At 69.1% G+C, this 230,686-nt stretch carries 210 protein-coding genes and 1 pseudogene (1 of these 211 running past the window's edge); 78 read left to right on the top strand and 133 right to left on the bottom strand.

Annotation, left to right across the window (positions count from 1 at the left end; all coding sequences use genetic code 11):
- The 5 genes in view from IPN02_16005 to IPN02_15985 are tightly spaced (at most 59 nt apart) and all read right to left on the bottom strand, a layout consistent with a single transcriptional unit that may run on beyond the window.
- Positions 1-904 carry the 5' portion of a M20 family metallopeptidase gene (locus IPN02_16005; GenBank protein MBK9298309.1) on the bottom strand. The gene continues 362 nt to the left of window position 1, outside the view, so only the first 904 of its 1,266 coding nucleotides appear in the window; its start codon is at positions 902-904; its stop codon lies off the left edge, out of view.
- Positions 905-963: 59 nt separating this feature from the next.
- The gene (locus IPN02_16000) at positions 964-1,668 is read right to left on the bottom strand and encodes a hypothetical protein (GenBank protein MBK9298308.1); all 705 of its coding nucleotides are present in this window, start codon (positions 1,666-1,668) and stop codon (positions 964-966) included.
- Positions 1,665-4,439 carry a DEAD/DEAH box helicase gene (locus IPN02_15995; GenBank protein ID MBK9298307.1) on the bottom strand — a complete coding sequence of 925 codons (2,775 nt, stop codon included), beginning with the start codon at positions 4,437-4,439 and terminating at the stop codon, positions 1,665-1,667. Before IPN02_15995 ends, IPN02_16000 begins: the two co-directional genes overlap by 4 nt.
- The gene (gene tatC / locus IPN02_15990; GenBank protein ID MBK9298306.1) at positions 4,436-5,206 is read right to left on the bottom strand and encodes a twin-arginine translocase subunit TatC; all 771 of its coding nucleotides are present in this window, start codon (positions 5,204-5,206) and stop codon (positions 4,436-4,438) included. Before tatC ends, IPN02_15995 begins: the two co-directional genes overlap by 4 nt.
- Complete coding sequence (locus IPN02_15985) at positions 5,203-5,967, bottom strand: twin-arginine translocase TatA/TatE family subunit (GenBank protein MBK9298305.1); 765 nt, start codon at positions 5,965-5,967, stop codon at positions 5,203-5,205. Before IPN02_15985 ends, tatC begins: the two co-directional genes overlap by 4 nt.
- Before the next feature lie 107 nt (positions 5,968-6,074).
- Here IPN02_15985 and IPN02_15980 point away from each other — a divergent pair, with 107 nt between their 5' ends.
- A complete protein-coding gene (locus IPN02_15980) occupies positions 6,075-6,776 on the top strand; it encodes a hypothetical protein (protein MBK9298304.1) in 702 nt (233 codons plus the stop codon).
- 3 nt (positions 6,777-6,779) lie between these two features.
- Here IPN02_15980 and lepB read toward each other — a convergent pair whose 3' ends face one another.
- The 10 genes from lepB to IPN02_15930 form a co-directional block, all read right to left on the bottom strand.
- Positions 6,780-7,550: a signal peptidase I gene (gene lepB, locus IPN02_15975; protein MBK9298303.1), complete on the bottom strand. Its 771-nt coding sequence runs from the start codon at positions 7,548-7,550 to the stop codon at positions 6,780-6,782.
- Entirely contained in the window at positions 7,547-8,515 is a 969-nt protein-coding gene (locus IPN02_15970) for a WYL domain-containing protein (protein MBK9298302.1), read from the bottom strand. Before IPN02_15970 ends, lepB begins: the two co-directional genes overlap by 4 nt.
- Positions 8,512-9,456, bottom strand: a complete 945-nt coding sequence (locus tag IPN02_15965; protein ID MBK9298301.1) for a WYL domain-containing protein — start codon at positions 9,454-9,456, stop codon at positions 8,512-8,514. The genes IPN02_15970 and IPN02_15965 overlap by 4 nt, the downstream gene beginning before the upstream one ends.
- Positions 9,457-9,497: 41 nt before the next feature.
- Positions 9,498-10,553, bottom strand: coding sequence for a DUF3866 family protein (locus IPN02_15960; protein ID MBK9298300.1), 1,056 nt, complete (start codon positions 10,551-10,553; stop codon positions 9,498-9,500).
- Between the two features lie 120 nt (positions 10,554-10,673).
- Positions 10,674-12,032: a Pup--protein ligase gene (gene pafA / locus IPN02_15955; protein ID MBK9298299.1), complete on the bottom strand. Its 1,359-nt coding sequence runs from the start codon at positions 12,030-12,032 to the stop codon at positions 10,674-10,676.
- Between the two features lie 43 nt (positions 12,033-12,075).
- The gene (gene prcA, locus IPN02_15950; protein MBK9298298.1) at positions 12,076-12,942 is read right to left on the bottom strand and encodes a proteasome subunit alpha; all 867 of its coding nucleotides are present in this window, start codon (positions 12,940-12,942) and stop codon (positions 12,076-12,078) included.
- Positions 12,943-13,008: 66 nt separating this feature from the next.
- Positions 13,009-13,794, bottom strand: coding sequence for a proteasome subunit beta (gene prcB / locus IPN02_15945; protein ID MBK9298297.1), 786 nt, complete (start codon positions 13,792-13,794; stop codon positions 13,009-13,011).
- Positions 13,795-13,831: 37 nt separating this feature from the next.
- On the bottom strand, positions 13,832-15,109 hold the full coding sequence (locus IPN02_15940; GenBank protein ID MBK9298296.1) for a DUF839 domain-containing protein: 1,278 nt from the start codon (positions 15,107-15,109) through the stop codon (positions 13,832-13,834).
- A 17-nt stretch (positions 15,110-15,126) separates the two neighbouring features.
- Positions 15,127-15,336, bottom strand: coding sequence for a ubiquitin-like protein Pup (locus tag IPN02_15935; GenBank protein MBK9298295.1), 210 nt, complete (start codon positions 15,334-15,336; stop codon positions 15,127-15,129).
- A gap of 163 nt (positions 15,337-15,499) precedes the next feature.
- Entirely contained in the window at positions 15,500-16,660 is a 1,161-nt protein-coding gene (locus IPN02_15930) for a DUF839 domain-containing protein (GenBank protein MBK9298294.1), read from the bottom strand.
- A 350-nt stretch (positions 16,661-17,010) separates the two neighbouring features.
- On the opposite strand from IPN02_15930, the gene IPN02_15925 reads away from it, so the two are divergent.
- On the top strand, positions 17,011-18,312 hold the full coding sequence (locus tag IPN02_15925; GenBank protein MBK9298293.1) for a DUF222 domain-containing protein: 1,302 nt from the start codon (positions 17,011-17,013) through the stop codon (positions 18,310-18,312).
- Positions 18,313-18,414: 102 nt separating this feature from the next.
- Here IPN02_15925 and IPN02_15920 read toward each other — a convergent pair whose 3' ends face one another.
- Both IPN02_15920 and arc read right to left on the bottom strand, forming a co-directional pair.
- Positions 18,415-19,920 (bottom strand): proteasome accessory factor PafA2, encoded by a 1,506-nt coding sequence (locus tag IPN02_15920; protein MBK9298292.1) that lies wholly within the window; start codon positions 19,918-19,920, stop codon positions 18,415-18,417.
- A 38-nt stretch (positions 19,921-19,958) separates the two neighbouring features.
- Entirely contained in the window at positions 19,959-21,716 is a 1,758-nt protein-coding gene (arc, locus tag IPN02_15915; protein MBK9298291.1) for a proteasome ATPase, read from the bottom strand.
- Between the two features lie 239 nt (positions 21,717-21,955).
- Here arc and IPN02_15910 point away from each other — a divergent pair, with 239 nt between their 5' ends.
- Complete coding sequence (locus tag IPN02_15910; protein ID MBK9298290.1) at positions 21,956-22,198, top strand: ferredoxin; 243 nt, start codon at positions 21,956-21,958, stop codon at positions 22,196-22,198.
- Between the two features lie 19 nt (positions 22,199-22,217).
- Here IPN02_15910 and IPN02_15905 read toward each other — a convergent pair whose 3' ends face one another.
- The 10 genes from IPN02_15905 to IPN02_15860 form a co-directional block, all read right to left on the bottom strand.
- Entirely contained in the window at positions 22,218-23,090 is an 873-nt protein-coding gene (locus IPN02_15905) for a tRNA (adenine-N1)-methyltransferase (GenBank protein MBK9298289.1), read from the bottom strand.
- Positions 23,087-24,016, bottom strand: coding sequence for an adenine nucleotide alpha hydrolase family protein (locus IPN02_15900; GenBank protein MBK9298288.1), 930 nt, complete (start codon positions 24,014-24,016; stop codon positions 23,087-23,089). The genes IPN02_15905 and IPN02_15900 overlap by 4 nt, the downstream gene beginning before the upstream one ends.
- A 28-nt stretch (positions 24,017-24,044) precedes the next feature.
- Positions 24,045-24,242: a MoaD/ThiS family protein gene (locus IPN02_15895; GenBank protein ID MBK9298287.1), complete on the bottom strand. Its 198-nt coding sequence runs from the start codon at positions 24,240-24,242 to the stop codon at positions 24,045-24,047.
- Between the two features lie 48 nt (positions 24,243-24,290).
- The gene (locus IPN02_15890) at positions 24,291-24,824 is read right to left on the bottom strand and encodes a hypothetical protein (GenBank protein MBK9298286.1); all 534 of its coding nucleotides are present in this window, start codon (positions 24,822-24,824) and stop codon (positions 24,291-24,293) included.
- Positions 24,824-25,030 carry a hypothetical protein gene (locus tag IPN02_15885; GenBank protein ID MBK9298285.1) on the bottom strand — a complete coding sequence of 69 codons (207 nt, stop codon included), beginning with the start codon at positions 25,028-25,030 and terminating at the stop codon, positions 24,824-24,826. Before IPN02_15885 ends, IPN02_15890 begins: the two co-directional genes overlap by 1 nt.
- Positions 25,031-25,085: 55 nt before the next feature.
- A complete protein-coding gene (locus IPN02_15880; protein ID MBK9298284.1) occupies positions 25,086-25,433 on the bottom strand; it encodes a phage holin family protein in 348 nt (115 codons plus the stop codon).
- 111 nt (positions 25,434-25,544) lie between these two features.
- Positions 25,545-26,201, bottom strand: coding sequence for an LON peptidase substrate-binding domain-containing protein (locus IPN02_15875; GenBank protein MBK9298283.1), 657 nt, complete (start codon positions 26,199-26,201; stop codon positions 25,545-25,547).
- 31 nt (positions 26,202-26,232) lie between these two features.
- The gene (gene dacB / locus IPN02_15870; GenBank protein MBK9298282.1) at positions 26,233-27,738 is read right to left on the bottom strand and encodes a D-alanyl-D-alanine carboxypeptidase/D-alanyl-D-alanine-endopeptidase; all 1,506 of its coding nucleotides are present in this window, start codon (positions 27,736-27,738) and stop codon (positions 26,233-26,235) included.
- On the bottom strand, positions 27,735-29,933 hold the full coding sequence (locus tag IPN02_15865) for an acetate--CoA ligase family protein (GenBank protein ID MBK9298281.1): 2,199 nt from the start codon (positions 29,931-29,933) through the stop codon (positions 27,735-27,737). The genes dacB and IPN02_15865 overlap by 4 nt, the downstream gene beginning before the upstream one ends.
- Positions 29,934-29,964: 31 nt before the next feature.
- Complete coding sequence (locus IPN02_15860; GenBank protein ID MBK9298280.1) at positions 29,965-30,765, bottom strand: thioesterase family protein; 801 nt, start codon at positions 30,763-30,765, stop codon at positions 29,965-29,967.
- Between the two features lie 96 nt (positions 30,766-30,861).
- Between IPN02_15860 and IPN02_15855 the strand changes: the two genes are divergently transcribed.
- The gene (locus tag IPN02_15855; GenBank protein MBK9298279.1) at positions 30,862-31,917 is read left to right on the top strand and encodes a restriction endonuclease; all 1,056 of its coding nucleotides are present in this window, start codon (positions 30,862-30,864) and stop codon (positions 31,915-31,917) included.
- Between the two features lie 10 nt (positions 31,918-31,927).
- Here IPN02_15855 and IPN02_15850 read toward each other — a convergent pair whose 3' ends face one another.
- The 4 genes from IPN02_15850 to IPN02_15835 all read right to left on the bottom strand — a co-directional run bounded on the left by IPN02_15850 (position 31,928) and on the right by IPN02_15835 (position 35,134).
- The gene (locus IPN02_15850) at positions 31,928-32,902 is read right to left on the bottom strand and encodes an SPFH/Band 7/PHB domain protein (GenBank protein MBK9298278.1); all 975 of its coding nucleotides are present in this window, start codon (positions 32,900-32,902) and stop codon (positions 31,928-31,930) included.
- Between the two features lie 10 nt (positions 32,903-32,912).
- Positions 32,913-33,422 (bottom strand): NfeD family protein, encoded by a 510-nt coding sequence (locus tag IPN02_15845; GenBank protein MBK9298277.1) that lies wholly within the window; start codon positions 33,420-33,422, stop codon positions 32,913-32,915.
- Between the two features lie 41 nt (positions 33,423-33,463).
- The gene (locus IPN02_15840; GenBank protein MBK9298276.1) at positions 33,464-34,639 is read right to left on the bottom strand and encodes an FIST C-terminal domain-containing protein; all 1,176 of its coding nucleotides are present in this window, start codon (positions 34,637-34,639) and stop codon (positions 33,464-33,466) included.
- 84 nt (positions 34,640-34,723) lie between these two features.
- Positions 34,724-35,134 carry a hypothetical protein gene (locus IPN02_15835; protein ID MBK9298275.1) on the bottom strand — a complete coding sequence of 137 codons (411 nt, stop codon included), beginning with the start codon at positions 35,132-35,134 and terminating at the stop codon, positions 34,724-34,726.
- Positions 35,135-35,213: 79 nt separating this feature from the next.
- On the opposite strand from IPN02_15835, the gene tkt reads away from it, so the two are divergent.
- The 5 genes from tkt to cofH all read left to right on the top strand — a co-directional run bounded on the left by tkt (position 35,214) and on the right by cofH (position 44,146).
- Positions 35,214-37,205: a transketolase gene (tkt, locus tag IPN02_15830; protein MBK9298274.1), complete on the top strand. Its 1,992-nt coding sequence runs from the start codon at positions 35,214-35,216 to the stop codon at positions 37,203-37,205.
- 69 nt (positions 37,206-37,274) lie between these two features.
- Complete coding sequence (tal, locus tag IPN02_15825; GenBank protein ID MBK9298273.1) at positions 37,275-38,366, top strand: transaldolase; 1,092 nt, start codon at positions 37,275-37,277, stop codon at positions 38,364-38,366.
- 113 nt (positions 38,367-38,479) lie between these two features.
- Positions 38,480-40,627: a hypothetical protein gene (locus tag IPN02_15820; protein MBK9298272.1), complete on the top strand. Its 2,148-nt coding sequence runs from the start codon at positions 38,480-38,482 to the stop codon at positions 40,625-40,627.
- Positions 40,617-41,696, top strand: a complete 1,080-nt coding sequence (locus tag IPN02_15815) for a glycosyltransferase family 2 protein (GenBank protein MBK9298271.1) — start codon at positions 40,617-40,619, stop codon at positions 41,694-41,696. The genes IPN02_15820 and IPN02_15815 overlap by 11 nt, the downstream gene beginning before the upstream one ends.
- A gap of 26 nt (positions 41,697-41,722) precedes the next feature.
- Positions 41,723-44,146 carry a 5-amino-6-(D-ribitylamino)uracil--L-tyrosine 4-hydroxyphenyl transferase CofH gene (gene cofH, locus IPN02_15810; GenBank protein MBK9298270.1) on the top strand — a complete coding sequence of 808 codons (2,424 nt, stop codon included), beginning with the start codon at positions 41,723-41,725 and terminating at the stop codon, positions 44,144-44,146.
- Positions 44,147-44,217: 71 nt separating this feature from the next.
- Here the strand turns inward: cofH and IPN02_15805 are convergent, their stop codons facing one another.
- A complete protein-coding gene (locus IPN02_15805; protein ID MBK9298269.1) occupies positions 44,218-45,399 on the bottom strand; it encodes an L-lactate dehydrogenase in 1,182 nt (393 codons plus the stop codon).
- A gap of 9 nt (positions 45,400-45,408) precedes the next feature.
- Entirely contained in the window at positions 45,409-46,323 is a 915-nt protein-coding gene (locus tag IPN02_15800) for an alpha/beta hydrolase (GenBank protein ID MBK9298268.1), read from the bottom strand.
- A gap of 73 nt (positions 46,324-46,396) precedes the next feature.
- On the opposite strand from IPN02_15800, the gene IPN02_15795 reads away from it, so the two are divergent.
- From IPN02_15795 to IPN02_15785, 3 genes are all read left to right on the top strand, one after another.
- Complete coding sequence (locus IPN02_15795; protein ID MBK9298267.1) at positions 46,397-47,713, top strand: CDP-glycerol glycerophosphotransferase family protein; 1,317 nt, start codon at positions 46,397-46,399, stop codon at positions 47,711-47,713.
- Entirely contained in the window at positions 47,710-48,630 is a 921-nt protein-coding gene (locus IPN02_15790; protein MBK9298266.1) for a glycosyltransferase, read from the top strand. Before IPN02_15795 ends, IPN02_15790 begins: the two co-directional genes overlap by 4 nt.
- A gap of 65 nt (positions 48,631-48,695) precedes the next feature.
- Entirely contained in the window at positions 48,696-50,618 is a 1,923-nt protein-coding gene (locus IPN02_15785; protein MBK9298265.1) for a potassium transporter Kup, read from the top strand.
- Between the two features lie 4 nt (positions 50,619-50,622).
- Here IPN02_15785 and IPN02_15780 read toward each other — a convergent pair whose 3' ends face one another.
- From IPN02_15780 to nadA, 10 genes are all read right to left on the bottom strand, one after another.
- Positions 50,623-50,820, bottom strand: a complete 198-nt coding sequence (locus IPN02_15780; GenBank protein MBK9298264.1) for a hypothetical protein — start codon at positions 50,818-50,820, stop codon at positions 50,623-50,625.
- The gene (locus IPN02_15775; protein MBK9298263.1) at positions 50,817-51,575 is read right to left on the bottom strand and encodes a hypothetical protein; all 759 of its coding nucleotides are present in this window, start codon (positions 51,573-51,575) and stop codon (positions 50,817-50,819) included. The genes IPN02_15780 and IPN02_15775 overlap by 4 nt, the downstream gene beginning before the upstream one ends.
- 20 nt (positions 51,576-51,595) lie before the next feature.
- Positions 51,596-51,778, bottom strand: a complete 183-nt coding sequence (locus tag IPN02_15770; GenBank protein MBK9298262.1) for a hypothetical protein — start codon at positions 51,776-51,778, stop codon at positions 51,596-51,598.
- Between the two features lie 131 nt (positions 51,779-51,909).
- Positions 51,910-53,112 carry an HRDC domain-containing protein gene (locus IPN02_15765; GenBank protein ID MBK9298261.1) on the bottom strand — a complete coding sequence of 401 codons (1,203 nt, stop codon included), beginning with the start codon at positions 53,110-53,112 and terminating at the stop codon, positions 51,910-51,912.
- Positions 53,105-53,431: a rhodanese-like domain-containing protein gene (locus IPN02_15760; protein MBK9298260.1), complete on the bottom strand. Its 327-nt coding sequence runs from the start codon at positions 53,429-53,431 to the stop codon at positions 53,105-53,107. The genes IPN02_15765 and IPN02_15760 overlap by 8 nt, the downstream gene beginning before the upstream one ends.
- Before the next feature lie 62 nt (positions 53,432-53,493).
- Entirely contained in the window at positions 53,494-54,801 is a 1,308-nt protein-coding gene (locus tag IPN02_15755) for an aspartate aminotransferase family protein (GenBank protein ID MBK9298259.1), read from the bottom strand.
- Positions 54,798-55,244 (bottom strand): DUF3151 family protein, encoded by a 447-nt coding sequence (locus tag IPN02_15750; protein ID MBK9298258.1) that lies wholly within the window; start codon positions 55,242-55,244, stop codon positions 54,798-54,800. The genes IPN02_15755 and IPN02_15750 overlap by 4 nt, the downstream gene beginning before the upstream one ends.
- Positions 55,245-55,295: 51 nt before the next feature.
- A complete protein-coding gene (locus tag IPN02_15745; GenBank protein ID MBK9298257.1) occupies positions 55,296-57,242 on the bottom strand; it encodes a cation:proton antiporter in 1,947 nt (648 codons plus the stop codon).
- 65 nt (positions 57,243-57,307) lie between these two features.
- Positions 57,308-58,147, bottom strand: a complete 840-nt coding sequence (locus tag IPN02_15740) for an alpha/beta fold hydrolase (GenBank protein MBK9298256.1) — start codon at positions 58,145-58,147, stop codon at positions 57,308-57,310.
- A gap of 26 nt (positions 58,148-58,173) precedes the next feature.
- On the bottom strand, positions 58,174-59,277 hold the full coding sequence (gene nadA, locus IPN02_15735) for a quinolinate synthase NadA (protein ID MBK9298255.1): 1,104 nt from the start codon (positions 59,275-59,277) through the stop codon (positions 58,174-58,176).
- A gap of 176 nt (positions 59,278-59,453) precedes the next feature.
- On the opposite strand from nadA, the gene IPN02_15730 reads away from it, so the two are divergent.
- Complete coding sequence (locus IPN02_15730; protein MBK9298254.1) at positions 59,454-60,245, top strand: sulfite exporter TauE/SafE family protein; 792 nt, start codon at positions 59,454-59,456, stop codon at positions 60,243-60,245.
- Positions 60,246-60,258: 13 nt separating this feature from the next.
- Here the strand turns inward: IPN02_15730 and uvrA are convergent, their stop codons facing one another.
- Positions 60,259-63,114: an excinuclease ABC subunit UvrA gene (gene uvrA / locus IPN02_15725; protein MBK9298253.1), complete on the bottom strand. Its 2,856-nt coding sequence runs from the start codon at positions 63,112-63,114 to the stop codon at positions 60,259-60,261.
- Positions 63,115-63,264: 150 nt separating this feature from the next.
- On the opposite strand from uvrA, the gene IPN02_15720 reads away from it, so the two are divergent.
- Together IPN02_15720 and aroC are read left to right on the top strand one after the other, a co-directional pair.
- Positions 63,265-64,473, top strand: coding sequence for an acyl-CoA dehydrogenase family protein (locus tag IPN02_15720; protein ID MBK9298252.1), 1,209 nt, complete (start codon positions 63,265-63,267; stop codon positions 64,471-64,473).
- Between the two features lie 147 nt (positions 64,474-64,620).
- Positions 64,621-65,721 carry a chorismate synthase gene (gene aroC, locus IPN02_15715; protein ID MBK9298251.1) on the top strand — a complete coding sequence of 367 codons (1,101 nt, stop codon included), beginning with the start codon at positions 64,621-64,623 and terminating at the stop codon, positions 65,719-65,721.
- A 332-nt stretch (positions 65,722-66,053) separates the two neighbouring features.
- Here the strand turns inward: aroC and IPN02_15710 are convergent, their stop codons facing one another.
- The 5 genes from IPN02_15710 to IPN02_15690 form a co-directional block, all read right to left on the bottom strand.
- The gene (locus IPN02_15710; protein MBK9298250.1) at positions 66,054-68,024 is read right to left on the bottom strand and encodes an acyltransferase family protein; all 1,971 of its coding nucleotides are present in this window, start codon (positions 68,022-68,024) and stop codon (positions 66,054-66,056) included.
- A gap of 81 nt (positions 68,025-68,105) precedes the next feature.
- Complete coding sequence (gene uvrB, locus IPN02_15705; protein MBK9298249.1) at positions 68,106-70,142, bottom strand: excinuclease ABC subunit UvrB; 2,037 nt, start codon at positions 70,140-70,142, stop codon at positions 68,106-68,108.
- Between the two features lie 149 nt (positions 70,143-70,291).
- Positions 70,292-70,912, bottom strand: a complete 621-nt coding sequence (locus tag IPN02_15700; GenBank protein MBK9298248.1) for a class I SAM-dependent methyltransferase — start codon at positions 70,910-70,912, stop codon at positions 70,292-70,294.
- Positions 70,909-71,271 carry a carboxymuconolactone decarboxylase family protein gene (locus tag IPN02_15695; protein ID MBK9298247.1) on the bottom strand — a complete coding sequence of 121 codons (363 nt, stop codon included), beginning with the start codon at positions 71,269-71,271 and terminating at the stop codon, positions 70,909-70,911. The genes IPN02_15700 and IPN02_15695 overlap by 4 nt, the downstream gene beginning before the upstream one ends.
- Before the next feature lie 110 nt (positions 71,272-71,381).
- On the bottom strand, positions 71,382-72,299 hold the full coding sequence (locus IPN02_15690) for a patatin-like phospholipase family protein (protein MBK9298246.1): 918 nt from the start codon (positions 72,297-72,299) through the stop codon (positions 71,382-71,384).
- 95 nt (positions 72,300-72,394) lie between these two features.
- Between IPN02_15690 and IPN02_15685 the strand changes: the two genes are divergently transcribed.
- Entirely contained in the window at positions 72,395-73,111 is a 717-nt protein-coding gene (locus IPN02_15685) for a transcriptional regulator (GenBank protein ID MBK9298245.1), read from the top strand.
- A 30-nt stretch (positions 73,112-73,141) separates the two neighbouring features.
- Here IPN02_15685 and IPN02_15680 read toward each other — a convergent pair whose 3' ends face one another.
- A complete protein-coding gene (locus IPN02_15680; protein MBK9298244.1) occupies positions 73,142-73,960 on the bottom strand; it encodes an RNA methyltransferase in 819 nt (272 codons plus the stop codon).
- 151 nt (positions 73,961-74,111) lie between these two features.
- Between IPN02_15680 and IPN02_15675 the strand changes: the two genes are divergently transcribed.
- The gene (locus tag IPN02_15675) at positions 74,112-74,534 is read left to right on the top strand and encodes a hypothetical protein (protein ID MBK9298243.1); all 423 of its coding nucleotides are present in this window, start codon (positions 74,112-74,114) and stop codon (positions 74,532-74,534) included.
- Between the two features lie 13 nt (positions 74,535-74,547).
- Here IPN02_15675 and IPN02_15670 read toward each other — a convergent pair whose 3' ends face one another.
- The 15 genes from IPN02_15670 to IPN02_15600 all read right to left on the bottom strand — a co-directional run bounded on the left by IPN02_15670 (position 74,548) and on the right by IPN02_15600 (position 94,401).
- Positions 74,548-75,750, bottom strand: a complete 1,203-nt coding sequence (locus IPN02_15670) for an SIR2 family protein (GenBank protein MBK9298242.1) — start codon at positions 75,748-75,750, stop codon at positions 74,548-74,550.
- A gap of 574 nt (positions 75,751-76,324) precedes the next feature.
- Positions 76,325-79,486, bottom strand: a complete 3,162-nt coding sequence (locus tag IPN02_15665; protein ID MBK9298241.1) for a DEAD/DEAH box helicase — start codon at positions 79,484-79,486, stop codon at positions 76,325-76,327.
- Complete coding sequence (locus IPN02_15660; GenBank protein ID MBK9298240.1) at positions 79,483-81,336, bottom strand: phospholipase D family protein; 1,854 nt, start codon at positions 81,334-81,336, stop codon at positions 79,483-79,485. The genes IPN02_15665 and IPN02_15660 overlap by 4 nt, the downstream gene beginning before the upstream one ends.
- The gene (locus IPN02_15655) at positions 81,336-82,613 is read right to left on the bottom strand and encodes a hypothetical protein (GenBank protein MBK9298239.1); all 1,278 of its coding nucleotides are present in this window, start codon (positions 82,611-82,613) and stop codon (positions 81,336-81,338) included. The genes IPN02_15660 and IPN02_15655 overlap by 1 nt, the downstream gene beginning before the upstream one ends.
- A gap of 16 nt (positions 82,614-82,629) precedes the next feature.
- The gene (locus IPN02_15650; GenBank protein ID MBK9298238.1) at positions 82,630-83,601 is read right to left on the bottom strand and encodes a hypothetical protein; all 972 of its coding nucleotides are present in this window, start codon (positions 83,599-83,601) and stop codon (positions 82,630-82,632) included.
- Positions 83,602-83,603: 2 nt separating this feature from the next.
- Positions 83,604-85,091 carry an SAM-dependent DNA methyltransferase gene (locus IPN02_15645; GenBank protein ID MBK9298237.1) on the bottom strand — a complete coding sequence of 496 codons (1,488 nt, stop codon included), beginning with the start codon at positions 85,089-85,091 and terminating at the stop codon, positions 83,604-83,606.
- A 31-nt stretch (positions 85,092-85,122) separates the two neighbouring features.
- Positions 85,123-86,271 (bottom strand): Fic family protein, encoded by a 1,149-nt coding sequence (locus IPN02_15640; protein ID MBK9298236.1) that lies wholly within the window; start codon positions 86,269-86,271, stop codon positions 85,123-85,125.
- 114 nt (positions 86,272-86,385) lie between these two features.
- Entirely contained in the window at positions 86,386-87,135 is a 750-nt protein-coding gene (locus IPN02_15635) for a phage Gp37/Gp68 family protein (GenBank protein MBK9298235.1), read from the bottom strand.
- Complete coding sequence (locus IPN02_15630) at positions 87,128-88,459, bottom strand: restriction endonuclease subunit S (protein ID MBK9298234.1); 1,332 nt, start codon at positions 88,457-88,459, stop codon at positions 87,128-87,130. Before IPN02_15630 ends, IPN02_15635 begins: the two co-directional genes overlap by 8 nt.
- Positions 88,456-91,290, bottom strand: a complete 2,835-nt coding sequence (locus tag IPN02_15625; protein MBK9298233.1) for a DEAD/DEAH box helicase family protein — start codon at positions 91,288-91,290, stop codon at positions 88,456-88,458. The genes IPN02_15630 and IPN02_15625 overlap by 4 nt, the downstream gene beginning before the upstream one ends.
- A 67-nt stretch (positions 91,291-91,357) precedes the next feature.
- Complete coding sequence (locus IPN02_15620; protein ID MBK9298232.1) at positions 91,358-91,576, bottom strand: hypothetical protein; 219 nt, start codon at positions 91,574-91,576, stop codon at positions 91,358-91,360.
- A 223-nt stretch (positions 91,577-91,799) separates the two neighbouring features.
- Complete coding sequence (locus IPN02_15615; GenBank protein ID MBK9298231.1) at positions 91,800-92,081, bottom strand: type II toxin-antitoxin system YoeB family toxin; 282 nt, start codon at positions 92,079-92,081, stop codon at positions 91,800-91,802.
- Positions 92,078-92,335 (bottom strand): hypothetical protein, encoded by a 258-nt coding sequence (locus IPN02_15610; GenBank protein MBK9298230.1) that lies wholly within the window; start codon positions 92,333-92,335, stop codon positions 92,078-92,080. Before IPN02_15610 ends, IPN02_15615 begins: the two co-directional genes overlap by 4 nt.
- A gap of 36 nt (positions 92,336-92,371) precedes the next feature.
- A complete protein-coding gene (locus IPN02_15605; protein MBK9298229.1) occupies positions 92,372-93,733 on the bottom strand; it encodes a HAMP domain-containing protein in 1,362 nt (453 codons plus the stop codon).
- Positions 93,730-94,401 carry a response regulator transcription factor gene (locus tag IPN02_15600; GenBank protein ID MBK9298228.1) on the bottom strand — a complete coding sequence of 224 codons (672 nt, stop codon included), beginning with the start codon at positions 94,399-94,401 and terminating at the stop codon, positions 93,730-93,732. The genes IPN02_15605 and IPN02_15600 overlap by 4 nt, the downstream gene beginning before the upstream one ends.
- Before the next feature lie 157 nt (positions 94,402-94,558).
- Here IPN02_15600 and IPN02_15595 point away from each other — a divergent pair, with 157 nt between their 5' ends.
- The 4 genes from IPN02_15595 to IPN02_15580 are packed head-to-tail and all read left to right on the top strand — an operon-like array spanning position 94,559 to position 97,193.
- Positions 94,559-95,167, top strand: coding sequence for a hypothetical protein (locus IPN02_15595; protein MBK9298227.1), 609 nt, complete (start codon positions 94,559-94,561; stop codon positions 95,165-95,167).
- Positions 95,160-95,630, top strand: coding sequence for a hypothetical protein (locus tag IPN02_15590; GenBank protein MBK9298226.1), 471 nt, complete (start codon positions 95,160-95,162; stop codon positions 95,628-95,630). Before IPN02_15595 ends, IPN02_15590 begins: the two co-directional genes overlap by 8 nt.
- Positions 95,631-95,646: 16 nt before the next feature.
- A complete protein-coding gene (locus IPN02_15585; GenBank protein ID MBK9298225.1) occupies positions 95,647-96,564 on the top strand; it encodes an FAD:protein FMN transferase in 918 nt (305 codons plus the stop codon).
- Positions 96,564-97,193, top strand: a complete 630-nt coding sequence (locus tag IPN02_15580) for a ferric reductase-like transmembrane domain-containing protein (protein MBK9298224.1) — start codon at positions 96,564-96,566, stop codon at positions 97,191-97,193. The genes IPN02_15585 and IPN02_15580 overlap by 1 nt, the downstream gene beginning before the upstream one ends.
- Here the strand turns inward: IPN02_15580 and IPN02_15575 are convergent.
- Entirely contained in the window at positions 97,177-97,776 is a 600-nt protein-coding gene (locus IPN02_15575) for a TetR family transcriptional regulator (GenBank protein MBK9298223.1), read from the bottom strand. The two genes, IPN02_15580 and IPN02_15575, sit on opposite strands and share 17 nt — an antisense overlap.
- A 100-nt stretch (positions 97,777-97,876) precedes the next feature.
- On the opposite strand from IPN02_15575, the gene IPN02_15570 reads away from it, so the two are divergent.
- On the top strand, positions 97,877-100,105 hold the full coding sequence (locus IPN02_15570) for an MMPL family transporter (GenBank protein MBK9298222.1): 2,229 nt from the start codon (positions 97,877-97,879) through the stop codon (positions 100,103-100,105).
- 37 nt (positions 100,106-100,142) lie between these two features.
- Here the strand turns inward: IPN02_15570 and IPN02_15565 are convergent, their stop codons facing one another.
- Together IPN02_15565 and IPN02_15560 are read right to left on the bottom strand one after the other, a co-directional pair.
- A complete protein-coding gene (locus IPN02_15565) occupies positions 100,143-100,382 on the bottom strand; it encodes a hypothetical protein (protein ID MBK9298221.1) in 240 nt (79 codons plus the stop codon).
- Positions 100,383-100,402: 20 nt separating this feature from the next.
- Entirely contained in the window at positions 100,403-101,044 is a 642-nt protein-coding gene (locus tag IPN02_15560; GenBank protein MBK9298220.1) for a dephospho-CoA kinase, read from the bottom strand.
- 148 nt (positions 101,045-101,192) lie between these two features.
- On the opposite strand from IPN02_15560, the gene IPN02_15555 reads away from it, so the two are divergent.
- Both IPN02_15555 and IPN02_15550 read left to right on the top strand, forming a co-directional pair.
- Positions 101,193-103,469: an aconitate hydratase gene (locus IPN02_15555; GenBank protein ID MBK9298219.1), complete on the top strand. Its 2,277-nt coding sequence runs from the start codon at positions 101,193-101,195 to the stop codon at positions 103,467-103,469.
- Between the two features lie 46 nt (positions 103,470-103,515).
- A complete protein-coding gene (locus IPN02_15550; GenBank protein ID MBK9298218.1) occupies positions 103,516-104,877 on the top strand; it encodes an aminotransferase class V-fold PLP-dependent enzyme in 1,362 nt (453 codons plus the stop codon).
- Positions 104,878-104,890: 13 nt separating this feature from the next.
- On the opposite strand, the gene IPN02_15545 is transcribed toward IPN02_15550, so the two are convergent.
- Complete coding sequence (locus IPN02_15545; protein ID MBK9298217.1) at positions 104,891-106,315, bottom strand: aldehyde dehydrogenase family protein; 1,425 nt, start codon at positions 106,313-106,315, stop codon at positions 104,891-104,893.
- An 11-nt stretch (positions 106,316-106,326) separates the two neighbouring features.
- On the bottom strand, positions 106,327-107,871 hold the full coding sequence (locus IPN02_15540) for a CoA-acylating methylmalonate-semialdehyde dehydrogenase (protein MBK9298216.1): 1,545 nt from the start codon (positions 107,869-107,871) through the stop codon (positions 106,327-106,329).
- 107 nt (positions 107,872-107,978) lie between these two features.
- Here IPN02_15540 and IPN02_15535 point away from each other — a divergent pair, with 107 nt between their 5' ends.
- Positions 107,979-109,268, top strand: coding sequence for an FAD-binding oxidoreductase (locus IPN02_15535; protein ID MBK9298215.1), 1,290 nt, complete (start codon positions 107,979-107,981; stop codon positions 109,266-109,268).
- Between the two features lie 8 nt (positions 109,269-109,276).
- On the opposite strand, the gene IPN02_15530 is transcribed toward IPN02_15535, so the two are convergent.
- The 3 genes from IPN02_15530 to IPN02_15520 are packed head-to-tail and all read right to left on the bottom strand — an operon-like array spanning position 109,277 to position 112,793.
- Positions 109,277-110,275: a hydrolase gene (locus tag IPN02_15530; GenBank protein MBK9298214.1), complete on the bottom strand. Its 999-nt coding sequence runs from the start codon at positions 110,273-110,275 to the stop codon at positions 109,277-109,279.
- Entirely contained in the window at positions 110,272-111,360 is a 1,089-nt protein-coding gene (locus IPN02_15525) for an agmatine deiminase family protein (protein MBK9298213.1), read from the bottom strand. Before IPN02_15525 ends, IPN02_15530 begins: the two co-directional genes overlap by 4 nt.
- Before the next feature lie 11 nt (positions 111,361-111,371).
- Positions 111,372-112,793, bottom strand: a complete 1,422-nt coding sequence (locus IPN02_15520) for a gamma-aminobutyraldehyde dehydrogenase (protein ID MBK9298212.1) — start codon at positions 112,791-112,793, stop codon at positions 111,372-111,374.
- 431 nt (positions 112,794-113,224) lie between these two features.
- On the opposite strand from IPN02_15520, the gene IPN02_15515 reads away from it, so the two are divergent.
- From IPN02_15515 to IPN02_15490, 6 genes are all read left to right on the top strand, one after another.
- Positions 113,225-114,331: an ABC transporter ATP-binding protein gene (locus IPN02_15515; protein MBK9298211.1), complete on the top strand. Its 1,107-nt coding sequence runs from the start codon at positions 113,225-113,227 to the stop codon at positions 114,329-114,331.
- 60 nt (positions 114,332-114,391) lie between these two features.
- Positions 114,392-115,573, top strand: a complete 1,182-nt coding sequence (locus IPN02_15510; protein ID MBK9298210.1) for a spermidine/putrescine ABC transporter substrate-binding protein — start codon at positions 114,392-114,394, stop codon at positions 115,571-115,573.
- Between the two features lie 42 nt (positions 115,574-115,615).
- Positions 115,616-116,491 carry an ABC transporter permease gene (locus tag IPN02_15505; protein MBK9298209.1) on the top strand — a complete coding sequence of 292 codons (876 nt, stop codon included), beginning with the start codon at positions 115,616-115,618 and terminating at the stop codon, positions 116,489-116,491.
- Complete coding sequence (locus IPN02_15500) at positions 116,491-117,366, top strand: ABC transporter permease (protein ID MBK9298208.1); 876 nt, start codon at positions 116,491-116,493, stop codon at positions 117,364-117,366. The genes IPN02_15505 and IPN02_15500 overlap by 1 nt, the downstream gene beginning before the upstream one ends.
- A 101-nt stretch (positions 117,367-117,467) precedes the next feature.
- Positions 117,468-118,841: an aspartate aminotransferase family protein gene (locus IPN02_15495; protein MBK9298207.1), complete on the top strand. Its 1,374-nt coding sequence runs from the start codon at positions 117,468-117,470 to the stop codon at positions 118,839-118,841.
- Positions 118,834-119,340, top strand: a complete 507-nt coding sequence (locus IPN02_15490; protein MBK9298206.1) for an Lrp/AsnC family transcriptional regulator — start codon at positions 118,834-118,836, stop codon at positions 119,338-119,340. The genes IPN02_15495 and IPN02_15490 overlap by 8 nt, the downstream gene beginning before the upstream one ends.
- 18 nt (positions 119,341-119,358) lie before the next feature.
- Here the strand turns inward: IPN02_15490 and IPN02_15485 are convergent, their stop codons facing one another.
- From IPN02_15485 to IPN02_15475, 3 genes are read right to left on the bottom strand one after another with little or no spacing between them, the layout of a single operon-like run.
- Entirely contained in the window at positions 119,359-120,741 is a 1,383-nt protein-coding gene (locus IPN02_15485; GenBank protein MBK9298205.1) for an FAD-dependent oxidoreductase, read from the bottom strand.
- 50 nt (positions 120,742-120,791) lie between these two features.
- A complete protein-coding gene (locus tag IPN02_15480) occupies positions 120,792-122,027 on the bottom strand; it encodes an aspartate aminotransferase family protein (GenBank protein MBK9298204.1) in 1,236 nt (411 codons plus the stop codon).
- Positions 122,028-122,071: 44 nt separating this feature from the next.
- Complete coding sequence (locus IPN02_15475; protein ID MBK9298203.1) at positions 122,072-123,532, bottom strand: HAD-IB family hydrolase; 1,461 nt, start codon at positions 123,530-123,532, stop codon at positions 122,072-122,074.
- Between the two features lie 102 nt (positions 123,533-123,634).
- Between IPN02_15475 and IPN02_15470 the strand changes: the two genes are divergently transcribed.
- The 4 genes from IPN02_15470 to IPN02_15455 all read left to right on the top strand — a co-directional run bounded on the left by IPN02_15470 (position 123,635) and on the right by IPN02_15455 (position 128,982).
- Positions 123,635-124,702, top strand: coding sequence for a matrixin family metalloprotease (locus tag IPN02_15470; protein ID MBK9298202.1), 1,068 nt, complete (start codon positions 123,635-123,637; stop codon positions 124,700-124,702).
- 576 nt (positions 124,703-125,278) lie between these two features.
- Positions 125,279-126,466, top strand: coding sequence for a hypothetical protein (locus tag IPN02_15465; protein ID MBK9298201.1), 1,188 nt, complete (start codon positions 125,279-125,281; stop codon positions 126,464-126,466).
- A gap of 286 nt (positions 126,467-126,752) precedes the next feature.
- Positions 126,753-127,682: a LysR family transcriptional regulator gene (locus IPN02_15460; GenBank protein ID MBK9298200.1), complete on the top strand. Its 930-nt coding sequence runs from the start codon at positions 126,753-126,755 to the stop codon at positions 127,680-127,682.
- 22 nt (positions 127,683-127,704) lie between these two features.
- Positions 127,705-128,982, top strand: a complete 1,278-nt coding sequence (locus tag IPN02_15455; GenBank protein MBK9298199.1) for a citrate synthase — start codon at positions 127,705-127,707, stop codon at positions 128,980-128,982.
- Between the two features lie 12 nt (positions 128,983-128,994).
- Here the strand turns inward: IPN02_15455 and deoD are convergent, their stop codons facing one another.
- Positions 128,995-129,759 (bottom strand): purine-nucleoside phosphorylase, encoded by a 765-nt coding sequence (deoD, locus tag IPN02_15450; GenBank protein MBK9298198.1) that lies wholly within the window; start codon positions 129,757-129,759, stop codon positions 128,995-128,997.
- Complete coding sequence (locus IPN02_15445) at positions 129,756-130,742, bottom strand: NAD(P)H-quinone oxidoreductase (GenBank protein ID MBK9298197.1); 987 nt, start codon at positions 130,740-130,742, stop codon at positions 129,756-129,758. Before IPN02_15445 ends, deoD begins: the two co-directional genes overlap by 4 nt.
- 443 nt (positions 130,743-131,185) lie before the next feature.
- Between IPN02_15445 and IPN02_15440 the strand changes: the two genes are divergently transcribed.
- Both IPN02_15440 and rlmN read left to right on the top strand, forming a co-directional pair.
- Positions 131,186-131,959, top strand: a complete 774-nt coding sequence (locus IPN02_15440; protein ID MBK9298196.1) for a GNAT family N-acetyltransferase — start codon at positions 131,186-131,188, stop codon at positions 131,957-131,959.
- Between the two features lie 14 nt (positions 131,960-131,973).
- Complete coding sequence (gene rlmN / locus IPN02_15435; GenBank protein ID MBK9298195.1) at positions 131,974-133,056, top strand: 23S rRNA (adenine(2503)-C(2))-methyltransferase RlmN; 1,083 nt, start codon at positions 131,974-131,976, stop codon at positions 133,054-133,056.
- A 47-nt stretch (positions 133,057-133,103) separates the two neighbouring features.
- On the opposite strand, the gene IPN02_15430 is transcribed toward rlmN, so the two are convergent.
- Positions 133,104-134,063, bottom strand: coding sequence for an NTP transferase domain-containing protein (locus IPN02_15430; protein MBK9298194.1), 960 nt, complete (start codon positions 134,061-134,063; stop codon positions 133,104-133,106).
- Between IPN02_15430 and IPN02_15425 the strand changes: the two genes are divergently transcribed.
- From IPN02_15425 to IPN02_15400, 6 genes are all read left to right on the top strand, one after another.
- The gene (locus IPN02_15425; GenBank protein MBK9298193.1) at positions 134,062-134,460 is read left to right on the top strand and encodes a hypothetical protein; all 399 of its coding nucleotides are present in this window, start codon (positions 134,062-134,064) and stop codon (positions 134,458-134,460) included. The genes IPN02_15430 and IPN02_15425 overlap by 2 nt on opposite strands.
- Positions 134,461-134,514: 54 nt before the next feature.
- Positions 134,515-134,976, top strand: coding sequence for a MaoC family dehydratase (locus IPN02_15420; GenBank protein ID MBK9298192.1), 462 nt, complete (start codon positions 134,515-134,517; stop codon positions 134,974-134,976).
- A 43-nt stretch (positions 134,977-135,019) separates the two neighbouring features.
- Entirely contained in the window at positions 135,020-136,525 is a 1,506-nt protein-coding gene (locus IPN02_15415) for an alpha/beta fold hydrolase (protein MBK9298191.1), read from the top strand.
- A gap of 60 nt (positions 136,526-136,585) precedes the next feature.
- Positions 136,586-138,250, top strand: a complete 1,665-nt coding sequence (locus tag IPN02_15410) for an acyl-CoA synthetase (GenBank protein MBK9298190.1) — start codon at positions 136,586-136,588, stop codon at positions 138,248-138,250.
- A 101-nt stretch (positions 138,251-138,351) separates the two neighbouring features.
- Positions 138,352-139,101, top strand: a complete 750-nt coding sequence (locus tag IPN02_15405) for a ubiquinone/menaquinone biosynthesis methyltransferase (protein ID MBK9298189.1) — start codon at positions 138,352-138,354, stop codon at positions 139,099-139,101.
- Between the two features lies 1 nt (position 139,102).
- On the top strand, positions 139,103-140,377 hold the full coding sequence (locus tag IPN02_15400) for an isochorismate synthase (GenBank protein ID MBK9298188.1): 1,275 nt from the start codon (positions 139,103-139,105) through the stop codon (positions 140,375-140,377).
- A 19-nt stretch (positions 140,378-140,396) separates the two neighbouring features.
- Here IPN02_15400 and IPN02_15395 read toward each other — a convergent pair whose 3' ends face one another.
- From IPN02_15395 to menD, 4 genes are all read right to left on the bottom strand, one after another.
- Positions 140,397-141,503 (bottom strand): hypothetical protein, encoded by a 1,107-nt coding sequence (locus IPN02_15395; GenBank protein MBK9298187.1) that lies wholly within the window; start codon positions 141,501-141,503, stop codon positions 140,397-140,399.
- A gap of 75 nt (positions 141,504-141,578) precedes the next feature.
- Positions 141,579-141,761, bottom strand: coding sequence for a hypothetical protein (locus tag IPN02_15390; GenBank protein ID MBK9298186.1), 183 nt, complete (start codon positions 141,759-141,761; stop codon positions 141,579-141,581).
- Positions 141,758-142,750, bottom strand: a complete 993-nt coding sequence (locus tag IPN02_15385; GenBank protein ID MBK9298185.1) for an alpha/beta hydrolase — start codon at positions 142,748-142,750, stop codon at positions 141,758-141,760. The genes IPN02_15390 and IPN02_15385 overlap by 4 nt, the downstream gene beginning before the upstream one ends.
- A 154-nt stretch (positions 142,751-142,904) precedes the next feature.
- Entirely contained in the window at positions 142,905-144,968 is a 2,064-nt protein-coding gene (gene menD / locus IPN02_15380) for a 2-succinyl-5-enolpyruvyl-6-hydroxy-3-cyclohexene-1-carboxylic-acid synthase (protein ID MBK9298184.1), read from the bottom strand.
- Positions 144,969-145,100: 132 nt separating this feature from the next.
- Between menD and IPN02_15375 the strand changes: the two genes are divergently transcribed.
- The 7 genes and pseudogenes from IPN02_15375 to IPN02_15345 all read left to right on the top strand — a co-directional run bounded on the left by IPN02_15375 (position 145,101) and on the right by IPN02_15345 (position 152,020).
- A complete protein-coding gene (locus IPN02_15375; protein MBK9298183.1) occupies positions 145,101-145,883 on the top strand; it encodes an alpha/beta fold hydrolase in 783 nt (260 codons plus the stop codon).
- Positions 145,884-145,916: 33 nt separating this feature from the next.
- On the top strand, positions 145,917-147,191 hold the full coding sequence (locus IPN02_15370; protein MBK9298182.1) for a CoA transferase: 1,275 nt from the start codon (positions 145,917-145,919) through the stop codon (positions 147,189-147,191).
- 86 nt (positions 147,192-147,277) lie between these two features.
- On the top strand, positions 147,278-148,501 hold the full coding sequence (locus IPN02_15365) for an acyl-CoA dehydrogenase family protein (protein MBK9298181.1): 1,224 nt from the start codon (positions 147,278-147,280) through the stop codon (positions 148,499-148,501).
- A gap of 54 nt (positions 148,502-148,555) precedes the next feature.
- Entirely contained in the window at positions 148,556-149,743 is a 1,188-nt protein-coding gene (locus IPN02_15360; GenBank protein MBK9298180.1) for a CoA transferase, read from the top strand.
- Positions 149,740-150,291, top strand: a complete 552-nt coding sequence (locus IPN02_15355; GenBank protein MBK9298179.1) for a MaoC family dehydratase N-terminal domain-containing protein — start codon at positions 149,740-149,742, stop codon at positions 150,289-150,291. The genes IPN02_15360 and IPN02_15355 overlap by 4 nt, the downstream gene beginning before the upstream one ends.
- Positions 150,288-150,797 (top strand): annotated as a pseudogene (locus IPN02_15350) (hypothetical protein). Before IPN02_15355 ends, IPN02_15350 begins: the two are co-directional and overlap by 4 nt.
- A gap of 104 nt (positions 150,798-150,901) precedes the next feature.
- Positions 150,902-152,020 (top strand): acyl-CoA dehydrogenase family protein, encoded by a 1,119-nt coding sequence (locus IPN02_15345; GenBank protein ID MBK9298178.1) that lies wholly within the window; start codon positions 150,902-150,904, stop codon positions 152,018-152,020.
- 18 nt (positions 152,021-152,038) lie between these two features.
- Here IPN02_15345 and IPN02_15340 read toward each other — a convergent pair whose 3' ends face one another.
- Entirely contained in the window at positions 152,039-152,971 is a 933-nt protein-coding gene (locus IPN02_15340) for a 1,4-dihydroxy-2-naphthoate polyprenyltransferase (GenBank protein ID MBK9298177.1), read from the bottom strand.
- Between the two features lie 155 nt (positions 152,972-153,126).
- Between IPN02_15340 and IPN02_15335 the strand changes: the two genes are divergently transcribed.
- Positions 153,127-154,260, top strand: coding sequence for an AMP-binding protein (locus IPN02_15335; GenBank protein MBK9298176.1), 1,134 nt, complete (start codon positions 153,127-153,129; stop codon positions 154,258-154,260).
- 56 nt (positions 154,261-154,316) lie between these two features.
- Here the strand turns inward: IPN02_15335 and IPN02_15330 are convergent, their stop codons facing one another.
- Positions 154,317-154,970 (bottom strand): hypothetical protein, encoded by a 654-nt coding sequence (locus tag IPN02_15330; GenBank protein MBK9298175.1) that lies wholly within the window; start codon positions 154,968-154,970, stop codon positions 154,317-154,319.
- Between the two features lie 237 nt (positions 154,971-155,207).
- Between IPN02_15330 and IPN02_15325 the strand changes: the two genes are divergently transcribed.
- Positions 155,208-155,858 (top strand): hypothetical protein, encoded by a 651-nt coding sequence (locus IPN02_15325; GenBank protein MBK9298174.1) that lies wholly within the window; start codon positions 155,208-155,210, stop codon positions 155,856-155,858.
- 30 nt (positions 155,859-155,888) lie between these two features.
- Here IPN02_15325 and IPN02_15320 read toward each other — a convergent pair whose 3' ends face one another.
- The 3 genes from IPN02_15320 to IPN02_15310 form a co-directional block, all read right to left on the bottom strand.
- Positions 155,889-157,424 carry a hypothetical protein gene (locus IPN02_15320; protein ID MBK9298173.1) on the bottom strand — a complete coding sequence of 512 codons (1,536 nt, stop codon included), beginning with the start codon at positions 157,422-157,424 and terminating at the stop codon, positions 155,889-155,891.
- A gap of 68 nt (positions 157,425-157,492) precedes the next feature.
- Positions 157,493-157,771 (bottom strand): PadR family transcriptional regulator, encoded by a 279-nt coding sequence (locus IPN02_15315; protein ID MBK9298172.1) that lies wholly within the window; start codon positions 157,769-157,771, stop codon positions 157,493-157,495.
- A 62-nt stretch (positions 157,772-157,833) separates the two neighbouring features.
- Positions 157,834-158,295, bottom strand: coding sequence for a hypothetical protein (locus IPN02_15310; protein MBK9298171.1), 462 nt, complete (start codon positions 158,293-158,295; stop codon positions 157,834-157,836).
- Positions 158,296-158,421: 126 nt separating this feature from the next.
- Here IPN02_15310 and IPN02_15305 point away from each other — a divergent pair, with 126 nt between their 5' ends.
- Positions 158,422-160,458, top strand: a complete 2,037-nt coding sequence (locus IPN02_15305) for a thioredoxin domain-containing protein (GenBank protein MBK9298170.1) — start codon at positions 158,422-158,424, stop codon at positions 160,456-160,458.
- Between the two features lie 125 nt (positions 160,459-160,583).
- Positions 160,584-161,543, top strand: coding sequence for an alpha/beta hydrolase (locus IPN02_15300; GenBank protein ID MBK9298169.1), 960 nt, complete (start codon positions 160,584-160,586; stop codon positions 161,541-161,543).
- 209 nt (positions 161,544-161,752) lie between these two features.
- Here IPN02_15300 and IPN02_15295 read toward each other — a convergent pair whose 3' ends face one another.
- From IPN02_15295 to IPN02_15265, 7 genes are all read right to left on the bottom strand, one after another.
- Positions 161,753-162,538: a methyltransferase domain-containing protein gene (locus IPN02_15295; protein ID MBK9298168.1), complete on the bottom strand. Its 786-nt coding sequence runs from the start codon at positions 162,536-162,538 to the stop codon at positions 161,753-161,755.
- Positions 162,535-163,032: a GNAT family N-acetyltransferase gene (locus IPN02_15290; protein ID MBK9298167.1), complete on the bottom strand. Its 498-nt coding sequence runs from the start codon at positions 163,030-163,032 to the stop codon at positions 162,535-162,537. Before IPN02_15290 ends, IPN02_15295 begins: the two co-directional genes overlap by 4 nt.
- Positions 163,029-163,913: a nitroreductase family protein gene (locus tag IPN02_15285; GenBank protein MBK9298166.1), complete on the bottom strand. Its 885-nt coding sequence runs from the start codon at positions 163,911-163,913 to the stop codon at positions 163,029-163,031. The genes IPN02_15290 and IPN02_15285 overlap by 4 nt, the downstream gene beginning before the upstream one ends.
- 5 nt (positions 163,914-163,918) lie before the next feature.
- Positions 163,919-164,596, bottom strand: a complete 678-nt coding sequence (locus tag IPN02_15280; GenBank protein ID MBK9298165.1) for a hypothetical protein — start codon at positions 164,594-164,596, stop codon at positions 163,919-163,921.
- 133 nt (positions 164,597-164,729) lie between these two features.
- Complete coding sequence (gene dnaE / locus IPN02_15275; GenBank protein ID MBK9298164.1) at positions 164,730-168,272, bottom strand: DNA polymerase III subunit alpha; 3,543 nt, start codon at positions 168,270-168,272, stop codon at positions 164,730-164,732.
- 99 nt (positions 168,273-168,371) lie between these two features.
- Positions 168,372-168,962 carry a DUF2587 domain-containing protein gene (locus IPN02_15270; protein MBK9298163.1) on the bottom strand — a complete coding sequence of 197 codons (591 nt, stop codon included), beginning with the start codon at positions 168,960-168,962 and terminating at the stop codon, positions 168,372-168,374.
- A 97-nt stretch (positions 168,963-169,059) separates the two neighbouring features.
- Positions 169,060-170,160, bottom strand: a complete 1,101-nt coding sequence (locus IPN02_15265; GenBank protein ID MBK9298162.1) for an alkaline phosphatase family protein — start codon at positions 170,158-170,160, stop codon at positions 169,060-169,062.
- Between the two features lie 101 nt (positions 170,161-170,261).
- On the opposite strand from IPN02_15265, the gene IPN02_15260 reads away from it, so the two are divergent.
- Complete coding sequence (locus IPN02_15260; GenBank protein MBK9298161.1) at positions 170,262-170,717, top strand: Rrf2 family transcriptional regulator; 456 nt, start codon at positions 170,262-170,264, stop codon at positions 170,715-170,717.
- Between the two features lie 2 nt (positions 170,718-170,719).
- Here the strand turns inward: IPN02_15260 and IPN02_15255 are convergent, their stop codons facing one another.
- The 22 genes from IPN02_15255 to IPN02_15150 all read right to left on the bottom strand — a co-directional run bounded on the left by IPN02_15255 (position 170,720) and on the right by IPN02_15150 (position 193,744).
- Positions 170,720-171,634: an RluA family pseudouridine synthase gene (locus IPN02_15255; GenBank protein ID MBK9298160.1), complete on the bottom strand. Its 915-nt coding sequence runs from the start codon at positions 171,632-171,634 to the stop codon at positions 170,720-170,722.
- A 94-nt stretch (positions 171,635-171,728) separates the two neighbouring features.
- Positions 171,729-172,307, bottom strand: coding sequence for a signal peptidase II (gene lspA / locus IPN02_15250; GenBank protein MBK9298159.1), 579 nt, complete (start codon positions 172,305-172,307; stop codon positions 171,729-171,731).
- Positions 172,294-172,878 carry a hypothetical protein gene (locus IPN02_15245; GenBank protein MBK9298158.1) on the bottom strand — a complete coding sequence of 195 codons (585 nt, stop codon included), beginning with the start codon at positions 172,876-172,878 and terminating at the stop codon, positions 172,294-172,296. Before IPN02_15245 ends, lspA begins: the two co-directional genes overlap by 14 nt.
- 117 nt (positions 172,879-172,995) lie before the next feature.
- Complete coding sequence (locus IPN02_15240) at positions 172,996-174,591, bottom strand: DivIVA domain-containing protein (protein MBK9298157.1); 1,596 nt, start codon at positions 174,589-174,591, stop codon at positions 172,996-172,998.
- Positions 174,592-174,748: 157 nt separating this feature from the next.
- Entirely contained in the window at positions 174,749-175,012 is a 264-nt protein-coding gene (locus IPN02_15235; protein ID MBK9298156.1) for a YggT family protein, read from the bottom strand.
- Positions 175,013-175,041: 29 nt separating this feature from the next.
- Positions 175,042-175,464 (bottom strand): cell division protein SepF, encoded by a 423-nt coding sequence (locus IPN02_15230; protein MBK9298155.1) that lies wholly within the window; start codon positions 175,462-175,464, stop codon positions 175,042-175,044.
- 257 nt (positions 175,465-175,721) lie between these two features.
- Complete coding sequence (locus IPN02_15225; GenBank protein MBK9298154.1) at positions 175,722-176,429, bottom strand: YggS family pyridoxal phosphate-dependent enzyme; 708 nt, start codon at positions 176,427-176,429, stop codon at positions 175,722-175,724.
- 54 nt (positions 176,430-176,483) lie between these two features.
- Positions 176,484-177,230, bottom strand: a complete 747-nt coding sequence (locus IPN02_15220) for a polyphenol oxidase family protein (GenBank protein MBK9298153.1) — start codon at positions 177,228-177,230, stop codon at positions 176,484-176,486.
- Positions 177,190-178,350: a cell division protein FtsZ gene (gene ftsZ / locus IPN02_15215; GenBank protein MBK9298152.1), complete on the bottom strand. Its 1,161-nt coding sequence runs from the start codon at positions 178,348-178,350 to the stop codon at positions 177,190-177,192. Before ftsZ ends, IPN02_15220 begins: the two co-directional genes overlap by 41 nt.
- A 197-nt stretch (positions 178,351-178,547) precedes the next feature.
- Positions 178,548-179,306 (bottom strand): FtsQ-type POTRA domain-containing protein, encoded by a 759-nt coding sequence (locus IPN02_15210; GenBank protein ID MBK9298151.1) that lies wholly within the window; start codon positions 179,304-179,306, stop codon positions 178,548-178,550.
- A 239-nt stretch (positions 179,307-179,545) separates the two neighbouring features.
- Positions 179,546-180,502, bottom strand: a complete 957-nt coding sequence (locus IPN02_15205; GenBank protein ID MBK9298150.1) for an FAD-binding protein — start codon at positions 180,500-180,502, stop codon at positions 179,546-179,548.
- Positions 180,499-181,995, bottom strand: a complete 1,497-nt coding sequence (gene murC, locus IPN02_15200; protein MBK9298149.1) for a UDP-N-acetylmuramate--L-alanine ligase — start codon at positions 181,993-181,995, stop codon at positions 180,499-180,501. Before murC ends, IPN02_15205 begins: the two co-directional genes overlap by 4 nt.
- Positions 181,992-183,137, bottom strand: a complete 1,146-nt coding sequence (locus IPN02_15195; protein ID MBK9298148.1) for a UDP-N-acetylglucosamine--N-acetylmuramyl-(pentapeptide) pyrophosphoryl-undecaprenol N-acetylglucosamine transferase — start codon at positions 183,135-183,137, stop codon at positions 181,992-181,994. The genes murC and IPN02_15195 overlap by 4 nt, the downstream gene beginning before the upstream one ends.
- Entirely contained in the window at positions 183,134-184,276 is a 1,143-nt protein-coding gene (ftsW, locus tag IPN02_15190; GenBank protein ID MBK9298147.1) for a putative lipid II flippase FtsW, read from the bottom strand. Before ftsW ends, IPN02_15195 begins: the two co-directional genes overlap by 4 nt.
- 167 nt (positions 184,277-184,443) lie before the next feature.
- A complete protein-coding gene (locus IPN02_15185; protein MBK9298146.1) occupies positions 184,444-185,490 on the bottom strand; it encodes a phospho-N-acetylmuramoyl-pentapeptide-transferase in 1,047 nt (348 codons plus the stop codon).
- On the bottom strand, positions 185,487-186,992 hold the full coding sequence (locus tag IPN02_15180; GenBank protein ID MBK9298145.1) for a UDP-N-acetylmuramoyl-L-alanyl-D-glutamate--2,6-diaminopimelate ligase: 1,506 nt from the start codon (positions 186,990-186,992) through the stop codon (positions 185,487-185,489). The genes IPN02_15185 and IPN02_15180 overlap by 4 nt, the downstream gene beginning before the upstream one ends.
- On the bottom strand, positions 186,985-189,207 hold the full coding sequence (locus tag IPN02_15175; GenBank protein MBK9298144.1) for a penicillin-binding protein 2: 2,223 nt from the start codon (positions 189,205-189,207) through the stop codon (positions 186,985-186,987). Before IPN02_15175 ends, IPN02_15180 begins: the two co-directional genes overlap by 8 nt.
- A complete protein-coding gene (locus IPN02_15170; protein ID MBK9298143.1) occupies positions 189,204-189,590 on the bottom strand; it encodes a septum formation initiator family protein in 387 nt (128 codons plus the stop codon). The genes IPN02_15175 and IPN02_15170 overlap by 4 nt, the downstream gene beginning before the upstream one ends.
- A 116-nt stretch (positions 189,591-189,706) precedes the next feature.
- Entirely contained in the window at positions 189,707-190,666 is a 960-nt protein-coding gene (gene rsmH / locus IPN02_15165) for a 16S rRNA (cytosine(1402)-N(4))-methyltransferase RsmH (protein MBK9298142.1), read from the bottom strand.
- A gap of 229 nt (positions 190,667-190,895) precedes the next feature.
- Positions 190,896-191,303, bottom strand: a complete 408-nt coding sequence (locus IPN02_15160) for a hypothetical protein (protein MBK9298141.1) — start codon at positions 191,301-191,303, stop codon at positions 190,896-190,898.
- Between the two features lie 338 nt (positions 191,304-191,641).
- On the bottom strand, positions 191,642-192,649 hold the full coding sequence (locus IPN02_15155) for a DUF559 domain-containing protein (GenBank protein MBK9298140.1): 1,008 nt from the start codon (positions 192,647-192,649) through the stop codon (positions 191,642-191,644).
- A gap of 372 nt (positions 192,650-193,021) precedes the next feature.
- Positions 193,022-193,744, bottom strand: coding sequence for a hypothetical protein (locus IPN02_15150; protein ID MBK9298139.1), 723 nt, complete (start codon positions 193,742-193,744; stop codon positions 193,022-193,024).
- A 60-nt stretch (positions 193,745-193,804) separates the two neighbouring features.
- On the opposite strand from IPN02_15150, the gene IPN02_15145 reads away from it, so the two are divergent.
- Positions 193,805-194,320 (top strand): NUDIX domain-containing protein, encoded by a 516-nt coding sequence (locus IPN02_15145; GenBank protein MBK9298138.1) that lies wholly within the window; start codon positions 193,805-193,807, stop codon positions 194,318-194,320.
- 153 nt (positions 194,321-194,473) lie between these two features.
- Here IPN02_15145 and IPN02_15140 read toward each other — a convergent pair whose 3' ends face one another.
- Both IPN02_15140 and IPN02_15135 read right to left on the bottom strand, forming a co-directional pair.
- Positions 194,474-194,737: a hypothetical protein gene (locus IPN02_15140; GenBank protein ID MBK9298137.1), complete on the bottom strand. Its 264-nt coding sequence runs from the start codon at positions 194,735-194,737 to the stop codon at positions 194,474-194,476.
- Positions 194,734-195,633, bottom strand: coding sequence for an ROK family protein (locus IPN02_15135; GenBank protein MBK9298136.1), 900 nt, complete (start codon positions 195,631-195,633; stop codon positions 194,734-194,736). Before IPN02_15135 ends, IPN02_15140 begins: the two co-directional genes overlap by 4 nt.
- Positions 195,634-195,890: 257 nt before the next feature.
- On the opposite strand from IPN02_15135, the gene IPN02_15130 reads away from it, so the two are divergent.
- Genes IPN02_15130 through IPN02_15120 form a run of 3 tightly spaced genes read left to right on the top strand, consistent with a single transcriptional unit; the run spans position 195,891 to position 200,403 of the window.
- Complete coding sequence (locus IPN02_15130) at positions 195,891-196,832, top strand: MoxR family ATPase (GenBank protein MBK9298135.1); 942 nt, start codon at positions 195,891-195,893, stop codon at positions 196,830-196,832.
- 38 nt (positions 196,833-196,870) lie between these two features.
- Positions 196,871-198,112 (top strand): DUF58 domain-containing protein, encoded by a 1,242-nt coding sequence (locus IPN02_15125; protein ID MBK9298134.1) that lies wholly within the window; start codon positions 196,871-196,873, stop codon positions 198,110-198,112.
- Positions 198,109-200,403 (top strand): transglutaminase domain-containing protein, encoded by a 2,295-nt coding sequence (locus tag IPN02_15120; protein ID MBK9298133.1) that lies wholly within the window; start codon positions 198,109-198,111, stop codon positions 200,401-200,403. The genes IPN02_15125 and IPN02_15120 overlap by 4 nt, the downstream gene beginning before the upstream one ends.
- A gap of 115 nt (positions 200,404-200,518) precedes the next feature.
- Here IPN02_15120 and IPN02_15115 read toward each other — a convergent pair whose 3' ends face one another.
- Genes IPN02_15115 through IPN02_15105 form a run of 3 tightly spaced genes read right to left on the bottom strand, consistent with a single transcriptional unit; the run spans position 200,519 to position 202,710 of the window.
- Complete coding sequence (locus IPN02_15115; protein MBK9298132.1) at positions 200,519-200,884, bottom strand: DUF3040 domain-containing protein; 366 nt, start codon at positions 200,882-200,884, stop codon at positions 200,519-200,521.
- A complete protein-coding gene (gene dinB, locus IPN02_15110; protein MBK9298131.1) occupies positions 200,871-202,190 on the bottom strand; it encodes a DNA polymerase IV in 1,320 nt (439 codons plus the stop codon). The genes IPN02_15115 and dinB overlap by 14 nt, the downstream gene beginning before the upstream one ends.
- On the bottom strand, positions 202,180-202,710 hold the full coding sequence (locus tag IPN02_15105; GenBank protein MBK9298130.1) for an NUDIX hydrolase: 531 nt from the start codon (positions 202,708-202,710) through the stop codon (positions 202,180-202,182). The genes dinB and IPN02_15105 overlap by 11 nt, the downstream gene beginning before the upstream one ends.
- A 159-nt stretch (positions 202,711-202,869) precedes the next feature.
- On the opposite strand from IPN02_15105, the gene IPN02_15100 reads away from it, so the two are divergent.
- From IPN02_15100 to IPN02_15080, 5 genes are all read left to right on the top strand, one after another.
- Positions 202,870-203,181: a hypothetical protein gene (locus IPN02_15100; protein ID MBK9298129.1), complete on the top strand. Its 312-nt coding sequence runs from the start codon at positions 202,870-202,872 to the stop codon at positions 203,179-203,181.
- Positions 203,178-204,083: an inositol monophosphatase gene (locus IPN02_15095; protein MBK9298128.1), complete on the top strand. Its 906-nt coding sequence runs from the start codon at positions 203,178-203,180 to the stop codon at positions 204,081-204,083. The genes IPN02_15100 and IPN02_15095 overlap by 4 nt, the downstream gene beginning before the upstream one ends.
- Before the next feature lie 154 nt (positions 204,084-204,237).
- Positions 204,238-204,918 (top strand): response regulator transcription factor, encoded by a 681-nt coding sequence (locus IPN02_15090; protein MBK9298127.1) that lies wholly within the window; start codon positions 204,238-204,240, stop codon positions 204,916-204,918.
- Complete coding sequence (locus IPN02_15085; GenBank protein ID MBK9298126.1) at positions 204,915-206,567, top strand: HAMP domain-containing histidine kinase; 1,653 nt, start codon at positions 204,915-204,917, stop codon at positions 206,565-206,567. Before IPN02_15090 ends, IPN02_15085 begins: the two co-directional genes overlap by 4 nt.
- A 2-nt stretch (positions 206,568-206,569) precedes the next feature.
- The gene (locus IPN02_15080) at positions 206,570-207,298 is read left to right on the top strand and encodes a GerMN domain-containing protein (GenBank protein ID MBK9298125.1); all 729 of its coding nucleotides are present in this window, start codon (positions 206,570-206,572) and stop codon (positions 207,296-207,298) included.
- A gap of 16 nt (positions 207,299-207,314) precedes the next feature.
- Here IPN02_15080 and IPN02_15075 read toward each other — a convergent pair whose 3' ends face one another.
- Positions 207,315-208,346, bottom strand: a complete 1,032-nt coding sequence (locus IPN02_15075; GenBank protein ID MBK9298124.1) for an ATP-dependent 6-phosphofructokinase — start codon at positions 208,344-208,346, stop codon at positions 207,315-207,317.
- A gap of 62 nt (positions 208,347-208,408) precedes the next feature.
- Between IPN02_15075 and glpK the strand changes: the two genes are divergently transcribed.
- Together glpK and IPN02_15065 are read left to right on the top strand one after the other, a co-directional pair.
- Positions 208,409-209,932 carry a glycerol kinase GlpK gene (gene glpK, locus IPN02_15070; GenBank protein MBK9298123.1) on the top strand — a complete coding sequence of 508 codons (1,524 nt, stop codon included), beginning with the start codon at positions 208,409-208,411 and terminating at the stop codon, positions 209,930-209,932.
- A gap of 56 nt (positions 209,933-209,988) precedes the next feature.
- Positions 209,989-210,603, top strand: a complete 615-nt coding sequence (locus IPN02_15065) for a TetR/AcrR family transcriptional regulator (protein ID MBK9298122.1) — start codon at positions 209,989-209,991, stop codon at positions 210,601-210,603.
- On the opposite strand, the gene IPN02_15060 is transcribed toward IPN02_15065, so the two are convergent.
- The 8 genes from IPN02_15060 to IPN02_15025 form a co-directional block, all read right to left on the bottom strand.
- Complete coding sequence (locus IPN02_15060; protein MBK9298121.1) at positions 210,489-211,571, bottom strand: ROK family protein; 1,083 nt, start codon at positions 211,569-211,571, stop codon at positions 210,489-210,491. The two genes, IPN02_15065 and IPN02_15060, sit on opposite strands and share 115 nt — an antisense overlap.
- A gap of 19 nt (positions 211,572-211,590) precedes the next feature.
- Positions 211,591-211,893, bottom strand: coding sequence for a hypothetical protein (locus tag IPN02_15055; GenBank protein ID MBK9298120.1), 303 nt, complete (start codon positions 211,891-211,893; stop codon positions 211,591-211,593).
- Between the two features lie 382 nt (positions 211,894-212,275).
- Positions 212,276-213,496 carry an ArsA family ATPase gene (locus IPN02_15050; GenBank protein MBK9298119.1) on the bottom strand — a complete coding sequence of 407 codons (1,221 nt, stop codon included), beginning with the start codon at positions 213,494-213,496 and terminating at the stop codon, positions 212,276-212,278.
- Complete coding sequence (locus tag IPN02_15045; GenBank protein ID MBK9298118.1) at positions 213,493-214,083, bottom strand: hypothetical protein; 591 nt, start codon at positions 214,081-214,083, stop codon at positions 213,493-213,495. The genes IPN02_15050 and IPN02_15045 overlap by 4 nt, the downstream gene beginning before the upstream one ends.
- Positions 214,080-215,234 (bottom strand): glycosyltransferase family 4 protein, encoded by a 1,155-nt coding sequence (locus tag IPN02_15040; GenBank protein ID MBK9298117.1) that lies wholly within the window; start codon positions 215,232-215,234, stop codon positions 214,080-214,082. Before IPN02_15040 ends, IPN02_15045 begins: the two co-directional genes overlap by 4 nt.
- A complete protein-coding gene (locus IPN02_15035; GenBank protein MBK9298116.1) occupies positions 215,231-216,484 on the bottom strand; it encodes a DUF1730 domain-containing protein in 1,254 nt (417 codons plus the stop codon). The genes IPN02_15040 and IPN02_15035 overlap by 4 nt, the downstream gene beginning before the upstream one ends.
- The gene (locus IPN02_15030; protein ID MBK9298115.1) at positions 216,477-217,880 is read right to left on the bottom strand and encodes an NYN domain-containing protein; all 1,404 of its coding nucleotides are present in this window, start codon (positions 217,878-217,880) and stop codon (positions 216,477-216,479) included. The genes IPN02_15035 and IPN02_15030 overlap by 8 nt, the downstream gene beginning before the upstream one ends.
- A 39-nt stretch (positions 217,881-217,919) precedes the next feature.
- Complete coding sequence (locus IPN02_15025; GenBank protein ID MBK9298114.1) at positions 217,920-218,180, bottom strand: hypothetical protein; 261 nt, start codon at positions 218,178-218,180, stop codon at positions 217,920-217,922.
- A 122-nt stretch (positions 218,181-218,302) separates the two neighbouring features.
- Here IPN02_15025 and IPN02_15020 point away from each other — a divergent pair, with 122 nt between their 5' ends.
- The 11 genes from IPN02_15020 to IPN02_14970 all read left to right on the top strand — a co-directional run bounded on the left by IPN02_15020 (position 218,303) and on the right by IPN02_14970 (position 227,768).
- Entirely contained in the window at positions 218,303-220,012 is a 1,710-nt protein-coding gene (locus IPN02_15020; protein MBK9298113.1) for a DEDD exonuclease domain-containing protein, read from the top strand.
- 42 nt (positions 220,013-220,054) lie between these two features.
- Positions 220,055-220,732 (top strand): hypothetical protein, encoded by a 678-nt coding sequence (locus IPN02_15015; protein ID MBK9298112.1) that lies wholly within the window; start codon positions 220,055-220,057, stop codon positions 220,730-220,732.
- A 310-nt stretch (positions 220,733-221,042) separates the two neighbouring features.
- Complete coding sequence (locus IPN02_15010; protein ID MBK9298111.1) at positions 221,043-221,501, top strand: hypothetical protein; 459 nt, start codon at positions 221,043-221,045, stop codon at positions 221,499-221,501.
- A gap of 253 nt (positions 221,502-221,754) precedes the next feature.
- A complete protein-coding gene (ectA, locus tag IPN02_15005) occupies positions 221,755-222,204 on the top strand; it encodes a diaminobutyrate acetyltransferase (protein MBK9298110.1) in 450 nt (149 codons plus the stop codon).
- Positions 222,205-222,418: 214 nt separating this feature from the next.
- Positions 222,419-223,759 carry a diaminobutyrate--2-oxoglutarate transaminase gene (gene ectB / locus IPN02_15000; GenBank protein MBK9298109.1) on the top strand — a complete coding sequence of 447 codons (1,341 nt, stop codon included), beginning with the start codon at positions 222,419-222,421 and terminating at the stop codon, positions 223,757-223,759.
- Complete coding sequence (locus IPN02_14995) at positions 223,756-224,145, top strand: ectoine synthase (GenBank protein MBK9298108.1); 390 nt, start codon at positions 223,756-223,758, stop codon at positions 224,143-224,145. Before ectB ends, IPN02_14995 begins: the two co-directional genes overlap by 4 nt.
- A gap of 18 nt (positions 224,146-224,163) precedes the next feature.
- A complete protein-coding gene (locus IPN02_14990; GenBank protein ID MBK9298107.1) occupies positions 224,164-224,349 on the top strand; it encodes a hypothetical protein in 186 nt (61 codons plus the stop codon).
- On the top strand, positions 224,346-224,615 hold the full coding sequence (locus IPN02_14985; GenBank protein ID MBK9298106.1) for a phytanoyl-CoA dioxygenase family protein: 270 nt from the start codon (positions 224,346-224,348) through the stop codon (positions 224,613-224,615). The genes IPN02_14990 and IPN02_14985 overlap by 4 nt, the downstream gene beginning before the upstream one ends.
- Positions 224,616-224,668: 53 nt before the next feature.
- Positions 224,669-225,685 (top strand): FUSC family protein, encoded by a 1,017-nt coding sequence (locus IPN02_14980; protein MBK9298105.1) that lies wholly within the window; start codon positions 224,669-224,671, stop codon positions 225,683-225,685.
- A gap of 96 nt (positions 225,686-225,781) precedes the next feature.
- Positions 225,782-227,101 carry a cytochrome P450 gene (locus IPN02_14975; protein MBK9298104.1) on the top strand — a complete coding sequence of 440 codons (1,320 nt, stop codon included), beginning with the start codon at positions 225,782-225,784 and terminating at the stop codon, positions 227,099-227,101.
- Positions 227,102-227,468: 367 nt separating this feature from the next.
- Positions 227,469-227,768, top strand: a complete 300-nt coding sequence (locus IPN02_14970; GenBank protein MBK9298103.1) for a HigA family addiction module antidote protein — start codon at positions 227,469-227,471, stop codon at positions 227,766-227,768.
- Between the two features lie 27 nt (positions 227,769-227,795).
- On the opposite strand, the gene IPN02_14965 is transcribed toward IPN02_14970, so the two are convergent.
- The gene (locus IPN02_14965) at positions 227,796-229,013 is read right to left on the bottom strand and encodes a low temperature requirement protein A (protein ID MBK9298102.1); all 1,218 of its coding nucleotides are present in this window, start codon (positions 229,011-229,013) and stop codon (positions 227,796-227,798) included.
- 9 nt (positions 229,014-229,022) lie between these two features.
- Positions 229,023-229,979, bottom strand: a complete 957-nt coding sequence (locus IPN02_14960) for an SDR family NAD(P)-dependent oxidoreductase (GenBank protein ID MBK9298101.1) — start codon at positions 229,977-229,979, stop codon at positions 229,023-229,025.
- Positions 229,980-230,229: 250 nt separating this feature from the next.
- On the opposite strand from IPN02_14960, the gene IPN02_14955 reads away from it, so the two are divergent.
- Complete coding sequence (locus tag IPN02_14955) at positions 230,230-230,634, top strand: PIN domain-containing protein (GenBank protein ID MBK9298100.1); 405 nt, start codon at positions 230,230-230,232, stop codon at positions 230,632-230,634.
- Positions 230,635-230,686 lie beyond the last annotated feature (52 nt).

Below are 230,686 nucleotides of genomic sequence, written 5' to 3'. Positions count from 1 at the left end.
CGTAGGGGGCATCGACCCAGGCGACCTCGAGCTCGCAGCCGGCGCTCTGGGCGCCGCCGGCCAGGGCGGCCAGCACCCGGGGCTTCAGCTCCTCGAGGCGTGCCAGCGTGCCCGAACGTACGTAGTAATGCGCCGCTGCCCGGCGCGGCACGATGTTGGGCTGCTCGCCCGCTTCGGTGAAGATGCCGTGGACCCGCTCGTCGGGGGCGATGTGCTGGCGCAGCGCAGCGACGGCGTTGTACCCGAGGACGGCGGCGTCGAGGGCATTGCGGCCCAGCTCGGGATGGGCGGCTGCGTGGGACGCCTTGCCGTGATAGGTCACCCTCAGCTGTTGGATCGCAATGGCATACATCGACTCGACGTCGGCCGACGAGGGGTGCAACATCATCGCTGCGTCGACCCCCTCAAGCGCCCCGGCGTCGATCATGGCGATCTTGCCGCCACCGCCCTCCTCGGCGGGCGTGCCGAGGATCACCAGGTTGCCGTTGAGTTCGTCGACCACCGCTGCTGCGGCCAGGCCGGCACCCAGGCCGGCGGCGGCGATGATGTTGTGGCCGCAGGCGTGACCGATGCCGGGCAGGGCGTCGTACTCGCAGATCACCGCCACCGTGGGGCCCGCTCCCCCGCCGGCGCGGGCCTCGAACGCGGTGTCCAGCCCGTAGGCGCCCCGGGTGACCGCCAGGTTGGCCTCCTCGAGGACATCGCAGAGCAGGTCGTGGGCACGATGTTCGGCGTAGGCCAGTTCGGGATCGGCATGGATGCGATGTGAGACGTCCACCAACCGATCGGCCAGGCGGTCGACCTCGTCGAACACCCGCTGCCGTGCCTCGGCGGCATCGGGTTGGCCGCCATGCCCACCCGTTGCGCTCGGGTCCACAGAATCGTCGTTGCGCAGGTCCGCCATCGTCTCAATGTAGGCCAGGCCGCCCACGATCGAACCTGGGGTCCGACGGGCCCCTGCCGCTACATGACCGCCGTGAAGGCGTCGGGGATCAGTTCGACGCCGAAGTCGTCGACCATGCCGGTGTCGACCCCGTCGACATAGAGGCGCCACGGCCCCATGCCGGCGTCGAGCGCCTTCGGCCTGGAGGTCGTCAGGCCGGGATGGGGCAGGTGCGTTCCGGCGGCCAGCCGACCGGGGAGCTGGCGGCGATCGCGGGCACCGAGGCGCCCCTGGGTCACCTCGAGTCGGCCGTCGTTGGGATGCCCTCGCGGCGCGATGTTCCAGTCGCCGACGAAGGCGGCATTGGCGATGATCAGCGTCTCGTCGACGAACCAGGGTGCCCGTCGCAGCTTCGGCGAGTGGCGACGGCCTCGCAAGGCGCCGACCAATCGGTCGCTCGGTCGACCGGCCTCGGGCGCGCGGAACGCAACGACGTGGGCCACCGCCACCGCAGGCTCGCTCGAGACACCGTCGGTGGTCGAGCGCACCACCAGCGCGTCGAGCGGATACCGCCAGGCGTCCTCATCGGTCGGCCGCCGCCCCGACGGTTTCCCGCCCAGGGTGGAGAACAGGTCGCCGCCGATCAGCCCGGTCGGTTCCGGCACGTCGCCGGCCAACACCGCTGCTGCGACGACCCGGGCCAGCTCGGCGTCGGTGGCGGCCACCGGTCCAGCCGCCTCGAGCGGGCCCTGCCGCCCCCACGGTTGTCCCTTGGCGATCGTCACCGGCGAGGCCGCTCCCCCGCCGAATCGGGGGCGTCATCGTCATCGTCGACGACGGGGTCGTCGTCGAACTCCAGGTCGGTCATCGTCGACACCACCCCTCGGTGGAGACCATCCACCGCCGTCCGGGCGGTGGCTGCCAGCGCATGGCGATCGGTCACGTCGGCGATCTGGCGGGTCAGGTCGATCAGCTGACGAATCCAGCGCACGAAGTCACCGCCGGACAGGTCCTCGCCGACCACGTCGGCCAGGCCGGCGCCGGCCACCCAGGAATAGGCGACCTCGACCATACCCGGATCGGGCGAACGGCTGAGCGGCAGCCCCGCCGCCTCCTCGGCCTCGTTGACCTGCCGGGCCGCCCGCTCGATCTGGGAGAAGCGACGGCGCAGGGTCGAGTTGGGAAACCTCGGCTCGGGTGGCGGTTCGGAGCTGCGGTGCTCGTAGGTGAAGGTTGAGATCAGCCCGGCCAGCTCGGGGGCATCCAACCCGTCGAACAACCCGGTCTCCATCGCATGGGTGATCACCAGGTCGGCCTCGTGATACAGCCGGGCCAGCCGCCGCCCGCGCTGTGTGAGCTGCCAGCCCTCCAGGTAGCCACGGGCTTCGAGCACCGCCAACCGGGCGATCAGGCCCTGCTCGAGCGCGGTGTTTCGGCCGGCGATGCGGCGTCGCAGCGCCTCGGCGTCCCGCTTCAGGGTGGTTGCCTCCTCCAGCCCCGCCAGGTGGTCCTCGGCGTGCGGACAGCCCGCCACCGGATGCTCCTCTGCACGGGGGCGATCCGGAACGGCCGAAGCCAGCGAGGGGGGCGAGGGGGGTGCCGTGCTCGAAGGCATAGCGGAGCGGCCTTCGTGTGTGGTGCCGCCCTCGTCGCCCAGCCCCAGGCGCTGCTTCTTGGACGAGCGACGGCGGGGGTTGCGGCGGCGGAGTGCGAGCCCCGCCTCCTCGGCGAAACGGTCGGTCTCCGGCCGGTACGGCACCGGCAGGTCCACCCGACCCACCACGACCGGTTCGCCGACAAAATCCATGTGGGTCAGCCGTTCCGGCTTTCCGCCGACGTCGGAGACGCGGAGGCGCACCCGGTTGCGGGAGCGGTGGGCGACGGACAACACGACCACCGGCTCCCCGCCGACGGGATGCTCGATCACCTCGCCGGGGACCAGGTCGCCCACCGCCTCGCTCACCACGAGGTCGGTGTCGCCGTCGGGGCGACGCACGGCCCCCGGCCTCGCCGGCGTGGCGGCGCGCTCGGCCGCCGTGATCGCTGCGTACTCGACGACGTCGCCGAGCTCGCAGGTCGCCCGCTGCTCCGCCCCGGCGATGCGCTCCTCGAGCCGATCGAGCCGTGCCCGCAGCCGCACCAGGTCGGCGTCGGCCTGAAACTGGGCGAAGCTCCGCTGAAGCACGCCCAACGCCTCGTCCCGCTGGTAGCGGGCCACCAGGTTGACCACCATGTTGTAGGTGGGGTGAAAGGCCGAGTTGAGCGGGTACTCGCGGCTGCCCGCCAGCGCAGCCGCCTGGTCGAAGGTGACGAACGGCGACCAGGCGACGACGGCGAAGCCCAGCTCGTCGATGCCCCGACGGCCCGCCCGGCCGGTGAGCTGGGTGAACTGGGCCGGGGTCAAAAAGTCGTGCCCGTCGCCGGTGTACTTGGTCAGCTTGTCGATCACCACGGTGCGGGCGGGCATGTTGATGCCGAGGGCCAGCGTCTCGGTGGCGAACACCACCTTGATCAGCCCCAGGGTGAAGGCCTCCTCGACCGCCTCCTTGAAGGCGGGCACCATCCCGGCATGGTGGGCGGCCACTCCGGCCTCCAGCGCCGCCACCCAGCGGTCGTAGCGCAGCACCTTCAGGTCGGCTGCGCTTAACGACGCGGTGTGGGTCTCGGCGATCGTACGGATGAGCGCCCGGTCCTCCTGACTGGTCAGGCGGACCCCGGCGTCGCGACAGGCGGCCATCGCCTCGTCGCAGCCGTTGCGGCTGAAGATGAACCAGATCGCCGGCAGCAGGCCCTCGGCATCGAGGCGCTCAACCGTCTCCACCTTGCGCGGCATGGCAAAACGCCCCCGCCGGCGTCGCTGCCCACCAGGTCCCCGGTGACCGGTGTTGGGGGCCGCATCGAAGCGGTGGCCCTCCGGGTTGGGGCGGCCGTCGACGAGCAGCGGCAGAAGGTGGTCCTCCGGGGCGCTGCGGTCGGCGACCAGGTACAGCGGGCGCAACTCCACCGGGCGCTCGTGCTCGATCACCGTGCGAGTGGGCCCCCGCAATGCCCGAATCCACTCGCCGAGCTGTTCGGAGTTGGACACCGTGGCCGACAGCCCCACCAACTGGGCGCCCGCCGGCGCGTGGATGATCACCTCCTCCCAGGTCGGCCCCCGCTGGGGGTCGGCCAGGTAGTGCACCTCGTCCATGACGACCACGCCCAGACCCGCCAGGTTTGGGCTGGTCACGTAAATCATGTTGCGCAGCACTTCGGTGGTCATGACGATCAGGTCGGCCGAGCCGTTGACCGCGTTGTCGCCGGTGAGCAGGCCGACCCGGCCAGCGCCCCAGCGGGCCGAAAAGTCACGGAACTTCTGGTTGGACAGCGCCTTGATCGGGGTGGTGTAGAACGCCCGACGACCTTGGGCGAGGGCCCGGTCAATGGCGTGCTCGGCCACGAAGGTCTTGCCGGCGCCGGTCGGAGCCGCCACCAGGACCGACTCGCCGTCGTCGATCGCCTCGATCGCCCTCAGCTGGAACTCATCGGGGACGATCGGGTCGCCGGCGTCGCTCACGACAGACGTGCCTTCTCCCGACGTCGAACGATCAGACGCCCGGCGAGGATCGACGCCTCGTAGAACACGTACAACGGGATGGCGAGCGCAAACATCGAGATCGGGTCGACGCTGGGGGTGATGATCGCCGCCAGCGCAGTGATGCCGACGATCGCCTCGCGCCGCCACTTGGACAGCGTCGAAGGCTGGACGACGCCGACGAACTGCAGCGCGATCAACAGGATCGGGAACTCGAAACCCACGCCGAACGCCGCCATCGTGAACAACACCAGCGTGGTGTACTTCGTCACGTTGGTGAGGTTGTCGATGCCCTCGCCGCCGATGGTCAACAGAAATTCAAGCGCCTTGGGCAGGGTCAGGTAGGCAACGGCCGCCCCGGAGACAAACAGCGTTGTCGACAGGGCGACGAAGGTCGCTGCGTACGCCTTCTCCTTGCGGTACAGGCCCGGGGCGATGAAACGCCACAGCTGGTAAAAGATCACCGGAAGTGCGATGAAGATGCCCGAATAGCCCGCCACCTGGGCGCGGAAGCCGAACGGTTCGAGCGGGTCGAAGCTGGTCAGGGCACAGGTTTGACGCTTCGCTTCGACCACGTCGCAGTACGGCACCGTCAGAAAGCTGAAGATCTTCTCGTAGAAGATCCAGCCGACCACGGCGCCGATAACGATCGCCACCGCGGCGCGCAACAGACGGTTGCGCAGTTCCTTCAGGTGCTCGATCAGGCTCATGTCGCCCTTGGCGGGGGCGTCGGTGGTCTCCGTGCTCACGAAGTCGGTCCGTCGGGACGGTCGGGTTCGGCGGTGTCGGCTAGAGCTGATGGGTTGGCCGAAGCCTGGTCGTCCTCAGCGGGCTCAACTCGCTGCCCGAGCGGCCCCCCTCGAGCGGTGAACGCAGTTGACGCCACCGGGGTCGACATGGAGGTGGGCGGCCCCTCCTGCTCGGCGACCCTCCCAGGAACCCTTTCGGGGGCGCCCGCGCCAAGGGGGGCGGCGCGTGTGGTGAACGCAGCGTTGTCGGGCACCCCGGCGTCGAGTCGACGCTGGGCGGCCACCTCGGAATCGACGGGCACCCGTCGCCCACCCAGCTTGTCGTCCATCGTGGTCGGGTACTGCGGCCCGTTGCCCGGGGGTAGGCCCGGCTCGGGCAGGTCGGCGATCGTTGGAGAGGCCTCCGGCTGAACGGGCGCGTCCAAGAGCGCCTTGACCTGAGCTGCCTCCTCGTGCAGATCGAACTCGGCCATGCGGACGATCTCTGAGAGCTTCTGGCGCGGCCGCATGGCGAACTCGCCGATCTCCCGCAGCGGTTGCATCGCCGGGTCGTCGACCACACCGCGTACCTCGTCGGACATCGACGACATCTGAGCCCTTGCCTGGGCGATGCCGCGGCCGATCTTGCGCGCCATCTCGGGAAGCCGGTCCGGGCCGACGACGACCATGAGTAGGACGAGAACGGCGAGAATCTCCCACCCACCGATGTTGTCGACGATCAGGCCGAACATTGAGGTTGTGAGATCAAGAGGGGCCTGCACCACCCGCCCAGTCTAGGGGCCGCTCGGCACCTCGCCTTGGAGCCCCAGCAGCTGAACATGACTCACTCGTGTGGCGCGGACGAGCGCCGGTGCAACACGATGGGGTGATGTCTCATCCCACGCTCGGCGAGCCGGTGCGCTACCTGGCGGACGGCGGCGCCCCGGAACGGGAGGCCGATCACTCGCTGGCCGGGTTTCGTCTCGCCCGGCGGCTGGGCGCCGACGGCTGGGAGGTGACCGGACATCGCAGCGCCGATGATGTCGTCGTGCTTGCCCGAAACCCCACCGTCGGGTGGCGTCGGCGGTCCCGCTCGGCGATCCCCGCCGCCGACAGCGAGGCCCCACCGCTGGCCGACCTATTGGCGATCGACGCCGATCAGGCCCCGCTGGTGTCGATCGCGGTGGCCGACCGGGAGACGCTGGACGCGGTGATACTTGCCGCCGCCGGCGCCGGGGCGACCGGGCGGATGTGGATCCGCTGCGGCGACCTCGAGGTGCTGGCAGCAGCGGCCGCCGACCTGGGCCCCACCCGACCGATGCTGATCCACGAGGCTCCGCTCGCCGCCATGGCAAAGGGACCCGAGCGCCATGCCTCTCAGCTGCGGGCGGTCGGCGTCGACGGACAGGCGATGGCCTTCGGCCAGTGGACCGGCGGCCTGACCGCACTGTTCCATCGCTTCGATCGACTGTGCGTCGGTCGCAGCGCAACGCACGTTCGCATGATCAAGGAGTTCGTCGAGATGGGCGTCGACAGCGCCAGCAGCCTCAACCCGGAACGCCTCGACGAGGCCCGCGGCAAACTGCCCTAAGCGCTACAGCCCGCCGATTCGGCCGGGCGGCCACACGCGGGTGGTCGCCCGACCCACGATCGCATCCTCGGTGATCGGCCCAAAGCACCGGCCGTCCTTCGACGCCCCTCGGTTGTCGCCGAGCATCAGCACCCGCCCCTCGGGCACGTCGATCGGTTCGGCCATGTCGGTACGGGTGCCCGGGGGCAGATAGCTCTCGTCGATGGGTTCGCCGTCGACGAGCACCTCACCCTCGGGGCTGGTGATCTCCTCGCCCGGCAACCCGATGACCCGCTTGATCAGGTCCTGAGGGTCGGCGGAGGCAAACGGACACTCGTCCACGTTGGGGCGCTTGAACACGATGACATCGCCCCGGTCGAGATCGGCGATCGAATCGCTGGGCTTCCACACCACCACCCGGTCGCCCTGCTCCAGGGTGGGGACCATCGAGTCCGACGGGATCGAGAATGCCTGGAGGACAAACGCCCGAACCACGAGGGCGAGCACCAGGCCGACGGCGAAAACGGCGATGGTCTCCGCCCAGCTGCGGATCCGTTGGGCGGTGGTCGGGCTGGACTGGTCCATCTGCTTCTCCGTGACCTTCGGCTCGTCGGTGCCCCGCGTCGGTCGACCCGAGACCGACCCGGGCGCCTCAGCCGACCCAGGCGACGCCGACGGGCTGGATGGGTAGGCGGCCCGGCGGCGCAACGGTCGCCCGTCGTCGTCCAGCTGGGGGGCGGGAACAACCCACGGGTCCGGCTGCGGGGTGTCGGGTCCACCCTCGTCGGCGGTCACGACCCCGGATCCATGACGCCATAGCGTTGGAGCACAGCGGTCGCCGCACGCACGCCGGCGTCGATCAGTTCGGGGGGCGCAGCCAGAACCTCGACGTCGGGACCCAGCCGCAACAGCAACCGGCTGAGCCAGGCCTCCCCTGACACGGCCAAGGTGATCCGTTGCGACCCGTCCGCCTCATCGACCACGGACTCGACCGGGTACGTCTCGGCCACCCAGCGATAGCCCTCGGCAACCCGCAGCTCGACGAGCGGCGCCGCCTCATCGGGGCGGAGTGCCAGGTCGGACTCGGCCGGCGGTCGATGCCGGCGATCGGTCTCGAGCACCTCGGCGTCGAGGATTCTGTCGAGTCGAAAGGTGCGGGGGGCGTCAGCCGAGTGACAGTAGGCCGAGAGATACCAGTGCCCATCCCGGTTGCGTACCAGCCAGGGATCGACCACCCGTTCCTCGGCCCGGTCCCGACCAAGCGTGTAGTAGCGCAACCGCACCTGGTGGTCAGCCTCCAACGCCGACGCCAGCAGCTCCCGTTGCCCACCGGCCGCTGCATCGCCCAGATCGACGCTGAGGCTGCGTCCGGGGTCGGCCCCGACCGTGCGGGCCAACTTGGCCAGGCCGCGGGCCAGGGGGCCGTCCGGGTCGGTGCCCGGCGTGGTCAGCAGCGCGGAACCAGCTGCGAGCAGCGCCAGGTTCTGGGCGGGCGTCAGTGCCAAGGGCCGACGGAAGGCTTCGCCGAGGCGCACCTCGATCTGGTCCTCCTCGTCGATCGAGACGTCGACCAGCGCGTCGGGCGTATAGGGGTACACCCCGACCATGAACACGACGTTGAGGTCGGCGAGCAGGTCGTCACGGTCGATGCCGAAGCGTTCGGTCACCTCACCGACGGTGACACCTGGCCGCTCCGCCACCCACGGCAGAACGGCCAGGATGCGCCTCAGCCGATCGCCGGCGGTGACGCGGGCACTCATCGGCGAACCTTCGGGGCCGCCACCGCTGCGGCCCAGGCGATCAGATCGTTGCGTGCCCACTCGGGCGCGATGATCTCGACGCGGTCGAGATGGCTCAGCACATAGCTGCGGAACGGCTCCCATCGGGTCAGCCGAACGCCGAGCACCAACGAGCCGCCGTCGCGCTCCTCGATCACCTCGGCATCGGGCAACTCGAGACGCACCACCGGGGCGACCAGGGCGTCGACGACCAGGGAGATGACCTCCTCGGGCCCGTCGTCGAACGTCCAGGGTTGGCGTCGGCTCACCCCTTCTGCCGACTCGTGAGTTTCCGCCGACCCGGCGGTGCCCAGCTCGATCCGGTCGCCCATTCGGTCGACCCGAAACGACCGGGGTTCGCCCTTCGACCGGTCGAACGCCGCCAGATACCAGCGCCCCTGTCGATACTCGAGCCGCTCGGGGTCGACCGATCGCTCGGTCCCCCGATAGCTGAACGCCGCGGTTGCCCGCTCGCTGACCGCGCTGAACAGCGGGAGCAGCGCCGCCGGGGTGGGCACGTCGGCCGACAGCGAGACGGGCGAGCCGGTTCCCTCACCGAGGGCTCCGCCCAGCTTCCACAGCCCCGAGTCGTCATCGAGGCCCTTCAGCCGGACGATCGATGTCGCCAGGTGCAGGGCGGCGAGCTCGTCGGTGTCGAGCTCCGGATCGTCCATGCCGTAATCGGCGTCGGTCATCCGGTAGCCGACCACCGGCGGGTCGACGCTGCCCAGATCCTGCATCAGGATGGGCAGGCCCATCGCCCGCAGGTCGTCCTTGTCGCGTTCGAAGGCCCGATGGAAGGCGATGTCACCCTCCGGGTAGCCCTCCACCCGCTGATGGATCTCCTCGGCGCGCAGCGGGCGCGGGCTGTCGATCAGTGCAGCGATCAGGTTGAGCTGTCGTTCGAGCTTCTTCGTTGACACCGGAGTGTCACTCTAGATCAGGGCGCACGCCCAGCCGACCGTCAGCCGAGCAGCTCGGCGACCACCGCTGCCGCTGCCGCCGCCGCCTGAAAGAACAGCGGGTCGGCGTCGGGGCCCCGTCCCATCGTCGTCACCCGCAGCCCCAGGCCGTCCAGTGTCTCGGCCGGGTCGGGCACCTCTCCCACCGCTCGTGATTCCACGCCGGAGAGCGTCGCCGCCTCGGGGGGGACCGGCGCCACCATCGGTCGAGCCGAGCACAACCGGGCAGCGGTCGCCGTGTGGTGGCTGACCCCCTGATGGCGTCCACGAGCGTCGCCGTCGGAGGCCCGCACCGCCAGCACCGGGGTGCCGCCCAGCTTGCGGGCCAGGTCCAGCACATGGGCGACCTCCACCGAGGTGGTGCCCAGCGACGTGCCGGTGCCGACCACGCCCGGCCCCATTGACACGACGATCGCATCGGCGTCGAACACGTGACGGGCCAGGCCGAGCGCCGACGCCACCGACACCGCCTCCAGGTCACCGCCGAAGGCGTGGCCGGCGCTGACCGTGCCGCACAGCACGCCGGCGTCGACCAGGTCGACGACCAGGTCCGACATCACCAGCGGCAGCGCGGCTCCGTCGGTCATGACGTAGGCGATGCGCGCCTGGGGCCGCAGGCGCGCGATGGTGGCGGCGACGACCGCCATCTGGCTGTGCAGCGAGCAGGCGACCACCGGCACCCCGCCCAGCGGACGGTCGGCCGCGGCTGGATGCACCAACTCGTCGGTACCGACATCGACCTGCAGGCTGGTGTAGCGCAGCTTCATCACATGGTCGGGACCGGGCTGGGACAACGAGCGACGTGACAGGTTCCAGTGCACGAAGTGCCAGCCGCCCGTGCCCAGTCCGAGCTCGACGGCTGTCGTGTTGCACACCACCTCGTCCCCCAGGTCCACCGGACCGGTGAGTTCGGTGAGGACGTAGGCCCGGGCCTCTTCGACGTGTCCCGGATCGCTCTCGGACTGGGCCTCGTGTTCGCCGAGGCGAACCCACACTCGCTGGAGCCCGGGGCGTTCGGCGATCATGGCGGTCACCAGGCCGGTGCGAAACGTCGGCAACCTACACTCCCGCCTCGATCGGCTGAACGCTCGGACACAACAGGTTCACCGGTCCCACACTCCCGCCTCGATCGGCTGAACGGCCGGACACAACAAGTTCACCGGTTCCACACTCCCTGCCTACAGGCTGTCGATCAGGTGCTCGACCCGCTCGTCGTGGGCGAGGAACGGGTCCTTGCACAACACCGAACGTTGGGTCTGGTCGTTCAACTTCAAGTGCACCCAATCCACGGTGTAGTCGCGTTTGCGCTCCTTGGCCCGTCGGATGAACTCGCCCCGCAGGCGTGCCCGAGTGGTTTGGGGCGCCAGGTCGACCGCCTCGGCGATGGCGTAATCGTCGACCATGCGCTCGACGAGGCCCCTGCGCTGCAGCTTGTAGAACACCGAGCGGGTGCGGTCGATGTCGTGGTACTGCAGGTCGAGCAGGGCCAGCCGGGCGTCGCCCGGATCGAGGCCGTGGCGCTCCCGGTAGGCCTCGACCAGCTGGTACTTGATCACCCAGTCGAGCTCGGTGTTGAGCGTCATCGGATCGTCCTCGAGGCCGACCATGACGTGCTCCCACATCGCCAGCGCCTGCTTTTCCTGCGGGTTGAGCTCGTGGCTGGCGGCGTACCGAAGGGCCCGGTTGAGATACTCCCCTTGGATGTCGAGCGCTGAGGCCTCGCGCCCGTTGGCCAGACGCACCCGGGTGCGGCCGGTGAGGTCGTGGCTGATCTCGCGAATCGCCCGGATCGGATTCTCCAGGGTCATGTCACGCAGCACCACCGTCGGGTCCTCGAGCATGCGCAACATCAACATCGTTGCCCCCACCTTCAAATAGGTGGAGTATTCCGACATGTTGGTGTCGCCGACGATGACGTGAAGGCGTCGAAACCGCTCGGCGTCCGCGTGCGGCTCATCGCGGGTGTTGATGATCGGGCGGCTGCGGGTGGTGGCTGAGCTGACCCCCTCCCAGATGTGCTCGGCCCGCTGGGACACCGAGAAGTGTGATCCCCGACTGGTCGTGATCACCTTGCCAGCACCGGCATAGATCTGCCGGCTGACCAGGAACGGGATGAGCACCTCGGTGTAATGGGCCAGGTCCTCCGAGCGGTTGGTCAGGTAGTTCTCGTGGCAGCCGTAGGAGTTGCCGGCCGAGTCGGTGTTGTTGCGGAACAGATAGACGTCACCGCGGATGCCCTCGTCGTGCAGGCGCTGTTCGGCCGAACCCAGGAGCTGTTCGAGGATGCGCTCGCCGGCCTTGTCATGGGCGATCAGGTCGGTCAACGAGTCGCACTCGGGCGTGGCGTACTCGGGGTGCGAGCCGACATCGAGGTACAGGCGGGCGCCGTTGGCCAGAAAAACATTGGAGGAGCGGCCCCAGCTGACCACCCGCCGGAACAGGTAGCGGGCCACCTCGTCCGGACTGAGCCGTCGTTGGCCGCGCAGGGTGCAGGTCACGCCGTACTCGGTCTCGATCCCCATGATCCGGCGCTGCATCGACCGCAGGCTACTCAGGCCCAGCCGTTTTTGGAGCCGGTCTTCAGGTGCCGTCGTCCGAGTCGGCCTCCGGGGCCTTCTCGTCGTCGTTCTCGGCCTCCGCCGATGCGTCGGTTTCGGCGGTCGACAGGTCGGTGGCACCGGTATCGGTGGTGACCGTTGCAGCGAGGGGTATCTCCTCGACGTCGGACGCCCCATTACCGGAACCGGACTGGTCGCTCCCGCCCACCTCACCGCCGAGCAGTTCGGCGACCTCGTCAACGGTCAGCCGGCGAAATGCCCGATGCTCGACGTTGCGGTCCAGCACCGCCACCTCCAGGTCGCCCGCCGACAGGCTGCGGTCGGGCCCGGCCAGGGCCAAAGCGGCCAGTCGCAGGCCGTCCGCCAAGCTCGGCGTGGCTTCGAACTCGCTGGCCACCCGGTTCCGAACCGCCTCGGCGTCACCGCCCAACACGGTGAAGCTGGCCTCGTCGATCAGTGTGCCGTCGTAGAGGATGTGGAACAGCCGGTCATCGTCGGGCCCGTTCGACACCTCGGCGATCAGGATCTCCACCTCCATCGGCTTCATCTCGTGGGTGAAGACGTTGCCCAGGCTCTGGGCATAGCCGTTGGCCAGGCTGCGCCCGTCCACGTCCTCACGGCTGTAGGCGTAGCCCTTGAGGTCGGCGCTGCGCACCCCGGCGATGCGGAGCTGGTCGAACTCGTTGTATTTGCCGACGCCGGCAAAGGCGATGCGGTCGTAAATCTCGTAGATCTTGCGCAGCAGGCGGCTGGGGTTCTCCGCACAGATCAGGATGGCCTCGTCACAGGACATGCCGATCAGGCTGCGACCGCGGGCGATCCCCTTGCGGGCGTAATCGGCCCGGTCCTTCATCACCTGCTCGGGGGCGACGTAGAACGGCTGGGTCATGGTGCTCCGATCGAAGACAAACGTAGGGAGGGTGCGGGGGACATGGGTCAGCGGCGCCGGGCGGCGCTAGCGCCGTTCCCGCAGGCGCTCGATGAGTGCCTCGGTGCGCTCGGCCAGGCCCGAGTCGTCGATGCGTTCGAAGCCGCGGGCGGTGATGGTGGCCACGATCGGGTAGATACCCCGCAACAGGTCGGGGCCCCCGGTGGCCGAGTCCTCCTCGGCCGCCTGGTAGAGCGCTTCGAGCACGAGGTCGACGGCGGCGGCCTCGCTCAGGTCTCGCCTCCAGCCCATCTTGACGACGGTGCCGGCGTGCAGGCTGCCCGACCCGGTGGCCGTGTGATCGGCCTCCTCGTAGCGCCCGCCGGTCACGTCGTACTGGAACAGCCGGCCCTCGCCTCGCTTCAGGTCGTAACCGGCGAAGATCGGTACGACCGCCAGGCCCTGCATGGCCATCGGCAGGTGCTGGGCCACCATCTGGCTCAGCTGGTTGGCCTTGCCCTCCAGTGACAGGTGATCGCCTTCCACCTTCTCGTAGTGCTCGAGTTGCAGCTGGAACAGCCGGACCATCTGCACGGCCGGACCTGCCGCACCGGCGATGGCGACGCCGCTGTAGCGGTCGCCGGGGAAGACCTTCTCGATGTTGCGGTGGCTGATCAGGTTGCCCGAGGTGGCCCGACGATCACCGGCCATGATCACGCCGTCTGCGAAGCGGACCGCCAGACACGTCGTACCGTGCGGGACGGCAAGGGTGGCGTCGCCCGAGGGGACGGGTGCGCTCAGGCCGCTGTTGCGCACCAGTCGGGCAAAGTCGGGGCCTGGGTCGTCACCCGGCGAGAAGGTGGGGAGGTTCATCGCCAGTCAGCGTAGCGGCGAGGACCCGACGCCCCGGTTAGACCGACGGCAGCGGGCCCTCGACCAGCCAGGTCACCCCGATCGAGTCCTTGCGCCCCCGTTGGCTGGACAGGGTCATGAACTTGCGGTCGGGTGACACGGTGGGGCCGGTGATCTCCGAGCCATCGTGACCCTCGACCCGCAGGATCGGGACGGCGGAGCCATCGAGGCCGAGTGCAACCAGCTCCATATTGCCGCCGTCCTCGGCGGTCAACAGCGTTGCCGACGGACCGTCCCACCACAGGTTGTCGACGCCGGTCAGCACGTCCCCGTCTCCGGTGGCGCCGTCTCCGCTTGCCCGGTAAACGATCGACATCTCGTTGCTGGCCGGGTCGTAGGCCCACACCGTGTTGTCCAGCTTGGTCGAGAAGAAGATCTTGCCGTCGCCGAGCGCGATGCCCTCCCCGCCCGCATACGGGGTGGAGTCGGCCACCTGGGTTCGCGTGGCCATTTCCGCCGCCGACGGGTCGGGCACCTCCGCCCACGTCACCGCTCCGGTGCCGTCGATGCTTCCGCCCTTCACCACCGCAACCTCGAGGGTGCCGGCGCCCAGATCGGGCCACGACGACGGAGTGAAGCGGTAGAAGCGACCGTCGGGCTGGTCCTCGGTCAGGTAGACCGCCTTGCCGGCCTCGTCCACCCCTGCGGCCTCGTGCTTGAACACGCCCAACGCCGGCCGAGCCTCGCCGCTGTTCTCGACGGTCGGATCGGCCTCCCACACACGACCCTGGTCAAACTCCTCGCCCGACAGCCAGGTGCCCCAAGGGGTGGGGCCACCGGCGCAGTTGAGGGTGGTGCCACCGAGGATGCGATGGGCGGCGATCACCTTGCCGTCGTCGGACAGATGGATGGCGCTTGCGCCGCCACCGTTGTCGGAGGCGGCCTCGTGGTTGATGGCCACCCACCAACCGTCGTCGTCCGGGTCGGCGAACGTGGCGGCGCCGTCGGGCGCCGGCGACCAGACGTAGTTGGTCGAGCCGACCTTCTCGCCGGTACGGGCCAGCACGGTGGCGCTCCACCCGGCGGGCACCAACAGGCCGTCGGCACCGGAGTCGATCGTCGGCTTGGACCACGACGCCGGGGTCGACGGCGCGGACGTTGGCACTCCGTTCGTCGAGGTGGACGTCGTCGTCTTCTTCTTTGAACCGGACGTGGACGCGGTGTCGCCGCCATCGGAGCTGCAGCCGGCGCCGACGAGCAAGGCGCCGATCGGCGCTCCGGCCAAGGCGGCCAGCAGCCGACGCCGGGACGAATCGGGTGGGTGCTGCGGACTCATCGCTCCCCCACCTGTGCTTACTCGCCGCCCTTTTGCACGTAGGACTTCACGAAGTCCTCGGCGTTGGTCTCGAGGACTTCGTCGATCTCGTCGAGAAGATCATCGAGCTCGGCCTTCAGCCGCTCGCCGGTCTCGGCCGCCTGGCCACCGGGCACTGCCTCATCGACCTGTTCATCCTCCGCCTGACGGGATGGTGTCGCCTTGCGCTGTGTTTCTCGTTCGGCCATCAGCCCTCCTGGGTCAGGCCGCAACTTAGTCCAGCCGTGTGACTTTTTAGCGCGGGTAAGCGGCCTCCCCCGCGTATCTCGCCCACACGCGTCTGGCGGAACGCGCCGACCAACTCGAAGCCTCGTCGTCAGGCCGACGTGGCGGCGCAGTTCCCGTCCCGGGTCAGCGCGACGGGAAGGCGCCCTCGACCAGCCAGGTCACCCCAATCGAGTTGGCGCTCCCCCGCTGGCTGGACAGCGTCATGAACCGGCGATTCGGTGAGACGGTGGGGCCGGTGATCTCCGAGCCACCATGACCCTCGGCCCGCAGGATCGGAACGGCCGAGCCATCGAGGCCTAGCGCAACCAACTCCATGTTGCCGCCGTCCTCGGCGGTCAACAGCGTGGAGGACAGGTCGTCCCACCACAGGTTGTCCACCCCGGTCAACACGGCGCCGGCGCCGGCCCGGTACACGATCGTCATCACACTGCTGGCCGGGTCATAGGCCCACACCGTGTTGTCGTGCTTGGTCGAGAAGAAGATCTTGCCGTGGCCGAATGCGATGCCCTCCCCGCCCGCATACGGGGTGGACTCGGCCACCTGAGCACGGGTGTCGGTCGTCGCCGCTGACGGGTCGGGCACCTCGGCCCAGGCGACCGACCCCGTGCCACCGATGGTGCCACCGCTCACGACGGCCACCTCGAGGGTTCCAGCGTTCAGGTTGGGCCACGACCTTGGTGTGAAGCGGTAGAGGCGACCGTCGGGCTGGTCCTCGGTCATGTAGATCCCCTTACGGGCTTCGTCCACCGCCGCCGCCTCGTGGGCGAAGACGCCCATCGCTGGTCGCAGCTCACCGCTGTTCGCGATCGTCGGGTTGGCCTCCCAGATACGCCCCCGAACAACCTCCTCGCCCGAGAGCCAAGTGCCCCACGGGGTGGCGCCACCGGCGCAGTTGTAGGAGCTGCCGCCGATGATGCGATGTGCGGCGATCACTTCGCCGTCCTCGGAAAGATGGATGGCGCTCGCCCCACCGCCGCTGCGGGAGCTGGCCTCGTGGTTGATCGCCACCCACCACCCCACGCCACCCGGATCGACGAACGAGGCGGCGCCATCGGGGGCGGCCGACCACACGTAGTTGGTGGAGCCCACCTTCTCACCGGTACGGGCCAACACGGTGGCGCTCCAGCCCTGGGGCACCCACAGGCCGTCGGCGCCCGAGTCGACCATCGGCTGGGTCCACGAGACGGGCGTCGCAACCCGACCGTCGTCGGTGTCGCCGTCGTCGTGGCTGTGCCGGTCGTCGACGTGGTCGACCCGGGGGGTGGGGTGGTGACAGCGTTGCAATCAGCGGCGACGAGCAGAGCGCCAGCGGGCAATCCAGCCAAGGCGGCCAGCAGACGACGCCGGGAGGTGTCGGGCGGGTGTTGATGCTTCATTGGTCCCCCTCAGGGTGTTTTTCCCACCCTTCAGATTGAACTCAGCTATTCGATCCGCCAACAAATTTTCCCGTCCGGGCGCCATCCGCTGTGACGCTGCCATCGCAGCTTCTTCGTCGCCGTCGAATCGTTCCGCTGCAGGCCCGCTATCAATCCCCGCTAGGATAGCCCCCGACACGTTCGCCAGATGCCCGAACGTCGTACACAGTGTCGCAGAACCCTGTTTGCTTGTCACTGGTCCTCTTCATACTGGGGTACATGAGTTCGATGGTGTGGGCGCTTGACGCGAGGACGGTGATCGACCGGATCAACCTGGGTCTTGATGGGTTGTTTGCTGCCGGTGTGGCGCCGGTTGACGGCCCCGATGCCATCGTGTGGTTGCGTGAGGTTGAGGTGTTACGTCGGCAGGTTGACGCTGCGGCCACGGCGTTGGTGGGTGCGATCGACCGGGCCGGGCTGTATGTGGATGACGGGCACGCGTCGGCCATGGTGATGGCCAAGCATCACGCCAAGCTGTCCGGGGCGGAGGCATCGGCACGTGAGAAGACCGCTAGGGCGTGCCGCTCGCTGCCGAAGCTGGCCGACGCGTGGGCCGATGGTGAGATCGGAACCGATCAGATGCACCTGTTGGGCCGGGTGCATACCAATCCTCGGGTCGCACCCGCGATGGAAGCCCGCCAACACCAGTTCCTTGCCGATGCCAACATCCTGTCGGCCAGGCAGTTCGAGTCGAAGACCCGCCAGTGGGAACGCCTGATCGATGAGGACGGCCCCGAGCCGGCCAACGAACGCAATCACACCAACCGCAACACCAAACTGGTCCAGAACCCGTGGGACAACTCCTGGGACCTCACCGGGTTCTTCGCGTCGATCCAGGGTGCCGAGATGCGCGAGATCCTCGACCGGTACATCGACGCCGAATTCCGGGCGGACTGGGCCGAAGCCAAAGCACGCCTCGGCGACACCGTCACCAACGCCGACCTGGAACGCACCCCACCCCAACGCCGTGCCGACGCGTTGCACCGGCTGTTCCAAGACGCAGCATCGGCACCCGACGGTGCCGTCCCACCCGGGTTCGTCCACAACATCCACTGGTCAGCCGCCGCCTACGAGGAAATGCTCGACGCGATCGACGCCGACCGGGCACCCAAGTTCGACCCCGACACGTACATGTGCCGCAACGGTGACAGTCACGGCGTTGACCCGACCGAAGCGGCCACCAACAGCCTCGACGGTCTCGCCGCCCAGATCCGCCGCATGATCGTCGATGCCGCAGGTGTCGTCATCGACCTCGGACGGGCACGACGGTTCACCGGTTCGGCCCGCACCGCCGCCACCGCCGGGCACACCTGTTGTGTCTGGCCCGGTTGCACCGTCCCGACCAGCGCCTGTGAGATCGACCACCTCCACGAACACGGCAAGGGTGGCCCAACCAGCCCCTCAAACGCGGCACCGTTGTGCGGCAAACACAACCGCTGGAAACAAAAGGGCTTCACCATCCACCGCAACCCCGACGGCACCTGGCACACCACCCGACCCGACGGCAGCCAACTCGAATGAACCCGCACCGCCGATGTCCGGTGAACGGCCAATCGAACGACCCGCACCGCCGAGAACCGGCGGCCAGGATCAGCTTGCACCTCGCCGGCAGCGCGAGCCAGGTCAGCGCGAAGCGTTCAACTTGGCCAACAGCTCGGCGGCGTCGGCGCTCGACGCCACCATCTCGCCCAGGATCGCTTCGGTGCCGCGGGTGGGCTCCATCATCGGCACCCGCGACAGCGACGACGTACCGGTGTCGAACACGATCGAATCCCAGTTGGCCGTCACCACCTGATCGGTGAACCGTGCGAGCACGGTGCCCCGGAACCACGCCCTGGTATCGGTGGGCGGCAGGTCGACGGCGGCGGCCACCTCCACGGCGCTCACCAGCGTGCGCAGGCCGGCCCGGAGGGCCAGGCAGCGATCGGGGCGCATGTCGTGGTATTGCAAGTCGAGTGCCCGCAGCTTGGGGGCGCCAGGTGGCAACTGGTGCCGCTCGGCGAACCCGCCCAGCAGCCGGCCTTTGGCCACCCAGTCCACCCGGTCGGCGGCGCGCTGGCGGTCGTGTTCCAGGTCGTCGAGCACCCGCTCCCACTCGCCGAGCACCTCGGCCAGCACGTCGTCGCCACCCACCGCCGAGGTGTCGCACTGCTCGCCCCAACCACGCGCCAGCGCGCACAGCTCCCGCTGGGCCCCCAGCGCCGTGATCGTGCCACCATCGAGCGTCTCGTAGGTTTCGCTCAGGCTCAGGTCCCAGCTGATGTGGCGCAGGGTGGCGACCGGGGTCACCGGCCGAAGCTCGCCCATCGGCCAGTCGTCCTCGATCATCGCCAGCACGATCGAGGTGGTCGCCAGCTTCATCCAGGTGGCCCATTCCGACATGTTGGCATCACCGATGATCACGTGTAGGCGTCGGTAGCGGCGCGGGTCGGCGTGGGGTTCGTCCCGGGTGTTGATGATCGGCCGCTTCAGCGTCGTTTCGAGGCCAACCTCCTCCTCGAAGAAGTCGGCACGTTGGCTGAGCTGGTAGGTGACGTCCTTTCGGCCGGGCAGCTCGCTCCCCACCTTGCCTGCGCCGCAGAACACCTGGCGGGTGACCAGGTGCGGAGTGGCGCGGGCGACGATCCGGTTGAACGGGACGTTGCGGTCCATCACGTAGTTCTCGTGGGTGCCGTAGCTGTTGCCCTTGCCGTCGGAGTTGTTCTTGTGGACGATCACCTCCTGGCCGTCCTCCAAGATGGCGTTGGCGGCGGTCATCGCCCGGCGCAACACCTCCTCCCCGGCCCGGTCCCACACCACGCCATCGCGCGCCGATGCCACCTCGGGCGAGGAATATTCGGGGTGGGCGTGGTCGACGTAGAACCGTGCCCCGTTGGTCAGCACGGCGTTGACCAGGTGAGTTTCCACCTCAGGCGGCTGCACGTACTGCTCGAGCACCCCGCGTGCGTCGTTGGCGGGCATCTCGTCACCGAAGTCCCAGCCGATCCGCGGACCGGTGCCGGCACGGGCCACCTCGCTCACGTAGGCGTTGACCAACAGGCTGGAGGCCGCAATCGGGTTCTGTTCGGGCGCATTGCGCACGATGATGCCGTACTCGGTCTCGATGCCGAGGACCTTGTGAATGGCCATGTCAGCGGGTCCGTGTCCCCAGAGGCCTACTGGCCATGTTAGAGGTACTGGCCGGTCTGAACCCGCTCGATCGCCCGCCCGCCTTCGGGCTCATCCTCCTCGGGATGGCTCACCAGCGTTCGCACGTACACGATCCGCTCTCCCTTTTTGCCCGAGATCTTGGCCCAGTCGTCCGGGTTGGTCGTGTTGGGCAGGTCCTCGTGTTCACGGAACTCCTGGCGCACCGAGGCCACCAGATCGGCCGCGAGCACCCCGCGCGGACCGCCGGCCAGCTCCCGTTTGATGGCCAGCTTCTTTGAGCGGCGCACGATGTTTTCGATCATCGCGCCGGACGAGAAGTCGCGGAAGCCCATGATCTCGCGGTCGCCGTTCTGGTAGGTGACCTCGAGAAACTGGTTGTCCTCGTCGTCGCGGTACATCTCCTCGACGGCGGCCTCGGCCATCGCCTGAAGCGCCTTGGCCGGGTCGCCGCCCCCCAGCTCCTCGACCTCCGATTCGGCGATCGGTACACGGGCGGTGAGGTACACCCCGAAGATGCGGGTGGCCGCCTCGGCATCTGGGCGTTCGATCTTGATCTTCACGTCGAGGCGGCCCGGCCGCAGGATGGCCGGGTCGATCAGGTCCTCGCGGTTGGAGGCGCCGATCACGATCACGTTGCGCAGCGCCTCGACGCCGTCGATCTCCGCCAGCAGCTGGGGCACGATCGTCGATTCCATATCGGAGGAGATGCCGCTTCCCCTGGTGCGGAACAGGCTCTCCATCTCGTCGAAGAACACGATCACCGGCGTGCCCTCGGCCGCCTTCTCGCGGGCCCGTTGGAAGACGAGGCGAATGTGACGTTCGGTCTCGCCGACGTACTTGTTGAGCAGCTCGGGACCCTTGATGCTGAGGAAGAAGCTGCGGGCATCGGCGCCGGTGGTGCGGGCCACCTGCTTGGACAACGAGTTGGCCACGGCCTTGGCGATGAGCGTCTTGCCGCAGCCGGGAGGCCCGTACAAGAGAATGCCCTTGGGCGCAGGCAGGTCGTAGGTGGCGAACAGCTCGCTGTGCAGAAACGGCAGCTCGACCGCGTCCATGATCGATTCGATCTGGCGGTCCAAGCCCCCGATGTCGGTGTAGGCGATGTCGGGCACCTCTTCGAGCACCAACTCCTCGACCTCCGGCCGGGGCAATCGCTCGACGAGCACGCCCGCACGCGGCTCCATCAGCATCGTGTCGCCGGCTCGCAGCGGCGCATCGGCCAGGTGATCGGCCAGCTCGGCGACCCGCTCCTCGTCGGCACGGCCGACGACGAGGGCACGAGCGCCCGCGACGAGGATCTCCTTGATCGTCACAACCTCACCGGTCAGGTCGGGCGGCCGCACCATCACGACGTTGTAGGACTCGTTGAGCACCACTTCGGCACCCCGGCGCAGCTCGGCGACCTCGACGGCGGGCGACACCTCGACCCGCATCTTGCGACCCCCGGACTGCACGTCGACCGTGCCGTCGTCGTTGGAGGCGAGCAGCGTGGCGTAGCCGGCAGGGGGACGGGTGAGCTTGTCGACCTCCTCGCGCAGCGCAGCGATGTGATCGCGGGCTTCGCGCAGCGTGAAGGTGAGCTTCTCGTTCTGCGTGACCGCCTGGGCCAGTTGCGACTTGACCTCGACCAGACGGTCCTCGAGGGTCCGGATGCGTTTGGGCGCCTCGGCGCCGCGACGGGTGAGCATGGCGAGCTCGCGCTCGGCCGCCGCCACGGCGTCGTGGAGTTCCTCGGCCTCGGCCTTCAGTCGTCTCGTCTCGTCGCTGGCCGTCATCCGCCCCTCCCACTGCTCACGGCCAAGCTACCCGCCAGGCCCGGCCCCGCGAGCCACCCCCTGCGAGGTTGTCGCCAGCGACAGGCGTCACCTTGTCCCATTATTCCGGCAAATACCGGGTTTATCTGCCGAGGCGTCGTTATGCTGAGCTACGGGAGAAGCACCCGCTGGTGTTTCACCAAACAAGGGCCACAGCGCCGAACCCCCACCCGCGTCGCGGGGCAACGTAAGGAGAAGTCATGGGACTGAAGGTCTGGATCGACCAGGATCTCTGCACCGGTGATGGCCTGTGCGAAGAGATCTCGCCGGCCGTCTTCACGCTCCTCGACGACGGTCTCGCCTACGTCGTCGAGGGCGACAAGGTGTTCAACGATCCGGGTGGCGCCGAGGGCAAGGCCGAGATCCCCGACGCCGAGCTCGAGGGCGTGATCGAGTCCGCCGAAGAGTGTCCCGGCGAGTGCATCTTCATCGAAGCCGAGTGACCCGAGTTCCTCGGCTGCGCTAGGCGCCGTCACGCTCCGGGGGCAGGGTTCGCTCGGAACGGGAGGGCATTCGGGCGTGGCTGAGGAACGCCGTGTGGGCCACCATGCGATGGTCGGGGCGGACGGCGGCACCGTCGACCTTCCACGTGCGGTGCAGCACCTCGAGCGTCTCGGCGAGCACCAGCCCGGCCTCGACGAGCGCTTCGCGGAACTGGCTGGCCTGCATGATGCTGGGCGTGTAGGCCAGCACGATGCCGCCCGGCCGCAGCGCACCTTGGAGGTGCGGTACCACTTGCCACGGTTCCGGCAGGTCGAGCACCACCCGGTCGTATCCACCTGATGGACCGACCTCGATACCCTCGTAGACGTCGCGCAGCTCGACGGCGAACCGGGCCGCCGCCTCCGGTCCGACCGCCCGGGCCACGTTCAGCTGAGCCCGTCGGGCGAAGTCCTCGCGCAGCTCGTAGCCGGTGACCCGTGCGCCGGCGCGCAGCATGGCCGACGACAGCGCTCCGGAGCCGATGCCGGACTCGAGCACCTCGACGCCGGGCGCGACGTCGGCCAGCATCAGGATCGGCCCCAAATCCTTTGGGTAGATCACCTGGGCCCCACGGGGCATTTTGAAGACCAGGTCGGACAGCGTGGGCCGAAACACGGTGAAGGTCAGGCCCTTGGTAGTGCGATGGGTCGATCCGGGCTCGGCGCCGATCAGGCGGTCGTGCTCGAGCGGCCCGGCGTGGCTGTGAAACTCCTGGTTCTCGCTCAGCGTCTGCAGGTAGCGGCGACCCTTGTGGTCGATCAGCAGCACCGACTCCCCCTCCTCGAGCAGTCCGTGGTGGCCCGAACGGGCGGCGCCGTCGTTGGGTGGTCCGTGGGTGGTCGGTTCGCTCACGCGCCGCCGTCCCTTCTGGACAGCTGCACCGGTTGAGCCGCCGATGCGCGCTCGGCCAGCCGACAGAACGCGCACACCTCGGACTCCGACGGCGACCCGCAGCGCTCACAGATGCCCAACTCGTCGCGCCCGGTCGTCTCGTCGTCGGCAAAGCGGTCGGCCGCCTTGGAGAGGAACTCGTGGTAGAAGGCGAACTTGGCGCCCGGCGACCGGATCTCGATATCGGTCAGCGCCTCCTTGTAGGCCAGGTGGCGGTTGCCGGCGGCCATCGGGCACTCCTCGACCAGGTAGTCGATGCCCGACACGACGCAGTAGGCGGCCATCTCGCGCTCCCCCAGGCGGATCAGCGGCTTCACCTTGCGGGGAAAGCCGTCGCCGGCGGGCAGCACGGGCCGTTGCCGGCCCAGGTAGGGCATCTGCCAGCGCAACACGTTGCCGAACAGCACCGCAGCTTCGTCATCGAGGTTGTGGCCGGTCACCAGAGCGTCGTAGCCGCCGTTGCGGGCGGCTTCGTCGAAGACGTGGCGCTTCGACATGCCACAGGCCGAGCACGGCGTGCGCTTGGCGGCCCGCGATCCGGCGGGAATGTCGTAGCCGTAGGTCTCGACCAGGTCGACCTCGATCAACGTCAACCCGCGTTGCTCGGCAAAGGCCCGCGCTGCGTCGGCCGACGCGTCGGAGTACTCCCCGATGCCCAGGCCAACGTAGAGCCCATCGGCGCTGTAGCCGAGCGCGATGAGGATGTCCCACACCGCCAGCGAGTCCTTGCCGCCCGACACGGCGACCAGCAAGCGGTCGTCGGGTTGCACCATGTCGTGATCGGAAATCGCCTTGGCCGTCTGGTCGCGACAGAACTTCACGAAGTGCTCGGCGCAGAAGTTGGCATTGTGACGCCGTAGGTCGATGACGGCCGGCCCCCGACACACCCGGCACTTCATCGTGTCCACCTCATGGTCACGCCCCGCCGGAGACGACGGGACGGATCTCGATCTCGTCGTCGGCGCCCAGGCGTTCGTCGCCGGGCACGAGCGTCCCGTTGCGGATCACCAGCACCGACTCCCGATTGAGGTCCAGCTTGCCCAGCAAGGCGGTCACGGTCAGCGATCCGTCGAAGGTGACCTCTCGGGTCGGCTGGCGGAGGTGCACGATCATCAACCCAGTCTGGCATCGACCGGGGGCACGCTCACCAACCGGCGACGTTCAGTCGTCAGCGCGATAGAACCGACGCTTGGTCGTGCCCGACCCGCCGGCCTTGGCCAGTGCGACGGCGCGAACCGCCTCCAGGCTGGCCTCGAGGGCGGCCACCTCGTCGACGGCCTGGCGCCGCTCGTACCGCCGCACGTCCAGGCGGTCGAAGCGCACCAGGAGGTCGGCCTCCTCGGCGGCGAGCTTGGCCGCCCCTTGGGACCCATCGCGTGCCTTGTCCAGGCGGGTCTGGGTCCGCTCCAGCTTGGCGGCCACCTTCACCTGCTTGGGGCTGGCGCTGCGGGCCTTGGCCAGCCTGGCCTTGGCGGCGTCCAGCTCGGCCTCCAACCTTCGTTCGGCCTTGGTCGGTGCCGGGCGGGCCACGACCTCCAGCCGGTCGCCGGGCTGCATCTTGGCGGTGGTCACCCGCTGCTCGCCCGGTTCCTCCATCCGATCCTGGAACCAGTCGATCGCCTTGCGCGCAACGACGCCCGTCGGGCCGCCTCCTGCCAGGAAGGGTGCGACGAGCTTGAGCAGCTTGAGCAGCATCAGGAGCGGCGGATCTCGATCACGGCAGAACGCTTCAGCCCGTTCTTGCGACCGAGGAAGAAGAACAGGATCAGGGCGAGCAGGCCGATCCCGGCCACCACCGCCACGATCTGGGTCTTCGCCTCTTCGGCCTGATGGGTCACGCCTTCGCCGATGCCCGCGATCTGGTCGCGAATATCGTTGCGGTCAATCTTGTCGTCGCTCATTGTGAACTTCTTCCTTCGAGAGGTGTGGCCGTGGGACGCCGGGGGGCAACCGGCACTACTTGCGACGCTTGTCGCCGCCCCGCTTGGCGGCGTTCGCAGCCACGGCGGTGACGAGCAGCAGCCAGACGAGAGCGCCGACGTAGGGAACCCACGACCAGGTGCCGCCGTGGACCCGGCCGGGTTGGTTGATCGTCTCGATCGTTTGCAATCCTCGCAGCAACGCCAGGGTGAGCAGCACGACGCCGATGCCGATGCAGGTGCCACCCGCCGCACCGAAGCCGACGTAGCGGCCGAGCGACTTCAGCGGATCGACGGTCTCCTGCTTGGCATAGCCGACCACCAGGTTCTTCAGCTCGCCAACCTGATCGCCGGTACTCGGAGTTTCGTCTTGCTTCGTTGCCACGTGGCTCCCTCGGCTGCGCTTCGTCGACCGCTCCGGGCCGACAGGAGGTACTCGGTTTAGTGGGCGGCGCGCCCCCCGGGCAAGCACTGGCGTCGCGTCGAGGTCGGCGGCTCACTCCAGGCGGGCCCGCACCAACTCGATCTGCTCGTCGAGCAGCGCCACCAACCGCGTGGCCCGCTCGACCGATCCGGGTGCGGACAACAGGCGGTAGCGGTCGAGGCTGCCCAGCGGCGAGGCGAGCGCCAGCTGCCAGATCAGCCGGTCCGGGTCCTCGCCGGCATCGGGCACGTCCGAGCCCGCCTCGCCAGGTTCGAGCTCCACACCGAGTTGCACCATCAGCTCGGACAGCTCGGCGTGGCGCTCGAGCAGCGTCGGAATCGACCCGGCGAGAGCGGCGTTGAGGTCGGGCGGGTCCTCGTCGGGCCACAGCTCCACCTCGGCCCGTGGATAGGGGTCGTCGTCGAGCCAGTTGAGCACCCGGATGCGCTCGCCGCCGACCGCCACCACCGCCCATCGGCCATCCTCGGCCAGCTGGGCGCCGACGACGGTGGCCAGGGTGCCGACCGCAGCGCGAACCTCCCCACCGCCCACCTCGCTCCCGCGCTCGATCATCGTCACCCCGAAGCGGGGTTCCGATCCGAGGCTCGCCTGGTCGTCCGGCCGGGGCAGCTCCCCCACCAGCTCCTCGAACAGGATGCGGTATCGGGGTTCGAACACGTGCAGCGGCAACAGCATGTGGGGCACCACGACCGACCCCAACGGGAACATCGGAACGATCCCACGCGTCGGCTCCATCGGATCAGGAACCGGATCCGACGGGACGCGGCTCGCTGGGCGCCAGCACCTTGGGGTCGGGAAGCTGGGGGTAGGACAGCAGGGTCTCGGTCAGCTGCTCCTGTCTGGTGAGATCGTCTTGGACGATGTTGGCCCCCGGGCGGTTGATCAGGTACGAGAACGACAGGTCGAACTCCGCCGGGGTGCGCACCCAGCCCGACAGCCCGGTGACGATCGACAGCGTGCCGCTCTTGGCCCGGACCGCCTCCCGGGCCGGGGAGTCGACCCAGCGTTTCAGGAGCGTCCCGTTTTCACCGGGCACCGCCAGCGCTTTGGCCAGCAGTCCGTCGGCCTCGCCGTGGTCGAGCACCCGGCGCAGCAGCGTGCAGGTGACCCGGTCGGCGCCGCTCAGCCCGGAAGCATCGACGATGACGACGCCCTCGGTCGAGATGCCCCACTCCTTGAGCAGCTCGAGTTCCACCTTGATGCCGGCAGCGGTCGACCCCACGCCGCTCCGCTCCCGGCCGACCTCCTTCAGCAGCAGCTCGGCCGTGTTGTTGTCGCTGAACTGCAGCATTTGGGCGACGAGCCCTTCGACGGGGAGCGAGTCGACCGCTGCGATCTGTCGGGCTTGGTCGGGCGCTTCGCCGGAGGCGAAGGCGCCCTCGACGACCACCCCGCGGGCGATCAGCAGCTCGCGCAGCACCTCGGCGGCGTGGGCCGGCGGGTCGGCGGCCGGATCGCTGATCGCTCCGCTGACGATGTCGTCCAGGTCGCCGCCGTTGGTCCGGTCCCGGGCGTCGTTGACCGACAGCGCCGACAACGGCCCCACCTCGCCATTGGACAGGTCGTCGGGATCCCAGGACTCCACCGTCCGCAGGTCGTCGTAGCGGCCATCGTCACCAACCACATTGCCGGTCACCTTGGTCACCCCGGCGGCACGGACGGCATCGGCCAGGCCTTCGAGGGCGGTGTGTGGCTGGGGCGCAAACATCAGGGACGCGTCGTAGTTACCGGTCTCGATGATCGGATCGCCGCCGCCGACGAAGTACAGGTCGCCCTGCACCGTGCCGCCGACCGGATCGGCGTCGGCCACCACCCGGGTGGTCAACGTCGTCTCCGGACCGAGCACCTCGAGGGCCACCGCTCCGACGAGGATCTTTAGGTTGGATGCGGGCAGCAGCGGCGTGTCGGGGCGGAGCTCAAACACGGGACCGCCGGCCTGACCGACGCTGATGCAGCTGTCGGGTGGCGACTGTTGGGCCAGCGGGGCCAGGGCCTTTGCCATCTTGAGGTCGGCGGTCGGGCGCAACACCAGGTCGGGCACGCGCCGGGCCGACAACATCGGGGTGGCCAGCTCCATGCCCGTTCGGGGGGACGTGCCTACCGCCGCGGTACCGTCGCTGACCCAGCCGGCCGCTACCAGCACCCCGCCGAGCACGGCGAGCACCAAGGCCGCTCCCCGAAGGAAGCCCAGACGTCGACGCTGCTTGGCGCGGCGGCGCCGCTTGCGGTCCATCGGGGCGCTCACGAGCTGGTCCGCCCGAGGGCTGTCGACGCAGCGACCATCGCATCGAGTGCGGCCACCGCCCGCTCGGCGGACGCACAGGCGTAACGGCCCGTCGCCGCCACCGCGGCCGGTGCCGGGTTGGACGGTTGGGTGACCGCCAGCTCGGTGGCGCAGATCACCGGCTTGTTGGTGCTCGCCGACACCTCGGCCGCCGCCCGTCCGTAGCGCTCGTCCTGACGCTCGTGGTAGTCGACGATCCGCTCGAGACCGTGATCGGGGTAGAAGCCGCCCGAACGCATCAGCGCCGCCTGGTTGGACTGGATGCCCAGCCCGAGCAGCAGCACCGCGTCGGTCGAGGGGTGGGAGGCGACGAGCTCGAGCACGCTGGGCACGGTATCCCGGGTTTCGCCGCCCGCCAGGTCGATCGGGTTGTTGCGGCTCCACCTGGGCGGCAAGAGCTCGTCGATGGCGGCGCTCAGATCGCCGGGCAGCGGGTCGAGCCGCAGGTGGGCGCTGCGCTCGATCGCATCGGCGGCGACCACGCCCCAGCCGCCCACCGTGGTGACCACGACGACGCGCCCGCCCCGAACCGGCGGCTGGGTGGCCAGCATCGCGGCGGCGTCGAAGCCGGCTTCCACACCCGCTGCACGCACGGCCCCGGCCTGGGCGAGGACGCCGTCGACGATGCGGTCGTCGGAGGCGAGCGAGCCGGTGTGGCTGGCCGCCGCCCGGGCGCCGGCGCCGGTCGAGCCGCCTTTGACGACGACGACCGGCATGAGTCGGGTGACGGCGCGCAGCCGCTCGTAGAAGGCCCTGCCGTCGCCGACGCCCTCCAGGTAGCACAGCCCGACCGAGGTGGCGGGGTCGTCAGCGAAGTACTCGAGGTAATCGATCGGCTCCAACATGGCGGCGTTGCCGGCCGAGATCGCCCGCGACACGCCCACACCCGAGCTCACCGCATGGTTGAGGAACGCCGACACCAGGTTGCCCGACTGGCTGACCACCCCGATCGAACCGGCCGGCGGGTTGGGAGCCACGATCTGGGCGCACAGCTTGGCCGGCGTCGAGATCACCCCCTGGCCGTTGGGACCGGCGATCACCAGGTCGAGTTCCTCGGCGAGCGCCACCAGCTCGGCCTGCTCGGCCCGTCCGGCCTCCCCCGCTTCCCCGTACCCGGCGGTGGTGAGGAACGCACCCCGAACCCCGCGATGGGCAGCCTGCGTGAGCACCTCGCGCACCGACGCCTTCGGCGTGCACACGATGACCAGGTCGGCTTCGCCCTCGGGCACCTCGTCGACCGACGCGAGGGTCGGCCGGCCGAGCACCTCGGCCCGCTCGCGGTTGGTGGCGAACACGGGCCCCTCGTAGCCACCGGCGAGCAGGTTGTGCAGGGTGACGAACCCGAACTTGCCCGGGTGGGTCGACGCCCCGGCGACGATGACCCCCTTCGGGTTGAACAGCGGATCGAGGCGGTGGACGCCGGCGCCACCACCAGGTGTCCCTGGTTCGACCGCTTCGCCGCCACCGACCGCGGGGTCGCCCGCCGACGGGTCCCCGAGCTCGACCAGCGCGTCGACGGCCACGGGCCGACCATTGCAGACGATCAGTGGGTTGAGGTCGACCGAGGCGACATCGCTGCGCTCGACCGCCAAGCGGCCCAGCGCGCACAGCAGGTCGACGAGCAACTCTCGGTCGACCGCCGGCTGACCCCGAAACGCTCCAAGCACCTCCTGCGTGGCCAGCCGGTCGATCAGCGCCGCGGCGTCGGCCCGGTTGAGCGGTGCGGGGGCGAAGACGACGTCGCCGATCGCCTCGGCGAGCACGCCGCCCAAGCCGAAGGCCACCAGCGGCCCAAACTGTTGGTCGCGGAACATGCCGGCGATCAGCTCGCGGTCGCCGGAGATCATCGGGGCGATGAGCAGTTCGACCGCGCCGTCCTCGCTGCGGGCCAGCCCGAGCAGGTCGAGGGCGGCGGCCTCGACGGCCGAGCGCGTGGCCAGGCCCAGCCGAACCAGGCCGCGTTCGGTCTTGTGGGCGATCGAGTCACCGGCGAGCTTCAGCACCACCGGGTAACCCAGCGCGTCGGCCGCAGCGGCCGCCGCTGGGGCATCCTCGGCCGTCGCCTCGCCGGGCACCGGTACTCCGTACGCGGCCACCAGGTCTTTGCTGTCGGGCTCGGACAGCGTGCGGGCGATCGGTACCGAGGGGTTGGCCACGGCGTGACACCCTAACGAACGCGCGAACCGGTCACCCCGGCCGGCGGTTCCGACGGATGAGCACCTCCTGGGTGACCGTCGCCACGTGGACGCCCTCGGTGCTGTACACGTGGCCGACCGACAGTCCCCGCCCGTTGCCGAACCCCTGAGAGGTGGCGTCGAAGAGGTGCCACTCGGCCGGGTCGAAGGCCCGGTGGAACCAGATGGCGTGATCGAGGCTGGCCACCATGAACCGCTCGTGGTTCTCGCCGCCGGGCAGCGCCTCCGGGTGCTGGGGCAGCACCGCGTCGGTGGGCACGTCGTCGGACAGGTAGGCGAGCGCTGCGTGGGCGAGGCTCGGTTCCACCGGCCCGGGGGTGCGCATCCACAGCCCGGCCCAGGCACCCGGCTGGTCGGCCGTCCCCCGGGGAAGTGCCGGACGGCGCTCGAACATCGGCGACCAGGAGTCGTCGTCGACGCCCTCGGGTCCGGCGACGTCGGGCATGGCGATGGTCTGCAGCACCGACCCCTCCTCGGGTCGCTGGAAGGAGCAGGCCAGGTTCAAGATGGCACCGGTCGCCTGGCGGGCGACGACCCGCCGGGTGCAGAACGAGCGGCCGTTGCGAAGCCGGTCAACCTCGAAGCGCACCGGTTCGGTGTGGTCGCCCATGCGGATGAAGTAGGCGTGAATCGAGTGCAGCACGAACTCGTCGTCGACGGTCAGCTGAGCGGCGCGCAGGCCCTGAGCGACGATCTGACCCCCGTAGAGCCCGCCCCAGGGATATTGGGGTCCGGTGCCGACGAACACGTCCGTGCCGTGGGGTTCAAGCGCCATCATCCGGGCAAAATCCATGCCCAACCCTCGCCCACCGCCGTCCCGGCCGACCAGTTGGGCCCCGACCCACGTCGGGTCGGTGAGATTGTCACCCGTCCTCCCTAGGGTGGAGGCGTGTCCACACCAAGCTCGATCGGCGCCCGGCGGGGCGCAGCGCTGGAGGCGGTGATCCAGGCGTACTTCGCCCGGCACGGCTACGACACGCAGGCCAACCAGGTGGTGCAGGGCCGGTCGGGCAACGCCCACGAGCTCGACGTCGTCGCCCGGCGCAGCGACACCCTCACCGAGTACGTCACCGTCGTCGAGGCCAAGGCGTGGGGGGCCCGGGTCGGCAAGGACGTCGTGGCCAAGCTGGCCTACGTGCTGGCCGACCTGGGCCTGCACAAGGGCATCATCGCCGCACCGGGCGGCTTCAGCAGCGGGGCGACGGTTGCGGCCCGCGAGCTGGGGATCGAGCTGTGGGACGGCGCCGAGCTGGAGCGGCGCCTCGGCGCCGACGTGCTCGCCGCCGCCGCCCAGGGGCGCTGGGCGCAGCCACCCGGCGCTACCGCCACCGTTCGAGGCTTCGCCCACGCCCGTTCACCGGAGAGCGCTGCGGCCACACTGCGCCAGGCCGGCCGAGGCCGGCTGGGACTGGGCGGCGAGCGCCTGGTGTGGCAGGCCGCCCTGTGGCTGCCGGTGCACATCGTCACCTACCGGGTGGCCGACCCGGCCCCGCCGGCGCGCTTCGGTCGGCGCTCCGGGGCCAGCCGGTCGCGGCTGTTTCAGGTGGCCTACGACGGCCTCGATGGCGCAACGCTCCAGGGCGTGCCACTGGCCGACGACCGGCTGGAGGTGGCCGCCCGGGCGGCGATCGCTCCGCTGAGCGGGGTGGCCGAGATCACCCGGGCCGTGCGCAGCGCGCTCGGCGCGCTGCAACGCGTGTCCAGCGAGAGCGCCGTGCAGCGCCATCGCGCCGTGCTCGACGATGCCGGGCTGCCCGACGACGCCCTCACCATCACCGTCGAGGGCGACGAGCTTCACCACGTCCCCGTCTACGCCGGCCTGCTCGAGGGAAGCGCCGACCAGCGGGCCGTCGTCATCGACGCACTCGATGGGCGGCCGTGGGACGAGCTGTCCGATTCGGTCACTCGGCGCCTCGGCGAGGTTCGGGCGCACCTCAACGGCTGAGGGCCGCTGCTTAGCCGGCGGTGGGACGCTCGCCTTCGGAGCTCTCCTGAGTGGCCCGGAGCAGCTCGCCCACCCCGGCGATCGAGCTGAGCAGCCCCGAGGTGTCGGTCGGCAGGTAGATCTTGGTCGCCTGACCGTCGGCCATCGTGCCAAGGGTCTCCAGGTACTTGATGGCGATCAGGTCGTTGGTCGGGTCGCCGGCGTGGATGGCCCCGTAGACCTGCTCGATCGCCTTGGCCTCGCCCTCGGCGGTGGTGATCTGGCGGAACCGCTCGGCCTGGGCCAACGTCTGCACGGCTTCGGCCTCACCCTCCGCCTCGAGGATCTGCTGTTGGCGGATGCCCTCGGCCTTCAAGATGGCCGAGGCCTTCTGCCCCTCGGCGGTCTTGATCTCGGCCTCGCGGATGCCATCGGCCTCGAGCACGCGCGCCCGGCGTGTGCGCTCCGCCTTCATCTGCTCGTGCATCGCCGCCATGACGTCACCGGGGGGATCGATGCGCTGGATCTCCACGCGCACCACCCGAACGCCCCACTTGTCGGTGGCGTCGTCCAGGATCAAGCGCAGCTCGGTGTTGAGCGTGTCGCGCGAGGTGAGCGCCTCGTCGAGCGTGAGGTCACCGACGACGTTGCGCATGTTGGTCTGGGCCAGCTTGGTGACCGCCAGGACGAACTGAGCGACGTTGTACAGCAGGCGTCGGGGGTCGGTCGGCTCGTAGTAGATCACCGCATCGACCGACACGACGACGTTGTCGGAGGTGATCACCTCCTGGGGCGGTACGTCGATCACCTGTTCACGCATGTCGACCAAGCGGATCCGCTGGATGAACGGGACGATCAGGCGCAACCCCGAGTCGCGAGTGGCCTTGTATCGGCCCAGCTCCTCGACCACCCCCTGCTGATACGGGTTGATGATCTTGAACGAGGAGGCCACCACCACGAACAACAGGACGGCGATGACGATCAGGACGATGAGCGCTGCTTCCATGCGGGGAAGCCTAGGCCCCGCCCCCACCGCCCCCCGGTTCACCCAACGTCCAGACGGTGACCGGGTGGTAGCCGGTGCCCCGAACCACCAACCGGGTGCCCTCGACCCGCACGACGGTGATCGGGCTGCCCGCCGGCAGCTCGTGGCCATCCTCGCTGATCGCCCGCCACTCCTCGCTGCCCACCCTCGCCATGCCGACCACGTCGCCGCCCGGCCCGGCCGCCTCGGTCAGGACGCCGCTGGCGCCCGACAGCCGGGTGGCGCCCAACGGGGGCGCATCATCGGAGCGACGGTCCATTCGGTGCGCCAGGGGTCGCAGCGCAGCGAACGCTCCCACCGACGCGGCGATGAACAGACCCCACTGAACGACCTCGGCGGCGCCGAGAAAGGCGGCCGACATGGCGAACAGGGCACCGATGGCAAACCCGATCAGAAAGAAGGCGCCGGGCGTGGCCAGCTCGCCAACGAGGAAGACGACGAACGCCACCATCCAGATCCAACCCCAGTCGCCTGCGTCCATGGGGCTCAGGTTACCGGGACGGTGACCGTCCGGCGCGGCCGTCACCCATCCCGGCCTGCACCGGGCCCAGCCCCACCGAACAAGGCGACGGCGGCGCTGTAGGTGTGCACCTTGCTCATGCCGGCGATCGGGCCCAGCTCCGCCGTGCAGAACATGCCGGCGAGCGCGCCCGCACCGCTGACGTCGGCCACCGCTGTCGCGTCGTGATGGGGCTCCCCGAACAGGGCGGCACCGCGACCGACGCAGGTGAATACCAGCGCCGCCGCCGCCGGCCCGGCATCTTTGAGGAGCCTGGCCAGCTCGGCCTCGGCGCTCGCCGGGTCCCGCACCTGAAACTGCACGATGGAGCCAAGCGCCAACTGCTCGCCCACCGCCAACGAGCCGGTGTCGGTCTCGGCGCCGATCACGTTGCGGACGACGAAGTCGCCACGGTCGAAGTCCACCCGATGCTCGTCGACGACCAGCCCCAGGTGCAATCCCCGGGCGGCCAGCTCGCGGTCGTCGGGCTCGAGCTGGCCGGCCAGCTCGCGAATGCGGGTCAGGGGTGACCGCCCCGCCAGCTCGGTCAGCATCGTGCCCTCGGCGCCGGTGACCACCATCGGCTCACCGATGGGCCGGCAGCCCTGGGCGACCAGCGTGCGCATCGGCACGCTGTCGGCGATGCGCAGGCCAACCGCTCCCCCGGTGCGCAGTTCGGTGCCCTCGAACAACAGCGGCGCCGGCGGAACGCCGACCGGCGGCGCCAGCCCGCCCACCACGACCAGCTCGGGGGCCCGCAGCGCCAGGTTGGCGAGCAGGCCGCTCGTCGGCAGACCATCGGGGTCGCCGACCAACAGCAGGTGGCCGGTGGCGTCGACCAGCTCGGAGGTGCCCCCGATCATCACGCCGTCCGCAACCGAGGCCACGTCGAAGGACACCGGCTCGACGGCCTCGCCCAGCCTGGCCGCCCACACCGACAGCGACGCCCGACCCTCGACCTCGCGTGCGCCGGCCAGCGTGCCGCTGCTGGCGGCACCGAGGCAGATGCGCGGCGACAGCAGAGCGTCGATCGCCCGCAGCGACGCACCGGCCGATGCGACGTGGTCGCCCGAGCAGAACACGATGACGACGTCGGGGGCCGGACCCGGACCCAACGTCTCGGAGATCTCGCCGCACACCTCGCCCACCGCATGCGGGGTCAGCGGGTGTTCCGACCCGGCTGCGGCGAAGCGCCTCACCCGTCCGCTACTGGAGAGGCACCCCCCCCCCCCCCCCCCCCCCCCCCCGGGCCCGCCCCCCCCCCCCGTGTTGGGTTCCACCGCTCAGCCCTCCGCTACTGGAGCAAGCAACGTGTAGGGCACGACGACCGGCTCACCGCGGTCGATGCAGCAGCGGGCCTCGACCGTGCCCAGGTCGGGAAACTCGAGTTCGGCACGCACGAGTCGGTAGGCGAACTTGCCCGGCTCGACCCCGACCGGCTGCACGTTGCGGGCGATCTGCTCCGCCGTACCGTCGGGCTGGTCGAGGAGGTGGAAGGTGACCTCGAGCACCCCGTCCGGCGCCCCGTCGGGCTCGTTGCGGACGATCACGACCAGGTGCGGGGTCACCGTCACCGGCGGAGCGGAGGGCGCCGGCGCCGAAAAGTGCACGCCGGTGAGATCGATCCGGGTCGACGGGCCGGGGACCGGACGCAGCTCGATCTCGTCGGTGAACAGGGCGGCGACAATCTGCATATAGGCCACCGTACCGGGCCTGCGGTACCGTCGCTCCCGACCCCCGTCGTCCCGAACCACACTGCCGAGGTGCCCGCCGATGTCCACGATCGATCCCCTGGAAGAGCGCTGCATCTCCGTCGTGCGTGCGCTGGCGATGGACGGCCCACAGGCGGCCAACTCGGGCCACCAGGGCACCGCGATGGCCCTTGCGCCGTTGGCGCACGTGTTGTGGACCCGCGTGATGTCCTATGACCCGGCGGATCCGGACTGGGCCGATCGCGACCGATTCGTGCTCTCGGCGGGTCACGCGTCGATCCTGCAGTACTCGATGCTGCACCTCACCGGCTACCCCCTGACCCTGGACGATCTCAAGGAGTTCCGCCAGTGGGGCAGCGCCACGCCGGGCCACCCCGAAGCCGGTCACACCGCCGGCATCGAGGTGACGACCGGACCACTGGGGCAGGGCTTCGGCAACGCTGTCGGCATGGCGCTGGCCGAGCGCAGCCTGCGGGCCCGTCTCGGCGCCGACTTCATCGATCACCATACGTGGACGATCGTCTCCGACGGCGACCTGATGGAGGGCATCAGCCACGAGGCCGCTTCGCTCGCAGGCGCACAGGGACTCGGCCGGCTGACGGCGATCTACGACGACAACCACATCACGATCGACGGCGTGACCGAGATCGCCTTCTGCGACGACACGCCGCAGCGTTTCGCCGCCTACGGCTGGGAGGTGATCGAGCTCGGCGAGGCCGGCGATGACCTGGACGCCATCCAGGCTGCGCTCGAAGCGTCCAAGACGGACGAGACCCGGCCGACGCTGATCGTGCTGCGCACCCGGGTCGGGACGCCCTCGCCCACCTGGACCGACAACCCCAAGGCCCACGGCAACCCGTTCAACGCCGAGACGATCGCCGAGGCCAAGGAGCAGATGGGCCTGCCCGCCGACAAGTCGTTCTACGTGCCCGACGAGGTCGCCGAGTTCTACCGCTCGGCAGCCTCCCGCCGCGCTGAGGCACACGCCGAGTGGACGGAGCGCACCGAGGCCGCCCCGGCGGCGGAACGCGACGCCTTCACAGCCGACTGGTCGGCCCGCCCGACCGTCGATATCGCCGCGGCACTGCCCGTCTTCGGCCCCGACGACTCGCCGGCGACCCGGGTGGCGTCCCAGAAGGTGATCGACGCCCTGGCACCGCTCACGCCGTCGTTGTTCGTCGGCTCCGCCGACCTGTCGGGCAACACCGGCACCAAGCTCGCCGGTGCGGACTTCCAATCGGCCGAGCATCCGGCCGGCATGGCGATGCACTACGGGGTGCGTGAGCATGCGATGGCCGCCGCCTCGGTGGGCATGGCGCTGCACGGTGGCGTGTGGCCGGTCGGCGGGACCTTCCTGGTGTTCAGCGACTACGCCCGGCCCTCGGTGCGCCTGGCCGCGCTGTCCAAGGCCCGCGCGGTGTTCGTGTGGAGCCACGATTCGGTCGGAGTGGGCGAGGACGGCCCCACCCACCAGCCGGTCGAGCAGGTGATGTCACTGCGCACGATCCCCGGGCTCACCGTGTTCCGGCCGGCCGACGGCAACGAGACCGCTGCGGCGTGGGCGGCCGCCGCCGACGTCGACGGCCCGGTGGCGATGATCCTGTCCCGTCAGGGCACCCCCACCCTCAGCACCAGCGCCGATCGGGCCGCCGAGGGTGTGGCCAAGGGCGCCTACGTGGTCGCCGACCCGAGCGAAACGGACAGGGGTGAAGCCCGGGTCACACTCGTCGCCACCGGCACCGAGGTGGCGGTGGCGATCGAGGCGGCCGAGGCGCTCGCCGCCGATGGCATTGGGGCCCGCGTCGTCTCGATGCCCTGCTGGGAACTCTTCGAGGCCGCCGGTCCCGCCTACCGGGCGGAGGTGTTGCCCGATGGTCGGCCGGTCGTTTCGGTCGAGGCCGGGGTCACTTTGGGGTGGCACCGCTGGGCCGATGCCACCGTCGGCATCGACCGCTTCGGCGCCTCGGCGCCCGGCGGAACCGTGCTCGACCGGCTCGGGATCAACCCGACGGCGGTCGCCGAAGCCGCCCGAGGCCTGCTCGACGATCGGTAGGCTCCAACCGGGCGGTACCCGCCCGACCGGGGACTCCCCCACCCCACGCACATGAGCACCGGAGACAACGTGAGCCAGCTGATCAAACTGCACGAAGACTGCGGACAGAGCCCCTGGCTCGACAACATCACCCGAGGGTGGATCACCTCGGGTGAGATGCGTCGCTGGATCGACCGGGGCGTGCGGGGCATCACCTCCAACCCGACGATCTTCCAGAAGGCGATGGCCTCGGCCGATTACGACGAGGAGCTGGCACGCCTCACCCGCAGCGGCGCATCGGTCGAGGAGGCCTACTGGCAGCTGGTTGGCAGCGACATCTCGGCGGCCGCCGATCTGTTGTCCGGCGTGCACGAGAGTTCGGGCGGCGTCGATGGCTGGGTGTCGGTCGAGGTGTCACCTGCGCTGGCCCACGACACCGAGGGCACGATCGAGGCGGCCAGGGAGCTGTCCCGCAACCTCGCCCTGGACAACCTGTACGTCAAGGTGCCGGCGACCGCTGAGGGCATCGAGGCGATCCGGGTGCTCACTTCCGAGGGCATCCCGGTCAACGTCACGCTGATCTTCGGCCTCGAGCGGTACGCCGACGTGATCGAGGCCTACCTGAGCGGGCTCGAGGCCCACAAGGGCACCCTCAGCCACATCTCCAGCGTCGGATCGTTCTTCATCTCCCGGGTCGACACCGAGGTCGACCGGCGCTTGACCGAGGTAGGCACCGACGACGCGCTCGACCTGCTGGGCACAGCGGCGATCACCCAGGGCAAGCTGGCCTACCAGCTGGCGATGACGGCGTTCAGCGGTTCCCGCTGGGATGCCCTCGAGGAGCGCGGCGCCAAGCTGCAGCGACCCCTGTGGGCGTCGACGTCGACCAAGAACCCCGATTACCCCGACACCTATTACGTCGACTCGCTGATCGGCCCCAACACGGTCAACACCCTGCCGGAGGCCACCCTGGAGGCCTTCGACGATCACGGCAACCTGGTGTCCACCCTCGACGCCAGCCCGGAGGCAGACCAGAAGCGCTGGGAGCAGCTGGGCGAGCTGGTCGACCTCGACGAGGTATCGGCCAAGCTCGAGGCCGAGGGCGTGGCCAGCTTCGCCACGAGCTTCGACGACGTGCTCGCCACGTTGGCCGAGCGCGTCGGCCCCTCGGTCGACGGATAGACCACCGACAGCGTGACCGATCGACCGGCAGGCCCCGGCGCTCCGGCCGACCGTGCCGTGCCACCCAAAGGATCCGGGTGCCCCGCGACCGGGGTGGTCTCCGACTCCACACCGTGACCACCGAGACCACCGGGACCAACGCGACCGGCCCGCGCGTCGAGGCGATCCCGGGCGGCCTCGTCCGCCTCGGCGCTCGGATCGACCGGTGGCGCACTCCGACCGACCCGACCACCGGTGTGGAGCCTGCCCGTTCGTCCTCGCCGGGCTGGTTGCGCCTGATCGGCCCGGGGATCGGGGTCGTCGTCGGACTGATCCTCGTCCGAGGGGTGCTGGGCGGCGGTCTGCCCGAGGGCGACGATGCGCCCTACCACGTGGCCAAGAACCTGTTCGCGTTCAGCGAGATCTTCGGGCGCGGTCACCTCGATGGGTGGGCCCCCACCTTTTCGATGGGTTCGGAACAGTTCTTGCTCTACGGCCCCGGCTCGGCGCTGGTCGCGTCGGCGCTGCGGCTGTTCACGTTCGGCACCGTCGATCACCCAACTCTGGTGGCGTGGGTGGGCGCCCTGGGCTACGTCGCCACCGCTCCGGCGGCCTACTTTTTCGCCCGGGGCCTCCGGCTGGGGCGGGTCGGCGCGTCGGTCGTCGGCGTCGCCTCCCTGTGCGTTTCGGTCCCCTTCGGCACCGGGCTGGCGGGCACGTTCGATCTGGGCCTCATCCCCCATCAGCTGGCCGTCCCACTCGTCCTCGTCACCCTTGGCGCCCTCGTGCAGGTCGTCGAGTCTCCCGACCGCCGTTGGGTCACCTTGGCGGCGGTTGCGGCGATGGGGGTGACGGTCACCCACCTGACCTCGGCGCTGGTCACCCTGGCCGCCTTCGCCGTGATGATGCTGTGCCACTGGGCGACGCCCGTCCGCGACCGGGTCCGGAGACCGCCGAGCGACGGGCTCTTCGCCGCCTACCGGTTGGCCCTGGCCGGCGTTCTGGCCGCCGGCTTCGGCGCCTGGTGGCTGCTGCCCCTGGCGGAGAACCCCGGCCCCCGTCCGTCGACCGCCACGTGGAGAACCCCGCCCTTCGGTGAGGAGGTGCAGCGGTTGCTGCGCACCCGGTTGTGGGCGTCCCAGGTGGTGGTCGCGCTCACCCTGGCGGCGCTGGCAGCCTGTGCGATCTGGCTGATCGTCGGATCCGAGGCGCTCTCACGGCTGGGGCGCTGGCGGGTTGCGGTCGTCGCCGCCGGGCCGGCGCTGCTGGTCCTGCTGTACGCGATGTATCACGTGCTGCCCGGCGACACCGGATTGCTGATGGTCAACCGGGGCACCGGGTATGCGGCGCTGCTGTGGATCCTCCCCATCGGGGTGGTTGCCGACCGTTTGGTCGCCCGCAGAAGCGACCGGGTCGCCATGGCGTTGCCGGCGGCATTGGGCCTGATCGTCGTCGTCATGCCCGCTCTCGTGCCCGCGTCCGGGTATGCCCATCGGGCGGTGCCGCCCCGACCCGAGCTGCAGGCGGCCGGGCGGGTGCTGGCCGACTCGGTTCCGCCCGAGGGACGCTTCGCCTGGGTGCACGAGCGAGGCTTCGACACCAGCTTCGGCCCGGTCCACCCCGAGCTGTGGCTGGCGATGGACTCCGAGTCGGCCACGTTGAACGGGTTCGGCGGCGAGACGATCAGTCCGGTCGACACGTTCCTCCAGTATCGGTTGGCCTCGATCGACCCGCGCCAGGCCGAGCCGCTGTTAATTCGTGACGGCGTGACGCACTTGGTCGGCCGCACAAGCACCCTGGCCGCCTACGCCGAGCAGCCGGGGTGGCGCCCCGTTCTGGTCGACGGCGAGTTGACCGTGCTCGAACACATCGACGACGTCACGCTGGCCGCACCGTTGAACGACCAGCGCACCGAGCTGCTCGCCTGGAGTCCCGAACGGGTGCGGTGGCGCACCGAGGGCGCCGAGGAGTTGGTGACCGGCCTGCCCGCCTTCCCCAAGTGGCACCTGAGCATCGACGGCACAGCGATCACAGCCAATGAGCGCGGCGGGTTCCTCACCGCCCGGCTGCCCGACGCCGGCCGCCACATCGTCGAAGCGACGTTTCGGCGGTCCCGGGCGGACCGGCTGGGCGTTGCGATCACCCTGGTCTTCCTGCTCGCACGCTTCGGGCTCCCCGTCGTCCGACGGCGTCGCGGGACGGGACCGGCCTCGGCCGTGAGCGAAGCGGACGGCCTGGCTGCGGACAAGGATCGAGCGGAGAAGGGCGGCGATGATGGCTGAGACACCCGGATGTACCGCACACGCGCCGCCGGCCCGCCGTCCCGTGTTGTCGGTGGTCGCACCGGTGTTTGACGAGGCCGCAGCGATTGGCGAATTTCATCGGCGGCTGATCGCCGCCCTGGACCACCTGGACGACATCTCACCCGACCGCTGCGAGGTCGTCTACGTCGACGACGGTTCGACCGACGGCTCGGACGCCGAGCTGGCGGCGCTCGTCGACGCCGACCCGCGGGTCGGCGTCGTCACCCTGTCGCGCAACTTCGGCCATCAGGTGGCGATCACCGCCGGGCTGGATCGCTCCGGCGGCGACGCGGTGGTCATCATCGACTCCGATCTCCAGGACCCACCCGAGCTGATCGCCGAGCTGGTCACCCAGTGGCGCCTCGGCGCCCAGGTCGTGCACGCCGTCCGCAACGAACGCCGGGGCGAGAGCCGCTTCAAGGTCGCCACCGCCAAGTGGTTTTACCGGGGCATCCGGCGCCTGACCGACCTCGACATCCAGCTCGACGCCGGGGATTACCGCCTGTTGGACCGCCAGGTGGTCGAGGTGCTCACCTCGATGCGCGAGCGGCACCGCTTCGTGCGGGGCATGGTCGCCTGGGCCGGTTTTCGACAGGTTTGTGTGGCGTACGACCGTTCGGCCCGGTACGCGGGGACGACCAAGTACTCGATGGGTCGCATGGTGCGCCTGGCGATCAACGCGGTCACGTCGTTCTCCTTCGTTCCCCTCCAGCTGGCCACCCTGGTCGGCTTCCTGGTCGCCACCGCCGCGCTGGTCGCCGTTCCGATCGTGATCGTCGCCCGAGCGTTGGGTTCGCCTTTTCTGTCCGGACAGACCACCGTGCTGCTGGTCGTCCTCGGCCTCGGGGGGTTGCAGATGATGTTTCTCGGGGTAATCGGCGAATACGTCGGGCGCATCGTCGAGGAGGTGAAGGCGCGTCCCCTCTACGTCGTGGTGCCCCAGGAGCACGACGACGCGGGCCCGGTCGGGGACGAACCTCCGGATGCAGCGCCGGCGCTGGACAAACCGGCGGGAGACAATCGGGCGAGGCACGAGGAGCCGTCGTGACCTCGGGGATCGGGGGTGGGCGGGATATGGTCGCCGGCATGGCACTTCCCCCTTCGGCGCTCGAAGCCCAGGCGCTGCTCGACCTGCCGCTGTCCGAGCTGACCGAGCGGGCCGCCGCCCGGCGAGACCGTGCGTTTGGCAACCGGGTGACGTTCTCCCCCAAGGTGTTCATCCCGTTGACGATGTTGTGCGCGGATCGCTGTGGGTATTGCACCTTCGCCCAACCGCCGGCCCGGCTCGACCACCCCTACCTCGACCTGGACACCGTGCTCGCCATCGCCGCCGCCGGGGCCGAGGCCGGGTGTCACGAGGCCCTGTTCACGCTGGGCGAACGCCCCGAGCTGCGCTACCCGGCGGCGCGACGCTGGCTGGACGACCATGGCTACGAGTCGACCGTGCACTACGTCGTCGAGGCCGCCCAGGCCGTGCTGAACGAGACGGGCCTGCTGCCCCACGCCAACGCCGGGGCGCTGTTTCCCGAGGAGCTCCAGGCCCTGCGCCGGGTGTCGCCCTCGCAGGGCATGATGATCGAGAGCCTGCGCGACGACCTCGATGCCCATCGGGGCTCGCCCGACAAGGTGCCGGCCCGGCGTCTGGCCACCCTGGACTGGGCTGGCGAGCTGGCGATCCCCTTCACCACCGGCATCCTCGTCGGTATCGGCGAAACCCGCGCCGACCGGGTTGACGCACTCGCTGCCATCGCCGAATCGCATCACCGTCACCGCCACGTGCAGGAGGTGATCGTCCAGAACTTCCTGCCCAAGGGCGGCACCGCCATGTGGCGCTCGGAGCCGTGCCCCGACGACGCCTACCTGGAGGCGATCGCGCTCGCCCGGTTGATCCTGCCCGACGACGTGGCCATCCAGGCGCCTCCCAACCTGTCCGACGACTTCGGCCACCTGCTTGCGGCGGGCGTCTCCGACTGGGGCGGCGTCTCGCCGATCACCGCCGATCACGTCAACCCGGAGCGACCCTGGCCCGATCGTGATCGGCTGTTCGAGGTGACCGAGGCCGCCGGGTTTACCCTGGCGCCCCGCCTGACCGTGCACCCCGCCTGGGCCACCCGGCCCGAGCATTGGTTGGACCCGGCGCTGCGCTTCGCCGTGCTCGACCGCTCCGATGCCGAGGGCCTGGCCCGGGACGATCCGGGCTCGGTCTTTCCCGAGCGGATCAAGGAGCGGGCGGCCGCCCAGGTGGCCGACGGCGCCGAGGTGGAACTGATCGGCATCGACTCCACCCAGTGGTACTCGGGCGTCCCCATCGAGCCCCCGGTGCTCGTCCCGGAGCGGCTCGACCCGCCCTCGGCCGGCACGCCCAACCGAGGCGGCGCGGTCGCCGAGACGCTGGCGGCGTTCGAGGCCGGCGAGGCGCTGGACGAGGACCGGATCGTCACCCTGTTTGGCGCCCGAGGGCCCGAGGTGGCGGCGGTCGCCGACGCCGCCGACCGGCTGCGCGCCGCGGTGGCCGGCCCCGAGGTGACCTACGTGGTCAACCGCAACATCAACTACACCAACGTGTGCACGTTCAAGTGCAAGTTCTGTGGCTTCTCCAAGGGCCCACTGTCGCTCAACCTGAGGGGCACCCCCTACCTGCTCACCCTCGACGACATCGCCGAGCGGGCCGCAGAGGGCTGGAACCTCGGGGCCACCGAGGTGACGCTCCAGGGCGGCATCCACCCCAAGTTCGACGGCGACTACTACCTGGACGTGGCGCGGGCGGTCAAGGAGGCCGTGCCCGACATGCACGTCCACGGGTTCACCGCGCTCGAGGTGACCGAGGGGGCCAAGCGCCTCGACGAGGACCTCGAGAGCTACCTGCGACGCCTGGCCGAGGCCGGCCTGGCCTCGCTGCCCGGCACCGCCGCCGAGATTCTCGACGACGAGGTTCGGGCGGTGCTCTGCCCCGACAAGATCGACACCGAGGAGTGGCTGGAGGCCCACCGGGTAGCCCACCGCGTCGGGCTGCGGTCCAATGTCACGATCATGTTCGGGTCGGTCGAGCACCCCCGGCACTGGGCCCGCCACCTCATCCGAACCCGTGAGCTTCAGGTCGAGACCGGGGGCTTTACCGAGTTCGTGCCCTTGCCATTCGTGCACATGGCCAGCCCGATCTACCTGCAGCGGCAATCCCGCCGGGGACCCACCTGGCGCGAGGTCGTGTTGATGCACGCGGTCGGTCGGCTCGCCTATCGGGGTCTCATCGACAACATCCAGGCCTCCTGGGTGAAGCTGGGCCTCGGCGGGGCGCGCCAGTTGCTTCAGGCCGGGGTGAACGACCTGGGCGGCACGCTGATGGACGAGAACATCTCGCGGGCCGCCGGCGCCGAGCACGGGACGATGGCCACCGAGGCCGACTTCGCAGCCATCGCCGGCTCGCTCGACCGCAGCGTTCGGCAGCGTTCGACGCTCTACGGCACGGTCGACCCCCGGCGCGCCCCAGCCGGCGTGTAATCACCAGGTCGACGCTCGGCACCGAGCAATTCGGACCCACCCGCATCCTCGTCGGGCCGCCCGAGGTCGCCCTACAACAGGTGGTCCGCCCCCAGCTTGGCCACGTCGTCGGTTCCGGTGAGGCCCATCGCCACCGCCAGCTCATCGCGCAGGATCTGGAGCAGGTGGGTCACGCCGGCCTCGCCGTCGACGGCGACCGCCCACGCCCACGGGCGGCCGACCAGGCAGGCCCTGGCGCCCAGCGACATCATCTTCAGCACGTCGAGGCCGCTGCGGACCCCGCCGTCGACCAGGACCTCCACCCGATCGCCGACCGCCTCGACCACCGCCGGCAATGCGGCCGCCGTCGAGGGCACGGCGTCGAGCTGGCGGCCGCCGTGGTTGGACACGACCACCGCCTCCACCCCGGCGTCGGCGGCCGCCCGGGCGTCCTCGGGGTCGAGGATGCCCTTGAGCACGATCGGCCCGTCCCAGTGGGCGCGCACCCAGGCCAGGTCGCCCCAGGTGACCGACGGGTCGAACTGGGCGTCCACCCAGGTCCGAAAGTCGTCGGGTGAGGTGGCGCCCGGCACCGCGTCGGTGAGGTTGCCGAACGTGTGCGGTCGGCCGCCGAGGCCGACGTCGCGCACCCAGCGCAGGTGACGCACGCGGTCGATGCCCCGCACCGCCTTGCCCAGGGCCGAGATATCGCCACCCAGGCCGTTGCGGGTATCGCGGTAACGGGCGCCGACCACCGCCAGGTCGGCGGTGAGCACCAGCACCCGACACCCGACCGCCTGGGCCCGTGCCATCAGCGCCTCGGCGTACGAGCGGTCGCGCATGACGTAGAGCTGGAACCACGGGGGCCGTTCGGTCGCCTGGGCCACCTCCTCGACCGAACAGATCGAGACGGTCGACTCGACAAAGCTCACCCCGGCTCGTTCGGCCGCCCTGGCCGCCTGCACCTCGGCGCGGGCGGCAAACATGCCGGCCAGCCCAACCGGCGCCAGGATCACCGGCAACTCGAGGCGCTCGCCCAGCACGGTCGTGCCCATCGACCGATTCGAGACGTCGCGCATCACCCGCTGTCGCAGCGAGATCGCCTCCAGATCGGCGGTGTTGGCCGCCAGGGTCGCCTCCTCGTAGGCGCCACCGTCGATGTAGTCGAACATCTGGCGGGGCAGCCGACGTCGGGCCGCCTCCCGATAGTCGCGCACCGAGGCCACCGCCAGCCCCAGCGAGCGATCCCGGCCGAACGCGTTGAGCATCATCATCACAGTCTCTCAGAGGCCGGCGGCCGCCGTGATCAGCTCGGCCCAGCGCACCAGCGGGAACGCGTGGCCGGCGCCGGGCAATGTCTCGACGGTGACCTCGGCGGAGACGAGGCCCTCCGCCAGCCAGGCGCCCATCGCCGGGGGGCAGACGGCGTCGGCGTCGCCGAGCACCAGGTGGCAGGGTGCCACCACCGCTGGCAGGTCGGGGGTCGCCAGCTGGGCGGCCAGGTCGCGCTCCAGGCCCACCGTTCCCGAGCGGACCGATGCCAGCACCGATTCACCCAACCGCTGCGCCGCGCCCGGCACCGCCTCCACCTCGGTGCGGTGCGGTGCTTCGTCGCCCAACGCGATGGTGATCGCCAGGTCGAGGTCGACATCGGGCGGGACGAGCAAGGGCGCAATGTCGGCGACGTCAGCCTCGTCGAAGCCGAAACGATCCGGGGCGGCCACCGGCCAGGACTCGGCCGGAGCGAGCGGAGCGGCCAACACCAACCGGGACACGAGCGCCGAATGGCGAGCGGCCAGCGTCAGCCCGAACAGCGCCCCCGCCGACCAGGCCATCACCCCGACCCGTTCCACGTCGAGGTGCCCGCACAGCTCAGCGAGGTCATCGGCGACCGACGCCGGGGTGGCCCCCGGGTCGACGTCGCTGTCCCCGAAGCCCGGCCGGTCGATGAGCACCTGGCACACGCCGGGCACCGCAGGGTCGGGGGGCGTCGCCAGTCGGCTGTCGGGCGTGCCGTGCACGACGAGCACCACCGGGGCCGCCGGGTCACTGGAAACGGCGCCTTCACCGGAGTCGTTTTCGTTCCGGGCCGTGGGCCCGACCAGCTCGTAGGCGAGCCTCCGACCGTCGGCCAGGTCGAGGCGCTGCACCCCGTCGGCATCGGTGCTGGGCGCGATCGTCGCTCGGCGTTCGGGCATCGGACCACGCTACCGGGGCAACTACGCTGGCCCGAATGAGGATCGCGTGCGCGGCCCGGGGCCGAGGGTCGACATGAGCGTGCGCAACGCACTTGCCCCGGCCGGGCGGGTCCTCACCGGGTTGGTCCAGCGGGTCGTGCGCTCGCTCGTCGCCCTCCTGCCGCGCGACCCGAACCGCTGGGTGTTCGGCAGCCGGGGCGACGCCTACGTCGACAACCCCCGGTATCTGTTCGAGTACCTGGTCGACCGGGGCGTGGCACCCCAGTCGGAGGGCCCCGACAGGCCGGTGCGGGCCACCTGGATCTCCGGGTCGCCGACGACGGTCGACCGGATCGTGGCCGACGGCCGGCCCGCCCGGTTGAGGCGCAGCCTGCGCGGATCCTGGGAGGTTCTGCGGGCCGGGGTGGCCGTGTACGCCTTCGACGTCTCCGACATCAACCTGGCGCTCACCGGCGGTGCGGTCGGCGTCAACCTGTACCACGGGGTGCCGCTCAAGCAGATCGAGGACTTGGTCACGGTGGGCTCGGCGTCGCGCGTCTACCACCCACGGACGCCCATCGACCGGCTTCGAGCCGCCACGGTGTACCTGGCACGAACCGTGCCCAACGACGTGGTGCTCGCCACCTCGGAGGAGGTGGCCGACACGATGAGGCGGGCCTTCGGCGCCCGGGCCCGCAGCGTCGTCATCGGCCGCCCACCCCGGCTCGGGCCGGCGACCGTTGCTGCGCAGCGCCGGCGAACCGCCGCGGGGGACGGGCCCGCCGTGCTGTTGTACGCCCCGACCTGGCGTGAGGGGGGCTTCCAGCTCAACGAGGCACTGCCCCACCTCGAACAGCTGGAGGCCGCTCTGGCTGCGAGCGACACCCAACTGCTGATCAAGGGCCACCTCTACGACCGGCTGGCGCTGCCCCGGCGCAGCGCCAGCATCTCGCTGGTGGCCAACGATGAGGAGCTGGGGGCCATCCTCGGCGACGTGGACGGCGTGATCACCGACTATTCCTCGGTGATGTTCGACGCCGCCCTGATCGGTCTTCCGGTCATCTTTTACCCCTTCGACCTCGACCGCTATCGCCGCTTGTCCAGCGGGACGTTCATGTTTGACTACGACGACCTGGTCAGCGAACGCGTCGCCCGGAGCTTCGACCAGCTGACCGAGATCGTCGCCACCGGAGCCTGGCGAACGATGGTGTTTCCGGCATCGATTCGGGACCGGGTGTGGGGGTCGGAACCGGCCGTCCACAACGGCCCAACCGATGAAGCCCCCGCCGCTGACCCGGCAAACCGCGAGTTGGTGCGCCAGATCACCGAGCTTGCCAGCGACCGCCACGGCAGACACCGACGCGGCGGACGGCCGGGCGGGGACCCGGCTTCGGCCTCGGGGCGACGATGACCGACGGCGCGCACCCTCCGACCGGGCCTGCTCCGCTGGTCAGCGTGTTGTTGCCGGTGCACAACGGTGGCGCCTTCCTCGCCGAGGCGCTCGACAGCGTGCTGAGCCAGACCCTGGGCGACCTGGAGGTGATCGCCGTCGAAAACGGGTCGACCGACGGCTCGCTGAGCGTGTTGCGCGACCGGGCCACCCACGACGACCGCCTTCGGGTCATCGATGCGGGACCGGTCGGGCTGGTCGCCGCCCTCAACCTGGCCATCGGGACCGCCCGCGGCCGGTACCTGGCCCGCATGGACGCCGACGACATCGCCGATCCCCGGCGCTTCGATCACCAGGTCCACTATCTGAGGACCCACCGGGACATCGCCGTGATCGGCACCGCCCACGACTACATCGACTCCTCAGGGGTCACCGTCGGGTCGCGCCGCTTCGCCACCGGCCCCGATCTGGTGGCGGCGTCATTCTACTTCGGCAACCCGATCGCCCACCCCACCGTGATGATCGATCGGCGCCGCACCGGGGAGCTCACCTATCCGTCGGAGTGGCCCGATGCCGAGGACCTGGCCCTGTGGCTGGCGATCAGCCGATCGGGGGCCAAGGTGGACAACCTGGGCGAGCTGCTGATGCACTACCGGGTCCACCAGGACAGCGTGACCGCCCAGCCCGACGCCGCCGTCGGCAGCAGCGACATCGACGCCGTCGTCGCTGCATCCCGGTGGCCCCCCCGGCCATGCCGGTGGGCCGTCACGCGCACCTTCAACGTCAAGGGCCGACGCATCTCGATCGGTTCGTTTCTGCTCGGTGTGATCGCGCTCAACGCGCTCAACCTCGTGCACCGCGAGGTGAAGGTGTGGGCGCTGCTCAGCCGATCGACCTTGGCGATCGCCGCTGGGCTGCCCCGACCGAGTCGCCGCTGATGCTCCGAGTGCGCCGTCGCGTCGGGGGCTGGGGTTAGTATTTCGCTCTCGGCACCCGCCTGTTGGTGCCCGCTGCTTCGAAGTTGTCCGTGACCAAAACCGCTGCACAACAACCACACCTGGCACAAGGGGCGGTGACGCTCGGCGCGCTCGGCGTCGTCTTCGGCGACATCGGCACCAGCCCGCTGTACGCCCTCCGGGAAACCTTCGAAGGTGCCGGGCACACGCCGCCCCCGATCACCGAGGCCAACATCCTCGGCGTCCTCTCGCTCGTGCTGTGGGCCGTGCTGCTGATCGTGTCGTTGAAGTACCTGACGTTCGTCCTGAAGGCGGACAACCATGGCGAAGGGGGCATCCTCGCTCTCACAGCGCTGCTCCGACCGAAGGGGTCTGCGGTCAACGTGGGCCAACGGGCAGCACTGCTGATCGTGATCGGGCTGTTCGGCGCAGCGCTGTTGTACGGGGACGGCATCATCACCCCCGCCATCTCGGTGCTGTCGGCCGTCGAGGGCACCAGCGTGGTCACCGAGTCGATGGCGCCGCTGGTCGTCCCGCTGGCGATCATCATCCTCGTCGGGCTCTTCAGCGTCCAGCGCCGGGGCACCGCTGCGGTCGGGCGGATCTTCGGCCCGGTGATGCTGCTGTGGTTCATCGTGATCGGCGCGCTCGGCCTGTCCCACATCGTCGAGGAGCTGAGCGTGCTCAAGGCGATCAACCCCTGGTACGGGCTCAACTTCCTCATCAACAACGGAACCCGGGGCTTCATCGCCCTCGGGTCGGTGTTCCTCGTCGTCACCGGTGCCGAGGCGCTCTATGCCGACATGGGTCACTTCGGCGCCTCGCCGATCCGCAAAGCCTGGTACCGCATCGTGCTGCCCGGGCTGGTCCTCTGTTACTTCGGGCAGGGCGCCATGCTGCTGGTCCACCCCGACCGCATCGACAACCCCTTCTACCGGATGGCTCCCCGCTGGGCCCTGTGGCCCCTGGTCATCCTGGCCACGATGGCGACGGTCATCGCCAGCCAGGCATTGATCTCCGGCGCCTTCAGCCTCACCCGCCAGGCGGTGCAGCTGGGCTACCTGCCGCGAGTCCGCATCACCCACACCTCGGACGAGGCGGAAGGCCAGATCTACATCGGCGTCGTCAACTGGGCGTTGCTGGTCGCCTGCGTCGCCCTGGTGCTCATCTTCCGCAGCTCCGCCAACCTGGCCGCCGCCTACGGCATCGCGGTGACGTCGACGATGTTCATCACGACGATCCTCTTCTACCGGGTGGCGCGCGACCGCTTCGGCTGGTCCAAGTGGCCAACGGTGGCGCTCACCGCCCTCTTCTTGACGATCGACCTGGCATTCCTCGGGGCCAACATCCCGAAGATCCCCAAGGGCGGCTGGATCCCGATCACGATCGGCGCCGTGCTGCTGTTGGTCCTCACCACCTGGCACACCGGGCGGGCGCTCACCGCCGCACGGCTGGCCGATCAGGCGCTGCCGATCACCGACTTCGCCGCCAAGCTTGGCGAGAAGGCGCCGCAGCGGGGCCCGGGCGTCGGGCTGTATCTGGGCTCCAACCCCGACGTCGTGCCCCAGTCGTTGTCGTCACACCTCCGCCACGCACGGGTGCTCCCCGAGCACGTCTGTGTCCTGGCGGTCGAGGTACACAGTCGGCCCCACGTGCCCGAGGAGGAGCGGCTCACCGCTGATCGGCTGGCCAACGGTCTCTGGCAGCTGAAGATCAACCTGGGCTTCACCGACGATGTCGACGTGCCCGCCGAGCTGGCCCGAGGGGGCACCGAGCTCACCGGACTCGACTTCACCAACGCCAGCTACGTGCTCGGCCGGGAGACGCTGCGGGTGACCGATCGGCCCGGCATGGCCCAGTGGCGTGAGCACCTGTTCGTCGTCATGCTGCGCAACGCCACGACCGCCGATGCCTTCTTCAAGCTGCCGCCGGAGCAGACGATCGAGCTCGGCGTGCAGGTGGAGATCTGAGGGGCTAGAAGTCGTCGGGTTCCCGCAGCAGACCGGCTGCCTTCTCGACCGCCCGACGAGCCCGCGTCAGGCGCCGTTCGTCGATCGGCAGCTCGCTACCGCCCGCATCGATCGAGTCGCGCAGCCGGGCGATCGCCAGGTCGGCCAGCTCCTCGGAGATCGCTTCCAGGCGGCCGCGAAGTTCGTCGAACTCGCCGCTCACGCCGACGCCTCGGCTCCAGGACGCACCGCCGGGTGCGACAGCATCACGGGCGTCGCGGCATCGGCGTTCGGCGTGCGGCGGCGATCGAGATAGTCGGCGAGGGTGCGGTAGCGCTGCGGACCGACCAGCTCGGCGATCTCATCGGCCAACGACTCGTAGACGGCGCTGGGGCCGCTGAACGCGGCCGGCTCCTCGGTGCACCACCACCCGAACTCCTCGCCGCCCTCGCCCCAATCACGCCGCCGCCAGTCGCGCAGCGTGTGCAGGGCGTCGCCACTCTCGTCGGTGTGGTGCTCGAGGCGCAACGGCAACTGCCAGCACACCTCGGGCTTCCAGTCGAGGGGCCGCTCCCCCGCCGCCACGGCGGCGGCGTGCAGCGCACAGCCCGCCGGCACGGAGGGATCACCGGGGCGGTTCAGGAAGATGCAGGCGCCGTCGACGACGCGGGTCGTCCAGCCGTCCTCACCGCGGAGGAAGGGCGAGCGCCGCCGGTCGGCCGGTCGAAGCTGCCACTGGGTCGGTCCCAGCCGTTCGACCGCTTCGCTCACCCGTCGGCGGTCGCCGTCGTCGGCGAAGTGGGCACCGTGAGTGCAGCAGCCAATGGCCGCGGCCACGTCGGGTTCGGGCTCGATGCCGGGGCAGCCCTCGCCCCAGATGCAGCGCCACGCGCTGGCGAGAAACGTGATGTCGAACAGCCACGTTCCCTCGCCGTCAGCGAGCGAAAACCACTCCCGTGCGGTACCGGCGGCAACCATGCCCGATCCTGAACCGGCCCTCAGCTGTACTCTTCTTCGAGCGCTTCCTCGGCCATGCACCAACTGGCGTGGCTGTCCTCCGGTTCGGCTCCGCATTCGTCGCAGGGCCCTTTGGGCACGGAGAAGACGGCTTCGATATCGATATCAGAGCTTCGTTTGAGGGCACGTGCCTCTTCGAAACGACGATGACGACCCTTTTTCACGGGTCACGCTCCACGGGGTAGTAGTGCGGCGGTCACAGCGGAGCCGCACGTCGCGGCGCCGCTACGGGTTCGATTCCAAGATTTGTTAGCTTAGTCCCTGAGAATCGATTCGACGATTCGCCCGGGCGCGGTCAGCCGGCGCGTTCGGCTCGGGGCTCCAACACCAGACCCGAGCCGGGCTGAAAGGCCAGGGCGGCCCGGCCGGACACCAGGTCGCGTATGGGGTCGCCGACCAGCTCGGCACGCCAGCCGGTGCCGAGCGGGCCGTCCGGCCCCGGCGCCAACAGCATCTCGACATCACCGCGGGTGGCGATCGTCGACGGGTCGAGGTCGAGATCACGGGCGACCTGCTTCACCCAGGTGGTCACCAGGTTGATCGCCGAGCGCAGCTCCTGAGGCACGTCGGGCGACTTCACCGCCGTGGCGTCGACCGGCGCCCGGCCCTGGGACTCGGCGATGACCGCCAGCGCCTCCTCCGCCCGACCGCCGCGCAGGTTGCGACCGTCGACGCCTCGCACGGCGCGCGCCTTCTTCACCTCGGTCGGTCGGGTCTGGGCCAGACCGACCAGGCCGAGGTCCGAGAGCAGGTTGCGGGTGGGCACGTCGTCGGACGAGGCCGCCTCCTCACGCCACTTGGCCAGCGCCTGGGCGGTCGCCAGGGCCTGACCCCTCAGGTGGCGCACCTCTTTGATGCGCGTCCACGCCACGTCGGGGTCACGGGTGGTCCAGGCGTCACATCGCTCTGCTTCGATGGCGTCGGCGGCCCAGGCCACACGGCCCCGGCGCTGGAGTTCGTCGCTCAGCCGGTCCGCGATACTCAGTAGATCGCGCACGTCGGCGGCCGCATAGCTCAGCTGGGTGGGCTGAAGTGGGCGCCGCATCCAGTCGGTGAGGCGGTCGCCCTTGGGCACCTTCTTGCCGGTCAGGCGTTCGGACAGCGTGCCGAGCGACGGGTTGGAGAAGCCGACGAAGTTTGACGCCGTCTGGGTGTCGAAGAGCACGTTGGGTACCTGCCCGCACACGCGGTAGAGGATCTCCAGGTCCTGGCGGGCGGCATGCATCACCGCACAGATGTCGCTGTTGAGCACCTCGACCATCGGCGCCAGGTCGACCTCGAGGGGGTCGATCAGCGCCAGCCGTCCGGGCCATGCCACCTGCACGAGCGCCACCCGGGGGTGATAGGTGCCCTCGCGATGAAACTCGGTGTCGAGCGCGTACCGCTCGACGCCCATCCACTCGTCGAGCAACTCACCAAAGGCGTCCTGGGTGGTGATCAGTTCCCAATCCGGAGGATCGAGATGATCGCTACCGCTCCGGGCGGTCCGTCTATGCACCCTGGGACCCGGTGTCCACGCGGTATCCGGCGCCGATCCAGGCATCGGTGCCGCCGGCGACGTTGCGGGGCAGGTACCCCTGACCGATGAGGAACTCGGCGGCCCGCTGGCTGCGGTTGCCGCTGCGACAGATCAGGTCGATCGGCTCACCGGTCGGGATCGCACCCAGGCGCTCGGGCAACTCGACCAGTGGCATCAGCTGGGCGCCCGGAACGCGGGCCTCTTCGTACTCGTCGCGTTCACGCACGTCGATCAGTGGCACCCCCTGCTCCAGGTCGGTGATCAGGTGCTCGATCGAAATCTGGGGAACGTCGCTCATCACAGGCCTTCTTCGTCGTCGGCTCCGGGGCGGTCGAACCGCTCGCCGGGGGGCAGTGGGCCTCAGACTACCGAGCCGTACACCGCCTCGGCACCTGCGCCGGTGCGTCCGGCGGCCACCGAAGCGGCCAGGTCGGCGGCAAACTCGTCGATCACCCGGTCGTGGCCGGGCGACAACATCACGTGCAGCCCACCCTGTTGACGGTCAAGGGCCCAGTCGCGGGCGTCCATCTCGTCGGAGACCCCTTCGAGGTCGACGCCGCTGCCCTCCGGGGTGGAGATCTCGAAGACCGACATGTCCGGGTCCCCGGTCACCTGAAGACCGTCGACCGCGTCGACCGCCGCCCGAAACCCGTCGGTGGCCGCGGCCACCCGCCTCGCCTGGCGCTCGTAGCCGTCACGTCCCAGGTGGGCGATCGTGGCCCACGCCCCGGCGATCGGCCCGCCCGGGCGTGTGCCGGCCGTCGTGCGCGAGGCGTACAGGCCGCCCGGCCAGTCGTCGAACATGAACGTCTGACGGTCGACATACTCCGGCGACGAGTACAGGATCACCGAGGCACCCTTGTAGGCGTAGCCGTACTTGTGGATGTCGGCGGACAGCGACGTGACGCCCGGAACCGTCAGGTCGAACGGGGGGACCTTCCGACCGATCGAGGCCCAGAACGGCAGCAACCAGCCGCCCAGGCAGGCGTCGACGTGGCACAGGATGCCGGCCTGGGCTGCGATGCCGGCGATCTCGGGGATCGGGTCGATCACGCCGTAGGGGTAACAGGGCGACGAACCGACCAACATGATCGTGCGCTCGTCGAGCGCGGCCTCGAACGCCGCCGGGTCGGCGCGCAGGTCGGCGCGCAGCGGGATGGAGATGCGCTCGACATCGAGGTACGAACACGCCTTGGCAAACGCCGGGTGGGCGGTTTCGGGCGTCAGGATCGTGGGGGCCAGGTTGCCCCGGGCCCGAGCCTCGTCGCGCGCGACCTGCACGGCCAGAAAAATGCTCTCCGTGCCGCCGGAGCTGATCGATCCCGCCCCCTCCGGAGCGCCGAACAGGTTGCTCGCCCAGGCGACGATGTCGCCCTCCATGTGCAACAGGGTGCGATAGCGAAACGGGTTGAGGGCGTTCTCGTGCAGGAACATGTCGGCGACGTCGTGCTGCAGCCGTTCCAGTTCCGGATCGTCGGCGTTGTACACCAGGCTGAACGCCTTGCCACCCCGCCAGTCGAGGTCGTCGGCGCGCTCGGTGCGCATCGTGTCGAGCAGCTGGTCAACCGCCGTGCCCACCGCGGGGAACGTCCCCACGTCGGTGTTGGTCGCGTCCGGATCCGTCTCGTCGGTAGCGGCATGGTCCGTGTCGGTATGAGCCTCGGTCATGTGAGCGCTTCCCCCTCGGTGGTCGTGTTTCGATCCCAGGCCGGGTCGAGCTGAGCGATGAACGTGTCGAGGCGGTCCACCTCGTCGCGTTCGTCGATCGCCTCGGCGGCGACCGATAGGCCGACCAGACAGCGCAGAAACCCCCGGTTGGACGGGTGGGCCCAGCGGACGTAGCCCGAACCGCGCCAGCCGGATTGGCGGAGCAGGTCGAGGCCGCGGTGGTAGCCCACCCGGTAGGCGGCGTAGCGCTCGAGGTCGTCGCGCCCGACGTCGCCAAGCGCTGCCCAGGCCAGCGACCACGTCGGGAAGCGGCCGACCGCCGAGGCCACGTCATCGCGCGTCGTCGCCGCGGCCAGGGCGCTGAGCAGCGATTCTGGCGGCGTGGGCATCACGGTCTCGGGTGGACCACCGGTCGAGAGTCCGACAGGGCGTTCGTTGGCCATGACCGGGACCCTACCGTGACCACGCTGGTTGCGGGCCCGGAGGCGACGGCCCTAACGGGGTGCGATCACCAGCAGCGACCGGTCGACCAGGGCACGCGCCAGGCGCGGCACCTCGCCACCGAGGCCCGGCTCGACCCGCGGCTGGGTGACCACCACCATGTCGCCGGGCGTCGTCAGGTCGCGCAGTGCCGCCGCCAAGCGGCGGCGTTCCACCTTGAGCGTTCCCTGGTCGTTCTCGAGGCCCAGGCGCTCGTGGGTCACCTGCTCGCGTGGTACCAGGATGTGAAGTTCGGCCCGGTGGGCCTTCGCCAGACGGCGGGCGATCAACACGGCCAGGTCCATGCCCGGTCCGCCGGCGGGCGTCAGGTCGTGGTCGGAGACGGCGACCACCACGCGCTTGCAGTTCTCCGCCGGGCCCAGCCGGGCGACGATCACCGGTACCGGGCTGGCGGCCAGCAGGGCATCGACGCGTTGTCCGAATGCCGATCCGTTGCGGTTGGCGAAGCCCTTCCAGCCGACGAGCAGCGACGTGGCCGCCTGCTCGACCGAGGCGTGCAGCATGCCGGTCGACGGGGTGAGGTCGAGGCGGACCACCGAGGTGGCTTCGGCCCCCTCCCCCAACACCAACCGTTCGGCCTCGGCCAGCTCGTTGCGCCTGGCGGTCACCTCGGCCTGGGTGGCCTCGAGGTCGAGCACCGACACCGGCACGACCGTGCCGGTGTCCGGGGCGGCCAGCATGCCGGCCAGCCGCAGCAGGTCTCCGGAGCGTTCGGGGTCGCCGATCGGCACCAGCACCTTCTCGGCCGGGGCCCGGCGCCGCTCCTCCGGCGGGGGCAACTGCGTGCCGAAGCGGGTTGCGAGCAGCGACGACACCAGGCTGGTCACCAGGATGACGAGCACGACGGTGTTGACGGTGATCTCCGAGATCAGGCCGACGCTCAACCCGACGAAGGCGGCGGCCAGCGTGGCGGCGGCGCGCGCCGTCGACAGGGAGGCCATCACCCCGATCTCCGTGCCGCTGTATCCAAATATCTTTCCAGCGATGAAGGCGGCGATCACCTTGGTGCCGACCGCCACCAACGAGAAGACGCCGGCCCGCACGAGGATGCTGGGATCGCTCACCACCACGCCGAGGTTGACGAGCATGCCGACCGAGATCAGGAAGACCGGGATAAAGAACGCCGAGCCGAAGAACTCGATGCGATTGCTCAGCTCGGACCCTTCGGAGACCAGCCGATTGAGCGACAAACCGGCCAGGAACGCCCCGATGATCGGCTCGAGTCCGGCCAGTTCGGCAAGTCCGGCCGAGAGAAACATCGCTGCCATGATGAACAGGAAACGAACCGAACGGTCCTGGCCGACGCTGGCAAAGAACTGTCGGCCCAGCCACGGAAGCCCGGCGACGATAAACGCCACGACCGCGCCGGCGGTGGGGATCAGCTTCAAGACAAACCCGGGGCTCAGCCGGCCTTCGTGCGATTCGATCAGGATCTCGAGCGTCATCAGTGCGGCCGTGTCGGTGACGATGGTCGCCCCGACGGTGATGGCCACCGAGCGGGCCTTGGTCAGCCCGAGCCGCTGAACCACCGGGTAGGCCAGCAGGGTGTGGGGCGCCCAGCTGAGCGCCAGCAGGATGGCGGCGGTCGTCGTAAACCCGAGGGCCAGGTTGACGGGGATGGCGACGCCGAAGGGGATGGCAAACGTCAGCGCACCGAACGTGAGCGCCTGGGTGCGCCGCTCCCGAAACTCCTCCAGGTCAAGCTCCAGGCCGGCCTGAAACATCAGATACAGCAGACCGGCGTTGCCCAACACCTCGACGGTGCCCTCCCGCTCGAGCAGGCCGAGCGCCGACGGCCCGATCACGATGCCGGCGACGATCAACCCGATGATCGACGGCATCCGGACCGCACGGGCGGCCAGCGGAGCGACGAGCACCAACACAAACAGGAGCGCGAGAACGAGCGCCGGTTCGACGAGGGGGGTAGAGATGGCCTGCATGGAAGCCTGCGAGGCTAGCCACCGGGGTGTGTCGGCGCCCTTTTCGCCCAGCCGACCCCGGCGCTCTAGGAGCCGTTCAGAAACTCCGACAGCGCCCGCCACCAGGCGTCGGGTGCCTCCCGCTGGGGCGAATGGCCGGCGTTTGCCACCTCGACCAGCCGCGCCCCGGGGATGGCGGCGGCCATCGCCCGGCTGGCGGGGATGAAGGGCAGGTCGTGCTCGCCGACGATCACCAGCGTCGGGACCGACACGGCGGTCAGCTGGTCGAGTCGGTCGGTGGCACCGATCAGCTGGCGGGCCATCGAGGCGTACATGTCCGGATGGCTGGCAACCAGCTTCGCCCGGTCGATCGCCGCAATGTCCGGGCGCTCAAGGCGCAGGCGTCGGGCCGGTTCGGTCTCGAGCGGGGACCCGCCCAGCTGATCCATGGCAGTCGCCAGCGCCTCCATGCCCTCGGTGAGCGCCACCTCGATCGCCAGATCGACCAGGCCCGGGTCCATGCCGCCGACCGCCCCATGGTGGGTGTCCATCAGCACCAGGCTGGTCAGCCGATCCTGAGCCCCGATCGCCATCCGCTGGGCCACCATGCCGCCCATCGAGTGGCCGAGCAGCCCAAAGCGGTTCCAGCCGAGCAGGTCGGCCAGCCCGAGGACGTCGGCGGCGAAGGCATCGAGGCCGTAGCGGTCGGCACCGGCCGGTCCACCACTGGTGCCGTGACCTCGCAGGTCGGGCACGACGACGTGGCGGCCCATGGCGGCCAGCGGATCGATCCACTCGGAAAAGTCGGCCCGACCGCCGGTGAACCCGTGCACGAGCATCAGCGGTTCGCCACCCCGCCCGGCCTCGTCGTAGGACAGCGGCCAGGTGGCGTTGGGCTGGTCGTTCACATCGGGCTCCTCAGACATCGTCGCTCACCGGATCGGCCTGCGCTTCAGACGATGTCGAGCATGCGCTGCAGCGCCACCCGAGCCCACTCGGCGGTGTCGTCATCAACGCGGATCTCGTTGACCACGTTGTCCTCGACCAGGTTTTCCAGCACCCAGCACAGGTGGGGCGCATCGATGCGGAACATGGTCGAGCAGGGGCAGACCAGCGGGTCGAGCGACACGATCGTGCGGTCGGGGTTTTCGGCGGCCATGCGTTGCACCATGTGCACCTCGGTGCCGACCCCGATCACCGAGCCGGGCGCAGCCTCCTCGGTGACCGTGCGCAGGATCACTTCGGTCGAGCCGACGACGTCGGCCAGCTCCACCACGTCGTGGGCGCACTCGGGGTGCACGACGACGATGCCGTCGGGGTGCTCGGCACGGAAATCCTCGATGTGGGCCGGACGGAACCGCTGGTGCACGGTGCAATGGCCCTTCCACAGCAGGAAGGTGGCCTCCTTCACCTCGGCCTCCTTCAGACCGCCCAGCTGCCGGCGAGGGTCCCACACCTCCATGTCGGACTCGTCGTAGCCCATGTCGAAGCCGGTGTTGCGGCCCAGGTGCTGGTCGGGGAAGAACAGCACCTTCGTGCCCTCTCCCTTGGCGAAGGCCCAGTCGAGGACCGCCCGGGCGTTCGAGCTGGTGCACACCGCGCCGCCGTTGCTGCCGACGAAGGACTTCAACGCCGCCGAGGAGTTCATGTAGGTGATCGGCACGATCTTGGCGATGTCGGTGACCGCCGCCAGCTCGTCCCAGGCATCCTCGACCGATTCGAGGTCGGCCATGTCGGCCATCGAACAGCCGGCGTTGAGGTCGGGCAGGATCACCCGTTGCTCGGGGGAGGTGAGTACGTCGGCCGCCTCGGCCATGAAGTGCACCCCGCAGAACACGATGTAGGTGGCCTCGGGGCGGGCCTGGGCCAACTTGGCCAGCTTGAAGCTGTCACCGCGGGCGTCTGCCCAGCGAATGATCTCGTCGCGCTGGTAATGGTGCCCGAGGATGAACAGCCGTTCACCCAGGGCGGCCTTGGCCGTGGCGATGCGTTCATCGAGCTCGTCGGGTGTGGCATCGGTGTAGCGGGCGCCGAGCCGACCTTGAAGTCGCAACATCAGACTGACCTCCGGCGGGGCTCGGGGGGGGTCGAAGATCCCGCTGTCGCATCATACGACGCGTCCGGGCCTCCCCTCCCCGATCTCCGCCACCGGCGATCCGATCGAACCGGTTCGCCCGTCGCGCCCGTCGCCGATACCGATACTTGACCTAACTGGTCGGGTTAAGGCGTAACATGACGCCCTGTGCTGGCGGACTCGTGAGTTGGATCGATCCTGGCCTGGTGATCGGTGGCCTGGCCGGCGGCTTCACGATGGGCCTGACCGGCATGGGTGGCGGTGCCCTGCTGACGCCGATGCTCGTGCTGCTCTTCGGTGTCAGCCCCACCGCTGCGGTCGGATCCGACCTGGTGACCTCCCTGGCGGTCAAACCCTTCGGCGGGGCCATCCACGCCAGGGCGGGCACGGTTCGCTGGGACCTGGTCAGATGGCTGGCACTCGGATCGGTCCCCGGCGCCCTGTTGGGCGTCGCCCTCCTCCAAGCGGTCGGCACTCAGGGCGACTCCCTCGTGCAGACCATGCTCGGGATCACACTCCTGGCCGCAGCCACGGTCATGGTGTGGCGCGCCCGCAACCCGGTCTCCGACCACGACGGCCCACCCACCCCGGTGCGACCATGGCCCACCGCAGCCCTCGGGCTGGTCGGAGGCACGGTCGTCGGCCTCACCTCGGTGGGCTCCGGCTCGCTGATGATCGCCGTGCTCACCCTGCTGTACCCCAAGCTCCGCCGGTCCGAACTGGTCGGCACCGACCTGGTCCAAGCCGTCCCACTCGTCGGCGCCGCAGCCATCGCCCACCTCGGCATCGGCAACGTGTCCGCAGCGATCACCGGCTCACTCATCATCGGCAGCCTCCCGGGCGTCATCATCGGCGCCCGCGTATCGGCCTACTACGACGGCAAACTGGTGCGCGCCGCCATCCCAGCGGTCCTCGGCGCCTCAGCGCTCAAGCTGCTGGGCGTGCTGTGAGCCGTCTGGCGGGCTAGGCGGGTTCGAGGCCCAGCATCGGGGCCAGGTAGGCGCCGGTGTAGCTCTCGGCCACCTTGGCCACCTGCTCGGGGGTGCCCTCGGCAATCAGGGTGCCGCCGCCGTCACCGCCTTCCGGGCCCAGGTCGATCAGCCAGTCGGCCGACTTGATCACGTCCAGGTTGTGCTCGATCACCACGACCGAGTTGCCGGCCTCGACCAGGCGCTTCAGCACGATCAACAGGCGGCGGGTGTCCTCGAAGTGCAGGCCGGTGGTCGGCTCGTCGAGCAGGTACACCGTGTTGCCGGTCGAGCGCTTGGCCAGCTCGGCGGCCAGCTTCACCCGCTGGGCCTCGCCACCCGACAGCGTGGTGGCCGGCTGGCCGAGGCGCACGTAGCCGAGCCCGACGTCGACCAGCGTCTCCAGGTGACGGGAGATCACCGGCTGGGCCTTGAAGAACTCGAGGGCCTCGTCGATCGGCAGGTTGAGCACCTCGGCGATGTTCTTGCCCTTGTAGCGAACCTCGAGGGTGTCGCGGTTGTATCGGGCGCCGCCGCACACCTCGCACGGCACGTACACGTCGGGCAGAAAGTGCATCTCGATCTTCAGCGTGCCGTCGCCGGAGCAGGCCTCGCAGCGGCCGCCCTTGACGTTGAAGCTGAACCGGCCGGGCAGGTAGCCGCGCACCTTCGCTTCGGGGGTGCGGGCGAACAGCTTGCGGATGTGGTCGAACACGCCCGAGTAGGTGGCCGGGTTGGAACGTGGGGTCCGCCCGATCGGCGACTGGTCGATGTCGATCACCTTGTCGACGTGCTGGAGGCCCTCCACCTTGCGGTGCAGGCCGGGCGCCACCTTGGAGTTGTAGACGTGCTGCATCAGCGAGCGCATGAGGATGTCGTTGATCAGGCTGGATTTACCCGACCCGGACACGCCGGTGATGCACACGAACGAGCTGAGCGGAATGCCGACGGTGAGGTTCTTCAGGTTGTGTTCGCGGGCGCCGACGATGCGCAACCAGCGATCGCCCGGGGCGCGGCGCCGGTCGGGCACTTCGATCGACATCTTCTGGGACAGGTACTGCCCGGTCAGGCTTGTCTTGGACTTCAGCAGGCCCTTGACCGGGCCGGCGTACACCACCTCGCCGCCGTGCTCGCCGGCGCCCGGGCCGACGTCGACCACGTAGTCGGCAGCCCGGATCGTGTCCTCGTCGTGTTCGACGACGATCACCGAGTTGCCCAAGCCGCGCAGGCGCTCGAGGGTTTCGATCAGCCGGTGGTTGTCGCGCTGGTGCAGGCCGATCGACGGCTCGTCGAGCACGTACAGCACGCCGACCAGGCCGGAGCCGATCTGGCTGGCCAGGCGGATGCGCTGGGCCTCGCCACCCGACAGGGTGGCGGCGCCACGGTGCAGGTTGAGGTAGTCGAGGCCCACGTCGACCAGAAAGCGCAGGCGGGCGTTGATCTCCTTCAGCACGCGCTCGGCGATCAGCAGCTGGCGTTCGTCCAGCTTCATGGCGACCAGCCGGTCGGCCGCGTCGGAGATCGACATCGACGACAGGTCGTGCACGTTGAGGCCGTCGATCGTCACCGCCAGCGCCAGCGGGTTCAGCCGGGCACCGCCGCAGTGCGAGCAGGCCACCTGGCGCATGTAGCTCTCGGCCTGCTCGCGGGCCCAGTCGCTGTCCGCCTCGCTGTGGCGGCGGCGCAGGTAGGGAATGGCCCCCTCGAAGTTGGCCTGGTAGCTACGGGTGCGTCCGTAGCGGTTCTGGAACCGGACGCTCACCTTCTTGCTCGTGCCGTGCAGCAGCGTCTTGCGGTCCTTGGCGGGCAGGTCCTCCCACGGGGTATTGAGGTTGATGCCTCGCTCCTCGCCCACCGCCTCGAGCAACCGGTGGAAGAACTTGGCGTGACCGGACGCCCACGGGGCGATCGCGCCCTTGGCCACCGCCAGCTCCGGGTCGGGCACCACCAGGTCGGCGTCCACCTCGAAGGTCGTGCCCAGGCCGTCGCAGTGCTCGCAGGCGCCGTAGGGCGAGTTGAACGAGAAGTTGCGGGGCGACAGTTCCTCGAAACTCTTGCCGTCGGACGGACGGGACAGCTTTTCGGAGAAGGTCAGCGTCTCCGGCTCGCCCTCCTTGGGCACCAGCTCGATCTGGGCGACGCCCTCGCCGAGGCGCAGCGCTGTCTCCATCGAGTCGGTCAGCCGGCGGTCGATGCCCTCGCGTAACACCAGGCGGTCGACGACGACGTCGATGTGGTGGATCTCATAGCGGGCCAGGCCGTTGTCGGCCCCGAGCGCCACCAGCTCGGCCAGTTCACGGATCTCGCCGTCGACGCGCACCCGGACGAATCCCTCCTTCGAGAGGTCGGCGAACAGCTGCTCGTAGGTGCCCTTGCGGCCGCGCACCACCGGCGCCAGCACCTGAAAGCGGGCGCCCTCCTCAAGACGGAGCACCCGGTCGACGATCTGCTGGGGCGTCTGGCGCACCAGCTCCTCGCCGGTCTCCGGGTCGTGGGGAACGCCAACGCGGGCGAACAGCAACCGGAGGTAGTCGTACACCTCGGTGACCGTGCCGACCGTCGATCGCGGGTTGCGCGATGCCGACTTCTGGTCGATCGAGATCGCCGGCGACAGGCCCTCGATGAAGTCGACGTCGGGCTTGTCCATCTGGCCCAGGAACTGGCGGGCGTAGGCCGACAGTGACTCGACGTAGCGGCGCTGCCCCTCGGCGTAGATCGTGTCGAAGGCCAGCGACGACTTGCCCGACCCGGACAGACCGGTGAACACGACCAGCTTGTCGCGGGGCAGCTCCAAGTCGACGTTCTTCAGGTTGTGTTCCCGGGCACCCCGGATCCGAATCGTTTCAGCCACGGGACAACACTACTACCGACCCCCAGTCGGGGAACACCTGTTCGCCACAGGGTGCCGGCCCAAGCTCGGGGGCCGATCTCGGGCTCAACGTCGGAGAAGACATCGACCAAGCCGGAGCGCCGACCGACCCCGGGCCCTACCCTGGCCATCATGGACTTTGAGCACTCCGAACGGGCCCAGATCGTCATGGAGCAGGTGGAGCGCTTCGTACGCGAGCGAATCGTGCCCAACGAGACGACCTACCGGGATCAGCTGTCGGGGAGCGACGATTGGCGTCAGTGGCGGGTGCCGCCGATCGTCGAGGAACTGAAGGGACAGGCCAAGGAGTTGGGCCTGTGGAACCTGTTTCTCCCCGACGAGACCCACGGGGCGGGCCTCAACAACCGCGACTACGCACCCGTCGCCGAGCTGACCGGGCGCAGCTTCCTCGCCCCCGAGGTGTTCAACTGCGCAGCCCCCGACACCGGTAACGCCGAGGTGCTGGTGCAGTACGGCTCGGACCTGCAGAAGGAACAGTGGTTGCTGCCGTTGCTCGATGGCGAGATCCGCTCGGGCTTTTCGATGACCGAACCGGCGGTCGCCTCGAGCGACGCCACCAACATGGCGGCCACCGCCGAGTTGGACGGCGACGAGGTGGTGCTCAACGGCCAGAAATGGTGGACGAGCGGGGCGGGCGATCCGCGCTGTGCGTTCCTGATCTTCATGGGGGTCACCGACCCGTCCGCCGATCGGCATCAGCGGCACTCGATGGTGCTGGTGCCGATCGACTCCCCAGGCGTGAGGATCCTGCGCATGCTGCCCGTCTTCGGCGATCTCGGGGAGCCGCACGGACACGCCGAGATCCTCTTCGACAACGTTCGGCTGCCGGCCGAAGCGATCATCGCCGGGCCCGGGCGGGGCTTCGAGATCGCCCAGGGACGGCTCGGCCCCGGCCGCATCCATCACTGCATGCGGGCGATCGGCGCGGCCGAACGGGCGCTTCAGCGCCTCTGCGAGCGGTCGGTTCTTCGGACCGCCTTCGGCAAGCCGTTGATGAACCTGGGGGGCAACCGGGACATCATCGCCAACTGTCGCATGGCGATCGACCAGGCCCGGTTGTTGACGATGAAGGCCGCATGGGAGCTGGACACCCAGGGCACCTTCGGCGCGCTCGTCAGCATCTCGGCCATCAAGGTGGTGGCCCCCAACGTCCTTCAGCAGGTGGTGGATGCGGCCATCCAGATCCACGGCGGCGAAGGCGTCGCCGACCCCGAGCTGAGCTACCTGATGGGCATGGCCCGAGCGCTGCGCCTGGCCGACGGCCCCGACGAGGTGCATCGGGCCATGGTGGCCCGCCTCGAGCTGGGCAAGTACACCTAGCGTTTCTGGCCGGTGCGTCGTTCCCCGGCCGGGGACGAGACGCCGACGGTGGCAGGCTGGGCGGTGGACTCACCCGCTGATCGTCGCGTGCGACCCGTCTGACGCCCGGTGTGCGGAACGGGTCCGCTCGGCGGCGATACTGGTGGCATGTCCAGTACCTCCGGCCGGTTGTTCCGCGTCACCACCTTCGGCGAGTCCCACGGCGTCGGCGTCGGCTGCATCGTCGATGGGTGCCCGCCCCGGTTGGAGCTTGACGTCGCCGCCGTGCAGGCCGACCTCGACCGACGCCGTCCCGGCCAGAGTCGCCTGGTGACCCAACGCCAAGAGGCCGATCGGGTCGAGATTCTCTCCGGCGTCGCCATGGAGGAGGAGGGGGACGCAGTCACGTTGGGGACGCCGATCGCCATGCTGGTGCGCAACGCCGACCAGCGACCCGGCGCCTACGGACACATGTCCGACGTCTATCGCCCCAGCCACGCCGATTACACCTACGACGCCAAGTACGGCGTGCAGGCGGCGTCCGGCGGCGGCCGGGCCTCGGCCCGCGAGACGGTCGGGCGGGTGGCCGCCGCCGGGATCGCCCGCCAGCTGCTGGCCCAGGGCGCCGGCATCGAGGTGCTCGGCTGGGTGAGCAGCGTCGGCGATATCACCGCCGAGGTCGACCCGGACCGGGTCACCCTGGCCGACGTCGAGGCCGGCCCCACCCGCTGTCCCGATCCGGAGGCGGCCGCCCGCATCGAAGCGGCGATCAACGCAGCCCGACGCGACGGCGACAGCCTGGGCGGAGCGGTCACGTGCGTCGCCCGGGGCGTGCCCGCCGGGCTGGGCGACCCGGTGTTCGACAAGCTGGACGCCACGCTGGCGACGGCGTGCATGTCGCTGCCTGCCGCCAAGGGCTTCGAGGTGGGCTCGGGCTTTGCCGGCACCACGATGACCGGCCGCACCCACAACGATCCGTTTGTGCCGGGGGCCGACGGCCGACCCGACGTCGCCGCCAACCGCTCCGGCGGCATCCAAGGGGGCATCTCCAACGGGGCGCCGGTGATCTGCCGGGTGGCCTTCAAGCCGACCGCCACGATCGGAAGCGTTCAGGACACGGTCAACCGAGGCAACGAAGCGGTCAAGCTGGCGGCCAAGGGCCGCCACGACCCTTGCGTCCTCCCCCGCGCAGTGCCGCTGGTCGAAGCTGCCATGCTGCTGTGCTTGGCCGACGCCTGGCTGGCCCAGCGGGCCGTCGACGTCCTCTAACCTGGCATCGCCGCACCGACGCCTCCTCCGCCCCGGCCTTGCCTTGCCGGGCCGTCGACATCCCCCGACCTGGCCTCACCGGGCCGGCGGCATCCTCCGCCCTGGCCTCACCGGGCCGTCGACATCCTCTGACCTGGCGTCACCGACCGGTGGCCGACTCGCGCTGGCGCTGGTTCCAGCGACCCTCAGCAGCCTGCTCGACCTGCTGCGAAAGCCTGACCGCCGACTTGCGCATGACCACCATGCGAAAGTCGGCGGTCAGACTCTTGCAGCACCGCCCACCCGGTCGCTCGCCCGGCCAAGCGCCGCGCACCTCACGAAAGCCCCGGCCGCTACAGGGCGGGGTCGTCGGTGGCCTGCTCCTCGAGCGCCCTCGACTGGGCGTCGATGATGATCGGCCCGAAGTAGGCGTCGACCCAGCCGGAGCCCAGCTCGGGATTGGGATGCACCCCGTCGGGTCGCAGGTCGACCGTCTGCTCTGCCAGCTCGACCGCTCCGGCGTAGTCGAGCACGACGGTGCCCACGCGCTCGTTGGCCTCCCGGGCGATGATGTCGTTGAGCACCCGCACCCGCTCGGGGAAGTCCTTGCCCACCCGGACGCCGTTTGCGTCGATGGGCTGCGTCGGCGGCACGTTGCCGATCAGCACGGTGGCGCCGCCCGATTCGAGGGCGTCCAGCTTGGCGGACAGCACCTCGGTGTAGCGCTGCTGGAAGGCGGGGTCGGCCAGCGAGGTCCACTCGCCGTCGATCTCGTGGTCGTACAGGTCGATGCCCAGGGACATGTACAAGACGACGTCCGGTGTGTCCTCGGCGATCAGCTCGGCCATTCCGGCGGCATCGAGGCAGCCCGGCGGCGGCTTTAGGCGTGGCTGCCCGGGGGCGACCTGGAGATCGATGTCGGTCATCGTGCCGCACCCCAGCGCGGCATGGCCGACCACCTTGACGCCGACGTTCTCCTGAAGCCAGCCGTCGCTCACGAAGAAGGTGGTGAAGCCGACCGAGTCCCCGAACTCTGCCACCGTGTCACCGAAATCGACGTCGGCGGCGCCCTGCACCGGCGCACCGCGCGGCACCGTGACCAGCGGGGCGCCGAGATCCTCGGCCGACGCCTCGGACGACGGCAACGGCAGGAGGATCAGGCCGGCGACGACCGTTGTTGCGGTCAGCCAGGCCAGCGGGACGGTGGCGGTGATCTTGGGGCGCCACGTACGGATCGGGCGCTCGATCCAGAACGTGATCGCCGAGGCGACCGCCACCGAGACGCCGACCTGGATGACGACCGTGGCCAGCCTGCCGGTGCCCAGGCGCCCCTGGGACAGCACCTGCAGGATCGGCCAGTGCGTCAGGTACAGGGCATAGCTGATGCGGCCCAGGTACGGCAGCGGTTCGGCCGCCAGGGTGCCGGCCAGGCCGACGCGGGACGTGGGCCCGGCGTGGGCCACTCCGACGATCAGCACCGCCCAGATCCCGCCGCCGACGATCAGGCCGCCATGGGAGATGATGGGGCTCGAGGCCGGCAGCGTGATCACCGCCAGGATGAAGATGGCCAGGGCGGGTAGCGCCAGGCTGGCCGCCCGCCGGCCGAGCCGGTCGCCGAGGCGATGGTGCAGCGCACCGAAGAGCACACCGAAGAGGATCTCGGCCATACGGGTATCGGTGCCCAGGTACACCCGCTCCGGGTTGGACGAGAGCAGCAACGTCAGCACGGTCGAGATCGCAATGCCGACGATGGCCAGGGGCACGAGCCGGTCGATCCGTTTGCGCTGCGAGCCGATCAGCACCAGCACCACCAGGGGAAAGACCAGGTAGAACTGCTCCTCGATGGCGAGCGACCAGTAGTGGCGCACCGGCGAGGCCACCCCGAGCAGGTCGAAGTAGCCGGTGCCCGAGATCAGGGCCTCCCAGTTGGCCACGTGGAACAAGGCCCCGAACATCGAGGATCGGAACCCGGTGGTGGACCAGATCGACGGGTCGAGGTGCTCCAAGGCCACGATCGACGTCAACGTCACCATCGACGCAGGGGCCAGCCGTTTGATCCGGCGTCGCCAGAACGCGCCCACTGCCACCCGGCCGGTGCGCTCAACCTCGCCCATCATCAGGCGGCTGATCAGGTAGCCGGACAGGGTGAAGAACAAGGAGACGCCCAGGTAGCCGCCCTGCGCCCACCCGAAGTCGAGGTGGTACGCGACGACGGCGGCGACGGCGATTCCCCGCAGCCCGTCGAGCGAGGGCAGGTAGCCCAGCGCAGGACGCGCCGCAGCAGCGCTCGATGCAGCATGGGCGGTCGTGTCCGTGGCACTCATCCGCTCTCCAGCCTGACCGCGGCACGATCGTGCGGGCCATTCATCGGACAGATCCGCGTTCGGAGGATGCCACAGGCGGGGCTACTTGGACAGCCCGGCCGAGCGAGCCTCGCGCTCGAGCTCCTTCACCTCGTCGCGCAGCCGTGCCGCCTCCTCGAAGCGCAGGTCGGCCGAGGCCTCCTCCATCTCGATGCGCAGCGCCTGGATCAGCCGGCCCAGATCCTCGGGGGGTAGGTCGGCGTAGGCCTCGGCCCGAGCTCGCTCGCCCGGCCGCTGCTTGCGACGGCCACCGCCGGGGATGGGCGTGCCGCCGCCGGCACCCCGCAGGTCGGCCAGGATGTCGGTGACCGCCTTGCGCACCGAGGTGGGGTCGATGCCGTGCTCGATGTTGTGGGCCTGCTGCAGGCCACGGCGCCGGTTTGTCTCCGACAGGGCACGCCGCATCGAGTCGGTCATGTTGTCGGCGTACATCACCACCCGCCCCTCGACGTTGCGAGCGGCCCGGCCGATCATTTGGATCAGCGAGGTCTCCGAGCGGAGGAACCCCTCCTTGTCGGCGTCGAGGATGGCCATCAGCGACACCTCGGGGATGTCGAGGCCCTCGCGCAGCAGGTTGATGCCCACCAACACGTCAAACTCACCAAGCCGCAGGTCGCGCACCAGCTCGATGCGCTGCAGGGTGTCCACCTCGCTGTGCAGGTACCGCACCCGTACGCCCATCTCGAGCAGGTAGTCGGTCAGGTCCTCGGCCATCTTCTTGGTCAGCGTGGTCACCAGCACCCGCTCGCCCCTGGTGACCCGCTCGTCGATGCGGGCCATCAGGTCGTCGATCTGTCCCTTGGTGGGCCGCACCTCCACCTCGGGGTCGACCAGGCCGGTGGGCCGCACGATCTGTTCGACCACCCGGTCGGAGTGCTCGATCTCCCACTTGGACGGCGTCGCCGACAGCAGCACGCACTGGTTGACCCGCTTCTCCCACTCCTCGAAGCGCAGCGGCCGGTTGTCGGCCGCCGACGGCAGGCGGAAACCGTGCTGGATCAGGTTCTCCTTGCGGGACCGGTCGCCGGCGTACTGTCCGTGGATCTGAGGGATGGTGACGTGGCTCTCGTCGATCACCATGAGGAAGTCGTCGGGAAAGAAGTCGAGCAGCGTGTTGGGCGGATCGCCCGGTGCCCGGCCCTCCATCGGTGCCGAGTAGTTCTCGATGCCGTTGCAGAACCCCATCTCGTTGAGCATCTCGAGGTCGTACTCGGTGCGCATGCGCAGCCGTTGGGCCTCGAGCAGCTTCTGCTCGCGCTCGAACAGCTGTAGCTGGCCGGCCAGCTCGGTCTCGATCCGACCGATGGCGGCGCGCAACTTGTCGTCGGGCGTGGCGTAGTGGGTGGCCGGGAAGATCTCCAGCTCCTCCTGGGTGCGTACCCGCTCGCCGGTCAGCGGGTCGACGATCGAGATCGTCTCGATCTCGTCGCCGAACAGCTCGATGCGCACCGCCGTCTCCTCGTACGCCGGGTGGATCTCGATGACGTCGCCGCGCACCCGAAACTTGCCCCGCACCAGATTGAGGTCGTTTCGCTCGTACTGCATGTCGACCAGGCGGCCCAGCAGCTCCCGTTGATCGATCGACTCCCCCACCCGCACCGACAGCAGTTGGCGGGCGTAGTCCTCGGGCGAACCCAGGCCGTAGATGCAGCTGACCGAGGCGACGACGATCACATCCCGACGGGTGAGCAGCGCGGAGGTGGCCGAGTGCCGCAGCCGGTCGATGTCGTCGTTCACCGAGCTGTCCTTCTCGATGAAGGTATCGCTGGAGGCGATGTAGGCCTCGGGCTGGTAGTAGTCGTAGTAGCTGACGAAGTACTCCACCCGGTTGTCGGGGAAGAACTCGCGGTACTCGTTGGCCAGCTGTGCGGCCAGGCTCTTGTTGGGCGCCAGCACCAGGGTGGGCCGCTGCACCTGCTCGATCATCCACGCAACCGTGGCCGACTTACCCGAGCCGGTGATGCCCAGCAGCGTCTGGTAGCGCTCGCCGGCCTCGATGCCCTCGGCCAACGCAGCGATCGCCTCCGGCTGGTCGCCCGCCGGCTCGAACGCAGCGTGCACCTTGAAGGGGCGCACCATCTTGGGCGCAGCCATCGCCTGGCGCAGCGGCGGTGGGACGGGTGGAGCGCTGGATTTTGCCACGGCGACAGCCTACGACGGTCCTGTGACAATCCAGGTCGGTGGGACAAGGAGGGTCTGTCGCGGCAACGGCCCCCGTCGTCCTGCGTTCAGGCCGTCGCCGGCCGGTGGGCGCGGGCGAGGCAATCGATCGCCACAGCCGGCCCGTTGTCGGTGTCGACGGATCGATTGACCCGCTCGGCTCGCTCGATGACCAGGTCGTCAACCCCGGCCTCGGACAGGTCCCGCCGAACGTCGTCGGGACCGTAGAGCACGGCCGCATCCGGGGGGCCACCAACCCCTTCGGTGAGATTCAACAGATCGTGGCCGACGATCAGCAGGGTGCCCCCGGGGGCGAGCTCGCGAGCGGCCCGCGAGAAGGCGGCCCGGCGCTCCGGCTCGGGTACCTGCAGGTAGAAGACGATGACGAGGTCGAACTCGCCGGTGGGCTCTCCGGCGGTCACGTCCTCGACGATCCACTCGATGGTGACGTCGTTCGCCTCCGCCAGTCCCGCCGCCTTGGTCAGCCCCACTTGGGAGAAGTCGATGCCGGTGACCGTCCAGCCCCGGCTGGCCAGCCAGACAGCGTTGCGACCTTCGCCGCAGGCGAGATCCAGTGCCCGGCCCGGCGTGAGGCCATCGACCTCGGGCGGAAGGAACTGGTTCGGTTCGCTCTTCCAGATAAGGTCGGTAGTGCTGTAGCGCTCGTCCCAGCGCCGGGGGTCACTCACGCTGACGCTCCGGGGAGGTCGATGCCGGCAAACTCGTGGAACGCCTCCCAGGCCCGGGGCCCGTACACCGTGGCCGGCCCGCCAGCCATCAACAGCGCGACCCCGAGGGTCTCGGCTACTTCCTCGGCGGTCGCACCCTGTTTGGCGGCGGCCCTGGCGTGGTTGGCGATGCAACCGTCGCACTGCTTCACCACCGAGATGGCCAGGGCCATCAGTTCCTTCACCTTAGCCGGGAGTACCCCGTCGCCCGATGCCGCCTGATGGAGCGCACCGAACGCGCTGTACGCCTCGGGGATGGCGGCGCGTAGCGACTTGGACGGCTCGCGCAGGTCGGCGGCAATGTCTTTGTAGTGGCCCATCGGGTCCTCGTTTCCTGGGTAGGTCGGCGGGTCAGCGACCCTAACCCGCCAACGTTGCCGCCCCGGCCGGCCCCAGGACCCAGTGGCCGATCCGCTCGGTGCGGTACGGCTTACATGACCTCGTCGACCAGCGGTGGGAAGCGATCAGAACGGTCAGGGCCAGGTCCGTGCTTGTGACTGTGGTGATGCAAGGCGAGGAAGCGGGCCTGATGCGGCAGGTGTTCGTTGCCCGCTTCGAGCCAGCTGCGGGTGTCTGCGTGGGCGCGGTCGATCAGTTCGTCGGCGTGGCCGAAGTCGACGGCGTTCACGCTGAGGGGGCACAGCGGGGGTGCGACGATGATCTCGACCTGATCTGCGAAGTGGGCGACCTCGACGATCAGTCGCTGCTCCAGCAGCAGCGTGATCGAATGGGCCAACGCGGCCAGCGGCGTTCCGGGCGGTTCGCTCAGGTCGCAGGCAAAACCGGCGGGCACGACCACCACCCGGTCGGACCCCAGCGCCACGGCCTGACCGACGGCGGTGTTGTTCGAGACACCGCCGTCGATCAGCAGCCGTCCCTCGTGGTCGACCGGTCGAAATACCGCCGGGATGGCGGCGCTCGCCAGTACCGCCGTGGTGGCATTGCCGCTGGAGAGCACCACCTCCTCGCCGCTCAGTACGTCGGTGGTGATGATGTGCAGCGGCAGTTGCGCATCCCCCAAGTCGGTGATCGGCAGGTGCTTGTCGACCAACCGCCGCAGCGGTCGCATCGAACACAACGAGGCCCGTTTCCCTGCGAAGGCCAACACCGACCGAAGCGGATCGACCGGAAAGACGTCCTGTCGTCGCAACCCGCGCCACAGCGTCGCCAGATCGGCGATCGACTCGGACGAGTAGCCGTGCGCCCCGAGATACGCGGCGTTGAGCGCCCCGGCCGACGTGCCGATCAGCAGGTCGGGGCGGAGTCCCTGCTCTTCAAGTGCGGCGAGCATGCCGGCCTGGACGGCTCCGAGGCTGCCGCCACCGGACAGGACGAACGCTGTGGTCATCGCAACACCTCTCTATCATCAAGTTGTATTGTTGATAGTAGCGGGCCGCCCGGTCTATAGCTACCGAATCTTGCACTTAGAGGTACGATGTACCCATGTCAGCGAAGCAACCGCCCACGATCGACCAGATCGCCGCCCTCAGCGTTCTGGGGGAGCCCAGCCGGCGGGCGCTCTACGACCACATCGTGTCCGCAGGTGACTGGGTCGGGCGGGACGCAGCCGCCGACGCTGCAGGCATCCAACGGGGCGTCGCCGCCCACCACCTCGACCGGTTGGCCGAGGAAGGCCTCCTCGACGTGGACTACCAGCGGCTCACCGGCCGGACGGGCCCCGGCGCCGGCCGGCCCGCCAAGGTGTACCGCCGTTCCGATGCCGAGTTCGACATCGCCCTGCCGCCCCGTGATTACGAGTTGGCCGGACGCCTCCTTGCCGATGCCGTTGTGGACGCTCAAGCGACGGGGCGGGACGTCTCCGACGCCGTCGATGGTGCCGCCCGCGCAGCCGGACAACAACTCGGCCAGGCCATCAAGACCCTCCAAGGCCGAGCGCGTTCGGCCGACTCCGCCCGAGCGGCCACGCTGGAGGTGCTTCACGGGCAGGGCTACGAACCGCTCGAGCAAAGCGACGGCACGGTCGTGCTGCGGAACTGTCCATTCCACGTCCTGGCCAAAAGCCACACCGAGTTGGTGTGTCGCATGAACCATTGCCTCATCGCAGCGGCCGTTGCAGAGGTCGACGACAGCGGCTTCGACGTGCGCCTCGAGCCCGACCCCACCCTGTGCTGCGTCCGCCTCCGGCGAAGCCAGGAGTAACGCACTGCGGCCGAGGCGCTGAACCCAGAACTACGAGCGTGCCCGCGACACAGCGGCGAACACGATCGCTGCTGCGTGACCGACGTTGAGCGAATCGACCGCATCGCTGATCGGGATCCTCACCCGTTTGCTGGCGGCGCTGAGGACCTCGGGGGTCAGGCCCGGGCCCTCCGCTCCAAGCATGATCGCCAGTCGCTCCGGCACGTCGGCCCTCCACAGATCCTCGGCGTCGACGCCGGGTGTCAGCGCCCACGATTCGAACCCGTGGTCGTGCAACGTGCCGAGCGCTCCGGGCCACTCATCGGATGAGGCTCGGGCCACGCGCATGTGCAGGATCTCGCCCATGCTCACCCGCACGGTGCGGCGATGGTAGGGATCGGTGCAAGTGGGGCTGAGCACCATGCCATCGATGTCGAAGGCTCGGGCCGCCCGTGCGATCGCCCCGACGTTCTCGTCGTCGTTGAGCGCCTCGAGCACGATCAACCGCTTCGAGGTCGCTGCAAGGTGCTCGACAGACTGAAGCGGCTGGCGGAACGCCGAGACCAGAACCGCTCGTGGCAGGTCGAACCCAACGATGTGGTGCATCACGTCCCGCTCGGCCACGTACACCGGCACGCCATCCATCTCGGGCCGCTCCGTGAACGGCCGGAAGCGGTTGACTCTGGATGGCGACAGCAGGACCGATCGAAAGACGTGACCGGAGTCGATCAGCCGGTCGATCGACACCCACCCCTCCGACAGGAAGTACTCGTCGTCCTCCATCTCCCGACGCGCCGCCTGGTCGTTCAGCCGGCGAAAATCGGCCAACCGAGGATCGTCGGCATCCCCGACCGAGATCGTCTCGCTCACCCGGCCGACAGTACGCCAAACCTGTGGCGCCTCTGTCAGCGACGGGTCGGGCTACCCGGGCAGACCGACCCGATGACGGGTCACAACCCAGCCCCTACCGTGGCGCGCAGCGGCGGCGAGCGCGTTGACGCGACGTGGAAGGCGGGTCACCATGGCACTGTCCGAAAAGCACCGATCCACGCTCTACAACCAGTTGGGCGACACGGTCGGCGACTACGAAGCAGTGGGAGAGCTGTTGTCCAACATCGCATCCCGCGAACTGGACGAACCCGCAACCCGTGATTTCGTCGCGGCCCAGGTTCAGGGCGTCAGGACCGAGATCGAGAGTCTCCGCACCCAGATCTCCGAATCAGAAGTCCGGCTCACACGCTACGTGCACCAGGAACTCGCCGGGTTCCGCAGCGAGATGGCCGGGTTCCGCACGGAGATCGTCGGGATTCGGGCCGAAGTCGCTCAGCTCCGAGCTGGCATCGACGGTCTTCGCAGCGACATGAACAGGACCAACCAGTGGATGATCGGGCTGGTCATCACGCTGGTGCTCGGCCTGATCGCCTCTCAGTTCATCGGAGGCTGACCCGCGTCTGAGATCAGTTGTCGACGGCGCCGAAGGACGCGAGCAGTTGGCGCACCCGCTCACCCGCATGAGCACCGGCGAGCGCCTCGGTGTCGATATCCCTCAGCGCCTTCGCCAACTTTCGCTCGTTGTCATCGAGCAGTTCCGCGTAGGTGCCGTCAAGGAGGTAGGCGTCGAGGTCTGCAGACTCCAAAGCCACCAGGTCGAGAAAGATCTGGGCCCACCTCGCGGCCTGCGCAAAATCTGCTTCGGTTGGCTCTCCTACCGGCTTTTCGGCGATGGGAACCACGCGAACGTCATCTCTCCACAAATCCGCAAAGAGGGGGTCGTCAAACAGAGAGAGCGTCGTGCCCAGCCGACGGTCAACCTGACTGGAAGGCACCTCCGGCGTGGTGTTCTCGCCACGCGCCAGCCGAACCTCGTGGATCAGCTGATGGAAGTCCTCATCGGAGAGCGAGTAGCCAACGAAGAACATGTGTCGGGTCATCAACATGGCCTGCACCAGCCCGAAGAGGGCTCCGTGACGGGACGGAATGTCCAGATAGTCGGACCTGGTGAGGACGATACTCTCGTCTCGAGCGATGCAACCGTGGAGCTTCAATAGCCACCGCCCCTCAGGACGTGCCGATTCATAGGGAAGAACTGCCGGTCGGTCGCCTTCAATGGCATCGCAGGCCGACTCGAAGAGCGTGTCGTAGTTGGTCGTGATCGCTTCCCGCGATGGCAAGGAGGCCAGCAATCCTTGGGTGAGGCCGTACTCGGTTGCCTTCAAACGGTCTCTGAGCACTTCGTGCAGCGTCGAACCTGTGAGCCGTTGCTCGAGGATCGCAGCCTGATCGCGCATGTCGAGCCGACGGAGCGCTTCGAGGTTGTCCTGGCTCAGCTTGGCCTCGTCCGCGATGTCATCGAGCAGTCTTTGCCAGGTGGGTAACCCTGCACCTGCTGATGCCCCGGCGCCGAGGAACAACACCATCTGCCGATCTCGTGCGAGTTCGCCAAGCCGCTGCGCTTCGGTCACGAGGACCTCCGCCTTCGGTCCCATATCCCAGAGCTCCTTGAGCGACCGGCCGGCCACCAGATCGCGACGGACACGCTGAGCGGCCGAGAGCGAGCGCCTTCCCCAGCACACCAGCACCAGGTCGACTTCCTGCGACTCGGCCACGCACAGCATCTCTGGCAAGAGTTCCCGATAGATCGTTCCCTTGTCGGCCGCCATGCCACCGTCGCCCGTGCCCAACACCGGGATGGCCAGCAGCGGCGGGACGCCGGTTGGCTCCAGCCCTTCCTTGGCGCTCCGGGCGAATGGCTCGATCACGTCGGCGTACCACGAACCTTCGTTGCGAGGGTCGCCCGGATTCCGTCCGACGTTGGCCAGCCAAACCTGCGGTCTTCCCGCCAGTGATTGCTCAAGGCGAATTACTCTGGAACCATCCCAGACTTGGTTTGCCAAGCGCTGACCGGACACGAGTCCAATCTCCTCAGCGAATGCTCCGCTGATCGTGAATGCGCCGTCCGTTGGCAGCAGCCACGCATCGCAACCGATCTTGGTGATGTCTCCGGCGACGACGTGCACATGTCCAGGCATCACAGAACGCTATCGATCCGACCAGGTGAAGGTTCCTGGGTTGAAGAGTGGATGCTGGCTACACCGCCAGTCCCAACGATTGCCTGGATCTTCCTTGGGGAATCTGACATCGCCTGCCACAACGGACGGATTGCGACGTCGTGGCAGCGTCCGCAAGGTACGAGGCAAACCATCGTCGCGGACGTCACTCCCGAACGATGCCTCATCAAAGATGTCTGGGAGAAAGGTCGATGCGGAGTTCGTTCAGCTTCTCAGGCTCGACATCGCCCAAGTAGTGGATCAGGTCATCTTGGCGGGGCTGGCCGAACACGAGCCGGTATCGAGCCACATCGCGCTTGAGGCGAGCGAGTTGGCCCACCTCACGCGACATCGGCAGCATCGGGACATGCCGCTCGATCTTGGCATCACCTGAAAACACCCAGAACGGCACGAGCTCGGTGTCGTTCTCGCCGCGGGTCTCGGCAGCCGACGCAAAGAGGGCGGACCACGGATCGTCCGGCGCGGACCATGCGGCATCTGCGCATGCAGCAGCGACGTTGCGCCGAACGGCGTGGCCCTTGAAGCGGTGCACCCGCCCCTCACGCTGTTCGAGGTCGACCGGATTGGAAGGCAGGTTCCAATGCACGATCGCATGGCAGTACAGGTGGAAGTCGAGCCCCTCCTGCCCCACCGACGTGGAGGTCAGCACAAAGGGCCAGAACGGCGAGTTGAACGCCCGACGAAGCTGGGCAGAAGTGACGGTCGATTGCTCGGTCTCGGCCCGATCGTCGCCGAACCGCATCGCGTACCGAGTGCGAAACCGAGGGGTGTCGCCGGCCTCGCCCAAGTGGTCCATGGCCACCAGCGAGGTCGTTCTGATCCCCACCGCCTCCTGAACCGCAGCAGCCAGCTCATACATGTCGTCGCCAGGCTTGTCGCCGTCGATCTCATAGAGCCCGATGGACTCCCGCAACACGTGGAGGTACTCATCAAGCACGGCGGTGAGGCAGCCATCGGCGCAATACCTGGTGGCTGTGCGCCAGTAATCCTGCTCCCAGTCGGCCGATCGGACCATTGAAAGGACGTCGGGGAGGTTGAAGAGCGAACGGAAAGCCCACCCGATACGACACGCCCCATCCCACCGGTGCAGCAATGGCATTTGTGCGCCCAAGGCGTGGCCGATGGAGCGCAACGCCACGGTTGCTGGCGACCCCAAAGCCAAGTCGACCAACACGTCAACCAGATCGTCGGGCCGCTCCCCCAGCGGTACCTCACCTCGGTACATGGCGGCGGCCAGTTGCACGTGCTCCGTAAAGATCTCGTTTCCGGCACCCCCCTCGTCTTCGGTTTCCTCGGATGCACCTCCATCCCAGCCGCGACCGGTCCTGTCCTTTCGACTCATCCACGTCGCAAAATTGCTGGCTCGGTCGAGCAGCAACGGCGCCGCCCAATACCAACGCTTGTCCGGTTGAGGGGCGTCCGGGGCGTGATCCACGACGACGCGGTCCAGTGCCTCCTCAACTCGGGTCCTCACGAGGGCACGCATCTCGTCGAGCGTCAGCGTCCCACCATGCTCTTGGGCGATCTTCAGCGGATCGCCCAGCTCTGCCAAGGTGATGCAGGGGTACACGAACGCAAACGAGTTCATCGCGCCCGGCCGGCCCAGCGGATCCCGGCGGAACATCAGCAGTCCCCGGATGGTCTTTCGTGTTTCTGGGCTGTTGGAAACCATCGGGCCCCGGCGGAGGCCAAACATGCGGCGTTCCACTTCGTAGGACAGCAGCGAGGACACCGACTTCGGCACGCCCGTCCAGCTCGAGAAGATCAGTCGCTTGGTGAAGTTGAGGCGCTCGCCATCCCAGGGAGCAGCGAGCTCGTAGTACGGCAGCGACGGAGCGATCCACAACATCCGCCAAGCCTCGTTGTGGACCGTCTGTGCCTCGATCGACCGGTAGCGCCCGTTGTCGTCGTTGAGACGCAGGTAGCTCCGCCACGACTCCCAGTTGATCCGTCCGTTGGACTTGCCAAGTAGGTCTCGTGCCTCGCCGCTTCGGTCGGGGTCAACCAGCGCAGCACTGAGGTGGTCATCGAACTTGTAGCCGTCGCAGAAGTTGAGAAACGACGGTACCGATTTCCAGAACTCCAGAAGTCGGGGCGCACCCGCCGCCTTGGCCAAGCGCTCCAGCCCGACGTATCCAACGACGTCGGACGGTAGGAGGGCGCCACCATCGATGACCTCGGTCAGCATGCCGTTGCGGTCGTTGCCGGCGCCGAGGCGCTCGGTGCGCACCATCACGCTTGTCAGCTCCGCTTCGACGGCATGACGCAATTGTGCGAGTTCGGCTGGAGCGCGTCGCTCCACATCCATAATGCCAGCGCGAAAGTTGGCCATCGCCGACTCGAACCGGTTGGGCCGGCCGTTGAACAGAAACTCGACCGTATCGGTGAAGTCCCGATGGTGATTGTCGTCGGCGTCGTCGCCCCGAGTGAACATTTTGTACGGCGTCGCGCTGAGCAGCAGGGTCTTATTGTCGGCGAACCCGAAGAGATCGTGGGCGAGTTGCCCGGCGGCACTCTCTCCGGACATCAGATGACGAAACCGCTGGAACTCGTCGAGAATCACCAGGTCTGGTTCCAGCGCGTGCACGCACCGTTTGGCCAAAGCGGCCCGCAACTCACCAATCAGCTCATTGCGGAGATGCCGGGGCGGTGAGTCGATTTCCGGCACTCCGTGGGCGAAGTCGGTGGCCAGATCCCGAAACCGATCCTGCCCATTGAGCTTGGCCACATCCTCAGTGAAGCCCTCGAGCAGCCGGGCATCGACGTCGCCAAGTGCCAACTCGCCCCGCTCCAGATACTTCGGCCAGTTGTCGTCCCCGACGTCGACCTGGAGTAGGCGCCTTCCACCTGCCCCGGACACAGCTTCGTCGCCCCAGACGTGGCGCAGCAGCCAGTACAACAGCACCCGTTCATCGCTCATGCCGGTGCTCGACTTGAGGTCAAACGACGTACCGGGGGTGAAGGACACGAAGTTCACCTTGTTGCCCTCGAGCTGCTTCACATCCCGGGCGATCATGGTCATGCGGGAGCTGAACGAAAAGTCTTGATCGGGCATCACGTTGAGGCGCCTGATGTTCTGCTTGGCGATGCCGGCGTTGGAGCAGATGTAGATGATGTCGATGCGCTCGACCTCGTCCCACAGCCGTTCAATGGCCTTGGCGATGACGCCTCTGGCCACCATCGTTTTGCCGAGCCCAACTTCGTCAGCGACCAAAAACCGGTCGGCGCCACGGTCGTAGAGCTGACGGAAGGCGTGCTCCACCGACGCTCGCTGAAAATCCTTGAGCTGGTCCAGAACCGGCCCAGACTCGTAGCCCGGTTCGCTCATCCCATTTGCTCCCGTGCAGCACCGATCGCGTGCCACACGTCGGCGAAGCCCTCCGGGAGGAGGTCACCCTTGTCGCTGACCTGGAAGCTCGCCACCAGGTCAGCCACCGGATCGAGCGAGTCGGGCGAGTCGACCAGCGCTCGCAGCAACGTCTCCAACAACGGTGGCATGCCGGCGCCGGTTGACCAATCGAACGACGCGCCTGCGCCCTTCAGCGCGTCGAGCAGCGACTCGTCGCCGGCGAGTTCGGCCAGCAGAAAGAGGAGGTACTTCAGCACCTTGTCGGGATCGTCGAGCAGTGACGCCAGCACCTGGTCCTTGCGGTCGTCCGGGGCGCCAGTCAGCCGCGCATTCACCAGCGTCCGGCCGAAGATCGGTGTGCCATCCACCGTGGAACGCGCCTCGATGAACAGGAACGACGTGATGGCCTGAAGCGACACTGACGGAATCACGGCGCCGCTCTCCGCGTACGGCGCACGGACGTCCAGCGGGGTCGCAGGTCCGATGGTGATATCCAGTCCGCTGTCGCCGATGCGCCGCTTGAGCGACTCCGATGGTGGGTCCCAGGCGAGCTCCAACCGAAACTGGTTGCCCACAGGCGACACCGCAACCGTGTAGGCCGCGCAAGCCAACTCCCGCAGCACCGTGTCCAAGCGGCGTGTCGCCTGCTCCAGTTCGGTGGGCTCAACCGGCTCATCGCCGGTCGGCCGGTACTCGGTCAACAGGCTGCGCAGGCTGGCGGTGTCCCCATCGTCGAGGAGCCCGTCGACACTCAGGTCGGTGGGCTGGAACGCAAGCTCGATGGCGAACTCGCTGTTACCCCCGAACGCCGCGTCGGTGGCGTTGGCCGATCCGAGCCACAGCGTGGTGTACTCCCCGCCCTCGATCAGCATGACCTTGGCGTGGAGTCCGCTCAGCTCGGCTCCGGGCCGAGGCGGTTCGATGTCGAACTCGTCGAGCCCTACGTCCGGCTCTGCTGCCCCGTCGGAGGTGAGCCGGACCGGTGGCGGTTGACCCGTGTCGAGCACGTAGGTCTGGGCGAACCCTGCCACCGCGTCCTGGCCGACGCCATCCAACGCCGCTGCCCTCGCTACCAGGACGTTGGGCCCTGCCATCATCCCCAGCTGTCGGGTGATCCGTTCGGTCAAGAACGGTGAGATCGCCAGCACCCGGTCGCCGGAGAGCTTCGGCGATGGGAATCTGGGGCCGAGCGGATGGAAGCGCAGCCACCGAACCCCCGGCGGCTTCTCCCAGTGGACGTTGCGAAGCTCGGCGGCCAGCCCATCCACGGCGCCGCGGCGTCGTGTGTCCAACGCATGCACGGCCAGGTCCGCCAACCGATCGAGGAAGTCGCCCACCACACCGATGAAGTTGGGCGGATCGACGCTGGGCACCCCGTCGAGTTGCACGATGGTGTCCCAACTGGTGTCCAGGGTGAGGTTTCGGCTGAGGATGACCAACCGATACCGCACCTGTTCGGCACCATCGACAAAGCGCAGGGCCCACACCTTGGGATGGAAGAGGTGCCCGGGCTTAGGCGAGCGCACGGGCACCACCGAGTCTTCGAGGTACGCCAAGATCGGCGGATGGTTGCGGGGCCCCGACATAGCCCCGGCCTGAGCGAACACCGTGATGTTGTCGGCGTGGCGACGTACCGATTCCAGCAGGGCGATGGGATCTGGGGTGCCATCGTCGCCGTCGAGGTGATCGAACATCGCAAAAGACATCGTCGCCAGCAGCAGCGCATCGAGGTGAAGCGTGAACGTGGTGCCCACCGCAGTGTCCAGCACAAACCCGGCCGGCGGCCGCAGTGCGTCGACCAGCATCAGCCGGTTGGTCGGTTGCAGCATCAGGCCGCCTGCAGCCCGGTCGCGATGTCGTTGACCGCCGACCGACCGACGCGCCAGCGGAAGTCGAACCGCGCCACTCCGGCGTCGCCACGCCACATCTCCAGCGCATGGGGGTTTGCCAGCCGAGCGAGCGACTTCTTCAGCTGCCGCTCACGATCGCTGATCGCCGTGCGCAGTTCGTCGGAGTTCACCACATCGGCCCCAGCACCGACAGCATTCAGCCAGAGGTTGATGAACCGCTGGACGGGCCAGGCCACGTTCACCCCCGAGCCGAGCACGACCTGCCAGAACTCGGTGCGATCGACGGCCTCGATGGCGCCGGCACGAGCCTTCATCTCCCCCGTCCAAGCAGCAAGTCGGTCTTGATAGCCATTGACCCGATCGTCGGCCCCGGGCAGGGAACGTTTCTGTGATGCCTCGGCCAACATCAGGTTGTACAGCAGCGAGGCGCCGTGGATCGCCTCACTGAAGTACCTGGCAAAGCCAAGCTTGGTCGCCAAGTCCGGCTGGAGCGTGTCCGCGTCGACCGTATCCCACGGAAACTGCGAGTCATTCGGCACGTTCACCGGACTTCGCACGAGGTGCGCCAGCAACGACTCTGGGTGGCTCGCGAGCATCCGTTCCTGCAGGTACCTGGCCTCCTCACCGGTCAGGTCGAGGGTCGCCTCGTCCCACAGGTTCTCCGGCGGTTCCGGGACATTCGTGTGCCAACGTGCGCGTTGGTCGAACTGGGCGTCGCCGACCTCGGCGCCCCGGGTAGGCGCCGCACTGTTGAACCGATCCATCGACCGGAAGTACTCGCTGCGTGTGCCGGTGAACGTGCGGATGCCAAACGAGCGAAGCCCGCCCCAGTAGATGAACGACGGCAACTGCTTCAGCGTGTCCTTCGCCTCGCTGCCGATCACCCCCTCCTTGCCGCCTCCGTTGAGGAGCGAATAGATCAGCGCGATCTCCCACTGACGCGTCTGCTCATCGGCCCGCCTGCTCGGTACCCGCTCGATCTCCAGCCGCTGGTAGACCCACGGAACGAACAGCAGGTAGCGAACCCGTGTCTGAACCGTTGAGAGGCCCGGAAACAGCACCTCGGAGAAGGCATCGCGCACCGCGCCGATTCCGATGTCGTCGATCGTGCCCGTCTCCGCGAAGAGGGCAATGATCTCGCGCATCTTGCGCTGCTGTTCCTCGGACTGATCCAACCAGCCGACGGCGGAGGCCACTACGGCGCGCTGCTGGTCGCCATCGAGGCGTTCATCATTCCGACCCAGCCCAAGAGCCACCGTCGTCCCATTGGCATCAGACCGACTCCGATGAGGTCCACTCGGATCCAGCTGCGACGGCCTCGACCTCTGGATCACCGCCACCGGGCCGCGACTCGAGCGCCACAAGCAACTCGGAGCGCAGGTCAGAGAGCGACCTTCCGTTCGGCAGTACCCACGCGTGCCATCCGTCGTAGGCCGGCACGTCGGCGGCCTCCATCGCCGCCTTTGAGGGCGAGGCGTAGGTTCGCCCATCCTCAAGTCGGACTTGCCCCGTGTCCAGAACCGTCGCCCGATACGTCGCACCAATACGCGGTCGAATCCACGTGAGTGCTGCGCCCGCCAACAACAGGCCCGCATCCAGAAGATCACTCAACGCGATTCGCCTGCCATCGATCTCATATCGAGTCGGCGCAGAACGTCCACGCTTTTCCTCCTTGTCAGCAGGCAGGTCCAGTTCGTGGTCTGCCATGACATCGACGAATCGACGACGCTCCTGGTCTTCGTAGATGGTCACGCCGAGGACGGTGATCGGCAGGTTGTTCTCGGTGAGGTAGCTCAGCGCAGCGTCGGTCCGATCGTCGAAGTCCCGAGCGACTAATACGAGCTGCGGAGGCCGCTGAACAAGACGGGGCGAATCTGACCCTGTGAACTCAGTCCAAGCAGCGAAGAAGGCCTCTGCACCGCCATGAAACAATCCCGCCAGTTCGTCCAGGCTGGCGTTGCGGGCCCACCCTGCGTACTCCAGGCATTGTGCGAGCTGCCGGCGGTCGACGTCCCGCTTCACCTCAATCACATGGACATGGCCGTCGATATCTAGCGCAACGATGTCCGGGCGAATCCCGTCGCCAACCGTCGGCTGCCGCGCCAATGGAAACAGTTGGACGCCGACGAAGGAATCCAGGTTGGCCCACAACAGGCTCTCGATCTCCTCTTCATACAGGTCTGGCCCCGCCTGCACTCGGCGGAACGGGATGAGTTCATTATCACCGATCTCAAACAACGGCATAGCTACTCCTTTGCCCCCTCAATGTCGATACCAATGCCTTCGAGGCTCTCGGCGAGCGCCCGAAACTCTTCGAGCGCTGATTCGAGGTCTTCCACGATCTCGGCAGCGATGACGCCCGGCGGCGGGAGGTTGTCGGTGTCTTCCAGGCTCTCGTCTCGCAGCCAGAAGATGTCCAGGCTGGCCTTGTCGCGAGCGACCAGGTCGTCGTATGAGAACCGCTTGAAGCGCTCGGTCCCCACACGTTCGTCGAGGTCACCGGGCCGGTAGCTCTCGACGAAGTCGTCGAGGTCGGCGCGGGTCAGCGGGTTCTGCTTCAGCGTGAAGTGCTGGTTGGTGCGCAGGTCGTAGATCCACAGGTCCTTGGTCCACGGGGTTGCCGATCCGGGTTTGCGCTCGAAGAACAACACGTTGGCCTTCACGCCCTGGGCGTAGAAGATGCCAGTGGGTAGTCGCAGCAGCGTGTGCACGTTGCACTCGTGCAGCAGCTTGCGTCGGACTGTCTCGCCGGCGCCGCCCTCGAAGAGCACGTTGTCGGGAACCACTACCGCGCACTGGCCGCCGATCTTCAGCAGCGTCTTCATGTGCTGGACGAAGTTGAGCTGCTTGTTGGACGTCGACGCCCAGAAGTCCTCGCGCACCACCGTCATGTCCTGCCGGTCAACCTTGCCCTCGGCGTTGACGATGGTGACCGACGACTTCTTGCCGAACGGCGGGTTGGCCAGCACCAGGTCGAACCGTTGGCCTGGATCGGCACGCAGGGCATCGTCGAGGTGGATCGGGCTGTCACTCTCCGGCGTCTCGATGCCGTGCAGCAACATGTTCATGGCACACAATCGCGCAGTGTTCTCGACGATCTCCCACCCCGTGAAAGCACCCGATCGCAGGTGCTGCTTTTGGGCACGGTCCAGGTGAGGGTTGTTCTTGACGATGTAGTCGTAGGCGGCCAGAAAGAATCCGCCGGTGCCGCACGCCGGGTCGCAGATGCGCATATCTGGCGTGGGCTGCATCACGTCGACCATCGCCGAAATCAGCGCCCGAGGCGTGAAGTACTGGCCGGCGCCCGACTTGGTGTCGGCGGCGTTGCGCTCCAGGAGCCCTTCGTAGGCGTCGCCCTTCACATCAACGTCCAGGCCCATCCACGTCTCGCCATCAATCAGGTCGTGGATGAGGCGCTGGAGCTTGGCCGGGTCCTGGATCCGGTTCTGCGCCTTCCGGAAGACCACGCCGAGCATGTCGTCGGTGGTGCCCAACTCGTTGAGGATACGGATGTAGTGCGCCTCCAGCGCCTCGCCAGACAGCTTCAGCAGCGAGGGCCAGTCGAGCCCGTCAGGGACGATGTCGGGCAACCCCAGCTCACGCTGCTCCTCGGACATCTTGAGGAACAACAGATACGTGAGCTGCTCCACGTAGTCGCCATATGACAAGCCGTCGTCCCGCAGGACGTTGCAGTAGTTCCACAGCTTGTCGACCAGCGCCTTCGAGTCAGTCATCGCCTGCATCTCGCGGTCATGTTTCTCCGTGTCATTCTGCGGTAGCCGCTATCGGGGCCATGAAGGCGGCCATCCGGTCGACACACGCCTGGTAGGTGGGTTCCAACCCTCGCCGCTTCCGAATCAGGCCAGCTTCGGTCAGACGATTGAGGTCTCTCGCCACCATCTTCGAACTCCCCTTCGCGTACGAGCTGGCAACATTTGGGGTGATCAGTTTGATCTGATCCTGCGTGAACCACTGCTGTGGCAGCATCGCCAGAACCACCTCTCGCTGCCGGTCGCTGGCCTTGCCAGTTGGGTACCTACTCATGACCTCGCTGACGAAGTTGACCCAGGCGACTTGGAGTTGCTGAAGGCGCACGACCTCGATCTCGTCGCGTATTCCATCGACGAATCCCTCCGTGGCATAGGAAACAAATTCCACGATGCTGTTGGTCTTGCTCGCTCGGCCAAGCTCCCGGTAGTACTGGTCCCGGGTCAGGTTGTAGTGATTCGACAGCAGGTGGGCTGCAGGTAGCGGCACCTTTCCCGACCTGGCGAGGATGAGGAACTCCACGAGACGGGCCGTGCGACCGTTGCCATCGCCAAACGGGTGGATCCATGCCAGGTAGAGGTGCGCCATCATCGCCCGCACCAGCATCAACGAAAAGTCGATCGACGGATCTTCGTTCTTGAAGTCGGGGCCTTCCAGCCATTCACAGAGCCGATCAAGGAGGTACTCGCAGTCCTCGGCTGGCGCCCCCCGATATCCGCCAACAACCACCGAGTGATCCCGGAGCTGGCCGGGAACGGTGCCGTCGTTCAGTTGCTCTTCCAAGCCGTTGAGAACCTGGTCGTTGTAGTCACGAATCAGGTCAACCGTCAGCTTCGGGTACTGCCCATCCTGCACCTGTGAATCGATCGACCCAAGTGCACCCAGAAGGTTGCGAACCTCAACCTCTTGGTAGTGCCGCGACGGTGGCGCTTCGTACGAGCCGTCGAGCAACCCAGCAACCTGCGCTTCGGTCAGCGTGTTGCCTTCGATGGCCGTGGTCGCTTGGGCACCCTTGATCAGGGTGACTCGGTTGAGTTCTTCAGCGACCGCAGGTTGAAGCGGCGCTCCGGCCAAGTGCTCGCACTTCGATCGTGCCTCTCCCAGCAACATCCACGAATGCGGACCCATGGCGTTGATCTGGCTCAAGCTGAAACTCAGCCAAGGGTGGGATTCCTCGTAGGTCCTGCTCATAGGAGCACCTTATCTAACTTACCCCTTTTTTTGTCCTTCACCTTGCCCCTCGGCGCGTCCATCACCGTGTCATGCCGACGCAGCGACAGAGCGGGCCGGATACTCGCCCCACGCGCGACCATCAAGGAGCCGTCCGTTGGACTTTGGTCTCTGGCCACCCCACTGCTTGAAGAAGAACGGCGTGCCGCTGTCGACGCAGGCGTCACGAATGGCACGGATGCTCTCCGGGTCGACAGGCCGGCATGACGGGCCGCTCTCACCCCCAACGATCACCCAATCGATACCGTCGAGATTCACCGCCACCGGACCGAGCAGCGGTTCGATCGACAAGAACCGCACCGCAGCCGGGACCTCTCGAAGATGATCGACTCGAAACTCATAGCTCTGAGTCTCGACCGAAGTGCCAACCCAGAGGTTCGGCGGCCAATCGAGCACATCGGCGAGCTGCCCAAGCCGTTTCGACCGCTTCGTGAGCAACTGGTAGGTGTGGCGCGGCGTCTCAGCCATCACAGCGAAGACATCGCGGATGAACGTGACCGGCACGTCGCGGTGGAAGAGATCGCTCATCGAGTTTACGAAGATCATCCTCGGCTTGGACCAGCGGAGCGGGATCGAGAGCGTGTCGGGGTGGATGGTCAGGGCGAAGCCAGACCCGCTGGTGCGCGGGCCACCGTCGACTTGATACTTTGCCTGCCCCATGGCCTTTAGGCGCGCCGCCATCGTGAGCGCGTAGCAGTTGTCGCAGCCCGGCGAAGTCTGGTCGCATCCAGTTGTCGGATTCCAGGTTGCGTCGGTCCATTCAATGGAGGATTCAGCCATCGGCCGCTGCAGCCTTCTTACGAGGTGCCGGTTTCGTCGTTGCCCGCTCGGCAGCAATGCGTTCGAGCAACACCGCCGCCGGTTCGTCCGTTGGGTCTTGCGGTGCCAGTAGGCCTGAGAATGCATTGGTGAGGATTGCCCGCCGCATGGCAACAGAACGTTGCCGAGCGGTGTCAATCTGATGTCGGAGTCGATTGACTCGCTGGTGCAGCTCATCAAGGCGATCGGCAACCTGTGCTTGGATCACCAAGCTGGCGACCGGAATCATGACCTTGTTCAGCTTCGAGGTACTGAGGGTGTAGAGGCCCGACGTTGAGCTCGCAATGGCTACAAGCTGCTGAGCGTTAGCCGGGCTATTCCAAAAAGCGTTCAGGAAACGGGAATCGAGCTCCTCACCGGGTCGGACTCGAATGAGGTGGTTTTGGTGGACACAATCCGCAATCTCCCCAGACCAGATTGCGCTCCGTCCGATCTGATCAGGGCTGCCGTTGCCTTCCACCACCAGCAGGTCGCCCTCCGACAAACGGAACCTGTCGATTTCGCCATCGAAAAGCTCGATCTCGTGCACATCGCTGAGCTCAAGTTGGTTTCGCTTGACGTTCGCAACTCGAAGGAAAGGGCGCGGATTCGTCGCTGGCTTCCGCTTGGGCTGTTTCTGAATGCCACCTCGGACCTCGGCCAAGTCACCCAGCGGTGCTCGGTCGGTCAGGTTCGCAAAGGCGAGATCGACCTCGGTGGCGGCGAGAACCGCAGTCCGCCGGTCTGCAGCTGCCAGCGAGGCCTCGGCGGCGTCGAGGCGGGAGAAGTGCTCTTCGATCGCTGCCACGATCCGTCGTTGTTCGGGGAGCGGAGGGACCGGCAGTCGGATCGTCGCCAGGTTCCTCCGAGAGATCCGCTTTCGCGTTGTGCCCGTTGCGAGCCCGGCAACCTCCGCCCTGGTTACTGGTGAATTCAATGCCCACATCAACCAGCGCCGATCGATCCCCGCATCTGGCCTCAAAATACAAACGTCCACGACTGTGATCGCCGGCTGACCCAGGTCTGGCGCGATACAAGCTCGTCCCAACGGAGCAGGCATGCGGGCAACAAGTACATCGCCGGGCTCAACTGGCTTGACTGTCAGCCGTTCCGCCGCTTCCACGTTGACGAATCGACTCGACCGATCTCGGAAAAAGCCGTCACCAACGTCCGCAAGTTGGAGAAGCCGAATCTCACCATCAGGGTCTTGGTCTTTAGTCTCGACCCAATCGCCGTCGGCGAAGAATCCGTTCGCGAGAACGTCGGCAACGGTGGACCACGCCCAGCCTTCGGGCAGGTCGCTCATGCGGCGAGGGCTTTGGTGAGGTCGACGAGGATGCTGTCGAGGTCGTTTCCGAACAGTTCTCTCGCCTTGAACAGGCCGCCGTGTTGGCTGAACGGCGGATCCTGCAACTCGACCAAATCGATACTCAAGCTGGCGGCGAGGTGATCGCGGATGAGTCCGAGCCACTCTGTCTGGCCCTCCGTGAAGGTGCGACCGTCCTGTAGCTGTTGGAGCATCCAAGCGTCGAAGCGCTCTTGCACCCGCTGTGGCCACGGCTCCAACTGGTCGTCGACACCGAGGGCGAAGCGAACGAGCGACACCAGGTTGGTCAACACAGTTCCGGCTGAGCCGCGGACCTTCGAATCATCCAACGTTTCGTAGGCATCCCAGAGCTTCTCGGCGGTCCAGCTATGCGGGGGTTTGCTGATGGCGTCGGCCAAGGCCTTGATGTCGGCGTAGGTCGGCCGCTGGGCATACGGCTTGGAGAAGTACACCTGCAACCCGGTGATCTCGTCCTGATTGTCCTCCAGGTACTGACGGAACGACTCGACGGTCTGCTTCGCCCGAGACTCGGCGTCGATGACGAAATCGGCCCGGGTGATGGTGTCCTTGCTGATCTCGTCGATCATCTGCTCGACGCTGCGCTGCACGTTCTCCAACTCGTCGCACAACTCGGGGTTGGAGGCGATCGGCAGGAGGGCCTGCTCGAACATCTTCTTCTTGGTGGCCTCAACCGCGGCTTCGTCCGGCGCCGCGGCGCCGCTGTCCATCTGGACCTCGGCCAGCTGCCGGTCGGGGTCGATCGCGTCAACCATCTGATGGGCCAGATCGCTGAGGGAACTGCCGGCGATCTCCTCCAACCGCTCTCGGTCGTCGGCTGCGATCCGTCCGTCGAGGCGGGTCAGCCGTGAGGCGAGCGACGACACCAGGTCCTCGCTGACGTGACCCAGCCGGGCCTGATGCAGCAGCTTGGCCAGCGACACGCCTCGCTTGCGTTCCAACGGGGTGGAGTCGCTGAGCTTCGTCTCGGTGACGCCGACGGCGTCGATCAGCACGAACCGGTCCTTGGTGACTGCATCCGGGGTGACCGCCTGGAGTGCGTCGGCGTCGATGGTGCGGACACCCCGGCCCTTCATCTGCTCGAAGAAGTTGCGGGACCGCACCATGCGCATGAACAGCACCGCCTCGATCGGTTTCACGTCGGTGCCGGTGGCGATCATGTCGACGGTGACCGCAATGCGCGGGTTGTAGCTGGTGCGGAACGCAGCGAGCAGGTCCTCGGGCTTGTTGCCGTCGGAGGACTTGTAGGTGATCTTGGCGATGATGTCGTTGCCCTTGCCGAACTCCTCACGGGCGATGCGCACGATGTCCTCGGCGTGCGAGTCGTCCTTGGCGAAGACCAGCGTCTTGGGAATGTTGACCAGACGCCCTTGGGCGTCGACCTTCCGATCGGGAAACATGGCGGGCAGGTTGTCGCGGAACGCCCGGACCACGGTGCGGATCTGATCCTTGGACACGACCTTTCGGTCGAGCGCATGTTGGTCGTAGGTGAGGTCCTCGTCGACCGCTTCCAGCCGCTCCTGGCGGGTTTCGCGGTTGCGGAACGTGGTGACGTATCCCTGGTCCCCCTCGATGGTGGAGCCGGCCTCGGTGATGGCCGTTGAGAGACGGAAGACGTCGAAGTCGACGTTGACCCCGTCGGCGACCGCCTGGGGGAAGCCGTACTCCATCACCAGGTTCTGGTTGAAGAAGCCAAACGTCTGCTTGCCGGGCGTGGCGGTCAGCCCGATGAGGAAGGCATCGAAGTACTCGAGCACCTGGCGCCACACCCCATAGATCGAGCGGTGGCACTCGTCGATAATGATCACATCGAAGGCCTCGATGGGCAGGTGTTCGTTGTAGTCGACCTCAATGGTGCGCTGCGGTTCGTTGTCGAACGTGGAGTGTTCGTCGAGCTCCTCCTCGAAAGTGTCGTCGCCACGGAGGATGGAGTACACCCGCTGGATGGTGCTGATGCACACCTTGGACACCGGGTCGACGGTGTTCGATGACAGTCGTTGCACGTTGTAGAGCTCGCTGAACTTCCGGCCCGTTCCGGGCACGTCGAAGCCTTGGAACTCCTTGAGGGTCTGCTTGCCGAGGTTGGCGCGGTCGACCAAGAACAGGATGCGCTTGGCGCCGCCCTGGGTGATGAGGCGCTCAGCGATGTTGGCGGCGGCGAACGTCTTGCCCGAACCGGTCGCCATCTGGATCAGTGCCCGGGGCCGGTTCTCTTGCAGTGAGCGCTCAAGGTTGGTGATGGCATCGTGCTGCGCGTCCCGTAGCCAGGGCGTCTGCTCCTTGGGCGGCAAGGGTTCGATGTCGTGGACCGTCGCTCGCAGCGACCCGCCAAGGCCTTCAACGTCGGCTTCCACCATGTCGGCGAGGGTGTTGGGCCGGTGAAACCAGAACACACGGCGGGCTGTCGGTTCGGGATCGAACCGACACGTGAACCACGTTTCGTCGCCGGTTGATTCATATCCGAATGGGAGGTGCCCGCTCCCGGTGAGGTGGGCCGGCAACGCGTCGGGAATGCTCGACTGGTACTTGACCGTCTGCCACTCGACCCCGGCCAGCGTGGTGCCCTGCTTCTTGGCCTCGATTACCCCGACCGCCTGGCGATTCAAGAACAGGACGTAGTCGGCGGGACCGGCGTTGGTGACCAACTCTCGAACCGCCACGCCTTCGCCCGCGTACAGGTTGACATTTTTGTAGTCCTGGACCACCCAACCGGCGCGCTTGAGCATCTGGTCGATGCGAATGCGAGCCTTATTCTCGGGGGCGAGGTAGTCGGCTGGGTCGGCGGGAACCATCGCCGGCAACCCTACGAGGTTGAGGACTGACCAAGCCGGATCGGATTCAGGAGTCGGTCCAGGTCATTTAGCGAGGGCCGTAGATCAACAGGGCGATAAGGACACCTGCCACCGAGAAGAACGCACCGAGGATCACGTTGAGCTGATGCCGCATGGCCTTCTCGAAGTGAGCGCGGTTTCCCTTGTCAGTGCTCTCAATCCTGAGTTCCAGCAGCTTGCGTTGTTGGTCGAGATCTCGCTTGGTGGCGACATCGGCCCAGCCGACCGGCGGAAGCATCCCCATCATGGTGGTGGCCCCCTCCTTGCCGACGGCTTCATCGAGTTGCTGATGGAGATGATACCTGGATTCTTTAGTGACGGTCGTCGCACGGCTCCGTGATCTGGTGGATTCAGGACGAAGAGGCCGACGGGGCCTCCGACCGGGCGACCTGCTTCCGAGGGCGTGCCGCGTCTCACCTCACCCATCATGAACCCGGCCAGTGACAATCAACTGGCCGCTGATCTTCCGATCAGTTGCGGCGGTACGCGACCGGTCGATGCCGGATGTCCAGCGCGACGACCGCCCGCCGGTGTTCGTTGATCTCATACAGGATGCGCCATTCCCTCCCCAGCCGAGCGCTGTAGATGCCGCTCATCTCACCGCGAAGGGGTTTGCCGACCCTTCGCGGATTATCGAGAAGCGGTCCGGTGATGAACTCGGCGGCGGCGAGCGCAACGTCATGCGGGAGTCGGCCGGCCAACGTCCGCCGAGCCTGCGGCGAGGTACCAAGCTCGAAGAGTTCGATACTCACGAAGCCTGTCGGCGCTGAACCAACGCATGGACCGCGTCGGTGCCGTACTCGACATCTCCCGAGGCCACCGAGTCGCGGGCGTCGGCCAATGCACGCAGGGTTTCTGCGTCGGCCATGATCTCGTCGGTCTCCCGGTCGGCCAGATACGACTCGATGGCAACGATCACCGCCTGGTGAACGCTCCGCCGATCCTCTTCTGCGACCACTCGCAGTTCGTCCAGGAGGTCATCGGGAAGTCGAAGTGTCATGGCCATACCTTGATGGTAGCGCGATGCACCATCGCGGTACCATCACGCAGAGCAGGGCAGCCACAGCTCCACCAGCAGGCCCCCACCGGGCCGATCGGCGAGGCTGAGCCCGCCACCCGAGGCCTCGGTCAAGCCCACGGCGATCGGCAACCCCAGGCCGGTTCCCGGTGTGGTTTGGGCACCCCTCCAGAACCGCTCGAGTGCCCGGGCCTTTTGCGCGTCGTTCAACCCAAGGCCCCGGTCGGCCACTCTGAGCCGCACCCGATCGCCGGCCCGCTCCAACGTCACGGTCACCTCTTGGCCGGCCGGACTGACCTGGAGCGCATTGTCCAGCAGGTTGTCGAGGATCTGCTCGACCGAGCCGGGCACCGCAGAGGCCCACAGTGCCCCGTCGGGACGATCGAGGCGAAGTGTCACGTCGACGCCGTCGGCGACCGCCGACCACGTATCGATGCGGTCGGCGGCGATGGCGGCCACGTCGGTGCGCTCTGCAGGCGGCGGCTGATCGGCGCGGGCCAGCTTCAACAGGTCGCTCACCAGGTCGGCGAGGCGGCGGGTCTCGTCGATCGCCGCCTCCACCTCGGCGCCCTGTGTCCCCTCCCCCAGCTCGGCCGACAGATTTTCGAGGCGCAGCCGCAGGGCGGTCAACGGCGAGCGCAGCTGGTGGGAGGCGTCGCTGACGAAGGCCCGTTGGGCGCTCAGCAACCCGTCGAGGCGGGTCGCCATGACCCCCATCGTGTCGGCCAGGGCGGCGATCTCCGCGGGCGCGTCGGGGTGGACCGGCGCCACGCTCAGGTCGCCGTCGGCGAACCGGCTGGCCGAGGCCTGCAACTCACGAAGCGGCCTGGTGACCGAGCGGGCCACGGCCCAACCGATCACCGCCACTGCCCCCAGCACCACGGCGGCCATGGCCACTAGGGACAGCCAGAAGCCACGGATCCGCTCGGTCACCTCGTGGGCGTCCACCGTCAGACGCAGCATCCCGTGCACGCTGCCTCCGGACGCGACGGGCACCGCCACGTACAACAGGTCGGTGTTAAGCGTCTTGGACTGGCGGATGCCCGATGCCCGCTCACCGGCGAGCGCCTGGGCCACCTCCGGCCGGGTGGAAAAGTTGCGCCCCACCGCCGCATCGGTGTCCAACACCGAGATGCCCTCGCTGTCGGTGACCACCACGCGTGACTGGGTCCGGGCGGCGTAGCGCTCGGCCTGGGTGGGATCGATCGGGGCGCCGCCATCCAGAACGTCCTCGTAGTACGAGGCGAGCACCACGGCGTCGCGCTCGGCGGCGGCAGTGAAGCGCTCCTGCTCGCGTTGCGAATAGAAGAAGGCGAGGGGGATCTCCAGCACCAGGAGTACCACCAAGGTGACGACGAGATACCCCAACAGCAGCCGTCGGGTCATCCGCCGCCATCCAGCTCGACCAGCCGAAACCCGACCCCACGGACCGTCTCGATCAGCTCGGGTGCAAGCTTCTTGCGCAGCGACGCCATGTGCACGTCGAGGGTCTTGGTCGAGCCCCACCAGTGCTCGTCCCACACCGAGTCGATCAGGTGCTCTCGGGTCAACACCGCCCCCGGGTCGGATGCCAGCTCGACGAGCAGCTCGTATTCCTTCGGGGTGAGCGACACGTCGGCGCCCGCATAGATGACCTCGCGGGTGCGCTGATCCAACGTCAAGGGGCCCAACTGCACCCGGCGGTCGGTCGGACCCTCGGCCTCGCCGCCGACCCGGCGAAGCACCGCCCGGATGCGGGCCACCAGCTCGCGGAACCCGAACGGCTTCACCACGTAATCGTCGGCGCCAAGCTCCAACAACAGCACCCGGTCGATCTCCTCACCCCGGGCCGATACCACGATGATCGGCACCGCCGAACGGCTGCGCAGGCGACGGCACACCTCCCGTCCGTCCAGATCGGGCAGCCCCAGGTCCAACAGCACCAGGTCGGCTGCGGGTGCAGCCAGGGCATCGGCACCGTTGGCCACCAGGTGCACGTCGAAGCCCTCGCGCTCCAGGCCGGAGCGCAGGGGCTCACCAATGGCGGGATCGTCCTCGACGACCAACAGGTTCACGACGCCACCCTGCCATGCACGGACGGCATTCCGGCGATCTTTGCCAAACCTTTACCTTCGCCTGGGCAGACGCTGTCTCACGGATCCCTACGTTGACCTTCATACCCGGCAACGGCAGAACCGCCGCTCCGGTCTTGGCAACCGAAAGGGACCCCCCATGCTGAAGAAGCGCACCGTCGTGACAGCGCTGTCCATCGCCGCCATCGTTGTGGCCGGCGGCGCCGCAGTGGCCGCCAACGTCGGCATCCTCAATGCTGCCGACAACACCCCGATGGGAACCCTGTCCGCCGAGGCCGACCTGGCCACCGTGGCAGCCCCCTCCTCCAGCAGCACCGCGGCAGCCACGCCGGCCGGAACGCCGCAGCGATTTGTTGTCGAGAGCGCCGGACAGGTGGAGGTGCTGCGCGACGGAGCCAAGCTGACGCTCGGCGAGGTGCTGCCGTCGGCGGGTTGGCAGGCCCGACCCGGAGCCGTCACGTCCGACTCGGCCGAGGTGACCTTCACCTCGGGGACCGACGAGCTGGTGTTCACAGCCACCTTGGCAGGTGATGGCACCGTCACCGGGGCGGCGAAGCGACCGGGCCAATCGGTCGAGACGATCCCCCAGGCCACCGCATCCTCCACGTCATCGGCCGGCGGCCACGACGACGATCACGCCGACAGTGATCACGACCAAGCCGACCACGACAGCAAGGACGACGACCACCGGGATACCGGCGATACAGACAAGGACCACGACAGCCACGGGGAGGACGACGATGACTGACCCCGGAAACCCGACCGATCAGCAGCGGCGGCTGGCCGAGCTGCAGGCCCGACGGCCGAAGGCGAAGCGACGCCACCCCGCCCGTGCGAGCCGCATCGTCGTCCTCGGGCTGAGCACCACCGCCATGTTTGGCATGGTGGGAAAGCTGGGGTTCGATGCGAGCACCCAGACGGTGACCGCACGGGGCGACACACCCACCGGCCAGCCGGCGACGGCACTCACCGGTCAACCGGCCGACGCGTCGGTCGAGGCCACCATCGACGCCGAGCTGGCGAACGCCACGGTGGTCACCGCTCCCCCCATCCGGGTGACCGTGCCCCCGGTCGGGTCCAGCGACTCCTCAACAAACAGCTCGTCGGGATCGTCGACGGCGGCGGACCCGAGCCCCTACCAGCCCGCTCCGGTTGAGATCGCCGTCCCAACCCGCACTCAAACACCGGTTCGGACCAGTGGCAGCAACTGAGACCCGGTTCCGCTGCATGGCCAGCTCGGTCGTGATCATCACGCTCGACGGCCCGGCGTCGGCGGGCCGGGACGCTCGCCTCCGGCTCGTCGAGCTGGAGGCGCTCTGGAGCCGCTTCGCGCCGGGCAGCGACATCGACCGCCTCAACCGTGCGGCAGGCGCACCGGTGCCCGTCAGCCGCGCCACCATCACGCTGCTCAACACCATGGTGGAGGCTGCCAAGGCAACAGATGGCCGCTTCGACCCCACCATGCTGCCGGCCCTGATCGAAGCCGGCTACCGGGCCAGCATCGATGACGCCGACCGCATCACCACGCTGTCACCGGGGCCCCACCGAAGCTGCGTCGGCCTCGAGGACGTGGTGATCGACGCCGATGCCCGCACGGTGACGCTGCCGCCGGACGTAGCCATCGACCCCGGCGGTATCGGGAAGGGTCTCGCAGCCGACCTGGTTGCCGAACAACTCGTGCTCGACGGAGCAGCCGGGGCACTCGTCAGCATCGGCGGGGACCTGGCGGCCGCCGGAGAGTCGCCCGAGGCCCACGGCTGGGAGGTGGAGGTGGAGGATCCCCACGACCCCGTCCATGCACTGGCGCACCTGGGCGTGCCCTGCGGCGGCGTGGCCACCTCATCCACCGTCAGCCGGCGCTGGGATGTGGGCAAGACGAGCACCCACCACGTGATCGATCCCCGCACCGGCGTTGCGTCGACCACCGACCTGGCTGCCGTCACCGTCGTCGCGCCGCGGGCCTGGCTGGCCGAGGCACACGCCACCGGAGCATTGCTCGGTGGCAGCGACCACGTGCTGGCCTACGCCCACGAGCACCGCCTGGAGGCGCTGGCGGTCGACACGGAGGGCCGAGTGTTCGCCACCGGTGGCCTCGAGCCCACCCTTATCCGCCCACTTCGAGCACTGACCGAGGAGGTCTGTTGATGAACGGCCAAGTGTGGTGGTTCGTCGCACGCGCTTCGGGAATCGTCGCCTGGGTGCTGCTGACCGCAACCGTGCTGTGGGGCATCCTGTTGCCCGCCAAAATGTTTCCGAAGCAGCGGCCGGCGTGGATCCTGGACCTCCATCGCTGGATGGCCGGGCTCACGATCGGATTTCTCGCCGTACATCTGGGCTCGTTGGTGGCTGACAACTACCTGCACTTCGGCGCCGCCGAACTGTTGGTGCCCGGCCAATCCGAGTACGAGACGGCGGGGGTAGCCCTCGGCATCCTCGCCATGTGGCTGCTGCTGATCGTCGAGCTGACCTCGCTGGCCAAGAAGCACCTGCCCCGCCGGGCGTGGCACGCCGTCCACCTGTTCAGCTACGGCGCCTTCATGTTGACCAGCCTGCACGGCGTGCTGGCCGGTACCGACGCCCAGAGCCCGTTGTTTCTCGCCACCACCATCGCTGCGGTGGTGTCGGTGGTGTTCGCCACCATCTACCGGGTGGTGACGCGACGGGATCGCAGCCAGCGGGTGCGCTCCATCGACCCCTCGGCGATGTCGCGGCCGGATCCCTCTGCCCTGACGCAGAACCGACGCGTGGTCTACCCCGTCACCCAGCAGCGCTGAGGCCGGTCCCCAGACGGTCGAACGATGCCTCGACCAGGTCGGGCAGCGACCGTCGGTGGCCGGTGAGGATCCAATGGCGCAGCGACGATCGCATGCATGCCAACGCCGCCGAGGACATGAGCCGGGGCCTGATGTCCTCGGCGTTCACCCCCATCCGTTGGGCCAGCACCTCGGCCACGGTGTCCTCCCAACCGGCCTGGAGTTGGAGGCTGCGGGCGTGCACCGATGGGTTGACGGCCATGATGGCGAACCTGCGAATGAGGTCGTCGCGTTGGGCCTCGTAGTCGGCGGCGACCACAGCAAACGACTCGCGCAACGCCAGCCACGGCGCCTCGCTCGCGGGACGGCGGCCGAGTTCGTCGGTGGTGCGCTTCAGGCGATCGGCGTAGTCGGCCAGCACCACGTCTTCCTTGGTCGGAAAGTAGGAGAAGAACGTCCGCGTGGCGATGTCGGCGTCGGCGGCGATCTCGTCGATCGTGGTGGCGTCAAACCCGTTCTTCCCGAACCGGTTGAGCGCAGCGACCTCGATGCTGCGCCGCCGCTCCAGCTTCTTGCGTTCCCGCAGGCCCAGTTCCTCGCTCACGCCGTCGATCTTGACAGATCGTGACAGCTAGTGCAAGATTGCAGTCCCTGCATTATTGCGTTGGGCCACACCAGGTGGACCCACCGGGAGAGGACCGATCGTGTCCAAGTGGCTGTACCGGCTGGGGCGTTTCGTCGATCGACGGCGCTGGTTTGTCATCGCCGCATGGTTGATCGTCGCCGTGACGGTCGTGGGCGTCAACCGGATCGCCGGCGGAACGACGGTCGACAACTTCAACGTCCCCGGAGTCGAATCCCAACAGGCCATCGACCTGCTGAAGGAGCGCTTCCCCGAGCGTGCCGGAGCGACCGCCATGGTCGTCTTCCATGTCCCCGACGGTTCGGTGACCGACGCCAAGAACGCCGCCGGCATCGAGGCGAGCGTCGCCAAGATCAGCAAGCTCGACCATGTGCAGTCGGTGACCGAACCGCTGGCCAGCCCCCTCTCCCAGTCGCCGGACAGAAAGACCGCGTTCGCAGCGGTGCAGTACGACGCCTCGACCGCCGAATTGGGACGGCCCGCCGTCGACGCGCTGGCCGCCACCGGCAAGCCGGCCGAGGCGGCCGGGGTTCAGGTGGAGTTGGGGGGTGAGCTGCCAACGGTCCTGAAGGAACGCACCACCGGGCCCGCCGAGATGATCGGCATCATCGCCGCCCTGATCATCCTGTTCGTCACCTTCCGCGCCGTCGTCGCCTCGGTGATGCCGCTCGGGGTCGCCATCGTCGGGCTGATCGTCGGGCTGTCGATCGTCGGGCTGCTCGGGGCGCTGATCGACATCCCGTCGGTGGCCCCACGGCTGGGCACGATGATCGGGCTTGGGGTGGGGATCGATTACGCCCTCTTCATCCTGAGCCGCCATCGAGACAACCTCGACGCCGGCATGTCGAAGGCGGAATCGGTCGGGCAGACCAATGCCACCGCCGGCGAGGCGGTCGTCGTCGCCGGCGGCACCGTGGTGGTGGCCATTCTTGGGCTCCAGATGGCCGGGATCCCCTTCGTCGCCGCCCTCGGTTACTCCGCATCGCTGGTGGTCGCCGTGGCGGTGCTCGTCGCCATCACCCTGCTGCCGGCGCTGCTCAGCGTCGCCGGCGCCCGGGTGCTGCCCCGCTCGCACCGCAACGCTGTGGCCACGACGGCCGTCACGGCTGCGGCATCAGCAACGGGCGCTACCGCAGACCCGGCCGATGTCGAAGCGCACCGCAGCGGTTGGGTTCGCTGGGCCCATTGGGTGGCGTACCACCCGTGGCGGTCATCGATCGCGGCCACCTTCGTGTTGCTGCTGCTGGCCACCCCGATGCTCGGCATGCGGCTGGGCCAGGCCGACGCCGGGACCGACCCGACCAGCACCACCCAACGCCGGGCCTACGACCTGCTCGCCGCCGGGTTCGGCGCCGGCTTCAACGGTCCGCTGCTGCTCGTGGTCGACCTCGGTCCGTCCGCCGACCAGGCGGTGCTCGAACGCATCACCGCCGATGTCCGCAGCGATCGCGGCGTGCGGGTCGTCTCCCCGGCCGCGGTCAACGACGCCGGGAACACCGCCCTGATCACCGCCATCCCGACGACCAAGCCTCAGGATCAGGCGACGAGCGATCTGGTCCACCGGCTGCGCAGCACCACGCAGCCCGAGGCGACCGCCGGGACCGACACCAAGGCGCTGGTCGGCGGGCCAACCGCCGGGTTCATCGACCAGTCCGACAAGATCTCGGCGCGGCTCCCCTGGTTCATCCTGGCGGTGGTGTCGCTGTCGTTCCTGCTGCTGATGACCGTGTTCCGCTCGATCTTCGTTCCGCTGAAGGCGGCGCTGCTGAACCTGCTGTCGATCGGCGCCGCCTACGGCGTGGTGGTGGCCGTGTTCCAGTGGGGTTGGGGCCGGTCACTGATCGGGCTCGATGAGGCGGTGCCCATCGCGTCGTTTGTGCCCATGATGATGTTCGCCATCCTGTTCGGGCTGTCGATGGACTACGAGGTGTTCATCCTGTCCCGCATCCGCGAGGAGTACCACGACGGTCACAGCAACATCGACAGCGTGGTCGTGGGCCTCGGCGCCACCGCCAAGGTGATCACCGCCGCAGCGTTGATCATGATCAGCGTGTTCCTCGGATTCGTCGCCGGCGACGACCCGGTGGTGAAAATGATGGGCGTCGGGCTCGCCACCGCGGTGGCGGTCGACGCCACCATCGTCCGCATGGTGCTCGTCCCCGCCACGATGGCCCTCATGGGCGACGCCAACTGGTGGCTGCCCAAGTGGCTGGGCCGGATCCTTCCGGAGATCGACCTGGACCACCCGGTCTCGGAGGAGGAAGTGACAGGCACCTCGGGAGACGCCTGAATCTGGGTGCAATGCAGTGTCTCGGAGCCCGGACCGGTCAGTGTGGCCCGAAAATCGACAGAGCTATAAGTATCCCCGCCACAGAAACCAGGGCACTGAGCATCGCCGTCTGCATGCGCCGCAGTGCTCCCTCGAAATCGGCGCGAACCCTCGAAACTTCGGTGGCAACTCCGGCGAACTCCGCGCGAATCAGCAGTTCCAGCCGATCGCTCTGTTGGTCGAGGTCTCGCTTGGTGGCCACGTCGGCCCAGCCCACAGGCGGAAGCAGTTCCATCATGGTGACCGCTCCTTCCTTGCCTACGGCCGCGAGCCGTAACGCAGGGTGGCGTCCGAGCGCTCTCCCCCGCTGTGGCGGCCGTGGATGTCGGCCCACAGCTCGTCGATGGCGACGACAAGCGACGCCTGATCGCCGGAGTTGTCGATCACCCAGTCGGCCAGCTTGCGCCGGTCCTCGCGGGACGCCTGGGCGGCGACGCGGTTGCGGGCGTCGACCTCGTCGAAGCCCCGGTGCTTGACCAGCCGAGCGATCGCCACCTCGGGGTCGACATCGACGACGACCACGCCGGCGAGGCCGTCCATGCCGGACTCGGTCAGCAGCGGCACGTCCATGACGACCACGTTGTCGGTGTCGGCCTGGGCCAACACCCGGTTGGCCAGCTCGGTACGCACGGCGGGATGCACGATGGCGTTCAGGTCGGCCAGTGCGGCCTCATCGCCGAACACCTGCTGGGCGACCGCCGCCCGGTCGAGCGTGCCGTCGTCGTTGAGGATGGCGTCGCCGAAGCGCTCCACCATCGCCTCGAGCACCGGCTGACCGGGAGCCTGCAGTTCGTGGACCACCGCATCGGCATCGACGAGTACCGCCCCCCGCTCCACGAGCAGCGCAGCCACCGTCGACTTGCCCGACCCGATTCCGCCCGTCAGTCCAACCAGCAACATGGGCGGCGACGGTACCAGCCTCCCACCGCCGAACGCGTCAACCGAACGCCGACCAGGGGGCCCCTCGGGGTGACTGGGGACGCGGCGTAGGGTGGGAGCGTCGCCGTTGGGCGACCACACCTGTCAGCACCGCAATCGAGGGGACCCCATGGCCGTCACCGCCAGCACGCCGATCGAACTTGTCAACGACGCATACGCCCGCTTCGACGAGCGCATCGACGACGCCCGCACCCGCTTGGGCCGTCCCCTGACGCTGGCGGAGAAGATCCTGATCGCCCACCTGGCCGATCCCTCCGCCGAGATCGAGCGTGGGGTCACCTACAACGACCTGAACCCCGACCGGGTGGCCATGCAGGACGCCACCGCCCAGATGGCGCTGCTGCAGTTCGTCACCGCCGGCCTGCCCGAGGTGGCCGTGCCATCCACCGTGCACTGCGACCACCTGATCCAGGCCAAGGAGAACGGCCTGGTCGACCTGCTGGCCGCCGAGAAGAACAACGCCGAGGTGTACGACTTCCTCGAGTCGGTGTCGGCCAAGTACGGCCTGGGCTTCTGGAAGCCGGGCGCCGGCATCATCCACCAGGTGGTGCTCGAGAACTACGCCTTCCCGGGCGGCATGATGATCGGCACCGACAGCCACACCCCCAACGCCGGCGGCCTGGGCATGATCGCCATCGGCGTCGGCGGCGCCGATGCGGTCGACGTGATGACCGGGTTCCCCTTCAACGTCCGCTGGCCCCGCTTGATCGGCGTGCACCTGACGGGCGAGCTGAACGGCTGGTCCTCCCCCAAGGACATCATCTTGAAGGTGGCCGACATCCTCACCGTCAAGGGTGGCACCGGCAGCATCGTCGAGTACTTCGGCCCCGGCGCCACCAGCATCTCGGCGACCGGCAAGGGCACGATCTGCAATATGGGGGCCGAGATCGGTGCCACCACCTCGCTGTTCGGCTACGACGACGCCATGGCCCGCTACCTGAAGGCGACCGGCCGGGAGGCGATCGCCGATGCGGCCAATACCGTCGCCCACCACCTGCGCCCCGACGACGAGGTGCTCGCCAACCCGGCCGACTTCTACGACGAGGTCGTCGAGATCGACCTGAGCACGCTGCAGCCCCACATCAACGGCCCGTTCACCCCGGACCTGGCCCGCGAGGTGGGCGAGCTGGGCGCCGAGGCCCGCGAGAACGGCTGGCCACTCGAGGTGTCCTCCGCGCTGGTCGGCTCGTGCACCAACTCCTCCTACGAGGACATCACCCGGGCGGCCTCGATCCTGCGCCACGCCGCCGACAACGGCCTGAAGGTGAAGACCGAGCTGATGATTACGCCCGGCTCCGAGCAGGTGCGGGCCACGATCGAGCGCGACGGGCTGCTCGAGACCTTCGAGGCCGCCGGCGCCACCGTGCTGGCCAACGCCTGCGGGCCGTGCATCGGCCAGTGGGCCCGATCCGACGTGCACGAAGGCGAGAAGAACACCATCGTCAACAGCTACAACCGCAACTTCCCCAAGCGCAACGACGGCATCGCCAGCACCCACGCCTTCGTCACCAGCCCGGAGACCACCGTGGCCCTGGCGCTCGCCGGCACGCTGGACTTCAACCCACTGACCGACACGCTGACCAACGCCAACGGCGAACAGGTGAAGCTGGCGGTGCCGGTTGGTGAGGAGCTGCCAGCCAGGGGCTTCGACCCAGGCGAGGACGGCTTCATCGCCCCGCCGGCCGACTCCTCCGACATCGAGATCGTCGTCAGCCCCGACTCCGACCGGCTGCAACTGCTGATCCCATTCGAGCCGTGGGACGGCGAGGACTACGTCGAGCTGCCGCTGCTGTTGAAGGCCCAGGGCAAGGCGACGACCGACCACATCTCGATGGCCGGCAAGTGGCTGAAGTACCGGGGCCACCTCGAGAACATCTCGGGCAACCTGTTCAACGGCATCGTCAACGCCTTCACCGGCGAGGCCGGCACCGGCAAGGACCCGCTCGACGGCGAGACCAAGACCTACCCGGACATCGCCAAGCACCTGGGCGAGTCAGGCGTGCGCTGGGTGGCGGTCGGCGACGAGAACTGGGGAGAAGGCTCGTCCCGCGAGCACGCCGCCATGGAACCTCGCTTCCGCGGCGCCGCCGCCATCATCGTGCGCAGCTTCGCCCGCATCCACGAGACCAACCTGAAGAAGCAGGGCGTGCTGGCGCTGACCTTCGACGACCCGGCCACCTACGACGCCATCGGTGAGGACGACACCATCTCGATCACCGGCCTGGCCGACCTGACCCCCGGTGGCCAGGTGACGTGCGTGCTCAACCACCCCGATGGCACCAGTGAGGAGTTCCTCACCAACCAGACGATGTCGCCGGAGCACATCGCCTGGTTCAAGGCCGGCTCGGCGCTCAACATGATCCGCCAGGAATTGGGCGGCGAGTAGCCCGCAGCCCAGCTGGTGCGGTTGACGCAGCCGCGATGCTGGGCGGATGCACCAGAGCGATGAGGTGACCGACCGGATCATGTCGCTGGTCGCCGACTATGTGGTCGACCGGCTGGGGCTGGATCCCGTGCCGCTCGACCACCCCGAATCGATGACGTCGCTCGCGCAGCGGGCGCCCAACCTGATCGGCGAGCGCCCGCGACCGCCGGAGGAGGTGTTTGCCCAATTCACCAACGTGCTCGCCACGTCGGTGATCTCGGTGGACAGCCCGCGCTATCTCTCGTTCATTCCCGCTGCGCCCACCAAGGCGTCGCTGATGTTCGACATGGTGGTGTCGGCGTCGTCGCTGAACGCCACGTCGTGGTTGGACGCCTCCGGCGCCGTGCATGCCGAGAACCAGGCGCTGGCCGTGTTGGCGGCTGAGATGGGCATGCCCGTCTCGGCCGGAGGCTGCTTTGTGTCGGGCGGAAGTGCTGGCAACCTGTCGGCGCTGGCCGTCGCTCGCGACGCGGCCCGGCGGCGTCTTGGCGACGCTCGGGCGGCCACCTCGATCGTGTGCTCCGACCAGGCCCACAGCTCGGTGAGCAACACCGCACACCTGCTGGACGTCGACGTGATCACGGTGCCGACGGTCGACGGCCGCCTCACCGGCCGGGGGTTGGCGGCGGTGGCGGGCCGGCTGGAGCAACCCGAGCGGGTGATGGCGGTGGTCGCCACCGCCGGCACCACCAACCTGGGGATCGTCGACGAACTCGATGCGATCGCCGACGTCGCTGCGGCGCACGGGTGGTGGTTTCACGTTGACGGCGCCTACGGGGCGGCGGCACGCCTGGCCCCGTCGGCCCGCAGCCGGTTCGACGGCATCGAGGGCTGCGACTCGATGGTGGTCGACCCGCACAAGTGGCTGTTTGCGCCGTTCGACTGTGCCGCGCTGCTGTACCGGGAGCCGGCGGTCGCCGCCGTCACCCACGCCCAGCACGCCGGCTACCTCGACGTGCTGCACGACACGGGCGACCCAAGCGACGTCGGCTGGAACCCGGCCGACTACGCCCATCACCTCACCCGTCGGGCCCGGGGGCTGGCCCTGTGGTTCTCGCTGGCCGTGCACGGCCTGGGCGCCTACCGGGACGCGATCGAGGCTGCGCTGAGCCTGGCCCGCTGGACTGCGGACCGGGTGAGGGAGGCGCCGCACCTCGACCTGGTGATCGAGCCTCAGCTGTCGGTTGTGGCGTTCACGCGCTCCGGCTGGAACGCCGGCGACTACCAGCGATTCTCCGACCAACTGCTGGCCGATCAGGTGGGCTTCGTCGTGCCATCGAACCACGACGGTAAGCCGATCCTGCGCTGCGCGTTTCTGCACCCCGGGACGACGACCGACATGGTGGCCGAGGTGCTCGACCTGCTGTGAGCGACGCCGCTGATCAGCGGGTGATGACCACCATGCGCTCCTCGGTCATCTCCCGCACCGCCCAGGCCGGACCCTCCTTGGTGTTGCCCGAATCGCGGATGCCGCCGTAGGGCATCTGGTCGGTTCGGAAGGTGGGCACCTCATTGACGCACACCCCGCCGTAGTCCAGGCGGTGGGCGGCATCGAGGCCCAGCGACAGGTCGTTGGTGAAGATCCCGGCCTGCAACCCGTAGCGGCTGTCGTTGGCCCAGGCGAACGCGTCGTTTACGTCGCTGTAGCTGGCCACGCCGACCACCGGGCCGAACACCTCGGTGCGGCTGACCGCCATGTCGGGGGTGACCCCGCTGAGCACGGTGGGCGCCAGCAGCCCGTCGGCGACCCCGCCGCCGACGACCGCCGTGGCCCCCGCAGCGATCGCCTCGGTGACGGTGCCGACCACCCGGTCGGTCTCGCCCCGATCGATCAACGCACTGACGTTGGTGGCGCCGTCGGCCGGGTCGCCCACCACCAGAGCGGACACCTCGGCCTCGAACGCGCCGAGGAACTCGTCGGCCACGTCGTCGTGGACGTACACCCGCTGCACCGAGATGCACGTCTGCCCGGAGTAGGAGTAGCCGCCCGCGGCCACCCGTTGCGCGGCGACAGCCACATCGGCGTCGCGGTGCACGATGACCGGGGCGTTGTTGCCCAGCTCGAGCCCGACCCGCTTGCGGGGCGCCTTGGCCCGAATTTCCCAGCCCACGTCGGGCGAGCCGGTGAAGGAGATGGCGGCCACATCGTCGTGGGTGACCAGGGCGTCGGCCACCGAACCGGGGACGGTCACCACGTTGAGCCACCCGGGCGGCAGGCCGGCATCGTCCTCGAGCATCGAGGCGAGCAGCAGCGCCGTGAGCGGGGTGGACGACGCCGGCTTGAGCACCACCGGGCACCCGGCGGCGATCGCCGGCGCCACCTTGTGGGTGACCAGGTTGAGCGGAAAGTTGAACGGTGAGATCGCCCCGACCACGCCGATGGGCACCCGCAGGACGAAGCCCAGCTTGCCGAGGCCCGCCGACGAGGCCTCCATCGGCACCATCTCACCGGTCATCGTGCGGGCCACGGCGGCGGAGAAGCGGAACGTGTCGACCGCCCGGGCCGCCTCAACGCGGGCGGTGGCGATCGGCTTGGCCGCCTCGGCGCTGATCGATTGGGCGAACTCCTCGTGACGGATCGTGAGCGCCACCGCCGCCCGATCGAGGATCTCGGCCCGTTCGTGCGCCGGCAGCGCTCCCCCGAGATGACGCTCGAGCGCCACGGCCACCGCACGGTCGACGTCGGCCTCGGTCCCCCTGGGTACCCGCCCCAGCTCACGCCCGTCGTAGGGCGAGCACACGGTGGTGTGCTCGTCGGCGCCGACGGCCGCCCCGTCGATCCGCATCGGTGTCACGTCGGTAGTCATGGTCAAACTCCTCAGGTGTGGGTGGGGAAGCCCAGGTCGGGACCCCGGGTGGACGGATCGGCCCAGCGGGTGGTGATCACCTTGTTGCGGGTATAGAAGGCAACGCCCTCGGGACCGTAGATGTGGGTGTCGCCGAACAGCGACTCCCCCCAGCCGCCGAAGGAGTGGTAGGCGACGGGCACCGGGATGGCCACGTTGACCCCCACCATGCCGGCCTCCACCTCGGCGCTGAAGCGCCGGGCCGCCCCGCCATCGGCCGTGAAGATGGCCACCCCGTTGCCGTAGGGGTTGGTGTTGACCAGCTCGACGGCCGCCTCGTAGTCGGGCACCCGCACCACGCACAGCACCGGGCCGAACACCTCGTCGGTGTACACCGACATGTTCGTGGTGACGTCGTCGATCAGCGTCGGGCCCATCCAGTACCCGTCGGGGCTGCCCGCCACCTTGAGCGTCCGGCCATCGATGACCAGCGTGGCCCCGTCGGCCTCAGCGGCGTCGACGTAGCCCCGCACCCGGTCGCGATGGGCCGCCGTCACCAGCGGGCCCATCTCGGAGGCATCATCCGAGCCGGGGCCGACCACGATGCTACTGGAGCGTTCGGCGATCGCCTCGACCAGCTCGTCGCCCACCGGGTCGACGGCGACCACCACCGAGATGGCCATGCAGCGCTCACCGGCCGAGCCGTAGCCGGCGCTGACCGCAGCGTCGGCGGCGGCCTCCAGGTCGGCGTCGGGCAGCACGATCATGTGATTCTTCGCCCCGCCCAGCGCCTGCACCCGCATGCCGGTGACCGAGGCGGTCTCGTAGACGTGACGGGCGATCGGGGTGGAGCCCACGAACGAGACGGCGTCCACGTCGGCGTGCGTCAGCAGGGCGTTGACCACGTTGGCGTCGCCGTGCAGCACGCTGAACACACCGGCGGGCAGCCCGGCCTCCGCCCAGCTCTCCGCCAGGATCATCGACGCCCCCGGGTCGCGTTCGGACGGCTTGAGGATGAACGAGTTGCCGCACGCGATGGCCACCGGGCACATCCACAGCGGCACCATCGCGGGAAAGTTGAACGGGGTGATGCCAACGGTGACGCCGACGCTTTGGCGGATCGTGGTGACGTCGACGTGGGTCGAGGCGCCCTCGCTGTGGGCGCCGGCGAGCAGGGTGGGAATGCCGCAGGCGAACTCGACCACCTCGATGCCCCGCTGCAACTCGCCGGCGGCGTCGGAGCGCACCTTGCCGTGCTGGGCGCTGATCACCGCCGCCAGCTCGTCCGCCCGGCGCATGAGCGCCTCCCGAAAAGCGAACAGCACGGCGCTGCGCCTGGACAACGATGTCTCACGCCAGCCGACATGCGCCCGACGGGCCGACAGCACCACCGTGTCGACGTCGTCGCTCGAGGCCAGCCGCACCCGCGCCGCCACCTCGCCCCGGGCGGGATCGAACACGTCGCCGACGCGCTCGCCGTTGCCCGCCCAGCGTGCGTCCTCCAACCAGTGGTCGATGGTGAGCAGCGCTGTGCCGGTTTCGTTGCGCTCGGTGTCGTTCACGATGATGTCCTTGATCGTCGGATCCACCGCGAGGCGGATCGTGTCGGTGAGTTGGTCGGTGGCGCACCGTTGGGCAGGGGTTTTCGGTCACAGGCGACGGGCGCGGCGGTAGGTTGCGCAACGTGCCTGCCCTGCTTGCTCCCAGCTACACCGAAACCGGGCTGTGGCAGGCACAGGTGACGCCGCCTCTCACCACCGGGGGTGACCTGCCGACCTCGGTCGACGTCGTCGTCGTCGGCGCCGGGCTGTGCGGCCTGGCCGCCGCCGACACGTTGGCGATTGCCGGACGCTCGGTGGTGGTGTTCGACCGCGAGCCGCTCGGTTGGGGCGCCTCCAGCCGCAACGGCGGCATGGTGATCCCCGAGCTCAAGTCCGGGCCGGCCGGCCTCGAGCGGCACTACGGCGAGCTGGGCACCCGCCTGTACGCCGAGGCGAACGAGGCGTTCGACTTCGTCGAGACCACCATCGCCGGCGATGACGGCCGAGCCGGCATCGACTGCGACTACGTCCGGAACGGTCAGCTGTACCTGGCCCATTCGCCATCGCACACCGACGAGTTGCGCCACCAGGCGGCCGAACACGCCGCCCTGGGCGAGGCCGTCAGGTTTGTCGAGGCCGGCGACCTGGGCGCGGAGATCGGCAGCGAGGCGTTTCACGGCGGGGTCGTCTTCGACCGCACCGGCGGGCTGCACCCGGCCAGGCTTCACGCCGGCCTGGCCACCCGGGCCATGAACGCCGGTGCCCGGGTGATCGACCGCACCGGGGTGACCGGCCTGAGCCGACGCGGGGGGCGCCACCGGGTGACGACCACGCGGGGCAGCGTCGATGCCGCCGACGTGATCCTGGCCACCAACGCCTACGCCGATGCCGCCACGCCGGACCTGCGACGCAAGGTGGTGCCGGTCGGCAGCTACATCATCGCCACCGAGGTGCTGCCCGAGGAGCTGGCCCGAAGCGTCAGCCCCACCGGGCGGATGATGGTGGACACCAAGAACTTTCTGTTTTACTGGCGCCTCACGCCCGACCGGCGCCTGGCCTTCGGCGGGCGCCGCAGCCTCGACCCGGTGGACGTGCCCGAGGCCCGCGACTTCCTCTACGACTCGATGCTGCGGGTCCACCCCCAACTGGCCGGCACCGCCGTGGAGCACGCCTGGGGCGGCAACGTGGCGCTCACGCTGGACCGCCTGCCCCACGTCGGGCGCCTGGATGGAGCCTGGTACGCCACCGGCTGCAACGGCAGCGGCGTGGCGATGAACACCTGGTTGGGGCATCGGCTGAGTCAGGTTCTGACCGGTGAGGCGCCACCCCCGGCGCTGGCCGAGCTGAAGCATCGCAACGTGCCCCTGTCGTCTTGGCGCCACGCCTACCTGCCGCTCGTCAGCCGCTGGTTCGACTTCCAGGACCATCGCTGAGGGGTCGGTCATTGGGCGGTCATCGAACCGTAGGTGTCGGGGCGCCGGGTGGTGAGCAGCGGGAACAGCTCCAGCCAATCACGCTTGGCGTCGAGGTCAACGTCCGCCACCAGCACGGCATCGGCGTCGCGCGGCGCCTGGGCCAGGATCCGACCGTACGGGTCGGAGATGAACGAGCTGCCGTAGAACGTGATCGCCGTGTCCGGCGGATCGGGCGCCGTCCCCGCAGCCACCAGGTCGGCCGCCCGTTCGGTGCCGATGCGGTTGACCGCCACCATCGCCAGGCCGTTGGCGATGCCGTTGCCGACGATCACCTGCTGCCACAGCGGCCGGGTGTCGAAGCCGGGATGGTCGGGCTCCGAGCCGATGGCGGTCGGGTACACCAGCAGGTCGGCCCCCGCCAACGAGTAGGCCCGGGGCGGTTCGGGGAACCACTGGTCCCAGCAGGTCGGCAACCCGATGCGGGCAGGCCCCACGTCGACGACGGGGTAGCCGGTGTCGCCCGGCGCAAAGTAGCGATCCTCGTAGTAGCCGGCGGTCACCGGGATGTGCAGCTTGCGGGTTCGGGCCAAGAGTTCGCCATCGGGGCCGACCGCGATGGCGGTGTTGAAGCCCCCTCCACCGGCCGGCACGGCGCCGACGGACGGGTGCTCCGCCTCCCCCGCCGCCTCGAACAGGGAGGCGTGCACGACCAGGCCGAAGCGCGCCGCCAGCTCGGCGGCGAACGCGTGGGTCGGGCCGCCGGGCAGTGGCTCGGCCGCCACGCCGAGCGCCTCGGCTCCGTCGGGCACGATGGCGAAGTAGGGCGACAGCGTCAGCTCCTGCAGGCACACCAGCTGCGCACCGGCCCGGGCGGCGAGCTCGACGCCGGCGGTCAGGGTGGCCCGGTGTTCGCCGGCGTCGCGATGCCACGCCGTCTGAACCGCCCCCACCCGGAAGGTGCCCCGTTCGGGCGCACGGGTGCGGGCCGGTGAGTCCGCTCCCCCGAGGTTGGTGATGAGCTTCACCGCGCCTGCCCAACCACCGGCACCTGCTGGGTGATGCAGTGCGGCCCACCCCCGCCGTAGGCGATCATGGCGCCGTCGACCGCCACGACCTCCCGGCCCGGATAGTGCTCGCCGATGATTCCCAACGCCTCGTCGTCGTAGGCGTGGCCGGTCACCGGCACGACAACCAACCCGTTGGCGACGTAGAAGTTGAGGTACGGCACCTCGACCATTCGCCCGTGGCACTCGGTGCGGGGCAGCGCCTCCAAGATGACCACCTCGAAGCCCGCCGCCCTCAGGCGGCGCTCGCTCTCCGCTGCCGTGGCGGCGTCCGGATCGCCGGGATCGTCGCACCCCTGCAGCAGCGCCACGCCCGGCCGGGGGATGGCCACCACGTTGTCGACGTGGCCGTCGGTGTCGGTGTCGTCGGTGAGGCCGTCGGTCAGCCACACCACGCGCTCGACCCCCAACCAGTGGGACAGCAACGATTCCATGCCGGCCTTGGTGCGTGGTGAGCCGTCGGGCAGCGGCCCCCGGTTGGGGTTGAGCAGGCACCGCTCGGTGGTGACGAGCGTGCCTGCACCGTCCACCGCGATCGAGCCGCCCTCCAACACGAACGGCGCTGAAAGCACCGGCAGGCCCAGATGCTCGGCGACCGCAGTCGCAACGACGGCGTCGCTGTCGAACGGTTCGACCAGTTCGCCCCAGGCGTTGAACCCGAACTGAATCGCGATGCGGTCGTCGGCGCCTTCGCCGCCTGGCCGACGCACCACGATGGGCCCGGAGTCGCGCATCCAGGCGTCGTCGATCGCCAGCTCCAGCAACGTCACGCCGGGCGCCGGGGCCGCAGCGGCCTCGCCCAACTGCGCCTCGGCGCTCGCTCGCTCCCCCGGGTTGACCACCATCGTGACCGGCTCGTACCCGGCCACGGCCCGGGCAACGTCGGCCCAGGCCGTGCGGGCGGCCTCGAGGTGACCGCCGAAGAACGCCCGTCGCACCTCGGTCGGCCAGGCGATCAGGGTGCGCTCGTGCCGGTCGGTCTCGGCGGGCATCACCCCGGGCGGATCGTTCCGCCCGGGGTGCGGGGGATGATCGGTGGCGGCCACGTCCGGCGCCGCTAGAACTTCACCATGACGTGTTTCAGCTCGGTGTAGTGCTCGATCGAATAGATCGACATGTCCTTGCCGTAGCCCGACTGCTTGAAGCCTCCGTGGGGCATCTCGGACACGATCGGAATGTGGTCGTTCACCCACACGGTGCCGAAGTGCAACTGCGAGCTCATGCGCATCGCCCGGGAGACATCGCTGGTCCAAATTGAGGATGCGAGCCCGTACCTCACGTCGTTGGCCCAGGCGAGCGCCTGGTCCTCGTCGACGAAGCGCTGCACCGACACGACGGGGCCAAACACCTCGCGTTGCACGATCTCGGCGTCCTGGGCCGGGTTGGCCACCACCGTCGGCGCATAGAAGTACCCGGAGCGGGCCAGCGTGGAGCCACCGACGGTGATCTCGGCCCCGGCCTCGGCGGCCCGGCTGACCATGCCGGCCACGCGTTCCTGTTGCCCGGACGACACGACGGGACCGATCTCGGTGGCCTCGTCGGTCGGATCGCCCGTGACCAGCCCGCCCACGGCCGACGACAGGGCGGCGACCAGGTCCTCGTAGATGCCGGGCCCGGCTATGACCCGGCACGGCGCAGTGCAGTCCTGACCCGAGTTGTAGTAGCCGGTCTCGGCCAGGGTGGCCACCAGCGTCTCCAGGTCGGCATCGTCGAAGACCACCACCGGTGCCTTGCCGCCCAGCTCGAGGTGCACCCGCTTCAGGCTGTCCGCCGAGTTGCGGGCGATCAGCTTGCCGGTGTCGACGTCGCCGGTGATGCTCACCATGGCCACATCCGGGTGGGTGACGATGGCGTCGCCGGCGGTCTCGCCCTGACCGGTCACCACGTTGAACACGCCCGGCGGGAAGATGTCGGCCGAGATCTCCGCCAGTTTCAGCGCGGTCATCGGGGTGAGCTCGCTGGGCTTGAGGATGAAGGTGTTGCCCGCGGCCAGGGCCGGACCCAGCTTCCACGTCGCCATGTTGAGCGGGTAGTTCCACGGGGCGATGCCGGCGCACACGCCCAGCGGGTCGCGCCGCAGCATCGAGGTGTGGTCCTCGAGGTACTCGCCGGCCGCCTGGGTGCTCAGCGTGCGGGCCGCCCCGGCGAAGAACCGCAGGTTGTCCACCGTCAGGTCGAACTCAAACTCGATGATGGAGGCCGGTTTGCCCACGTTCTCCATCTCGAGGCGCTGGAGCTCGTCCAGGTTGTCCTCCACCGCATCGGCCAGGGCCAGCAGCTTCTCGGAGCGGTCGCGCGGCGTGGTGCGCCTCCAGGCACCAAACGCTTCGGTGGCCGCCTGGACCGCCGCATCGACATCCTCGGCGCCGCTCGCCGCCACCTCGGCGATCTGCTCGCCCGTCGCCGGGTTGACGACGGCGTCGGTGTTGCCCGACGCGGCGTCTCGCCATTCGCCCCCGATGTAATTCTGCATGGCCATAGGTCCGTCGCTCCCCGTGTGATGTGAGTTGAAGGGTGCGGACGATTCGATTGCGCGACCGCGACCCTGAATACGCCAGCGTCGCCAGCCCGAAAGCCGACGACGCGTACCGCTCGTGGTTGCCCCTGAGTGCAGATGCTGGGCGCTGGAGCGGGCGAATGCAAGGGATTCCGTCGTAAATCCTCTCTTTCACGTTAGAAACGCTTGCGAGGGGTCGTGTCCGGTGGCACAGTTGCGGATCAGGGGACAGGGTGGGCGGGCCGGACGGTCCGCAGCGAGGGGGTGGCGCCGCCGGCGCCGCATCGCTCGGCACCGACGAGGGGACGACTGGTGTGAGTACTGCTGCGACCGCCGACGGTGAGACCGCCCCCGGGCAGGTGTCGACCGACGGCGTCCCAACGTCCAGGGCTGCGGTCGGCGAACGCCCACCGATCATCGAGATCGACCATGTGACCAAGGCGTTTACCGACTTCGTGGCCGTCGACGACGCCAACTTCTCGATCGGGCAGGGCGAGTTCTTCGCGTTGCTGGGCCCGTCCGGCTGCGGCAAGACGACCACCCTGCGCATGATCGCGGGCTTCGAAACCCCGACGAGCGGCGCCATCCGGCTCGATGGCGAGGACGTCTCGCGCACCCCGCCGCACAAGCGCAACGTCAACACGGTGTTTCAGCACTACGCCCTGTTTCCCCACATGAACGTGTGGAACAACGTCGCCTACGGCCCCCGCGCAAAGAAGTGGGATGCGGCCAAGGTGCGCGAGAAGGTCGATGCCGTCATCGAGGTGGTCCGCCTGGGCGAGTTCGCCGACCGCAAGCCCTCGCAACTGTCGGGCGGCCAGCAGCAGCGGGTGGCGCTGGCGCGAGCCCTGGTGAACGAGCCGGCGGCCCTGCTTTTGGACGAGCCCCTCGGCGCGCTCGACCTGAAGCTGCGTCAGGTGATGCAGTTCGAGCTGAAGCGCATCCAGCGAGAGATCGACATCAGCTTCGTGCACGTCACCCACGACCAGGAGGAGGCCCTCACGATGGCCGACCGCATGGCCGTGATGAACGCCGGTCGCGTCGAGCAGATCGGCACGCCCTCGGAGGTCTACGAACGGCCCGCGTCGGTGTTCGTGGCCGGGTTCATCGGCCAGGCCAACCTGTGGCCGGGCACCGCCGAGTCGGTCGGCGGCGGCCACGCCACCGCCACCACGCTGGGCTCGACGGTGGGAGCCAGGTGCTTCTCGCCCCAAGTGCAACCCGGCAAGGTGGTGGTGATGGTGCGCCCCGAGCGCCTCTCGGTGGCGACCGAACGGCCCGAGGCCGCCTCCGCCGTCGAGGGGACCGTCACCGACCTCACCTTCCAGGGCCCGGTGGTGCGCCTGTCGATGCGGGCGGCCGACGGGCACCCAGTGATCGCCCACCTGGGCCCGGAGGACCACCTGCCCGGCTTGCGGCCCGGCGACCGGTTGTGGGCCCACTGGCCCGACGACGCCGCCTGCGTGCTGCCCGACGCCCCGCTACCCGCAGTGGACGACCCCGACGCGGTCGATGAGTAGCCGGCCACCGACACCGCCGATCAACCAACCCAACGCCCCACCGACCGCAGAGGAACGCTCATGAGCCCCACCCCAACCGATGCCACCAGCCGACTCGCCCAAGCCCAGTGGTCACGACGACGGTTCCTGGGTGGTGGCGCCGCGCTTGGTGGCGGCCTGTTGCTGGGACCGAGCCTGTTGGCCGGTTGCGGCGGCGACTCGGAGACGTCCTCCTCAGACGGAGGCGGCGACCAGAACTCGGGCGGCAAGCTGCTGCGGATCTCCAACTGGCCGCTGTACATGGCCGAGGGCTTCAACGCGAAGTTCGAAAAGGAGACCGGATACACCGTTGACTACAAGGAGAACTTCCAGGACAACGAAACCTGGTTTGCCGCCAACAGGGACGCGCTCGCCGCCGGCCAGGACATCGGAGCCGACCTGGTGATCCCCACCAACTCGATGACCACCCGCCTGATCAGCCTCGGGTGGCTCACCAAGCTGGACCACGCCAAGATCCCGAACATGAAGAACGTCCGACCCGATTTGATCGAGGGCGTCTGGGACCCGGGAGCCGTCTACTCGATGCCCTACTTCACCGGGTTCGCCGGACTGGCCTACAACAAGGCCGAGACCGGCCGGGAAATCACTTCGGTCGACGACCTGTGGGACCCCAAGTTCAAGGGCCGGGTGTCGATGTTGTCCGACATGCAGGACGGCCTGGGCATGATCATGCTGGCCCAAGGCGTCGATCTGGCCGACGTCACCGTCGAGGATGTGCAGCAGGCGTCCGACCTGGTGGCCGAGAAAAACCAGGATGGGCAGATCCGGCGGTTCACGGGCAACGACTACCAGGACGACCTCACGAACGGCAACGTGGTCATCGCCCAGGTGTACTCGGGCGACGTCGCTCAACTGCAGGCGGACAACCCCGACATCGAGTTCGTGGTGCCCGAGGGCGGCGGCACCATGTTTATCGACACGATGGTGGCGCCGATCACAACAAAGAACCTCGACGGCGCCGAGGCCTGGATGAACTTTGTCTACGACAAGGACAACTACGCCATGCTCACCGACTACGTCCAGTACATCCCCGTGCTCAGCGACATGGACGATGCACTGGCGAAGGTGAACCCCGAACTGGTCGACAACCCGCTGGTCAACCCCTCACAGGAGGTGCTGGACCGGGTGCAGGCCTGGCCCCCCCTCAAGGAGGAGGACGAGGCGGCCATGGTCAAGACCTACGCCAAGGTCACCGGGGGCTGAGCACGTGACCCACCAACGCTCGATCACGGCGACGAGGCCCTGATGGCCGGCACCGCGTCCAGCGGGCGCCGCACCGCCAGGTGGGTTCCCTACGCCATGATCGCGCCGACGTTGATCTTCCTGATGATCTTCTTCGTCATCCCGATCTTCACGTTGTTCAAGACCTCGCTGTCGACCAACACGGGCTCGGTGTACCTGCCAGTGCAGAAGTTCGGCTGGGAGTGGGGCAACTACTCGTCGGCCTTCACCCAGTACCGAGCAGAGATCGGGCGATCGTTCGGGTACGCCACCGTTGCCACGGTGATCATGATTGTGCTGGCCTACCCGCTGGCCTACGTGTTGGCGTTCAAGGCGGGGCGCTGGAAGAACCTGATGCTCGGCCTGGTGATCCTGCCGTTCTTCATCACCTTTCTGGTTCGTACCATCGCCTGGAAGACGATCCTGGCCGACGACGGCTTCATCGTCGAGGCGCTGGGCACGGTCGGCCTGCTGCCGCCGGAGGGCCGCATCCTCTCGACGTCGTGGGCGGTGGTCGGCGGGCTGGTCTACAACTTCCTGCCGTTCATGGTGCTGCCGATCTACGTCAGCCTGGAGAAGATCGATCCCCGCCTCGTCGAGGCGTCCAGGGACCTGTACTCCTCGGCGGGTCGCGGCTTCACCAAGGTGATCCTGCCGCTGTCGATGCCCGGCGTGCTCGCCGGCAGCCTGTTGTGCTTCATCCCCGCCAGCGGCGACTTCATCAACGCCGACTACCTCGGAAGCACCAAGACGACGATGATGGGCACCGTCATCCAAAAGCAGTTCCTCGTGGTGAAGGACTACCCGACCGCCGCCGCGATGTCGTTCGTGCTGATGGCGATCGTGCTCGCCTTGGTGCTGGTGTACACCCGGGCCCTGGGCACCGAGGACCTGGTCTGATGTCGCTCCAAGGCATTGTGCAGCAGGGCACCGGCGAGCTTGCCGGATCGGCACCGATTGCGCCCGACGTGACCCCCGCACGCCCGAGACGCTTCGGCCTGATCGGCGAGGTGCTGCTGAGGCTGTCCGCCGGGCTGGTGCTGTTGTTCCTCTTCGCACCGATCTTCGTGATCGTGCTGTTCTCGTTCAACAAGCCGCAGGGCAAGTTCAACCTCACGTGGCAACGGTTCAGCCTGGATGCCTGGACCGACCCGTTCCGTTACCCAGAGCTGACCAAGGCGATGCGCAACAGCCTCGAGATCGCAGCGGTGTCGACGTTCGTTGCGGTGATCCTCGGCAGCTTCGTGGCGATCGCACTGGTGCGGCAGCGCTTTGTGGGCCGCAAAACGCTCGACACGTTTCTGGTGTTGCCGCTGACCGCAGCCGAGGTGGTCATGGGCGCCTCGCTGCTCACCCTGTTTTTGGACCTGGGCTGGAACCGAGGGTTCGGCACGATCGTCATCGCCCACATCGGCTTCGAAGTGAGCTTCGTCGCCCTGACCGTGCGGGCCCGGGTGCGAGGCCACGACTGGACGCTCGAAGATGCCTCGATGGACCTCGGCGCCAACCCCCGGCGCACGTTCTGGAAGGTCACGCTGCCGATGATCATGCCCGGCATCATCGCGGCGGCGATGTTGTCGTTTGCGCTGTCCCTCGACGACTTCATCATCACGTTCTTCAACGCCGGCTCGACCACCACCTACCCGCTGTACGTCAACGCCGCGGTCAAGAACGGGCTACCGCCCCAGGTGAACGTGTTGGCCACCGCCATCCTGATCATCAGCCTGATCTTCCTGGGCATCGCCGGGCTGCGCGCCCGGCGAACAACCGGTTAGCTGCTGCCGGGGGCACCACCGGCTGCAGCCTCAACCCATGTCAGCGCCCAGCCCAATCGTGCGGGGCGCAACCCATCCAACGTTGCCCGCAAAGGAGCGTCGTGTCACGTTCAGCCAGCGAACTTCAGGAATTGTCCGCCCGTCACACCTGGGGTCACTTCTCCCAGCTTGCCCCCTCCGACCCGTCGGAGATCGCCGTGATCGACCGGGGCGAGGGTTGCTACGTGTGGGACGCCAACGGCAAGCGCTACCTGGACGGCCTGGCCGGGCTGTACACGGTGAACGCAGGCCACGGGCGCTCCTCGATCGCAGCCGCCATGGCCGAGCAGGCCGAGGCCTTGGCCTACTTTCCGCTGTGGAGCTACACCCACCCGGTGGCGATCGAGTTGGCCGCCCGGCTGGCCTCCCTGGCCCCGGGTGACCTCAACCGGGCGTTCTTCACCACCGGCGGCGGCGAGGCGGTGGAGTCGGCCTGGAAATTGGCCCGGCAGTACCACGCTGCCCGGGGCGAGCCCAACCGCTACAAGGCGATCGCCCGCCAGACCGCCTACCACGGCACCACGATGGGGGCGCTGTCCCTCACGGGTGTTGCCGAGATCCGCGGCCTGTTCGAACCGCTCGTGCCCGGCGGCATCCACGTGGAGAACACCAACCGCTACCGATGCGCGTTCTGCGCCTCGGGGCCGACGTGCACCCTGCAGTGCGCCGACGACATCGAACGGGCGATCCTGCGCGAGGGTGCCGACACCGTGGCCGCCGTGTTTCTCGAACCCGTGCAGAACTCGGGTGGCTGTTTCACGCCACCGCCGGGGTACTTCCAGCGGGTGCGGGAGATCTGCGATCGTCACGGCGTGCTGCTGGTGTCCGACGAGGTGATCTGCGCCTTCGGCCGCCTCGGCGCCTACTTCGGTGCCGAGCGGGTGGGTTCGGAACCCGACATGATCACCATGGCCAAGGGTCTCACCTCCGGGTACGCGCCGCTCGGCGGCGTGATGGTGTCGGATCGGGTGGCCGAGCCGTTCCTGGAGGAGGGCTCCATGTTCATGCACGGCATCACCTTCGGTGGGCATCCGGTGAGCTGCGCCGCGGCGATGGCCAACCTGGACCTGTTCGAGGCCGAGGACCTGAACGGTCGGGTCAGGTCGCACGAGGACGAGTTTCGGGCCGCACTCGACACCCTGACCGACCTGCCGGTGGTGGGTGACGTCCGGGGCATGGGCTACTTCTATGCGATCGAGCTGGTGAAGGACCGCGACACGCGGGAGACGTTCAGTGCGGCTGAGGGCGAGCGTCTGCTGCGCAAGCTGCTCTCCCCTCGACTCTTCGAGTTGGGACTGATCTGTCGGGCGGATGATCGCGGCGACCCCGTCCTCCAGCTGTCGCCGGCGCTGGTGGCCGGCACCGACGAGTTCGATCTGATCGCGGACGTGATCCGAACCGCGCTGACCGAGTCGATGGGGGCGCTTTCTGCATGACCGACATTGCAACGTGGACGATCCGGTGAACGACAACGGCACGTCCGGTCAGGTGCAGCTCGACGAGATCGACAAGGCGATCATCCGCGAGCTCCAGTTGGACGGTCGCATGAGCTACGCCCAGCTCGGCCCTGAGGTGGGCCTGTCGCAGGCCGCCGTGCGCCAGCGGGTGCAGCGATTGACCGATTCCAAGGTGATCGAGGTGGTGGCGATCACCGACCCGCTGCGCCTGGGGTTCACACTGCAGGCCATGGTGGGGGTCCGGGCCACCGGCGACCTCAAGACCCTGGCGTCGCAGCTGGCCGAGGTTGTCGAGTTCAACTACGTCGTGGTCACCTCCGGCCGCTTCGACCTGCTGCTGGAGGTGGTGTGCACTGGACCCGCCGATCTCTTGGAGCTGCTCGACTCCCGGGTGCGCATGCTGGGTGGCGTGGTCAGCACCGAGGTGTTCACCTACCTCCACCTCGAGAAGCAGTCCTACGCCTGGGGCGCCCGGTAGCCAACCCCTCGCACCACCTCAGCTGTCGAAGCCGACCCCGGCGGCATCGAGCAGCCGAAGCCAGGGCCCGCGGCGCCCATCGTTGCGGTCGGCCTTGGCGATCGCCCGTCGGGTGAGCGTGATGCCCGCCCAGCGCACCGGTTCGGGCGGCCACGGCACCGGCGGCCGGCGCACCATGGCCAGGCGGGTGCGCTCGGTGTCGGCGCCGGCCAGCAGGTCCAGCGCCACCCTGGAGGCGAACCGGGTCGCCCCCACCCCCAGCCCGGTGTAGCCCACCGCCCAGGCCACGCGGTCGTCCCACCGCGAGCCTGCGGTGAACGCAAACCGGGTGGTCGTGCCGATCGGTCCGCCCCAGCGATGGCTGATGCGCACGCCCTCCAGCTGCGGGAAGCACCCCAGCAGCTGGGCGGCCAGCATCGACTCGGTGGGTTGGTTGGCCTCCACCGCCGGGCCGAGCTTGCCGCCGTAGTGGTAGATGGCGTCGTAGCCACCCCACAGCACCCGGTCGTCGGGGGTGAGCCGGAAGTAGTGAAACTGGTTGGCGGCGTCGCCGATGCCCTGGCGGTTGGCCCAGCCCAGCGACTGGCGCTGTGCGGCGGTGAGCGGTTCGGTCACCAGCACGTGGTCGTACACCGGCACCACATGGTGGCGGATGGCGGGCACCAGACCGGGAAACGCGTTGGTCGCCACCAGCGCCTTGCCCGCCTCCACCCGCAGCCCGTGCCCCCGCACCGCCACGCCGGCGTCGGTGCGTTCCAGCCCCTCGGCTGAGGTGTGATCCGCCAGACGTCCACCGCGCCGCACCAGCGCCGCCCGTAACCCGGCCACCAGGCGTCCAGGGTCGAGCAACCCCACGTTGTCGTGGCGCCAGATGCCACCGACGAACGTTGGCGAGGCCACCTCGGCCTGCACGGCGTCGCGGTCGAGCACGGTCACCCGCTCCCCCGCCTGTTCCAGCAGCGACACCCCGCCGAGCAGGTCCTCCAGCTGCCACGGGGCGTTGGCCACGTCCAGCTCGCCGACCGGCTCCCAGCGGGCGTCGATTTCGTGGCGTTCCAGATCGGCGAGCAGTCCCTGGAGGTTCTCGTTTCCCAGCCGGTGCAGCGTGGGGTAGTCGTCCGGCCAGTGCGACATGCCGTTGGCAGTGCCGTGGGTGATCGAGGAGTCGCAAAAGCCGCCGTTGCGCCCCGAGGCCCCATCGCCGGGGCCGGAGGCATCGATCACCAACACGTCACGGCCCGGCTCGTCGTCCAGCGCCTGATGGGCCGCCCACAGGCCGGTGAAACCAGCGCCGATGATCACCAGATCGGCCCGGTGGTGGCCCCGAAGCGGGGGCTGGGGCGGCAGCGGGACCTCCGGGCGGCTCAGCCAGAACGGTGCCAGCTCGGCGTCGGCCAGCATGGCCCTGACCGTCGCATCTCCGGGGTTGGGACCCGTCGAAGCGCCCACGGTCAGGCTTGCGCTTCGGCCAGGTCGGCCAGCGCCTTGCGGGTGGCGTCGACGATGAGGTCGAGGTCGTCGTCGCCGATCACCAACGGTGGGCAGAACGCCACGGTCGCCGCCGGGATCGGCCGGGGGATCACCCCAGCGGCCAGCATGTGGTCGCGCACCGCCGCCGGGGCCACCCCGTCGCCCAGGCCCAGCGCCCACACGCCGTCGGTCCCGCGCAGCTCGGAGGCCAGGCCCTCGTCCACGAGCGCACCGAGCGCAGGGCCGAGGCGGTCGCCGATGCGAACCGCCCGCTCGAGCAAGCCCTCATCCTCGATGATCGCCAGGTTGGCCAGCGCGGCGGCGCACACCGTGGGGTGCCCCGAGTAGGTGAAGCCGTGGCGCAGCATGCGGGTGTCGTCGGCCTCGAGCACGGCGTTGACCTTTTCGCTGGTGAGCACGCCGCCCAGCGGCAGATAGCCCGACGTGGCGCCCTTGGCGAAGCACATGAGGTCGGGGGTCACCTGGTAGCGCTGGGCTCCCCACCAGTGACCGAGCCGGCCGAAACCGCTGACCACCTCGTCGAAGATGAGCAAAGCGCCGTGCTCATCGCACAACGCCCGCAGACCCTCCAGGTAACCGGGCTGGGGCGGGTAGACGCCGGCGGCGCCCTGGAGCGGCTCAGTGATCACTGCGGCGACGCGCCCCTCGTAGGCGGCAAAGAGTTCCTTCACCTGGGCCAGGTCGTCGGCCTCGGCGTGCACGACGTCGGCCAGCAGCTCGCCCCACCCTTCGCGGTTGGCGGGCAGCCCCTGGGCGGTGGTGCCGCCGTAGCCAACCCCGTGGTAGGCCCGTTGACGAGCGATGACCACCCGTCGTTCGGGCTGATCCTGCCACGCCCAGTACAGCCGGCTGAGCTTGAGCGCGGTCTCCACCGCCCCGGAGCCCGAATCGGTGAGAAACACCCGGGTGTCCGGCATCGGCGAGCGTTTCGCCAGCGCCGCGCAGAGCCGCTCGGCGGGGTCGTTCGTGAACATCTCGAAGGTGTGAAACGCCTCCAGCGCACCCATCTGCGCGGCGACCGCCTCTGCGATCTCGAGTCGACCGTGGCCCACCTGGCAATACCACAGCGAGGCCATGGCATCGACGTAGCGGTTGCCGTCGTCGTCCCACACCGCGGCGCCCTCACCGCGCACGATGTTGACGAACTCGTCGGCGGCTGGACGAGCGAACGGGTGAAGAAACGCGGTCTTGGCCATCTCACTCCTCTCGGGTCACTTCTCAGCGCCCCATCGGTGGCGCGTCAGTCGGTGCCGGGCCGTCGTTCGGCCTCATGGTCGCCGTCGGTCTCGATCCGTCCCGAGGGATAGGTGGAGGCCAGCTCCTCCTCGCTGGGCTCGTACGCGTTGCGGGCCTCGGCGGGCAACAGGTCGACCAGCGCGTCCATGATGCGCTCGGTGTCGCGCGCAGGGGAGCGGTATTTGAGGTCGACCGGGCGGCCCACCCGCAGGCGCACCGTCGGCGGAGACAAGACGTTCCATACGTGGGGCAGCTTGGAACTGCGGGGCCAGACGTGCTCGGTGCCCCACACGCCGATGGGTATCACCGGCGCCTTGGACGCCTTGGCCAACTGGGCGGCCCCCCAGCGGCCCTTGAGCTCGGGATCGAAGAACGCCTGACCGCGCGGGATGGTGCCCTGAGGCATCAGCGCCACCACCTCCCCCGCCGCCAACGCCTCCTCGGCGGCGGCCAGCGGTTCGTCGGAGCCGCTGCCCCGCTCCACCCGGATGCCACCCATCGCCTTGGCGAACTCGCCGACCACCGGGGCGTCGAACACCTCCTTCTTTCCCAGGAAGCGCACCGGACGACCCGCTTTGGCCAAAAGGACCCCGACGGCGATCGGGTCGAAGTAGGAGCGGTGATTGCCGACGATCAGCGCCGGACCCTCCTTGGGCAACAGGTCGACCCCATCGATGTCGAAGCGCACGTAGGGGAAGAACTCGCTACGCACCAGCTGGAACAACACCTGCTGGGGCTCGACGCCGAGAAACTTGGGCACCCCGGGCGGTGCGTCCAGGTGAATCTGGGGCCACCCCTTGGCGATCGCCAGCAGCGCCAAGCGCGGGTCGGGGTTGACCGCCACCCCATGGCCGACAGCGCCGAGCAGATGCTGGTCGTAGTAGCTGTCCGAATAGGCGTAGCTGGCGTCGAGATCGACGCCGTGGTCCTCGGCCCAGTCGGCCACCGCCTCGAGCTTGCCCCGCCCCCATACGTAATGGCCGTCCACCCGGCCGGTGAACTTGCCGTCGACGGCCTCGTAGCGGGTGGCGATCACGCCGTCGAGGCCGAGCGCTTCGGCCAGCGGTTCGACCAGGTCAAACGGGGTGGTCGTCGCCATCACCATCGGACGGCCGGCCGCCCGATGCTCGTCGAAGAGTTGGTGAGCCCACGGCTGGAGGATCTCGACCAGGTGCGGGGCGGCCCACTCGGCGGCCTCGCGCACCTTGGCCCGGGGCCAGCCCTTGGTGGCCCGCACGCCCTGACGGGTGATGAACATCGCGGGCAGGGTCTCTCCGATCGTGTCGAAGATGCCAAAGACGACATCTTCGATCGCGGTGCGGCGAGGGCCCAGACCCACCCGGCGAAGCGCTTCGCCGTAGACACGGCCCGAGGCACCGCGCAGCAGCGTTCGGTCGAGGTCAAAGAACGCCGCCCCACGAGGGGCGTCGGGGGCGGGGTCGGACCGATCAGGTGTAGCAGCCATCGGTGGCAAGCTACCCGAACGGTCCGGCGTTCATTGCCCGAAGTGCTCGACGGACGGTCGGGCGAGGACCGGTGTGCAACCGCCTTCGGTAGCCTTGCCCCGGTGACCATGACCCCACCAGGAGGCGGCTGGCCCCCCGACGAGCAGTCGGCGGAGCGTATGCGGCGCCAGCGCGCACTGGCCGAACGGCTCGCCGAGCAACAACGCCTCGACGCGTACCGACGCCAAGTCCACGCCGAGTTCGGGGCGCATGCGGATGACCATGCCGGCTCGGGCCACAGGGGACAACGACGGCGCAGAACAGGTCGGCGCCAACGGCAATCGGGAAACCGGTTCGTTGCCATGCTCGCCGTCGTAGCGCTCGTCGCCGGGGTGCTCACGGCCGAGCGCTGGAGCGACTCGGGTGCGGGCGGCATCGGTTGGACCGGATCCGGCACGGTGTTCGGCCAGCGAACGACGGCGGAGGGGCGCCCCTCTCCTCCATCCGACGCCAGCGACACTCCGCTGGGCAACCCGCCGCCACGGCCACAACCCGGCGGCAGCTACGCGTTTGTGCAGATGCGACCCGACGCCCCCGATAAGCCGGTGACGTATGACCCGTGCCGCACCATCCGCTACGTCGTCAACGACGCGGCGGCCCCGCCCGGAGCCGACGTCATGCTCGCCCAGGCGATCGATGCGACGAGCGCCGCTACCGGCTTGGTGTTCGAATACTCGGGTACAACTGACGAGGCGCCGGACGTGAAGCGGGAGGCCTACCAGCCCGATCGCTACGGCGACCAATGGGCCCCGGTGGTGATCGGCTGGACAACGCCCGAACAGCAGCCGGACCTCGCTGACGCAGTCGCTGGGCAGGGTGGTAGCGCCTGGCTGGAGGTCGACGACGTCGAGGTCGACGGGCGACGCGTGACCACCGCAACCTTCGTCACCGGCGTGATCGCCCTCGATGGCCCGCAGATCGAGATGATCGCCCGCGAGAGCCCGCAGGGCGTCGCGGCCGCCCGGGCTGTGGTGCTCCACGAGTTGGGCCACGTGGTCGGGCTCCAGCACGTCAACGACCCCACCGAGCTGATGAACCCCGAGAACAGCGCCGGGGTGACCGACTTCGCCGCAGGGGATCTCCTGGGCCTCAACGAGCTGGGTCGGGGGCCCTGCACCCCCGAGATCTGAGACTCCGCGCCCCGGCTCGGCCTCAGCACACACAACCCACCCGCTCGCGCTCCGTCAGGGTGGTGAACCGCAGGTGGCCACAGAGGTGGGGCCCTCTATGCCTCGTGCAACCGCCGCTACCACATAACAGCGAGGACTCGGCACGCCGCCTGTCGGCCACGGCCAGTAATCAGGAACGTCGATGAGCCCGAGCCGACCAGGTTGAATCTTGCCGAGAGCCTCGTTCGTCACGTCAGCCAAGTGCCAGCGTGTTCCAGTGCCCCGCTGCAGGTACACGCGGTAGTGGGTGACGCCTTGGCTGGCAGGCGAGGGGACCCAGGTCACAGCGACCTCGCCGCTGCCGCCTCCTGGGGACACAGTCACGCCTGTGACCGCATCCGGCTGATCACAACACCTGATGCGGGAAACGAGACGGCTCAGACGGTCCATGTGGACAACACTATGACGCTCCAAGTCAGCACGCCCCCCGTGATTCTTCGCCATGGTTCAGGACCGGCGAGACCGACCACCCCACCCGGGCTTTGCCAGGGAGGGGCGGACGACTGACGAACCCAGCACCCCAGTAGGGTCCTGAGCGTGGTACTCCCCGATCCAGACGATCCCCGGTGGCGGGCGAACCCGACGGGTCCCTCCGGCTCCCCCGCCCCTGAGACGCAAGCGCCCGTCGAGCTCTCCGCAGAGGAGCGCCAGCGGCAGGCCGACCGCCTGCAACGCAAGCGCGCACTTCAGGAACGGCTGAACACAAGCGGTGACGAGTCGGCGCCGAGGGTCCGGGGTGCCTGGGGCACAGCCGAAGGATCGGACGACGGGCCCGACGAGAGGCTCTCGGACGAGCCGCCGGCCCGACGCCGGCCATGGCTGCGCCGGGTGGCCTTCGCCACCGCCGCAGCGCTCCTCGCGTCGGGGGCGGCCCTCCTCATCATGACGGTCTCCGCCGGCACCAACCCGCTCGAGCGACGGGGAACCGATGGGAAGGCCGCAGCGGACGGAGCCGGATCGACGCCCGCCTCCGTTGGATGGGCGGGAGGCGACGCGGTCGTTCAGCAGGCCGACCCGATCGACCTGCCGACACCTGCTCCGAACCCGGCCGGCGACCCGAAACCGCTCGGCACGCCGCCGCCGATACCCACCGAAGCAGGGAACTATCGGTTTCTTGCCCGGCAACCCACCTCCGATCAACCGGTCGCCTTCGATCCATGCCGAACGATCCGCTACCTGGTGAACGACGCCGATGCGCCGCCGGGAGGCGACAAAGTGATCGTCGACGCGCTGACGGACGTCAGCGCCGCCACCGGGCTGGTCTTCGAACCGCTGGGGCGGACCGACACCGCACTGTCGACCGTCAGCGAGACCGTCAGAGGCGCAGACGGCCGTTGGTCACCGGTTGTCATCGCTTGGACCGACCCGACCGCCGAACCACGCCTGGCCGACGACGTGGTGGGGTTCGCCGGTGGCACCCGACTCGAGGTGCAAACCCCGTCCGCCACCGACGGGACCGTGCAGCAAACGGACGTCTACGTCTCCGGTGTCATTGCGCTGGACGGGCCACAGATCGCCGGCATCCTCGACTACTCCCCAAACGGACGCGCCGAGGCCGTCGCCGTGGTGAAGCACGAGGCCGCCCACCTGGTCGGCCTCGACCACGTCGACGATCCCAGCGAGATCATGAACCCACGCGGATCCGCGCTGGTCACGGACTTCGGTCCCGGCGACCTCCGGGGCCTCAACCAACTGGGGCGAGGGCCTTGCGTCCCCGAGGCCTAAGCAAGCGACGACACCATTCGTGCGAACCATGCAGGATCGGGCAGACTTTGTCCACCCGATCCGACCCCAAAAAGAACTGAAGGGCCAGCGGGGGGGCCGGCCCTTCAGTGGGAACCGCGGTACGGGGGGACGTAACCGTCGGTTGACAGAGCCGAGGAGAAGAGGGGGGAATTTGTTCCCCTCGGCGTCTTGATATGGACACCATAAACCGGAGCAAGCAATCCGGCAAGCAGTTTAGGCAGATATCTTACATCGTAATTAGTGATAGCCGGAGTAGGGTGCCCCGGTGGACATCAAACAACTCCGGGCGGTCAGTGCCGTTGGCGCCCATCGCAGCTTCTCGGGCGCTGCACGGGCGCTCTCGACCGTGCAGTCGAACATCTCGGCGCACGTCGCCCGGCTGGAACGGGAGCTGGGCGTCACGCTGATCGAGCGGGAGACCAACGAGCTGACACCCGAGGGGCAGGTGGTGGCGGCGCGTACCCAGCGCATCGAGACCGAGCTGGAGGCCCTCGCCTCCGACCTGGCCGCCCTGCGCGACGAGGTTGTGGGACAGGTTCGCGTGGGCATGATCGGCACGACGGCCCGGTGGTTGGTGCCGCTGCTCCTCGACCACCTCTCTGTGGCCCACCCCGGCATTCACGTCACCCTGCTGGACGGCACCACGTCGGTGCTCCTGCCCCGGGTGGTCGAGGGCGACCTCGATCTGGCGGTCGTTTCCGAGTCATCCCACGACCCCGCCGTGTCGATGGTGTCGCTCTTCGACGAAGACCTGGTGCTGGTCGTGGGCGTCGACCATCCGCTGGCCGGGCGTTCGCGCGTTTCGGTGGTCGATCTCGACGGCTGGGAGGTGATCCTCGACGTGCCCGGTAGCCGTTTCCGGGCGTTACTCGACTCCCGCTGCGCCGCCGCCGGCGTCGAGTTGTTGCCCAAGGCCGAGATCGAGGGATTGCGGTTGATCGCCTCGCTGGCCTTCTCGGGCTTTGGCGCCGCCGTCCTGCCCGCATCGGCCGCCCCTTATGGCGGCAGCCAGGATTGGGTCGCCATCCCGTTCGACGACATCGCCGGACGGACGGTGGGCCTGGCCCAGCGCCGCCCGGGGATGCCATCGGCTGCGGCGCGCACCGTCGCCGAGGCGATCGTCGAGGTGGTGACCGCCTCCGCAGCCCACCAGGGCGGCATCCGCGCCCGAACATCTGGCGCAGGTGCCTCGTGACGGACGGCGCACGCTCGATACGATGGCCGACGTGACCGACTCCATCACCATCACCGACAACCGCAGCGGCGAATCCGTTGACATTCCCATCGACAAGGGTGGGGTCGCCTCCAAACCCTGGAACGACCTCATGCCCGGGGTGTGGTTCAACGACCCGTCCTTCGGAACGACCGCGTCGGCCGACTCGGAAGTGACCGAGCTCGACGGCATCAACGGCATCCTGCGCTACCGCGGCTATCCGATCGAGCAGCTCGCCGAACGCTCGTCGTATCTGGAGGTGGCCTACCTGCTGGTCAACGGCGAACTGCCCACCGCCGAGGAGTTCGAGACCTGGCGCTACGAGATCACCCACCACACCTTCATCCACGAAAACGTCCGCAAGAAGTTCCTGGAAGGGTTCCACCACGACGCCCACCCGATGGGCATTCTGGTGGCGACGGTCGCAGCACTGTCCACCTTCTACCCGGAGGCCAAGGACATCTTCGATCCCGAGGTGCGCCGCAAGCAGATCGTGCGCCTGATCGCCAAGATGCCAACCATCGCCGCCGGTGCCTTTCGCTTCAGCCGCGGCATGCCCTTCGTCTACCCGGACAACTCGCTCGACTTTTCGGCCAACTTCCTGTCGATGCTGTTCAAGACCGCCGAGCCCCGCTACGACGCCAACCCGGTGCTGGCCAAGGCGCTTGACGTGTTGTTCATCCTGCACGCCGACCACGAGCAAAACTGTTCGACCACGGCCATGCGCACCGTCGGCTCGGCCCACGCCGACCCCTACGTGGCCACCGCCGCAGCGGCGGCCGCGCTGTACGGGCCCCGTCACGGCGGCGCCAACGAGGCGGTGCTGCGCATGCTCGAGCGCATCGGCTCGATCGACAACGTCCCCGAGTTCATCAAGCGGGTCAAGGAAGGCGAAGAGCGCCTGATGGGCTTCGGCCACCGGGTCTATAAGAACTTCGACCCACGGGCCACGATCATTAAGCGCACCGCGTACGAGGTGTTCGACGTCACCGGCAAGAGCCCGCTGCTCGACATCGCCCTGAAGCTCGAGGAGGTGGCGCTGGCCGACAACTACTTCGTCGACCGCAAGCTCTACCCCAACGTCGACTTCTACTCGGGCCTGATCTATCAGGCGATGGACTTTCCGATGGACATGTTCACCGTGCTCTTCGCCATCCCCCGCACCGCCGGCTGGCTGGCGCACTACAGCGAGCTGCTCGATCAGGATCAGCGCATCATCCGGCCCCGCCAGGTGTACATCGGCGCCGACGCACGCGACTACGTCCCCTTCTCGATCCGCTGACCGAACGGCTCCCTACCGGAGGGCCGCCCCGGCGATCGCGTCGAGGGCGGCCACCGCCATGGTGGAGAACCCCACCTGACGTTCCTCCGGGCTGAGGTGGGTGTCGTCGCCCAGGTGGTCCGACACCGTCATGATCGCTGCCGCCGCCACCCCTTCGGTGGCGGCGACGCCGAAGAGCCCGGCCGCTTCCATCTCGACCGCCAGATGGCCGGTCGCCCCCAAGCGCTGCATCTCCTCGGGTGGCTGCCCGTAGAAGGTGTCGGAGGTGAACACGCGTCCCACCCGCACGCTTGGGCCCGGGCCGTCACTGCCCCGTCCGCCCGCCGGGTCGGCAGCGGCAACCGCCGCCTCGGCGGCCTCGACCACGGCGCAGGTGAGGCGGAAGTCGGGCGTGGCGGCAAAGTCGTACCCCGCCACCAGGCGGCGGTTGACGCCGGAGTCGGTCGAGGCGCCCGAGACGACGATCACATCCCGCAGGGCGACGTCATCGCTCAGGGCGCCACACGAGCCGATCCGCACGAGGTTCTCGACCTCGTAGTGGCGGACGAGCTCGGTGGCATAGATCGATATCGACGGCACGCCCATGCCGGTGCCCATCACCGACACCTCGGAGCCCTCCCAGGTGCCGGTGTAACCGAGGATCCCTCGGATCGAGGTGACCTCGACGGCGCCGCTCAACAGCTCGTTGGCAACCCAGCGGGCCCGCAGCGGATCCCCCGGGAGCAGAACCGACGGGGCGAACGCCCCGTCGGGGGCGGCGATGTGCGGGGTGCTCACCGGCCGGCCCCGACCGTGATCAGCACCTTGCCCACGTTGGCGTTGGCCTCCATGTGCTCGTGCGCAACTGCGATGTCGTCCATCGCAAACGTCGTGTCGATCACCGGGCGGAGCTCCCCGCTGTCGAACAGGGGCAGCAGCTCGAGGGCCACCCGCTGGGCGAGCGCAGCCTTCTCCTCGGCGGGACGGGAGCGCAGCACCGTGCCGATCAGGGCGACGCGCTTCATCATGAGCGCCCCGAGGTTGATCTCACCGCTGCCGCCCGCCATCGTGCCCACCTGAACGATCCGGGCGCCGGTGCCGGCCACCTTGAGGTTGGCGGCCAGCGTGTCGGCACCGACGACGTCGAGCACGGTGTGCACGCCGCCGGCGCCGGTGGCCTCCTTGGCCCGAGCGACCGGATCGTCGTTGCGGTAGTCGACGACCACGTCGGCCCCCAGGTCGTGACAGGCGGCCAGCTTGTGCTCCGAGGCGGTGGCGATCACCCGAGCGCCGATCGCTTTGGCGATCTGGATGGCGGCGGTGCCCACGCCCGAGGCGCCGGCGTGGATGAACGCCCAGCGACCGGAGGTGAGCCCGCCCTGGACAATCAAGGCGTCGAAGGCGGTGAGAAAGGCCTCGGGAATCGCCGCCGCGTCGGGCAGGCCGACCGCCTCGGGCACCGCCATCACCTGACGTTCGTCGACCGCGATCTGCTCGGCGTAGGCGCCACCGCCGACGATTCCCATCACGGCGTCCCCGACCGACCAGCGCTCGACCCGCTCGCCCACCGCAGCGATCGTGCCGGCGTACTCCATGCCCGGGATCTCGACCGCCATCGGCGGGCCGGGGTACAGGCCGCGCCGCTGCAACAGGTCGGCCCGGTTGAGGGCGGTGGCGGCGACATCGACGATCACCTCGGTCGGCCCGGGCGATGGGTCCGGCACCTCCTCGATCGCCAGCACTTCGGGGCCACCATGGGTTCTCAGCACGACTGCACGCATGGCGGCGATGCTAGGACGTCGGGGGCGGCCGCCTGCCGCCGCGCGAGCAGGTACCTGCGCAGTGTCTGCCAAACCCTGTGCCAAAAAGAGACTGGAGCCCCCGAGGGGGCTCCAGTGAGCGCAACGGGTGGCGGGATCCCGATGACGCCATGTGGCCAGGCGGCGGAGCCTGGCCAAGCCCGGAAGCTAGTGACGTTACGATTTGATGTCCATTTCACTCCGGCGTCGAGCCCGCACGGAGAGTGACCAAAAGTGAGCAGATGGCGAACTACCAGCGCCTCCCTAGGTCGATTTATCGCGGTCTTTCTAGGTTCGCCAACATTTTGACCACCAAACGTGAGGTTGACCATAGTTGTGTCTTGCGTCACATTTACAGGAATGTCACGTACGGCATCGGACGCCGGCGGGCGGCGCGTTCCACATTCCCCGCCTAACCTGGAGTGGTGAGTTCCCCGATCCGCCACTGCGAGAACGACGACGCCGGTGCCCGGCTGACCTACGAGGCGATCGATTTCGATGATGCGGCGCAACGGGACTGGCTTGTGGCCGACCTGCGCCGCGCAGCCGACGACCCCGGCACCGAACGACCACAATGGTGGATCGAGGCGCCCGACCACGCCGCCGACGACGTCGCAGCGGCCGCCGGTTGGGAGCGGGTCCGCTCGCTGGTGCAGCTGCGCCGCCCACTCCCTCTTGACCCACCGCCCCAGGTCACGGGCCTCAGGACCTTCGACGCCGATCGCGACATCGATGCCTGGCTGGCGCTCAACAACGAGGCGTTCGCCTGGCATCCCGACCAGGGTTATCAGAACCGCGCCGGCCTGGCGATCGAGCTGGCGGCGCCCTGGGTCGACCTCGAGGGGTTTTTTGTCGTCGATGCCGGCCAGGCCGACGGCACCGCTGCCGGGGATAACCCCGAGTCTGGTGTCACCGGTGGCCTCGATGGCTTCTGCTGGACCAAGTTTCACCCTGCCGACGGCGACGACCCGTCGTTGGGTGAGGTGTATGTGATCGCCACCGCTGCCCATGCCAGGGGGCGGGGCCTGGGGCGGGCCCTCGTCGAGGTGGGCATGGATCACCAGCATCGGGTGCGCGGCGCCGAGGTGGCCATGCTGTGGACCGAGGCCGACAACGAGGCGGCGCTCGGCCTGTACGAGGCGATGGGCTACGCCATCCACCACACCAACGTCGCCTACGCACCGGTCGACGACCGATGAGCGCCCGAAACCCGATGAGCCCCCGAAGCAGCGCCGTCGGCCCCTACGACCTCGACCGAGACGGCATCGCCGACTGGCTCGCTGCGGGATCGGAGCGGCGCGGGAACGCGCCGTCGTACCGGGTCGATCAGCTCTGGGACGGGCTCTACGCGCAGGGAGGACCGCCGGAGAACTGGACCAACCTGCCCAAGGCGCTGCGCCAACGCTTCGCCGAGGAACTGCCGCCCGCCCTCACCGAGGTGCGCCGCAGCACCGGAGACGGGGGCGACACAGTGAAGTGGTTGTGGGCGCTGCATGACGGAGCCACGATCGAAACCGTCCTGATGGTCTACGACGACCGGGCGACGGTGTGCGTCTCCAGCCAGGCGGGCTGCGCCATGGCCTGTGGGTTCTGCGCCACCGGCCAGGATGGCTTCACCCGCCACCTCAGCGTCGGCGAGATCGTCGAGCAGGTGATGGTGGCCCGGCACGTTTCACCTCGGCGCGTCTCCAACGTCGTCTTCATGGGGATGGGGGAACCGCTGGCCAACTACGGCCCGACCGTCGCGACGCTCCGGCGGCTGCGCGACGACGTCGGGCTGTCGGCGCGCCACCTGACCGTGTCGACGGTCGGCATGGTGCCCGCCATCCGGCGGTTGGCCGCCGAGGAACTGCCGGTCGGCCTGGCGATCTCGGTCCACGCCGCCACCGATGCGCTGCGCGACGAGCTGGTGCCGATCAACCGCCGCCACAACCTCGAATCGCTCGTCGATGCCGCCATCGACTGGCGTGAGCAGACCGGGCGCCGCGTGAGCTTCGAATGGGCGCTGATCGACGGCGTCAACGACACGCCCGAGCAGCTCGATGCGCTGATCGAGCTGGCCGACCAGGCCCGAGCCCACGTCAATTTCATCCCGCTCAACCCAACCCCGGGCTGGCCGACCAAGGGCACGCCCCCGGCCGGGGTTCGTTTCGCGCGCGAGCGCCTGGCCCGGGCGGGCATCACCGTCACCGTGCGCGACACCCGGGGCGACGACATCGACGCCGCCTGCGGCCAGCTGGCCTCGCGCACCCGGGATGAATCCGCGGTCGCCATCGCTGCGCCCCACCGACGCTGAGCTCCCCGCCGTCGCTGAGCGGCCGTCCGACGCTGGTCTAGGCAGGTCTATTCAGCGTGCCCGGCCACCGTCGGGACGGGGCGCGCCAGCACGGTTCGGCCGGCGGTCGTGCGGATCGCCCCATCGAGCACCTCGCCCTCGATCACCTCGGCCCCGCTCCACAACACGCTACGGGTGAGCCCTACCGGCGACGGCGCGGCGATCGGTTGGCCCTCCATGGAGGTGAGCCCGCCCGCCACGGCAAGGTTGGCCGCCAGGTAGCGCTGCGGGGTGCCGCAATCGAACACCCGGGTATCGACCGACAGGCTGTGAAGGGCACCGGACGTCTCAGCATGGCGCCAGAGGTGGCCGAACAGCCCGGAGGGCGTGGCGGGCAGCCCGACGATCGACTCCCACGGGGTGATCGAGGCCACCACGTCCACACCGGGGCGAAATGCGCCCGGGCCGCCGTAGGCAACCAGGGGGCGCTCGCCGTCCCAGGCGGCGACAACCTGGGCCAGGTTGGCGTCGGTGAGGGTGTCGGCGTTGACCGCCAGCACACCGCGTCCATCGAGAAAACCCGCCAGCGAGCCGAGGGCACCTGCCGTGCCCAGCGCCTCCGGGCCTTCGATCGAGGCCCACAGGTCGGCTTCCGGGCCGAGCGCAGCGGGCCCCCGGACCGGCAAGGTGCCGATTCGCGTCACCTCCGGACCGGTGGGCAACTCGGGCGGACGCGACGCAAAGGAACGCCAGAAGTCGGCCGGCGGCCCGCCTCCACCCGCTCGACCGCCGCACGCCCACTCCAGCCACGCCAGCATCACGGCCGAATGGTGATGCACGTTGACGACGACCTCATCGACCACGCCGACCAGCGAGTCGAGCGCCCACCCGAGCAGGGGGCGGCCACCGACCGGGCACAGCACCTTCGGGCGCTCCAGCGTCAACGGCCACAGCCGCCGGCCCGCCCCGGCGGCCAGCGCCACCCCGACCAGGTCGGACCGGGCAGCAACTGCAACACTGTCGCCCATGTCAGGACGCCGCTGGTTCAATTCGTCACTCCCCCAGACGCTTCAGATCGCCAACATTCTGCTCTACCTCGACGCCTTCTTTCTGCTCATCAACATTCTGGGCGGCAGAAGGGGCCTCGGGGGGATCACCCTGATCCTGCTCGCAGCCTCGGTGGCGGCCTACGTGCTCGGCGGCTTAGGCCTGGCCAACGAGGAGAAGCGGGGCTATCCCGTCGCCGTCGTCGCGGCGTTCTCGCCGTTCATCCTGCGCGCCTACCTGTCGTTCCAAGTGGGTGTCCTCGAGCTCGGCTTCATCCTCGGCTTCAACCAGCCGCTGTCCCTACTCTTCGAGGTCGCCCTGATCGGGCTGCTGTTGCACACCCAATCGAAGAGCTACGTCAAGACCTGGTTTCACTGAGGGCTCGCCCGTCGGCTTCCAGCCCGGTCGCCACCGCGTGGCAGACTCTCGGCCATGGCTACCGAAGTACACGGCATCGCAGGACTCAAGGAACTCGTCGGGCAGCACTTGGGCTACTCCGACTATCTGGAGATCACCCAGGAGCGCGTCAACACGTTTGCCGACGCCACCGGCGACCACCAGTGGATCCACGTCGATCCCGAGCGGGCGGCCAAGGAGAGCCCCTTCGGCGGGGCGATCGCCCACGGCTACCTGACGCTGTCGCTCGGACCGGTGCTCATGCCGAGCATCATGTCCGTCTCGGGCATCAAGATGGGCGTCAACTACGGCGCCGGCAAGGTGCGATTCCCCTCCCCCGTGCCCGTCGGCTCCAACCTGCGGCTCGGAGCGAAGCTCGACTCGGTCGAGGACCTGCCCAACAACGGCGCCCAGGTGACGATGACCTTCACCTTCGAGGTCGAGGACGCGCCCAAGCCCAGCTGCGTCGCCGAGATCATCTTCCGCTACTACGAGTAATGCCCTCCAGCCGGTTGGCACAGCGTTGCCCAGGGCGCAGCCGGTGACGACGCCTTGGCGCGCGACGACGGTGCGTCGCAGCGTGAGGCTGGCGCTGATCGCCCTGGCGACAACGATTGCGTCTCTGGCGGGGGCGTGCTCGCCCGGCCTCGACACCGGCGCGCCAACCAGGCCGACCGCTCCGCCCCCGACCGCCTATCCGACCCCGGAGGACGACCCGCTGGGCGGGTTCACCCCCGAGCCGCCCGACTGGGAGGACTGCGGCGTCCTCGAGTGCGCCGCTGTGCAAGTTCCCCTCGACTGGGACGACCTCGACGGCGCCAAACTTGAGCTGGCGATCGCCCGACGCCCGGCGGAAGGCGACCCGCGTGGGTCGGTACTCGTCAACCCGGGCGGACCGGGCGGGTCCGGGATCGAGTTGCTCGACTACGTCTTCCTCGCCGACCCCTTCGACGGGTTACGGGACCATTTCGACATCGTCGGCTGGGACCCGCGTGGCACCAACGGCAGCGAGGCGGTCGACTGCGACGCACCGGTCGACGACTTTCGGGCGCTCGACCCCTCCCCGGATGACGCCAAGGAGGCCGACGAACTCGTCGACGCTGCGACGGAGATCGCCCAGGACTGCGAGCGCGCCGCAAGCGACCGGCTGGCCCACATCTCCACCGACGACACCGTCAAGGACATGGAGGCCATCCGCCGAGCGCTGGGCGACGAGCGCATGAGCTTCTACGGCTTCAGCTACGGGACCGCACTGGGCGCGTTCTACGCCGACCAGTTTCCCGACCGGGTGCGGGCGATCGTCCTCGACGGGGTGGTCGACCCCGGCGCCGACCTCGAGACCTACCTGACCGCCCAGGCCCGCGGCTTCGACCGGGCACTCGACGCCATGTTCGAAGCTTGCGGCGACGCCTGTCCCGACGGCGGAGTCGCCGAGCTGTACGACCGACTGGCCGACCGGGTGGAGCGGTCGCCGATCGGGTCGGGCAGCGACACGCTGGGACCGGCCGAGCTGGCGACCGCCGCCATCTCGGCCACCTACTCACCCGATGGCGGCCCGGCGTTCGCCGACGCCCTCCAGCAGGCCGACGACGGCGACCCGACGGCGCTTCTGTCGTTGGCTGCGCAGTACTACAGCACCGACTACACCCCGTACCTGGCGATCGAGTGCATCGATCAGGCGCACCCGATGGGCGATGCCGAGTGGGCCGCCTTCGTCGAACGCCTCGAGGGCATCTCCCCGCGCCTGGGCGGCAGCATCGGTAACGAGCTGCTGCCGTGCGCCAACTGGCCCGTCGCCCCGGTCGAACCGCGCCCGTTTCCCTCGGCCGGTGGATCCAACCCGATCCTGGTCATCGGCAACACCGGCGATGCCGCCACCCCCTTCAGCCAGGCGGAAGCCATGGCCGAAGGACTGGACAACGCCGTGCTCCTCACCCACGAGGGAACCGGGCACACCAGCTACGGCAACCCGTGCGTCGACGAGATCAGCGCCGCCTACCTGACCGACCTCACGCTGCCCGACGACGACACGATCTGCCGGGACTGACCGGCCGCCCAGCACCCCCATTAGGCTGCCCCGTTCATTCGCCACACCAGGGGAGCATGCATGTCGACTGGCCACCTCCAGAGCAACGTCGCCGAGGTCTTTGAGTCACTGGCGGACGCCATTGGAGACCGCGAGGCCATCGTGTTTCGCGATCGTCGCCTCACCTACGACCAGGTGCGGGAGCGCTGCCATCGGCTGGCCAATGTCCTTGCGGACGCCGGGCTCGGCGCACACACCCCCCGCACCGAGCTGGCCAACCACCAGATCGGGCAGGACACCGTCGGCCTGTACCTGCACAACGGCAACGAATACCTGGAGGGCATGCTCGGCGGTTACATGGCCCGCACGGCACCGTTCAACGTCAACTACCGGTACGTGGCCGAGGAACTGGTGTACCTGCTCACCGACAGCGGCGCCTCCGCGATCATCTACCACTCGGCCTTTGCCCCCACCCTCGCCGAGGTGCTGCCCCAACTGCCGAAGGCAAAATTGCTCCTTCAGGTTGCCGATGATTCGGGCAACGAACTGTTGGATGGCGCACGTTGGTACGAGGAGGCGCTCGCCTCCGCCTCGCCAGACCTCGACCCGGACCTTCGGGCATCATGGTCGCCCGACGACCTGTACCTGCTCTACACCGGGGGCACCACCGGCATGCCCAAGGGCGTCATGTGGCGCCAGGCCGACATCCACGCTGCGTCGCTCGGCGGCCGGCCCTTCGGCAGCCCGGACGAGTGGGAGTCGATCGAGGCCCTCGTCGCCGCCGCCACCACCGCCAACCCGGTCAAGACCGTCCCCGCCCCGCCCTTCATGCACGGGGCCGCGCACTGGGCAGCCTTCACCAGCTTCTCCAACGGCGGCACGGTGATCGTTCCCGACGTCGTCGACCGCTTCGATGCCCCATCGGTCGTCGACCTGATCGCCCGGGAGGAGGCCAACGTGTTGCTGTTGGTCGGCGACTCCTTCGCCCGCCCGCTGCTCGACGCCATCGACGCGACCGACGCCGAGCTGACCTCCCTGTTCGTGTTGACCTCCGGCGGCGCCATCCTGTCCACGCCGGTCAAGCAACGGCTGCTGGAGCGGCTGCCCAACATCATGTTGATCGACGGGCTGGGCTCGTCGGAGACCGGCACCCAGGCCGGTCAGGTGTCGAGCGCCGGCGGTGATGTCTCCGCCGGGCGCTTCACCCCCCACGTCGGCATGGTCGTGCTCGATGAGTCGATGACGCGGGTGCTGCAACCCGGCGATGACGAGATGGGCTGGCTGGGCCAGCGCAACCGCGTGCCCCTCGGCTACCTCGGCGATGAGGCCAAGACCGCCGACACGTTCCCCGAGATCGACGGCGAGCGCTTCGCCGTGCCGGGCGACCGCTGCCGCATCCTGGCCGACGGCACCCTTGAGCTGTACGGGCGGGACTCGGTGACGATCAACTCCGGCGGCGAGAAGATCTTCGCGGAGGAGGTCGAGCAGGCGATCGCCGCCCACCCGGCGGTCATCGACGTCGTCGTGTGCGGCCGCCCCTCGGAACGTTGGGGATCCGAGGTGGTCGCCGTCGTCCGCATCGATGAGACCGACGCAGTGACCGAGGATGAGCTGCTCGCCGAGGCGGCCAAGCACGTCGCCCGCTACAAACTGCCCAAGGCGATCGTGCGGCGCGACGAGATCGTCCGCTCCCCCGCCGGCAAGGCCGACTACCGCTGGGCCAAAGCGCAAGCCACCGACGACTGAGCGCAAGCCACCGACGACTGAGCGCAAGCCACCGAGGGCTGAACCAGGCACCCGACAGCGGGGGTTCGCCCATCACCGCGACGCGTCGTAGCCTCGCCACGGTGTCCCCCTCACCCACCCCCGGCTCACCGTCCAACCGTGCGGAGCTGATCCCCCGGCCCGACCAACCGTTGCCCACCGGCGACGCCAAGGTGGAAGCGGTCCGGGCGATGTTCGACACGATCGCCCCCAACTACGACAAAGTGAACCGCATCATGACCGGGCGACTCGACGTCCGCTGGCGCCGCACGACCGTCGACGCCCTGGGCCTGGCCCCCACGTCGATCATCGCCGACCTGGCAGCCGGCACCGGTGACCTGGTCTACGAGCTTCAGGATCACGGCATGTCGGCGATCGGCGTCGACCTGTCGATGGGCATGCTCGCCGCCGCACCGCGACCCTTCCCCCGCCTGCAGGGCGATGCGCTGTCGTTGCCCTTTCCCGACGGCTCGCTCGACGGGGTGACGTGCGGCTTTGCGCTGCGCAACTTCGAGTCGCTGCCGCGGTTTTTCGCCGAGCTGGCGCGGGTGCTGCGCCCCGGCGGACGCATCGGGCTGCTCGAGGTCGGCCAGCCCGCCAACCCGGTGCTCAAAGCCGGGTTCGACCTGTACTTCGGCAAGGTGGTGCCCAAGATCGGCGCCCGGTTCTCCGATGCGCGCGCCTACGCCTACCTGCCCCGCTCGGTCGACTATCTGCCGCCACCGACCGAGACCCTTCGCCTGATCGGCGGTGCCGGCTTCGACCGGTCCCATCATCGCCAGCTGACCGGTGGCCTCGCCCAGCTGTTCACGGCCACGCTGCGACGGAGCTGAGGTGGGCCCGTCGGCGCTGCGGCCGGGGCTGACCGCCACGACGGTCCGTTCGGGCACCGGCGACGATCCGCTGGGGCACCTCGGCGAGGACCCGCTGGCGTTTCGTTCCCCCAACCGCACCCTCGTGGCCCAGGGGACCGCAGCGCGCATCGAGTTGGGCGAGCGCAGCGGTTGGGCCGACGACGTGGCCTCGGTCAGCCAGGCGCTGGCCGCGATCGAACGGAGGGGTCCCGACCGCGATCCCGCCTCCGGCCCGGTGGCCTTCTGTGCGTTCCCCTTCGACCGGCGCCGCCCGGCCACCGCGCTGATCCCTCGGGTGCTCCGGGGGCGTGACGCCGCCCGTTCCTCGTGGATGACCACGATCGACGCCGACCGCAGCCAGGCCGCACCGTCACCGCTCGCATCCGAACCGGGGGAAACGGTTCCGTCATCGGGAGCGACCGGTGGCGACGAGCCCGTCGAGCTTCGGCTCCAGGCCACCACGTCGGACGCCGACTGGATGGCCAAGGTGATCGAGATGACCACCCGCATGGCCGAGGGCCACCTGGAGAAGGCGGTGTTGTTCCGCGAGCTGGCGCTGAGTTCGACCGCAACGCTCGACCCGGGGGCCCTCTACCGGCGGCTGCTGCCCACCGCCCCCGCCGGGTACGTGTTCTGCATCGACGGCTTCGTCGGAGCCAGCCCCGAGCTGCTGGTCAGCCGCATCGACGACACCGTGCGCGCCCAACCGATGGCCGGCACCCTGCCCCGCTCGGGCGACCCGAAGGTCGACATGGGCCACGCCGGCGAGTTGCTGCGCTCCGACAAGCTGCGCCACGAGCACGAGGTGACGATCCTGCGGGCCCACGACGCCCTCCTCGGCTGGTGCTCCTACCTCGACGCCCAACCCGAACCCCAGGTGGTGGAGGCCGGGGCCGTGCTGCACCTGGCCACCCTGGTCGAGGGTCGGCTCAGCCACCCGGTGCCGTCGGTGCTCGACCTGGTCGCAGCACTTCACCCGACCCCTGCGGTGGGCGGTTGGCCCCTCGAACCGGCCTTGGCGCTGATCGACGAGCTGGAGGGCCTTGATCGCGACCGGGTCGGCGGGGCGGTGGGCTGGGTGGATGCCGACGGCAACGGCGAGTTTGCCGTCGCCATTCGCTCCGCCCTGCTCGACGGCCGCAGCGCCCGCCTCCTGGCCGGGGTCGGCATCGTCGCCGACAGCGATCCGCAGGCGGAGCTGGAGGAGACCCGGGCCAAGTTTGCCGCCGTGCTGCCCTACCTGATCCGACCCTGATCGAAGGTCAGCCGGAGGCCTACTCCTGCTCCAGGTCGTCGTCGGTCTCGACGAAGGCCGCCTCGGCAAAAGCGAGCACCGCCTCGCCAAAGGTGGGAAACGTCGTGACCGCCTCGTCGTCCCAGCCCTCGCCGCCGACCTCGAAGGCCTCGTCGCCCACCTTGATCACCCGCACACCGTCCTCGCTCCACGGAAACAGCGCCACGACCTCGTGATCGTCGATGTTCAAGCGCAGGTCCGGGCGCCGCTCGGGCACCGCAGCCTCCCGGGCGCCGGGCTCGCACTCGGCCACCAGCGCCGCCACCGCCGCGATGGGGTCATCAAACTCTCCGTGCCCGGCCACCTCCTCGTGACCCTCGCCCAGCGAGATGACGTAGTACAAGTCGTCGAGCTGGTCGTACTTCATCGCCAGCTGGCGGTCGGGGAGCAACACCGCCACCAGCATCTCCTGGGTCTGTTCGTTGATGTAGAGCTCGGCGGCCTGCACACCCTGCTCGGTCGGGGCATCGGTGGCCAGATCAAACCGGTCCCAGATGGCGTTGACCTCGTCGGGGGTGAGCACCAGCGGGTTACCCATCTGCGGCGACGCCAGTATCTCGGCGCCGGCCAAAGCCTCCTCGGCGGCGAAGTACTCCGCTGCGATCGGCACGCTCAGCCGCTCGACCCACAGGCCGCAGGCCACCTGGGGCGCTTCGTCGCTGGCCAGACCGTCGGCACCCAGGGCGATCAGATCGTCCTCGGCGGTCCACGTCGCCACCACGCCGGCGCCGATCAGGCCCGGGGTTCGGTCGCCGTCCACCTCGTTCAGCCACAGAAACACCGGCTGGCCCGGCTCCATCAGCTCCACCCGGTAGGTCGGGTTCAGCGGCCAGGCCCACACCAGCCCGGCCTCATCCAGGTCGCCGAGCTCGCCCGGATCGGCCTTGAGCAACCAGCCTCCGATCGGCACGCCCCCACGGGTCTCGCCGAACGCAACGGCCGGCTCCGCAGCCTCCGCCGTCTCCATGTCGCCCAAAGGCTCCATATGGTCGGTGTGATCGCTGCCGCCCGCAGGTGCCCGACCGTTCGCCGACTCACTGCCGTTTGAGGCTGCCGTGTCGCCCTGCCCACCTGTGTCGTCGCTCATGAGAACCCCCGGGATCGTCGTCGAAGTGGGACCCTATCGGGCGCCACGAGAACGGTTTCCCCGAAAACGACGGTGCTATTCCTTGGAGGCCACCGCGTTGGGCGTGACGTTCATCTTCGGCTCGTAGTCGACCACCTCGACGTCGCGCTTCTCTCCCAGATGGGCGGCGCGCAGGCTGGCCCGACACTCGCCACACGGTCCGTAGAACTCCTCGCTCACCTCGTTGGCGCAGCGCGGGCAGGTGAACGCTTCGCTCATTGGACGGCCTCCTCGCCGACCGGGCGCCGGTTGGTGATGTTGCCCTCGCTGTCGCGGCGCTGGTGGCCGGTCACCCGGTCACTCCCGTCCCACACGCCCCGGATGGTCGTCAGCACGTCGCCGACCTCGGAGAAGCCGCCGAAGTGGCCCTTGCCGGGCATCAACATGAGCCGGGAATTGGGGACCGATTTGGCCAGCCGCCGGCCGTGGATCAGCGGCACGATGTGGTCGGCATCGCCGTGCCAGATCAGAACCTGGCCGGCGATGTTGCCCGGGTCGAAGCCCCACGGCCTGCCGAACAGGGTCAGATCGTGAAACGGGGCCCGCAGCGGCCCCGCCTGGGTGATGTCGTGGATGAACATCGCCATCACATCGGGGCGCATCATCACCTCGAGGTCGGCTCGGCCGTTGATCTTGGCGTACGCCGAATACACCGCCGGGGCTTGGGCGGCCACCCCGTCCAGCCCGAAGCGCATCATCGACCCAAATGCCCGACGCATCGGGCTGAGCAGCGCTTGGCCCGCGGTGGTGATCTGGGTGTAGCTGAACACCGCCCCGCGCCCGATGCTGGGGGCCAGCCCGCCCAACACGGCCGAGGTCACCACCCGATCGGGCAGCTCGTGGGCGACCGCCAGCGTGTAGGGCCCTCCGCCCGACAGGCCGGCGACGGCGAACTTGTCGAGGCCGAGCTGATCGGCGGCCGCGTTGACGTCACGAGCGAACTGCTTGAGCGACCGGTAGGCGTAGTTGGTCGAGTTACCCGTGCCCGGGCGCTCCAGGGTGATCACCCGCAGCCCGGTCGAGCGACCGGTGGGGTTGACGCCGACCGGTACCTGATAGCGCCCACCCGGGGTGCCGTGGAACCACAGAACCGGGTCACCATCGGGATCCCCATAGGCCGCCCAGCCCAGCCTGCGACCGTCGGAGACCGTGACCGTCCCCTCGTCGTGGTGCGGGTCCGGATGGGGATCGAGCTGAGATGGGGCCACGTGATTCCTCCGTCCGCTCTGACGTCAAGAGCGGCCTGTGTGAGCTGGGGCCATCGTAGAAGCGTGCGAGCCCTTCGTCACAACGGTCCAAGCGGCGAACTCTGCCGCTATCGCGTCCTCCAGCGCGCGATAGCGGCAGAGTTCGCCCCGATCGTCAGCCTTCGAGTGCCGTTTCGGCTGCTTCGACCAGATGGTCGAGCAGGCGCTGGTGTTCGGCCAGGTTGTTCGAACGGTCGGACTCCACCCGAAACATGGCGGTGCGGCTGATCCGAGTCGCTTCCTCGCCACCACCGCTGGATGTCGACGGTGCCGTCGACTCTCCCGACGTTGGGCTCGCCGGAACCCCAGCGGCGCCACCGGTCACGCGGTGGGCGGTCAACCGTCGCCGCAGGACGTTGGCCAGCACCGACGGCTGTACCTCGACCACATCAAGGCCGAAGCCCGTGCCGATCGCGCCGAGATCGAGCCCACTGGGCGTTCCCCACCAGCGCTCGAAGTCGCCCTCCGGCAACATGCGCTGTTGGGGTAGGAACGAGAAGATCCCCCCACCGTCGTTGTCGACGACGATGACGGCCAGGTTGTCGATCGCCGAAGCCGAGACGAGCGATCCGACGTCGTGGAGGATGGCCAGGTCACCGACAACGGCGGCGGTGGGCACCCCGGTTCGGGCGACCCCGACGGCGGTGGCGACCACACCGTCGATGCCGTTGGCCCCCCGGTTGGAGTGCACCGTCACCCCGGCCGGCACCCTCGGTCCGAACCACTCCAGGTCGCGCACCGGCATCGACGAGGACACGACCAGGTGACCGCCGTCGGGCATGCCGTCGAGCGCCGCCGCGACTGCAGCCGCCTCGACGACCCTGGGTCTGCCGTCCTCAACAGCGACCTCAACCCGTTTGCTCACCCGGCGCCAGCGCTCCGCCCACCCGGCCGGGGCGCCGGTCAGCCGGTCGGCACCATGGGCGGCCATCAGGGCCTCGAACACCGCGGCAGGGCCGGCCTGCACCTGGTGGGTGACCACCCGGTCCGGGTCGGGAAACCAGCCCGCCGGGTCGATGGCGATCTGGTCGGGCACCGCCGAGAGCCACTGGCCGGTCACCTTGGACGAGACCAGCCCACCGAGGCGGACCACCACTTCGGGGAGCAGCGCTGCGGCCACCGCCGCCGAGCGCAGCATCGGATCGAAGTTGGGCACAACCGTGGGCTGATCGAGCCGCAGACCGGACAGCGGGTCGGCCAGCACCGGCCACCCCAACGACTCCGCCGCATCCAGGATGATGCGTGCCACACGATCGGGCTGGCCATCAGGTGCCGTGGACGATGCGCCCAGCCCGGCCGGCGCCTGCCCGTATCCAACGGTGCACCCGGCGTGATCGCTGCGGGTCGGGGCCGAGGGGCGCGTCGCCCGCTCGCCGGCGATCACCACGACGCGGCGTCCGCTGCACCGGGCGATCAGAGCGTCGACGTCATCGGTTCTCGGGCGCTGAGGCTGAGGCTGAGGCTGAGGCTGAGGCTGATCATCGGCCACGACGGAGCGGGGGGAGGCGGCGGCGGAGTCGGCGACGGCAGCGGTGGAGTGGGCGGCGACTGGGCTGGCGGCAGAGTCGGCGGCGGGCAACGCACCCACCGCCCCCACCAGGGGCTCGCGGAACCCAAGGTTGAGCTGCACCGGCCCGGGCCGGGCGCCGGTCGCCGCGTCGAAGGCCTCGTCGGCCAGCGCCCGCCAACGTCCTCGGCCGGAGGTCTCCGGTGGGCCGGGCTCCAGATAGGCCCGCACGGAAGGACCGTACAGCTCCCGCTGGTCGATGGTCTGCGGGGCGCCGGTGTTCAGCAACTCGGGCGGACGATCGGCCGTACAGATCAACACCGGCAGGGCGGCCAGGTGCGCCTCGACCACCGCCGGGTGGTATTCGACCGCAGCGGTACCTGAGGTGCACACCAGCACAGCGGGAGCACCGGTGGCCCGGGCCACGCCGACCGCCTGAAAAGCCGCGCTGCGCTCGTCGAGCACCACGTGGGCCCGTAGCCGATCGCCGGCAGCAGCACCCTGGTGGTCGAGCACCCATTGCAGCCCGATCACCAGCGGTGTGCTGCGGGAGCCCGGGCTGACGATCACGTGGCGAACGCCCCGGCGGCACCACTGGTCGATCAACGTGGCGGCAAAGGTCACCGCCACGGCAGGGTCCTCGGCTGGGGCCACGTCCGGCGTTCGATCCACACGTCGAGAGTACGCCCCGATCCTCGGCAGCTGGTGATCCCCCGCGTCGCCAAAGCTCCGTGCTGAACCACCCTTGCAACTACCCGGCGCTGTGCCTTTCAGCCCGGCATCACTATGGGAGGATCGGGGGCGATGACCGATCCGTCCCCGACGCCGCTGGTCCTGCTCCACGGTTTCACCCAGAACCGGCAGTGCTGGGGACCGTTCGCCGGTCAGCTGGATGACGGCCGGCCGGTAGAGCGCTGGGATCTGCCCGGACACGGCGGTGGCGGGCCGGCGGCGGACGGTTGGGCGACCGCCGACCGGCTGGCCGCCCAGGCCGCCGCGCGAACGGCGGCAACGGCGGCCCCCGGGGCGACGACGACCGCCGAAGCGGCACGGGCGAGCGACTGGCTCGGCTACTCCCTCGGCGGCCGGATGCTGTTGCACCTCGTGCTCGCTCACCCGAACATGGTGCGCCGGGCGGTGCTCATCGGTGCCACCGCCGGGCTTGCCACCTCGGCCGAGCGGGCCGAGCGGCGGGGCACCGACGAGGCGCTGGCCGAGCGCATCGAGCAGGACGGAGTCGACGTGTTCATCGAGCGGTGGCTGGCCATGCCGATGTGGGACGGACTCCCCGAGGCGGCGCAGTTCGTCGACGAGCGGCGCACGAACACTGCGGACGGGCTTGCCGGATCGTTGCGCCTGGCCGGAACCGGAGCCCAGGATGATCTGTGGCCTCGGCTCGGGGAGATCGACGTGCCGGTGCTGGTACTGGCCGGTGGTCGCGACCAGAAGTTCACCGCCATCGGCCGTCGCCTGGCCGCCGCCCTCCCCCATGGCGAGTTCCGCGCGATCCCCAACGCGGGCCATGCGGTCCACCTGGAGGCGCCGGAGCGCACCGCCCAGGCGGTGACCGGCTGGCTCGACGCCTGATCGGCGTCCTCTCCAGCGGGCAGACTCGGTGACATGACCAGCGACCGCACCGTCCAGTCGATCCCACCTCGCCACGCCGCCGACGGCCGTTCGCCCTTCGCCGGCCGACCGCTGGAGGGGCTGGTGGTGCTGGCTCTGGAACAGATGGCGGCACTGCCGTTCGCCACCCAGTTGATGGGACGCCTCGGCGCCCGCATCATCAAGGTGGAGCACCCGACCGACGGCGAATCGGGCCGCCAATCATCCCCGGCGATGACCGACCCCGAGGGCCGAACGGTGGGGGCGACGTTTCTGCGCTCCAACCTGGGCAAGGACTCGGTCGGCATCGATCTCAAGTCCGAGGCCGGGCGTCAACTGGTGATCGAGTTGGCCGCCCATGCCGATGTGATCGCCGAGAACTTCAAGCCCGGCACCCTCGACCGGCTGGGGCTGGGGCCGAAAACCCTGGCCGAGGCCAACCCTCGGGCGGTGCTGGTATCGGTCTCCGGGTTCGGCAGCGATCCGGCCAGCCCGTATCGAACGCGCCCGGCCTACGCCTCGATCGTCGAGGGCATGTCGGGCGTCTACGAGTTCAAACGCCACGGCGACGAGCCGCTGCACGTCAACCCGGTCGGGGCGCTCGGCGACATCTCTGCCGGCCTGTTCGCCGTGATCGGCGTGCTGGCCGCCCTGCGCCAGCGGGAGGTGACCGGGGAGGGCCAACACGTGGACGTCGCCATGTTGGACTCGGTGTTGGCGATGACCGACGTGGTCACCAACTTCGCATCGATGGGCCAGCCGAGCGAACCCGACCCGGCCCCCTACGTGCTCAGCTCCTTCCGCACCTGCGACGGCTCGCTGGTGATTCAGCTGGTGCGCGAGCACCAGTTTGTGAAGCTGGCCCAGCTGATCGGTCACCCCGAATGGCTCGACGATCCCCGCTTCGCCGAGCGCACCGGCTGGGGCGAACACCTCGACCGGGTCATCCGCCCGGCACTGGAGGCGTGGGCGGCCGACCTGACCCGCGAGCAGGCCGCCGTGGCGCTCGCCGATGCCGGGGTGGTGGCCGGATCGGCCCTCACCCCAACCGAGGTGCTGGCCGACCCCCACGTGGCCGCCCGCAACATGCTCGTCGCCATGGAACGCCCCGACGGGGTGGAGCAGCCGGTGTTGATCCCCGGCAACCCGGTGAAGCTGTCGCGCGTACCCGAATCGAGCGAGCGGCGGGTGCCCTGGGTGGGCGAACAGACCGGGTCGGTGCTGGTCGACCTGCTGGGACTGACCGCCGAGGCCCTGGCCGACCTGCGCTCCGACGGGGTCGTCACCTGAGGTATCGCTCACCAATCCAGCGTGGCAACGTGCGTCCCGCACGGCGCCTCCGTAGAATCTGACGGTCCGTCAGATTTGGGAGCGTTATGGATTTCGAGTTCTCCGCCGAGCAACAGACCTTCGCAAAGGACGTCGAGGCGTTTCTCGACGCCAATGACGATCCAGAGGTGTTCGACGTCACCCGCGAGAACATGGCGCAGATCGTCGACACGCCCGATCGGCGGGCGTTCATGGGCAAGCTGGCCGAGCAGAACTGGCTCGGCATCACCTGGCCGACCGAGTACGGCGGCACCGAGGGTGACGGCGTCTACGAGTACCTGCTCAACGAGCAGCTCGCCGGTCGCGGTGGCCCTCAGATCGGCAAGGGCATCGGCATCATCGGCAAGACGCTGATCGCCCACGGCTCCGACAAGTTGAAGGCCGAGTTTCTGCCCCAGATCCTCAACGCCGAGGTGGAGTTTGCCGTCGGCTACTCCGAGCCCGAGGCCGGCTCCGATGCCGCCGCCATGAAGCTGAAGGCCGAGCCCACCACGGTGGACGGCGTCGACGGCTGGATGCTGAACGGGCAGAAGACCTGGACCACCTCGGCTCACTTCGCCGACTGGTACTGGGTGGGCGCCCGCACCGACACGGAAGCTCCCAAGTGGAACGGCATCACCCTGTTCCTCGTGCCGATGAACCACGAGAACATCACGATCACCGGCATCTGGACGATGGGCGACGAGCGCACCAATGAGGTGTTCTTCGACGACGTGTTCGTGCCCGGCGATTACGTGGTCGGCGAGCTCAACAAGGGATTCCAGTACATCTCCCAGGCGCTCGACCTTGAGCGCTTCACCATGTTCACCTATGCGCCGATCAAGCAGCGCCTCGACGTGCTCACCGAGTACGTCCAGGAGGCCACCCGCGACGGGGAGCCGCTGGTCGAGGACGAGGTGGTTCGGGCCAAGATGGCCCACCTGCACACCGAGGCCGCCGTCGCCCGGGCCCTCGGGCTCAAGTTCGTCGCTGCGGCGGTCAAGGTGGAGACGGCCCACCGGTCCGGTGCCACCGAGTACCAGCCCCCCACCGTGCAGGCCTCGGAGTACAAGCTGTTCACCACCGAGTACTCCAAGGCGCTCGCCGATGCGTCGATGGACCTGGGCGCACCCGGCACCCAGCTGCGGGTGAAGACCGAGGAGGCCCCGATGGCGGGCCGGGCAGAGTCCACCTACCGCTACACGGTGATCGACACGATCGGCGGCGGCTCCTCCGAGGTGCAGCGCAACATCATCTCCCGTCGCGGCCTCGGCCTGCCCCGCAACTTCTAGGCAGCACCGCCTCATGAGCCACGGCACCAGCCCCCTACAACCGGCGCGATCACGATGACCACCGACCTGCTTGCAGGCATCACCGTGCTCGACTTTGGCACCGTCGGCCCCGCAGCGCGGGCGTCGGCGATCCTGGCCGACTACGGGGCGCAGGTGACCAAGGTTGGCGCCGTGCCCCGCTCGGGCACGGTCACGATCACACCCCCGGCGTTTGCCTACTCCGGCGGGCGAGGCACGCGGCGGGTGCAGCTGGACCTGAAGTCCGACCGTGGCCGAGCGGCTGCGCAGGCGCTGGCTGCCGCGTCCGACGTGGTGATCGAAAGCTTTCGGCCCGGCGTGGCCGACCGCCTCGGCATCGGTTGGGACGAGCTGTCGAAGCTGAACCCGGGCCTCGTGTACTGCTCGACGTCGGGGTACGGCCAGGACGGACCCGCCTCCCAGCGCGCCGGTCACGATCTGAACTACCTGGCCGTCGGCGGGTTTCTCGACTGCTCCGGCCGTCGTGAGGACGGCGGCCCAGCGCTGCCCGGCGCCACCGTGGCCGACATCGCCGCCGGCGGCATGCAGGCGGCGATGGCCATCATGGCGTCGTTGATCGGCCGGGGCACGAGCGGCGAGGGCCGCTACCTCGACGTTTCGATCGCCGACGGCGTCGTCGCCATGATGTCGCTGTACGTCGACGAATACCTGGTCACCGGCGCCGAGCCCGGTCCCGGCCACAACGTGCTCACCGGTCGCTACGCCTGGTACGGCATCTACCGGTGCGCGGACGGCGGCTGGATCAGCGTCGGCGCCATCGAGCCCAAGTTCTACGCCAACCTGCTGCGCGAGCTCGGGCTCGACGCCGAGCGCTTCGGGTCCGGCCAGTACGACGACGAGGTGCAGGCCGACCTGCGGGCCGCCCTGACCGATGCGTTCGCCACCCGCAGCCGCGGCGACTGGGCCGGACAGCTCGGCGACGCCGACTGCTGCGTCGCACCGGTGATGACCATCCCCGAGATGACCGACGATCCCCACGTCGAGGCCCGCGGCCTGGTCGGCCGAGCGGTTCACCCCGCAGCCACCCAAAGTGAGGACGGCGAGCTGAGGCAGCTCGATCGGATCTGGGCGGGGACCGTGCGCCGCAGCGCACCCGAGTCGCTGCCCGACGCCTCGGTGACCGACACGACCGAGCTGCTCGCCGCCGCCGGCTGGAGCACCGCCGACATCGAGGCCGCCATCGCCGAAGGAGCCGCCGCATGAGCGACACCGCCCAGTCCACCGCTGTTCCGCCCGAGATCGAGGCGCTGATCGGCGAGCGTCAGTACCCGGTGACCGCCAACTTCCCTGTGGAACGCGCCTACGGCTACAACACCGCTGCGGCCACGGCCAACGGCAACCCGCTGTACTGGGACGACGACGTGGCCGCAGCCCTCACCGGCGGTCCGATCGCCCCTCCGACCACGCTGTCGCTGTGGATCCGCCCCCACTACTGGGAGCCGGGTGCCGAAGGCGAACAGCTGGCGCTGCAGGTGCACTTCGACCTCAAGGCGGTCTTCGGCCTGCCCGAGGCCGTCATGACCGACAACACGCTCACCTTCTACGACCCGGTGCGCCCCGGCGACGTGATCAGCCACGCCCAGGTGCTCAAGTCGGTCAGCGGACCGAAGACGACCAAGCTGGGCGCCGGCCGCTTCTGGGTGATCGACCTGGAATACCACAACCAGAACGGCGACCTGGTGGGCATCGAGAGCTACACCGGCTTCGGGTACCAGCGCGATGAGGCCAAGACCGACGGGGGCGACTCATGAGCGGCAACACCACCGAGGCCTCCACCAGCCGGTCCTCAACCGTGCTGCCCACACCGCGACTGCTTCACGGCGACGTGGCCATCGGGGACGCCCTGCCCGAGCTGGCAGTCGAGGTCACCGCCACCACCGTGGTGCTCGGGGCCATCGCCAGCCGCGACTGGCGGCCGATGCACCACGACTTCAAGTTCGCCACCGAGCGCAACGGCGTGGCCAACATCTTTCTCAATACCCCCAACCAGGCCGCCTGGTTCGAGCGCTACCTCACCGACTGGGCCGGCCCCCACGCCCGCCTCGGCTCGATGACGTTCCGCATGCGCACGTCGGTGTTTCCCGACGACACGATGACGTTTTCCGGCACGGTCACCGAGACGACCACCGACGACGCCGGCTGCGGCTGGGCGAGCGTCGACGTGGCGCTGATGGTCGGAAAGCGGGTTGGGTCGACGTGCTCGGCCCGCATCGCCCTCCCCACCGACGCCGACGACAACCCGTGGGCCCGCCAAGGGCGATGCCTGGCAGCCGGCACTCGGCCGCTGACCACAGCGGCCACCCTTCACCCGCACGCCCCCCAATCCCCTCTTTTCGTTCGATTACCCAGGAGCACCGAACCATGCCATTGGATCTTGACCTCAGCGCAGAACAGGACATGCTGGCCGACATGGTCGCCGGCGTCGCCGAGCGCTTCAGCCCCCTCACCACCGTCCGCGAGCTCGAGGACGACCCCACCGGCTACTCCCCCGAGCTGTGGGCCCAGCTGGGCGAGCTGGGGCTGATCGGCCTGCTGCTTCCCGAGGGGCACGGCGGCTCCGGCATGTCGATGGTGGACGCAGTCGTCGTCTACAAGGAGCTCGGCCGCACCCTGATTCCGTCGCCCCACCTGGTCAGCTCGGTGCTCGCCGGCGGGCTGATCGCCCGGGCCGGCAGCGAGGACCAGCAGGCGGCCTGGCTGCCGACGTTGGCGTCCGGAGCGGACGTGTGGACCGTCGCCGTGCAGGAGCCGGGCGGCGGGTTCACCGACGCCGGCATCACCACCGAGGCGGTGGCCACCGACGACGGGTTCACGCTCTCGGGCACCAAGCGACACGTGCTGTTCGCCTCCGCCGCCCAGCACCTCATCGTCGCCGCCAAGGACACCGACGACCGGGTCGACCTGTTCGTCGTCGATGCCGGCGCCGAGGGCATGACCCTCACCCAGCAGATGAGCATCGCGTCCGACACCCAGTACCAGGTGGACCTCGCCAACACGCCGGCCGTGCGCCTCGGCGAAGTCGCTACCGGCTGGGGCAACTGGAACCAGACCCTGACCGAGGCGATGATCCTGCTGGCGGCCCAGGCGGTCGGCGGGGCCGACCAGGCTCTGAAGATCACCGCCGACTACTCCAAGGAGCGCAAGCAGTTCGGCAAGGCGCTCGCCGAGTTCCAGGCGTTGAGCCACGACATGGCCAACTGCCGCACCGCCGTCGACGGCGCCGAGATGCTCACCTACGAGGCCGCATGGTCGCTCGACACCGGGCGCGACATCACCAAGTTGGCGCCGATGGCCAAGATGTTCGCCTGCAAGACCTACCGCGACACCACCGCCATCGGCCAGCAGATCTTCGGCGGGATCGGCTTCACGCTCGAAGCCGACATTCAGCTGTATTTCCGGCGGGCCAAGTCCTTGCAGATCAGCTGGTGGGACGAGCGCCACCTCGAGCGCCTGATCGCCGCCGCCGTACTCGACGGCTGATCGTTGGGGCGCCGAGCCCTACACCGGCCCGATGGCCAGGCCCACCGCCAACAACACCCCATAGACCAGCTGCACCTGGCCGGTGCGTCCCAGCACCTTGATCAACGCCGGACCTTCGGCGCCGCGGAACACGTGGGTCAGCGCAACGTTGGCCAGCGGCAGCGCGGCAAAGGCCGCCGCCCCCACCAGGCGACCCGAGCTCCCGGCGATGAACGTCAACAACACGAACGGGCCCAGCAGGCACACCGCATAGAGGATGCGGGTCTTCGGGGGGCCCAGCCGAACGGCCAGGGTGCGCTTGCCCGAGGCGGTATCGCCGGGGATGTCCCGCAGGTTGTTGATCACCAGCAGCGCCGTGGCCAGCAACCCCATCGCCGCACCGGCGCCGAACGCAAGCAGCGTGATCTGCCCCGATTGCACGTAGGCGGAGAACACGGTGGCGACCAGGCCGAAGAACACGAACACGAACACCTCGCCCAACCCGGCGTAGCCGTACGGGTTGGCACCGCCGGTGTAGAACCACCCGGCGGCCACCGAGGCCACCCCGACCAATCCAAGACGCCAGTCGACAAGGATCACCAGCGGGGCGCCGGCGAGCAGCGTCACCCCGAAGGCGACGAGCATCGCCCGCTTGACCTCATCCGGCGTGGCCAGCCCATCGCCCACCAGGCGGGGAGGGCCCACCCGCTTACCAGGATCGTCGATTCCCCTCTTGCCGTCGGAATAGTCGTTGGCATAGTTGGTGGCCACCTGCACCGCCACGGCCACGATCAGGGCGCAGATGAAACGCCAGGCGATGAAGCTGAACCGGTCCTCGGCCCCGACCGACGTCCAGACACCCACCGCCGTGCCGACCAACACCGGAGCGACCGCCGCCGGCAGGGTGCGCGGCCGTGCGCCGAGCACCCAACGGTTGGTCGTGATCGGCTGGGCTTGAAGTTCCGCTGACATCGCCGGGAACCCTACCGCCGGTTTGGTCGGCCGCCCCCCGAGACGCACTTCCGCCGAACCTTGTGTGGTCTCGACGCCGGCACCCGACCCCAAACCGAGGAGAAGCGTGCGCTTGTCGACGGGACCGAGCGTTGCGCGGGCTCTACCATGCCGGGGTGACCCGACGGCTGGTGGCGCTGCAGATGGAGGGGGGCGCTCAGTACCTGGCCATGGTGCAACGCGTCTGGGACGACGGTGACGCCATCGCTCCCCTACCGGTCAACGCTCCCCGACCGCACCTCGATCGGCTGCTCGCCACGCTGGCACCGCAGGTGCTGATCGACGCTCACGGCGAAGCGACCAGCCTGCCCGGGGGGCGGGGCGTCGGCGACGGCGACGCCCTGGTGATCGCCACCTCGGGCACCTCGGGGTCACCCAAGGGGATCGTCCATACCCACCGGGCGCTCGAGTACATGGCGTTCGCCACCTCAACCGCTCTGGGCGTCGACGACGAGGCTCGCTGGCTGGTAGCGCTGCCGCTCAACCACATCGGCGGCTTCTCGATCCTGCCCCGGGCGCTCCATACCGGGGCCGGGCTGGAGATCCTCCCCCGGTTCGACGCCACGGCGGTCGAGGCCGCGGCGCGGGCCGGGGCCACCCACACGTCCCTGGTGACGACGGCGCTCGGGCGCATCGACGCCTCGCTGTTTCGTCGAATCCTGCTGGGCGGTTCGGCCATCCCCGCCGAGCGACCCGCCAACTGCGTCGCCACCTACGGCATGACCGAAACCGCCGGAGGCATCGTCTACGACGGTCTGGCCCTCAACGGTGTGTCGGTGCGTATCGATGCTCCCGACGAGGACGGCCTGGGTGAGGTTCACCTGTCGTCACCCACGTTGCTGCGCTGCTACCGGGACGGGAGCGAGCCCTTCGACGCCGAGGGGTACCTGCCCACCGGCGACCTCGGCCGGCTGGATCCGGTCACCGGCCGGCTGTCGGTCACCGGCCGGGCCGACGAGATGATCGTCACCGGCGGGCACAAGGTGTGGCCCGCCCCGGTCGAGGACGCGCTGCGGGCGCACCCCGCCGTGGCCGACGTCGCCGTTCGCGCCCGGCCGGACCCGGAGTGGGGCCATGCGGTCGAGGCGCTGGTCGTGACTCTGGAGGCGGCCGGTCCCCCGTCGCTCGACGAGCTTCGGGGGCTCGTCAAAGAGCAGCTGCCCGCCTACTGCGCCCCTCGTCACCTGACGCTGGTCGATGCGCTGCCCCGCAGTGACTTGGGCAAGCTGCGTCGTTCCCATCTGCGCTGACTGCGTCAGCCCGGGTCAGGCCGCACCGAGGCCAACCGGACTGTTGACACCAAGCGTCAGCCCGGGTCCGGCCGCTGCACCGAGGCCAACCGGTCGACATGCACCGGGAAGCCGGGGAGTTGGATCTGCACCTGATGGCCACCGTCGGCGGCCAGGTTCAGCACGTAGTCCTCCACCTCGACCCAGTTGTCCATTCGGGGCTGCGCGATGTCGGTGTTGTACGGCTGGCCGAAACAGATCACCTCGTTGCCCGCCGCCCGCAGCGCCTTCACGTTGTGGGGCGCGTCGTCGATGTAGCAGTCGCAGGCGACGTCCGGCTTGGCCCCGAGGAAGCAGATGTCGCGGTACGGGATCTGCACCTCGTCCAGCCAGGCCACCGTGTCGGCGACGACCACCGCATGACTCCAGTTGACGTACAGACGATGGGTGACGATGCGGATCCACACACCGGCGTCCGACAACCGCCAGAGGGCCTCGACCGCCCCGGCGATCGGCTCCATGCGGGCGAGCATGCGGTGCTTGACCGCAGCGGTCCGCATCAGATCGTCGAGCAGAGCGGGGTTGAGGCCCCACTCGTCGAAACCCCAGGAGCGGTTGGTAGGCAACGATTCGGGCAGCACACCCAGTTCCTCAGCCACAACCTGCTTGAACGCCCCGGTGAAATCACCGCAGACCCCGTCGAGGTCGACGCCCAATACGAACGGGTTCACCGCTTCGCCTCGGCGCTCAAACGGTCGGTCGGGGTGGCGGTCACCCTCCCGAGACTAGTGATGCCAGAAACCGCGGCTGGTGCCCGGACGTCGCACCGACGACCACAGTGATCGCACCCGCGGTCCAACTGGGTGCGATCACTGCGGACCGGGTCACAGCGATCGCACCCGGAGACACCATGGGTGCGATCACTGCGGCTCCGCCTCACCCAGCGGCAACGCCGTTAGTGTTCGGCTGTGGACAACGCTCCTGGCAGCCCCGCCGATCCGGACCCCTCGGAGCTGGCATCTGAGAGGCGCATCCCCGAACGGCGACGGTTGGGGCGAGGCCTGGCCGTCATCTTGTTGATCGGCAGCGTGATCGCCGGGTTCACGGTCGTGCTCGGCGTGATGTCCTTCGCCATCCTCGGTCGCGACGACGTGCCCGACCCCAAGGTGGACTTCAGGGACCAGAACGAGTTCCGCGACGGCTGCGCGCTGATCCCCGGCGACGAGGTGACCGACCTGCTCGGCTCGCCCCCCACCGCACCCAAGGAGTTTCCTGCGCTCGGGGGAGGCTGCATCTGGAAGGGCACCGACGGGACGGTGCTCGAGATCCAGCTGCACCCGCGGGATCCCGAGGCACTCCCCGAGGGTGATCGGCGCGAGGTGGATGGGGCCACAGTGGTCGATCTGGGCGTCCGGCCGGTGTCGGTCGCCGGCGATCCCAACGCCGTGGGCCACGCCATGTGGGTGCGCACCGACGAGGTCACCGCCCGGGTTGAACTGTCCCGCAGCGACGATGCCGCACAGCCCTTGATGGACGACCTGGCCGACGCCCTCGCCCGGCGGCTCCCGTTGGCCGAAACCGGCCCACCACCCGCCCTCACGCCGACAACGCTCGGCTGACCCGCGCTGCAGCCGGACTGCAGTCGGCGCTCAGCTGAGGTTGAAGCCGCCCATCCCATCGAGGGTGACCACTCGACCCGCTCCGCCCAGCTCGGCGATCGACGACGCAACCACATCCCGGTCCGACGTCACGACGCTCCGTCGTCGGACGCCGCCGCTGGCGGTCGAACCGACGACCGCCACCGCCCGCCGGATGCCCTCAAACGTGGTGATCACCGTTGCGCCGACGATGACCGCTTCACCCGCCAGGTCGGGGTCGACCGGCAGCGCCGGGCTCCGATCGGTCGCTTCGTCGGTCACGTCGAGGGCGGCAAACCGTGTTGGCGAGGTTGAAGAGCTCAGCATCATCGCCCCAGGCTTGGTCAGCATGCCACTGATAGCGGTCACCAGACCCCGGGCCGAGCCTCCTGCGGTGGCGAGGTGGCGCAGACGCTCGACGACCGCCACCGTCGACGCCAGCGCCGCATTGTTGAGCGGCCCGCCCGCAAAGGTCATGCCGCCGGTGACGGTGAGCCGGGCGGCGTCGAGGGGCAGGCCGAGCGCCCGGGCCTGAACCTGAACCGCCGAGGGAAAGCAGGCGTACAGGTCGACGACCTCGGCGCCGAGGCCGCCGTCGACCGGCACGCCGCAGTGCGTCGCCAGCGCCCCGGCCACCACCTCGAAGGCCGGCCAGCGCTGCAGCTCGGCGCGTTGGGGCAGCGGCAGGATCAGGTTGGACTCGACCGTCGCCTCGACCGCGATGCGTTGCCCCGGCGGGACACCGAGCCGGTCGGCCACCTCGACCGACGTCAGCACCAGCGCCGAGGCCGCATCGACGTTCCACTGCGAGCACAAGGAGCGGGTGTAGGGGTCGGCGACCATCCGGTTGCCGCCCTCGGTAGCGACGATGGTCCTCCCGGAGGGAGCGGACCGGTCCCACGCCGTTGGGTTATCGGCCGCCACGGCGGCGAAGCCGAACCACAGTTCTCCCAGGCGGCGCCGGAGCGCTGCGCGGTCAATGCCATCGGCTTGGGCCAGGGCATCCTCGACGATGGCGTACTGCGTGGCCGGGGTGGCCAGGTCGCGTTCCAGTTCCACCTCGCTCATCAGCTCGCCGGCCGGATGGATCACCTCGTCCGGCTCCGCACCGTCGGGCCCAGGGGTCTGGGTGGCCTCGCCACCGGCCTTGACGATGGCGCGGTCCCGGGCCCGGGACTCACCTCCGATGATCAGCGCCGCACCCACCTGGCCCCGGGCGATCGCCGCGCTCGCCTCGGCGATCAGGCGTTGCTGGAGGATGCCGACGTCGGCCCGCACCGTGTGGACCGGCTCGCCGCCGCCCAGTCGCAGCCGTTCGGCGATCACCGCACCGGCATCGCTGCAGCGCCACGTGCCCTCGGCGACGCCCACCCAACCGACCTCGGCGGACCCGCCGGCGGAGCCGGACACCTCGGCGAGTGCGGCGGCGGCGGCCTCGGTCATCCAGCCGACAGCGTCGGGTGAGGTGGGATCGTTGGGGCGGCCGACCAACGACGCCACCCCGACGATCAGCGGGTCGGAGCTTCTCCCGGCGGGACGAACGGCCATAGCCGGTCAAGGGTAGGCGTCACGGAGTATGACCGCCCGGACCACCGACGGGTCGACTGCGACATCGCTCAGACGAGCAGTTCGGCCTCGATACGCTTCAGGTACCGCTTGCCCAAGTCGGTCAGCTCGAAATTCTTGCGTTTGGCACCTGTTCTGGGCACCTCCACCTCGACGGTGGCCAGCACTCCGCTGGAGGCCAACCGCCTCATGGTTCGATAGAGCCCGCGCTCAGTGATCGTCCAGCCGGTTGACTCTCCGAACGCAGCTGCAATTTCATCGACCGAGACCCACCCGGAAGCGGCGACCTCTCGCAGGATCGCCAGCGTCACCATCGATTTCTTGTACATCTCGGTCCACGTGTCGACCAACTCCTCGAGCCACTCGTCGGATTCGGTCGGGTGCTTCACCCTCAGGCCTCGAACCCGCGCTGGGCGATGCTCGCGATCGCGTGAACGGTGAGCCCGATGCCCCAAAAGCCGGCCATCGCAAACGTTGCCCCGAACCAACCCGGATCCACCGGCAGGTACTCCTGGCCTCGCAGCACCTCGCTGCCGGTGACCCCCAGGATGAAGGCGTGGATCTGAAAGCTGGCGTTGACGACGGCATAGGTAGTGGCGTGGGCCACCAGCCGACCGAACCGCACCTGGCCCAGTTGGTGTCGCCGCGAGAACATGAAGGCCGCGTAGTACAGCGCAACCCCAGCGGTCATCCCCTGGGACACGCCGCTGATGCGGTTGCCATCGATCACGATGAACACCTGCACCAGCATGCACAGGAATGTGAGCCCGATGACGTAACCCAACAGCAGGCTGCGGGCGTTCAGCTCGGGGTTTGCGGCAGGCGGTTGAGTCTGAAGCATCGTGGAGGCCATACAGGTACTGTACCTATGGTTCACGGCACGTCAAGGACGGATGATCTGTGCCGTCTGCCAACTCGAGATCGTTGTCCGGACGCGGCGTCGGGGCGCCATTGCCTCCACGGTCGTTACCTTGGGTTGATGGCCAATCGTCTTGCCGACTCGACCAGCCCGTACCTGCGCCAGCACGCCGACAACCCGGTCGACTGGTACCAGTGGGGCGACCAAGCGTTTGCCGCCGCTGCGGACCGCGACGTGCCGCTGCTGATCTCGATCGGCTATTCATCGTGTCACTGGTGCCACGTGATGGCCCATGAGAGCTTCGAAGACCCCGAGGTTGCCGCAGCGATGAACCGGCACTTCGTCAACATCAAGGTCGACCGGGAGGAGCGGCCCGACATCGACGCGGTGTACATGGAGGCCACCCAGACGATGACCGGCCGGGGTGGCTGGCCGATGACCGTCCTGGCCACGCCCGACGGACGGCCGTTCTATTGCGGCACCTACTTCCCGCCGGAACCCCGCCAGGGCATGCCGAGCTTCACGCAGCTGATCGAGGCCCTCGCAGACGCCTGGGCCACGAAACGAGACGAGCTGGAGGGCCAGGCCGACACCCTTTCCGAAGCGATCACCCGCTCGGCACCGCTCGAGCCGGACGCACCGGCGCCCGAGCTGGTCACGATCGACGAGGCCGTGCTGTCGCTGGCCCACGCCGCCGATGCCCAGTGGGGCGGTTTCGGGGTAACGCCCAAGTTTCCCCAACCGGCGTCGGTCGACCTGTTGTTGCGCCACGCACGGCGCACCGGCTCGGACACCTCCCTGTCGATCGCCCGCAGCGCCCTCGATCACATGGCAACCGGCGGCATGTGGGACCACATCGGCGGCGGCTTCGCCCGCTACTCGACCGACCGACAGTGGCTGGTGCCCCACTTCGAGAAGATGGCCTACGACAACGCCCTCCTGATCCGTCCTTACCTGCACGCCTGGCAGCTGACCGGCGAGGATCGCTACCGCCAGATCGTCGAGGAGACGATCGCCTACCTGCTCGACGAGCTGCGGCTGCCGGCGGGAGCGTTCGCCTCCGCCCAGGACGCCGACAGCCCAGATCCCGACGGCGCCGACCCGAGCGAATCGGACGGCCTGGGCGTCGAGGGCCGCTTCGCCACCTGGACCCCGGCCGAACTGGTGGCGGTGCTCGGCGAGGACGGCGGCGCCAAGGTGGCCGCCTATTGGGGCATCACCGAGGAGGGCAACTTTGAGGGCCGGTCGATCCCCCACCGCATCGGCCACATCGATGAGCCCCAGCGCGATCCTGCGCTCGACGAGGTGCGCGCCGGCCTGCTGAAGATTCGTCGGGCGCGACCCCAACCAAGCCTCGACGACAAGGTGCTGGTGGAATGGAACGCGCTGATCGTCGCTTCCTTGGCCGAGGCCGCCGCCGCACTCGACCGGCCCGAGTGGGGTGACGCTGCCGTCGAAGCGGCCGAGTTTCTGCTGGGCCACCTGCATCGGGACGGACGCTGGCACCGCTCGTGGTCGGCCGACTCGGCCCAGGCCTCCCACCGTGCGGTGGCCAACGACCTGGCCGCTCTGGTCGAGGCCCTGATCCGCCTGGCCGAATGGACCGGTGAACGCCGCTGGGAGACCGAGGCCCTCGCCGTCGCGGACGAGCTGCTGAACCGCTATCTCGACGCCGAGACCGGCACGCTGTGGACCACACCTGACGACGGCGAGGCACTGGTCGCACGACCCCGGGACGTGGTCGATGGGGCCACCCCGTCGGCCAACTCGGTGGCGGCGGGGGCATTCCTGCGCCTGGCTGCAATCACCGGGGCCACCCACTACGCCGACGCCGCCCGCCGGATCATCGCAGCGCTCTCGCCGCTGGCCGACGGCCAGGCCGGATCGTTCGCCCACCTGTTGGCCGCCGCCGAAGACGACGCACTCGGCCTGAGCGAGATCGTCATCAGCGGCGAACGGGCCGACCTGGTCGCCGAGGTGCGTCGGCACTGGCTGCCCGGCGCAGTGCTGGCCTGGGGTGAGCCGGGCGACTCCCCCCTGTGGGAGGGACGAGACGAGGTCGGCGAGCAGGGTCGGGCGTATGTGTGCCGGGGATCGGTGTGCGAACAGCCGGTGACGACCACCGAGGACCTCCGCCACCGGCTGCTCGGACACTGACCGAGGACTGCCCCGTCCGGTTGGGCGGGGCGGGGCGGGGCGGGGGCGTAGCCTCCACGACGTTCGCTACGGTGTCACCCGTGCCGTCGGGCACCACGATCACAAGCTTGGAGCGACCCGTGCGAATGAGACGACTGTTGTTGGGAACGATTGCCGCCATCAGCCTGTTGGCGATCACCGGCTGCCAACAGATGCTGCCCCCGGAGGTCACCAAGGTGACCAACTCGATCGAGGTGGCCTGCGGAGCGACGAGCGAGGTGGTGCCGGTCGACTGGTACTTCCCCGACACCCCACCCAAGGGTCTGGTGTGGCTCCAACACGGGTTCGTCGAAAGCAAGGACGACTGGGCGACCTTCGCCCCACAGGTGGCCTCTGCCGGCTACCTGGCGATGGCCACCAGCCTGCCCTCGACCAGCCCGCAAGGGTGCAACGTGCAGAACACCGGCGACAACGGCCCATTCCTCGACGGCCTGGCGGCGCTGTTCGCCGACATCGATAGCCCGTACAGCGCGCTGGCCGTCGGCCACGCCGATGCCGCCGATCTGGCCGGACGCGCCGGGGAGAGCCTGCCCCGGAACATGGCGTTCAGCGGCCACTCCGCCGGTGGCGAGACCGTGCTGTCGGTGGCCGACCGGCTGTACGGTTCCGACCCGGAAGCCTTCGACCGGCTGAAGGGGCTGGTGCTGCAGGACCCGGTGAAGTCGTTCGTCGGGACCAACACCGACGACGCCGTGGCCAACCTTGGTCCCACCTCGCTACCGATCTATGCGCTGGCATCGCCCAAGTCCGCCTGCAACGCCGACCAGAGCGGCACCCAGGCCGTGCTCGCAGGGCTGGCCGGCCGCAGCTTCGTCGCCGCCGAGGTGACCACCGGCGTCCACGGCGACATCTTCGGGCCCTCCCAGAGCCTGGTGGGAGCGCTCGTTTGCGGCTTTCCCACCGCTGAGAACACCGCCGCTGCCCAGACGCTGACGTTGGGCTGGTTTGGTGACCAGTTCGCCGGGACCCTCACCCCCGACTACTACCCCGGCGGGACGGTCTACGACGACCTGGTGGCCAGCGGCACGATCACCACCCTGCCCTAAGCAGGTGCCGGACCCCGAACGGGGGTCATCACACATGACCGGCTCGCAACTCGGGAGCCCAAACAACCGCCAGAGCGCGCCCTGCACTCCCGAGTTGCGGGAATCACACGAACAACTCGCAACTCGGGAGCCCAAACAACAGCCAGAGCGCGCCCTGCACTCCCGAGATGCGGGTGGAGGTGCGGGGTGGTCAGCTGCGGGCCAGGTGGTCAGGAGTGTGGACGGACGCCGACGACCAGGCCCTTTCGGGCGGCACCAAAGTCGAAGCCGTGCGGATCGAAGGTGACGCGCAACCCGGCCAGTTCCAGCGCCTCGACGTAGAACGAGGACGGTGCCATCAGCAAGCGATGGTCCTCGCCGAAGGACCAGATCCCGTCCGGCTCCCCCACCAGGTACTCCATGCGGATGAGCGCCGTGTCGCCGTCGACGCCGGAGTGGGCCATGCGCATCACGGTCGTGTCGCTCCGGGTGACCGTGTCGTGACCGATGTGGCCGACCAGCCAGTCCTCCGGAGCGATCCACGGCTCGATGACCAGCGCCCCGCCCGGCGCCACCAATGCGGCCAGATCACCCAGCACCCGGCGCAGCGACCCACTGCTGCCCGCGTAGGCGATCGACGAGAACAGGCAGGTGACCAGATCGAACGGCCCCAGCTGGGTGACGGCTGCGGGCAGCGCCTCGAACGAGGCCGCCACCAGCGGCACGTCGTCGCCGAGGCGGTCCCGGGCCACGTCGAGCATCGGTTGGCTGAGGTCGGTGCCGGCAATCCGGTAGCCCAGCCGTGCGAACTCGACCAGGTGGGTGCCGGTGCCGCAGGCGACATCGAGCATCGTGCGGGGGGCGCTGGCCGATGGGACTGCGCTGCCCGCACGGGCCACGAGCGCGCGCACCTGATGGGCCTCGGCGGCGTAGTCCTTGCCCATGCCCGCATAGGCCAGGTCGTAGATGCGGGCCAGCCTGGCCCCGTAGGACGCTTCGGCTGCCGGGTTGGTCACGGGCCGGGAACCGGCCGGGACAGATACCCGACTTCGGTGTCGTCGCCATAGGGTCGGGCCCGGCCGACCTCGGTGAAGCCGAGCGCGGCGTGAAAGGCCAGCGACTCGTCGTTGCGAGGCACGGTGTTGACCTCGAGCACGAAGTGATCGGCGGTTCCAGCTGCCCGCACCGACACCTCGTCATAGAGCGCACGGGCCAGACCCAGGCCGCGGGCCCGTGGCGCGACGACGACACGGTCGAGGTAGACGAACCGTTCGTAGTGCGCCTCCACCCAGGCGTAGTTGGCCGACCAGTAGTCGGTGCCCGGGCCGACCGTCCAGCAGAAGGCCTCGGGTGCACCTTCCGGCCCGATCGCCAACGCGTCGTTCAACACGTCTCGATAGCGCGCCATCGCCGCCTCGTCGAGCATGGTCACCCGGGGCACCTCGACGTTGTTCAGCGCCAGCACAGCGCTGTCGTCGGCCTCGGTCAACGAACGGATCTCTGGGCTCATCGTGCTTCCTCAGGGGGCTGGACCGGAGCGCTGACGGCAGGGCTCCAAGCGTTGCGGTGCCATTGCTCGGCGAGCGCCGGACGGCCACCGCTGGCCGACGCCGACGCCGACGGCCGCCGCCCATCGGGGGCGGGATGACCGAGGGCCACCGTGCCCACGGCCCGCCAGCCGTCGGGCACGCCGAGCAGCTCGGCGACCGCCGGCTCGTGCTCGAACATCCCGAAAAACAGCGCACCCAGCCCCTCGGCCTCGGCGACCAACAGCAGGTTCTGGACGACGGCGCCGGCATCGACCCACCAGTACGGGACCGGCCAGGAGGCCTCACCAGCGCCAAGGCCGCTACGTGCCTTGTCCGGTCGCCCGTAGCGTTCGACCCACGCCTGAGGACGCACCCACAGCGTGATCAGCACCGGGGCGTCGAGGAGCCCCGGCCAAGGAAACTCCGAACGACGAGCCGGCGGAAGCGTGACACCCCAGTAGCCCGCCACAGGGTCGGGCTCCGCCGACGACTGCGCCAGCGGAGACTGCGACGATTGTGGTGGCTGCGCAGGCGATGGCTGCGGTGGCTCGGGGCGTTCCAGGCTGACAAAGGCTACGCCCTGGCTGAAGCCCGCCGAGGGTGCCCGGCGTGCCAGGTCGACGATCGCCTCGAGCTGGCCGGGCCCAAGCGGGTCGGCCAGGTAGTCCCGGCACATGCGCCGGCGCCCGATCACGCGCCCGAGGGCGTCGTCTTCGGCACGGTCGAGAAGCAGACCCCTGGCAACGCCACCGACACGGTCGATGGCGATGTCAGCGGCTGGGTCGATAGCGGTGTCAGCGGCAGGGTCACCCGCGCCCGGCTCGGGCCGAGACCCGATCCGGCCGGCGGCGATGCCGGACACCCTGCTCAGTCCGGCTTGGTGTAGCTGCGGAGCTCTTCCTCCATCGCCCACCCGTAGGTGATGAGCGAGTCGCCGGCAGCGGCGTCCAGGTCGGCGAACATCTCGGCCACCTGGGGGTCGATCGTCGCCGACGCCAAGGGCTCGAAGTCCAGGCACGGCGGGAAGGCGCCGTCGCCCTCGACCGAGAAGGTCTTGGCGACGTACCGGCTGGCGCCGACGCCGAAGCGCTTGGCCAGGCGGCGGCCCCACTGACGCTCCTCGCCCCCCGCCTCAACCTCGGGCCGGGGGTGGACGTCCTCGAGACGTTCGAAGGCGGCCATGGCACCGGGGTTGACCATGCGGCAGCCCAACAGCACGTCTTCGTCGGGAAAGGCCATCAGCGCCCGGTGGTAGTTGGCCGACATCACCGCTTCCAGCACGTCGTCCCGGTCCTCCGAGCGTCGCACGTAGGCCAGGCCCAGCAGCACCGCAGGGGTGCCGCCGATGCGCTCCAACGTCGAGTAGGAGTACCCCACCAGCGTCTCCTCCTGGCGGATCAGGGTGACGAGCACCCACTCCTCGCGCTGCTTGGAAAGCAGGCCGACATCGAAGCCGCGCTCGCACTCCGCTGCCAGGTCGGCCATCTCGGTCAACTCGGCATCGCTGAGCGCGGTGCAGTCCTTCGTGTAGGTCTCAAACGCCATGTAATCCCCCGTCTGGGCTGCAGTGGTGGCAACAACTAGTTGAGCGTCAATCGCACGAATATGCAAACCCGGGCTGTGCCCGAGCCGGCCAAATCGCGTTGCGAGAGAGCTCGATCGTCCGCGGGCCGAACGCTCACAACACGACCGCAGAGGTCCCGAGCAGCACGCGCAGCTCGGAGATCAGCGATGCCGAATGGTTGACGCAGAACGGCGGCCGCAGACGCACTTGGGACCCGCCCAGATCGATGTGAACCTCCGAGCGTCCGGGGAATTCGAGGATCACCCGACGCAGTTCCTCGACGAGCGCATCGTCGAGACGCGACGGCAGGATCTTCAGGTTGAGCGGGGTGTCCGAGGCCTCCTCGGCACCGTCGAACACGTCGATCTCGAAGGCGATGAACTTGGGCATGTCGTCGCGTTGGTCGACACGACCGTTGACGACGACCAGCATGTCGTCGTTCAGCTTGTGTCCGTGCTCGGTCATCGTGCGGGGAAAGACCATCACCTCGATCTGGCTTTGAAGGTCCTCCAGCTGGAAGATCGCCATCAGGTCGCCCTTCTTGGTCCACTTCCGCTGCAGGTTGGTCACCACCCCACCGATGGTGCGCGAGGTTCCGTCGCTCAGCTCGGTCAGCTCGGACAGCGGGCCGTCGGTGCGACGGGCCAACACCTGCTCGTAACCCATCAGCGGGTGATCGGAGACGTAGAGGCCCAGCATCTCCTTCTCGTGGCTGAGGCGTTCGGCCTTGTCGAACTCGACGTCGGTCACCGGGTGCTCGTCGATCGTCGGCTCGGCGCCGCCGGAGCCGAACAGCGACATCACGCCCATGTCGTGCTCGCGACGGCGGGCGACGATGTGGTCGATGCGCTCCTCCATCCGCAGCAGCAGCCCCTTGCGGGGTAGGCCGCAGGTGTCGAACCCGCCGGCTTTGATGATCGACTCGATCGTGCGCTTGTTGAGCACCTCGTAGGGCACCCGCAAGCAGAAATCGTCGAAGGCGTCGATCGGTCGGCCGTCGATCTCGCGGGGACCGAACGGGCCCCGCGCCTCCCGCTCGGTCACGATCAGGTCGACCAGCCCCTCCCCGACGTTACGAACGGCCGCTAGGCCAAAGATGATCGATTTGTCGCCCGGGGTGAAGTTGGCCGCCGACCGGTTGATGTCGGGCACCTCGACCGTGATGCCCATCGATCGGCACTCGGCCAGATAGACAGCCGCCTTCTCCAGCGTGTGGCTCACCGAGGTGAGCAGCGCCGACAGGTACTCCTCGGGGTAGTTGGCCTTGAGATAGGCGGTTTGGTAGGTGACCAGCCCGTAGCCGTAGCTGTGGGACTTGTTGAACGCATAGTCGGCGAAGCGTTCGATGATGTCGAACAGCTCCTTGCCCAGGGAGCGGTCAAACCCGGTTGCCTCGACGCCCTCCTCGAAGCTGGCTCGCTCCTTGATCATCATCTCGGGCTTCTTCTTGCCACACGCCTTGCGCAGGTTGTCCGCCTGGGCCAGGGAGTAGCCGGCGAAGCGCTGGGCCACCCGCATCACCGACTCCTGGTAGATCATCAGCCCGTAGGTGTCGGTGAGCACCTCCTCGGCCTCGGGATGGAAGAACTCGACCGGCTTGCGACCGTTCTTGCGGTCGGCGTAGTCGTAGTGCATGTTGGCGCCCATCGGCCCCGGCCGATAGAGCGCGATCAGGGCCGCGACATCCTCGAAGCTGTCCGGCGCGACCGCGCGGATCAGCGCCCGCATCGGTGGCGACTCCAGCTGGAACACCCCGATCGTCTCGCCCTTGGCCAACATGGCGAACGTCACCGGATCGTCGAGGGCGACGTTGTCGATGTCGACGTCGACACCGCGGTGCTGGGTGATCAGCTCGAGCGCGTCGGAGATCACGTCCAGGTTGCGCAGGCCCAGAAAGTCCATCTTCAACAGGCCCAGGTCTTCGCAGGTGTTGCCCTCGAACTGCGTGACGACCGGTGCGTCCTCGGGGTCGCCGCCCGACTGGGGCTTGCGCTGGATGGGCAGGTAGTCGGTGAGGGGCCCCTTGGTAATCACCACCGCAGCGGCGTGGATGCCGTCCTGGCGCCGCAGGCCTTCGATCCCCTTGGCGACGTCCATCACCTTCTTGGCGTCGGGATCGGTGCTGTACATGTCGCGCAGCTCGGTGGCCACCTTGTAGCCGTCGAGGTACTTGGGGTGCTCCTCCAGGCAGGCGTACAGGGGGGTGTCGCGGCCCATCACCAGGGGTGGCATGGCCTTGGCCACCTTGTCGCCCAACGAATAGGGGTAGCCGAGCACCCGGGCCGAGTCGCGCACCGCCGCCCGGGCCTTGATCGTCGAGAAGGTCACGATCTGCGCCACGTGTTCGCGGCCGTAGCGCTCGGCCGCATAGCGGATCATCTCGTCCCGGTAACGGGAGTCGAAGTCCATGTCGATGTCGGGCATCGACACGCGGGCCGGGTTGAGGAACCGCTCGAACAGCAGGTCGTAGCGAATCGGGTCCAGCTCGGTGATGCGCAGGCAGTAGGCGACCGCACAGCCGGCGGCCGAGCCCCGCCCGGGACCGACCCGGATGTCCTTGTCGCGGGCGTGCTTGATCAGGTCCCAGGTGATGATGAAGTACGCCGAGTACCCCATCGTCTCGATCGTGGTCAGCTCGTACTCGATGCGCTCGCGCACCTCGGGCTCGAGGATGGCACCCCAGCGCATGTGGGCGCCCTCGTAGGTGAGCGCCCGCAGGTACTCGGCATCGCTGTCGTAGCCCTCGGGCAGGGGGAACTGGGGCAGTTCCGGCTCGGGAAACTCGATCTCGAGATTGCAACGCTCGGCCACCCACAGCGTGTTGTCGCAGGCCACCTCCACCTCTCGGAACAGGTGGCGCATCTCTTGGGCGGACTTCAGGTAGTGGTCGGACCCGTTGAACCTGAAACGCTTCTCGTCGGAGACCAGCGAGCCGGTCTGCACGCACAGCAGGGCGTCATGGGCCTCGGCGTCGGCGCGGGTGACGTAATGGCCGTCGTTGGTGGCCAACAACGGGGCCCGCAGCCGTTTGGCGATCTCGATCAGCTGGGGGTTGGTGCGGTGCTGTTCGGGGATGCCGTGATCCTGGATCTCGACGAACAGGTTGTCGCGTCCGAAGATGTCCTGGAGCCGCCCAGCCTTTTCGAGGGCCGAGTCGAAGCTCTCGTTCATCAGCGCCTGGAGGACGTGGCCGCCAAGGCAGCCGGTGGTGGCGATGACGCCCTTGGAGTGTTGCGACAACAGCTCCCAATCGAGGCGGGGCTTGTAGTAGTAGCCCTCGAGAAACGCCTTCGAGCTCAGCTGGATGAGGTTTTTGTAGCCGGTGTGGTTCTCGGCCAGCAGGGTCAGGTGGTAGTAGAGCTTGCGACCGCCGTCGACCTCGCCTCCCGAGTCGTCGACCCGTCCCCGCCGCGACGGCCGCTCGAAACGGCTGTCGTAGGCCATGTAGGCCTCGGTGCCGATGATCGGGTTGATGCCCTGGGCCTTGGCCTCCTTGTAGAAGTCGAGCACCCCGTACATGTTGCCGTGATCGGTGATGCCCAGGCCCGGCTGGCCGTCGGCAGCGGCGGCGGCGACGACCTCGCCGATGCGGGACGCGCCGTCGAGCATCGAGAACTCGGTGTGCTGGTGGAGGTGAACGAACGAGGAATCAGCCATCGACCTGGAGAAACTACACGCTTGTGATCAGCGCCGCCGGGCGGTGATCGACCGTCGGCACTGCCGGAGCTGGGCCACCGCAGCTCGCCGGGCACCGATTCACAGGTAGCCGGTCGGTCCACGACCGGGCGCGTTGGTCGGCATCGATGTGCCCATCGGGCCGTCCTGGCCCCCGGGGGGCCCGCCGGGGGTGCCCAGCTGGCCGCGCACGCCCTCGAGCTGTTGACGCGCCGCCATCTGCTGGGCGACCAGCGTGGCCTGGATCCCATGGAACAGCCCCTCCAGCCAGCCGACCAGCTGGGCCTGGGCGATACGAAGCGTGGCCTCGGAGGGCACCTCGTCGCTGTCGAAATCGGGTGCCAGACGATCAAGCTCCTCGGCCAGGTTGGGCGACAGCGAGGCCTGAAGCTCGGCAATGGAGCGTCCGTAGATGTCGACCATGTGGTCGCGGGCCGCTTCGTCGAGGGGGGTGTTGCGTACCTCCTCCAACAGCTGCTTGACCATCGAACCCACCCGGATGATCTTCGCCGGCGAGTCGATCGTCTCGTCGTCGGACTGCTCCCCGTTGCCGTCGGCCGCGTCGGTCGTCGATCCCGGCGCCAACACCTCGGGCCGATCCTGGGCGACCGGCTCGGCGTTGGGCTGTGCTGCGGTCGTGGTGGGCTGCGGGGGTGTGTCAGCTGAGGGCATAGCCACCTAGGCTACCGAGGCGGCGCGAGGTGCAGCCGGGCGCTCTGCGACCGGGGGCGCTGCGCGCTCCGTGCGACTGCTCGACGGGCTGCGCGCCTTACCCGCCCCGGGCGACGATCAAGGGCACGAGCACCTCGGCGCTGGTCAACGAGCCGTGACGGCTCTGCAGCACAAACGGCCCGGTGTCGGCCGGATCGGAGAACGCCACCGGCTCACGGGCGACGAGCGCCACGTCACCGAGGCAGGCCGCCGCCGAGTCGGTGAGGCCGGGGCCCCACCAGCCCTCATCGATCGTCTGGGTGCGGGTGACCACCCACGCCTGATCGCCGTAGCGCTCCGCGCAGGCCGCCGCCAGCTCGGCTGTGGCACCCGGGCGGGCATGAAACCAGCGGAACCTGCCCTCCCCCGACTGGAAGTCGACCATCGACAGCACCTCGCGGGCCGGTTCGATGACGTTGTTGCCCACCTGCACCTGGCCGTGATCGGCGGTGACGACCAGCGCTGCGCCCTGGGGCAGGCCGGCGACGATCGCCCTCACCATCTGATCGACCGCCATCAGTTCGGCGTCGTAGTGCTCGCCCAGGCCGTACTCGTGGGCCACCTTGTCGATGCCGTCGTAGTAGGCGTACAGGAACGGCTCGCCTCGACGCAGGGTCTGGGCGACCTCGACCACCATGGTCGAGGGCATGCGGTAGCCCTCGAACCGGCTGGGCTGGAGGTGGGCCTCGGTGAAGCCGGTGGCGATGAACTCGGCCCGGGTGATCACCGGCGGCCGTTCGGAGCCGAATGCCTCGTGGGGCTGCACCCCGCTGGGAACGATGCTCTCGCGTGCGTCGCCCCGGGGCGTGCTCCAGCGCAACACGTTGAGGATCTGGCGTTGGATGGCGATGCGATAGCCGATCACGCCGTGGGCACCCGGCGACAGGCCGGTGGTGATCGACGTCAGCGCGGTCGCCGTCGTCGTCGGGCACACCGTGGTGATCGGCGTGCGCGGAAGCGACGTCAACGTCGGAGCCAGGTGCGCTCGCTCCTCGAGCTGGTCCCACCCCAGCCCGTCGAGCACCAGCAGCGCCACCTGGTTGGCCCCGACCAGCTCCTGGGGCATCCAGTCGGGCACCTCCCCAGACGGGTCCAACAGGGTGGGGACCACCCCGGTGACGCACGCACCGGAATAGTCGGGCAACAGGGGGTCGATCATCTCCGCCAGTCGATCACATCCGGCGGGGTGGATTCCACCATGGCCGCCTGCGGCCGGCCGGCTGGGGCGGGCACGTGTGCCGGGCCGTAGTGTTGCCCGGCATGAAGGTGTCCACCCGAGGTGACTACGCCAGCCGAGCTCTGCTGTCGCTCGTGCTCCACCAGGCCGATGGTCCAACGTCGGTGCGCGACATCGTCGAGAGGACCGGGCTCCCCCAGCCCTATCTCGAGCAGATCCTGTTGGCGCTCAAGGGAGCCGGGCTGGTTCGTTCAAAGCGGGGCGTCGGCGGCGGGTACGTCCTGGCCCGTGGCGCCGCGGAGATCACCCTCGCCGACATCGTGTCGGCGGTCGACGGGCCGATCCAGGCCGGCGACTTCGGCCTCCCCCACACCGACGGGGCCTGCGAGCACGAGGGCCAGTGCGTGCTCCTGGCCGTGTGGTGGGATGCCGGCGAGCGCATGCGGGAGTACCTCACCGGCTACAGCCTGGCCGACATGGCCGCGATGGCCCAGGGCGATGCGCCGTGGCCCGACGTCGCCGATCGGTCGGCCGGCTAGCGCTAGCGGGGTCCGGCCCTGCGACGATCGATGGCGTCACCGGTGGCCTCGACCGTGTCGACCGCCGGCCCCAGTGCGTCGAGCACGCCCTGAAGCTCGGTGGCCAGCGGCGAGGCGTAGGCCACCTCGTGACCGTCGGCGGGATGGGCGAAGCCCAGCGCCACGGCGTGAAGAAACGGACGGCTCAGCGGATGGCCCGGGAGGGGACGTCCGTAGGTGGGGTCGCCCACCACGTACCAGCCCAGCGACGCCAGATGGACCCGGATCTGGTGGGTGCGGCCGGTCTCCAGGGCCAGATCGAGCAGGCTGACCGCCGGCTCGTGCCACGTGGCGTTCAGCGAATAATGCGTCGTCGCCGATCGGCCCGCCTGCGTGACCGCCATGCGCAGCGGGTCCCGGCGGGACCGGCCCACCGGGGCCTCGATCGTGCCCTGCCGGGTCTCGGGACGCCCGTGCACCAACGCCAGGTAGCGCCGGTCCACCCGATGCTCAGCCATCGCGTCCACCAACGCTTCGTAGGCCGCCTGGGTGCGGGCCACCACCATCAGGCCTGACGTGTCGCGGTCGAGGCGGTGCACGATGCCAGGCCGTTGAGGCTCGCCGACCTCGGCGAGTTCCGGGTACCGGGCGAGCAAGGCGTTGACCAACGTTCCGTCCGGGTGTCCGGGGGCCGGATGCACGACCATGCCGGCGGCCTTGTCGATCACGATGATCGACTCGTCCTCGTCAACGACGTCGAGTTCGAGGTCGCCCTGGGGCAGTGGCAGCGCAGGACCGGTCGGGGCGGCGACCCGCAACTCGATTGCGTCGCCCGCCACCACGCGGCGGCTCTTGGTGGTGACCACCTCGTCGTCGAGACGCACCTCACCGGCGGCGATCAGCGTGGAGGCCTCCGAGCGTGAGCAGTCCCACAGCATCGACACGACGCGGTCGAGCCGTTCGCCGTCGAGCGGCGCTCCGATCGAGTGCGAGGTGACCCCCTCGGGCCGCTCCTCGCTCACCACCTCCAACTCACGCTTCACCCCGATCGCGGCCGATCAGAAACACGAGTGCCAGCGCCCCGCCGGTGATCGCCACGTCGGCCATGTTGAAGATCGGCCAGTTGGGCAGGCGCAAAAAATCGACCACCGAGCCCGAGAACCAGCCGTTCTCCGCCCGCACCACGCGGTCGGCGAGGTTGCCCAGCGCGCCGCCGACGACCAGACCCTGGATGACGACCGCCGGCCACGAGGTGTAGTGCCGACCGGCCCAGACGACCACCCCGACAATGACGATCGCCAGCACGGCGATCACCGGACCCGAGCCCGAACCGAGGCTGAACGCCGAACCGGTGTTGAACGCCAGCAGCAGCTTCAGCGGACCGAGAAAGTCTCTCGTGACTCCGGGCTCGAGCGCTTCGAGCGCCCACGCCTTGGTGAGCTGGTCGACCGCCAACACGATGGCGACGACGAGGGCGCCCACGCCGAAGCGGGCGGTGGTGGCGTGACGGGCGCGCGCCGCCGGCTGGTCGGCGCCGTGGTCGACCTCGGGCTCCGGCGTTGGCTCCGGCGCGAGATCCCCTTCGGGAGGAGCGTCTTCAGCGACGGCCAAACCCGCCGACCTTGTACTCCACCCGTTCGGTGGCCCACGGGATGGCCTCGAGCCGGGCGCGGGGGATCCGCAACCCGGACTCCCGGCAGATGCCGTATTCGCCGGCCTCGATGCGCTTGAGAGCGGCGTCGATCTGCTCGACCGCCGCCAGTGCCTGCTGGGACAACGCCAGGTCGCGCTCGCGCTCGACCGCCAGGCTGTCGCCCTCACCCGACTCCTCATCGAACTGGACGTCCCCCGGCTCGCGATTTTCCGACAGGGAGTCCGCTTCGGCCTGGAGCACTTCCGACTGACGGGTGTAGGTGGCCCGTTCCTTGATGAGTTCCTGGCGTTGCGCCTCGATGAAGTCGTCGTCGAAGGGCGGCTCCTCGGCGGGTGCCGGTTCGGTGGCGCGCCCGGCACGGGTCACCACGGCGCCGGGCCGGGGTACCACCGGCGCCACCTCGTCCTTCTGCGGCTCGGCGTCCGATCCAGCAGCGGTCGTCGACTTCTCCTCGGCCGCCTTCTTTGCGGGTGCCTTCTTTGCAGGTGCCTTCTTGGCCGGTTTCGACGAAGCTGATGAACTTGCCATGGTGCCTCCGAGGGGGCGAGTTCGTGCTGCGCCGAGGTAGGGGTTCCGACCACGAGCGGAGCGACGGGAGTGTACGAGGAGCCGACAGACTAACCACCCCGGCCGATGCGGCCCGGACTACTTGCCAAAGAAGCGGCGAATTCCCTTTTGGTCGTCATCCTCGTCGGCGTTGCCAAACTCGGCGAAGGCCTGATCCTCGTCTGGATGGTTGACGGCATCGTGCAGCTCCGACAGCGAGCGTTCGTCGCTGGCGAAGGCGCCCGGTGCTGCGGCGAACCCCGGGTTGCCCGGCTGGTCGTCGCCCAGGTCGACAAACTCGACACCGGCAGGCATCGCCGCCGGCTCGGCCGCTCGCGGCGACCCCGATTCGGTGAACGCATCGTCGGGCGCCTCAAACACCTGGCCCGTCGATGCCAGAGGCACCGCGCCGGTCGTTTCGTTGCCCTGTTGGGGGACCTGGGGTTGGGCACCCGTCAACTCGGCCTCACCGTCGAACGCCTGGAGCTGACCGGGAAGCCCACCCTCGCCGTCCAAGGGCAGATCCGACCCACTCACGTCACGGTACTCACCGGTCAGATCGCCAGCCTGATCATGTGCTGCGTCAAAGACCGACGGCGCGTCGGAGCCGCCTGGGGCCTCCCCGACCGGTGCGGCGTCCGCAGCGGCCAAGAGCTCGGAGAAGCTCAGGTCGTCGCGCGTGGCGTCGGCGACGGAGGCGATGTCTGCGGACGCACTGTCCGGGGCCGGGGCCTCGTCGGCGGGCGCCGGTTCGACCGGCGCTGCCACGTCCTCGTCCTCGTCGACCTGGGGTTGCACGATCGCAGTATGAGCCTGGGTCCGGTCGTCCCGGCCCTCCGGCTCGACGGCGCCCTCCAGCTCGGAGGCACCCTCGACCTCCGCGTCACCCTCGACGTCGGGGCCGCCGTCTTGGGAGAGGCCATCGGACCAACTGCCCGGCTCCCAGGTTGCGTCGGCATCGGAGGCGGCCGCCTCGGGCATGACCGAGCCCGGCACCGGAGCCGGCGAGCCGGTCGGCACGGCGGGGGCGGTCAGCTCCAGGGTGGGACGGAAGCGCAGCTCGTCGGGGTCGTCGAGTACCCGTCGTACCTCCTCGACCAACCGCTCGAGCACCGAGCGATACTCCCCCACCCGGCCCTCGAGCGAGTCGATGTCATCGGTCAGGGCCTCGGAGCGTGCCTCCTGCTCGCCGAGGAGGCGCACGTAGTCGGCCACTCGGGCGTCGTATTCATCCTCGGCTCGGCGGCGGGCGGCCACCAACAGCTCGTCGGCCTCACGCCGGGTGTCCGCCTCCAGGCGATCGGCCTGAGCGTGGGCCTCGGCCAGCAGGCGTTTGCTCTCCGAAGTGGCCACCTCGATCGCCGAGGCCGCCTCGGCGTTGGCCTTGGACAGGGCCTTCTCCGCCTCGGCCGAGGCATCGGACTCGATGCGGTCGGCGGTCTCCTCGGCGGCCATGATCGTGCGCGTCGCCCGGACAGCGTCCGATTCGGCGGGGGCCGCTGGAGCCTGAGCGCTTGCGGTGGCCAGCTCCTGTTCCAACTCGGAGGTGCGCCGCTGCGCCTTGCGCAGCTCGTATTGAACCCGGCCCAGTTCGGTCCCGACCTGGCCGAGGAAGTCGTCGACCGCGTCCTTGTCGAATCCCTTGAGCGAGTCGGGGAAGTCGATCTCGGCGATCAGCTCAGGCGTAATGTCCATAGCGGTCGAGCCTACCGGAGCATCGGGGCGCAGCGTTTCATGCTGGGCTTCGCGAGCTCGGTCGTCGCCTCAACTCAAACGACACCGTCCGCCCACCAGAGGCGCCGGTGTCGTCATCGCGGTGCTGGGCAAGGCTCTGAGCGCCGCCCAGCGCGGGTCAGCCCATTTTGCTGCGGAGGATGCCCTGAATGATCTGGATGCCGAACAGCAGCACCAGCGGGGACAGATCGAGCGCCATGTTGCCCAGCCGAACCGGCGGAATGATGCGTCGCAGGGGCTCCAGCGCCCAATCGGTGGCGCGTCCGACGATCTCTCGAATCTGGTCGATCACCCCGCCGCTCGGCGGAAACCAGCTGAGGATGATCCGGGCGAAGATCAACACCAGGAAGACCGTCAACAGGTTGTCGATGAGCGCGATCACGTTGCCGCTTTCGGCAGCGATGGTCGCATCTAGGAGCCACCCCGTTGGGTCAGTCGGCGACGATCGTCCTCGGACACCTCGACGTCGGTCGGAGTGAGCAGGTACACCTGACCACCGACCCGTTCCATCGAGCCGCCCAGGCCGTAACAGACGCCGCTGGCGAAATCGATCAGCCGGCGGGACAGGTCGCGGTCGGCGCCTTCGAGGTTGATGATCACCGGCTGGCGACGCTTGAAGATATCGGCGATCTGCTGCGCTTCGTTGAACGAGTCAGGCGTGACCTTCTGCGGCTTCAAGTTCATCGGAGCGGGGGGCGAGGGCCGCACGACGCTGCGCGGACGACGGTCGTCGCGCGGGGGCGTCGGCCGTGATGGGGGTGCCTGTGGAGGACCTGGAGGGCCGCCGGCGGCGCCTGCGTTGGGCAACATGCGGACGACACTTCCTTCGCTCATCGGGGCAGGATCGGATTCCTGGTCGTAGCCGAAATCATGCTGCGGAGGGGCCACGGGTCGCCGTACCGGCTGTCCCCCGGGCGGGGGGCCTTGCGGCCGGACGCGCTGCGCCCGAACCGGGGCAGCATCCGCCGCTTCACGTTCAGGCTCAAAGTCGTCGTAGTCCTCATCGGGCCCTAACCCGAGGTAGGACATCGCATTACGCCACATCCCGGCCATGGCAGCTCCTTCCGGGGGGTAAGTCAAGCACGCGACGGTCACCCATGGGCGGATCCCGGTCGACTTCCGAACAACATCGAGCCAAGTCGCACCGTTGTTGCACCTGCGGCGAGCGCCACATCGAGGTCAGAACTCATCCCGATGCAGCGTTCTGGCAGGCCGAGTTGATCGGCCTGGGCCACCAGCGATGCGAACTCGGCGGCGGCCAGCTCGGCGGAACCCTCCGTGGCCACCCCCATCAGACCGAGCACTTCGAGCCCCGCCTGACGCGCCGCCTCGACCAGGGGCTCGACCTCGTCGGTGGCGCATCCGGCCTTGTTCGGCTCGCCCGACAGGTTGCGCTGGATCAGCACCTGAGCGCCCGGCGACCGCGCAGCAACGGCGCGAACCAGCTTGGCCCGGTCGATCGTGTGCCACCATCCGAGCAGCGGGGCCAGCAGCTTCACCTTGTTGGACTGGACGGGGCCGATCATGTGCCAGCGCACGTCGACGCCCCGGTCGGCCAGAAACTCGGCCTTGCCGGCGAGTTCCTGGGCGTAGTTCTCCCCCAGGTCGCGATGGCCGGCGAGCGCGGCAGCCCACGCCACCGTCGGCGGGTGGGCCTTGGTGACCGCCACCAATCGCACGTCGCGCCCGGCCTCCCGGTCGAGGCGTTCGCGTAACGCGTCGGTCCGCTCGGCCACCTGTTCGGCCAGGCGGGCCACGTCGGGCGGAACGATGGTCGGGTCCACGCTCGGGTCGCTCATCGAGCGCTCCGGTCGCCGGCGACAGCGTTGAGGACAACCCATCGAGCGTCGAGGTCACGCTGCCGCATCGAGCCTCCAGATCACGCTGAGCTGTCGGGCCTGGTCACCGTGCGCCCGGTGAGAGAAGTGATCGTCGCCACACGCCGTGCACGGCGGGTTCGAAGCGACCAGCCTCACGCCGGCGTCGTCGGTCGCAGCGGTGACGGCGGCGCGCAGGTCGAGCGCCTCGGAGCCGGCGGCGGTGCGCGAGCAAACGTCGGGGCCGAAGCGGTCGGCCAGCCGCGCCAGCGGCTCGGCGCCGAACTCGTAGCACTCCGGCCCGATGCACGGGCCGAGGGTCGCGTCGATCGTCGTCGCACCCAGATCGGTCATCGAGCGCGCGACCGCGCCGATGATGCCCACCTCCAGCCCGCCCCAGCCACCGTGGGCAGCACCGAGAACGCCCTCGGGCGACCACAACAGCACCGGAGCGCAGTCGGCGGTGCGGATACCCAGGCCCACGCCGGTGAGCGCTGTCACCAGGCCGTCCGCCTCGATCGCTGAAACCGGCCGTCCAGCCGGGGAGAGGTCGGCTTCGGTGACGACGTCGACACCGTCGCCGTGCACCTGATGAACCGCAAAGATCGGCACCTCGAGTTGCGATCCGAGGCGCGCGACAGCAGCGGGTGCCGACTCCGACAGATCACCCTGAGCCCGCCCGGTGAAGCACCAGCGAACCGCTCCACCACTCGACAGGTCGACCCCGTCGATGGAGGGGGCCTCAGCGGAGGAAGGAAGGGACGTCGAAGTCGTCGTCGCCATCGAGGAAATCATCGTCACCAAAAACGTCGGCGATCGGCACTTCCTCGGGCGGCTTGGGCCGCCCTCGGGTGCCTTCGCGCTCTGGACCACCACCGCCCGACGGGGCGCCCGGCCGACCAGACGCCGGCTGACCCTGCGACGCCTGACCCGCAGGCGGGTGTCCGCCGTCGTCCCAGCGTTCGAACCCGGCGGCGATCACGGTGATGCGCACCTCGTCACCCATCTCTTCGTCCATAACGGTGCCGAAGATGATGTTGGCGTCGGGGTGGGCCACCTCGTGGATGATCTCGGCCGCCTCGTTGACCTCGAAGATCGTCAGGTCAGAGCCGCCGGAGATGTTCAACAGGATCCCGCGGGCGCCCTCGATCGCCGCCTCGAGCAGGTGCGAGCTGATCGCCTGGCGGGCCGAGTTGACCGCCCGGTTCTCTCCGGTGCCGTAGCCAATGCCCATCAGCGCCGAGCCGGCGTCGGACATGATCATCTTCACGTCGGCAAAGTCGGTGTTGATCATGCCGGGGGTGGTGATCAGCTCGGTGATGCCCTGCACGCCCTGGAGCAGCACCTCGTCGGCCATCTTGAAGGCGTTCATCACCGAGGTCTTCTCGTTGGCCACCGACAACAGGCGGTCATTCGGGATGACGATCAGTGTGTCGACCTTCTCCTTCAGCTTGGCGATGCCCTGATCGGCCTGCACCGAACGGCGGCGGCCTTCGAAGGTGAAGGGCCGGGTGACCACGCCGATCGTCAGCGCACCCATGCTCTTGGCCATGTCGGCGATCACCGGGGCGGCACCGGTGCCGGTACCACCGCCCTCACCGGCGGTGATGAAGACCATGTCGGCGCCACGCAGCGATTCTTCGATGTCGCTGCGGTGGTCCTCGGCGGCCTGACGACCGACCTCGGGGTCCGAGCCCGCGCCCAACCCTCGGGTGAGCTCGCGTCCGATATCCAACTTGAGGTCGGCGTCGGACATCAGCAGCGCCTGCGCATCGGTGTTGACACCGATGAACTCGACGCCCTTCAGGCCGGCGTCGATCATCCGGTTCACCGCGTTGCAGCCGGCACCGCCGACGCCGATCACTTTGATGACCGCAAGGTAGTTCTGCGGGTTGTGTGCCATGGGAGTTCATTCCTCCTAGGGTGAACCGGTCGGGAATGCCCGAACGGCGGCCAGGGCAGCTAGTGCTGCGACCTGCTTGGGGACCATTGTTTCATGCTCGGCAATCCCTTTTGGTGGACCCGTGCCTACCGTCACCTCGTACGCACCAAAAGTAGGTATCAAACCACCCAGCGCGCGCTGATGCCGACACCGCGCCGTCATGCCGGCGCACCGGTACAGGCGCTGTCGCGCCGCACGGTGGTCCGTGCGGTTTCGCTGACGTCGATCCGTTCCAGGCAGTCCGCTTCGACCTCGGTTGACATCAGCGTGGCGATCGATGCCAGCTTGCGCGGCAGGTCGTCGGTGCTTCCCACCTGCGCTCGCACACCGCGAACGAGGGCCAACTCGACGCCGTCGTCGTCGGCGCCCACCGACTCGGTCACAGCCACCAGGTCGGGTGACAGGGCGGCGGCCACGTCGACGGCCGGCCCGACCGGCCGGGGTACAGCGCCGCCGACCGACGGCTCCAACGTCGCTTCCAGACGCACGAGATCCTGAGGAGGTGTCTCGGCCAGCGAGAGCACCCGCCCGGTCGGCCCGACCAGGGCGGCGGTCCCGTCGGTGGTCGGGGCGTAGGCGACCGCCCGGTTGTCGCTGACCGTCACGGTGACCGTGCCACCCATCGACACATCGACCGCAGCATCGCCCATCCCCGGGAGCGCAGCGACGGCGTCGGTCAGCTCGGCATCATCCACCCGGGCCACCGGCGTCCCCATGAAGTCCTCCAACACGGCCGCTATCTCGGCGGCGGAAGCATCGTTGACACCCTTGACCTCGATCTCCTTGATGCCGAACAGCGGGCTGGCATAGACGACAAGCGCCCCGATGAGCAGCGCTGCGACGCCCGTCGCCCCGATCAGCAGCCGAAGCCGCCGCCGGGCCCGGCCCCGCGAAACGCCGATGCGTCGGGCACGCATGCGAGGGTCGACCGTCGCTTTTGCACGCGATGGGCTCCGGGATCGCCCGTTGCTCTTGGACCGGGCTGCGCTCTTCGGCTGCGCCGCACCGCTCGACCGGCCTGTGCCTTTCGACTGCGCTGTGCCTTTGGACTGCGCCGTGCCCTTGGCTCGTCGTGGACTGCCGGAGCCCTTCGCAGTGGCGGGCCGTGAGGTTCTGGCCGACGGTCGCCGAGCTCGACGCCCGGAGCCCTCGGAGCTCACGTCAGCTCCTCGAAGGGGGGAAAGCCGATCATCACCGTCTCAGCTTCCAACACGACGCCGCTGTGTTGGTGGACCATCCGCCGGACCTGCGCCATCAGGGCGTGCACGTCGTCGGCGGCGCCGCCCGGGTCGGCGACGATGAAGTTGGCGTGCTTGGGCGACACCTGGGCGGTGCCCACCCGCAGCCCCTGCGCTCCGGCATCGCTCACCGCCTGCCACGCCGATGATCCGGGCGGGTTGGTCCACACCGAGCCTGCGGTTCGCACCGTCTCCTGGAAGTCTCTGCGGTGTCGAAGGTGGACGGCGTTCTCGGCGGCGATGTCCTCGGGCCTGCCGGGTTGGGTGCGGAACCGGGCCGACGTCACCACGTCGTTGGGGCCCACCCGTGACCGTCGATAGCCAAACTCGAACCACTCGCTCGGCCGGCGGACCACCTCGCCGGTGCCCAGGTCGACCAGCTCGGCCCAGTCGAGGGAGTGCCGCACCTCGACCTCCCCCGCCCTCACCCCGGCGTTCATCCGCACCGCACCGCCGATCGAACCGGGGATGCCGGCCATCCAGGACAGGCCGCCGTGGCCGGCCTCCGCGCAGCGGCGCGCCAGGTCGGGCATCCGCACCGCACCCCCCGCCGTCACCGCAGAGGCCGCATCGTCGAACACGACGTCGCCGAGGGCACCGTCGCGGTCGAGATGCACGATCACGCCGTCGTACCCGGCGTCGGCGATGAGCAGGTTGGAGCCCTCCCCCACCACGATCAGGGGCACGTCGCTGCCGCCGAGGGCGGCGGCGAGCGCGCTCAGATCGTCGACCGACGCGACGTCGACCCAGATCGCCACCGGGCCGCCGACCCGATACCAGCTGGCCCGGGCGGCGGACGCGTCCAGCCGGACGCGCTCCCCCAGGCGCTCGGTCAGCCGGGCGGCCACCTCGTCGAGATCGGTCGCAGCGCTCACGGCGTCTCGATTACGGCGCCGGGGAGCACCGCACCGAGTTCCTCGGCGACCGCCGTGACGTCGCCGGCACCCATCGTCAGCACGAGATCGCCGGGTCGGATCAGGGCGGCCACGACCTCGACCAGGGTTGAACGGTCGGGGGCGTCGACGACGTCGGTTGCGCCATGGCGCCTGGCCGCCGCCGAGATCAACGTGCCGTCCACCCCTTCGATCGGGTCCTCCCGGGCGGCGAACACGTCGGTGACGACGACGACGTCGGCCACTGCCAGCGCTGCGCCGAAACGGTCGGCCAGGCGCTGGGTGCGGCTGTACAGGTGAGGCTGGAACACGGCGACCACACGCCCGCCCTCCCACCCGGAGGCTGCGGCCAAGGTGGCCGCCACCTCGGTCGGATGGTGGGCATAGTCGTCGATGAAGCTCACGCCCTTGGCGACGCCCCGATGCTCGAACCGACGACCGGTACCGGTGAAGGCGGCCACCCCGGCGGCGGCGCGGAACGGATCAAAGCCGAGCTCCCCGGCCAGCGCGACGACGCCGGCGGCGTTGGTGGCGTTGTGGTCGCCCGGCACCGACACCGACAGGGGGATCACCTCGCCGGAGGGCGACGTGAGGGTCGAGGTGGTACCGGTCACCGAGCGGCCGAGCACCTCGAGGCGCCAGTCGGCGTCCGATGCGGTGCCGAAGGTGATGACCCCCTCGACCGCCCTCCCCACCAGGGCCGCACCCGGGTCGTCCGCACCGGCCACCCGCACCGGCCGGGCGGGGCCGCCCGACGGCGCCTCGTCCGGGTCGGTCGCGCCGGCGCCCTCGAGGAACTCGACGTAGCCATCGATGACCCGGCCGAGCGTGCCGTGAAAGTCCAGGTGCTCACCCTCGGCGTTGGTCAGCAGCACCGCTGCTCGTGCGAGGGCCAGGTGGGTGTCGTCGGACTCGTCGGCCTCGACGACGAACCATTCACCGTCCCCCCAGCTGGCCGCGGTCTCGAGGGCGGGCACGGTCGAACCGACCAGCCAGCTCACCCGGGCGCCGGCGCTGCGGAGCGCCAGCGCCATCATGGCGGTCGAGGTGGTCTTTCCATGGGTCCCCGACACGGCGATCGACGGCCGCAGGCGCGTCAGGCCCGCCAGCGCGTCCGCTCGGGTCAGCACCGGCAACCCCGCCGACGTGGCCGCCACCCGCTCGGGGTGGTCCGCGCGGATCGCAGTGGAGCAGATCACAAGATCGGCGCCCTCGACATGGCCCGGATCGTGGCCGACGTGGGCGACGGCCCCAGCCTCGACCAGCCGGTCGAGCACCGGAGCGGACCGCTGGTCGCTGCCCGAGACGTGATGGCCCAGCTCGACCAGGATCATGGCCAGGGCCGAGATGCCGGTTCCGGCCAACCCGATGAGGTGGATGTGACGGGGCTCACCGCCCAGCCACCCGGCCACGTCGGACGCACTCGGGTGCCGGGGGCCGCTCGGGTCGCCAGCGTCGTTGCGGGGCAAGGTCATCGGTCGCCTTCGGCGGCCGATTCGACCAGGTCGGCCACGCGGGCGGCGGCGTCGGGGTGACCTTCGCCCCGGGCCGCTGCTGCCATCGTCGCCAGCACCGCCGGGTTCTCGATCAACGGCATCAGCTCGGCGATCAGCCGTTCGGAGGTGAGTTGATCATCGATCACCAAAATCGCTCCGCCCGCCTCAACCAGGCCGGCGGCGTTGGCCCGCTGGTGATCGCGGGTGGCGATCGGCAACGGGACCAGGATGGCGGGAAGGCCGACGATCGCCAGCTCGGCCACCGTCGAGCCGCCGGCCCGGGTCAGCCCCAGGTCGGCGGCCGCCAACAGGTCGCCAATCTCGTCGGAGTAGGCCACGCGGGTGTACACCAGCCCGCCCTCGGGCAGCGTCGGCGTGCGGAACTCCGGCTCGTCTCGCTCGTCCCAGTCCCGGCGGCCGAAAACGTGATAGATCGCCAGGTCGCTGCGGTCGGCCAGCAACTCGAGCGCTCCGACCATGGCGGTGTTGATCCGCCGTGACCCGAGCGAGCCGGAGAACACCGCCAGCACGGTGCGATCGGCGGGGAGGCCCAGCCGTTCACGGGCTGCGCCCGGCGGTGTTGACGCCGCAGCGATGATCTCGGGCCGCACCGGGTTGCCGGTGAGCACGGCGCGCGGCAGGTCGACGCCGGGGAACGCGGCAGCGCACGAGGTGGCGAAACGTGCGACCAGGCGGTTGGCCGACCCGGCCAGGGCATTCTGGTCGGCGATAACCAGCGGGATTCGAAGCAGCGCCGCAGACACCGCGCAGGCCACCGAAGCAAACCCACCGAGCGCCAGCACCGCCTTGGGGCGTTCTTTGCGCAGCAGCGCAAAAGCTTGAAACGCAGCGCGTACCAACCCCCACAGCGCCGCCACGTTGTCGACGGTCAGCGACCGCTGGATACCCCGGCCCGGCAACAGACGCACCGGATAGCCGCGCTCGGGGACCATCGTCACCTCGGGTCCGCGCTCGGCGCCGACGAACAGGATCGATGAGCGGGGGTGGCCGCGTTCGACCAGTTCCTCGGCGACGACCAGCCCGGGGATGAGGTGGCCCGCAGTGCCGCCGCCGGCGATCACCAGGGTCACCGTTGCGCTGGTCGGCTCGGCGCCGCTCATCGGGCGGCCGCCCTGGTGGCGCTCTCGGCCGAGGTCCGGGTCGGGACGGCCATCCCCTGGCTGCGGGCGATGTTGATCAAGATCCCGGCGGCGGCCATGGTGATGATGATCGACGAGCCGCCGTAGGACAGGAACGGCAAGGTGATGCCCTTGTTGGGCAGCGCCCCGGTGGCCACGCCCAGGTTGACAAAGGCCTGGATGCCGATCCAGGTGGCGATGCCGGTGGCGACCAGCTTGGAGAACCGGTCGCTGGCGGTTCGGGCGACGCGCAGCCCGGCGAAGAAGAACAGCAGGTACAACGCCTGCACGACCAGCGCACCGGCCAGCCCGAATTCTTCGCCGATGATCGCGTAGACAAAGTCGGTGTGGGCCTCGGGCAGGAAGCCGTACTTGGCCCGGCTGGTTCCAATCCCCGACCCAAACCATCCGCCCGAGGCCAGGCTGACCTGGGCCTGAAGCGTCTGGTACCCGGAGGTCGTCGGGTGCTCCCACGGATCAAGGAAAGCCAACATGCGTGCCCGGCGATAGCCCCACATCGAGGCGGCGGCACCCACCGCCAGGGCGGGTGTTGCATAGGTGGCCAGCCCTGTCGGTGTCGCGCCGGCCACCCCGAGGATCGCAAAGGCCAGGACGGCGAGCAGGACGGTCGTGCCCAGGTCCGGCTGCAACATCACGAAGGCGGCGAACACGGCGAGCACTGCCATCACCGGCCGAACGGTGCGCACCGGGTCGCCCATCTGATCGCGCCGGTTGGCGAGCAGGTCGGCGGCGAAGACGATGATGGCGATCTTGGCCAGCTCGGAGGGCTGGAACTGCACAAACCCCACGCCCAGCCACCGCCGGGACCCGTTGACCGTGACCGCCAACGGGTTGCCGGGAATGGCCAGCAGAAACAACAGCCCAAACGAGACGCCGACCAGTGGCAGCGCCAGCTCGCGCAGCCGACGGTGGTCGAAGCGCGACATCACCCACATCGCCACCGCACCCATCCCGACGAACAGCGCCTGCTTGGTGAAGAAGCGGTACGGGGTCCCGCCGGTGTCGAGCGACTTCACCGCGGATGCCGACAACACCATCAACAGGCCCATGGCGCACAGCGCCGCCACCAGCGCCACCAACAGCATGGCGGTTGGTGTCATCGGCTGGACCGGCGAGCGACGGCGGGAACGGCGCCCACCGATGAGACCACCCAACGAACGACCGGCGTTCGGACGCTGAGCCCTCGATCGATCGGGGCGCGAACGGTCGGCGTGCGCTGCGGGAGGCCGGTTGTTGCGCCGACCGCTGGCCGGGAAGGTGATGCCCATCAGCCGGCGGCCCCGGTGCGCAGGAAGTCGCCGTAGAACAGGCCGATCCCCAGCGCGGTGCACATGCCGGTCAGCAGCCACATCCGGATGATGACGGTGGTCTCGGGCCACCCCGCCATCTCGAAGTGGTGGTGGATCGGCGCCATCCGGAAGATCCGTCGGCCGGTGATCTTGAAGCTGGCCACCTGCAGGATCACCGACAGCGTCTCGATGACGAACAGGGCGCCGACGATCGGCAACAGCAACTGGGTGTTGGTGGCCAGCGCCAGGCAGGCCAGGCCGGTGCCGATCGCCAGGGAGCCGGTATCGCCCATGAAGATCTGCGCCGGGGCCGCGTTCCACCACAGGAACCCGACGCAGGCGCCCAGCATGGCGGCGGCGACCACCGCCACATCGAGCGCATCGGTCACCTGGTAGATCTCCGGGTAACGGAAGGTCCAGAACCCGACGACGACGTAGGCGGAGAAACCGAACGAGGCGGCTCCGGCAGCCAACCCATCGAGACCGTCGGTCAGGTTGACGGCGTTGGCCGAACCGGTGATCAACACGACCGCCCAGGCCACCCATGCCAGCTTGGGCAGCTCCCAGCCCGGCAGCGAGCCTCGGGTGAAGTTGATCGTGAGGGCGACGTCGGTGCGCGACGCCAGCGCCCAGGCGACCGCCACGGCCACGGTCAACAGCCCGAGCATCTTGGCCCGGCTGTTGAGGCCCAGGTTGCGCTCGTTGGCCACCTTGATCCAGTCGTCGGCGAGGCCGACAACGCCTGCCCCTGCGATCGCCAACATGACGTACAGCCCGGTGCGGGTGTACCCCAGGTTGCTCTCGGTACCCCGATACAGATTCGAGCCCAGGTAGCCGATCAGGCCACCGGAGACGATGGCGATGCCGCCCATCGTCGGGGTGCCGGCCTTGGTCGTGTGCCCCTCGGGCACGTCCTCGTGGATCGGCTGACCGATGCGGTGGTGCGTCAACCAGGCGATGAGAAACCTGGTGCCGAACAGCGACACGGCCAACGAGATCCCGGCGGCGAGGAGCAGGCGGATCATCGGGGGCCACCCGTCCGCCCACGCTCGGCCCACACCTCGGCGGCGACCGCGACGTCGTCGAAGTCCTCCACCCGGTCGGCGAAGGTCTGGGTGGTCTCATGGCCCTTTCCGGCGATGACGACCATCGCGCCAGGGCCGGCCTCGGCCAGTGCGGCTTTGATCGCCTCCCGACGGTCGACGATCAGTTCGGGAGCGGTCAGTTGGGTGTCGCTGGTGGCCACGCCCATCGATCCTTGCGCGGTCTGCTCCATGATCGCCAACGGGTCCTCGGAACGCGGGTTGTCCGAGGTGATGATCACCCGGTCGGCCCGCTCAGCAGCCACCCGCCCCATCTCCGGTCGCTTCTCAAGATCTCGATCGCCGCCGCAGCCGTAGACCACGGTCAGTCGGCCATCGGGGCCCAACAGTTCCCGGGCACTGTCGAGGACGCTGGACAGGGCGTCGGGGCTGTGGGCATAGTCGACGACGACCGCCGGGGCGGCGGAGCCGGTCGGGTCCCGGTCGAGTGGCACCACCTGAAATCGTCCGGGCGGACCGACGAGCCCGTTTGCGGCGCCGGCGACGAGGATCTCCTCGTGGCCGAGCAGCACCGCAGCCTCCAGCGCGGCGAGCACGTTGGACAGGTTGAGCCGCCCCGGCAGGGCAACCCGCACCCGGTGACCGCGCCAACCAAACCCCGAGCCGGTCGGGCTGAGTTCGAGGTCGTCGAGGTCGTCGAGCGCGTACCCGGTCACGGGCAACGCGCCGGCAGCGTCGCGCAGCAGCCGACCGTGGACGTCATCGATGTTGACCAGCGCGGCTGCCGCCCGGTCCGGTTCGAAGAGCCGTGCCTTGGCGGCGAAGTACGCCTCCTGGGTGGTGTGAAAGTCGAGATGGTCCCGGCCCAGGTTGGTGAACACGGCCACGTCGAAGCGCAGCCCATCGACCCGGTGCAGGGCCAGGGCGTGGGACGACACCTCCATCGCCACCGCGGTGACGCCGTCGTCGACCGCCGCTCGTAGGTGGCGCGCGATCTCGGGCCCCTCGGGTGTCGTCCGAGCGCCGGTCAACGTGCCCATCGACTCCGCTCGCTCGCCGAGGTTGTCGAGCAGTTGCGCCAACAGGCTGACGAAGGTCGTCTTGCCGTTGGTCCCCGTCACCCCGACCAGCGCCAGCTCGGTGCCGGGGTGACCGAAGATCGCCTGGGCGGCCGGCCCCATCGCAGCGCGCGCGTCGGTGACGACCATCTGCGGCACTGCGATCCCCTCGATGAGTCGTTCGACCATCACCGCCACCGCCCCGGCATCGACCGCAGCGGCGACGAAGTCGTGTCCGTCCGAACGGTCGCCCCGAACGGCAACAAACAAGGTCCCTGGCCCCATCGGGGCGCGGCTGTCGAAGGCAACGTCATGCAGCGGAGGATCGTTCGGCGACGTGCTGCCGGGTACCACCCGGCCGCCGACCAGCTCGGCGAGGCCGAGCAGCGGGAGGGGGCGCCGCCCGGCGCTCGGTCGCTCAGCCATCGGGCGTTCCCTCCGCCAGCTGGTCATCGTCGACTGACACCTCGCCATCGCCGTCGACCGCTCGATCGCGGGCACCGCCGGAGCCTTCCGCCGCTGCCCGTTCATCCTCCGGGGTGGTGCGCGGCGGCGCCGGCGGCGCCGGGGTTGCCCGCACCGGCCCGTCACCCTCGTCGTCACCGGACTCGGCGCGTGGAACGCTGGGGCGGTCCGGGGGGATCTGCAGGTGGGTCAACCCGGCCTTCGCCAGCTCGTTGAACACCGGCCCGGCCGCCGATGCTCCGCTGAGGTGGTTCTTCGGTTCGTCGAGCAACACCGTGATCGACAGCTGGGGATCCGAGGCGGGCAGGAAACCCGAGAAGACCGTGTTGTAGCGGTAGCTCCCGCCGCCCCAGTCGTAGCGTCCCGTATCCGGGTTGGGTTTGCGGGCGGTACCGGTCTTGGCCGCCACCGTGTAGCCCGGCAGGCTCCACTCCGATGCGGTGCCGTCGAGCACCACCTGCTGGAGCGCCAGGTTCATCCACCGGGCCACCTCGGGGCGGATCACCCGGCGTTCCTCGCCTGCGGGGACCGGCTTGGCGGTGCCGTCGGGACCGCCGACCTCCTCGATCAACCTCGGCGGGACGTACAGCCCCTCGTTGGCGATCACGTTGTAGGCCGACCACAGCTGCACCGGGGTGACCGCGATGCCCTGTCCGATCGAGATCGACGCCAGATCGGTCGGGTACCAATCGTCGGAGGACGACAACAGCCCCCGGGATTCGCCGGGGAGGTCCAGCTCGGTTCGAGCGCCGAATCCGAACGAGCGCAGCAGTTCCTCGAGCCGTTTCGCCCCGACCCGTTGACCCAGGGTGATCGTGCCGATGTTGGAGGACTGGGCGACGATCTGCTGGACGCGCCAGGGCTCGGTCGGGTGCCAGTGGCTATCGGTGTAGTCGTGGTCGCCAACCTTCAGGCTCGCCGGCACCATGATCTGCTCGTTCGGGTCGGTCTTGTTGTCCTCGTAGGCGCCGGCCACCGTCACCACCTTCATGACCGATCCGGCCTCGAACGCCGCTGCGAAGGCCATGTTGTAAATCACCGGCGACACTTCGCCCGTGTCCTGGTTGCGGGCGACGTTGGCCACGGCGAGCAGCTCGCCTGTCCGCGGGTCCCCCATGATCGCCACGCCGGCGTTGGCGCTCTCGCTGTCGACCGCTGCGACCAACTGCCGCTCGGCCTCGTATTGGAGCGTCTGATCGAGCGTCAAGGTGACGTCCTCGCCCGGGATTGCGGGAACGGCCTTGTGAGGGGCGTTGGCGATGCCCGACCCGTCGGGCGCCCGTTCGACGATTCGTTCGCCCGGGGTGCCGGTCAGCTGGTCGTCGAGCGTCTTTTCGATACCCGAGGTGCCCGCCCCGTCGATGTCGGTTCGGCCGACCACCGCAGAGGCGAGCGACTCGGCCGGGTTAACCCGCTGCTGGTCATCTTCGATGAAAAAGCCGGCGATGCCGGCCTTTTGAAGCTTTTTGAGGACGGCCTCGCCGGTGCGCGGATCGATCTGGCGAGCAACGTAGGTGAAGCGCGAGTTCGAATCGCCCAGGCGCGCGGCAAGCTCGTCGGCGTCGACGTCGACCTCACCGGCGATGATGTCGGTTGCCTTCCCGGGGTCGGTCACCCGCTTGGGGTCGGCGATCAGTGTCACCATCTGAACCGACAGCGCCAGGTCCACCCCGTTGCGATCCCGGATCGTGCCCCTCGGACCGGGCAGGTCGTCCATCTTCACGCGCTGATTGGTGCCCAGGTTGAGGTAGCGGTCGGGCGAAATCACCTGAATGTTGACCAGCTTGACCGTGACCAACACCGACAGCAGGGCGACCACCCCGACGAGGGCGTGGTAGCGATTGCGCTCAGAGTACCCAGGGGCGCCCCGGGCGCGGTGGTGAGCCCGCCTGGCCACGAACCGGGTGTGAAACCGTTCGCTGACCCGATCCCAGATCTCGGCTGCGCTGTCGGCGCTGTCGTGCCCCCACGTTCGCGCCGCGTCGGCGGCGAGGCGGGACCGCTCGCCGGGCTCACGCTCGGATCGCGGACGCGCCGCGGCCCCCGCTACGGACTCCGAAGCGGGTGGGCGGCCACCCCGAGCGTCGCTGCGCCTCTCGGGCGCAGCCCGACGCGGCGTAGGCGAGGCCCGCCGCGTGCGTGGCCGATCGCCGCCGGTGGGCGGGTCGACGGTCATCCTGAAACACCTTCGGCCGGTCCGCTCTCCGTGGGAGCGTCGGACGCCGCCGGATCGTCGGGGACCGCCGCATCGGCCGAGGGCGCTCCGGGCTGATCGCCCAGCGTCCGGACGATCGGCTCATCGGGGGCGGCGGCGGGCGAGGGATCGAGGTACACCACCTCCGGGGCGGGCACCATGCCCAGCTCCTCGGTGGCGCGTCGCACGATGGCGTCCGGGCTCTCGAGCTCGGCCACGTTGCGGCGCAGGTCCTGGTTCTCACGCATCACTTCGGTGCTTTGGTTGGCCAGGTCGTCCAGCTCGCGCTGACGTTGCAGCATCACCACCTGCAGGTACAGCACGCTGAGCAGCAACGCCATCACGGCCCCGACCGTGCCGACCATGATCACGACGGTGCGCCGGCGGCGACGCTCGAGAGTGCCATCGAGGACGCGCAGCTTCGGCCGTTGTACCGACGGGACCGGACGAGCCCGGGACCGCGCAGGGCGGGCCAGCGCGGTCACGAGGCGCGGCGGCCCTTCTCAAACACGCGCATCCGCACGCTGGCGGCCCGGGGGTTGTCCGCCACCTCGGCATCGCTGGCGAAGAGCGGCTTGCGGGTGATCAGGCGGCCCTCAGGGGTGGAGCCGCACACGCAGGGCAGGCCGGACGGGCAGCTGCACGCGCCGCGATCTGCCCGACGGAAGCGGTCCTTGACGACGCGATCCTCTCCAGAGTGGTAGGCGAGCACGGCGACCCGGCCGCCGAGCACCAAGCGGTCGATCGTCTGATCGAGTGCATCCACGAGGCTCTCGAGCTCGTCGTTGACCTCCATGCGGATGCCCTGAAAAACCCGCTTGGCCGGGTTGCCCCTCCGGCGCACCGCCGCGGGGGTGCCGGCCTGGGTGGCCTCGACCAGGTCGTCTGTGGTGGTCAGCGGACGCCGCGACGCGATCTCCGCTGCCACCCGACGAGCGGCGGGCACATCCCCGCCGTCGGCGAGGATTTTGGTCAGTCGGTCGATCGGGTAGGTATTCACAACCACCTCCGCGGTGAGTTCCTGAGTGGGGTCCATTCGCATGTCGAGCGGACCGTTGAATCGATAGCTGAAGCCGCGCTCGGGCCGGTCGATCTGCGGGGACGAGACCCCGAGATCGAACAGCGCGCCCACCAGGGGCTCGTCGGTGCGGTCCAACAACTCGCCCAACTGGGCGAAGTTGGCGTGTTCGAGGCGCACCCGGTCGCCGAAGCGCCCCATCCGGACCGCCGCCACTGCGAGCGCATCCGGGTCGCGATCCACGCCGAGGAGGGTGAGGTCGCTGCGGGCGTCCAGCAGCGCTGTGGCGTGGCCTGCTCCCCCGAGCGTGGCGTCGAGCACCAGCCCGGCCGGCACCTCTTCGAATGCCTCGAGCACCTCGTGTCGCAGGACGCTCCGATGGGCGAAGTCCGCGTCATCGTGGCGTGCGCGGTCACCTTCCATTGCGGCCTCTTTCGGTCAGCCGGTGTGTGTTCCCGGCGCTGGACAGCCCCTCGACTGGACGGCGTCTGCCGGGATGTCTCCCCGGTCAGACTGGATGGGCAGCGGGCGGAGTTCGGTTGGTCCATCCCGCCAGTCGAGGGGCTGTGCAACGCCGGAATGGCGGCACGGTCCCGTGAGGTATGAGGGTGCAGGTCGTCGATCGGTTCGTTGGCGCCGTTCGCTCGGGCGCTCACAGCAGGTGCTCCAGGTAGTCGGCGAGGTCGCCGACGCCTTCCTCGACCGAGGCCCATTCTTCTGGGCGGTACACCGCCAAGTGGGTCTCGGATCCGATGAGGGTGACCTCGTCGTCGAAGCGTTCGCGCAGCTTGGGCGGCAACAGCACCCGCCCAGCCCCGTCAGGAGCGATGGGGAAGGCACGGCCGGAGACCACCTGGAAGACGCGACGGGGCGTGGTGCCCGCCTCGACCTCCCGGCGCAACTTGGCGACGAACTCCTGCCACTCCTGGGTGGGAAAGAGCCCGACGTAGTTGCCCTGGTCAGAGACAAAGCCCCCGTTGGCAAACGCTGGTCGCGCCGCGGCGGGAAGCACCAGTCTCGACTTCGAGTCGATTCGGTGGTCGTAGCTGCCAGCAAGCACGGGTCCATCTCGGTCGGGTTCTCCAGCGGAGGGGATGAATCGGTTGGATCACCTGCCAGTGATCCGGTTGACCCACTTCCTCCCACGAAGCGACACCATAGCCCCACTTCCTCCCACTTCGGTGCATCGCTCGAACATTTCTCTGGTCGGGTCCCTGCCCGCCTCCTGTCCCGGGGCTCACAACCCGCAACTCGGGAGCCCAAACAACCACCAGACCGCGCTCCGGGCTCCCCACTTCCCGCCCGCACCCAACCCACCCGCAACTCGGGAGCCCAAACAACCACCAGACCGCGCTCCGGGCTCCCCACTTCAAGAGATCGGGCACCGCCGGCCTCGTCCTAAGCAGCGACGTGGGCCCTGGCAGCTGCCACCGCTGAGCGCAGCCGGTCGATGACCTGGTCCCGGCGGTGCCACAGCTCAAACTCGGTGACCCGCACGACGGTGTAGCCGGCAGCCTCGAGCGCTCGTTGCCGCTTGGCGTCATCCTCCCGATCGCTCAGCGCGCCGTGGTACCTATCCGAGTCGACCTCGACAACCAACAGCCACTGAGGCCAGTACAAATCCACCCGGCCCAGCCAACGAACGTTGTCACCCAGGTCCTTCTGCCGGAGCGGCCGAGGAATGCCGGCAGCGTCGATCAAGTCGATCAGCCGGGCCTCAAGGTTGCTCTCCGGGGGGACGTAACCGGGCCCGCAGCGGTCGAGCATCGTGCGGATCGCAACCACGCCGGCCCGGCCTCGACCCAACATCGGTGCGAGTTCGGCGGCCACCGACGGGCCGGACAACAGGCCGCGAGACCAGAGATGATCGAGGATGCGCTGCAACCGCTTGGGCGCCACGACGGGCGCCAGCTGCAACAGCAGCAGTGCCGGACGCACCACGTCCACACCGTCGATCATGCCGGTAGCCCGATCCGGCCAAGCGGTCGGTCGGTGGACGAGCACGCGATGGTCGATGGCGCGCTGGTCGTCAACGAAGTTCCGGGGAAGGGAGAGCTCGATCCGATCGGTTCCGCCCCACGATGTGCGCGGCACCGACACCTGGAGCGGCCACAGCCGAAACCCGGGGATGCCCCACAAGGCCGCTGCGCTGTGGTGGCTGACCGCCGAGCCCGCACCGCAGTGGAGCACGACCGCCCGGCCGCACGTCAGCCCCGAGCACGGGGCACCCGAGCGCAGCCACACCCGGCCCGACAGATCGAGCCATTGCTGGTTGGCGACCGCCCGAACCCACCGTCGCCGGTCGATGCCCAGTTCATCCAGCTGACGATCGCTGATCAATCCGAGCTGCCGCTCGGCCAAGGCGAGAACGGAGGGCTCGACGGGCATTGCGTTGCTGTTGGTCATCTGCTCACGCCACCACGTCGCCCAGTGGTTGACCATGGGGCCCGCACCCCGGGCAGCGATCCCCGCACCGCCCCGCGCAACTCGGGAGCCCAAACAACCGCCAGACCGCGCTCCGGGCTCCCCACTTCCCAGACCACGCGCAACTCGGGAGCCCAAACAACCGCCAGACCGCGCTCCGGGCTCCCCACTTCGGAAAGGGGCTCCTGGTGAGGCACCGAGCTGGGTTGGGAGGGGCGCTGAGTTGGGAGGGGCGCTGGGCTGGGAGGGGCGCTGGGCTGGGAGGGGCGCTGAGTTGGGAGGGGCGCTGGGTTGGGAGGGGCGCTGAGTTGGGAGGGGCGCCGGGCTGGGAAGGGGGTACCGGTACGGGGACGGTCAGGTCATGACCGCGGAAGCCTGCACCAGGGCGTCGGCGACGTGATGCTGCCACCAGCGCACGGCCCGGTCGGTGCCCAGCGGCGCGGTGCGGCGGGCCAACTCGGCGACCGCCGCGGCCCGGCCGCCGGAAAACTGATCGCCGGGAAACTGATCGTCGCGCAGGGCGGCCAGCGTCGCCTCGACGGGTACCTGCCGGTAGGCCACGGTTTGGAACCGCACCTGCTCCCGGGTTCGCCGCTGGCTGAGGCCGACCACCTTGCGGCCCTGCGGGTCGAGGCTCTCGCCAGGACCGACGCCGGCAAAACACACCAGACGACCGAGCGGATCCCAAGTGCCGGTCCCCCGGTGGGCGGCGACCTCGACCCCGCCCGATCGCATCGCAGCGGCGAGAACCCCGCCGATCCAATCGAAGGACCGACCGACGTCGTCGGACACGCGCTCGTCGCCGCGGGCGACGACCACGTCGATCCACACGGTGTGAACCGGTTCGACGACGACCACGCCGCCGCCGCTGCGGCGCCTCGCCGTCGCCAGCCCGGCGGCCTCAGCACGGGCCTCGTCGAGGGCGTGGCGTTGGGTCGATCCCGCCACGATCGTCGCTTCGGTCGGGTTGACCGCCCAGACATCGAGCGAGCCGGGCGCAGGTGTGGGCAGGTCACGGCCGTGAAACTCGCCGGCGGATCCGATCCACTCGTGAAACGCCGCCGCGCCCGCGCTCATCGGTCCGCTTCGACGGGCGCTGCGACCGGACCGGTACGTCGGACGGTAGCGTCGGACGGAATGCGACCCACCCTCCGACGCCAGGCCGCCCGCGTGGTGGCACTCGACGGCGACGACCGAGTGCTGCTGATCAAGGCCCACGACCCGGCACGACCGGAGGCCGGTTCGTGGTGGGAGCTCCCCGGCGGCGGCATCGAGCCCGGCGAGGCCTCGACCCACGCCTGCCTGCGAGAGTTGCACGAGGAGGGCGGCATCACCACCGCCGACATCGGACCGGTGATCTGGACCCAGCACGTCACCTTCGACTTTGCCGGGTGGCACTTCGACCAGAACGAGGTGATCCACCTGGCCCGCGTCCCCAGCGGATCGGAGGGACTGGGGGAACAACGCCTGGAGGCCTTCGAGGCGATGGCCTTCGAGGACCGCCGCTGGTGGAGCGCCGAGGAACTCCGCTCCGAGGGTGTAGCCACGCTGCCGCCGCGGCTGGCCGAGCTGCTGGTGCCGATCGTCGACGGCCACCTGCCCGATCCACCCCTCGACATCGGTGCGGAAGCGGGCGGGGCGGACCGGCGATAGCCCGGTGGGTGCTGGGCCCGGTCTGGCACCCAACCCCCAGCACCGATCGCATTCATCCGAATCGGAACCGGCCGAATCGCACCCGGCCGGCACCCGATCGCCAAAGCCACCGCCGGCCAGCTCATGGCCGGCTCACGGTCGTCCAGCCGGCGTTCAACGAGTGCGCCGACCGCCGCCCGTCGGCCCGACCGACCGCAACCACTCGAGGTAGGCGACGACGTCGGCCGGATCTGCGGCACGCCGACGCTCCTGGCGACCGCCGCCGTACTGGGTCTCCAGGCGGAACGCGACGTAGGGCCCGAGGCGCCCGCCCCGACGAGGACGGAACCTCAGCGCCGCCCGCACGCCGGTTGCCCACAGGTCGGGACGGGTCACCACGGCGAGCGTTGCTCGTATCGGAATGGCCGGCTTGCTCATCGTTCCTCCCGATTCGTCGCCGCAAACAGCTTGGCATTGATGGCCTCATACGCCAGGGCCGCGGCGCCGATCAGCGGACCCTCCGCACCCAGCGCAGCCGGCTCGATGCGCGCGTTGCGGGCAAAGCTCAGGCGCGCCCGGGCCGACAGCTCATCCTGCGCTGCCTCGAAAAAGTCGGCGCCGAAACCGAGCGCCACCCCGCCGGCGACCAGCGCCAGCGGCACGTCGAGGGTGGCGACGACCGAGGCGACGGCGCGTCCGACCAGGGTGCCGGTGCGGCGCCGCAGAGCCGGCGACGCCAGCGCCGGATCGGCGCCGGTGATCGCCCGCAGCGCGGTGCCGGAGGCCTCGGCCTCGACGCACCCCTGTCCGCCGCAACCGCACCTGCGCCCATCGGGCACGACGACGACGTGGCCGAGGTGCCCGGCGTTGCCCAGCTCACCCCGCAGCAGCCGACCATCGACCACCAGGCCGCCCCCGATCCCGGTCGACACGACCATCGCCAGGAAGTTGTCGCAGTTCCGGGCGGCGCCGATCCACCGCTCGCCCAGCGCCAGCGCCTGAGCATCCCCGGCGACGCTCACCTCCAGACCCAGCGCGTCGGCGAGGTGAGCCCGAATGGCGAAGCCACCCCACACCGGCAGGTTGACCGGGGCGATCATCTCGCCGGCGACGAGGAAGGGCCCGGCGGTGCCGACGCCGACCCGGGCAGGGCGGTCCGCACCAGCGCTGGCCGCCAGCGCCACGCTGACCAGCCGGTCGGCCAGCTCCGATGAGCCGGTCGCCCCGGCTGTCTCGACGCGGTGGCGCTCCCCCACCGTTCCATCCGGCCCGACCATCGCCGCCTCGAACTTGGTGCCACCGACGTCGATGGCCAGCACCGGCCGGCCGCTCATCTCACCCACGCTGGCGCCAGCCCCGGTAATCGGCGCGACCTCATCGGTATCGCCTCGTCGATAGCTGCCCCGGTTGCACCAGCGTCCCCTCTGCGACCGGACTGGCGTGCCGCCCGCAACCGCCCACGTTGGTGCTTACAGCGGCGAGTCGCAACCCGGGACGGCACGCGCTTCGGTGCATCGTGACCCACCCCCGGCGCGGATAGTGTGAGCGACCCCCAAGGCCCGGAGGAGGATGGGTGGTCGACCATGACCGGGTGAGCGCGTTCGCCCAACGTTTTTCGCAGTTGTGCGACAACGTCAACCAGGTGGTGTCGGGCAAGGCCGAGGTGGTGGAGCTGCTCGTGACCGGCCTGCTCTCCGGCGGGCACATCCTGTTGGAGGACGTGCCCGGCGTCGGCAAGACGCTGCTGGCCAAGGCGATGGCCGCCTCGGTCCACGGCGAGTTCGGCCGCCTGCAGTTCACCCCCGACCTGCTGCCCGCCGACGTGGTGGGCACCTCGGTGTGGAACTCCGCCGACGGCACGTTCTCGTTTCGGCCCGGCCCGGTGTTCGCCAACTTCGTGCTCGCCGACGAGGTCAACCGGGCGTCGCCCAAGACCCAGTCGGCCCTGCTCGAGGCAATGGCCGAGGAGCAGGTGACCGTCGACGGCACCACCAACCCCCTCCCCGAGGTGTTCATGGTGATCGCCACCCAGAACCCGATGGAGCACCACGGCACGTTCCCGTTGCCCGAGAGCCAGCTCGACCGGTTTCTCATGCGCCTCAGCGTCGGCTACCCGTCACGAACCGACGAGCTGTCGCTGCTCGCCGGCGGCGACCGCACCCGCCTGCTCGCCGACCTGCGTCCAGTGATGGACATCGATGCGCTGTCGAACATGACCCGCTTCGCCGAGACGATCCACGTTGCCGGGCCGATCGGCGAGTACATGGTCGACCTGGCCCAGGCGACGCGCTCCCATCGATCGATCGCGCTGGGCGCCTCCCCGCGCGCGGTCCTCGGGTTGCAATCGGCGGCCAAGGTGAGGGCGGCCAAGGAAGCTCGGGGCTATGTCATGCCCGACGATGTCAAGGCTCTGTTCGGCCTGGTGATGGCCCACCGCATGGTGCTCACCGGCGAGGCGATGTCGGCGGGCATCCAACCGGAGAACACCCTCGACGAGATCCTGGCCACGGTCCCCGCACCGCGGCCCGGCTGACCCCCCGGCCTCGCATGGCGCGCTGGGGCTGAGTCACCGTGGCCACCTACTCCCGTTCGGGCGTGCTCACGCCCACTCGATCCGGCTGGGCGCTGATCGCCCTGGTCGCCGTGTTGGTCCCGGCCTCGATCGTGTTCTCCTACCCCGAGCTGTGGGTGGCCACCTTCACCCTGGTGGTCGCCCTTGCCGTCTCGGTGCTGGTGGTCATGCGCTCCGGGTCGCTCACCCTGCAACGGGTGGCGCCAACGGCGGTCACCAACGGCGACGCAGTCGAACAGATGGTGCTGGTCGTCAACGGCGGCCGGTTCAGCGGCCTGGTGTCGCTGCGGGATCGGATCGCCGAGCCGATGCATCCCGCCGGCGAGCGCACCGACCCCGTGCGCCTCTCGCCCTTGGGGGCGGGCGAACGCCGCCGCCTGAGGACCGTCGTGCCGACCACGGGGCGCGGTGTGCTTCGCCTCGGCCCCGCCCAGCTGGCCAAGCAGGACCCGTTCGGGTTGTTCGAGCGGGCGCTCGCCCCGCAGGCCGAGGCCAGCGTGTTGGTGCGCCCGCGCATCCACCGGCTGACCGGCCTGCCCGGTGGCGGGCGTCAACACGACCGCCACCACGCACTGCTGATGACGCCCACGCAGGCGCCGGAGGATTTTGTCGGGCTCCGGCCGTACCAAGCCGGCGACGACATCCGCCACATCCACTGGCCCGCCGTCGCCCGCAGCGGCAACCTGATGGTCCGCCAGTTTGAGCGGCCCGATGAGAGCCACGTGGCGGTCGTACTCGACGGCCGGGCGTCCCGCCAGAGCGTCAGCTCGTTCGAGCGGGCGGTCGAGGCGGCGGCCAGCGTGCTCACCGCGGTGGTCGCCGACCGTCCGGTGCGGCTGCTCAGCACCGCCGGCCTCGACACCCGGACGCTGTCCGACGCCTCCAGTTTGGGACCGGTGATGGACCGCTTGGCGACGGTGGCGATCGGCCCCGAGGCCAACCTGTCGTCGGTGGCCCGCACGCTGGCCGACGACGCCACCGGGTTGATCGTCGTGTGCGGGACCACCCTGAGCGCCGATGATCGCCGGCTGCTGACCAACGGCGACAGCTCCCGCATGCTGGTATCGATCGACTGCTCGGCGACCGAGGCGCAGCCGGGCGTCGTGCCCTTTGGATCCGGCATCGAGCTGGCGACCACCTGGTCGGAGGCATGGGCCGAGGAGCTGGCACAACGCCTGCGCTTCGGCGGGGCGCCGCTGCGTTCAAGCGGGTCGGTCCAACCGGGCGGGCCGCAGCGATGAGCCCAAGCCGCAGCGCCGCCGCCCCCGAGGCGGTGGGCACGGCCCGGGCCGAGAACGGCGAGCGCCGTCCGCCGGGATGGTGGCTGCCCGAGGTCACGCTGATGATGCTGACCGCAGCGACGGCGCTGAGCTTCTCCCGCCTGTTCTCCGGTTGGGACTGGTTGCCGGCGGTCCTGTTGCCGGCGCTGATCGTGCACGCCAGCGAGTCGATCGGCCGTCGTCTCCGGCTGTCGGTGTGGATCGCTCCCCTGCTGTCGGCCATCGCCGGACTGGTGGCATGGGCGAATCTCACCCTGCCCGAAACCGTCGTGGCCGGCCTTCCCACCGGCGAAACCGTGTCGCGGTTCGTCGAACTCACCGGGGAGTCCTTCGACAGCTTCCGCCAGCTCGTCGCCCCGGCCCCCGCCCAACCCGGCTTCATCGCCGCCGCCTCGCTGGTGCTGGTCGTCGTCGCCCTCTACTCGGACACCGCCGTCCACCGGGGCAACGTCCCGGTTCAGGCGGTCACCACCCACGTCGGCGTGTTCATCTTTGGGGCGACGCTGGCCCGGGGCCCTGCCCAAGTGTTCTCGGCGGTGGTGTTCACCGCTGCGCTGGGCGCCCACCTGCTCGCCGTTCGCACGGTCAACAACGGACGGGGCCGTTGGCGCAGCGGCGAGCGTTCCAGTGGCACCTGGGCTGCCGCCCGGCTCGGTGCGGGGGTGCTGGTGGTTGCGGTGCTCGCCGGCACGTTGGCCCACCTTGCCTTCACCCAGGACCGCACGCCGGTGATCGACCTCACCGACCTGTCGTCGGACCGCGCCGATCGTCAGGTGTTGTCCCCCCTGGTGTCGATCACCGACCAGCTGGGCCCCCAGAGCGACGACGTCATGTTCACCGTCGAGACCGCCGAGGACCGGCCCAGCTATTGGCGGCTGACCGCACTGGACACCTTCGAGTCCAACGTGTGGAGTTCGACCACCGCATTCGAGGACGTGTCCGGGGAGTTGCCCGACGTCACGACGCTTCCCACCCGCAACCAGATCGACCAGACCGTGGCGATCGATGGCCTGGCCGGCATCTGGATGCCCGCCGCCTCCGATCCGATCGAGGTTGCGTCCGAGATTCCGGTCAGCTTTGACGAGCCGTCGGCGACGCTGATCATCGCCGAGGGCGATGAGTTGCCTCAGGGCATGACCTACGCCGTCCGTTCGGCGATCCCCGACGTGGCCTCACCGGGTAAAGAGGTCCCCGGCGGCGACGAGATCGAGGCTGCGCGCGCCCTCCCCGAGGGCCTCAGCCCGGAGGTGAGCGAGGAGGCGCAGCGGATCACCGGCGGCGCCGCCGGTGACGTCGCCAAGTTGCAGGCGCTCCAGAACGATCTCCGCCAGGGCGAGTACGACACGTCGGCCGACTACCGGGGTTCCGTCGACCCCACCGCATCGTTCCTCCGTCAGCGGCGGGGGTTCTGCACCCAGTACGCCAGCGCCTTCGTGCTGATGGCCCGCTCCATCGGGCTCCCGTCCCGGATGGGGGTGGGCTTCACCCCGGGCAACTACGACGCTGCCAACCGGACCTGGACCGTCACCGGACGCCAGGCCCACGCCTGGCCCGAGGTGTTTCTGTCGGAGTACGGGTGGGTCGCCTTCGAGCCGACGCCCGGGCGTGGCAACCCGGTGACCGAACCGGTCACCGGCGTGCCGTTCGAACAAGACTCCGGCGACGGTTCGCCCGAGCCGGTCGCTCCGGCGACGACCGCCCCGCCGACGACCGCTCCGCCGACGCCGGACAACACCCCCGCCGACGGCACGACGCCGGCTCAGCCCGAACAGCAGCCGCTGCCGATGCCCGAGACGCCGACGAGCACCCCGTGGTGGCTGCTCGGGCTGTTCGCAGCGTTTGCCCTGGGAGCAGGTGCGGTCGCCGGCCGGGTCGCCTGGGTGCGCAACGCCCGCCAACGCCGCTACCGGCCCGAGGACCCCGCCCGGGTACCGGCCGGCGCCTGGACCGAGGTGACCGACCGATTGGCAATGCGACGTCGAGACCCCCGTCCCAGCGAGACCGCTGCCGAGTTTGCACGCCGGATGGAGGGCGAGACCGGTCTGGCCACCCTTCGCCCGCTGAGCGAGCTGGCCGCGGCCGGGGCGTTCGGCGATCGCGCCCCGGAGGACACCCAGGCCGAGGAGGCCCGCCGGCTGGCCGACCAGGCCTCGGAGACGGTCTCGTCGGAGTGGAGCCGGGCCGAGCGCATCCGCTGGAGCCTCGGAATGGCGCCTCGTCGCTCCGGGCGGCGCCGCCACTCGCAGGGCTGATCCACTTCCCCGGTCAGGTGCCCGTCGCCCTGTGCTCAGCGCACTGTTGTCAGCACCGTGCTCGATGAGCTTCGGTGGGGGGATCGTTGCCCGGTGCGCAGGGACCGAGCGATTCTCAGCTGTCGTCGCCGGCGTCGGCGCTGGTCGAGGCTTCCGGGCGGCGAACGCCGGTAAACCCGGTCACCTGGCTGAACAACTCGCCCATGCCATCCTGGCCCAGCTGCCGGATGCCGGACTCGATCACCGCGCCGAGGGCGAAGGTGACCAGAAATCCGACAAAGGCCAACAGGAAATGCACCGACAACAAGAAGATGGTCAGGGCGAGCGAGACGACCATGCCGACCGCCGCCAAGCGGATGCGCCGCAGCACCGCGGTGTGAACGGTGCGCGTCCGCACCTCGTTGGCCAGCGCGGGGTCGGACTCGTAGAGGCGGTCCTCGATTTCCCGGAGGATGCGCTGTTCGTCTTCAGAGAGCGGCACCGTTGACCCCCTTCTCGTTCAAGGCACCATGATCGCGCACCCCGGGGCCGCTCACAACGCGCGGAGCGGCCGGGTCCTCGACCAGGCGGGTCGGCCCGATGGCGTCACGGCCAAAACGGCGGCGGACATCATCGACGGTGCGGTCGAGGGTTCGATCGTCATCGTCGGACAGCCTATCGAGGCGGAGCTGCGCAGGGGCACCCCGGGCGAGGCCGGTCGTCCCCACGCCGAGCAAGCGAACGCCGACGCTCAGGTCGAGCTGGTCGAGCAACGCCGAGGCCACCTCCCGCACCGTGACGGTGGCGTCGGTGGGCGCGTCCAAGCGTTGCGCCCGCGTGAGGGTGCGGAAATCGCCGTAGCGCACCTTGATCTGCACCGTCGTTGCGGTCACCCCGGCAGCCCGCAGTCGCTCCGCGACGTGATCCGACATCGCCGCCAGATCGGCCGACAGTTCCCCCACGGCGAAGCGATCGGTGGGAAAGGTCCGCTCGGAGCTGATCGATTTGGCCGGCGCGTCGGCGATGACCGGGCGAGGATCATCGCCCTTGGCCAGGGCGATGAGCTGGCGAGCACCGGCGGCGCCGAACAGCCGCCGCACCGCACCCTCCCCCACCTCGGTCAGCTCGGCGATCGTGCGCACCCCCAACCGACCCAGCTTCTCGCCGGCGACCGGCCCAACCCCGGGCAGCGCCCGCACCGGCATCCGCTCGAGAAAGCCGATCACCTCGTCGGGGCGCACCGCGACAACGCCCGGCCCGGGGATCGGCCCGCGCGGATCCGCTGAGGGCTTGGCCGCCTCCGACGCCAGCTTGGCGATCGTCTTGTTGGGACCGAGTCCGACCGACGCCCACAGGCCCATCTCGTCGTGGATGCGCTGACGAAGCCGGGCGGCGGTGACGATGGGGTCGCCGAGGCGCCGCTCGCTGCCGGTGAGTTCGACAAACGCCTCGTCGAGGGACAGTGGCTCGACGAGCGGGCTCAGCTCCCGGAGGATCGCCATCAGACGACCCGACACCTCGCGGTAGTGGTCGTGATCACCGGGCAGGACCACCGCCACCGGGCAGCGGCGCATGGCTTCGGTCATCGCCATCGCCGAGCCGACCCCGGTGGCCCGGGCCTCGTAGGAGGCCGCAGCGACCACGCCGCGACGGCCATCGCCGCCGACCAGCACCGGCCGGCCCGCCAGCTCGGGCCGCCGCAACACCTCGACCGCAGCAAAGAAGCAGTCCATGTCGGCGTGCAGCACCCAGCGAGGCGTGGTGCGCCCACGCTGCCCGGCTGGGCCCCCGTGCGGCTCAGCGCTCATCTGGATCGGTACGCGTGACCCGCAGGTCGGCCCGACGGTCGCCCTCGATCAGGTAGGAGAACCGGCGGGTATCCGCCCAGCGGTGCGTCAGAAACTCGACGAGCGGCTCGCGCACCCACGGCGGGGAGTCGACCAGCGGCTCGTGGGAGCGCTCGGCACGAAACCACTCACCGGTTTCCACGATGCCGTCCGGGTCGTCGAAGGACAGTTCACCGCCGGGATGCTCGGCGCCGTAGGCGACGACGCGCAGTTCCCAGCCCAACTGAGGAGCGCTACAGCGGATCTCATAGAGCGGTCCCCGCCAACTGGGCACGACCAGGCCGGTCTCCTCGGTCACCTCGCGACTCAACCCCTCGACCAGTTCCTCACCAACGTCGATCACCCCGCCGGGCGGCGACCAGTCGACCACGCCGCCCTGGCGGCGGTTGCGGACGAGCAGAACCCCATCCGGGCCTTCGATCACCGCTCCGCCCACCGTCCAGTGCCGCACGGGCTGAGGGGTGTCGGGCGAAACGCTCACGTCGCGCAGCCTAGCGATGGCCGAGCGGGCCCACCCGGCCGCCGCAGGGCCGGAACCGCATCGCCGGGATGACCCGCTCGACCCTGCCGGCCACCGGTCGGGCCGGCCTGCGAGCGGCGGAGGGGGAAGCCCCGCCACCGGCGGGTACCATCGGCGACGATGGCCGCTTCGAGCGAAGGCAGCGACAACTCCAACAGCGCCCCGAGTGGCAGCCCAGGCGGTGACGCCGAGGGCCCGCAGACCGCGCTCGCGCCCGTCTGGGCACGGGCGGTGGCCTTCGCCGCCATCATCGCCGGCGGACTGGCAGGGGCGCTGGTCGGCGGTCGCTTCGGCGATGTGGCGTGCACAGGATCGTGCGATGTGGCGATCGGAGCCTCGATGCTGGCCGCGTCGGTGATCGCCGCCCTCGGGGTGGCGGCGGTGGCGGTGATCACGCTGCGGGTGGCCGGGGAGTGGGTCGGCGGCTCGTGAGCCACCCCGGAGCCGGTGAGGCGAACCGACCGGACGCTGCCGTCGACTCCGACGAGTTGTGCACCCTGGCCCTTTCCGCCGCCCGCCTGGGAGCCCGCACGGCGTCGGACGCCCAGGCGGAAATACGCCGCCAAGGCGGGGCCAGAACGACCAAGTCGAGCGAGACCGACCTGGTGACCGAAGCCGACCGAGCGACCGAGCGGGTCATCCGCGATGCCCTGCTCGACGCCCGACCCGGGGACGGGTTTCTCGGCGAGGAGAGCGTCTCGGAGTGGACCGACGACCCTCGGGGCGACGCCGACGATCGGGTGGTGTGGGTGGTCGATCCGATCGACGGAACGACCAACTACGTCTACGGCCAGCCGGACTGGGGCATCTCGGTGGCGGCCACGCGCGGCGGGCGCAGCCTGGTGGGCGTCGTCATCGCGCCCCGCCTCGACCTCGAGTACGTCGCCACCCTCGGGGGCGGCGCCACCCGCAATGGCGAGCGGCTCGTCGTCGCCCAATCCCCGCCGCTGAGCCAGGCCCTGGTCGCAACCGGCTTCGGCTACGACCCTGGCCGCCGCGGCCGACAGGGGGCGGTGGCCACCGCTCTTCTGCCCCAGGTGCGCGACCTCCGGCGTCGGGGTGCGGCGGCGCTCGACTTTTGTTACGTCGCAGACGGCAGCGTCGACGCCTACTACGAGACCGGCCCGCACTGGTGGGACTTTGCCGCCGGGTCGTTGGTGGCCACCGAGGCCGGCGCCAGGGTGACCGCCCAGCCACTCGTTGCCGGGCCGACCGGCGGGCCGCTGGCGACCACGGCCGAGCCCACGTCCGGATGGTTCCTCCTCGCCGCAGCACCGCCGCTGTTCGGCTCGTTGAGCGACGTGCTCACCCGCCTGGGTGCCGCTGGGGGCTGAGCGCTCAACGACGGGTGGGCACGGGGCTACCCGGCGCGCCCGGTAGCCTGGCCGCGGCGGCCTCATCTGGCTCCATCGGAATTCAGGCCTCGGTTCCGAAACGCCCGCATCGCGTCGGGCACCGCCCCGAGGCCTCAGGCACGAAAGCCCTACGTTGAGCACCCGAATCCTGACCGTCGAGGACGACGAACGCATCCGCACCGCCGTGAAGCTGGCCCTCGAGGACGAGGGGTGGGAGGTGGTCGAAGCGGCCACCGGCGAGGCGGCGATCGACGCTTTCCGTTCCAACCCCACCGATGTCGTGTTGATCGACATCATGTTGCCCGGCGTCGACGGCTTCGAGGTGTGCCGCGCCGTACGTCGACAAAGTGACGTGCCGATCATCATGGTGACCGCCCGCGCCGACACCCACGACGTGGTCGCCGGGCTCGAGGCCGGTGCGGATGACTACCTGACCAAGCCGTTCGTGCCCAAGGAACTGTCGGCTCGCATTCGCGCCCTGTTGCGACGGGTGCGCTCCGGCGACTCGCTCCAGCACCGCATGCGCTTCGGCGACCTGGAGATTGTGCCCGACGAGGGCGTGGTCACCTTGGCCGACGAGACGATCCACCTCACCAAGACCGAGTTTCGGTTGCTGGTCGAACTCGCCAGCTCGCCCGGCAGGATCTTTTCGCGCGAGGACCTGCTCGAGAAGGTCTGGGGCCACGGTTACCTCGCCGACAGCCGGCTGGTCGACGTCCACGTGCGCCGGCTGCGCACCAAGGTGGAGGCCGATCCGGGCAACCCTCGGCACGTGTTGACCGTGCGCGGCCTGGGCTACAAGCTGGCGGCGTGAAACGGTCGGGGCGGCGCACCGACGATCGCTCGGGTGCGACCCCTTCGGGCGTTGATGGCGATCGCGCCAAGGGCGCCAAGGACCACACCGAGGCAACCACCAACGCATCCCGATCGAGCACCACCGATGCCAAGGCGGGTGGACCCCCGCTCGGCGGCAACGTCGCCGACGACACCAGCGGGGTCGCGTCGACCTCGCGACGGCAGCCGGGCGACTCCCAGTTGGGCCTCCGTGCCAGGGTCACGCTGGCCTTCACCCTCGGCGCGCTCGTACTGTCCGGGATCATCGGTGCGGCCACGCTGAACCTCACCCGCCGTTCGCTGCTCGCCGATCGCGAACGACGCACGATCACGCGCACCACCGACAGCGCCACCACCCTGGACGGCCTGCTTCAGAGCCAGGCCGCCGACGCCGACCTCAACCCGTTGCTGGGCGACCTTCAGGCCCAGGGACCGCAGTTCCTGATGCTGAAGGAGTCGAGCCCGTCGGGCAATCGGATGGTACGCACCTACTTCACGGGCGACCTGTCCGAGTCCGACCTCCCCCAGAGCCTGATCACCCGTTCGGTCTGGGACTCCGAAGCGGCGGTCATGCGTCTCGAGGCCGACGGCACGATGTACACCGCTGTCGGCGTGCCCCTGAGCGGCGCCAAAGGCGCCTACTTCGAGCTCAACGCCATCGACGACATCACCTCGGCGGTGCAGTCACAAACGGTGATCCTGATCATCGTCGGCTCGATCACCACCATGGCGGGCACCGCTCTGGGCTGGTGGGCGAGCCGGCGGGCGCTGCGGCCGCTGATGATGGTCGGTGAGGCGGCCGGCCGCATCGCTGACGGGCACCTGGAAACGCGGTTGGACGCCGCCGATTACGCCGAGGACCCCGAGCTGGGCCCGCTGGTGTCGTCCTTCAACGGCATGGTCGAGAAGCTGCAGGCCCGCATCGACCGCGACGCCCGGTTCGCCTCCGACGTCAGCCACGAGCTGCGATCGCCCCTGACGACGATCAACGCGTCGGTCGATGTGCTCGGGCGGGCCGCCGACAACCTTCCCGAGCGGGCACGTACCGCGCTCAACCTGCTCGAATCCGACCTGGTTCGCTTCACCCAACTGGTCGAGGACCTGCTCGAGATTTCGCGTTTCGACGCCGGGGCCGTGCGTCTCGACGCCAACGAGATCAGCGTGATGGGCGTCGTCCGGCGGGCGGTCGATGCCGTAGCCGGCGAGGACACACCGGTTGTGGCCGATGACGAACTCGACGCGCTGGTGGTGGCGCTCGACAAGGTGCGGGTGGTCCGGGTGCTGTCCAACTTCATGGACAACGCCATCAAGTACGGCGAAGGGGTGGAGCGGGTGGAGGTCGACCGGGGCGACGGCACGCTGTCGATCGCCGTCATCGACAGCGGTCCCGGGGTGCCGGCGGAGGAGCGCGAGCTGATCTTCGAGCGCTTCAGCCGCGGTATCCAGGGTGGACGGCGCGGGGCGGGCAGCGGCGTCGGCCTCGGCCTGGCGCTCGTGGCCGAGCATGCCCGGCTGATGGGCGGTCAGGTGAGCGTCACCGAACGAGACGACGGCAAATCCGGCGCTCGATTCGTGCTGACCCTGCCCGAGACGCCGCCGGTCGACATCGAATCGGTGGTGGAATTGTGAACGTGAAGGTCGGTCCTGCCAAGTCGCAACGCTCCTTTGGCTCGCCGGCGACGACGCGCGTCCGCCGGCGGATCCTGACGGTGTTCGCCCGATGCGTCGTGCCGGTCGCCCTGCTGGCCGGATGTGGCATCACCCCGGACAGCGAACCCCGAGCATTGCCGCCAGATCTGACCGGCCCGGCCCGGGACCGCAACCCGGAGAACGACCCGGGCAACGTACCCAGCTCGATCTTCATGCAGGCCGGTGAGTCTCGGCGGTTGGTGCCGGTCTCGAGGGAGGTGGCGGCGTTGTCGGTGGAAGACATCGCCAAGGCCACGCTGGTCAAGCCGACGCCGGCCGAGGTCACCGCCGGCATCAGCACCGCCATCCCGCCCAACACCACCCTGCTTTCGGGGTCGGTACGCGCCGACGGCGTCATCGCGATCAACCTGTCCAAGGAGTTCGCCCAGGTGGACGGCTCATCGCGCACGACGGCGGTCGGCCAGATCGTGTTGGGCGTCGGTGCCCAATTTGAACCCGACCGGCAGTTCAGCTTTCTCATCGCCGGGGAGGGCGCACGGATCTCGACCGCAGGGGGCACCAAGAGCCGCGTCACGCCGTGTGACTTCAAAGACGCGTTGGCGGAGGCCGCCCAGCTCGAGTCCGAGGTGCGGGAGCAGACCGACCTGGTTGCGCTGGCCGAGCAGAACAACTCGCTGCGGACGCGGTGCCCCACCCACACCACCGGTTGACCCACCGACCGGCCCGTCAGCTGAAGAACACCTGGGCGACCTCTTCGTACATCTCGAGGTCGCACCCCCGGATCCGACCGGCAACGTCCTCGAGGGGCACCGCCTCAATCACATCCCCCGACAGGCCCACCATCGAGCCCCACTGGCCAGCCGCCGCCAGGTTGGCCGCCGCCACGCCGAAGCGGGTGGCCAGCACGCGGTCGCGCGCCGAGGGCGTGCCACCGCGCACGACATAGCCCAGCGTGGTCGTGCGGCTTTCCACGCCGCTTCGCCGTTCCAGTTCATTGGCCACCCGCACCCCGATACCGCCCAGGCGCTGATGGCCGTACTCGTCCACCTCGTATTCCGGCATCGCCATGGTGCCCTCGATCGGCATGGCGCCTTCAGCGACCACGATGATCGACGCATACCGACCCAGTTGCCGGCGGCGTTCGACGACCGCGATCACCTCGGCGATGTCGAAGGGAACCTCGGGCACCAGGATCATCGCCGCCCCCCCGGCCAACCCGGCGTGGAGGGCGATGTGGCCGACATCGCGCCCCATCACCTCGACCACCATGACCCGCTCGTGGGCCTCCGCCGTCGTGTGCAGCCGGTCGATGGCGTCGGTGGCCACCCCGACCGCCGTGTCGAAGCCGAAGGTGACGTCGGTGCCGGCAACGTCGTTGTCGATCGTCTTGGGAACCCCGACGCACGGGATGCCGTCGGCGGTCAGGTCGCGGGCCGCGCCCAGTGAACCGTTGCCGCCGATGACGATGAAGCCGTCGAGGCCGAGGCGAAACATCGACTCCTTCACGCGCGCGACGCCGTCCTCGAACTGGTAGGGCTGGACCCGAGAGGTACCCAGGATCGTGCCCCCTCGAGGCAAGAGGCCACGGCAGCGCTCGACGGTCAGGGTCTCATAGTCCCCGTCCATCACCCCGCGCCAGGCATCGAAGAACCCGAGCACCTCTGCGTCCATGCCGCGCTCGGCCCGCCTCACCACCGCTCGAATCACCGCGTTCAGGCCCGGGCAATCCCCGCCCGAAGTCAGCATGCCCAGCTTCATCGACCGCAATCCATGTCGTCCATCCGTCCAGTGTGCCAGAGCGGGCCGCTACGATCCGTCGCGTGTCCGTAGTCGTCGCCATCGATGCCGGGACCACCGGGGTGCGGGCATTGGCCGTCGATGCGTCCGCCCACACCGTCGGACTGGCCTACCGGGAGTTCACCCAACATTTTCCCCGGCCGGGCTGGGTGGAGCACGACGCCGCCGAGATCGCCGAGGCGATCCGCGAGGTCTTGTGCGAGTTGGTCGACCAGCTCGACGAGCCGGTGATCGCAGTGGGGATCACCAACCAGCGCGAGACGGTCGTCGCTTGGAGCCGCAGCACCGGCGAGCCGCTGCACCGCGCGATCGTGTGGCAGGACCGACGAACCGCAGACCGCTGCGAACAGCTGGTCGAGCAAGGCCATCTCGAGCTGATCAGGAACCGGACCGGCCTGGTGGCCGACCCGTACTTTTCGGCGTCGAAGCTCGAGTGGATCTTCACCGAGGGCGGTGTGGAACCCACCGCTGACGTGGCCGTGGGGACGATCGATTCCTGGTTGCTGTGGAACCTGACCGGCGGGGCAGTGCACGCCACCGACGACACCAACGCCAGCCGCACGATGCTCTACGACCTGGGCACCGGCGATTGGAGCGACGAGCTCTGCGAGCTGTTCGGGGTGCCCCGCGCCTGCCTGCCCCAGGTCCTGGCATCGTCGGGACGCTTCGGTACCGTCGCCGAGGGTTGGGGGCTGCCCGTCGGCACACCGATCTCCGGGATCGCCGGCGACCAGCAGGCCTCGCTGTTCGGCCAGGCCTGCTTCGAAACCGGCATGACCAAGAACACGTATGGCACCGGCTCGTTCGTGCTGATGAACGTTGGGACCGAGCGACCCGAGCCGGTGGACGGGCTGGTCACCACCGTCGCCTGGTCGCTGCCCGGCGACGGCGGCGCCCGGCAGATCACCTATGCGCTCGAGGGTTCGATCTTTGTGACCGGCGCAGCGATCCAGTGGTTGCGCGATGGCCTGGGGATCATCGACTCGGCACCCGAGGTCAACGTGCTGGCCGAATCGGTGCCCGACACCGATGGTGTCGTGATGGTTCCCGCCTTCACCGGCCTGGGTTCGCCGTGGTGGGACCCCTTCGCACGGGGCATGGTGCTGGGCATCACCCGTGGCACCACCCGCGCCCACTTGGCGCGGGCGGTGATCGAGTCGATCGCCTACCAGACCCGCGATGTGGTCGAGGCGATGACCGCCGCGTCCCACAGCGGCCTGGCCGAGCTGCGCGTGGACGGCGGCGCGTCGTCGTCCAACCTGTTGGTGCGCATCCAGGCCGAGCAGCTTGGCGTCCCGGTGCGCCGCTCCGCCGTCAGAGAGACCACCGCTCAAGGTGCGGCATTTCTCGCCGGGCTGGCCGAGGGGTTCTGGGGCTCCTTCGACGAGGTGGGCAACGCCTGGACCAGTGACGGGACGTTCGGCGACGACGAGGTGGATCGAGGTCGGGCCGACGCTGACTACCAGCGCTGGCTGGAGGCGATCGCCCGCTCCGGTGCCTGGGACCGCCCGCGCCGACCACCCGAAAACGCCGAACCGGCCGTCTGAGCCAGGCTCGACGACAACTCTTGACCCGGCGGTCAAGAGAACTACGGTGGTTGGCCGTGGACCGACGCCTGACCCCCCGCGGCGAGGAACGCCGTTCGCAGCTTCTCGAGGTGGCCACCGCCCGATTCGCCGAGCGCGGGTACCAGGCCACCTCGATCTCCGACATCGTCGGGGCGATGGGCGTTGGCAAGGGCGTCTTCTACTGGTACTTCCAATCCAAGGAAGAGCTGTTCGGCTACATCCTCACCGCCGGCATGACCGAGCTGCGCCGCACCCAACTGGCGGCGGTCTCGCACTCCGACGATCCGCTGGTGCGCATTCCGGCGGCGATACGCGCCTCGGTCCGGTGGTCCGCCGAGCACCGCGAGCTGGCGTCGATGTTCGAGTTTGCTCATCGAGACGCCACCTTCGGGCCGCTCACCTCCCGCCTGCGGGAACTGCTGATCGACGATGCGGTCGCCGAGTTGACGTCGGCGATGGACGCTGGCCGGCTCCCCCGCGGCAACGCCGATGCTCAGGCCCGGGCCATGCTGGCGGTCACCGACGCACTCGCCACTCAGGGCTGGAGTGGTGGGCGGGCGGCCGAGGCGGTCGCCGACGACATCGTGACGTTCTGCCTCGATGGGTTGGGCGCCGCCACATCCGCCGCTGCGCGCTCAGGTACCGCCTGATCCTCCCATCCGATCAGCGCCGCCCCGACGACGCCGGCGAGCGGCCCACCCGGGGCACAGCGCAGGTCGATCCGGCGGTGACTCCACGCCACCGACATCGCCTCCAGGTGTGCGGTGACCGCCGAGGCCAACAGTTCGCCGCTGGCCGACACGCCGCCGCCGAGCACGATCACGTCCGGGTCGATCAGCTGGATCAGGTTGGCCAAGCCGACGGCGACCCACCCGGTCCACCCCTGCCACACCGCCTCGGCATCCGCCTCGCCCGCTCGAAGCCCGGCGACGACGGCCTGACCATCCAACCGGCCGCTGTTCGACCAACGGGCGGCCAGGTCCGGCGCCTCTCCGTCGGCGACGGCCCGCCGGGCCGCCTCGCCCAGGGCCGTGCCGGATGCGACCGCCTCCCAGCAGCCACGCTGCCCACACCGGCAGAGCGGGCCGTCCGCTGCCACCACCATGTGGCCGGGCTCGCCGGCCAGCCCGGCCGCACCCCGCCACAGCGCCCCGTCGAGCACCAGGCCGCCACCGATGCCGGTCCCGAACGTCACCGCCACCAACGCCCGGGCGTCGGGCGCCAACTGTCGCTGGGCTGCAAGTGCGACGACGTTGGCGTCGTTGTCGATGCGCACCGGAAGCCCGGACGCCTCGCGCAGCGGGCCCGCCAGGTCGACGCCCACCACCATCGGCGTGTTGGCCGCCTGCACCGCAATACCGTCCAGGCCGATGTGCCCGGCGATGCCGGCACCCACCGCCACCGGCGGGTGCGGAGACACCGAGCGGAGGTGGGCCACGAGATCGACCAGTGCCCGCACCAGCGCTGCGCTCGAGTCGGGGGTCGGCACCCGCTCCTCGACGACCAACCGGGCCCGACCGTCTGCGTCGAGGGCCACCACCCCGCCGGCCAGCTTTGTTCCTCCCAGATCGAGTCCGATCAGATGGGGGCTCGCTGCGTCCGGGTCAACCGTCCTCACCCGGCAACCGTACCCGGGCTCAGTCGAGCGGCACTCGCCGCAGGCGCCCGCCGGCTGGCTGATCATCCTCCACGGCGTCGTCGTCGCCTGGCTGCCCGCCGGGTTGTTCACCTGGTTGGCCGGTGCCACTGGAACCGCTCGCACCAGCAAAAGTCGACGAGACCTTCTCGGCCCAGTCGCTCACGCCGGCGACGACATCCTGGAGGTGCCGGGGGTCGGCGACCACCTCCTCGGCGGCATCGAGCAGGTGACGCAGCGCATCGATGGCCCCGAGTGCTGCATTCTGCACCTTCTGTGCGGTGTCTGCCGCCTGATCGCTCACCCGGTCATCTTAGAACCTCAACCAACCGACGCTATCGGGGTTTGCCGTCGGGGCGGTCGTCTCGCTGATCGGCCTGGCGACCGCCCGCACCGAGACGCGCGGCCGCGACGTCGTCGTCGAACGCGAGGTTCGCTGACGGTTTCTGGTTACTCGCCCACAGGATCGGGTAACTGAACAAAGACGCCACGACGGCGGCCGGGACCGACCCGGCATGGGCAATCGCTCGACGCAGCGGTCCGACAGACGTGGCCAAACACGGAGGGAAACACCATGGTCATAGGTGGAGGAATTCTCGGAACCATCCTGGTCGTCCTGCTGATCCTGTTTTTGATCAAGCGCGTCTGACCAGAGATTTACGACGATCGCAATGCGGTGACACGCTTCAGGCGTCCCCATCGTCGCGTTCGGCGTCAACGTCAGCATCGAAACGGATCACCAGCGTTCCGTCGCTCAAGGATGCCCCGACGACCGAGCGGCCGTGCAAGGCGTCCGGCAACAAAAGATTGCGCCGGTGGGCGCCGACGGTGAGATGAATCTCCCCGTCGCCCGCCCAGACGTCAACCTCGCCTCGGTCGGCGTTGGGTAGCGGCAGGTGCAGTTCGGGTCCATCGGCCCCGGTGACGACCGACATCGGCTGGCTCGTTCCGAGCACCGCCGTCGGCTCGCGTCCGTCGTAGAGCACCCGCGCCATCTCAGCGAGGGTGCCGGCCCCGATCGGCTCGATCGGTGACATCTCGGCGATCAGCGTGTCGACGCCGCCAAAACCTTCGCGGACCTCGTCGAGGCGTTCCAGCTGGGCCGACCGCCAGCGAGCTGTGAAATCGTCGCTCACGTGCTCGGGCAACAGTCGGTTGACCACGACGGCGTCGGTTGCGTAACCGTGCAGGCCGAGCGCCGTGTGGGTGCGGCGGGTCTCGGCGATGACCACCCGTTCCGGCGTCATCACCAGGCGCACCGACGTCGTGTCGGCCGACAACAGCCGGCGCACGCCGGAGAGCTCGTCGGCCAGACGACGGGTAGCCCCGGCGATCTGGGCGTCGGCGATCGGAAGGTCGCCCAGGCGTCGCACCGTCTCGCTCACCGCCCGCCGCAGCGGCCGCTGTTGTTCGAAACGGTCGAGGTAGAAGCCGAGCACCTCGGGCAGCGTGAGCAATCGCAGGGTCTCGGCGGTTGGAGCGCAATCGACGATCACGGTGTCGAACCGGCCCGAGTCGACCAGGCTGGTCACCTCGGCCAGGGCAAAGAGTTCCTCCAAACCGGGGAGCAACATCAGCTCCTGGGCTTCGAGATCGTCGAGGCCGGCCCATCCGAACGCGCGCCGAACCCAGCCGCCCACCTCGGCCCACGACTCCTCGAGGCGGTCGCGCCCGTTCAGTTGCTGGGCATGACATCCGGGCGTGACCTGCACCGGGACCGACCCGATCCGGCGGCCCAGCACATCGCCGAGCGAGTGGGCGGGGTCCGTGGAGGTCACCACCACCCGCTGTCCCGACTCGGCCGCCAGGATGGCCGACGCGGCGGCCACGGTGGTCTTACCCACGCCGCCCTTGCCCATGAACATGATCACCCGGGTGCCGCTCCCCTGGGCTTCCCGGGCGCTCATCTGGCCAACTCCGGGCGCGGGGGAAAGTCTCCGTAGGCGGCGCCCCACCAGAAGATCAGGCCCACCCCGACCAGCGGGACCAGCGTGCCGAAGTCCAGCTCCAGGCCCTTGGTGGCGATCGCCGGCACCAGCCCGCCGATGATCTGCACCACCAGCGCACCGAACAGCGAGTTGCGCACGCGGCGGGGCGCCACCCCGGTCAGCAGGGCCAGCCGGCCGAGGTCGAGCTGGTCGCGCCGCGACCGTGAGGCGGCGACGACGAACCCGATCGTGCAGATCACCATCCCGGCGAAGAACAACACCAGCGACACGATGAGGGCGGCGATCTCGAAGGGCCCGCCGAAGGCCCAGCCAGCCAGCCCGGTGAGCGTGACGGCGGCGGCCGCCACCCACGACGCCACGATCAGGGCCGAGCCGGGCGTGTCGTCACCGAACCGCTCGTCGAGGCGAGCCTGGGCTGCGGCCTTTCGCTCGGCGGCGCCGGCCTGGGCAGCGGAGCGCTCGTCGGCCAACGTCGGCTGCGTCGACCTGCCCGAGGAGGGGCGGGCGGGCTTCCGAGTCTTCCGGTCGTCCGTGCGGCGGCTCATCGTTGCACCCGGGCTGGAGTGGCCAGCCGGGTCAGCGCGCGATTGAGATCCCGGGCGAGCACGTCGTAGTCGAAGACCCGTTCGGCCCGCAGACGGGCCGCCCGGCCCATCTCGGCGAGCCGCTCCGGTTGGTCGATGAGCGATTCCAGCGCCTCGGCGACCGCCCGTTCGTCGGCGGGCTCGTCGACGATCACCCCGGTCTCGCCGTCCTCCACCGCCTCGTGGCTACCCCCCGACCGGCCGGCCAGTGAGGCCACGCCTGCGGCCGCCGCTTCGAGAAACACGATGCCAAATCCCTCCTGCTCCAGGCCCGCCCAACGGTCGCGGCACAACATGGCAAACAGGTCGGCTGCGCCGTAGTACTCGGCGCGCTCGGCGTCGGTGACCCGGCCGAGCATCCGGACCGAACCGGGACCGGCGGCGGCCAGCCGATCCAGCCGCTTGCGGTCCCGCCCGTCGCCGGCGATCGCCACCGTCAGCTTGCGGCCGCGCCGGGCCAGAAGATGGGCGGCCTCGATCAGCGTGTCGAAACCCTTGCGCGGCACCAGGCGGCTCAGGCCGAACACGAGCGTCGTGTCCTCATCGACACCGAGGCAACGTCTGATCTCCGCCCGTTCTGACGGGGCCAACGGCGTGATGTCGGTCGTGTCCACCCCGGGCGGGATCACCGCGTTGGCCAGCGGCATGCCCGCCGCTCGCTCCGATTCGGCCAGCGGGTATCCGCCGGCGGCGATCACGCCATCGGCGGAGCGCAACACCCGACCCAACAATGCTCGGCTCACCGGCAGGCGACCGGGCACGGTGATCTCCGCCCCATGAGCCACAACCACCCACGGGATGCCGAGGCGACGCGCCACCCGTGGCCCGAGGACGGACAGGGGCAGCACCGGGTCGAGGACCAGCAGCCGGGCATCGACCTGGCGCGCCAGCGCCTCGATGCGGCGGGCCAGGCCGGGGTGCGGCAACAGCACCGGATCCCGGGTGCGCTCGATGCGATGGGGCGCAGCCGCATCGAAGGCGGCCGCCCCTTCGTGGGGCGTCGTCAGGACGGTGACGTCATCGGGGTCGAGACGCCGCCACAGCTCCCACAGGTAACTCTGGATACCACCCACTTTGGGGGGATAGTCGTTGGTGACCAGCAGGTGCTTCACGGGCCACCAGATGTAGCACTCGCGCCATCGGCCTGCGAACGGCGGGACCCAACCGCAACCGGGGTCACCAGCCCAGCGGCGGCGAGTTCGTCGGCGACCGACGGCCGGTCGGCTGCAGCGACCGCCAGGTCCTGGCGGCCCAGGGCCAGCGCTGCCCAGGCGGCGTGGCCGGCCAAAAGCTGCGATTCGTCGGCGAGGTAGCGCTCGAGCACCGCTGCGGTGGCACCGTCGAACCCGTCGCCGGTGTTGCCCAGGATCACCAGCGCGTTGCGGCGCAGGGCGTTCGGGTCACGGCCCGGCAGGTACCAGCGGCCGTAGCGCTCCAGCAGCGTCTCGTCGTCAAGGCGCAGCACCTCGAGCACGTCAACCGTCGGCCCCGGACGCTCGCCATGGGGCAGGTCGCCCAGGCGGCGGCTCGCCAGCCGGCTCGGTGGGCACACCACCGTGCACTCGTCGCAGCCGTACAGGCGGTCGCCCAGCGCCTGGCGATGCTCGCGGGGAAAGTCGCCGGGGGCCTGCACCAGCCAGGCCAGGCACTTGCGGGCGTCCAGTCGTCCGTCGTCGAGGGCTCCGGTCGGGCAGGCCGGCTCGCACACCCGACACGAGCCGCAGCCGTCGGCCACCGACCGGTTTGTGGTGGGAAGGACCGCGTCGGTGACCACCGAGCCCAACACCACCTCGCCGCCCGCCTCGGGGGTGATCAGCCCGGTGTTGCGGCCGATCCACCCCAGGCCGGCGCGCACCGCCGCGGCGCGGTCGACCAGCGCGTTGTCGTCGGCGACGATGTGGGCCCGAAACCCGGCCCGACGCAACTCGTCGGCCACCCGCTCCAACGCAGCTCGCAGCACGGCGTAGTAATCGTCGGTGGCGTATCGGGCCACCCGGGCCTGAAGTGAGAGGGTCCCACGTTGACCGCTGGCGGCAACGTCGCCCGCGCCGGTGACGCCGCCCGAGCGGGCAGTGTCTCCGTCGTCGGCCAGGCGCGGTTGGCGGTACGGCATCGCCCCCACCACCAGGCTGGCTGCGTTGCGCAGCAGGCGCGCCGGTTCGGTCGAACGCTCCGGGTTGCGGTAGGTGAAGGCCATCGTGCCGGCCAGGCCGGCGTCGCGACGGTCGAGGAGTTCTTGGCGCGCCTCCAGAAACGGTTCGGTATCGCAGATGCCCATCGCCACCAGGCCCGCGTCCCGCCCAACCTCGAGCACCCGGTCGGCAAGACCACCCAGGCCGTCGGACGGGGATCCCTCAGCCACCGTCGGCCAACACCGTTCGCAGATCGTCGGGTGACAACAGGTTGGCGCCGTACACAGAGGCGCCGTCGCGCACACGCCGATCGGCGCTGAGCACCGCCACCGGCTGCGACGCGTCGGTCGCCGCCACGGCGTCGATGATGTCGTCGTCGGCCTCCACCCCCGCCTTCGTGAACACCACTCGCACCGGCAGCGGTGTGGTGACCGGGGGCGCTCCGCCACTGTCACCATCGAACACCACGCGTATGTGGGTGCCGCAGGCCTTGGCCAACCGTCCGAGGGCGCGGACCAACGCCTCGCGCTGACCGCCGATATCGAGGTCACCCCAAAGCGCCATCGATGCGTTGTACCCGTCGACCCACAGCACCAGGCCGGGCGTTCGCAGCAGCTCCCGGGTGGCGTCAGGGGAGCCATCGCGCAGGCCGCGTCCCACGCGGACCGGCCGGCGGCGAACGGTCCGGCCGCGACGACCGTTCCGATGTTGCCCTGCGAGCACCGGGGCGGTGCCCGGCTCGCCGTCGCTCGCTTCCGGGCTGGTCGACCCCCGAGGGTCCGAATCGCCCTGCTCCACGCGCCCCGCCGCTTCGGGATCGAGGCGTTCGCCGAGCGCCGCGAGCTCCCGCCCCAGCCGGACCATCGCCTGGGCGGTCTCTGCGGACGCCGACTCGGCGGCCTCCGCCCTCGTCCGCAGCGCCGACAGTTCCTCGGCAACGTCAACCGGACGGGCTGGGGGCGTCGGATCGTCCGGTCCCCCGTCGTCCATGGGCACCTGGGAGCGAATGCGCTCCAGATCGGCGGACAGCGAACGCACCTGGGCGGTGCGGTCAGCCAGACGCCGGCGCTCGTCGGCCAGCTCGCGCACCGCCCGCTGGCGTTCGCCGGTCAGCCGTTCGTTGAGCGCCTCCTGCTCGCGAAGGCGTTCGGCGACCTCCTCGGCCTGGCGTTCCACCTCGCGCAACCGGGTGAACTCGGCCTCGACTCGAGGCACTTCGGCCTCCAACTCGGCCAACCGGGCGCTGAGCGTGACCACCTGTTCGGTCGCCGCCCGATCATCCGCCCTCGCCCGGTCGTCATCGGCCGCCTCTTCCAACGCTCGAACGGCATCGCCGACCGCGTCGCGCCAGCCATCGTCTCGTAGAAGAAACGCAGCGGCTCCGGGGCTCAAGCGGTCGGCATCGATGCGCTCCAGCACCAGGGCACGGAAAGCGTCGTCGCGGTCGAGAACCCGCCGGGCCGCACCCAGCGCCGCGCTTGGACGCTTATGAAACCCGAGCACCGACCGAAGTCCCCGTGGAGGCTGGCGCGGAGGCTTCTCCGCCAGGCCTGCCTCGGCCACGTCCAGCGCTGCCTCCAGGGCAGGCCGCACCACCTGTTCCTCGGCGTCGGAGCCGGCGGTCATCGCCGGCTGCCGTGGTCGGGCTCACTCGGCACGGATGCCTCAGCCGTCCGACGCGTCGACGGTGACGACTCCGGCCGGGCTGGAACACCAGCGACAGCTGACCGACTCGACTTCCTCATCGAGGGTCTCGGTTTGTTCGACGGTGAGATCGCCGCCGACCGAGTAGTGGTGGAACTCCCGGGTTCGGCGGGTGGCGACCACGTCGAAGCGGGTGAGGTTGCCGCAGGTTGTGCAGCGATAACGGGGGTGGGCCGCCGTTGTTGGACCGGTCGTTGAATCGTCACTCGGGTCGTCGTTCACAACCGGTCAGGCTACCGTCCGGCGCAGCCGGTGGCCGATGCGCCCGACGGCCGCCCGGGGTCCATTATTCCAATTGAGTGAACTGCTGTTCGACGAACCTGTGTTCGCCTATGGTGTCCCCGATGCGACGCCCGCCAGCGCCCCCGGTTCAACGGTCGTTCGACGATCTGGGTTCGCCACTCGCCGACGTCACCTTCTGCATCGTCGACCTGGAGACGACGGGCGGACAGGCCGGTGTCGACCTGATCACCGAGGTGGGGGCGGTCAAGGTGCGGGGCGGCGCCTGCCTGGGGACGCTCCAGTCGCTGGTCAACCCGGGTCGGGCCATCCCGACCAACATCACCGTGCTCACCGGCATCACCGACGCCCACGTCGTGCGGGCGCCGCGCATCGAGGCGGTGCTGCCGGCGTTCTTGGAGTTCCTTGGCGACGCGGTGCTCGTCGGCCACAACCTGCGCTTCGACCGCAGCTTCCTCGACGCCGCACTGACCGCCACCGGTCGTGAGCCGCTGACCAACCGAGGCGTCGACACGCTGGCGTTGGCACGTCGTTTGATGCGCAGCGACGTGCCCGACTGCAAGCTGGGCACCCTCGCCCGGGTGCTGCGCCTCCCCCACCAGCCGTCGCACCGGGCGCTCGATGATGCCCTGGCCACCGCCGACCTGCTGCACGTCGAACTCGAACGCGCTGCGTCGTGGGGGGTCACCGGGCTCGACGACCTGATCGCCCTACCCAAGATGGCCGGCCACCCCCAGGCGCCCAAGCTGGCCCTCACCGACCGCCTGCCCCGCTCCCCCGGCGTCTACCTGATGCGCAACGCCCAGAACCGGGTGATCTACGTGGGGAAGGCCACCAACCTGCGCTCGAGGGTGCGCAGCTACTTTTCGACCGACACCCGGCGCAAAGTCGGCCGCCTGCTCGAGGAATGCGTCCGCATCGACCACCGGCGCACCCCCTCCACCCTCGAAGCCGCAGTCTTGGAGATCCGCCTGATCCAGGCGCTCGACCCCCGCTACAACCGCCAGGGACGCCCGGGCAAAGGCGGGTGCTGGCTCACCCTGACCGACGAGCCCTACCCACGCCTCGTGTGTGCTCGAACGCCACCGGCCAACGCTGCCGCGCTGGGCCCGCTGCCGTCGCGCAAGGTGGGCCAACACATCGCCGAGGCGGTCGGCGACGCCGTCCCCCTGCGCCGCTGCACCACCCGCCTCTCGGTGCGCGGAGGTCCCCCCCGCACCACCCCCTGCACCGCCGCCCAGCTCGGGGTCACCTCCTGCCCGTGTTCCGGCCAGGTCGACGACGCCCGCTATGGCGACGCCGTTCGGGCCGCAACGCTGGCGCTCTCCGGTCAGCATCGGGTGGTGGCCACCCCGCTGACCGAGCGCATGGATCGCCTGGCCGCCGAGGAGCGCTTCGAGGAGGCTGCCGCCACCCGGGATCGCCTGGCCGCCTACACCTCGGCGTTGCGGCGCAGCCTGCGCTGCGCGACGCTTCGGGCCCCGTCGCTGATCCGATTCTCCACCCCCGACGGCACCACCGTGGAGCTGGAGTTTGGCGTGGCGGTGCGCTGGTGCGACCCCGACGGCTCGTGGCGCCTCGGCGAGGCCGGGCCAGAGCCCGAACCGCCCACCCAAGCACTCACCAAGGCGCTGGCCGACGAGCTGAGCACGGTGGCGGCGTGGATCGACCGTTACGCCGATCGGTGTCGCCTGGAACATGTCGGTGGCGTGTGGGCCTCAGCCTGGCCGCCGCCACCCGATGTTCGCCCCCGGCCGCAGGGTTGGAATAACCAAAGCCGCGAGACTGCGCGCCGTTCCACCGCCGTAGGCTGACGGGATGAAGGCCTGTAACCAGACGAGCGGACGGGACGACGCGTGAGCGCCGGGACGGTCGTGGCAATCCTGGCGGTGTTCTGGATCGTGCTCATCGTCGGGTCGATCGCAGCGGCGCTGGCCGCCGCTACCCGCCGCAACCGCCCCGTGCCGTCGCGCCGCACGACAGCGCCGGTGTGGTGGTTGGCGGCGCCAACCCCGTCGGCCCACCTGCACCGCCGCGTCGTGCGCTCCTCGCGGGGCGTCCAGCGGGCCCGCGCCATGCGTCGCCGCAAGGGCGCCCCGACCGTGCTCGACGAGATGGCCGCCCGCTTCGAGGACCACGCCGTTGAGCTCGACGACCGCATCGCCCTGGCAACCACGCTCCCCCGGCGCGACCGCCGCAGCGAGCTGATGGCGGTCCATGGCCGGGTTCGGCGCTCGGAGGACGTGGCCGCCGAACTGTGTCGGGCCTACGCCGCCGAGCCGGCCGTACCCGGCGATGGCCACGATCCGCTCGAGCAGGTGGCCGACGACCTGACCGCGCTGATCGAGGCACGTCGCGTCGTCGACGACATCTCGCGCACCGCCCATCCGGGCAGCACACCCAAGACCACCCCGACCGGCGAAGCCGGCACCCCGTCGGCTGCAGAGCAGCCCACGCAGCCCACCGTCGAGGCGCCTGCGCAGCGCGCCCGTCTCCGCCACCGACGCACGCAGCAACCCCAGCCCGGAGCCTGAGCGCGGTGCTGCCCTTGGCCTTTCCTGCAACCTGAGGTGTTGCAATTCCGAAACGTCAACGCAGACCCAGTGGTCACCGTGCACCCTCACCCGGCCCAGCGTCTACTCTCAAAGCTTGGACGAGCAGCAACACGAGCGGTTCGAAGATCCCATCGACGGGACGATTTGGGACGTCGACGCAACGTTCCTGACGTCGAACTGGACCTGCATTTGGGGCAACGGCTGCAAAGGGATTCTGCCAACAGACGCGGAGCATCTGAACCAAGGTTGCTGTTCGCACGGAACCCGGTTCCTCGATGAGGAAGAGTCGATGAACACCGGGGCGTTGGCGATGTTTCTTGAGCCGTCCATGTTCCAGTTCCACGCCGAGGCCCATGAGGGCGGCATCTACGCCGACGATGCTCGCACTCTCACGCGGGTGGTCGACGGTGCCTGCATTTTCCTCAACCGTCCCGGGTTTGAGGGTGGGGAGGGATGTGCGCTTCACCTCGCCGCCATCGCCGCTGGGGAGTCGCCAACCGTCTGGAAGCCATCGGTGTGTTGGCAGTTGCCACTCCGCGCCGAAACCCGCCCCGACGGCACCAAGGTCCTCCGACCGTGGGACCGCAGCGACTGGGACACCGAACACTCCACCATCGCATGGTGCTGCACCGAGGAACCCGAGCCCTTCGTCGGCGAAACAACGGTGATCCATTCACTCGCCGAAGAATTGACCGCGTTGGTGGGACCAGAGGTCTACGTCCAGATAAGGGACAGGCTCGGTCAGTAACCGTCAGGCTTGGTGACGCCCCTCGGCGGGGAATTACGGCGGCAGCAGCGGCAACCCGGAGCCTGAGCGCAACTCAGACTACAACCATGTGAGATGGGTCACTTGGCTTTGCTCTTGGCGTCCTGGCTTCCTACCTTCGAGGGCGTCGCCTCATGTACGACCCCCCGCACCGAGGCACACGACCCCCAGGTGGTGAGCAGGTATCTCTTCCCCAAGTCCAACACCCGCCGACTCGATCACGATTCGGCATCCCGTGCGATCCGATGCGCAGGACATGTGGGCTCTGGCCGAGATCAGCGTTGACCCCAACTCGCCGTACGCCTACCTCATGCTGGGCGAGTTTTTCTCCGACACCTGCGCCGTCGCGGTCTTCGATGACCAGCTGATCGGTTTCGTCACGGGCTTCAGGCTTCCGACTGACCCCGAGACGCTCTTCATCTGGCAGATCGCAGTAGCCGACTCCGCCCGCGGCAGCGGCCTTGGTGGACGCCTGCTCGACGAGGTGGCCAATCGCCCCTCCCCTCCCCGGATCCGGCACCTGGCCGCCACCGTCACCCCGGACAACGAGGCTTCCGACCGACTGTTCCGGGCCTCCGCCGACCGCTGGGGCGCCGCGTGCGAGGTCGAAGAGCTCTTCGAAGACGGCGACTTTCCGCCCGGCGATCACGCGCCGGAACTCCGCTACCGCATCGGGCCGCTCTAACCAGGCCCGCCCGGGGTGGGCGCACGCCAGCGCCTCCCCGTGGTGTGCATGCGACGGGGTTCATCGTCGCATCCGATGTTCGGGCTTCTGCGGGCCCTGGACATCGACGAAGTATCCGGCCCGCTCCCAACAACTCCCCAAGCAGGTGATTCCAATCATGAGTATCTCCGAACCCACAATTCAACCGACCAACGGTTCCGATTCCGCCACGGCGATGACCAACGGTGCCGCTTCCGGCGCTGCGACGCCCGGCATCTACGACCGGCGCGAGTCTGAGGTGCGTTCCTATTGCCGTTCCTGGCCGACCGAGTTCGTCTCCGCAACGGGATCCACGCAGACCGACACCGCAGGTCGCACCTACATCGACTTCTTCGCCGGCGCCGGTGCCCTCAGCTACGGCCACAACCACCCGGTGATCAAGGAGGCACTGATCGAGTTCCTGGCGGGAGACGGGGTGATGCACAGCCTCGATACGCACACGACGACCAAACGCACGTTCCTCGAGACCTTCGAGCGGCTGGTCCTTGAGCCCCGCGGTCTCGACTACAAGGTGATGTTCCCCGGCCCGACCGGAACCAACGCCGTCGAGTCGGCGCTGAAGCTGGCCCGAAAGGCCACCGGCCGCGACTCGATCATCAGCTTCACCAACGCCTTCCACGGCATGACGCTGGGGTCGCTGGCCATCACGGGCAACGCAGTCAAGCGAAGCGGTGCAGGCGTGCCGCTGACCAACACGGTCGCCATGCCGTTCGACTCCTACGTCACCGACGACTCGGTCGACACGATTGCGTTTCTCGACCAGTACCTGACCGACGGCGGCAGCGGCGTCGGCCTTCCGGCCGCCTGCATCCTCGAGACCGTTCAGGCCGAGGGCGGCATCAACCCCGCATCGGTCCGCTGGATCCAGCGCCTGGCCGAGCTGTGCCGCGAGCACGGCATCCTGTTGATCATCGACGACATCCAGGTGGGCTGCGGCCGCACCGGCCCCTTCTTCTCCTGGGAGGAGATGGGCATCGAGCCCGACATCGTCTGCTTGTCCAAGTCGATCAGCGGCTCGGGCCTGCCCCTGGCCCTCGTGCTCATCAAGCCCCGCTACGACGTGTGGGAGCCGGGCGAGCACAACGGCACGTTCCGGGGCAACAACTCCGCCTTCGTCACCGGCACCGCCGCCCTCGAACACTTCTGGGCCGACGACGAGCTGACCAAGCAGGTCGACGCCAAGGCAGCATTGGTCACCAAACACCTCGAGGCGCTGGCCGAGGCTCACCCCGGCGTGTTCGAGGACGTGCGTGGCCGTGGCCTGATCCAGGGCATCGAGTGCCTCGACCCCGAGATGGCCGGCCGCATCGCCGCAGAGGCCTTCGACCGGGGCCTGCTGATCGAGACCGCCGGCTTCAACAGCCAGGTCGTCAAGATCCTGCCCCCGCTCGTCATTGCGACCGAACTACTCGAAGCGGGCCTGCACATCCTCGAGGCGTCGGTCGAGGCTGTCGTCGACGCCGAGAGTGCCGAGCTGCTCACCCGCGACCCACAGACGATTGGAGACCGCTCATGATCGTTCGCAACCTCGCCGACCTGGAGAACACCGAACGCGACGTGCGGGCCGACACCTGGAAGTCGCGCCGCCTGTTGCTCGCCGACGACAAGATGGGCTTCTCGCTGCACGACACTGTGCTGTACGCCGGCACCGAGACCGAGATGGAGTACCAGAATCACTTCGAGGCCGTGTACTGCATCGAGGGCAAGGCGACGATCGAGAACTGCGCCACGGGCGAGGTTCACGAGATCACCCCCGGTGTGATGTACGCCCTCGATCAGCACGACCGCCACATCGTGCGGGTGATCGAGGACTTTCGGGTGGTGTGCGCCTTCAACCCTCCGTGCACCGGCGCCGAGACCCACGACGAGAACGGCGTCTACCCGCTGCTCACCGTCGACTGAGAAGTCGACAAGGACCCCGTGCTGTGGGGCGAGCCGACCCACGGCCTCGGCCCGCTGAGCGCCGAGCAGCTGCAGCGCTTCGACGCCGACGGGTTCGTCGTCATCGAGGATGTCATCGGCCCGGCAACGATCACCGCCTGCCTGGCCGAGCTGGCCGATTCTGAGGCCGACCCTCGCCGGACGACAACCACCGCACGTCGCTGAAACGTCAGACGTACGGGGTCCCGCAGAACGACGACCTGGCATGGCTCACCGAACGCGGCCGCCTGGACGTGTTCGAGGGCGACCCGGGGTCGGTCGTGTTCTTCGACTGCAACGTGATGCACGGCTCACCGGACAACATCACCCCGGCGCCGCGCACCAACGCGTTCTTCTGTTACAACGCCGTCGACAACGCGCTTGTCGAGCCCTTCGGCGGCACCGCGCCCCGCCCGAACCACATCGCCTCGAGAGCGTTCGCTACGGCGTAGCGAGCGACCGCTACCCTGACCTCCGCTGATCGCTCAGGCGGGGAGAACACCACATGAACGTGTTCCGCTGGGATCGGGCGCAGCGCGACGTGATCCGAGGTGGCATCGCTTGGAACTGGCGATTCGCTGGGTTCGGCGCGGCGATGGGACTGGTTGCAGTCGTCATGGTCTTCGCCGGAGAGGTCCTCACCGGCACGTACCTACTGATCGGATCCGTTCCTGCGGCGGTTGTCGGGCTTGCGCCGCAACGCGACGCCAGAAGGCCGGTACTCATCGTTGGGGTCCTCTTCGGAGTCTCCATACTGCTCGGCTCGATCCTGGCGGTGTGGGTACCGCTCGCTGTCGTCGGCATGTTCGTCGTTGGGTACCTGGCAGCCCAGGTTGCGGCGTGGAAGCCGGCGGGGGTTGTGGCCCTCAGCGTGATCCTGCCGCTGACGGCGATTGGGCTGACCTATCAGGGGATCGCAGACTCGGCGAAGGTCGCCGGTCTCATGATTCTGGGAGCGATCGGTTCATACATCTGGGCCCTGGTTCTGCCCGAATACGAAGGCGACGTCCCTCAACAGCCACAGATGACACCGGCTGAGGCCAAGCGCTACGGCCTGGTCCTCGGGGTTGCGGGAGCTGTGTCGACGCTGGTCGCCTTCGCTCTCGATGTCGACTTCGTCGGCTGGCTGGTGGGGTCGACCCTGCTGGTGATCAGGCCAACCTGGGACCTGCTGAGCGCCCGAGGCATCGGTCGTGTCATCTCGGTGATCGTGGGCGGGGTGGCGGCGGCGCTCCTCCTTCTTGCAGACCTGCCCACTCCGGCGATCGCCATCGTGCTCTGGTTGGTGCTCGTGACGATGGCGGCGACGTCGGCAAGCCGCTGGTACGTCACGCCGGCATTCACGTCGTTCTTGATCCTGTGGGCGCTCCTCTATGGCCAAGCCGAACGCAACGGCGTGAAGGTCAAGCTCGACGAGCGGGTCGTGGACACGGTGATCGGAGTGGCGGTGGCGTATCTCGTGTCCGGGGCGTTCTGGCTGTGGGGCCGCGGCGCTGCGAACCGACGGCACGACGTGTCATAGAAGGCCCGACGCACCACGGGCCTGCGGCTCGAAGCCCGGCTCACACAAACCCAGCACCGCCAGTAGGGTCCCCGTCTTGATCAAGGAGGATGCCTCATGAGCGAGCCCGGGTTGGACCCGTCCGAGTTTCTGAACCCAGATGTGATCCCCCCGGACGTGGAACTCGCCGAGCTGGGCAAGGACGTCGGTGCTGCCGCCGACACCGCGTTGGAGGACATCAACCCGGCGAACCCCCACCTGTTCACGTCTGAGTTGTGGCGCGATCACTTTGCGCGGCTGCGGGCCGAAGACCCGGTTCACTTCAACGAGATCGAATCTGCGGGTCGCTACTGGTCGATCATGAACTACGACGACGTCCGGGCCATCGATGGCGACTGGGAGAACTTCTCGTCGGCGAAGGGCATGACGCTGGGGCTTCGCCCGACCCCCGAGAACAATTCGATGTTCCAACGGATCACGCCGTTTATCTCGATGGACCCCCCAGAGCACACCGCACAACGCAAGACGGTGCGATCGATTGGGGCACCGGGCAGCGTCCGCAATCGTGAATCGCTGGTACGCGAGCGCACCGTGAAGGTGTTGGAGTCGCTTCCCGACGGCGAGACGTTTGATTGGGTCGAGACGGTGTCGGTCGAGCTAACGACGCTGCTGTTGGCCACGCTCTTCGACTTCCCCATGGAGGATCGACGCAAGCTCACCCGTTGGTCCGACGTCGTCTTTGCGGTCCCCCGACCGGGCGGCGTGGTCGAGACCCGCCTACAGAAGATGGAAGAGCTGCTCGAGTGCCTGGCCTACTTCGAGCGTTTGTGGGTCGAACGGCTTGAGAACCCCGGCTCGGACCTGGTGTCGATGCTCGCCCACGGCGAGGCCACCAAAAACATGGAACCGCTGGATCACCTGGGCAACCTGCTGCTCCTCATCGTCGGCGGCAACGACACGACCCGCAACACGATGACGTCCAGCGTGTACGGCCTCAACAAGTATCCCGATCAGTACGACAAGCTGATCGCCGATCCGGGCCTCATCTCCAACCTGGTGCCCGAGATTATTCGCTGGCAGACCCCGTTGTCCTACATGCGTCGCACCGCCAACAACGACTGCGAGATCGGCGGCAAGCAGATCCGCAAGAACGACCAGATCCTGATGTGGTACCTGTCGGCGAACCGCGACGAGACCGTGTTCGACAATGCGGATGCGATCGATCTCGAGCGACACAATGCGGATCGGCACCTTTCATTCGGCTACGGCATCCACTTCTGCATGGGCAGCCGGCTCGCCGAGATGCAGCTTCGGGTGCTGTGGGAGGAGGTGCTCCAGCGATTCGAGCGCATCGAGGTTCAGGCTGAGCCGGAGCGGACCTTTTCGGCCTTTGTCCACGGCTACACCAACCTGCCGGTGAAGGTCACCCGCCGCTGAGCTCCGCAGCGGCGGCCATCATTTCGGACTCGTCCATAACGCTTGCCGACCAGGGGGGGGGGGGTGTGGCTCCTCCCTTTCCGCCGGCCCCCCCCGGCCACGGCGCCCGGCGGGGGGGGCGGCGGCGGCCGGCCGGCCGCCCCCCCCCCCCCCCCCCCCGCCCCCCCCCCCCGCCGCCCCCCCCCCCCCCCCCGCCGGGGGGGGGGGGGGGGGCCCCCGGCCCCCCCGCCCCCCCCCGGCGGCCCCAGGGCGGCCGGCCCCCCCCCCCCCGCCCCCCCCCCCAGGGCCCGGGGCGTTTCGGCTTCCGATGGACGACCGCCGGACCCGAAGACGTCGAGATCGTGGACTACCACTGAAAGGACACGACATGACCACATCCGCTCTTGAGCCGATCCACCCAGGCGAAGTCCTGATGTTCGAGTATCTCAAGCCGCTTGGGATCACCCAGCACCACGTCGCAGTCGCGATTGGAGTGCCACCGCGCCGGATCAACGAGATCGTTCACGCCAAGCGTGGCATCACCGCTGACACGGCCCTGCGCCTCGCCCGGTACTTTCGCACCAGCGAACGGTTCTGGCTGAACCTCCAGAGCCGTTACGAACTCGAGGTCGAACGGGACCGACTTGCGGAAACCCTCGAGCAGATCGAACCGCTCGCCATCGCATAGAGCCCTCTCCACCTCCAGCAGGGCTGACTACCGGTGGTCCGAGATCATGGTGCCGCCTCGAACGTGTCGGGCGAACGCTTCGAGCCACACGGCGAAGAGCAGGCCCGACAGGATCAGGGCGAGCAGCCACGGCGCAGGTCGGGCGGCGCCTGCGATGAGCGACGCGCCCGCGGCGACGGCAAGCGTCAGCGGCACCAGCCGGCGGCCAGGGTGCGCGTCGATGGTTTTCGTCAGCACTGCGATGGAGAGCGCCACCGTCGCTGTCGACGCCGAGATGAGCCAGGCGGTCGCGGTTGGGGTTCGGCCGTTGCCGGCGTGTTCGACGAGCCCGATCATGCCTGCCCCCGTTGCGGAGATGCCGATCGCAAGCGGCAGGTGTCCATACATCCACGCGACCCGCGCCCGTCCAACCCCGGGCACCCGCCCGCCGACGAAGTCGAAGTAGTTCCACCAGAACCCGAAACCGATGGACAGTGCGATCAGCCCGGTCGCAATCGTCCGAAAATCGTGCTCGGAGGCGGCGAGCCCGTTGGCGACGCCAACGACCACCTCGCCAAGCACGATGATCGTAAACAGGCCGAACCGCTCGGCGAGCGACTCGGTGACCCGTGTGGCCTGGACCATCTGATCGCTGCGTGGGCGCAGGGTCATGACCAAGTTGCCTGCGAGCGACAGTCCGACGGCTATGCCCCACAGCGCCAACCGGACGTCCTGGTTGTCGAGTGCTGCGCTGATGGCAACGATGACGGCGATGATCACGATGCCCTGCACGTAGCGGCCGGCAACGGGGCGCCACTCCGGGGTATCGAATCGGCGCACCTCGAACCATTGCCAGGCGATCAGCATCACCAGCAGCGTGAAGACGATGGCGAAGCCGCGGCCGTCGCTTGGATCTTCGGCTGCCTGGACGGTGAACACCGACAGCAGTACGAGCAGCGACACCTGAGCGAAGATGTAGGTGCGGCTCCGGCCATCCTCCCTGCCGTGCAGGTCGTGGTAGAGGGTGCCGTTGACCCACGCAATCCAGATCAGGGCAAACACGATGAGGAAGTCGCGGACGCCGACCCAGGTGACGTCGCCCGCAAGCGAGCGAGAGATCTGTGCGATCAGCACGACGAAGACCAGGTCGTAGAAGAGCTCGAGGTAGCTCACCGTGCGGTGGGCGAGCACCTCGCCGTGTCGGCGCGGCGGTCGAAACCACCACCTCGAATCACCGCGTGGCCGTGTTGTGGGTGGTTCGCTCATGCGGCCCGATCAGAGGTCGAATGTCTGGCCGGTCAACCCTTCGCTCAGGGTCCACAGCTGGCGTGCCCGTTCCGGGTCGACGGCATAGGAGCGAACGCCGGACACCTGCGAGTCGTCGTCGATGGCCGCGATGCCGCAGTCCTCGAGGTAGATGCCGCCCATGCCGTCCAGCTCAGGTGCGGTTGCGGCGTACACCGTCGTTGCGGCGCCGGCTGCGACCGACTTCAGCCCCATCGATCCGGCCGGCCGGCGCGATTGCAGGGCTTCGAAGTCCTGTTGCTGCATGTGCCGTGACAGGTCGGTCATGATCGTTCCCGGATGCACCGCAAACGCTCGGACCTTGCGGTCCCGTAGCCGACGGTCCAGTTCGACCGCGTGCAGCACGTTGGCGGTCTTGGCCTGCCCGTAGGCCGCCCACTTGTCGTAGTCGCGATGCTCGAAGTTCACATCATCAAGGTGCACGTCGTCGCGTTGATGACCACGGGAGCTGAGGTTCACGATCCGGCCCGATCCGTTGGCAACCAGGGTTGGGGCGACCAGGCCCGTGAGCAGAAAATGGCCAAGGTGGTTGGTGCCGAACTGCCGCTCGAACCCGTCGTCGGTCGTGCCCTGCGGGCAGGCCATCACACCAGCGTTGTTGATCAGAATGTCCAGTGTGTCGTGGCCGTCCACCCACCGCTCTCCAAACCCCCTGATGCTGGCCAACGACCCGAGCTCCAACTGTTCAATCTCGATGTCGTCGTTGCCGGTCGACGCCTTGATGGCATCGACGGCGGCGGAGGCCTTGGTGAGATCGCGTGCGGTGATCACCACGCTCGCACCCTTGGATGCCAGCGCACGAGCGGTCTCTGCGCCGAGCCCTCCCGACGCGCCGGTGATCAGCACCGACAGGTCGGAGAGGTCGAGCCCGTCGACCACCTCGTCGGTGGTCGTGTCGGGCCCAAAGGCGCTGCGATCGATGTCCATCATCCGATTGTGGCCGCTGCGCTCGCCCGCCGTGCGGTATTTCTGGACCGAAGGCTGCGTTGGAGTCCTCGACAGATTTTGAGCTCAACCTGTCTCAGCTGACCCAGGAGGCGATCCAACGGGTCGCGGCTGAGCGCGAGGGCGAGACCCTTGCGGTGCGGGTGACAGCAGCCAGTGATCGGATCAGGCGCCTCGATATCGACTGGCCCACGCAATCTCTCGATGGGGAGCGCGCGCAGGCCGGCGAGCGATGACCATCGTCGTCGACGCAAACGTTGCGATCGCCGTGCTCAATCCCCATCACCTGTCTCATGAAGCGGCGCTCAAGAGGTGCCCGCGCGACGGCAAGCTCCTCATCCTGGGGATCACACGCGCAGAGGCTCTGATCCATGCCACGCGGTCGAGTCAGTTCGAGAATGCCGATGCCGAACTGCGGCGACTCGGGTTCGTCACGGAGCCGCTCGACAACGCCGTGGCCGATCGGGCGCGCCAACTCCAGGCCGACCACGGCAACAAGAACTTTCCCATGGTTGATGCCGTCGTGGCTGCCTTTAGAGCGGAACGCAGGCTGCCCGTGATCACCTGCGACACAAAGTGGCCTGCCATGGACGAGGTCGAAGTCGAGACGCTCTCTCCCGCCAGTGCGGGCGGGTAACGCCAGGCCAACCCCACGCTGCGGGGTAGCCCCTCTGGAGGAGACAGGCTTG

It is taken from the genome of Candidatus Microthrix subdominans (genome assembly GCA_016719385.1).
GTDB classification, from domain to species: Bacteria; Actinomycetota; Acidimicrobiia; order Acidimicrobiales; family Microtrichaceae; genus Microthrix; species Microthrix subdominans.
This window is presented reverse-complemented; position numbering and strand designations above follow the sequence as displayed.

What these genes read in the sequence shown, in the direction of transcription:
- IPN02_14955 (MBK9298100.1), top strand. Translation starts at nt 230,230, where the DNA reads ATGACCATCGTCGTCGACGCAAACGTTGCGATCGCCGTGCTCAATCCC.
- arc (MBK9298291.1), bottom strand. Translation starts at nt 21,716, where the DNA reads ATGACGGCCAGCGACGAGACGAGACGACTGAAGGCCGAGGCCGAGGAA.
- IPN02_15545 (MBK9298217.1), bottom strand. Translation starts at nt 106,315, where the DNA reads ATGACTACCGACGTGACACCGATGCGGATCGACGGGGCGGCCGTCGGC.
- IPN02_15455 (MBK9298199.1), top strand. Translation starts at nt 127,705, where the DNA reads ATGGCCGACGTGACCGACTCCATCACCATCACCGACAACCGCAGCGGC.
- tkt (MBK9298274.1), top strand. Translation starts at nt 35,214, where the DNA reads ATGTCCACGATCGATCCCCTGGAAGAGCGCTGCATCTCCGTCGTGCGT.
- IPN02_15370 (MBK9298182.1), top strand. Translation starts at nt 145,917, where the DNA reads ATGACCAGCGACCGCACCGTCCAGTCGATCCCACCTCGCCACGCCGCC.
- IPN02_15750 (MBK9298258.1), bottom strand. Translation starts at nt 55,244, where the DNA reads ATGGCCAACGAACGCCCTGTCGGACTCTCGACCGGTGGTCCACCCGAG.
- IPN02_15425 (MBK9298193.1), top strand. Translation starts at nt 134,062, where the DNA reads ATGTCAGGACGCCGCTGGTTCAATTCGTCACTCCCCCAGACGCTTCAG.
- IPN02_15710 (MBK9298250.1), bottom strand. Translation starts at nt 68,024, where the DNA reads ATGAGTGCCACGGACACGACCGCCCATGCTGCATCGAGCGCTGCTGCG.
- IPN02_15430 (MBK9298194.1), bottom strand. Translation starts at nt 134,063, where the DNA reads ATGGGCGACAGTGTTGCAGTTGCTGCCCGGTCCGACCTGGTCGGGGTG.
- IPN02_15690 (MBK9298246.1), bottom strand. Translation starts at nt 72,299, where the DNA reads ATGACCACAGCGTTCGTCCTGTCCGGTGGCGGCAGCCTCGGAGCCGTC.
- IPN02_15730 (MBK9298254.1), top strand. Translation starts at nt 59,454, where the DNA reads ATGACGCCCTGTGCTGGCGGACTCGTGAGTTGGATCGATCCTGGCCTG.
- IPN02_15605 (MBK9298229.1), bottom strand. Translation starts at nt 93,733, where the DNA reads ATGACCCGACGGCTGCTGTTGGGGTATCTCGTCGTCACCTTGGTGGTA.
- IPN02_15230 (MBK9298155.1), bottom strand. Translation starts at nt 175,464, where the DNA reads ATGAGCGAAGGAAGTGTCGTCCGCATGTTGCCCAACGCAGGCGCCGCC.
- IPN02_15170 (MBK9298143.1), bottom strand. Translation starts at nt 189,590, where the DNA reads ATGGTCGGCACGGTCGGGGCCGTGATGGCGTTGCTGCTCAGCGTGCTG.
- IPN02_15030 (MBK9298115.1), bottom strand. Translation starts at nt 217,880, where the DNA reads ATGACCGCCGGCTCCGACGCCGAGGAACAGGTGGTGCGGCCTGCCCTG.
- IPN02_15795 (MBK9298267.1), top strand. Translation starts at nt 46,397, where the DNA reads ATGAGCGTGCGCAACGCACTTGCCCCGGCCGGGCGGGTCCTCACCGGG.
- IPN02_15150 (MBK9298139.1), bottom strand. Translation starts at nt 193,744, where the DNA reads ATGAGCGCGGGCGCGGCGGCGTTTCACGAGTGGATCGGATCCGCCGGC.
- IPN02_15290 (MBK9298167.1), bottom strand. Translation starts at nt 163,032, where the DNA reads ATGAGCCCAGAGATCCGTTCGTTGACCGAGGCCGACGACAGCGCTGTG.
- IPN02_15650 (MBK9298238.1), bottom strand. Translation starts at nt 83,601, where the DNA reads ATGCCGTTGTTTGAGATCGGTGATAATGAACTCATCCCGTTCCGCCGA.
- dinB (MBK9298131.1), bottom strand. Translation starts at nt 202,190, where the DNA reads ATGAGCGCTGAGCCGCACGGGGGCCCAGCCGGGCAGCGTGGGCGCACC.
- IPN02_15565 (MBK9298221.1), bottom strand. Translation starts at nt 100,382, where the DNA reads ATGATGGAACTGCTTCCGCCTGTGGGCTGGGCCGACGTGGCCACCAAG.
- IPN02_15475 (MBK9298203.1), bottom strand. Translation starts at nt 123,532, where the DNA reads ATGGCTGCTACACCTGATCGGTCCGACCCCGCCCCCGACGCCCCTCGT.
- IPN02_15745 (MBK9298257.1), bottom strand. Translation starts at nt 57,242, where the DNA reads ATGCAGGCCATCTCTACCCCCCTCGTCGAACCGGCGCTCGTTCTCGCG.
- cofH (MBK9298270.1), top strand. Translation starts at nt 41,723, where the DNA reads ATGGTCGCCGGCATGGCACTTCCCCCTTCGGCGCTCGAAGCCCAGGCG.
- IPN02_15580 (MBK9298224.1), top strand. Translation starts at nt 96,564, where the DNA reads ATGAACGGCCAAGTGTGGTGGTTCGTCGCACGCGCTTCGGGAATCGTC.
- IPN02_15395 (MBK9298187.1), bottom strand. Translation starts at nt 141,503, where the DNA reads ATGAGCGACGACACAGGTGGGCAGGGCGACACGGCAGCCTCAAACGGC.
- IPN02_15260 (MBK9298161.1), top strand. Translation starts at nt 170,262, where the DNA reads ATGAAGGTGTCCACCCGAGGTGACTACGCCAGCCGAGCTCTGCTGTCG.
- IPN02_14980 (MBK9298105.1), top strand. Translation starts at nt 224,669, where the DNA reads ATGAACGTGTTCCGCTGGGATCGGGCGCAGCGCGACGTGATCCGAGGT.
- IPN02_15255 (MBK9298160.1), bottom strand. Translation starts at nt 171,634, where the DNA reads ATGCTGTGGGACTGCTCACGCTCGGAGGCCTCCACGCTGATCGCCGCC.
- IPN02_14960 (MBK9298101.1), bottom strand. Translation starts at nt 229,979, where the DNA reads ATGGACATCGATCGCAGCGCCTTTGGGCCCGACACGACCACCGACGAG.
- IPN02_15685 (MBK9298245.1), top strand. Translation starts at nt 72,395, where the DNA reads ATGTCAGCGAAGCAACCGCCCACGATCGACCAGATCGCCGCCCTCAGC.
- IPN02_15360 (MBK9298180.1), top strand. Translation starts at nt 148,556, where the DNA reads ATGACCACCGACCTGCTTGCAGGCATCACCGTGCTCGACTTTGGCACC.
- IPN02_15620 (MBK9298232.1), bottom strand. Translation starts at nt 91,576, where the DNA reads ATGATGGGGATGCTTCCGCCGGTCGGCTGGGCCGATGTCGCCACCAAG.
- IPN02_15560 (MBK9298220.1), bottom strand. Translation starts at nt 101,044, where the DNA reads ATGTTGCTGGTTGGACTGACGGGCGGAATCGGGTCGGGCAAGTCGACG.
- IPN02_15845 (MBK9298277.1), bottom strand. Translation starts at nt 33,422, where the DNA reads ATGGACGCAGGCGACTGGGGTTGGATCTGGATGGTGGCGTTCGTCGTC.
- IPN02_15345 (MBK9298178.1), top strand. Translation starts at nt 150,902, where the DNA reads ATGCCATTGGATCTTGACCTCAGCGCAGAACAGGACATGCTGGCCGAC.
- IPN02_15665 (MBK9298241.1), bottom strand. Translation starts at nt 79,486, where the DNA reads ATGAGCGAACCGGGCTACGAGTCTGGGCCGGTTCTGGACCAGCTCAAG.
- IPN02_15245 (MBK9298158.1), bottom strand. Translation starts at nt 172,878, where the DNA reads ATGGCAAGTTCATCAGCTTCGTCGAAACCGGCCAAGAAGGCACCTGCA.
- murC (MBK9298149.1), bottom strand. Translation starts at nt 181,995, where the DNA reads ATGACCTTGCCCCGCAACGACGCTGGCGACCCGAGCGGCCCCCGGCAC.
- IPN02_15220 (MBK9298153.1), bottom strand. Translation starts at nt 177,230, where the DNA reads ATGGCGACGACGACTTCGACGTCCCTTCCTTCCTCCGCTGAGGCCCCC.
- IPN02_15590 (MBK9298226.1), top strand. Translation starts at nt 95,160, where the DNA reads ATGACTGACCCCGGAAACCCGACCGATCAGCAGCGGCGGCTGGCCGAG.
- rsmH (MBK9298142.1), bottom strand. Translation starts at nt 190,666, where the DNA reads ATGGAAGGTGACCGCGCACGCCACGATGACGCGGACTTCGCCCATCGG.
- IPN02_15305 (MBK9298170.1), top strand. Translation starts at nt 158,422, where the DNA reads ATGGCCAATCGTCTTGCCGACTCGACCAGCCCGTACCTGCGCCAGCAC.
- IPN02_15520 (MBK9298212.1), bottom strand. Translation starts at nt 112,793, where the DNA reads ATGGCCATGCAGAATTACATCGGGGGCGAATGGCGAGACGCCGCGTCG.
- IPN02_15555 (MBK9298219.1), top strand. Translation starts at nt 101,193, where the DNA reads ATGGCCGTCACCGCCAGCACGCCGATCGAACTTGTCAACGACGCATAC.
- IPN02_15225 (MBK9298154.1), bottom strand. Translation starts at nt 176,429, where the DNA reads ATGAGCGACCCGAGCGTGGACCCGACCATCGTTCCGCCCGACGTGGCC.
- IPN02_15695 (MBK9298247.1), bottom strand. Translation starts at nt 71,271, where the DNA reads ATGGGCCACTACAAAGACATTGCCGCCGACCTGCGCGAGCCGTCCAAG.
- IPN02_15175 (MBK9298144.1), bottom strand. Translation starts at nt 189,207, where the DNA reads ATGACCGTCGACCCGCCCACCGGCGGCGATCGGCCACGCACGCGGCGG.
- IPN02_15340 (MBK9298177.1), bottom strand. Translation starts at nt 152,971, where the DNA reads ATGTCAGCGGAACTTCAAGCCCAGCCGATCACGACCAACCGTTGGGTG.
- IPN02_15180 (MBK9298145.1), bottom strand. Translation starts at nt 186,992, where the DNA reads ATGGCTGAGCGACCGAGCGCCGGGCGGCGCCCCCTCCCGCTGCTCGGC.
- uvrB (MBK9298249.1), bottom strand. Translation starts at nt 70,142, where the DNA reads ATGGTGCGCCCCTTCAAGGTGCACGCTGCGTTCGAGCCGGCGGGCGAC.
- IPN02_15760 (MBK9298260.1), bottom strand. Translation starts at nt 53,431, where the DNA reads ATGAGCGACGTTCCCCAGATTTCGATCGAGCACCTGATCACCGACCTG.
- IPN02_15210 (MBK9298151.1), bottom strand. Translation starts at nt 179,306, where the DNA reads ATGCGTGCCCGACGCATCGGCGTTTCGCGGGGCCGGGCCCGGCGGCGG.
- IPN02_15155 (MBK9298140.1), bottom strand. Translation starts at nt 192,649, where the DNA reads ATGACCAACAGCAACGCAATGCCCGTCGAGCCCTCCGTTCTCGCCTTG.
- IPN02_15195 (MBK9298148.1), bottom strand. Translation starts at nt 183,137, where the DNA reads ATGAGCGGCGCCGAGCCGACCAGCGCAACGGTGACCCTGGTGATCGCC.
- IPN02_15940 (MBK9298296.1), bottom strand. Translation starts at nt 15,109, where the DNA reads ATGAGTCCGCAGCACCCACCCGATTCGTCCCGGCGTCGGCTGCTGGCC.
- prcA (MBK9298298.1), bottom strand. Translation starts at nt 12,942, where the DNA reads ATGACCCAGCCGTTCTACGTCGCCCCCGAGCAGGTGATGAAGGACCGG.
- IPN02_15310 (MBK9298171.1), bottom strand. Translation starts at nt 158,295, where the DNA reads ATGGCCTCCACGATGCTTCAGACTCAACCGCCTGCCGCAAACCCCGAG.
- IPN02_15910 (MBK9298290.1), top strand. Translation starts at nt 21,956, where the DNA reads ATGGGACTGAAGGTCTGGATCGACCAGGATCTCTGCACCGGTGATGGC.
- IPN02_15980 (MBK9298304.1), top strand. Translation starts at nt 6,075, where the DNA reads ATGTCTCATCCCACGCTCGGCGAGCCGGTGCGCTACCTGGCGGACGGC.
- IPN02_15500 (MBK9298208.1), top strand. Translation starts at nt 116,491, where the DNA reads ATGTCGCTCCAAGGCATTGTGCAGCAGGGCACCGGCGAGCTTGCCGGA.
- IPN02_15740 (MBK9298256.1), bottom strand. Translation starts at nt 58,147, where the DNA reads ATGTCTGAGGAGCCCGATGTGAACGACCAGCCCAACGCCACCTGGCCG.
- IPN02_15720 (MBK9298252.1), top strand. Translation starts at nt 63,265, where the DNA reads ATGGACTTTGAGCACTCCGAACGGGCCCAGATCGTCATGGAGCAGGTG.
- IPN02_15645 (MBK9298237.1), bottom strand. Translation starts at nt 85,091, where the DNA reads ATGACTGACTCGAAGGCGCTGGTCGACAAGCTGTGGAACTACTGCAAC.
- IPN02_15585 (MBK9298225.1), top strand. Translation starts at nt 95,647, where the DNA reads ATGGCCAGCTCGGTCGTGATCATCACGCTCGACGGCCCGGCGTCGGCG.
- IPN02_15895 (MBK9298287.1), bottom strand. Translation starts at nt 24,242, where the DNA reads ATGATCGTGCACCTCCGCCAGCCGACCCGAGAGGTCACCTTCGACGGA.
- rlmN (MBK9298195.1), top strand. Translation starts at nt 131,974, where the DNA reads ATGAGCCCCCGAAGCAGCGCCGTCGGCCCCTACGACCTCGACCGAGAC.
- IPN02_14995 (MBK9298108.1), top strand. Translation starts at nt 223,756, where the DNA reads ATGATCGTTCGCAACCTCGCCGACCTGGAGAACACCGAACGCGACGTG.
- IPN02_15365 (MBK9298181.1), top strand. Translation starts at nt 147,278, where the DNA reads ATGGATTTCGAGTTCTCCGCCGAGCAACAGACCTTCGCAAAGGACGTC.
- IPN02_15505 (MBK9298209.1), top strand. Translation starts at nt 115,616, where the DNA reads ATGGCCGGCACCGCGTCCAGCGGGCGCCGCACCGCCAGGTGGGTTCCC.
- IPN02_15050 (MBK9298119.1), bottom strand. Translation starts at nt 213,496, where the DNA reads ATGAGCGCCCGGGAAGCCCAGGGGAGCGGCACCCGGGTGATCATGTTC.
- IPN02_15355 (MBK9298179.1), top strand. Translation starts at nt 149,740, where the DNA reads ATGAGCGACACCGCCCAGTCCACCGCTGTTCCGCCCGAGATCGAGGCG.
- IPN02_15805 (MBK9298269.1), bottom strand. Translation starts at nt 45,399, where the DNA reads ATGATGATGCTCAACGCGTTCGGCCGGGATCGCTCGCTGGGGCTGGCG.
- IPN02_15280 (MBK9298165.1), bottom strand. Translation starts at nt 164,596, where the DNA reads ATGGCGTTTGAGACCTACACGAAGGACTGCACCGCGCTCAGCGATGCC.
- IPN02_15120 (MBK9298133.1), top strand. Translation starts at nt 198,109, where the DNA reads ATGAGCCCAAGCCGCAGCGCCGCCGCCCCCGAGGCGGTGGGCACGGCC.
- IPN02_15320 (MBK9298173.1), bottom strand. Translation starts at nt 157,424, where the DNA reads ATGGCCGTTCGTCCCGCCGGGAGAAGCTCCGACCCGCTGATCGTCGGG.
- IPN02_15185 (MBK9298146.1), bottom strand. Translation starts at nt 185,490, where the DNA reads ATGATCCGCCTGCTCCTCGCCGCCGGGATCTCGTTGGCCGTGTCGCTG.
- ftsZ (MBK9298152.1), bottom strand. Translation starts at nt 178,350, where the DNA reads ATGGCACACAACCCGCAGAACTACCTTGCGGTCATCAAAGTGATCGGC.
- IPN02_15315 (MBK9298172.1), bottom strand. Translation starts at nt 157,771, where the DNA reads ATGTACAAGAAATCGATGGTGACGCTGGCGATCCTGCGAGAGGTCGCC.
- IPN02_15970 (MBK9298302.1), bottom strand. Translation starts at nt 8,515, where the DNA reads ATGAGTGCCCGCGTCACCGCCGGCGATCGGCTGAGGCGCATCCTGGCC.
- IPN02_15660 (MBK9298240.1), bottom strand. Translation starts at nt 81,336, where the DNA reads ATGCTGCAACCGACCAACCGGCTGATGCTGGTCGACGCACTGCGGCCG.
- IPN02_15875 (MBK9298283.1), bottom strand. Translation starts at nt 26,201, where the DNA reads ATGTTCCCGTTGGGGTCGGTCGTGGTGCCCCACATGCTGTTGCCGCTG.
- prcB (MBK9298297.1), bottom strand. Translation starts at nt 13,794, where the DNA reads ATGAACCTCCCCACCTTCTCGCCGGGTGACGACCCAGGCCCCGACTTT.
- IPN02_15595 (MBK9298227.1), top strand. Translation starts at nt 94,559, where the DNA reads ATGCTGAAGAAGCGCACCGTCGTGACAGCGCTGTCCATCGCCGCCATC.
- IPN02_15670 (MBK9298242.1), bottom strand. Translation starts at nt 75,750, where the DNA reads ATGGCGGCCGACAAGGGAACGATCTATCGGGAACTCTTGCCAGAGATG.
- nadA (MBK9298255.1), bottom strand. Translation starts at nt 59,277, where the DNA reads ATGTTGCGACTTCAAGGTCGGCTCGGCGCCCGCTACACCGATGCCACA.
- ectB (MBK9298109.1), top strand. Translation starts at nt 222,419, where the DNA reads ATGACCAACGGTGCCGCTTCCGGCGCTGCGACGCCCGGCATCTACGAC.
- IPN02_15485 (MBK9298205.1), bottom strand. Translation starts at nt 120,741, where the DNA reads ATGCTGGCCGACGCCGAGCTGGCACCGTTCTGGCTGAGCCGCCCGGAG.
- IPN02_15630 (MBK9298234.1), bottom strand. Translation starts at nt 88,459, where the DNA reads ATGAGCGACCTGCCCGAAGGCTGGGCGTGGTCCACCGTTGCCGACGTT.
- IPN02_15890 (MBK9298286.1), bottom strand. Translation starts at nt 24,824, where the DNA reads ATGCTGCTCAAGCTGCTCAAGCTCGTCGCACCCTTCCTGGCAGGAGGC.
- IPN02_15835 (MBK9298275.1), bottom strand. Translation starts at nt 35,134, where the DNA reads ATGCAGATTGTCGCCGCCCTGTTCACCGACGAGATCGAGCTGCGTCCG.
- IPN02_15410 (MBK9298190.1), top strand. Translation starts at nt 136,586, where the DNA reads ATGTCGACTGGCCACCTCCAGAGCAACGTCGCCGAGGTCTTTGAGTCA.
- IPN02_15860 (MBK9298280.1), bottom strand. Translation starts at nt 30,765, where the DNA reads ATGGATTTTGCCCGGATGATGGCGCTTGAACCCCACGGCACGGACGTG.
- IPN02_15550 (MBK9298218.1), top strand. Translation starts at nt 103,516, where the DNA reads ATGCACCAGAGCGATGAGGTGACCGACCGGATCATGTCGCTGGTCGCC.
- IPN02_15300 (MBK9298169.1), top strand. Translation starts at nt 160,584, where the DNA reads ATGAGACGACTGTTGTTGGGAACGATTGCCGCCATCAGCCTGTTGGCG.
- IPN02_15270 (MBK9298163.1), bottom strand. Translation starts at nt 168,962, where the DNA reads ATGCCCTCAGCTGACACACCCCCGCAGCCCACCACGACCGCAGCACAG.
- IPN02_15420 (MBK9298192.1), top strand. Translation starts at nt 134,515, where the DNA reads ATGGCTACCGAAGTACACGGCATCGCAGGACTCAAGGAACTCGTCGGG.
- IPN02_15920 (MBK9298292.1), bottom strand. Translation starts at nt 19,920, where the DNA reads ATGGCCATTCACAAGGTCCTCGGCATCGAGACCGAGTACGGCATCATC.
- IPN02_15445 (MBK9298197.1), bottom strand. Translation starts at nt 130,742, where the DNA reads ATGCGTGCAGTCGTGCTGAGAACCCATGGTGGCCCCGAAGTGCTGGCG.
- IPN02_15610 (MBK9298230.1), bottom strand. Translation starts at nt 92,335, where the DNA reads ATGGCCATGACACTTCGACTTCCCGATGACCTCCTGGACGAACTGCGA.
- IPN02_15850 (MBK9298278.1), bottom strand. Translation starts at nt 32,902, where the DNA reads ATGGAAGCAGCGCTCATCGTCCTGATCGTCATCGCCGTCCTGTTGTTC.
- IPN02_15925 (MBK9298293.1), top strand. Translation starts at nt 17,011, where the DNA reads ATGAGTTCGATGGTGTGGGCGCTTGACGCGAGGACGGTGATCGACCGG.
- IPN02_15375 (MBK9298183.1), top strand. Translation starts at nt 145,101, where the DNA reads ATGACCGATCCGTCCCCGACGCCGCTGGTCCTGCTCCACGGTTTCACC.
- IPN02_15265 (MBK9298162.1), bottom strand. Translation starts at nt 170,160, where the DNA reads ATGATCGACCCCCTGTTGCCCGACTATTCCGGTGCGTGCGTCACCGGG.
- pafA (MBK9298299.1), bottom strand. Translation starts at nt 12,032, where the DNA reads ATGCAGCGCCGGATCATGGGGATCGAGACCGAGTACGGCGTGACCTGC.
- IPN02_15135 (MBK9298136.1), bottom strand. Translation starts at nt 195,633, where the DNA reads ATGAGCGGCCGGCCGGTGCTGGCCATCGACGTCGGTGGCACCAAGTTC.
- IPN02_15755 (MBK9298259.1), bottom strand. Translation starts at nt 54,801, where the DNA reads ATGACCGAGGCTCATACCGACACGGACCATGCCGCTACCGACGAGACG.
- IPN02_15075 (MBK9298124.1), bottom strand. Translation starts at nt 208,346, where the DNA reads ATGAAGCTGGGCATGCTGACTTCGGGCGGGGATTGCCCGGGCCTGAAC.
- IPN02_15010 (MBK9298111.1), top strand. Translation starts at nt 221,043, where the DNA reads ATGAACACCGGGGCGTTGGCGATGTTTCTTGAGCCGTCCATGTTCCAG.
- IPN02_15625 (MBK9298233.1), bottom strand. Translation starts at nt 91,290, where the DNA reads ATGGTTCCCGCCGACCCAGCCGACTACCTCGCCCCCGAGAATAAGGCT.
- IPN02_15815 (MBK9298271.1), top strand. Translation starts at nt 40,617, where the DNA reads ATGATGGCTGAGACACCCGGATGTACCGCACACGCGCCGCCGGCCCGC.
- IPN02_15775 (MBK9298263.1), bottom strand. Translation starts at nt 51,575, where the DNA reads ATGGTTGCCGCCGGTACCGCACGGGAGTGGTTTTCGCTCGCTGACGGC.
- IPN02_15240 (MBK9298157.1), bottom strand. Translation starts at nt 174,591, where the DNA reads ATGGACATTACGCCTGAGCTGATCGCCGAGATCGACTTCCCCGACTCG.
- aroC (MBK9298251.1), top strand. Translation starts at nt 64,621, where the DNA reads ATGTCCAGTACCTCCGGCCGGTTGTTCCGCGTCACCACCTTCGGCGAG.
- IPN02_14970 (MBK9298103.1), top strand. Translation starts at nt 227,469, where the DNA reads ATGACCACATCCGCTCTTGAGCCGATCCACCCAGGCGAAGTCCTGATG.
- IPN02_14975 (MBK9298104.1), top strand. Translation starts at nt 225,782, where the DNA reads ATGAGCGAGCCCGGGTTGGACCCGTCCGAGTTTCTGAACCCAGATGTG.
- IPN02_15935 (MBK9298295.1), bottom strand. Translation starts at nt 15,336, where the DNA reads ATGGCCGAACGAGAAACACAGCGCAAGGCGACACCATCCCGTCAGGCG.
- ftsW (MBK9298147.1), bottom strand. Translation starts at nt 184,276, where the DNA reads ATGACACCAACCGCCATGCTGTTGGTGGCGCTGGTGGCGGCGCTGTGC.
- IPN02_15045 (MBK9298118.1), bottom strand. Translation starts at nt 214,083, where the DNA reads ATGAGCCGCCGCACGGACGACCGGAAGACTCGGAAGCCCGCCCGCCCC.
- IPN02_15100 (MBK9298129.1), top strand. Translation starts at nt 202,870, where the DNA reads ATGGCCGCTTCGAGCGAAGGCAGCGACAACTCCAACAGCGCCCCGAGT.
- IPN02_15790 (MBK9298266.1), top strand. Translation starts at nt 47,710, where the DNA reads ATGACCGACGGCGCGCACCCTCCGACCGGGCCTGCTCCGCTGGTCAGC.
- IPN02_15635 (MBK9298235.1), bottom strand. Translation starts at nt 87,135, where the DNA reads ATGGCTGAATCCTCCATTGAATGGACCGACGCAACCTGGAATCCGACA.
- dnaE (MBK9298164.1), bottom strand. Translation starts at nt 168,272, where the DNA reads ATGGCTGATTCCTCGTTCGTTCACCTCCACCAGCACACCGAGTTCTCG.
- IPN02_15800 (MBK9298268.1), bottom strand. Translation starts at nt 46,323, where the DNA reads ATGCCCGAACGCCGAGCGACGATCGCGCCCAGCACCGATGCCGACGGG.
- IPN02_15145 (MBK9298138.1), top strand. Translation starts at nt 193,805, where the DNA reads ATGCGACCCACCCTCCGACGCCAGGCCGCCCGCGTGGTGGCACTCGAC.
- IPN02_14965 (MBK9298102.1), bottom strand. Translation starts at nt 229,013, where the DNA reads ATGAGCGAACCACCCACAACACGGCCACGCGGTGATTCGAGGTGGTGG.
- IPN02_15675 (MBK9298243.1), top strand. Translation starts at nt 74,112, where the DNA reads ATGGCACTGTCCGAAAAGCACCGATCCACGCTCTACAACCAGTTGGGC.
- IPN02_15885 (MBK9298285.1), bottom strand. Translation starts at nt 25,030, where the DNA reads ATGAGCGACGACAAGATTGACCGCAACGATATTCGCGACCAGATCGCG.
- IPN02_15480 (MBK9298204.1), bottom strand. Translation starts at nt 122,027, where the DNA reads ATGGCCAAGACCGCGTTTCTTCACCCGTTCGCTCGTCCAGCCGCCGAC.
- IPN02_15020 (MBK9298113.1), top strand. Translation starts at nt 218,303, where the DNA reads ATGCGACGCCCGCCAGCGCCCCCGGTTCAACGGTCGTTCGACGATCTG.
- IPN02_15390 (MBK9298186.1), bottom strand. Translation starts at nt 141,761, where the DNA reads ATGAGCGAAGCGTTCACCTGCCCGCGCTGCGCCAACGAGGTGAGCGAG.
- IPN02_15510 (MBK9298210.1), top strand. Translation starts at nt 114,392, where the DNA reads ATGAGCCCCACCCCAACCGATGCCACCAGCCGACTCGCCCAAGCCCAG.
- IPN02_15140 (MBK9298137.1), bottom strand. Translation starts at nt 194,737, where the DNA reads ATGAGCAAGCCGGCCATTCCGATACGAGCAACGCTCGCCGTGGTGACC.